Source organism: Streptococcus urinalis 2285-97, from assembly GCF_000188055.2.
Classification (GTDB): Bacteria; Bacillota; Bacilli; order Lactobacillales; family Streptococcaceae; genus Streptococcus; species Streptococcus urinalis.
On record NZ_AEUZ02000001.1, the window covers coordinates 567,672 to 798,357 of the forward strand.

At 35.4% G+C, this 230,686-nt stretch carries 239 protein-coding genes, 2 tRNA genes and 22 pseudogenes (2 of these 263 only partly in view); 215 read left to right on the forward strand and 48 right to left on the reverse strand.

The genetic code is table 11. From position 1 onward, the window contains the following. Window positions 1-468: the 3' portion of an isoleucine--tRNA ligase gene (gene ileS / locus STRUR_RS02840; RefSeq protein ID WP_006739753.1), read on the forward strand. It extends 2,325 nt beyond the left edge of the window; the window shows 468 of its 2,793 coding nt (coding positions 2,326-2,793); its start codon lies off the left edge, out of view; the stop codon is at window positions 466-468. A gap of 61 nt (window positions 469-529) precedes the next feature. Here the strand turns inward: ileS and STRUR_RS02845 are convergent, their stop codons facing one another. From STRUR_RS02845 to STRUR_RS02855, 3 genes are all read right to left on the reverse strand, one after another. Next, a complete protein-coding gene (locus STRUR_RS02845) occupies window positions 530-829 on the reverse strand; it encodes a DUF1827 family protein (protein ID WP_006739330.1) in 300 nt (99 codons plus the stop codon). A gap of 49 nt (window positions 830-878) precedes the next feature. Beyond that, window positions 879-1,334 (reverse strand): NUDIX hydrolase, encoded by a 456-nt coding sequence (locus STRUR_RS02850; RefSeq protein ID WP_006738785.1) that lies wholly within the window; start codon window positions 1,332-1,334, stop codon window positions 879-881. A gap of 134 nt (window positions 1,335-1,468) precedes the next feature. Next, window positions 1,469-3,730 carry an ATP-dependent Clp protease ATP-binding subunit gene (locus STRUR_RS02855; RefSeq protein ID WP_006738907.1) on the reverse strand — a complete coding sequence of 754 codons (2,262 nt, stop codon included), beginning with the start codon at window positions 3,728-3,730 and terminating at the stop codon, window positions 1,469-1,471. 291 nt (window positions 3,731-4,021) lie between these two features. Here STRUR_RS02855 and STRUR_RS02860 point away from each other — a divergent pair, with 291 nt between their 5' ends. From STRUR_RS02860 to STRUR_RS02940, 17 genes and pseudogenes are all read left to right on the forward strand, one after another. Then, on the forward strand, window positions 4,022-4,252 hold the full coding sequence (locus STRUR_RS02860; protein ID WP_000443582.1) for a DUF1797 family protein: 231 nt from the start codon (window positions 4,022-4,024) through the stop codon (window positions 4,250-4,252). A gap of 115 nt (window positions 4,253-4,367) precedes the next feature. After that, window positions 4,368-5,053 (forward strand): annotated as a pseudogene (locus tag STRUR_RS02865) (amino acid ABC transporter permease). Continuing rightward, window positions 5,053-5,786: pseudogene (locus tag STRUR_RS02870) on the forward strand (amino acid ABC transporter ATP-binding protein). The pseudogenes STRUR_RS02865 and STRUR_RS02870 overlap by 1 nt, the downstream one beginning before the upstream one ends. Window positions 5,787-5,895: 109 nt before the next feature. Further along, window positions 5,896-6,759 (forward strand): bifunctional methylenetetrahydrofolate dehydrogenase/methenyltetrahydrofolate cyclohydrolase, encoded by an 864-nt coding sequence (locus tag STRUR_RS02875; protein WP_006738844.1) that lies wholly within the window; start codon window positions 5,896-5,898, stop codon window positions 6,757-6,759. Further along, on the forward strand, window positions 6,746-7,591 hold the full coding sequence (locus STRUR_RS02880; RefSeq protein WP_006739929.1) for an NAD(P)H-hydrate dehydratase: 846 nt from the start codon (window positions 6,746-6,748) through the stop codon (window positions 7,589-7,591). Before STRUR_RS02875 ends, STRUR_RS02880 begins: the two co-directional genes overlap by 14 nt. Window positions 7,592-7,720: 129 nt before the next feature. After that, complete coding sequence (xseA, locus tag STRUR_RS02885) at window positions 7,721-9,052, forward strand: exodeoxyribonuclease VII large subunit (protein ID WP_006740481.1); 1,332 nt, start codon at window positions 7,721-7,723, stop codon at window positions 9,050-9,052. Then, window positions 9,039-9,254, forward strand: a complete 216-nt coding sequence (locus tag STRUR_RS02890) for an exodeoxyribonuclease VII small subunit (protein ID WP_006738484.1) — start codon at window positions 9,039-9,041, stop codon at window positions 9,252-9,254. Before xseA ends, STRUR_RS02890 begins: the two co-directional genes overlap by 14 nt. Continuing rightward, entirely contained in the window at window positions 9,254-10,126 is an 873-nt protein-coding gene (locus tag STRUR_RS02895; protein ID WP_006739080.1) for a polyprenyl synthetase family protein, read from the forward strand. Before STRUR_RS02890 ends, STRUR_RS02895 begins: the two co-directional genes overlap by 1 nt. Then, window positions 10,119-10,946, forward strand: a complete 828-nt coding sequence (locus STRUR_RS02900; RefSeq protein WP_006739088.1) for a TlyA family RNA methyltransferase — start codon at window positions 10,119-10,121, stop codon at window positions 10,944-10,946. The genes STRUR_RS02895 and STRUR_RS02900 overlap by 8 nt, the downstream gene beginning before the upstream one ends. Further along, a complete protein-coding gene (locus STRUR_RS02905; RefSeq protein ID WP_006738687.1) occupies window positions 10,933-11,406 on the forward strand; it encodes an arginine repressor in 474 nt (157 codons plus the stop codon). The genes STRUR_RS02900 and STRUR_RS02905 overlap by 14 nt, the downstream gene beginning before the upstream one ends. A 9-nt stretch (window positions 11,407-11,415) precedes the next feature. Beyond that, window positions 11,416-13,080, forward strand: a complete 1,665-nt coding sequence (gene recN / locus STRUR_RS02910; protein ID WP_006738937.1) for a DNA repair protein RecN — start codon at window positions 11,416-11,418, stop codon at window positions 13,078-13,080. A 118-nt stretch (window positions 13,081-13,198) separates the two neighbouring features. Beyond that, entirely contained in the window at window positions 13,199-14,041 is an 843-nt protein-coding gene (locus STRUR_RS02915) for a DegV family protein (protein WP_006738507.1), read from the forward strand. Beyond that, window positions 14,031-14,861, forward strand: coding sequence for an SGNH/GDSL hydrolase family protein (locus tag STRUR_RS02920; RefSeq protein ID WP_006740415.1), 831 nt, complete (start codon window positions 14,031-14,033; stop codon window positions 14,859-14,861). The genes STRUR_RS02915 and STRUR_RS02920 overlap by 11 nt, the downstream gene beginning before the upstream one ends. Then, window positions 14,845-15,441, forward strand: coding sequence for a YpmS family protein (locus STRUR_RS02925; protein ID WP_006739979.1), 597 nt, complete (start codon window positions 14,845-14,847; stop codon window positions 15,439-15,441). The genes STRUR_RS02920 and STRUR_RS02925 overlap by 17 nt, the downstream gene beginning before the upstream one ends. Before the next feature lie 98 nt (window positions 15,442-15,539). After that, complete coding sequence (hbs, locus tag STRUR_RS02930) at window positions 15,540-15,815, forward strand: non-specific DNA-binding protein Hbs (RefSeq protein WP_006738914.1); 276 nt, start codon at window positions 15,540-15,542, stop codon at window positions 15,813-15,815. A gap of 170 nt (window positions 15,816-15,985) precedes the next feature. Continuing rightward, complete coding sequence (locus STRUR_RS02935) at window positions 15,986-16,450, forward strand: putative cross-wall-targeting lipoprotein signal domain-containing protein (protein WP_006740299.1); 465 nt, start codon at window positions 15,986-15,988, stop codon at window positions 16,448-16,450. Window positions 16,451-16,486: 36 nt separating this feature from the next. After that, a complete protein-coding gene (locus STRUR_RS02940) occupies window positions 16,487-18,721 on the forward strand; it encodes a GBS Bsp-like repeat-containing protein (protein WP_406874636.1) in 2,235 nt (744 codons plus the stop codon). A gap of 20 nt (window positions 18,722-18,741) precedes the next feature. On the opposite strand, the gene STRUR_RS02945 is transcribed toward STRUR_RS02940, so the two are convergent. The 3 genes and pseudogenes from STRUR_RS02945 to STRUR_RS02960 all read right to left on the reverse strand — a co-directional run bounded on the left by STRUR_RS02945 (window position 18,742) and on the right by STRUR_RS02960 (window position 21,231). After that, window positions 18,742-19,392 carry a TetR/AcrR family transcriptional regulator gene (locus STRUR_RS02945; RefSeq protein ID WP_006739680.1) on the reverse strand — a complete coding sequence of 217 codons (651 nt, stop codon included), beginning with the start codon at window positions 19,390-19,392 and terminating at the stop codon, window positions 18,742-18,744. 8 nt (window positions 19,393-19,400) lie between these two features. After that, complete coding sequence (locus tag STRUR_RS02950) at window positions 19,401-20,492, reverse strand: ABC transporter permease (protein WP_006739371.1); 1,092 nt, start codon at window positions 20,490-20,492, stop codon at window positions 19,401-19,403. A gap of 1 nt (window position 20,493) precedes the next feature. Continuing rightward, window positions 20,494-21,231: pseudogene (locus tag STRUR_RS02960) on the reverse strand (ABC transporter ATP-binding protein). Window positions 21,232-21,659: 428 nt separating this feature from the next. Here STRUR_RS02960 and STRUR_RS02965 point away from each other — a divergent pair. The 3 genes and pseudogenes from STRUR_RS02965 (at window position 21,660) to STRUR_RS02975 (ending at window position 24,407) form a co-directional block, all read left to right on the forward strand. After that, a pseudogene (locus STRUR_RS02965) lies at window positions 21,660-22,298 on the forward strand (VTT domain-containing protein). Between the two features lie 148 nt (window positions 22,299-22,446). Further along, the gene (locus STRUR_RS02970) at window positions 22,447-24,096 is read left to right on the forward strand and encodes a peptide ABC transporter substrate-binding protein (protein ID WP_006739724.1); all 1,650 of its coding nucleotides are present in this window, start codon (window positions 22,447-22,449) and stop codon (window positions 24,094-24,096) included. Between the two features lie 119 nt (window positions 24,097-24,215). After that, window positions 24,216-24,407 (forward strand): hypothetical protein, encoded by a 192-nt coding sequence (locus STRUR_RS02975; protein ID WP_006739218.1) that lies wholly within the window; start codon window positions 24,216-24,218, stop codon window positions 24,405-24,407. Between the two features lie 52 nt (window positions 24,408-24,459). On the opposite strand, the gene STRUR_RS02980 is transcribed toward STRUR_RS02975, so the two are convergent. Further along, complete coding sequence (locus tag STRUR_RS02980) at window positions 24,460-25,395, reverse strand: dihydroorotate oxidase (protein WP_006740186.1); 936 nt, start codon at window positions 25,393-25,395, stop codon at window positions 24,460-24,462. 236 nt (window positions 25,396-25,631) lie between these two features. Between STRUR_RS02980 and STRUR_RS02985 the strand changes: the two genes are divergently transcribed. The 7 genes from STRUR_RS02985 (at window position 25,632) to STRUR_RS03015 (ending at window position 34,252) form a co-directional block, all read left to right on the forward strand. Beyond that, window positions 25,632-26,327: a phosphoglycerate mutase gene (locus STRUR_RS02985; RefSeq protein ID WP_006740404.1), complete on the forward strand. Its 696-nt coding sequence runs from the start codon at window positions 25,632-25,634 to the stop codon at window positions 26,325-26,327. Between the two features lie 183 nt (window positions 26,328-26,510). Further along, the gene (gene pbp2b, locus STRUR_RS02990) at window positions 26,511-28,562 is read left to right on the forward strand and encodes a penicillin-binding protein PBP2B (protein WP_006739953.1); all 2,052 of its coding nucleotides are present in this window, start codon (window positions 26,511-26,513) and stop codon (window positions 28,560-28,562) included. A 10-nt stretch (window positions 28,563-28,572) separates the two neighbouring features. Beyond that, entirely contained in the window at window positions 28,573-29,169 is a 597-nt protein-coding gene (gene recR, locus STRUR_RS02995; protein WP_006739885.1) for a recombination mediator RecR, read from the forward strand. A gap of 149 nt (window positions 29,170-29,318) precedes the next feature. Beyond that, on the forward strand, window positions 29,319-30,365 hold the full coding sequence (locus STRUR_RS03000) for a D-alanine--D-alanine ligase (protein ID WP_006739482.1): 1,047 nt from the start codon (window positions 29,319-29,321) through the stop codon (window positions 30,363-30,365). 132 nt (window positions 30,366-30,497) lie between these two features. Further along, complete coding sequence (locus tag STRUR_RS03005) at window positions 30,498-31,862, forward strand: UDP-N-acetylmuramoyl-tripeptide--D-alanyl-D-alanine ligase (RefSeq protein WP_006739377.1); 1,365 nt, start codon at window positions 30,498-30,500, stop codon at window positions 31,860-31,862. 24 nt (window positions 31,863-31,886) lie between these two features. Further along, complete coding sequence (locus tag STRUR_RS03010; RefSeq protein ID WP_006739246.1) at window positions 31,887-32,576, forward strand: YwaF family protein; 690 nt, start codon at window positions 31,887-31,889, stop codon at window positions 32,574-32,576. A 131-nt stretch (window positions 32,577-32,707) separates the two neighbouring features. After that, a complete protein-coding gene (locus STRUR_RS03015) occupies window positions 32,708-34,252 on the forward strand; it encodes a peptide chain release factor 3 (protein WP_006739164.1) in 1,545 nt (514 codons plus the stop codon). Window positions 34,253-34,278: 26 nt separating this feature from the next. Here STRUR_RS03015 and STRUR_RS03020 read toward each other — a convergent pair whose 3' ends face one another. Next, complete coding sequence (locus STRUR_RS03020; RefSeq protein WP_006738754.1) at window positions 34,279-35,055, reverse strand: Cof-type HAD-IIB family hydrolase; 777 nt, start codon at window positions 35,053-35,055, stop codon at window positions 34,279-34,281. 146 nt (window positions 35,056-35,201) lie between these two features. Here STRUR_RS03020 and cshA point away from each other — a divergent pair, with 146 nt between their 5' ends. Both cshA and STRUR_RS03030 read left to right on the forward strand, forming a co-directional pair. Next, the gene (gene cshA / locus STRUR_RS03025) at window positions 35,202-36,803 is read left to right on the forward strand and encodes a degradosome RNA helicase CshA (protein ID WP_006740439.1); all 1,602 of its coding nucleotides are present in this window, start codon (window positions 35,202-35,204) and stop codon (window positions 36,801-36,803) included. A 153-nt stretch (window positions 36,804-36,956) separates the two neighbouring features. Then, window positions 36,957-38,954 carry a KUP/HAK/KT family potassium transporter gene (locus STRUR_RS03030; RefSeq protein WP_006739001.1) on the forward strand — a complete coding sequence of 666 codons (1,998 nt, stop codon included), beginning with the start codon at window positions 36,957-36,959 and terminating at the stop codon, window positions 38,952-38,954. A gap of 11 nt (window positions 38,955-38,965) precedes the next feature. Here STRUR_RS03030 and STRUR_RS03035 read toward each other — a convergent pair whose 3' ends face one another. The 4 genes from STRUR_RS03035 to STRUR_RS03050 all read right to left on the reverse strand — a co-directional run bounded on the left by STRUR_RS03035 (window position 38,966) and on the right by STRUR_RS03050 (window position 41,205). Continuing rightward, window positions 38,966-39,220, reverse strand: a complete 255-nt coding sequence (locus tag STRUR_RS03035; protein ID WP_006738513.1) for a GIY-YIG nuclease family protein — start codon at window positions 39,218-39,220, stop codon at window positions 38,966-38,968. Window position 39,221: 1 nt separating this feature from the next. Then, window positions 39,222-39,449 (reverse strand): hypothetical protein, encoded by a 228-nt coding sequence (locus STRUR_RS03040; protein WP_006740416.1) that lies wholly within the window; start codon window positions 39,447-39,449, stop codon window positions 39,222-39,224. After that, the gene (locus STRUR_RS03045) at window positions 39,424-40,203 is read right to left on the reverse strand and encodes a tRNA1(Val) (adenine(37)-N6)-methyltransferase (RefSeq protein ID WP_006739967.1); all 780 of its coding nucleotides are present in this window, start codon (window positions 40,201-40,203) and stop codon (window positions 39,424-39,426) included. Before STRUR_RS03045 ends, STRUR_RS03040 begins: the two co-directional genes overlap by 26 nt. A 78-nt stretch (window positions 40,204-40,281) precedes the next feature. After that, on the reverse strand, window positions 40,282-41,205 hold the full coding sequence (locus tag STRUR_RS03050) for a polysaccharide deacetylase family protein (protein WP_006739084.1): 924 nt from the start codon (window positions 41,203-41,205) through the stop codon (window positions 40,282-40,284). Window positions 41,206-41,331: 126 nt separating this feature from the next. Here STRUR_RS03050 and STRUR_RS03055 point away from each other — a divergent pair, with 126 nt between their 5' ends. From STRUR_RS03055 to STRUR_RS03130, 16 genes are all read left to right on the forward strand, one after another. Then, a complete protein-coding gene (locus STRUR_RS03055; protein WP_006738486.1) occupies window positions 41,332-42,072 on the forward strand; it encodes a lysophospholipid acyltransferase family protein in 741 nt (246 codons plus the stop codon). Window positions 42,073-42,248: 176 nt separating this feature from the next. Further along, on the forward strand, window positions 42,249-42,719 hold the full coding sequence (locus tag STRUR_RS03060) for a helix-hairpin-helix domain-containing protein (protein WP_006739527.1): 471 nt from the start codon (window positions 42,249-42,251) through the stop codon (window positions 42,717-42,719). A gap of 220 nt (window positions 42,720-42,939) precedes the next feature. Continuing rightward, window positions 42,940-43,680 (forward strand): ComEC/Rec2 family competence protein, encoded by a 741-nt coding sequence (locus tag STRUR_RS11845; protein WP_040832718.1) that lies wholly within the window; start codon window positions 42,940-42,942, stop codon window positions 43,678-43,680. Next, window positions 43,571-44,170 carry a ComEC/Rec2 family competence protein gene (locus STRUR_RS12095; protein ID WP_406874637.1) on the forward strand — a complete coding sequence of 200 codons (600 nt, stop codon included), beginning with the start codon at window positions 43,571-43,573 and terminating at the stop codon, window positions 44,168-44,170. Before STRUR_RS11845 ends, STRUR_RS12095 begins: the two co-directional genes overlap by 110 nt. 59 nt (window positions 44,171-44,229) lie before the next feature. Then, window positions 44,230-44,529, forward strand: coding sequence for an MBL fold metallo-hydrolase (locus STRUR_RS11450; protein ID WP_006738752.1), 300 nt, complete (start codon window positions 44,230-44,232; stop codon window positions 44,527-44,529). A gap of 13 nt (window positions 44,530-44,542) precedes the next feature. Then, complete coding sequence (locus STRUR_RS11455; RefSeq protein ID WP_006740411.1) at window positions 44,543-44,947, forward strand: ComEC/Rec2 family competence protein; 405 nt, start codon at window positions 44,543-44,545, stop codon at window positions 44,945-44,947. Window positions 44,948-45,069: 122 nt separating this feature from the next. Further along, on the forward strand, window positions 45,070-45,498 hold the full coding sequence (locus STRUR_RS03085) for a PTS sugar transporter subunit IIA (RefSeq protein WP_006740037.1): 429 nt from the start codon (window positions 45,070-45,072) through the stop codon (window positions 45,496-45,498). 10 nt (window positions 45,499-45,508) lie between these two features. Then, entirely contained in the window at window positions 45,509-46,000 is a 492-nt protein-coding gene (locus tag STRUR_RS03090; protein ID WP_006739599.1) for a PTS sugar transporter subunit IIB, read from the forward strand. A gap of 16 nt (window positions 46,001-46,016) precedes the next feature. Next, the gene (locus tag STRUR_RS03095; RefSeq protein ID WP_006739400.1) at window positions 46,017-46,829 is read left to right on the forward strand and encodes a PTS mannose/fructose/sorbose/N-acetylgalactosamine transporter subunit IIC; all 813 of its coding nucleotides are present in this window, start codon (window positions 46,017-46,019) and stop codon (window positions 46,827-46,829) included. Continuing rightward, the gene (locus STRUR_RS03100) at window positions 46,826-47,653 is read left to right on the forward strand and encodes a PTS system mannose/fructose/sorbose family transporter subunit IID (RefSeq protein ID WP_006739879.1); all 828 of its coding nucleotides are present in this window, start codon (window positions 46,826-46,828) and stop codon (window positions 47,651-47,653) included. Before STRUR_RS03095 ends, STRUR_RS03100 begins: the two co-directional genes overlap by 4 nt. 85 nt (window positions 47,654-47,738) lie before the next feature. After that, complete coding sequence (locus tag STRUR_RS03105) at window positions 47,739-49,376, forward strand: sensor histidine kinase (protein WP_006738925.1); 1,638 nt, start codon at window positions 47,739-47,741, stop codon at window positions 49,374-49,376. Window position 49,377: 1 nt separating this feature from the next. After that, the gene (locus STRUR_RS03110; protein WP_006739274.1) at window positions 49,378-50,169 is read left to right on the forward strand and encodes a response regulator transcription factor; all 792 of its coding nucleotides are present in this window, start codon (window positions 49,378-49,380) and stop codon (window positions 50,167-50,169) included. Further along, entirely contained in the window at window positions 50,148-51,149 is a 1,002-nt protein-coding gene (locus STRUR_RS03115; protein WP_006739755.1) for an extracellular solute-binding protein, read from the forward strand. Before STRUR_RS03110 ends, STRUR_RS03115 begins: the two co-directional genes overlap by 22 nt. A gap of 48 nt (window positions 51,150-51,197) precedes the next feature. After that, on the forward strand, window positions 51,198-52,250 hold the full coding sequence (holA, locus tag STRUR_RS03120) for a DNA polymerase III subunit delta (protein WP_006740200.1): 1,053 nt from the start codon (window positions 51,198-51,200) through the stop codon (window positions 52,248-52,250). Window positions 52,251-52,333: 83 nt separating this feature from the next. Further along, window positions 52,334-52,942, forward strand: coding sequence for a superoxide dismutase SodA (gene sodA / locus STRUR_RS03125; protein WP_006740038.1), 609 nt, complete (start codon window positions 52,334-52,336; stop codon window positions 52,940-52,942). A gap of 181 nt (window positions 52,943-53,123) precedes the next feature. Beyond that, entirely contained in the window at window positions 53,124-54,191 is a 1,068-nt protein-coding gene (locus STRUR_RS03130; protein WP_006738520.1) for a serine hydrolase, read from the forward strand. A gap of 18 nt (window positions 54,192-54,209) precedes the next feature. Here the strand turns inward: STRUR_RS03130 and STRUR_RS03135 are convergent, their stop codons facing one another. Together STRUR_RS03135 and queA are read right to left on the reverse strand one after the other, a co-directional pair. After that, window positions 54,210-55,445, reverse strand: coding sequence for a DUF3114 domain-containing protein (locus tag STRUR_RS03135; RefSeq protein ID WP_006738797.1), 1,236 nt, complete (start codon window positions 55,443-55,445; stop codon window positions 54,210-54,212). Beyond that, window positions 55,445-56,473 carry a tRNA preQ1(34) S-adenosylmethionine ribosyltransferase-isomerase QueA gene (gene queA, locus STRUR_RS03140; RefSeq protein WP_006739459.1) on the reverse strand — a complete coding sequence of 343 codons (1,029 nt, stop codon included), beginning with the start codon at window positions 56,471-56,473 and terminating at the stop codon, window positions 55,445-55,447. The genes STRUR_RS03135 and queA overlap by 1 nt, the downstream gene beginning before the upstream one ends. A gap of 179 nt (window positions 56,474-56,652) precedes the next feature. Here queA and nagB point away from each other — a divergent pair, with 179 nt between their 5' ends. Next, a complete protein-coding gene (gene nagB / locus STRUR_RS03145) occupies window positions 56,653-57,357 on the forward strand; it encodes a glucosamine-6-phosphate deaminase (protein ID WP_006740401.1) in 705 nt (234 codons plus the stop codon). 22 nt (window positions 57,358-57,379) lie between these two features. Here the strand turns inward: nagB and STRUR_RS03150 are convergent, their stop codons facing one another. Further along, a complete protein-coding gene (locus STRUR_RS03150) occupies window positions 57,380-58,336 on the reverse strand; it encodes a glutathione S-transferase family protein (protein WP_006738743.1) in 957 nt (318 codons plus the stop codon). Window positions 58,337-58,425: 89 nt separating this feature from the next. Between STRUR_RS03150 and STRUR_RS03155 the strand changes: the two genes are divergently transcribed. The 11 genes and pseudogenes from STRUR_RS03155 (at window position 58,426) to STRUR_RS03200 (ending at window position 70,829) form a co-directional block, all read left to right on the forward strand. Beyond that, on the forward strand, window positions 58,426-59,139 hold the full coding sequence (locus STRUR_RS03155; RefSeq protein ID WP_006740060.1) for a pseudouridine synthase: 714 nt from the start codon (window positions 58,426-58,428) through the stop codon (window positions 59,137-59,139). Window positions 59,140-59,192: 53 nt separating this feature from the next. Continuing rightward, the gene (locus STRUR_RS12150; RefSeq protein WP_006740686.1) at window positions 59,193-59,345 is read left to right on the forward strand and encodes a competence protein CoiA family protein; all 153 of its coding nucleotides are present in this window, start codon (window positions 59,193-59,195) and stop codon (window positions 59,343-59,345) included. 36 nt (window positions 59,346-59,381) lie between these two features. Continuing rightward, window positions 59,382-60,143: pseudogene (locus tag STRUR_RS03160) on the forward strand (competence protein CoiA family protein); the annotation flags it as partial. 47 nt (window positions 60,144-60,190) lie between these two features. After that, entirely contained in the window at window positions 60,191-61,990 is a 1,800-nt protein-coding gene (pepF, locus tag STRUR_RS03165; RefSeq protein WP_006739145.1) for an oligoendopeptidase F, read from the forward strand. Between the two features lie 156 nt (window positions 61,991-62,146). Continuing rightward, the gene (locus STRUR_RS03170) at window positions 62,147-62,698 is read left to right on the forward strand and encodes an HAD-IA family hydrolase (protein WP_006739481.1); all 552 of its coding nucleotides are present in this window, start codon (window positions 62,147-62,149) and stop codon (window positions 62,696-62,698) included. A 181-nt stretch (window positions 62,699-62,879) separates the two neighbouring features. After that, complete coding sequence (locus tag STRUR_RS03175; RefSeq protein ID WP_006738770.1) at window positions 62,880-64,115, forward strand: L-lactate MFS transporter; 1,236 nt, start codon at window positions 62,880-62,882, stop codon at window positions 64,113-64,115. A 99-nt stretch (window positions 64,116-64,214) separates the two neighbouring features. Beyond that, window positions 64,215-64,922, forward strand: a complete 708-nt coding sequence (locus STRUR_RS03180) for an O-methyltransferase (protein ID WP_006739116.1) — start codon at window positions 64,215-64,217, stop codon at window positions 64,920-64,922. 57 nt (window positions 64,923-64,979) lie between these two features. Then, window positions 64,980-65,921, forward strand: a complete 942-nt coding sequence (gene prsA / locus STRUR_RS03185) for a peptidylprolyl isomerase PrsA (RefSeq protein WP_006739739.1) — start codon at window positions 64,980-64,982, stop codon at window positions 65,919-65,921. 267 nt (window positions 65,922-66,188) lie between these two features. Continuing rightward, window positions 66,189-68,810 (forward strand): alanine--tRNA ligase, encoded by a 2,622-nt coding sequence (alaS, locus tag STRUR_RS03190; RefSeq protein WP_006740437.1) that lies wholly within the window; start codon window positions 66,189-66,191, stop codon window positions 68,808-68,810. Window positions 68,811-68,932: 122 nt separating this feature from the next. Next, window positions 68,933-69,643, forward strand: a pseudogene (locus STRUR_RS03195) (carbon-nitrogen family hydrolase). Between the two features lie 10 nt (window positions 69,644-69,653). Then, on the forward strand, window positions 69,654-70,829 hold the full coding sequence (locus tag STRUR_RS03200) for a pyridoxal phosphate-dependent aminotransferase (protein ID WP_006740010.1): 1,176 nt from the start codon (window positions 69,654-69,656) through the stop codon (window positions 70,827-70,829). A gap of 31 nt (window positions 70,830-70,860) precedes the next feature. Here STRUR_RS03200 and STRUR_RS03205 read toward each other — a convergent pair whose 3' ends face one another. The 3 genes from STRUR_RS03205 to STRUR_RS03215 form a co-directional block, all read right to left on the reverse strand. Further along, a complete protein-coding gene (locus STRUR_RS03205; RefSeq protein ID WP_006738583.1) occupies window positions 70,861-71,556 on the reverse strand; it encodes an LrgB family protein in 696 nt (231 codons plus the stop codon). Next, window positions 71,549-71,929: a CidA/LrgA family protein gene (locus STRUR_RS03210; RefSeq protein ID WP_006740140.1), complete on the reverse strand. Its 381-nt coding sequence runs from the start codon at window positions 71,927-71,929 to the stop codon at window positions 71,549-71,551. Before STRUR_RS03210 ends, STRUR_RS03205 begins: the two co-directional genes overlap by 8 nt. A gap of 91 nt (window positions 71,930-72,020) precedes the next feature. Beyond that, window positions 72,021-73,250, reverse strand: coding sequence for a chloride channel protein (locus STRUR_RS03215; protein WP_006739897.1), 1,230 nt, complete (start codon window positions 73,248-73,250; stop codon window positions 72,021-72,023). A 163-nt stretch (window positions 73,251-73,413) separates the two neighbouring features. On the opposite strand from STRUR_RS03215, the gene STRUR_RS03220 reads away from it, so the two are divergent. Then, entirely contained in the window at window positions 73,414-73,617 is a 204-nt protein-coding gene (locus STRUR_RS03220; RefSeq protein WP_006739207.1) for a cold-shock protein, read from the forward strand. A 33-nt stretch (window positions 73,618-73,650) separates the two neighbouring features. Here STRUR_RS03220 and nrdF read toward each other — a convergent pair whose 3' ends face one another. The 3 genes from nrdF to nrdH all read right to left on the reverse strand — a co-directional run bounded on the left by nrdF (window position 73,651) and on the right by nrdH (window position 77,160). Further along, window positions 73,651-74,616: a class 1b ribonucleoside-diphosphate reductase subunit beta gene (gene nrdF / locus STRUR_RS03225; protein ID WP_006740026.1), complete on the reverse strand. Its 966-nt coding sequence runs from the start codon at window positions 74,614-74,616 to the stop codon at window positions 73,651-73,653. A gap of 92 nt (window positions 74,617-74,708) precedes the next feature. Further along, window positions 74,709-76,868, reverse strand: a complete 2,160-nt coding sequence (gene nrdE, locus STRUR_RS03230) for a class 1b ribonucleoside-diphosphate reductase subunit alpha (protein ID WP_006740449.1) — start codon at window positions 76,866-76,868, stop codon at window positions 74,709-74,711. A 67-nt stretch (window positions 76,869-76,935) separates the two neighbouring features. Next, window positions 76,936-77,160, reverse strand: a complete 225-nt coding sequence (gene nrdH, locus STRUR_RS03235; protein ID WP_006739167.1) for a glutaredoxin-like protein NrdH — start codon at window positions 77,158-77,160, stop codon at window positions 76,936-76,938. A 342-nt stretch (window positions 77,161-77,502) separates the two neighbouring features. Between nrdH and STRUR_RS03240 the strand changes: the two genes are divergently transcribed. The 3 genes from STRUR_RS03240 (at window position 77,503) to STRUR_RS03250 (ending at window position 81,056) form a co-directional block, all read left to right on the forward strand. Then, on the forward strand, window positions 77,503-77,766 hold the full coding sequence (locus STRUR_RS03240) for a phosphocarrier protein HPr (protein ID WP_000146945.1): 264 nt from the start codon (window positions 77,503-77,505) through the stop codon (window positions 77,764-77,766). Between the two features lie 4 nt (window positions 77,767-77,770). Further along, window positions 77,771-79,495, forward strand: coding sequence for a phosphoenolpyruvate--protein phosphotransferase (gene ptsP / locus STRUR_RS03245; RefSeq protein ID WP_006739651.1), 1,725 nt, complete (start codon window positions 77,771-77,773; stop codon window positions 79,493-79,495). A 133-nt stretch (window positions 79,496-79,628) separates the two neighbouring features. Next, a complete protein-coding gene (locus STRUR_RS03250; protein WP_006739074.1) occupies window positions 79,629-81,056 on the forward strand; it encodes an NADP-dependent glyceraldehyde-3-phosphate dehydrogenase in 1,428 nt (475 codons plus the stop codon). 28 nt (window positions 81,057-81,084) lie between these two features. Here STRUR_RS03250 and STRUR_RS03255 read toward each other — a convergent pair whose 3' ends face one another. Next, window positions 81,085-82,167 (reverse strand): DEAD/DEAH box helicase, encoded by a 1,083-nt coding sequence (locus STRUR_RS03255; protein WP_006738487.1) that lies wholly within the window; start codon window positions 82,165-82,167, stop codon window positions 81,085-81,087. 92 nt (window positions 82,168-82,259) lie between these two features. Between STRUR_RS03255 and udk the strand changes: the two genes are divergently transcribed. The 5 genes from udk (at window position 82,260) to STRUR_RS03280 (ending at window position 85,739) form a co-directional block, all read left to right on the forward strand. Then, window positions 82,260-82,892, forward strand: a complete 633-nt coding sequence (udk, locus tag STRUR_RS03260; protein WP_006740024.1) for a uridine kinase — start codon at window positions 82,260-82,262, stop codon at window positions 82,890-82,892. A 42-nt stretch (window positions 82,893-82,934) separates the two neighbouring features. Then, window positions 82,935-83,213, forward strand: coding sequence for a DUF1294 domain-containing protein (locus tag STRUR_RS03265; RefSeq protein WP_006739433.1), 279 nt, complete (start codon window positions 82,935-82,937; stop codon window positions 83,211-83,213). Between the two features lie 93 nt (window positions 83,214-83,306). Continuing rightward, window positions 83,307-83,804 (forward strand): free L-methionine (R)-S-oxide reductase MsrC, encoded by a 498-nt coding sequence (gene msrC / locus STRUR_RS03270; RefSeq protein ID WP_006738828.1) that lies wholly within the window; start codon window positions 83,307-83,309, stop codon window positions 83,802-83,804. A gap of 3 nt (window positions 83,805-83,807) precedes the next feature. Beyond that, a complete protein-coding gene (gene dnaX / locus STRUR_RS03275) occupies window positions 83,808-85,481 on the forward strand; it encodes a DNA polymerase III subunit gamma/tau (protein ID WP_006739381.1) in 1,674 nt (557 codons plus the stop codon). Between the two features lie 48 nt (window positions 85,482-85,529). After that, the gene (locus tag STRUR_RS03280) at window positions 85,530-85,739 is read left to right on the forward strand and encodes a DUF3272 family protein (protein WP_006740271.1); all 210 of its coding nucleotides are present in this window, start codon (window positions 85,530-85,532) and stop codon (window positions 85,737-85,739) included. On the opposite strand, the gene birA is transcribed toward STRUR_RS03280, so the two are convergent. After that, the gene (birA, locus tag STRUR_RS03285; protein ID WP_006738875.1) at window positions 85,717-86,652 is read right to left on the reverse strand and encodes a bifunctional biotin--[acetyl-CoA-carboxylase] ligase/biotin operon repressor BirA; all 936 of its coding nucleotides are present in this window, start codon (window positions 86,650-86,652) and stop codon (window positions 85,717-85,719) included. The genes STRUR_RS03280 and birA overlap by 23 nt on opposite strands. 217 nt (window positions 86,653-86,869) lie before the next feature. Between birA and metK (STRUR_RS03290) the strand changes: the two genes are divergently transcribed. The 15 genes from metK (STRUR_RS03290) to STRUR_RS03370 all read left to right on the forward strand — a co-directional run bounded on the left by metK (STRUR_RS03290) (window position 86,870) and on the right by STRUR_RS03370 (window position 104,065). Beyond that, window positions 86,870-88,066, forward strand: coding sequence for a methionine adenosyltransferase (metK, locus tag STRUR_RS03290; RefSeq protein ID WP_006739830.1), 1,197 nt, complete (start codon window positions 86,870-86,872; stop codon window positions 88,064-88,066). Window positions 88,067-88,210: 144 nt separating this feature from the next. After that, a complete protein-coding gene (gene murA / locus STRUR_RS03295) occupies window positions 88,211-89,473 on the forward strand; it encodes a UDP-N-acetylglucosamine 1-carboxyvinyltransferase (protein ID WP_006739993.1) in 1,263 nt (420 codons plus the stop codon). A gap of 72 nt (window positions 89,474-89,545) precedes the next feature. Beyond that, window positions 89,546-90,100: a GNAT family N-acetyltransferase gene (locus tag STRUR_RS03300; RefSeq protein ID WP_006738459.1), complete on the forward strand. Its 555-nt coding sequence runs from the start codon at window positions 89,546-89,548 to the stop codon at window positions 90,098-90,100. Beyond that, window positions 90,093-91,376, forward strand: a complete 1,284-nt coding sequence (gene spxR / locus STRUR_RS03305) for a CBS-HotDog domain-containing transcription factor SpxR (RefSeq protein ID WP_006740688.1) — start codon at window positions 90,093-90,095, stop codon at window positions 91,374-91,376. The genes STRUR_RS03300 and spxR overlap by 8 nt, the downstream gene beginning before the upstream one ends. A gap of 14 nt (window positions 91,377-91,390) precedes the next feature. Continuing rightward, window positions 91,391-92,251 carry a methionyl aminopeptidase gene (locus STRUR_RS03310; protein WP_006739562.1) on the forward strand — a complete coding sequence of 287 codons (861 nt, stop codon included), beginning with the start codon at window positions 91,391-91,393 and terminating at the stop codon, window positions 92,249-92,251. Between the two features lies 1 nt (window position 92,252). Further along, window positions 92,253-93,188, forward strand: a complete 936-nt coding sequence (locus STRUR_RS03315; RefSeq protein WP_006740325.1) for a YihY/virulence factor BrkB family protein — start codon at window positions 92,253-92,255, stop codon at window positions 93,186-93,188. 62 nt (window positions 93,189-93,250) lie between these two features. Beyond that, a complete protein-coding gene (aroA, locus tag STRUR_RS03320) occupies window positions 93,251-94,531 on the forward strand; it encodes a 3-phosphoshikimate 1-carboxyvinyltransferase (RefSeq protein ID WP_006739272.1) in 1,281 nt (426 codons plus the stop codon). Continuing rightward, window positions 94,524-95,015, forward strand: a complete 492-nt coding sequence (locus STRUR_RS03325) for a shikimate kinase (RefSeq protein ID WP_006739358.1) — start codon at window positions 94,524-94,526, stop codon at window positions 95,013-95,015. Before aroA ends, STRUR_RS03325 begins: the two co-directional genes overlap by 8 nt. Before the next feature lie 125 nt (window positions 95,016-95,140). After that, window positions 95,141-96,568 carry an LCP family protein gene (locus STRUR_RS03330; RefSeq protein ID WP_006739805.1) on the forward strand — a complete coding sequence of 476 codons (1,428 nt, stop codon included), beginning with the start codon at window positions 95,141-95,143 and terminating at the stop codon, window positions 96,566-96,568. 69 nt (window positions 96,569-96,637) lie between these two features. Continuing rightward, window positions 96,638-98,272, forward strand: a complete 1,635-nt coding sequence (gene rlmD / locus STRUR_RS03335) for a 23S rRNA (uracil(1939)-C(5))-methyltransferase RlmD (protein ID WP_006739486.1) — start codon at window positions 96,638-96,640, stop codon at window positions 98,270-98,272. 933 nt (window positions 98,273-99,205) lie between these two features. Continuing rightward, window positions 99,206-99,472, forward strand: coding sequence for a MerR family transcriptional regulator (locus STRUR_RS03350; protein WP_037595732.1), 267 nt, complete (start codon window positions 99,206-99,208; stop codon window positions 99,470-99,472). A 156-nt stretch (window positions 99,473-99,628) separates the two neighbouring features. Continuing rightward, complete coding sequence (locus STRUR_RS03355) at window positions 99,629-101,299, forward strand: DNA primase family protein (RefSeq protein WP_006738883.1); 1,671 nt, start codon at window positions 99,629-99,631, stop codon at window positions 101,297-101,299. A gap of 443 nt (window positions 101,300-101,742) precedes the next feature. Beyond that, complete coding sequence (locus STRUR_RS03360; RefSeq protein ID WP_006739122.1) at window positions 101,743-102,267, forward strand: plasmid mobilization protein; 525 nt, start codon at window positions 101,743-101,745, stop codon at window positions 102,265-102,267. Beyond that, the gene (locus tag STRUR_RS03365) at window positions 102,239-103,786 is read left to right on the forward strand and encodes a relaxase/mobilization nuclease domain-containing protein (RefSeq protein ID WP_006739709.1); all 1,548 of its coding nucleotides are present in this window, start codon (window positions 102,239-102,241) and stop codon (window positions 103,784-103,786) included. Before STRUR_RS03360 ends, STRUR_RS03365 begins: the two co-directional genes overlap by 29 nt. Before the next feature lie 15 nt (window positions 103,787-103,801). Beyond that, window positions 103,802-104,065 carry a hypothetical protein gene (locus tag STRUR_RS03370; protein WP_006738405.1) on the forward strand — a complete coding sequence of 88 codons (264 nt, stop codon included), beginning with the start codon at window positions 103,802-103,804 and terminating at the stop codon, window positions 104,063-104,065. A gap of 42 nt (window positions 104,066-104,107) precedes the next feature. Here the strand turns inward: STRUR_RS03370 and STRUR_RS03375 are convergent, their stop codons facing one another. Next, on the reverse strand, window positions 104,108-104,383 hold the full coding sequence (locus STRUR_RS03375; protein ID WP_006740690.1) for a hypothetical protein: 276 nt from the start codon (window positions 104,381-104,383) through the stop codon (window positions 104,108-104,110). A 133-nt stretch (window positions 104,384-104,516) separates the two neighbouring features. Between STRUR_RS03375 and STRUR_RS11460 the strand changes: the two genes are divergently transcribed. The 6 genes and pseudogenes from STRUR_RS11460 (at window position 104,517) to STRUR_RS11465 (ending at window position 110,789) form a co-directional block, all read left to right on the forward strand. Beyond that, the gene (locus STRUR_RS11460; RefSeq protein WP_006740691.1) at window positions 104,517-104,693 is read left to right on the forward strand and encodes a ribbon-helix-helix protein, CopG family; all 177 of its coding nucleotides are present in this window, start codon (window positions 104,517-104,519) and stop codon (window positions 104,691-104,693) included. Further along, window positions 104,693-106,495 (forward strand): HsdM family class I SAM-dependent methyltransferase, encoded by a 1,803-nt coding sequence (locus tag STRUR_RS03380; RefSeq protein ID WP_006739972.1) that lies wholly within the window; start codon window positions 104,693-104,695, stop codon window positions 106,493-106,495. The genes STRUR_RS11460 and STRUR_RS03380 overlap by 1 nt, the downstream gene beginning before the upstream one ends. Next, the gene (locus STRUR_RS03385; RefSeq protein ID WP_006740087.1) at window positions 106,488-107,489 is read left to right on the forward strand and encodes a restriction endonuclease subunit S; all 1,002 of its coding nucleotides are present in this window, start codon (window positions 106,488-106,490) and stop codon (window positions 107,487-107,489) included. The genes STRUR_RS03380 and STRUR_RS03385 overlap by 8 nt, the downstream gene beginning before the upstream one ends. Window positions 107,490-107,569: 80 nt before the next feature. After that, on the forward strand, window positions 107,570-107,911 hold the full coding sequence (locus STRUR_RS03390) for a hypothetical protein (RefSeq protein WP_006739255.1): 342 nt from the start codon (window positions 107,570-107,572) through the stop codon (window positions 107,909-107,911). Between the two features lie 67 nt (window positions 107,912-107,978). Further along, window positions 107,979-109,748, forward strand: a complete 1,770-nt coding sequence (locus STRUR_RS03395) for a recombinase family protein (RefSeq protein ID WP_006739991.1) — start codon at window positions 107,979-107,981, stop codon at window positions 109,746-109,748. A gap of 522 nt (window positions 109,749-110,270) precedes the next feature. Then, a pseudogene (locus STRUR_RS11465) lies at window positions 110,271-110,789 on the forward strand (ClbS/DfsB family four-helix bundle protein). A 302-nt stretch (window positions 110,790-111,091) separates the two neighbouring features. Here STRUR_RS11465 and STRUR_RS03405 read toward each other — a convergent pair. Then, window positions 111,092-111,622, reverse strand: coding sequence for a TetR/AcrR family transcriptional regulator (locus STRUR_RS03405; protein WP_197718047.1), 531 nt, complete (start codon window positions 111,620-111,622; stop codon window positions 111,092-111,094). Window positions 111,623-111,792: 170 nt separating this feature from the next. On the opposite strand from STRUR_RS03405, the gene STRUR_RS03410 reads away from it, so the two are divergent. From STRUR_RS03410 to STRUR_RS03425, 4 genes are all read left to right on the forward strand, one after another. Further along, window positions 111,793-115,305, forward strand: coding sequence for a Rib/alpha-like domain-containing protein (locus STRUR_RS03410; RefSeq protein ID WP_006738799.1), 3,513 nt, complete (start codon window positions 111,793-111,795; stop codon window positions 115,303-115,305). A gap of 312 nt (window positions 115,306-115,617) precedes the next feature. Further along, the gene (locus STRUR_RS03415; RefSeq protein ID WP_006740329.1) at window positions 115,618-116,832 is read left to right on the forward strand and encodes an amidohydrolase; all 1,215 of its coding nucleotides are present in this window, start codon (window positions 115,618-115,620) and stop codon (window positions 116,830-116,832) included. A 238-nt stretch (window positions 116,833-117,070) separates the two neighbouring features. Beyond that, entirely contained in the window at window positions 117,071-118,939 is a 1,869-nt protein-coding gene (locus STRUR_RS03420) for a helix-turn-helix domain-containing protein (protein ID WP_006739607.1), read from the forward strand. Window positions 118,940-119,346: 407 nt separating this feature from the next. Beyond that, on the forward strand, window positions 119,347-119,916 hold the full coding sequence (locus STRUR_RS03425) for a hypothetical protein (protein WP_006739157.1): 570 nt from the start codon (window positions 119,347-119,349) through the stop codon (window positions 119,914-119,916). 38 nt (window positions 119,917-119,954) lie between these two features. Here the strand turns inward: STRUR_RS03425 and STRUR_RS03430 are convergent, their stop codons facing one another. From STRUR_RS03430 to STRUR_RS12000, 6 genes are read right to left on the reverse strand one after another with little or no spacing between them, the layout of a single operon-like run. Continuing rightward, a complete protein-coding gene (locus tag STRUR_RS03430) occupies window positions 119,955-121,910 on the reverse strand; it encodes a DNA polymerase (protein ID WP_006738409.1) in 1,956 nt (651 codons plus the stop codon). Between the two features lie 48 nt (window positions 121,911-121,958). Further along, entirely contained in the window at window positions 121,959-122,126 is a 168-nt protein-coding gene (locus STRUR_RS11680; RefSeq protein WP_006740694.1) for a hypothetical protein, read from the reverse strand. 18 nt (window positions 122,127-122,144) lie between these two features. Next, complete coding sequence (locus tag STRUR_RS03435; RefSeq protein ID WP_006739595.1) at window positions 122,145-122,708, reverse strand: DUF2815 family protein; 564 nt, start codon at window positions 122,706-122,708, stop codon at window positions 122,145-122,147. A 4-nt stretch (window positions 122,709-122,712) separates the two neighbouring features. Further along, window positions 122,713-123,834, reverse strand: coding sequence for a DUF2800 domain-containing protein (locus tag STRUR_RS03440; RefSeq protein ID WP_006739985.1), 1,122 nt, complete (start codon window positions 123,832-123,834; stop codon window positions 122,713-122,715). Beyond that, window positions 123,827-124,147 (reverse strand): hypothetical protein, encoded by a 321-nt coding sequence (locus STRUR_RS03445; RefSeq protein WP_006739256.1) that lies wholly within the window; start codon window positions 124,145-124,147, stop codon window positions 123,827-123,829. The genes STRUR_RS03440 and STRUR_RS03445 overlap by 8 nt, the downstream gene beginning before the upstream one ends. Continuing rightward, on the reverse strand, window positions 124,122-124,256 hold the full coding sequence (locus STRUR_RS12000; RefSeq protein ID WP_001262783.1) for a hypothetical protein: 135 nt from the start codon (window positions 124,254-124,256) through the stop codon (window positions 124,122-124,124). The genes STRUR_RS03445 and STRUR_RS12000 overlap by 26 nt, the downstream gene beginning before the upstream one ends. A gap of 195 nt (window positions 124,257-124,451) precedes the next feature. On the opposite strand from STRUR_RS12000, the pseudogene STRUR_RS11470 reads away from it, so the two are divergent. The 8 genes and pseudogenes from STRUR_RS11470 (at window position 124,452) to STRUR_RS03475 (ending at window position 130,946) form a co-directional block, all read left to right on the forward strand. Beyond that, window positions 124,452-126,737, forward strand: a pseudogene (locus tag STRUR_RS11470) (phage/plasmid primase, P4 family). A gap of 283 nt (window positions 126,738-127,020) precedes the next feature. Next, window positions 127,021-127,302 carry a VRR-NUC domain-containing protein gene (locus STRUR_RS03455; protein WP_006740320.1) on the forward strand — a complete coding sequence of 94 codons (282 nt, stop codon included), beginning with the start codon at window positions 127,021-127,023 and terminating at the stop codon, window positions 127,300-127,302. Beyond that, window positions 127,283-127,408, forward strand: coding sequence for a hypothetical protein (locus STRUR_RS12005; RefSeq protein WP_006739868.1), 126 nt, complete (start codon window positions 127,283-127,285; stop codon window positions 127,406-127,408). Before STRUR_RS03455 ends, STRUR_RS12005 begins: the two co-directional genes overlap by 20 nt. A gap of 3 nt (window positions 127,409-127,411) precedes the next feature. Further along, window positions 127,412-128,659, forward strand: a complete 1,248-nt coding sequence (locus tag STRUR_RS03460) for an SNF2-related protein (protein WP_006740696.1) — start codon at window positions 127,412-127,414, stop codon at window positions 128,657-128,659. Continuing rightward, the gene (locus STRUR_RS03465; protein ID WP_006740220.1) at window positions 128,652-129,134 is read left to right on the forward strand and encodes a hypothetical protein; all 483 of its coding nucleotides are present in this window, start codon (window positions 128,652-128,654) and stop codon (window positions 129,132-129,134) included. Before STRUR_RS03460 ends, STRUR_RS03465 begins: the two co-directional genes overlap by 8 nt. A 190-nt stretch (window positions 129,135-129,324) precedes the next feature. Next, the gene (locus STRUR_RS11685) at window positions 129,325-129,495 is read left to right on the forward strand and encodes a DUF6900 domain-containing protein (protein ID WP_006738962.1); all 171 of its coding nucleotides are present in this window, start codon (window positions 129,325-129,327) and stop codon (window positions 129,493-129,495) included. Between the two features lie 47 nt (window positions 129,496-129,542). Beyond that, window positions 129,543-130,579 (forward strand): annotated as a pseudogene (gene metK / locus STRUR_RS03470) (methionine adenosyltransferase). A gap of 1 nt (window position 130,580) precedes the next feature. Further along, window positions 130,581-130,946, forward strand: a pseudogene (locus tag STRUR_RS03475) (HNH endonuclease signature motif containing protein). A 31-nt stretch (window positions 130,947-130,977) separates the two neighbouring features. On the opposite strand, the gene STRUR_RS03480 reads toward STRUR_RS03475, so the two are convergent. Both STRUR_RS03480 and relB read right to left on the reverse strand, forming a co-directional pair. Beyond that, the gene (locus STRUR_RS03480; RefSeq protein WP_006739732.1) at window positions 130,978-131,298 is read right to left on the reverse strand and encodes a type II toxin-antitoxin system RelE/ParE family toxin; all 321 of its coding nucleotides are present in this window, start codon (window positions 131,296-131,298) and stop codon (window positions 130,978-130,980) included. Continuing rightward, window positions 131,288-131,581: a type II toxin-antitoxin system RelB/ParD family antitoxin gene (gene relB, locus STRUR_RS03485; protein WP_006740291.1), complete on the reverse strand. Its 294-nt coding sequence runs from the start codon at window positions 131,579-131,581 to the stop codon at window positions 131,288-131,290. Before relB ends, STRUR_RS03480 begins: the two co-directional genes overlap by 11 nt. A gap of 321 nt (window positions 131,582-131,902) precedes the next feature. Between relB and STRUR_RS03490 the strand changes: the two genes are divergently transcribed. The 36 genes and pseudogenes from STRUR_RS03490 (at window position 131,903) to STRUR_RS03655 (ending at window position 161,934) form a co-directional block, all read left to right on the forward strand. Continuing rightward, window positions 131,903-132,376, forward strand: coding sequence for an RNA polymerase sigma factor (locus STRUR_RS03490; protein ID WP_006738922.1), 474 nt, complete (start codon window positions 131,903-131,905; stop codon window positions 132,374-132,376). Next, window positions 132,330-133,586 carry a site-specific DNA-methyltransferase gene (locus tag STRUR_RS03495; protein WP_006739362.1) on the forward strand — a complete coding sequence of 419 codons (1,257 nt, stop codon included), beginning with the start codon at window positions 132,330-132,332 and terminating at the stop codon, window positions 133,584-133,586. Before STRUR_RS03490 ends, STRUR_RS03495 begins: the two co-directional genes overlap by 47 nt. Further along, window positions 133,583-133,669 (forward strand): annotated as a pseudogene (locus STRUR_RS11850) (DNA cytosine methyltransferase); the annotation flags it as partial. The gene STRUR_RS03495 and the pseudogene STRUR_RS11850, both read left to right, overlap by 4 nt. Next, window positions 133,643-133,789, forward strand: coding sequence for a DNA cytosine methyltransferase (locus STRUR_RS03500; protein WP_231288899.1), 147 nt, complete (start codon window positions 133,643-133,645; stop codon window positions 133,787-133,789). The pseudogene STRUR_RS11850 and the gene STRUR_RS03500, both read left to right, overlap by 27 nt. A gap of 86 nt (window positions 133,790-133,875) precedes the next feature. Further along, window positions 133,876-134,130: an Nmad4 family putative nucleotide modification protein gene (locus STRUR_RS03505; protein WP_006740232.1), complete on the forward strand. Its 255-nt coding sequence runs from the start codon at window positions 133,876-133,878 to the stop codon at window positions 134,128-134,130. 1 nt (window position 134,131) lies between these two features. Then, window positions 134,132-134,341 carry a DUF4314 domain-containing protein gene (locus STRUR_RS03510; RefSeq protein ID WP_006740698.1) on the forward strand — a complete coding sequence of 70 codons (210 nt, stop codon included), beginning with the start codon at window positions 134,132-134,134 and terminating at the stop codon, window positions 134,339-134,341. Between the two features lie 49 nt (window positions 134,342-134,390). Beyond that, window positions 134,391-134,864: a phage terminase small subunit P27 family gene (locus STRUR_RS03515; RefSeq protein ID WP_006738757.1), complete on the forward strand. Its 474-nt coding sequence runs from the start codon at window positions 134,391-134,393 to the stop codon at window positions 134,862-134,864. Beyond that, window positions 134,861-136,235 (forward strand): annotated as a pseudogene (locus STRUR_RS11105) (terminase large subunit). Before STRUR_RS03515 ends, STRUR_RS11105 begins: the two are co-directional and overlap by 4 nt. A gap of 104 nt (window positions 136,236-136,339) precedes the next feature. Continuing rightward, on the forward strand, window positions 136,340-136,684 hold the full coding sequence (locus tag STRUR_RS03530; RefSeq protein ID WP_006740419.1) for a hypothetical protein: 345 nt from the start codon (window positions 136,340-136,342) through the stop codon (window positions 136,682-136,684). A 61-nt stretch (window positions 136,685-136,745) separates the two neighbouring features. After that, a pseudogene (locus STRUR_RS03535) lies at window positions 136,746-138,041 on the forward strand (phage portal protein). Continuing rightward, on the forward strand, window positions 138,034-138,732 hold the full coding sequence (locus STRUR_RS03540) for a head maturation protease, ClpP-related (RefSeq protein WP_006739727.1): 699 nt from the start codon (window positions 138,034-138,036) through the stop codon (window positions 138,730-138,732). Before STRUR_RS03535 ends, STRUR_RS03540 begins: the two are co-directional and overlap by 8 nt. 13 nt (window positions 138,733-138,745) lie before the next feature. Next, the gene (locus STRUR_RS03545; RefSeq protein WP_006739004.1) at window positions 138,746-139,954 is read left to right on the forward strand and encodes a phage major capsid protein; all 1,209 of its coding nucleotides are present in this window, start codon (window positions 138,746-138,748) and stop codon (window positions 139,952-139,954) included. A gap of 8 nt (window positions 139,955-139,962) precedes the next feature. Further along, a pseudogene (locus STRUR_RS11240) lies at window positions 139,963-140,037 on the forward strand (head-tail connector protein); the annotation flags it as partial. Continuing rightward, a complete protein-coding gene (locus STRUR_RS03550) occupies window positions 140,037-140,375 on the forward strand; it encodes a head-tail adaptor protein (protein ID WP_006738525.1) in 339 nt (112 codons plus the stop codon). The pseudogene STRUR_RS11240 and the gene STRUR_RS03550, both read left to right, overlap by 1 nt. Continuing rightward, window positions 140,368-140,736 carry an HK97 gp10 family phage protein gene (locus tag STRUR_RS03555; RefSeq protein WP_006739934.1) on the forward strand — a complete coding sequence of 123 codons (369 nt, stop codon included), beginning with the start codon at window positions 140,368-140,370 and terminating at the stop codon, window positions 140,734-140,736. The genes STRUR_RS03550 and STRUR_RS03555 overlap by 8 nt, the downstream gene beginning before the upstream one ends. Window positions 140,737-140,750: 14 nt before the next feature. Then, window positions 140,751-141,071: pseudogene (locus STRUR_RS03560) on the forward strand (hypothetical protein); the annotation flags it as partial. A gap of 2 nt (window positions 141,072-141,073) precedes the next feature. Then, entirely contained in the window at window positions 141,074-141,643 is a 570-nt protein-coding gene (locus tag STRUR_RS03565; protein WP_006738724.1) for a major tail protein, read from the forward strand. 11 nt (window positions 141,644-141,654) lie between these two features. Then, window positions 141,655-142,074 carry a hypothetical protein gene (locus STRUR_RS03570; protein ID WP_001249611.1) on the forward strand — a complete coding sequence of 140 codons (420 nt, stop codon included), beginning with the start codon at window positions 141,655-141,657 and terminating at the stop codon, window positions 142,072-142,074. A 182-nt stretch (window positions 142,075-142,256) separates the two neighbouring features. Then, window positions 142,257-145,172 (forward strand): annotated as a pseudogene (locus STRUR_RS03575) (phage tail tape measure protein). Beyond that, window positions 145,169-145,894 carry a hypothetical protein gene (locus STRUR_RS03580; RefSeq protein WP_006739158.1) on the forward strand — a complete coding sequence of 242 codons (726 nt, stop codon included), beginning with the start codon at window positions 145,169-145,171 and terminating at the stop codon, window positions 145,892-145,894. The pseudogene STRUR_RS03575 and the gene STRUR_RS03580 overlap by 4 nt, the downstream one beginning before the upstream one ends. Next, window positions 145,894-148,805, forward strand: a pseudogene (locus tag STRUR_RS03585) (phage tail spike protein). Before STRUR_RS03580 ends, STRUR_RS03585 begins: the two are co-directional and overlap by 1 nt. Window positions 148,806-148,817: 12 nt before the next feature. Then, window positions 148,818-150,675, forward strand: a pseudogene (locus tag STRUR_RS03595) (DUF859 family phage minor structural protein). A gap of 17 nt (window positions 150,676-150,692) precedes the next feature. Next, window positions 150,693-151,091, forward strand: coding sequence for a phage holin family protein (locus tag STRUR_RS03600; RefSeq protein ID WP_006739307.1), 399 nt, complete (start codon window positions 150,693-150,695; stop codon window positions 151,089-151,091). Between the two features lies 1 nt (window position 151,092). Beyond that, window positions 151,093-151,473 (forward strand): annotated as a pseudogene (locus STRUR_RS11855) (glycoside hydrolase family 73 protein); the annotation flags it as partial. 105 nt (window positions 151,474-151,578) lie between these two features. Beyond that, window positions 151,579-152,494, forward strand: a pseudogene (locus STRUR_RS03605) (LysM peptidoglycan-binding domain-containing protein); the annotation flags it as partial. Window positions 152,495-152,649: 155 nt separating this feature from the next. Further along, window positions 152,650-152,736, forward strand: coding sequence for a putative holin-like toxin (locus STRUR_RS11250; RefSeq protein ID WP_231288869.1), 87 nt, complete (start codon window positions 152,650-152,652; stop codon window positions 152,734-152,736). Window positions 152,737-153,090: 354 nt separating this feature from the next. After that, the gene (locus tag STRUR_RS03610) at window positions 153,091-154,332 is read left to right on the forward strand and encodes a recombinase family protein (protein ID WP_006738853.1); all 1,242 of its coding nucleotides are present in this window, start codon (window positions 153,091-153,093) and stop codon (window positions 154,330-154,332) included. Further along, window positions 154,235-155,059: a recombinase family protein gene (locus tag STRUR_RS03615; protein ID WP_081479435.1), complete on the forward strand. Its 825-nt coding sequence runs from the start codon at window positions 154,235-154,237 to the stop codon at window positions 155,057-155,059. The genes STRUR_RS03610 and STRUR_RS03615 overlap by 98 nt, the downstream gene beginning before the upstream one ends. A gap of 100 nt (window positions 155,060-155,159) precedes the next feature. Continuing rightward, window positions 155,160-156,233, forward strand: a complete 1,074-nt coding sequence (locus STRUR_RS03620; RefSeq protein WP_006738557.1) for a DUF8617 domain-containing protein — start codon at window positions 155,160-155,162, stop codon at window positions 156,231-156,233. A gap of 274 nt (window positions 156,234-156,507) precedes the next feature. Next, a complete protein-coding gene (locus STRUR_RS03625) occupies window positions 156,508-157,239 on the forward strand; it encodes a class I SAM-dependent DNA methyltransferase (protein WP_006740076.1) in 732 nt (243 codons plus the stop codon). A 179-nt stretch (window positions 157,240-157,418) separates the two neighbouring features. Next, window positions 157,419-157,805, forward strand: a complete 387-nt coding sequence (locus tag STRUR_RS03630; RefSeq protein WP_006740349.1) for a PaaI family thioesterase — start codon at window positions 157,419-157,421, stop codon at window positions 157,803-157,805. 74 nt (window positions 157,806-157,879) lie between these two features. Next, window positions 157,880-158,272 (forward strand): VOC family protein, encoded by a 393-nt coding sequence (locus tag STRUR_RS03635; protein WP_006739747.1) that lies wholly within the window; start codon window positions 157,880-157,882, stop codon window positions 158,270-158,272. A gap of 60 nt (window positions 158,273-158,332) precedes the next feature. Next, complete coding sequence (locus tag STRUR_RS03640; protein ID WP_006738586.1) at window positions 158,333-158,704, forward strand: VOC family protein; 372 nt, start codon at window positions 158,333-158,335, stop codon at window positions 158,702-158,704. 10 nt (window positions 158,705-158,714) lie between these two features. Beyond that, complete coding sequence (locus STRUR_RS03645; RefSeq protein WP_006740394.1) at window positions 158,715-159,206, forward strand: DUF8821 family protein; 492 nt, start codon at window positions 158,715-158,717, stop codon at window positions 159,204-159,206. Window positions 159,207-159,400: 194 nt separating this feature from the next. After that, window positions 159,401-161,089 (forward strand): phospho-sugar mutase, encoded by a 1,689-nt coding sequence (locus tag STRUR_RS03650; RefSeq protein ID WP_006738934.1) that lies wholly within the window; start codon window positions 159,401-159,403, stop codon window positions 161,087-161,089. A gap of 125 nt (window positions 161,090-161,214) precedes the next feature. After that, entirely contained in the window at window positions 161,215-161,934 is a 720-nt protein-coding gene (locus tag STRUR_RS03655; protein WP_006738519.1) for a GDSL-type esterase/lipase family protein, read from the forward strand. Window positions 161,935-161,952: 18 nt separating this feature from the next. On the opposite strand, the gene STRUR_RS03660 is transcribed toward STRUR_RS03655, so the two are convergent. Both STRUR_RS03660 and STRUR_RS03665 read right to left on the reverse strand, forming a co-directional pair. Next, window positions 161,953-162,771, reverse strand: coding sequence for an alpha/beta hydrolase (locus STRUR_RS03660; protein ID WP_006740174.1), 819 nt, complete (start codon window positions 162,769-162,771; stop codon window positions 161,953-161,955). A 24-nt stretch (window positions 162,772-162,795) separates the two neighbouring features. Continuing rightward, window positions 162,796-163,761 carry a 3-hydroxyacyl-CoA dehydrogenase gene (locus tag STRUR_RS03665; RefSeq protein ID WP_006739696.1) on the reverse strand — a complete coding sequence of 322 codons (966 nt, stop codon included), beginning with the start codon at window positions 163,759-163,761 and terminating at the stop codon, window positions 162,796-162,798. Window positions 163,762-163,998: 237 nt separating this feature from the next. On the opposite strand from STRUR_RS03665, the gene STRUR_RS03670 reads away from it, so the two are divergent. The 13 genes and pseudogenes from STRUR_RS03670 (at window position 163,999) to STRUR_RS03730 (ending at window position 180,194) form a co-directional block, all read left to right on the forward strand. Beyond that, window positions 163,999-166,455 carry a bifunctional DnaQ family exonuclease/ATP-dependent helicase gene (locus tag STRUR_RS03670; protein WP_006738703.1) on the forward strand — a complete coding sequence of 819 codons (2,457 nt, stop codon included), beginning with the start codon at window positions 163,999-164,001 and terminating at the stop codon, window positions 166,453-166,455. Between the two features lie 45 nt (window positions 166,456-166,500). Then, complete coding sequence (locus tag STRUR_RS03675) at window positions 166,501-167,679, forward strand: pyridoxal phosphate-dependent aminotransferase (RefSeq protein WP_006740408.1); 1,179 nt, start codon at window positions 166,501-166,503, stop codon at window positions 167,677-167,679. Window positions 167,680-167,702: 23 nt separating this feature from the next. Next, the gene (gene asnS / locus STRUR_RS03680; RefSeq protein ID WP_006739012.1) at window positions 167,703-169,049 is read left to right on the forward strand and encodes an asparagine--tRNA ligase; all 1,347 of its coding nucleotides are present in this window, start codon (window positions 167,703-167,705) and stop codon (window positions 169,047-169,049) included. Between the two features lie 134 nt (window positions 169,050-169,183). Then, window positions 169,184-169,909, forward strand: a complete 726-nt coding sequence (ccdA2, locus tag STRUR_RS03685) for a thiol-disulfide oxidoreductase-associated membrane protein CcdA2 (protein WP_006738953.1) — start codon at window positions 169,184-169,186, stop codon at window positions 169,907-169,909. Window positions 169,910-169,925: 16 nt separating this feature from the next. Continuing rightward, complete coding sequence (locus tag STRUR_RS03690; protein WP_006740035.1) at window positions 169,926-170,555, forward strand: TlpA family protein disulfide reductase; 630 nt, start codon at window positions 169,926-169,928, stop codon at window positions 170,553-170,555. A gap of 17 nt (window positions 170,556-170,572) precedes the next feature. Further along, the gene (gene msrB / locus STRUR_RS03695) at window positions 170,573-171,697 is read left to right on the forward strand and encodes a peptide-methionine (R)-S-oxide reductase MsrB (protein ID WP_006739550.1); all 1,125 of its coding nucleotides are present in this window, start codon (window positions 170,573-170,575) and stop codon (window positions 171,695-171,697) included. A gap of 50 nt (window positions 171,698-171,747) precedes the next feature. Next, a complete protein-coding gene (locus STRUR_RS03700) occupies window positions 171,748-172,473 on the forward strand; it encodes a response regulator transcription factor (RefSeq protein WP_006739901.1) in 726 nt (241 codons plus the stop codon). 41 nt (window positions 172,474-172,514) lie between these two features. Next, window positions 172,515-174,190 (forward strand): annotated as a pseudogene (locus STRUR_RS03705) (cache domain-containing sensor histidine kinase). A 70-nt stretch (window positions 174,191-174,260) separates the two neighbouring features. Continuing rightward, window positions 174,261-175,151 carry an RNase adapter RapZ gene (rapZ, locus tag STRUR_RS03710; RefSeq protein ID WP_006740506.1) on the forward strand — a complete coding sequence of 297 codons (891 nt, stop codon included), beginning with the start codon at window positions 174,261-174,263 and terminating at the stop codon, window positions 175,149-175,151. Further along, the gene (locus STRUR_RS03715; RefSeq protein ID WP_006740250.1) at window positions 175,148-176,125 is read left to right on the forward strand and encodes a YvcK family protein; all 978 of its coding nucleotides are present in this window, start codon (window positions 175,148-175,150) and stop codon (window positions 176,123-176,125) included. Before rapZ ends, STRUR_RS03715 begins: the two co-directional genes overlap by 4 nt. After that, window positions 176,122-177,033 carry a DNA-binding protein WhiA gene (gene whiA, locus STRUR_RS03720; RefSeq protein ID WP_006739666.1) on the forward strand — a complete coding sequence of 304 codons (912 nt, stop codon included), beginning with the start codon at window positions 176,122-176,124 and terminating at the stop codon, window positions 177,031-177,033. The genes STRUR_RS03715 and whiA overlap by 4 nt, the downstream gene beginning before the upstream one ends. A gap of 85 nt (window positions 177,034-177,118) precedes the next feature. Then, the gene (locus tag STRUR_RS03725; RefSeq protein WP_006739719.1) at window positions 177,119-178,537 is read left to right on the forward strand and encodes a C69 family dipeptidase; all 1,419 of its coding nucleotides are present in this window, start codon (window positions 177,119-177,121) and stop codon (window positions 178,535-178,537) included. A gap of 127 nt (window positions 178,538-178,664) precedes the next feature. Next, entirely contained in the window at window positions 178,665-180,194 is a 1,530-nt protein-coding gene (locus STRUR_RS03730; RefSeq protein WP_006738972.1) for a zinc ABC transporter substrate-binding protein AdcA, read from the forward strand. 84 nt (window positions 180,195-180,278) lie between these two features. On the opposite strand, the gene STRUR_RS03735 is transcribed toward STRUR_RS03730, so the two are convergent. From STRUR_RS03735 to yghU, 4 genes are all read right to left on the reverse strand, one after another. Next, a complete protein-coding gene (locus tag STRUR_RS03735; protein WP_006738818.1) occupies window positions 180,279-180,521 on the reverse strand; it encodes a type B 50S ribosomal protein L31 in 243 nt (80 codons plus the stop codon). A gap of 104 nt (window positions 180,522-180,625) precedes the next feature. Next, window positions 180,626-181,570, reverse strand: a complete 945-nt coding sequence (locus STRUR_RS03740; RefSeq protein ID WP_006740108.1) for a DHH family phosphoesterase — start codon at window positions 181,568-181,570, stop codon at window positions 180,626-180,628. Then, the gene (locus STRUR_RS03745) at window positions 181,567-182,007 is read right to left on the reverse strand and encodes a GNAT family N-acetyltransferase (protein ID WP_006739423.1); all 441 of its coding nucleotides are present in this window, start codon (window positions 182,005-182,007) and stop codon (window positions 181,567-181,569) included. The genes STRUR_RS03740 and STRUR_RS03745 overlap by 4 nt, the downstream gene beginning before the upstream one ends. Window positions 182,008-182,090: 83 nt before the next feature. Continuing rightward, window positions 182,091-182,879, reverse strand: a complete 789-nt coding sequence (yghU, locus tag STRUR_RS03750; protein ID WP_006738827.1) for a glutathione-dependent disulfide-bond oxidoreductase — start codon at window positions 182,877-182,879, stop codon at window positions 182,091-182,093. Between the two features lie 181 nt (window positions 182,880-183,060). Here yghU and STRUR_RS03755 point away from each other — a divergent pair, with 181 nt between their 5' ends. From STRUR_RS03755 to STRUR_RS03780, 6 genes are all read left to right on the forward strand, one after another. Then, entirely contained in the window at window positions 183,061-183,504 is a 444-nt protein-coding gene (locus STRUR_RS03755) for a flavodoxin (protein WP_006740364.1), read from the forward strand. Between the two features lie 71 nt (window positions 183,505-183,575). Continuing rightward, window positions 183,576-183,890 (forward strand): chorismate mutase, encoded by a 315-nt coding sequence (locus STRUR_RS03760; protein ID WP_006739764.1) that lies wholly within the window; start codon window positions 183,576-183,578, stop codon window positions 183,888-183,890. Beyond that, the gene (locus STRUR_RS03765) at window positions 183,865-185,091 is read left to right on the forward strand and encodes a chloride channel protein (protein WP_196792559.1); all 1,227 of its coding nucleotides are present in this window, start codon (window positions 183,865-183,867) and stop codon (window positions 185,089-185,091) included. The genes STRUR_RS03760 and STRUR_RS03765 overlap by 26 nt, the downstream gene beginning before the upstream one ends. 119 nt (window positions 185,092-185,210) lie before the next feature. Further along, entirely contained in the window at window positions 185,211-185,558 is a 348-nt protein-coding gene (gene rplS / locus STRUR_RS03770; protein ID WP_006739149.1) for a 50S ribosomal protein L19, read from the forward strand. A 109-nt stretch (window positions 185,559-185,667) separates the two neighbouring features. Further along, window positions 185,668-186,342, forward strand: a complete 675-nt coding sequence (locus STRUR_RS03775) for a beta/alpha barrel domain-containing protein (protein WP_006739464.1) — start codon at window positions 185,668-185,670, stop codon at window positions 186,340-186,342. A gap of 44 nt (window positions 186,343-186,386) precedes the next feature. Further along, a tRNA-Arg gene (locus STRUR_RS03780) sits at window positions 186,387-186,458 on the forward strand. A 42-nt stretch (window positions 186,459-186,500) separates the two neighbouring features. On the opposite strand, the gene STRUR_RS03785 is transcribed toward STRUR_RS03780, so the two are convergent. From STRUR_RS03785 to STRUR_RS03800, 4 genes are all read right to left on the reverse strand, one after another. Further along, window positions 186,501-187,580, reverse strand: coding sequence for a tyrosine-type recombinase/integrase (locus STRUR_RS03785; protein WP_006740075.1), 1,080 nt, complete (start codon window positions 187,578-187,580; stop codon window positions 186,501-186,503). Between the two features lie 279 nt (window positions 187,581-187,859). Next, on the reverse strand, window positions 187,860-188,636 hold the full coding sequence (locus STRUR_RS03790) for a DUF1828 domain-containing protein (RefSeq protein WP_006739744.1): 777 nt from the start codon (window positions 188,634-188,636) through the stop codon (window positions 187,860-187,862). Window positions 188,637-188,660: 24 nt separating this feature from the next. Further along, the gene (locus STRUR_RS03795) at window positions 188,661-189,131 is read right to left on the reverse strand and encodes a DUF6978 family protein (RefSeq protein WP_006740293.1); all 471 of its coding nucleotides are present in this window, start codon (window positions 189,129-189,131) and stop codon (window positions 188,661-188,663) included. Window positions 189,132-189,192: 61 nt separating this feature from the next. After that, on the reverse strand, window positions 189,193-189,975 hold the full coding sequence (locus STRUR_RS03800) for a LexA family transcriptional regulator (protein WP_006738573.1): 783 nt from the start codon (window positions 189,973-189,975) through the stop codon (window positions 189,193-189,195). A 370-nt stretch (window positions 189,976-190,345) separates the two neighbouring features. On the opposite strand from STRUR_RS03800, the gene STRUR_RS03805 reads away from it, so the two are divergent. Further along, window positions 190,346-190,639: an ImmA/IrrE family metallo-endopeptidase gene (locus STRUR_RS03805; protein WP_000364978.1), complete on the forward strand. Its 294-nt coding sequence runs from the start codon at window positions 190,346-190,348 to the stop codon at window positions 190,637-190,639. Here STRUR_RS03805 and STRUR_RS11690 read toward each other — a convergent pair. Next, the gene (locus tag STRUR_RS11690; protein ID WP_001097075.1) at window positions 190,623-190,793 is read right to left on the reverse strand and encodes a hypothetical protein; all 171 of its coding nucleotides are present in this window, start codon (window positions 190,791-190,793) and stop codon (window positions 190,623-190,625) included. The two genes, STRUR_RS03805 and STRUR_RS11690, sit on opposite strands and share 17 nt — an antisense overlap. Before the next feature lie 57 nt (window positions 190,794-190,850). Between STRUR_RS11690 and STRUR_RS11695 the strand changes: the two genes are divergently transcribed. Continuing rightward, window positions 190,851-191,009 (forward strand): hypothetical protein, encoded by a 159-nt coding sequence (locus tag STRUR_RS11695; RefSeq protein WP_006738568.1) that lies wholly within the window; start codon window positions 190,851-190,853, stop codon window positions 191,007-191,009. A 31-nt stretch (window positions 191,010-191,040) separates the two neighbouring features. Further along, window positions 191,041-191,283, forward strand: a complete 243-nt coding sequence (locus tag STRUR_RS03810; protein WP_000219235.1) for a hypothetical protein — start codon at window positions 191,041-191,043, stop codon at window positions 191,281-191,283. Here the strand turns inward: STRUR_RS03810 and STRUR_RS03815 are convergent. Further along, window positions 191,269-191,823: a hypothetical protein gene (locus STRUR_RS03815; RefSeq protein ID WP_001229685.1), complete on the reverse strand. Its 555-nt coding sequence runs from the start codon at window positions 191,821-191,823 to the stop codon at window positions 191,269-191,271. The two genes, STRUR_RS03810 and STRUR_RS03815, sit on opposite strands and share 15 nt — an antisense overlap. Before the next feature lie 57 nt (window positions 191,824-191,880). Here STRUR_RS03815 and STRUR_RS03820 point away from each other — a divergent pair, with 57 nt between their 5' ends. The 5 genes from STRUR_RS03820 to STRUR_RS03835 are packed head-to-tail and all read left to right on the forward strand — an operon-like array spanning window position 191,881 to window position 193,906. Further along, window positions 191,881-192,096: a helix-turn-helix domain-containing protein gene (locus tag STRUR_RS03820; RefSeq protein WP_006738909.1), complete on the forward strand. Its 216-nt coding sequence runs from the start codon at window positions 191,881-191,883 to the stop codon at window positions 192,094-192,096. 21 nt (window positions 192,097-192,117) lie between these two features. After that, window positions 192,118-193,029 (forward strand): DUF3102 domain-containing protein, encoded by a 912-nt coding sequence (locus STRUR_RS03825; RefSeq protein WP_006739389.1) that lies wholly within the window; start codon window positions 192,118-192,120, stop codon window positions 193,027-193,029. Then, window positions 193,022-193,531, forward strand: coding sequence for an ORF6C domain-containing protein (locus STRUR_RS03830; RefSeq protein WP_006739549.1), 510 nt, complete (start codon window positions 193,022-193,024; stop codon window positions 193,529-193,531). Before STRUR_RS03825 ends, STRUR_RS03830 begins: the two co-directional genes overlap by 8 nt. Window positions 193,532-193,542: 11 nt before the next feature. Further along, window positions 193,543-193,716 (forward strand): hypothetical protein, encoded by a 174-nt coding sequence (locus STRUR_RS11700; RefSeq protein WP_006740015.1) that lies wholly within the window; start codon window positions 193,543-193,545, stop codon window positions 193,714-193,716. A gap of 10 nt (window positions 193,717-193,726) precedes the next feature. After that, window positions 193,727-193,906 carry a hypothetical protein gene (locus STRUR_RS03835; RefSeq protein ID WP_006740049.1) on the forward strand — a complete coding sequence of 60 codons (180 nt, stop codon included), beginning with the start codon at window positions 193,727-193,729 and terminating at the stop codon, window positions 193,904-193,906. Here the strand turns inward: STRUR_RS03835 and STRUR_RS03840 are convergent. Continuing rightward, window positions 193,881-194,441, reverse strand: a complete 561-nt coding sequence (locus STRUR_RS03840; protein ID WP_006739582.1) for a DUF2441 domain-containing protein — start codon at window positions 194,439-194,441, stop codon at window positions 193,881-193,883. The genes STRUR_RS03835 and STRUR_RS03840 overlap by 26 nt on opposite strands. 102 nt (window positions 194,442-194,543) lie before the next feature. Here STRUR_RS03840 and STRUR_RS03845 point away from each other — a divergent pair, with 102 nt between their 5' ends. From STRUR_RS03845 to STRUR_RS03930, 20 genes are all read left to right on the forward strand, one after another. After that, the gene (locus tag STRUR_RS03845) at window positions 194,544-194,774 is read left to right on the forward strand and encodes a hypothetical protein (RefSeq protein WP_006738632.1); all 231 of its coding nucleotides are present in this window, start codon (window positions 194,544-194,546) and stop codon (window positions 194,772-194,774) included. After that, entirely contained in the window at window positions 194,758-194,931 is a 174-nt protein-coding gene (locus STRUR_RS11705) for a hypothetical protein (protein ID WP_006739094.1), read from the forward strand. Before STRUR_RS03845 ends, STRUR_RS11705 begins: the two co-directional genes overlap by 17 nt. Next, window positions 194,928-195,359: a hypothetical protein gene (locus STRUR_RS03850; protein ID WP_006740507.1), complete on the forward strand. Its 432-nt coding sequence runs from the start codon at window positions 194,928-194,930 to the stop codon at window positions 195,357-195,359. Before STRUR_RS11705 ends, STRUR_RS03850 begins: the two co-directional genes overlap by 4 nt. Further along, on the forward strand, window positions 195,349-195,492 hold the full coding sequence (locus STRUR_RS11710) for a hypothetical protein (RefSeq protein ID WP_006740098.1): 144 nt from the start codon (window positions 195,349-195,351) through the stop codon (window positions 195,490-195,492). Before STRUR_RS03850 ends, STRUR_RS11710 begins: the two co-directional genes overlap by 11 nt. 38 nt (window positions 195,493-195,530) lie before the next feature. Continuing rightward, a complete protein-coding gene (locus STRUR_RS03855) occupies window positions 195,531-196,331 on the forward strand; it encodes a DnaD domain protein (protein ID WP_006739502.1) in 801 nt (266 codons plus the stop codon). 11 nt (window positions 196,332-196,342) lie between these two features. Next, window positions 196,343-197,191: an ATP-binding protein gene (locus STRUR_RS03860; protein ID WP_006739453.1), complete on the forward strand. Its 849-nt coding sequence runs from the start codon at window positions 196,343-196,345 to the stop codon at window positions 197,189-197,191. Beyond that, the gene (locus tag STRUR_RS11715) at window positions 197,192-197,344 is read left to right on the forward strand and encodes a hypothetical protein (protein WP_006738823.1); all 153 of its coding nucleotides are present in this window, start codon (window positions 197,192-197,194) and stop codon (window positions 197,342-197,344) included. It begins immediately after the preceding gene. Then, on the forward strand, window positions 197,337-197,576 hold the full coding sequence (locus STRUR_RS03865) for a hypothetical protein (protein ID WP_006740365.1): 240 nt from the start codon (window positions 197,337-197,339) through the stop codon (window positions 197,574-197,576). Before STRUR_RS11715 ends, STRUR_RS03865 begins: the two co-directional genes overlap by 8 nt. After that, window positions 197,560-198,042 carry a siphovirus Gp157 family protein gene (locus STRUR_RS03870; RefSeq protein WP_006739152.1) on the forward strand — a complete coding sequence of 161 codons (483 nt, stop codon included), beginning with the start codon at window positions 197,560-197,562 and terminating at the stop codon, window positions 198,040-198,042. The genes STRUR_RS03865 and STRUR_RS03870 overlap by 17 nt, the downstream gene beginning before the upstream one ends. After that, window positions 198,039-198,683, forward strand: a complete 645-nt coding sequence (locus STRUR_RS03875; protein ID WP_006738591.1) for an ERF family protein — start codon at window positions 198,039-198,041, stop codon at window positions 198,681-198,683. The genes STRUR_RS03870 and STRUR_RS03875 overlap by 4 nt, the downstream gene beginning before the upstream one ends. Continuing rightward, window positions 198,673-199,017, forward strand: coding sequence for a hypothetical protein (locus STRUR_RS03880; RefSeq protein ID WP_006740124.1), 345 nt, complete (start codon window positions 198,673-198,675; stop codon window positions 199,015-199,017). The genes STRUR_RS03875 and STRUR_RS03880 overlap by 11 nt, the downstream gene beginning before the upstream one ends. Before the next feature lie 11 nt (window positions 199,018-199,028). Then, window positions 199,029-199,223 (forward strand): hypothetical protein, encoded by a 195-nt coding sequence (locus tag STRUR_RS03885; RefSeq protein ID WP_006739915.1) that lies wholly within the window; start codon window positions 199,029-199,031, stop codon window positions 199,221-199,223. Further along, window positions 199,220-199,666: a RusA family crossover junction endodeoxyribonuclease gene (locus tag STRUR_RS03890; RefSeq protein WP_006739605.1), complete on the forward strand. Its 447-nt coding sequence runs from the start codon at window positions 199,220-199,222 to the stop codon at window positions 199,664-199,666. Before STRUR_RS03885 ends, STRUR_RS03890 begins: the two co-directional genes overlap by 4 nt. Beyond that, on the forward strand, window positions 199,653-200,006 hold the full coding sequence (locus STRUR_RS03895; protein ID WP_006739257.1) for a hypothetical protein: 354 nt from the start codon (window positions 199,653-199,655) through the stop codon (window positions 200,004-200,006). Before STRUR_RS03890 ends, STRUR_RS03895 begins: the two co-directional genes overlap by 14 nt. A 41-nt stretch (window positions 200,007-200,047) precedes the next feature. Next, on the forward strand, window positions 200,048-200,314 hold the full coding sequence (locus tag STRUR_RS03900; protein ID WP_006740509.1) for a hypothetical protein: 267 nt from the start codon (window positions 200,048-200,050) through the stop codon (window positions 200,312-200,314). Between the two features lie 3 nt (window positions 200,315-200,317). Beyond that, the gene (locus tag STRUR_RS03905; RefSeq protein WP_006738885.1) at window positions 200,318-200,539 is read left to right on the forward strand and encodes a hypothetical protein; all 222 of its coding nucleotides are present in this window, start codon (window positions 200,318-200,320) and stop codon (window positions 200,537-200,539) included. 3 nt (window positions 200,540-200,542) lie between these two features. Next, on the forward strand, window positions 200,543-200,842 hold the full coding sequence (locus STRUR_RS03910; RefSeq protein WP_006740398.1) for a hypothetical protein: 300 nt from the start codon (window positions 200,543-200,545) through the stop codon (window positions 200,840-200,842). Beyond that, window positions 200,839-201,375, forward strand: coding sequence for a DUF1642 domain-containing protein (locus tag STRUR_RS03915; protein ID WP_006740126.1), 537 nt, complete (start codon window positions 200,839-200,841; stop codon window positions 201,373-201,375). Before STRUR_RS03910 ends, STRUR_RS03915 begins: the two co-directional genes overlap by 4 nt. Window position 201,376: 1 nt before the next feature. Next, window positions 201,377-201,574: a hypothetical protein gene (locus STRUR_RS03920; protein WP_006740510.1), complete on the forward strand. Its 198-nt coding sequence runs from the start codon at window positions 201,377-201,379 to the stop codon at window positions 201,572-201,574. Between the two features lie 474 nt (window positions 201,575-202,048). Further along, window positions 202,049-202,483 (forward strand): ArpU family phage packaging/lysis transcriptional regulator, encoded by a 435-nt coding sequence (locus tag STRUR_RS03930; RefSeq protein ID WP_006739139.1) that lies wholly within the window; start codon window positions 202,049-202,051, stop codon window positions 202,481-202,483. Window positions 202,484-202,839: 356 nt separating this feature from the next. Here STRUR_RS03930 and STRUR_RS03935 read toward each other — a convergent pair whose 3' ends face one another. Together STRUR_RS03935 and STRUR_RS03940 are read right to left on the reverse strand one after the other, a co-directional pair. Beyond that, entirely contained in the window at window positions 202,840-203,217 is a 378-nt protein-coding gene (locus tag STRUR_RS03935; RefSeq protein ID WP_000964195.1) for a type II toxin-antitoxin system HicB family antitoxin, read from the reverse strand. 52 nt (window positions 203,218-203,269) lie between these two features. Continuing rightward, the gene (locus tag STRUR_RS03940; protein ID WP_001132272.1) at window positions 203,270-203,455 is read right to left on the reverse strand and encodes a type II toxin-antitoxin system HicA family toxin; all 186 of its coding nucleotides are present in this window, start codon (window positions 203,453-203,455) and stop codon (window positions 203,270-203,272) included. A 206-nt stretch (window positions 203,456-203,661) separates the two neighbouring features. Here STRUR_RS03940 and STRUR_RS12175 point away from each other — a divergent pair, with 206 nt between their 5' ends. The 32 genes and pseudogenes from STRUR_RS12175 to STRUR_RS04090 form a co-directional block, all read left to right on the forward strand. After that, the gene (locus STRUR_RS12175) at window positions 203,662-204,180 is read left to right on the forward strand and encodes an HNH endonuclease (RefSeq protein WP_006739368.1); all 519 of its coding nucleotides are present in this window, start codon (window positions 203,662-203,664) and stop codon (window positions 204,178-204,180) included. A 180-nt stretch (window positions 204,181-204,360) separates the two neighbouring features. Next, complete coding sequence (locus STRUR_RS03950; RefSeq protein ID WP_006740512.1) at window positions 204,361-204,822, forward strand: phage terminase small subunit P27 family; 462 nt, start codon at window positions 204,361-204,363, stop codon at window positions 204,820-204,822. 150 nt (window positions 204,823-204,972) lie between these two features. Then, window positions 204,973-205,044 (forward strand) — tRNA-Lys (locus STRUR_RS03955). 60 nt (window positions 205,045-205,104) lie between these two features. Beyond that, window positions 205,105-206,967 (forward strand): terminase large subunit, encoded by a 1,863-nt coding sequence (locus STRUR_RS03960; protein WP_006738819.1) that lies wholly within the window; start codon window positions 205,105-205,107, stop codon window positions 206,965-206,967. Continuing rightward, complete coding sequence (locus STRUR_RS03965) at window positions 206,957-207,178, forward strand: DUF1056 family protein (protein ID WP_406874633.1); 222 nt, start codon at window positions 206,957-206,959, stop codon at window positions 207,176-207,178. The genes STRUR_RS03960 and STRUR_RS03965 overlap by 11 nt, the downstream gene beginning before the upstream one ends. Before the next feature lie 14 nt (window positions 207,179-207,192). Continuing rightward, window positions 207,193-208,362: a phage portal protein gene (locus STRUR_RS03970; protein ID WP_006739089.1), complete on the forward strand. Its 1,170-nt coding sequence runs from the start codon at window positions 207,193-207,195 to the stop codon at window positions 208,360-208,362. After that, entirely contained in the window at window positions 208,349-209,041 is a 693-nt protein-coding gene (locus STRUR_RS03975) for a head maturation protease, ClpP-related (protein WP_006739864.1), read from the forward strand. Before STRUR_RS03970 ends, STRUR_RS03975 begins: the two co-directional genes overlap by 14 nt. A gap of 12 nt (window positions 209,042-209,053) precedes the next feature. Then, complete coding sequence (locus STRUR_RS03980) at window positions 209,054-210,274, forward strand: phage major capsid protein (RefSeq protein ID WP_006740305.1); 1,221 nt, start codon at window positions 209,054-209,056, stop codon at window positions 210,272-210,274. A 17-nt stretch (window positions 210,275-210,291) separates the two neighbouring features. Then, a complete protein-coding gene (locus STRUR_RS03985) occupies window positions 210,292-210,606 on the forward strand; it encodes a head-tail connector protein (protein WP_006739848.1) in 315 nt (104 codons plus the stop codon). Further along, on the forward strand, window positions 210,606-210,959 hold the full coding sequence (locus STRUR_RS03990; protein WP_006740318.1) for a phage head closure protein: 354 nt from the start codon (window positions 210,606-210,608) through the stop codon (window positions 210,957-210,959). Before STRUR_RS03985 ends, STRUR_RS03990 begins: the two co-directional genes overlap by 1 nt. Beyond that, a complete protein-coding gene (locus STRUR_RS03995; protein WP_006739581.1) occupies window positions 210,959-211,381 on the forward strand; it encodes an HK97-gp10 family putative phage morphogenesis protein in 423 nt (140 codons plus the stop codon). The genes STRUR_RS03990 and STRUR_RS03995 overlap by 1 nt, the downstream gene beginning before the upstream one ends. After that, a complete protein-coding gene (locus tag STRUR_RS04000; protein ID WP_006739905.1) occupies window positions 211,381-211,752 on the forward strand; it encodes a DUF806 family protein in 372 nt (123 codons plus the stop codon). Before STRUR_RS03995 ends, STRUR_RS04000 begins: the two co-directional genes overlap by 1 nt. 11 nt (window positions 211,753-211,763) lie before the next feature. Next, window positions 211,764-212,375 carry a phage tail protein gene (locus STRUR_RS04005; protein ID WP_006738595.1) on the forward strand — a complete coding sequence of 204 codons (612 nt, stop codon included), beginning with the start codon at window positions 211,764-211,766 and terminating at the stop codon, window positions 212,373-212,375. A 61-nt stretch (window positions 212,376-212,436) separates the two neighbouring features. Then, window positions 212,437-212,805, forward strand: a complete 369-nt coding sequence (locus tag STRUR_RS04010) for a phage tail tube assembly chaperone (protein WP_006738967.1) — start codon at window positions 212,437-212,439, stop codon at window positions 212,803-212,805. Between the two features lie 206 nt (window positions 212,806-213,011). Continuing rightward, on the forward strand, window positions 213,012-217,808 hold the full coding sequence (locus tag STRUR_RS04015) for a tape measure protein (protein ID WP_006740474.1): 4,797 nt from the start codon (window positions 213,012-213,014) through the stop codon (window positions 217,806-217,808). After that, window positions 217,808-219,376 (forward strand): phage tail family protein, encoded by a 1,569-nt coding sequence (locus tag STRUR_RS04020; RefSeq protein WP_006739190.1) that lies wholly within the window; start codon window positions 217,808-217,810, stop codon window positions 219,374-219,376. The genes STRUR_RS04015 and STRUR_RS04020 overlap by 1 nt, the downstream gene beginning before the upstream one ends. Continuing rightward, complete coding sequence (locus STRUR_RS04025) at window positions 219,376-221,631, forward strand: hypothetical protein (protein ID WP_006739235.1); 2,256 nt, start codon at window positions 219,376-219,378, stop codon at window positions 221,629-221,631. The genes STRUR_RS04020 and STRUR_RS04025 overlap by 1 nt, the downstream gene beginning before the upstream one ends. After that, entirely contained in the window at window positions 221,631-223,529 is a 1,899-nt protein-coding gene (locus STRUR_RS04030) for a DUF859 family phage minor structural protein (RefSeq protein ID WP_006739570.1), read from the forward strand. The genes STRUR_RS04025 and STRUR_RS04030 overlap by 1 nt, the downstream gene beginning before the upstream one ends. Before the next feature lie 11 nt (window positions 223,530-223,540). Beyond that, entirely contained in the window at window positions 223,541-223,951 is a 411-nt protein-coding gene (locus STRUR_RS04035; protein WP_006740034.1) for a DUF1366 domain-containing protein, read from the forward strand. Window positions 223,952-223,973: 22 nt separating this feature from the next. Then, entirely contained in the window at window positions 223,974-224,126 is a 153-nt protein-coding gene (locus STRUR_RS11110) for a CD1375 family protein (protein ID WP_006740476.1), read from the forward strand. A 39-nt stretch (window positions 224,127-224,165) separates the two neighbouring features. Next, window positions 224,166-224,558, forward strand: coding sequence for a hypothetical protein (locus STRUR_RS04040; RefSeq protein ID WP_006738805.1), 393 nt, complete (start codon window positions 224,166-224,168; stop codon window positions 224,556-224,558). Continuing rightward, complete coding sequence (locus tag STRUR_RS04045) at window positions 224,539-224,877, forward strand: hypothetical protein (protein WP_006739276.1); 339 nt, start codon at window positions 224,539-224,541, stop codon at window positions 224,875-224,877. The genes STRUR_RS04040 and STRUR_RS04045 overlap by 20 nt, the downstream gene beginning before the upstream one ends. Then, window positions 224,874-225,299, forward strand: a complete 426-nt coding sequence (locus STRUR_RS04050; protein WP_006739702.1) for a phage holin, LLH family — start codon at window positions 224,874-224,876, stop codon at window positions 225,297-225,299. The genes STRUR_RS04045 and STRUR_RS04050 overlap by 4 nt, the downstream gene beginning before the upstream one ends. Window positions 225,300-225,313: 14 nt before the next feature. Next, window positions 225,314-225,904 (forward strand): annotated as a pseudogene (locus STRUR_RS04055) (GH25 family lysozyme); the annotation flags it as partial. Between the two features lie 963 nt (window positions 225,905-226,867). Next, entirely contained in the window at window positions 226,868-227,059 is a 192-nt protein-coding gene (locus STRUR_RS04060) for a hypothetical protein (RefSeq protein WP_006739501.1), read from the forward strand. A 95-nt stretch (window positions 227,060-227,154) separates the two neighbouring features. Continuing rightward, entirely contained in the window at window positions 227,155-227,355 is a 201-nt protein-coding gene (locus STRUR_RS04065) for a CsbD family protein (RefSeq protein ID WP_006739006.1), read from the forward strand. A gap of 388 nt (window positions 227,356-227,743) precedes the next feature. After that, window positions 227,744-227,872 (forward strand): hypothetical protein, encoded by a 129-nt coding sequence (locus STRUR_RS12010; RefSeq protein ID WP_265092863.1) that lies wholly within the window; start codon window positions 227,744-227,746, stop codon window positions 227,870-227,872. Window positions 227,873-227,902: 30 nt separating this feature from the next. Beyond that, on the forward strand, window positions 227,903-228,403 hold the full coding sequence (locus tag STRUR_RS04070) for a modification methylase Sau96I (protein WP_196792561.1): 501 nt from the start codon (window positions 227,903-227,905) through the stop codon (window positions 228,401-228,403). A 15-nt stretch (window positions 228,404-228,418) separates the two neighbouring features. Further along, a complete protein-coding gene (locus STRUR_RS04075) occupies window positions 228,419-229,909 on the forward strand; it encodes a primase C-terminal domain-containing protein (RefSeq protein ID WP_196792562.1) in 1,491 nt (496 codons plus the stop codon). A gap of 101 nt (window positions 229,910-230,010) precedes the next feature. Further along, entirely contained in the window at window positions 230,011-230,214 is a 204-nt protein-coding gene (locus STRUR_RS04080; RefSeq protein WP_006739692.1) for a hypothetical protein, read from the forward strand. 12 nt (window positions 230,215-230,226) lie between these two features. After that, window positions 230,227-230,631 carry a hypothetical protein gene (locus STRUR_RS04085; protein WP_006739199.1) on the forward strand — a complete coding sequence of 135 codons (405 nt, stop codon included), beginning with the start codon at window positions 230,227-230,229 and terminating at the stop codon, window positions 230,629-230,631. Window positions 230,632-230,635: 4 nt separating this feature from the next. Then, on the forward strand, window positions 230,636-230,686 hold the 5' portion of the coding sequence (locus STRUR_RS04090) for a hypothetical protein (RefSeq protein ID WP_006738442.1). Its footprint extends 378 nt past the window's final position; only the first 51 of its 429 coding nucleotides appear in the window; its start codon is at window positions 230,636-230,638; its stop codon lies off the right edge, out of view.

Here is a 230,686-nt window from a genome sequence, read left to right on the forward strand (position 1 = left end):
GCCGAATATGTTCAATTAACTGAAATGCCACTAGCAAAAACATTTGATGGTCAAGATAGCATTTTAGAAGTTTGGGAAAGCTTTATGAGCTTCCGTACACAAGCTCAAAAAGCCTTAGAAGAAGCTCGTAATGCTAAAGTAATTGGTAAATCTCTAGAAGCTCATTTAACGGTATATCCGTCTGAAGAAGTTAAAACATTGTTGACTGCTTTAGATAGTGATATTGCACAACTACTAATTGTTTCACAATTAACCATTAGTGATGAACAAGCACCTGAAGGAGCTGTCACTTTTGATGATGTCGCATTTAGCGTTGAAAGAGCAGAAGGTGAAGTTTGTGAACGATCACGTCGCATTGATCCAACCGTAAAAATGCGTTCCTATAATGTTAAAGTCTCAGATCACTCCGCTGCAATCATTGAAGCTAACTTCCCTGAAGCAGTAAAAGAAGGTTTTGAAGTAGACTAAAAAAGACTGGCAATTGCCAGTTTTTTTTATAAAAAAAAAGCAAGACGTAAGAACTTGCTTTTTATTTAGTCGGAAATGACATTTCAATTAAATTATTTGTGTGTATCGTTTTTAGTTGATCATGTAGGACAATTTTAGAATCAATTTTACGTTTTAAGAAAAATTCGCGAATAGTTTCTAATTCACTCTCTTTTATCGCACGGTATTTATTTGAAATGAGCAATTCATAATGTTTTGGAGCTTGAGAAAAGACGACATCAGTATTTCCAGCTGAGTAAACTTCAACAAGGTGAGCATCAGTATTTCGTAACTGGTTTCGAACAAGTTCTGGGTGACTACTAGTAGTGTTGATTAATCTCATAATGATCCTCCTAAATATTCCTTATCTCATTATAACACTTATTCTAGAATTAGGTTCTTTTAATGGAGTCTTTTTTCCAAATATCAATGCCCCATTTATGACTTCCACGTTTAAGTTTTTCAATGGCTAAATCAACGGGAAACCAAGCAATATGATTGAAGTCTTCTAATGGTTCTCCAGCCTTTTGATAATCGGAAACTTCATAAATATAAGCTGGATTGTAAAAATAGGTATCTCTATGACTAGAATAGAAATACTCATCAGCTTGTCCTAAATAGTCGCCTAAGTTGGCTTCATATCCTAATTCTTCAATGAGTTCTCGTTTTAATGCCTGAGCGTGATCCTCATTTTTTTCAATTTCTCCTCCTGGTAAAAACCATGCCCCATTTGGAGCTTGAACTAGGACAATATTTTCTTTTTCTTTATCGGCAATAACGGTATAGACACCATATCGTGATTGATATTCAACATTTTCTTTTTTTACACCAAATGTGGGATTAGTCATAATAAACTCCTTTTTATTATTATACAAAATTTCACTTAAAAAGGACACGAATAGTATTAGAATTTTTATTATTATCGAAAAATAGAAACCGATTTCAACATGAAATAAAAAAAGAGCTAAAATAATAGCTCTTTTTAGTCACTTTTTTCAGCTGTTTGTATAGTTTTAATATTAATCTTACCATTACTTGTCATGACAGCTTTTAGTTCTTTATCGTTTGGATGTTCTAAATAGTAGTCTGTAATGGCATCTTCAATATGATCTTGAATGGTACGACGAAGTGGACGAGCTCCCATTTTAGGATCATAACCTAAGTCAACAAGTTTTTCTTTAACTTTTTCTGTGACATCTAGGTGAATATTATTATTAGCTAGACGATGATTCACATCTTCTAACATTAGGCTAACGATTTCAAGAAGATTTTCCTTGGATAATGATTTAAATTCAATGATACCATCAAAACGATTCATGAATTCTGGACTAAAGAAATTAGATAATTCACCTAAAACAGAATTTGTACGGCCTTCACGAGCAGCTCCAAAACCAACTGAAGCTTCAGCTTTACCTGTTCCCGCATTTGAAGTCATGATAATTATAGTATCTTTGAAACTGACTGTTCTACCTTGTCCGTCTGTAAGGCGACCATCATCAAGGACTTGTAAAAACATATGCATAACATCTGGATGTGCTTTTTCAATTTCATCAAGTAAAATGAGTGAGTATGGGTTACGTCTTACTTTTTCAGTTAACTGGCCAGCTTCTTCATAGCCAACATATCCTGGAGGAGCACCAACTAATTTGGCAACAGCATGTTTTTCCATATATTCTGACATGTCAAAACGAATCATACTATCTTCTGAACCAAATAACTCAATAGCCAATTGTTTTGACAGTTCAGTTTTACCAACACCTGTTGGCCCAACAAATAGGAAACTTCCTATTGGACGATTTGGTGTCCCAAGCCCAACACGATTACGACGAATTGCTTTAGCAATTTTATCAACAGCATCATCTTGACCAATAACATGAGACTTAAGGTCTTCTGCTAAATTAATCAATTGTGATTGTTCTTTTTCTTTCAAATCACCAACTGGAATATTGGTTTTTTGTTCAATGATTTCTTCAATATTTTTTTCAGTGATGACTGGCGTATCTTGGTCATCGATTTTTTGTTTTTGCATTTCTTTATATTTTAGAATTTGATCTCTAAAATAAGCAGCTCTTTCATAATCTTCATCTCTAGTTGCTTGTGCTTTGAGATTTTCTGCTTCAATTAATCGTTGATCAATCTCTTTAGGGTCAACAAAATTTAAAGTAAGATTCATTTTTGAACCTGACTCATCAAGCAAATCAATAGCTTTATCAGGTAAGAAGCGATCCTGAATATAACGATTTGAAAGAATTGCGGCTGCTTCAATAGCATCATCACTATACTTCACATGGTGATAATCTTCGTATTTTGGTTGGATACCTTTTAAGATAGTAATTGTTTCTTCTACTGATGGCTCATCTACTTTGACAGGTTGCATACGTCTTTCAAGCGCAGCATCTTTTTCAATGATACGATATTCATTTAAAGTAGTAGCGCCGACAAGTTGTAGTTCACCTCGTGCTAAAGCAGGTTTTAAGATATTACCAGCATCCATATTACCATCACCAGCATTACCAGCACCTACAATTTCGTGGATTTCATCAATGAATAAAATAACGTCTTGACGATTACGAATTTCTTCCATTAATTTTTGCATTCGTTCTTCAAATTGACCTCGGATGCCAGTTCCTTGAACAAGACTAACAACATCTAAACGAATAACTTGTTTACCTTGTAATTTTTGTGGAACATCACCATCTACAATTTTTTGGGCAAGTCCTTCAACAACTGCAGTTTTACCAACACCAGGTTCCCCAATAAGAACAGGATTATTTTTGGTACGACGATTGAGGATTTCAATGACACGCTTGATCTCTTCATCACGACCAATAACTGGGTCAATGCTTCCTTGTCTTGCTAGTTCAGTCACGTTTATTCCAAATTCTTCTAGAAGACCTTTTTGTTTTTGCTGGCTATTAGCTGTTGTAGGACCTTGTCTGAAACGACCATTATTGCCATTTCCATTTCCACCTTGTCCGCCAGCTTGTGTTGGTGGTGTATTTGGAAGATCACCACTGAATGATCTGAAATTATTTAAGTCGCCAAAGAAATCATCAAAAAGAGGATTTAGACTATCTTCTTGAGTTTTTTTACTTTGACTTAGACTACCTAAAATATTATGACTTGTATCAGTTTTCATAATTTGATAGCAATTTTGACATAAATCAATTTGTTGTTGTTTTCCATTTACATTCGTGTACAAATGAATAGTTGCTTCATTTAACTTACAATTTTGACAGAGCATTATTAACCTCCGTTACTCTTTTTCCTTTAATAAAAAGAGCTTCTTTCTACACTAAATTAACTATCTTTGACTATTAGTCAAAAATGGTCAAACTTTATAATTTCATTATAGCACCAGATATAGATTTTTCAAGTAAAAAGATTATAACATTAGCACTGTCGTATAAAGAGTGTTAAATTTGCTTGATTTTAAAGAAATGCTATAAAAAGCCTAAATTCAGTACTTTTCTTGTCGCTTTTATTATTTTTGTGATAAAATAAATAGGACAACAAAAGTAATAGGAGAAATAAAATGGAATCACATTTAGTGAGAATTATTAATCGCCTTGAATTAATGGCAACAGATGGTGGTAACTTAAAACGTAATTTTGAACGTGAAGGAGTCGTTGTTGCGGAAGTTTCATTTAGCAATGATCCAGAAAATGGTCCAGTATTCACATTAAGAGATGTTGAAGCACGTGAGTCATATTCATTTGATAGTATCGACTTAATTGCAATGGAAATTTATGATTTATTGTATTAATAAACACAACCTACTTTGAGTAGGTTTTTTATTTTTATTAAAAATTGAATTATTATTGTATTTTTATTCATAAAGTGCCATAATCTTTTTTATTATTATAAATTAGGAGTTAATCATGGACTTATCTTTTTTGCCAAAATATTGGGCTTACTTTAACTACGGTGTTGTGGTAACCTTGTTAATATCAGCTAGTGTTGTTTTTTTGGTACCATTATCGGCGTTTTAGTCACATTGTTGAAACGTAGTCACATCAAAGTTTTTGAATGGTTTGTGACTATCTGTGTATGGATATTCAGAGGAACACCAATGGTTGTTCAGATCATGATTGCTTTTGCATGGATGCACTTTAATAGTATGCCAACAATAGGTTTTGGAGTGCTTGACTTAGATTTCTCAAGATTATTACCAGGTATAATTATTATTTCATTGAATAGTGGGGCTTATGTTTCTGAAATTGTCAGAGCTGGTATTGAAGCAGTTCCAAAAGGACAAGTAGAAGCCGCTTATTCTCTTGGAATAAGACCTAAAAATACGATGAGATACGTTGTGCTTCCTCAAGCCTTTAAGAATATTTTACCTGCATTAGGTAATGAATTTATTACCATTATAAAAGATAGTTCACTTCTTCAAACTATTGGTGTTATGGAATTATGGAATGGAGCACAATCAGTTGTAACGGCAACTTACTTACCGATTTCACCATTATTATTTGCGGCCTTTTATTATTTTATTTTAACGACTATTTTATCTGCATTACTAAAGAAAATGGAATTAAAACTAAGTCAAGGAGGAAGGGTATAATGGCTACTGAGCTTATTTCAATTTTAGATTTACATAAACGTTTTGGAGATAATCATGTTTTGAAGGGAATTAACCTAAATATTCATCAAGGTGAAGTTGTAGTTGTCATCGGTCCTTCTGGTTCGGGAAAATCGACACTCCTTAGAAGTATGAATCTTCTTGAAGTACCTACAAAAGGAAAGATTTTATTTGAAAATATTGATATTACTGATAAAAAAATGACATATTTAAAATGCGTGAAAAAATGGGAATGGTTTTTCAGCAATTTAATCTTTTTCCAAATATGACTGTTGAAGAAAATATTACACTTTCACCCTTAAAAACAAAAAAAATAAACAAAAGCGAGGCGCAAGCCATTGCTGTCAAACTTTTAAAAAAAGTTGGTCTTGAAGATAAAAAGAATGCCTATCCACAAAGTTTATCAGGAGGACAACAACAGCGTATTGCTATTACAAGAGGTCTTGCTATGGATCCTGATGTTATGCTATTTGATGAGCCTACTTCTGCCTTAGATCCAGAAATGGTAGGAGAAGTTCTCTCTGTTATGCAAGATCTTGCAAAAACCGGGATGACAATGGTTATTGTGACTCATGAGATGGGGTTTGCGCGTGAAGTTGCAGATCGTGTTATTTTTATGGATCAAGGACAGATTATTGAAGAAGGAAGTCCTGAAGAAATCTTTGCAGCAGCAAAAGAAGATAGAACCAAAGACTTTCTCAGTAAAGTGCTGTAAAAAAAGATTGTAGTAACAATCTTTTTTTTGATGTAAAATAGTGAACAAAAGATATAAAAAATTAGTTAATAATTTGTTATAATGGTAGAAAATCTTATGGGAGAAAAATATGGTAAAAATAATTGATGGGAAAGCTTTAGCACAGAAAAAACAAATCGCGTTAGCAAAAAAAGTAGAAGCTTTAAAATCCAGTAGTCATATTGTCCCAGGATTAGTTGTTATTTTAGTTGGTGATGATCCAGCAAGTCAAGTTTATGTAAAAAATAAAGAAAAAGCTGCATTAAAAGCTGGATTTAAAAGTGAGACTGTCAGATTGTCTTCAGATATTTCAGAAGATGAATTAGTCTCTATTGTAGAAGAGTATAACAGAGATGATAGTATACATGGCATTTTAGTGCAACTACCTCTACCAAAACACATTAATGATAAAAGAATCATTTTGACAATTGATCCTCATAAAGATGTTGATGGTTTCCATCCAATGAATACAGGTCACTTATGGTCTGGCCGCCCTATAATGGTGCCATGTACACCTGCTGGAATAATGGAAATGTTATCAGAGTATCAAATTCCAATTGAAGGAAAACATGCTGTTATTATTGGAAGATCAAATATTGTTGGGAAGCCTATGGCACAGTTGTTGTTAGCTCAAAATGCAACTGTCACTTTGACACATTCTAAAACAAAAAATATTAAAGAGATTACAAGTCAGGCGGATATCCTAATTATTGCCATTGGACAAGGTCATTTTGTCACGAAAGATTTCGTGAAATCTGGTGCAGTTGTCATTGATGTTGGTATGAATCGTGATGATAATCAAAAACTAATTGGCGATGCAGATTTTGAAGATCTTAAAGACAAAGTGTCCTATATAACTCCTGTCCCAGGTGGTGTTGGACCAATGACCATAACCATGTTATTAGAACAAACTTATCAATCAGCATTTAGAAGTGTAAAAAATGGAAACAACTAAAGAATTATTACAAAAAGTTATTAATAAACGTGACAATGACTCATATAAAGGAACTTATGGTAGGGTCTTATTAATCGGGGGTCTTTATCCATATGGTGGTGCTATCATTATGGCTGCTACAGCTTGTGTCAATTCTGGTGCAGGTTTGGTAACTGTCGCAACTGATAAAGAAAATATAATGCCACTGCACAGTCATCTTCCAGAAGCAATGGCATTTGCCATTGATGATTTACCACTCATGAAGCAAAATTTAGAAGCCAGTGATGTGATTTTAATTGGACCAGGACTTGGAGAATCAAGCCGTTCTAAAATGCTCTTAAAACAAGTTATGCAAGTTGTTAGTGATGAACAGATATTAATTATTGATGGTTCTGCTTTAAATGTTCTAGCTAATATTAAACAAGTTCATTTTGAAACGAATCATTTAATCTTAACTCCGCACCAAAAAGAATGGGAAAGATTATCTGGCATAACAATTGCTGAACAAACTGATGAAAAAACAAAAGAAGCGCTAAGTCATTTTCCAAACAATAGTATTCTTGTTGCAAAAAGTCACGAAACAAGTGTCTTTCAAGGAGAACATGATCAAAAAATAGAAGCTGGCGGTCCCCATCAGTCAATAGGTGGTATGGGTGATACTTTAGCTGGTATGATAGCTGGATTTTCTGCACAATTTAGAGAAAATTTATTTGATACTGTTGTTGCGGCAACCTATCTTCATTCACTGATAGCAGATGAGCTTGCGCTCAATGCTTATGTGGTTCGTCCAACACAAATTAGCTCAGAAATTCCAAGGTGGATGAGACAAATTGTAGATGAGGAGAAAAACTAGTCCTAGGACTGGTTTTTTTATTCAAAAATCACTATGCAGTCATGTTCTTGCTTCTGCAAAAATTTGAAGAATCATGTTATAATAGTTACTGATTAAAATAGGTGTGGAACTGTTTGAGAAAGGTGGATTATGCCAGATTATTTAACTGTTAGTCACCTCACAAAATATCTAAAATTAAAGTTTGAAAGAGACCCATATTTAGAAAGGGTCTATCTATCAGGTCAAGTTTCGAACTTTCGAAGACGACCAAATCATCAGTATTTTTCTCTTAAAGATGAGAATGCTGTTATTCAAGCGACAATGTGGGGTTCTTCTTATAAAAAATTATGTTTTGATTTAGAAGAAGGCATGAAAATCAATGTTGTTGGCCGTGTGCAATTATATGAGCCTGGTGGTTCTTATTCAATTATTATTGAAAGTGCGCAGCCAGATGGCATAGGTGCTTTAGCTGTCCAGTTTGAACAACTTAAGAAGAAATTAACACAAGCTGGTTACTTTTTAGAACAGCACAAGCAACAATTACCACAGTTTGTCTCAAAAGTTGGCGTTGTTACAAGTTCAAGTGGAGCAGTTATTAGAGATATTATTACCACAATTTCAAGAAGATTTTCAGGAGTTGAAATTATCCTTTATCCGACCAAAGTTCAAGGTCAAGGTGCTGCTGAAGAAATTGTGAAAAATATTAGACGAGCTAACGAAAGACAAGACTTAGATGTTTTAATTATTGGTCGTGGGGGTGGCTCCATTGAAGATTTATGGGCATTTAATGAGGAAATTGTTGTTGAAGCTATTTTTGAGTCAAGGTTACCAATTATCTCAAGTGTTGGACATGAAACAGACACAACGCTATCAGATTTTGTAGCTGATAAAAGAGCAGCAACACCAACTGCTGCAGCAGAATTGGCAACACCAGTTACAAAAAGTGATTTATTAACTTGGCTTTCAGAAAGGCAAAATAGGTCATTTCAAGCTGTATTGCGACAGATAACGATTCATAGAGAAAGAACAACCCAACTTTCAAATTCAGTAATTTTTAGGCAACCTATGCGACTTTATGATGCTTATATTCAAAAATTAGATCAATTAAGTTTATCATTAAATCAAAGTTTAAAAAATCAGGTTCAGACAGCATCACAAAACATAAACTATTTAGATAGAAGATTAAAAGCAATTAATCCACAACAAGGTTTAGTCAATTTTCAAGATAAGTTAAGACAAAATCAGAAATTGTTGATGTCAAATATGACTAGCCTATATGATACTAAATTGGCAAGATTTGAAAAGGCTCAGGATACGTTGCTTTCTCTAGATACAGGTCGTATTGTTTCAAGGGGCTATGCTATCATTAAACAAAACGAACAAATAATTTCAAGTACAAAACAAATTAAACAAGGTGATCATTTGATGATAGAAATGAAAGATGGTCACATTAAAGTAGAGGTAGAAGATGTCAACAACTAAAACGTTTGAAGAAAATTTAAAAGATTTAGAAACGATTGTTTCAAAACTAGAAAGTGGTGAGGTGCCTTTAGAAGAAGCCATCTCAGAATTTCAAAAAGGAATGCTTCTTTCAAAAAATCTCCAAAAAACCCTAGATGAAGCAGAAAAGACACTTGTTAAAGTGATGCAAGCTGATGGTACTGAAACAGAAATGGATAGTTAATGGAAAAAATACCTCAAATAAATAGATCTATATATCACTTTTATCATAAAGAAAATCATACTTTCCAGAAATTAAGTGACGCCATTCTCTATTCAGTTGATTCTGGTGGGAAACGCTTTAGGCCGATACTCTATCTGGAGCTTCTAGAGAGTTTTAATTGTAAATTCAAACAAGGTCATTATGATGTTGCAGCGGCTTTAGAAATGATACATACTGGTAGTCTAATTCATGATGACTTACCAGCTATGGATAATGATGACTATCGTAGAGGAAAATTAACAAATCATAAAAAATTTGATGAAGCTACTGCTATATTAGCTGGAGATAGCCTCTTTTTAGATCCTTTCAGACTAATAGCGGATGCTTCTGATATAAATGATCATGTTAAAATCAAATTAATTCGTGCTCTATCAAGCTATTCTGGAACATTCGGAATGGTTGGCGGACAAGTTCTTGATATGACTGCTGAAGGAAAAAAGGTCAGTTTAGAAGAATTAAAAGTTATTCATAAAAATAAAACGGGTGCACTTTTGACGTTTCCTTTTGATGCAGCAGGCATTACACTTCAATTACCGGAAAATATCCATCAATTATTAATAGAATTAGGTCAGGAAATTGGTTTAGCTTTTCAAATAAGAGATGATATATTAGATGTAACAGCTACTTTTAACGAAATTGGGAAGACACCCCAAAAAGATATTAAAGCTCAAAAATCTACTTATCCAAGCTTATTAGGTTTGAAAGAATCTTATCATATTTTAAATGAAACTCTAAATAGAGCAAGTGTCATATCAGAGAAACTAAAAGATGCTAGTTCATTTGATCCCAAAGCCATACAAGACATGATTGAGAGGTTACGATTAGATGTCTAAAGAAAGAGTAGATGTTTTAGCTTATAAACAAGGACTTTTTGAAACAAGAGAACAGGCTAAACGTGGAGTTATGGCAGGTCTAGTGGTTAATGTTATTAATGGAGAGCGTTTTGATAAACCAGGTGAAAAAATTGATGATACTATAGAATTAAAACTTAAAGGTGAAAAACTGAGATATGTCAGTAGGGGTGGTTTAAAACTTGAAAAAGCTTTAAAAGTCTTTGATATAAGCATCAAAAATAAAGTAACTATTGATATTGGGGCTTCGACAGGTGGTTTTACTGATGTCATGTTGCAAAATGGTGCAAAAAAAGTTTATGCTGTTGATGTTGGGACAAATCAGTTGGTTTGGAAATTACGTCAGGATGAGCGCGTTATCAGTATGGAACAATACAACTTTAGATATGCAGAAGTTTCTGATTTTACGGACGAATTGCCTCAATTTGCTAGTATTGATGTTAGCTTTATTTCATTGAATCTTATTTTACCAGCACTTTCTAAACTCCTTTCTAATGGTGATGAAGTAGTTGCATTGATTAAACCACAATTTGAAGCTGGAAGAGAGCAAATTGGTAAAAATGGAATCATTAGAGATAAGACTATTCATTATTCTGTTTTAGAAAAAGTGACAGATTTCGCACAAGATTACGAATTTACTATTAAAGGACTAGATTTTTCACCAATTCAAGGTGGTCATGGGAATATTGAATTTTTAGTTCACCTTGAAAAATCAGACGCTCCAAAAAATCAAGTCCAAGACTTACTTCATGAAGTCGTTGAAAAGGCACATAGGGAGTTTAAAAAAAATGAAAAAGAGTGATCGCTTAGAATTAATTCGAAAAATTGTTCTCTCACGAGATATTGAAACTCAAAATGAATTATTGGCTGTGTTGAATCAAGAGGGTCTACATTTGACACAAGCTACTATTTCAAGAGATATGAATGAGATAGGAATTGTTAAAGTTCCTTCTGGTAATGGTAATTATATTTACGGCTTATCAAAAGAAAGTAGTTTTCAAAATGTTAGAAAGCCAAAACCCATTAAGACAACAATTTTAGCAGTTACTGAAAAAGTTTCTGGTTTAGAAAAATTTATTCATTTAGATGTAGTTCCTGGTAACAGTCGGTTAATCAAACGCTATATTATGGAAGATTTTTCAGAGAGTATTTTTAGTATTATTGTAGATGATGAAAGCCTATTGATAATAGCTAAAGAAGAAGAAAAAGCTGATTTGATACGTCAAGAAGTTTCAAAATGGATGACTGCATCACAAGACTAAAGGAGAACTATGCTCTTAGAAATTTCAATAAAAAACTTCGCGATAATAGAAGAAATATCTCTAAATTTTGAAAATGGGATGACTATTTTAACCGGTGAGACTGGAGCTGGTAAATCGATCATTATTGATGCGATGAATATGATGTTAGGCAGTCGTGCAAGTGTTGATGTAATAAGACATGGAAGTCAAAAAGCTGAGATTGAAGGTTATTTTACCATTGATAAAAATGATCAGTTGATTGCAATATTAGATGAAAATGGTATTGATTTTTCTGATGAACTCATTATAAGAAGAGAAATCCTACCAAATGGACGTAGCATCAGTCGTATAAATGGGCAAATGGTAAATTTATCAGTCCTAAAATCAGTTGGCCAATATTTGGTAGATATCCATGGGCAACATGATCAAGAAGAATTAATGAATGTACAACAACATCCTTATCTTCTAGATGAGTTTGGACAAGAAGATTTTATTGTTGCTAAAAATCATTATCAAACAATTTTTGATCAGTATCGACAATTACGAAAAGCAGTCATTAATAAGCAAAAAAATGAATTAGAGCATAAAGCTAGAATTGAAATGCTTGAATTTCAGATAGCTGAGATAGAAACAGTAGCTTTAAAAACAAACGAAGACCAAGAACTATTACAGGAGAGAGAAAAACTCCAAAATCATAAAAATATTGCAGATACGCTAACGAATGCACATCTTATGATTGATAATGAGGACTTCTCCAGTCTAACTAATATTCGGTCTGCCATGAATGACATGTTAAGCATAGAGAATTTTGATAAAGAATATAAAGAAATTGCCTCAAGTTTATCTGACTCTTATTATATATTGGAAGAAACTAGCAAAAAACTTGATACTATTATTGAAAATCTAGATTTTGATGGTAATCGCTTAATGCAAGTTGAATCAAGACTGGATATGATTAATAGTATCACTAGAAAATATGGTGGGAGTGTCAATGATGTCTTAGAATATTTTGATAACATTGTCAAAGAGTATCAAATGCTGACAGGTTCCAATAGTTCAAGTAATGATTTAGAAAAAGAATTGAAAGACTTGGAGTCTGAATTGTTAGTTGCTGTTGAACATTTAAATCAAAAAAGACATCAATTAGCTAGTGATCTTGAAATTTTGATTCAACAAGAATTAAAAGATTTGTATATGGGAAAGGCTAAATTTAAAGTATTTTTTAACAAATCTAAGTTTAATAGACTAGGAAACGAGCATGTCGAATTTTATATTTCAACTAATCCTGGTGAAGATTTTAAACCTCTCGTTAAGATAGCTTCAGGTGGTGAAATTTCCCGTCTCATGTTGGCAATAAAATCAGCTTTTTCTAGTCGAGAAGATAAAACGAGTATTGTATTTGATGAAGTTGACACTGGTGTTTCTGGAAGGGTTGCACAAGCTATTGCTAAAAAAATCAATAAAATTGGTCAAAATGGCCAAGTTTTAGCGATCTCACATCTCCCACAAGTTATTGCGATTGCAGATAATCAATATTTTATTTCCAAACAAAGTAGTCAAAATGCCACAGTCTCTACTGTAAAATTATTGACTTATGAAGAACGTGTTGAAGAAATTGCAAAAATGCTTGCAGGCGATGACGTCACAGATTCTGCTAGACAACAAGCCAAAGAATTATTAGCCAAAAAAGCTTAAGAAGTGATAGGAAACTATGACTTCTTTTATAATGACAATACTAGGGATATTTTGATTTATTTAGAAATCAATGATAAAATAAAGTGATAGAAACAAATTTCAGAATGGAAAAATACACATGGCAAATATTAAAATTGTGACAGATTCATCAATTACTATTGAACCAGAATTAATTAAAGAATTAGATATCACAGTTGTTCCTTTGTCCGTTATGGTAGACGGCAAATTATACTCTGATAATGATTTAAAAGAAGAAGGTGAATTTTTACGCTTAATGCAATCAGCAAAAGATTTACCCAAAACGAGTCAACCTCCAGTGGGGGTATTTGCTGAAGTTTATGAAAGTCTTGTGAAAGAAGGTGCTGATGAAATAGTTGCCATACATCTAACGCACTCACTTTCAGGTACAATAGAAGCATCAAGACAAGGAGCAAATATAGCAGATGCAAATGTCACTGTGATAGATTCAACATTTACAGACCAATGCTTGAAATTTCAAGTTGTAGAAGCTGCCAAATTAGCTAAACAAGGCGCCAATTTGAAAGAAGTTTTAGATCGCATCGAAGAAGTAAAAAATAATTCAGAATTGTATATTGGTGTTTCGACACTTGAAAATTTGGTTAAGGGTGGCCGAATTGGTCGCGTTACGGGTGTCATTAGTTCTTTGTTAAATATTAAAGTCATGATGGAACTTAAGAATCATGAATTGGTTACCTTATTAAAAGGTCGCGGAACAAAGACTTTTACAAAGTGGTTAGATTCATATCTTGAAACCATAAATGGTCGTAAAATTGCTGAAATTGGGATTTCTTATGCAGGGAAAGATGATCTTGCTCAACAGTTAAAAGCAAAAATTCAAGAAAAAATTAAAATTGATATCCCAATTCTTGAGACTGGCTCCATTATCCAAACCCATACAGGAGAAGGTGCTTTTGCAGTAATGGTGCGATATGAAGCTTAGAGTAATTGGAAGAGGAATTTTATTTTTCCTCGTCAGTTTTTTAATTTGTTTTTTTCTGTTCTATTTCTTAATTCCTAAGTCTGATTCAAAAGTCAGTTTGAAGGAATTAAAGACGAAAAAGATAAGTGATTTTCATTACGTAGCCATAGGTGATTCTCTGACTCAAGGTGTTGGTGATAGTACTGAACAAGGTGGTTTTGTCCCATTACTTTCTTTAGATGTTGGAAATAAATATAATGTTCATGTCATTAGTCATAATTTTGGTGTTTCAGGCAATACCAGTCAACAAATTTTAGATCGTATGAATAGTCAGACTAAAATCACAAATCAGTTAAAAAAGGCAAAATTAATGACCTTAACTGTGGGCGGAAATGATGTTATGGCAGTAATTCGAAAAAATTTGAGTCATCTAAGTGTTTCAAGTTTTGAAAAGCCCTCAAAAAATTATCAAAAAAGACTAAGTCAGATTTTAACATTAGCAAGAAAAGACAATCCTGATTTACCTATTTATGTCTTAGGAATTTATAATCCTTTTTATCTTAATTTTCCAGAAATGACACAAATGCAAGAAGTTGTGGACAATTGGAATGAAGCGACAAAAGAAACAACTAGTAACTTTAAAAAGGTCTATTTTGTACCAATAAATGATCTTTTGTACAAAGGTATTGATGGTAAAGAGGGTGTGGTACAATCATCTGGAAGTAAAACACAAGTTATAAATGATGCTTTATTTACAGGAGATCATTTTCACCCTAATAATACGGGTTATCATATCATGTCAGATGCAGTCATGGAGAAAATAATTGAAACGAGAAAGTAAAACAAAATCAAGAAAAGGGTGGAAGTGGGCATTTCTTTTTTTACTAGCATTAAATATTGCCTTCGTATCTGTTATAGCTAGTAGATTGATTCAGGTGAGAGAACCTGCTACTGAAAATGTCAAGACACTTAATACCAAAAGTGTAAAGGTTGGGAGTTTTACGACAACTAAATCACAACTAAATGATACCGTTGCTGCATTTTTAAAAGACTATCAAACCACTAAAACGCACTATAAAGTTTATGCGACATCTTCGTCAATATTATTTGAAGGTACTTATAAACTATTAGGTTATGAAGTGCCCCTTTATATTTATTTTGATCCTAGTCGACTTGAAAATGGTGCTGTACAATTAAAAGTAACTTCATTTTCAGTTGGAACTCTTCCGTTACCTGAATCAGAAGTTCTACAATATGTGAAAAGTTCATATAAATTGCCCTCAATTGTTGAAATCTTACCCAAACAATCAGCAATAAATATCAATTTACAAAAATTAGATAATAAAGATGGTATTTATTTACAGGCAACTCGACTAGATTTGGTAAATGATAAAATAAGCTTCGATATTTTTAAGAAATAAGGCTAAAATAACGTTAATTACTTGACCTAAAGCCATTTTTTAGATATCATATAATCTGTTAGAGCAATATGCTTATAAATAATTTGGAGGATTTGTTAATGGCTAACAAACAAGATTTAATCGCTAAAGTTGCTGAAGCAACTGAGCTTACTAAAAAAGATTCAGCAGCAGCAGTAGATGCTGTATTCTCAGCAATTGAAGGATTCCTTTCAGAAGGTGAAAAAGTTCAATTAATCGGTTTTGGTAACTTCGAAGTTCGCGAACGTGCAGCTCGTAAAGGTCGTAACCCACAAACTGGTAAAGAAATCCAAATCGCAGCATCTAAAGTACCTGCTTTCAAAGCTGGTAAAGCACTTAAAGACGCTGTTAAATAATTTAATAAAAAAAGACTATCAGTTAAGCATTTAGCTTTATTGATAGTCTTTTTTTGTTTTTAGACAGTTTCTAAGTAAATGATTTATTTAGGCTTATTTTAATAGTATGCTATATAATTCTTTTCCTTAATGTGATATGATATTATCAAATATGAGAGAAGGCAAAAAATTTGGAAAAGATTAATTTTGGATTTAGGAAAAATAAAGCAGTAAAATCATTATGTGGCGTAGTTTTAGGATTGGCTCTACTTGCATTGGGACAGGTTAGTTTTGCAGATGAAGTTACAAGTAATACGAGTGCAATACAAAGTACAGAGGTGATTACTCCAATAACAGCGCAAAATTCGACAACAACCTCAACTGATAACATAAATTCGACAACCACAGATAGCACAAAGATTTCAATAACAGACACGACAGAAAGAACAGAAGAAAATGTAAATGTTATCCCACCACACTCTAGTACAACCAATACGACAACAACAAAAGAACAGGTTGACAATAATGCTTTAGTAGTAGAACATGCTGAGATCACAACCAATCAAAATACACAATCAACTACACAAAACCAACCAAGTAAAGTAGTAAGACCAAAAGTTAGAGTGGCGACAACATCTACGATAAGTCAAACATAACCGACAACAGTAATTAGAAATGATAATCAATTACAAATCACTTATAATGGTAAAACAGACCCTGATACTGATGTAATGTTTGCTGTATGGACAGAAAATAAAGGACAGGATGATTTACGTTGGTATAAAGCAGTTAACAATACTTTTACAGTTGATCTAACAAAAGAACATAAAGAATATGGGAAATATAATATTCATACATATGTTCATGAACAAGGAAAAACAATCTATTCCAATGCCCTTACTTATAACGTTGAAAAAAAGGTACCAAGCTTAACTGTTTCAAAGGTGTCTGATGAGAGATATCATATTGTTGTAGAAAATGTTGGAAAAGAAATTACAACACTATCACTTCCAATTTGGTCACAGGCGAACAATCAGGATGACCTTAAATGGATTAAAGCTATCAAAAATAGTGATGACACTTATTCAGCAGATTTAAATTTAGCAGATCACCATTATGAGACTGGTCTTTACAATATTCATGTTTACGGTGACAGTTCAATAACCTCACAATTAGAAGGATTAACATCTACAACTATTAATGTTCCAGCACTAGATGTCAAAACAAGCCTAACTTTAGTGGATGGTTCAACTATTAAAGTTGATGTAACGAATTTACCAAGTTACATCAAAAGCATTGTTTTACCAACATGGACTGAAAATGCCGGACAAGATGATTTGATTTGGGAACATACCTCTCTCTCTCCATATGGTTTTAGTGGTAATATTTTACTTTCAAACCATAAATATGAAACTGGCTTGTATCATATACACGTCTATGCCAATACCGTTGATGGTCAATTACTAGCAATCTCTGCCAATACATTCACGATACCGACACCAAAAATCTCAGCACGAATAGACTCAGTCGGAAATAACAACTATCAAGTTACTGTAACCGATGTTCCTAATTATTTGACTTCGATAAGTATGCCGGTTTGGTCTGATAAGAATGGACAAGATGATTTAGTTTGGCATAAAACAACCAAGTCAGCCAGTGACACATACATAGGTCTTTTCAATCTATCACAACATAAGGATAACATTGGGAATTACCATATTGCGATTTATGGTACAACTCCTGATGGTAGTCTAAAAGGGTTAACAACAATTATTTACGATGTCAAAGATATTGATCTGGATAAGCAAGCTAAATATAATATTGGACAATTAGTTGAGATCCAGTCTTATGCAACGAATGAATCAAATGGATATCAATTAGTAAACCACCAACAGTGGATTGGAACTATTCAGGAAGTCAATAAGAATACTAATAATGCCATTGGAGGTTGGGAATATAAGGTTTCATATGCTAATGGTGAGCATAATGATCATGTCCTAGAACAAGATTTAAGATATGTTTTTAATGTCGACTTGAAGCAGGCTAATGATCGAGTAGCAAATAACAGAGCTATCCAGGCAGCTTTTGATTATGCTAAACAAAATAAAGATATTACGCTTTATCTTCCAGCAGGCTCTTTTACAATTGGAAGTTCCATTTCAGAAGCAACTTTATCAGCTATTAATAATGGTGATTATGTTCTCTTGTCATCTGACACAAAATTAAGAGGAAATGATAAAGGGACAACACTTATTGTAGATGGTACAATGTTGTGGTTTGGTCTTCCCACGGGTAGTAATGGTAGCGATGGTGTTCATAACTTAACATTGACAAATATGAATATTAGAGCTAAAGATATGATTAATGGCAATTATTTTATGGTAATGTTTGATCATGGTAATAATATCAGAATTACTAATAATAGCTTTACAATGGTACAGACAATGTCACGACATATTTTTGATCTTGAGGGAGTTCAAAATATTACTTTTGAAAATAATAAATTTGTTGGCTATGCTCATAATTTATTATCAGTCACTTCAACAGCTGGACATGATTTACATGATTTTTACGCAGAAGCCATTCAACTTGACTTAGCCAATAATAAAGGTGGTTGGGATGCTCAAATGATTAAAAAAATTGACGAAAAAGATTATATGGCCTTCAATTCAAAAGAAGTAATTTCTAGTAATGTGTCTATTCTTAATAATCAATTCATACCTTATTTTAGCAATGGTCAATTAATTGCTTATTCAACGACTGTCGGTCAACACTCATCTCAGGTAGGAAATGTGAAAATAGTTGGCAATCGTTTTGAAAAAACATTGAGCTCAAGATACAATGATAGTAGTTGGGTTATGAAACCAATCCATTATGTTAATGCTAGTGGTTATGGTGCAGATGTTAGAAATAATGTCATAATTTAGCAAAAAAAAGCTATGATTAGTCATAGCTTTTTTTTATTATCTTTGATTAATGCTTTTAAAATTTGTCTTTCTACTAATACAAGATCTCTTGATTGGTTTGGACTATCTAACTGAAGAATAAACCGCTGTGTAAAATAGGTGTATAGAGGTCCTAAAATATAACGGATAATTTCAGTTGTACTAAGTGAGTCATCAAAATTGAGATTATTTTCTTTTAGTTGATGGATATATTTTTCAATTTCCTTACCAATATCTTGACTCATTAGCCGTTTTTGGAATTTTTCTCTTAATATTGGGTTAATAGCTATTTCTTGTAAAAGAATTTTTAATATTGGTGCATTTGCCGAAAAAAACTGAAAGCGGTCAATCACGATAAAATGAATAGCATCCTTAAGATTTTTAATTTCTTTTAAATTTGGAAAGAAATCTTGAAACAGCCTTGGCATAATTGGTAGCACAATAGCAATAAGTAAGTCATCTTTTGTTTTAAAATATTTAAAAATTGTTGCTTGACTGACACCTGCCTGTTCAGCTAATTGAGAAGTTGAAGTGGCACTAAAGCCATTTTTGGAAAATAAGAATATGGCTGCTTCCAGTGTCTTACGTTTGCCATTTGGCATATTTTCATGCATTAAAATATCTTTATAAGTTTCAATAATTGTTTCAGACATCTTTTCTCCTAAACTTTTCGATAACGTTTTAGCCCTATACTATTTAGAACCGTTAAGATAACTAAAAATACTAGTAACACTGTAATATCAGGCAAAACATCATTTAATTGTTTACCTTGTAAAATGATTTTTGTCATGGCATCACCTGAGTAAGACAGTGGCAAGACTTTACCAAGACCTTTTGCCCAATCCGCCATTGATTCCAAGGGGATGATCCCTGAGAAGAATAGCTGTGGCATAACAACAAGTGGAATAAATTGCATCATTTGAAATTCAGATTTTGCGAGAGTTGACATTAATATTCCAAATGTTAAAGCAACTAGTGCAAGACAAACACTTATAATAATAACATTAAAAATGCTACCAACTAACTCAACATCTAGTAGCCAAATTGCAGAGCAAACAATGACAATGCTTTGGATAATTGCTATTAATCCATATGACAACATATAACCAAAGACTATTTCAATCCTTTTCACAGGTGTTGCTAAGAGACGATCCAAGGTCCCAGAAGTTCTTTCTTTTAACAAAGCCATACCAGAAATGAGGAAGACAAAAAAGAAGATAATAAAACCAATAAGAATGGGAATCATTTTAGTAAAAAAGCCAGTATCCTTATTACCATAAGCATATTCTTCAGAAACAGTCATTTTTGAAGTATTTGTTGTTTGTTTTGTTTTTGCTAAGATTGTTTGGCTAATCTTTTGAAGTTGTACACTTTTGCTTTTTGCAATAGCACTTTTTAACAATTGTCTAGTATAAGTTGTTTTTGAGGAATCTGTATTAGCATAAGTGACCCTAAAACCATTATCTTTTTGGTAAGTTATTGTTGCATCAAGCTTATCATTATTTAAGTCATCTTTCAAATTTTGGTTTGAAGTGTATTTTTTTAGGGTAACATTATCAGCATCTTTAAGAACGGTTTGGACTTGATTTGGAATATTTTTAGTACCTAAAGTTAAATCAACGGTTGTTGATGCAGAAAACATTACATTCATCAACCACATGATAAATATTGGTGCAATGAACATTAATGCAAGTGTTCGTTTATCTCTAAATAATTCTCTGATTACTTTTTTAGCAATAGCAATTATACGCATTTTATTTTCCTTTCTTTACTTGAAACGTCTCTTCAGTTTTTAAGAAAACGTCCTCAATTGAATCGACATGATAACTATCTTTAAGAGTACGAGGACTATCTAGTGCGATAATATCTCCTCCTAGCAAAAGACCAACTTGATCACATAATTCAGCTTCATCCATAACGTGTGTTGTTACAAGAATACCAACACCTGATTTTTATAAAGTGTCTAATTTTTGCCAAATCTTCCTTCGTAATGAGGGATCAATCCCAACGGTTGGTTCATCTAAAATTAACAAACTTGGTTTTCCAAGTAAGGCAATTGCTAATGAGAGTCTTCGTTTCATGCCACCTGAGTATCCTGAAACAAATTTTGATAAATCGTTTTCTAAATTTACCAGTTTTGTGATATGTTCTATTTGAAGTTGTAAGTCTTTTTTTGAAATTCCCTTTATTTGACCAAAAAACCTTAAATTTTCTAGTCCTGTTAAAGCTTCATAAAGAGCATCAGATTGTGCCATATATCCAATTTGTCCTAGGATTTGACGATTTGGCATGTGCTGATTTAGAACTAGGGCACTACCTGAGTCTGCTTTTTCCATACCAAGCATCGTTTTGATTAATGTTGATTTACCAGCACCGGATGGTCCAATTAAACCAATAATTTGTCCAGATTCTAATTGAAAGCTGATATATCTTAAGACAATTTGCTTGTCAAATGATTTATGAAGTTGGGTTAAATCTAATAACTTTGTCATATGCCCTCCTTAGTGAGTAATCACTCACTTTTTAATAATAGTATAGTGAGTAATTAATCACTTGTCAAGCATTATGGTTTAAATTATTTATTTTTCTACTAAAAATCATAAAATAGCTTATGATAGAGTATCAAGTTAAAAAGTAGGAATTTTTTATGACAAAGATTTTTTTATTGATGATGATCAACATATCAGAGAATTATTAAGAGATGTTTTAAAAGAAGAAATAGCACAGTCATCAGTAATTGCTTTTGAAACTGGAGACCAATATTTTTCACAGTCTATTTTGCTTACTTTAGATCGTATTATACTAAGAAATCACTATCCAAGTGATATAATAGGATCATTACTATTAGCAATAACGTGTTCTATTTATTTAGATGGATTTCTTCGGTTATTCCCTTAAAGTGAAACAAAGGAGTTGAAACATGTTCTTAGTCGATTTTATTTTGCATATCGATAACCATATCTTTAGCATGGCGAACCAATTTGGTAGCTGGACTTATTTATTCTTATTTTTAATCATTTTTATTGAGACTGGTGCTGTTATTTTTCCATTCTTACCAGGAGATAGTCTCTTATTTGCTGCAGGCGCACTAGCTGCAAGTCCAAGTGTTCACTTTAGCCTTAGTTTATTTTTAATTTTATTTTTCTTTGCAGCTTTTCTTGGAGATGTTTGTAACTTTTTAATAGGTCACTACCTTGGTTACTCCTTGTTAAAAAAACCAGCTATAAAACACTTTATCAAGCCAAAACATATTGCTGAAGCAGAAGCTTATTTTGAAGCTAAATGATCATTAGCTATCATATTAGCACGGTATATTCCGATTATTAGAACCTTTGTTCCATTTGTTGCGGGTTCAAGCCAATACCCATTCAAAGAATTTGTCAAACGTAGTTTTATTGCGGCATTATCATGGTCATTGATTGCATGTGGAGCTGGATACTTCTTTGGAAATATTCCATTTGTTAAAAGTCATTTTTCAGCCATCATCTTAGGAATTGTTTTTATAACACTTTTACCAAGCATTCTGACTGTCTTAAAATCTATCTTAAAAAGGTCTTGAACATGGCCTTTTTTTATTTTTATAAAAATTAAAAATTTTAATAAAAGAAATTTTCGGAATTGTTTGAAAACTCAGAAAATATGATATAATCTTAAACATAACTTAAATAGATTGTTGAGTTAAGAAATTTTTATTAGGAGATATCCATATGACTAAATGGAATAAATTAGCAGCAGCAGGATTAACTGTGGCGACTGTAACAGTCTTAGCAGCTTGTGTTAACAGCTCTGATTCTTCAAAATCAGCTTCTAAAAGTAGTGTAATTAACTGGTACACACCAACTGAAATTATTACGCTCGATGTCTCAAAAAATACAGATCGCTATTCAGCAATGGCTATCGGAAATTCTGGAAGTAACTTACTTCGTGTTGGAAAAAGTGGTAAATTGGTCTCAGATTTAGCTAAAAAAGTGGAAGTCTCTAAAGACGGTAAAACTTATACAGCAACTTTGAGAGATGATCTTAAATGGTCTGATGGTAGTAAATTGACTGTGGATGATTTCGTTTACACTTGGCAACGTATGGTAGATCCAAAAACAGCATCTGAATATGCCTATCTTGTTTCAGATGCACATGTGTTAAATGCTGATAAGATTTTATCAGGTGAGGAAACAGATGTCTCAAAACTAGGTATTAAAGCTGATGGCAATAAAATTACATTCACACTCTCAGACCCAGCTCCTCAATTTGAAAGTCTACTTTCATTCTCAAACTTTGTTCCACAGAAAAAATCTTACGTTGAAAAAGTAGGTAAAGACTATGGGACAAGTTCAGACAAGCAAATCTATTCAGGACCATATAAAGTTGTCGGTTGGAATGGTAACAGTGGCACATTTAAATTAGTCAAAAATAAATACTATTGGGATGCAAAAGATGTTAAAACAAAAACAGTAAATGTCCAAGCAGTTAAAAAACCTGATACTGCAGTACAAATGTACAAACAAGGTAAATTAGATTTTGCCAATATCTCTCAAACATCAGCAATCTATAATGCTAATAAAAATAATAAAGATGTTATGGATATTGCAGAAGCACGCGCTGATTATCTCGTTTACAATGAAACTGGAACAGTCAAGGCACTGACAAATAAAAAAATTCGTCAAGCACTTAACTTAGCTACTGACCGCAAGGGATTAGTTAAAGCGGCCGTTGATACAGGCTCAAAAGTTGCTAGTTCATTTGCCCCAGCAGGTCTTGAGAAATTAAGTAATGGTGAAGATTTAGCAAAATATGTTTCACAACCATACACTTATAACAAAACTAAAGCTGCAAAACTCTTCAAAGAAGGTATGGCAGAACTTGGTGTAAGTAGCATTAAGTTAACAATGACAGCTGACTCAGATAATCCAGCCAAAAAAGCAGCTGTTGACTACCTAAAAGAATCATGGGAAAAAGATCTTCCTGGGCTAACGCTTGATGAAAAATTTGTAACTTTCAAGCAACGTTTAGATGATACTAAAAATCAAAACTTTGAGATTGCCTTTGTTAGCTGGGGTGGTGATTATCCAGAAGGTTCAACATTCTATGGTTTATTTATAAGTCAATCAGACTACAACTATGGTAAAATTTCAAGTCCTGAATACGATGCAGCTTATAAAAAAGCTTTAACTACAGATGCTCTTGATAAAGATGAAGCTGCTAAAGATTATAAAGCTGCTGAAAAAGCATTGTACGAAGGGTCACACTATAATCCTTTATACAATCTTTCAAATAAAGGGCTACAAAATCCAAACCTAAAAGGTTTAGTACGTAATTCAACTGGTCTTGATGTTGACTTTACTCATGCCTATAAAAAATAAAAAGAAAGCTTTTGCTTTCTTTTTATTTTGAATGAAGTGGAAGAAAAATTGATTTGAAAAAAATTGCATGTATTTTTAAAAAGCATTATAATAGTAAAAAATAGAAATTGAGACCTTATATGCTAAAAATTATTGTTGTCTTTTTGGCTCTTTTTTCAATCATTAAAATCATTGGTATCGTCATGTACTCTAAAACCTTAAAACCAACTAAAAATGAACTTGAAACCTATAAAAGACAGAAAAAATTATATCAAAGTGAATTAGATGAGTTAAAAAAAGAAGATGATCGTGAAGATGATTCATTGTTCTAATGTGTTTTAAAAATCAAAAGAAGTCATTTTATATGACTTCTTTTTGTTTTAGTTAGTCTTTTATATAGTGAAGTTTTCCACGAAAATCTTCAAGTGTTTGGTATCCTTTTTCAGTCATGATTTCTTTTAATTCATCTGTTATTTTGTCAAAGATTGAGACCCCTTCTTGTTGGAGAGCTGTCCCAATTTGAACCATGCTTGCCCCACATAAAATATGTTCAAAAGCATCTCGACCGTTTTTGACACCACCAGTTCCAATAATAGTAATTGATTTATTAAGGCGTTGGTAGAAGGCATGAACATTGGCTAGTGCTGTTGGTTTGATGTAATCACCACCGATACCACCAAAACCATTTTTAGGTTTAATGACAACTGATTCATCCTCAATCACTAAACCATTACCAATTGAATTAACACAATTGACAAATGCTATTGGAAATCTATTAAAGATAGCAGCAGCTTGATCAAAATGGACAATATCAAAATAAGGAGGAAGTTTGATACCTAATGGTTTTTTATAATAAGTAAAGATAGATTTTAAGAGTGATTCTGTCGTTTCAAAATCGTAAGCAATCTGTGGTTTTCCAGGAACATTTGGACAAGATAGATTTAATTCAACAAGACCTTGATAGTCACTATCTTGTATTGCTTTTAAAATGTGATGTGTTTCGTCACTTGATGGTCCTACAATTGACAAAATAGTATTTTTACTATTATTTTTTTGTTCTTTAATTACAAAATCAAGGTAGTATTGGTAACCATGATTAGGTAGTCCCATTGAATTGATGGAACCAAGTATAGTATCATAGTATCTTGGCTCAGGATTACCATTTCGCGATTCATAAGTACCAGTCTTTGTAACAAAAGCACCAGCTGCTGAATTTCTAACCTCTTCTAGCTCTGTTCTTGTCATACAATGAACACCAGCGGCATTCATTAAGCAGTTATCAAAATGAAATTGTCCAATAGTAGTTGCAGTTGAAATCATGTTTTCCTCCAATTTTTGACAATTTTTTTCTATTCTATCACTATTGTACAGAAATTTCAAAAAAATATTTAAAAATTAATTAAAATGTTAATTAAATTACGAACATTATGCTGTTTTCAATTTGTTAACAGAGAATTTTCAACAAACTATTGAATTTACTAGCTTTTTTGCAACAATTTTTGTAAAATAGTAAAAGTAATTAGGGTAAAACCTGAAATTAAAAGGAGATAGTACTAATGGTAAAATTAGTTTTTGCTCGCCACGGTGAGTCAGAATGGAATAAAGCCAACCTTTTCACAGGATGGGCAGACGTAGATCTTTCAGAAAAAGGGACACAACAAGCTATTGATGCAGGAGCATTGATCAAAGAAGCTGGAATTGAGTTCGATGTTGCTTTTACTTCAGTACTTAAACGTGCTATTAAAACAACTAATCTTGCACTAGAAGCTTCAGATCAACTTTGGGTTCCAGTTGAAAAATCTTGGCGCTTAAACGAACGTCATTATGGTGGTTTAACTGGTCAAAATAAAGCTGAAGCTGCTGAAAAATGGGGTGATGAACAAGTACATATTTGGCGTCGTTCATATGATGTATTACCTCCAGATATGGATAAAGATGATGAACATTCAGCACATACTGATCGTCGTTACGCTCATCTTGATAACTCAGTTATTCCAGATGCAGAAAACCTTAAAGTTACTTTAGAACGTGCATTGCCTTTCTGGGAAGATAAAATTGCACCAGCTCTTGTTGATGGTAAAAATGTTTTTGTTGGAGCACATGGTAACTCAATCCGTGCTTTGGTAAAACATATCAAACAATTATCTGATGATGAAATTATGGATGTTGAGATTCCTAACTTCCCACCATTAGTATTCGAATTTGATGATAAATTAAATGTTACTGCAGAATATTATTTAGGGTCTAAATAATAGAAAATTAAGCTGAGCTTAGCTTGGCTTTTTTTATTTTGACATTTACTTTCATTCATTAGGATAGAATTTATTGAAAGGGATTTTTGGAAAGATTTTAATTTTTGAATGAGAGACTTTGTTTGATTTGTGATAAAATAGAATTTGAAGTTTTTCGAAGTGCGAGGAAAAAAGATAATCAAATTGAAAGAAAAATTTAGAATAAAACATCGTGAAGCTAGTATTTTAAATAGACTTACTTTTTTATTTTTTATTATAGTGACCTTATTTTCAATACTTTTATTTCGCTTATTCCAAATGCAAATTTTGGATAAAGAGTTCTATGATTCAAAATTAAAAGCCTCAACGACTTATAAAGTAAAAACTCAAATGTTACGGGGAAAAATATACGATGCAAATGATCAAGTCATTGTTTCCAATCAGAGTAAAAAAGTTGTTGTTTTTACAAGAAATAATTTGATCACTGCACAACAAATTAAAAAGATTGCTCAGGAATTATCTCAAATCGTTTCTGTTTCGAATCAAACTGTCTCAACTCGTGCCAAAAAAGATTATTTCTTAGCTGACGATGATAACTATCAAGCGATTATAAAAAAATTACCAAATAAAGAAAAATTTGATTATTTTGGTAATAAATTAAGAGAATCAGATATATACGCAAATGCAGTTAAAGCTGTCTCAGATGACCAAATAAATTATTCTGAAGATGAATTGAAGAGTGTTTACCTTTTTAATCAGATGAATGGGACACCTACTTTTAATTCAGTAACATTATCAACCAGTGATTTAACGGATGACCAAATTGCTGCCATACAACAGTCTGAATTCCAACAATCAGGAATTACGATTGCGTCAGGTTGGAATCGTCAAATTAGCAATGATTCATTAGCTTCTATAATTGGTTCTGTCTCAAGTCAGGAAGCAGGATTACCAGAAGATCAAGCAAAAAGTTATCTAAAAAAAGGTTATGCCTTAAATGATAGAGTCGGAACATCTTATCTTGAAAAAGAGTATGAATCCTATTTACAAGGAAAACATAAAGTTACTGAAGTAACAACTAATAAAAAAGGAAAGATTGTCAATCATAAAGTGACAACAACTGGTCAGAATGGAGATAATTTAAAATTAACCATTCGATCAGATTTTCAATCAGGTGTCGAGAGTATTTTAAGTAAGTATTACCAATCTGAAATTGCTAATGGAGATGCAACCTATTCTCCGGGTGTTTATGCTGTAGCAATTGATCCTTCTACAGGTTCTATCCTATCTTTGGCTGGCTTTTCACATGAAACAGGTAGTTCACAAATCACAAGTGATGCATTGGGAACCTTAACTGATGTCTTTACACCGGGTTCTGTTGTAAAAGGTGCTACACTAGCTGCAGGATGGAAGAGTGGTGTTATCTCTGGAAATCAAGTACTATATGATCAGCCAATTCAATTTGCGGGTTCACAAGCAATAAATTCTTGGTTCACATCTGGTCAAAGAGCTATAACAGCCGTACAAGCTTTAGAATATTCTTCTAATACATATATGGTTCAAGTTGCTTTAAAAATGATGGGACAAGAGTATTATAGTGGAATGTCGTTAACAACTGACGGTATGCAAGATGCAATGACCAAATTACGTAGTATGTATGGTGAATTTGGACTTGGTGTTGACACAGGTATTGATATTCCAGGTGCCTCAACGGGCTATGTTGCAAAAGACTATACAGTTTCTAATGTTGTTACAGAAGCTTTTGGACAGTTTGATAATTATTCACCTTTACAACTAGCACAATACATCGCTACAGTAGCCAATGGTGGTAGCAGAATTGCTCCACATATTGTGGAAGGTATTTATCAAAGTAATAATGATGAACTTGGTCAACTTGAAAAGAAAATTGATACCAAAGTCTTAAATAAAATTTCGATTACACCAGAACAATTATCGCTTATTCAACAAGGCTTTTATCAAGTTGTCAATAGTAATGATGCCTATGCTACAGGTTTGTCACTTCAAGGTGGAGCAGTTACTATTTCAGCTAAAACAGGTACGGCTGAAACCTATGCTACAAATAGTCAAGGACAAACTGTTTCAACATATAATCTTAACGTTATTGCTTATGATAGTACTGAGAATCCTAAAATTGCTGTGGCAGTTATGTATCCAAATGTGACTAGTTCAGATGCAAAAGCGCATGAATTAATGGCGCGTGATATTATATCACTTTACCATTCTATGAATCAATAAGGAGAAATGAGTGTTATATCCTACACCGATAGCAAAATTAATTGATAGTTTTTCAAAGTTACCAGGTATTGGTATCAAGACTGCAACACGATTAGCATTTTATACCATTGGAATGAATGACGAAGACGTCAACGATTTTGCCAAAAACCTTCTAGCTGCCAAAAGAGAGTTAACCTATTGTTCAACTTGTGGTAATTTAACTGATGATGATCCTTGTAGTATTTGTACCGATAAGTCTCGTGATCAATCTGTGATTTTAGTTGTTGAAGACTCAAAAGATGTTTCAGCAATGGAAAAAATACAAGAGTATCATGGACTCTATCATGTTTTACATGGACTTATTTCACCTATGAATGGTATTGGTCCTGATGATATCAATCTAAAATCTTTAATTACACGCTTGATGGATAATCATGTTTCTGAGGTTATCATAGCTACAAATGCTACAGCAGATGGTGAAGCAACTTCGATGTATATTTCTCGTGTTTTAAAACCAGCTGGAATTAAAGTCACACGTTTAGCAAGAGGATTAGCAGTAGGTTCTGATATAGAATATGCTGATGAAGTTACACTTTTGAGAGCTATTGAAAATAGAACAGAATTATAAAACGGTCTAGAGTGATCGTTTTTTTCTATTCGTCAGATGATTTATAATCTTTTGAAAATTGTTGATTATTATTGTATAATAAGTAGTATTTTAATGATGGAATTTAAGGAAAGGAAAAACAAATTCAGTTTTGTTTTTAAATTAAAACTATGTCTAAACAAACATTGATTTTGCTATATGGTGGTCGTTCAGCAGAACGTGAGGTTTCTGTATTATCGGCAGAAAGTGTCATGAGAGCCATTAATTATGATCATTTTTATGTTAAAACCGTTTTTATTTCTAAAGATGGTGAATTTATCAAGACACAAGAGTTTTCAAAAACACCTTCTGATAGTGAAAAATTAATGACTAATGAGAGCATTGATAGAAGTCATCTAATAAAAGCCAGTGATATTTATGAAAAAGATGCCATAGTTTTTCCTGTCTTACATGGACCAATGGGAGAAGATGGTTCTATTCAAGGTTTTCTAGAGGTTTTACGGATGCCTTATATTGGAACTAATATTCTATCATCAAGTGTTTCTATGGATAAAATTACAACAAAATATATTTTATCAACAGTTGGTATTCCACAGGTTGATTATATTGTTTATCTTGAAGGTGATGACATTTTACAAGTCATTTCACAAGTTGAAGAAAAGCTTGTTTATCCAGTTTTTGTAAAACCTGCTAATATGGGATCTTCAGTAGGTATTTCAAAAGCAACAAATGATAAAGAATTAAAAGATGCTATTCACTTAGCACTTAAATATGATCATAGAATTCTGATTGAACAAGGTGTTTCTGCAAGAGAGATAGAAGTGGGAATTTTGGGGAACCATGAGATAAAAACAACACTTCCTGGAGAAGTTGTAAAAGAAGTTGACTTTTATGATTATGATGCAAAATATATTGACAATCAAATCACCATGGCAATTCCTGCTCATATTTCTGAAGATGTTATGACCAAAATGCGTAACTATGCTCAAAAAGCCTTTAAAGCTTTAGGTTGTTGTGGTTTATCTCGTTGTGATTTTTTCCTAACTAATGATGGTCAAGTTTTTCTCAATGAATTAAATACAATGCCTGGATTTACGCAATGGTCAATGTATCCACTACTCTGGGAAAATATGGGACTCCATTATTCTGATTTAATTGAAGAATTAGTTAAATTAGCTATAGAAATGTATGAAAAAAGAGAGGCCCACCTCATTTAAAAACAGTATTTGTTACTGTTTTTTTGTTTTATCATAAAGAAAATTAATGAATGGATAAAAAAAGGTATGCTATAATAGAATAGATCATTTACTATACTAACTAGAATATTAATACTAAAAAAGGAATTTCAAATGAAAATAACAATAGGTGAAGTTGCAAAAGTTGTTGGGGCTTCTAATAATCTATCAGACTTAGAAGACATCGCACTGAATAATATCGAATTTGATAGCCGTCTAATTTCAAAAGGAGATCTTTTTCTGCCCTTAAAAGGTGTTAGAGATGGTCATGACTTTATAGATACTGCTTTTGAAAATGGTGCTATGATCACTTTTTCTGAGAGAGATATTCCAAATCATCCTTATATTCTTGTTGATGATTGCTTAGAAGCATTTCAAAAACTAGCAAAATATTATCTTGAAAAATTACGTGTAGATGTCATCGCAGTAACAGGTTCAAATGGAAAAACCACTACAAAAGATATGATTGCAGCTATTCTTGAAACAACCTATAAAACCTACAAAACACAAGGTAATTATAATAATGAAATTGGGTTACCTTATACAGTTTGCCATATGCCTGATGACACAGAGAAAATCGTTCTTGAGATGGGTCAAGACCATTTTGGCGATATTCACCTTTTATCAACTATTGCCGAGCCAAGAATTTCAGTTGTAACCCTAATTGGTGAAGCACACTTAGAATTTTTCGGTAGTCGTGAAAAAATTGCTGAAGGTAAAATGCAAATAAGTGATGGTATGGATTCAGACGGTATTGTCATTGTTCCAGGTGATCCTATTATTAATCCTTATTTACCTGAAAATCAAAAAGTGATTCGTTTTGGAGAAGGAGAAGAACTTTTTGTTTCAAAATTAGAAGAAGAAAAAGAGTCATTAAAATTTAAGTCAAATGTACTTGATCAAGAGATAATGCTTCCAATCACAGGAAAATATAATGCAACTAATGCTATGATTGCTGCATGTGTTGGAAAACTCTTAGTGGTTAGTGATTCTGATATTAAAGAAGCTCTAGAAACCATAACCATTACTGGCAATCGAACAGAATGGAAAAAAGCTAGTAATGGTGCTGATATTTTATCAGATGTCTACAATGCCAATCCAACTGCCATGAGACTTATTTTAGAAACCTTTTCAACGATTGACAAAAATGAAAATGGTCGAAAGATTGCCGTTCTGGCTGATATGAAAGAATTAGGGAAGGATTCCAAAGAACTCCATACCCAATTAATAACGGCCCTAAATCCTGAAAAAATTGATCATCTTATTTTTTACGGAAAAGATATTGCAGAATTAGCTCAATTAGCAAGTCAAATGTATCCTATTGGTCATGTTTATTATTTCAAAAAAGATGATGGTGTGGACCAATATGAAGAAATGGAAAAACATATTCAGGAGCTCTTAAAATCGGAAGATCAGATTTTATTTAAAGGAAGTCATTCTATGTATCTAGATCAAATCGTTGATGATTTAACAAAATAGTTTGGAAAGAAAAAACATTTTCAAATGACACATTTTTTAACAACAAGTCAAGTGCCAATTCCTGTAATCTCACCTATTTTTTATAGTTTGATGATTATCACGTTAATTGTATTAACGTTTTTGTCTTTAAAACACTATAAAAAACAGCGCTATCACGTCTTTTTTAAAAAGCTTCAAATCATTCAAATGCTGACGCTTTATTTATGGTATTTAGGTGCTCATATTTCTTTATCAGAGAGCCTCCCTTTTTACCATTGTCGAATAGCAATGTTTGTTCTACTTTTTATGCCAGATCGTCGAAGACTAAAACTCTATTTTGCTTTCTTAGGTTTGATTGGAGCAACTTGTGCTATTTGTCATCCCATATTAGATCCCTATAAATTACCACACATCACAACGGTTTCGTATTTAGTCGGACATTACGCTTTATATGTTAATGCTTTAGTATATTTATTAACTTATTATCAAGCTAATCAATTGAATTTTGAGTTTGTTCTAAAAACAACTTTGGTAATGAATATAGGTCTTATTTTTGTAAACCTTTTAACTGGTGGTAACTATGGTTTCTTAAAGACAAGTCCAATTGTAAATAGTCAAAAAATTGGGTTTAATTATATGATCGTTTCATTAGTCTTAATTTGTAGTATTGTTTTATGTAATAACTTTTTCAAAAGAAACTATAGCATTTATCTTAAGATGACAAATGAAGATTAAGCATTAGCACTTAGCTTGAAGAAAGTATTATTTTTAGATATAATGATAGAGTTATAAAAATAGCTCTATTTTTTTGTCAAAATAATTATAAGAGTTATTTTGCAATAGTACTGAGAAGAAATGGAAAAATGATGTCAATACAAGATGAAATCAAAAAACGTCGAACATTTGCTATCATCTCTCACCCGGATGCTGGTAAAACGACAATTACAGAACAACTTTTATATTTTGGTGGTGAAATTCGTGAAGCAGGTACCGTAAAAGGGAAAAAAACAGGGAATTTTGCCAAGTCTGACTGGATGGATATTGAAAAACAACGTGGTATTTCTGTGACATCTTCAGTGATGCAATTCGACTATGCGGGAAAACGTGTTAATATCTTGGACACACCAGGACATGAAGATTTTTCTGAAGATACCTATCGTACTTTGATGGCAGTGGATGCTGCGGTAATGGTTGTTGACTCTGCAAAAGGGATTGAGGCACAAACGAAAAAACTGTTTGAGGTTGTTAAACATCGAAATATTCCAGTATTTACATTTATTAATAAACTGGATCGTGATGGGCGAGAGCCTTTGGAACTTCTTGAAGAATTGGAAGAAGTGTTGGGAATAGCATCATATCCAATGAATTGGCCAATTGGTATGGGAAGAGCCTTTGAAGGTTTATATGATTTACACAATGAACGTTTGGAACTTTATAAAGGCGACCAACGGTTTGCAAGCATTTCTGAGGGTGATAACCTTTTTGCTAATAATCCTTTCTTTGAACAAGCTAAAGAAGATATCGAATTATTAACAGAAGCTGGAAATGATTTTTCTGAAAAAGCAATACTAGAAGGTGACTTGACACCAGTTTTCTTTGGTTCAGCTTTAACAAATTTTGGTGTTCAAACCTTTTTAGATACTTTCTTAGAGTTTGCACCAGAACCTCATGGTCATAAGACTGTTGATGGGAATGAAATTGACCCACTGGATAAAGATTTTTCAGGATTTGTTTTCAAAATCCAAGCAAATATGGATCCAAGACATAGAGACAGAATCGCTTTTGTTAGGATTGTATCTGGAGAATTTGAACGAGGTATGAGTGTTCAATTACCACGTACTGGTAAATCAGCAAAATTATCAACTGTCACACAATTTATGGCTGAATCTCGTGAAAATGTTGAAAATGCTGTTGCGGGTGATATTATAGGCGTTTATGATACAGGCACTTATCAGGTTGGTGATACCTTAACAGTTGGTAAAAACAAATATGAATTTGAACCACTTCCAACATTTACACCTGAAATTTTTATGAAAGTTTCACCAAAAAATGTTATGAAACAAAAACCCTTCCATAAGGGAATTGAACAATTAGTCCAAGAAGGCGCTATTCAACTATATAAAAACTATCAAACAGGTGAATACATGCTAGGTGCAGTTGGTCAACTTCAATTTGAAGTGTTTAAACATCGTATGGAAGGTGAATATAATGCCGAGGTTGTGATGACTCCTATGGGAAAAAAGACTGTACGCTGGATTGATCCAGAAGACTTAGATGAAAGAATGTCATCATCTCGGAATATCCTAGCAAATGATAGATTTGACCATCCTGTTTTCTTATTTGAGAATGATTTTGCACTCAGATGGTTTGCGGATAAATACCCTGATGTTGTCTTAGAAGAAAAAATGTAAAAAGATTACCACTGGTAATCTTTTTTTTATATTAATCCAAAGTGTTCTAAGCCATATCTTATACCATCTTGATTATGGTCATGCGTTTCAAAAACAGCCATTTCTTTAAGCTCTTGAATAGCGTTTGCCATTGCAATTGGAAAATCAACGGCCTTTAGTAAATCAATGTCATTGGCACCATCTCCAAATGCATATGTTGGAAGTTGATTAGCATTTAGTTTGTCTTTAATAATGGCTACCCCTGTACCTTTATGAAATCCTTTTTTAACCACATCAATGGAATAGGGACTATTTCTCAAAAATCTCAATTCTGAAATAGCTTCAGGAAATAAATGATCATTTTCTTTTTGAGAACCTCCAACTAAAATCATATTAACAGCTTTATGGAGATAAAAATCATGATCAATTTTTGGTAATTGGCCATTGAAATAATGGAAATGAGCCTTCAGACCAGGACTATCAGTTGAAATAATAATTTTTTCAGGCGTGTAGTAGGCAATACCTTCACCTAGACTCTCAGCAATTTTTAGGGCTTTACTGATATCTTGTGGTGAAATGCTTTCTTCAAAAACAATTTTGCCATCCACTTGAACAACCATGCCATTCAACATTGCTACTGAGTTGATACCCGATTCTTGAATAATATCTGAAATTTCAATTATTGATCTGCCAGTTGCAATTACTGGTAAATAACCATTAGCTTTCAGTTGCTTTAAAGCTAATTGATTGTCGGTTGAAATATGAGAATCTGAGTTTAATAATGTGCCATCTAAGTCAAAAAAGACTATTCCTTTTATATTCATAAAGTCATTTTATCATAAAAACCTTTTCATAACTAATATCCTATCTTTTTAAATTCTTTTGTGTTACACTAGATAAGTTGTTAAAAAGCAACACAATAAAGCCTTATAAGACAGCTTCGCACTGTCTTTTTAGAAAAGAGAAACATTTGAAATTTACAGAATTAGACTTGTCACAAGATATTCAATCAGCTGTTGTTAGAGCTGGTTTTGAGACGCCTTCACCTATTCAGGAATTAACCATTCCACTTGCTATTGAAGGTAAAGATGTTATTGGACAAGCACAAACAGGAACAGGAAAAACCGCAGCTTTTGGATTACCTACATTAGATAAGATTGATGTTGACCAAAATGTTGTTCAAGCACTTGTAATTGCACCAACACGTGAATTAGCGGTGCAAAGTCAAGAAGAATTATTTAGATTTGGTAGAGATAAAGGTGTCAAAGTAAGATCTGTCTTTGGTGGATCAAGTATTGAAAAGCAAATCAAAGCTCTCCGTTCAGGAGCTCATATTGTAGTTGGGACACCAGGGCGTTTATTAGATTTAATTAAACGTAAAGCTTTAAAATTAAAAGACGTGAAAGTTCTTATTTTGGATGAAGCTGATGAAATGTTAAATATGGGATTCCTTGAGGATATTGAAGCAATTATCAGTCAAGTACCTTCTGAAAGACAAACCTTACTTTTTTCAGCAACGATGCCAGACCCTATCAAACAAATTGGTATTAAGTTCATGAAAAATCCTGAACATATCAAGATTAAAGCTAAAGAACTAACCAATGTAAATGTTGAACAATTTTATATTCGCGTTAAAGAACATGAAAAATTTGATACAATGACACGTTTAATGGATGTCGATCAACCAGAATTATCCATTGTCTTTGGACGAACAAAACGACGTGTTGATGAATTAACAAGAGGTCTAAAGATTCGTGGCTTCCGTGCAGAAGGTATTCATGGAGATCTTGACCAAAATAAACGCCTACGCGTTATTCGTGATTTTAAAAATGATCAAATTGATATTTTAGTTGCTACAGATGTTGCGGCGCGTGGTCTTGATATTTCAGGAGTGACACACGTCTACAACTATGATATTCCACAAGATCCTGAAAGCTATGTCCATCGAATTGGACGTACTGGTCGTGCTGGAAAGTCAGGACAGTCAATTACATTTGTTTCCCCAAATGAAATGGGTTATTTAAACATCATTGAGAAATTAACCAAGAAACAAATGAAAGGCTTAAAACCGGCAACTGCACAAGAAGCTTTTGAAGCTAAGAAAAAAGTTGCACTTAAAAAAATCGAAAAAGATTTTGCTGATCAAGCCATTAGAGAAAACTTTGAGAAATTTAAAGGTGATGCTGTCAAATTAGCTTCTGAATTTTCACCAGAAGAATTAGCACTATATGTTTTAAGTCTTACTGTGCAAGATCCAGATATGATGCCAGAAGTTGAGATTGCCCGTGAAAAACCACTACCATTTAAACCTTCAGGGAAAAATGGCTTTGGTTCAAAAGGTAAAGGTGGACGTGGTAACAGAGATCGCAGACGAAATGGTCGTGACAATGATCGTAAACGTGGTGGTTATAAAGGAGATCGTCGCGATGAGAGATCAAATGGGAAGCGAGATTTCAAACGAACATCATCAAAAAATCGCAAAGATTTCGAACATAAAGATAATAAACGCCCACATAGAACTTCAAGTGAAAAGAAAAACGGCTTTGTTATTCGAAACAAAGGTGAAAGATAATTGAGTATTTAAAGAGTCTTGAAAAGGACTCTTTGCTACGTTCTCCTTTCAGAAAACTTTTGAAAGTTTGTTGATTTTCCTTTTATTTTTTTTAATTTCTGTTATAATAGTTTCAGCCATTATGACTAAATATTTTTTTGGAGGTTGATTCGGATGTCTTGTCCTGATCGTCCTACTTTTGATAAGGCTACAAAAGCAGGATTTATTATTGCTCTGGGTATTGTATATGGTGATATTGGAACAAGTCCTTTATACACGATGCAATCCTTAGTTGAGAACCAAGGTGGTTTAAAATCAGTCTCAGAATCATTTGTGGTGGGGTCAATCTCACTTATCATTTGGACTCTAACACTTATCACAACTATCAAATATGTAATGATTGCCTTGAAAGCAGATAATCATCATGAAGGAGGGATTTTTTCTCTATATACCTTAGTTCGAAGAATGTCTAAATGGCTTATGGTACCAGCCATTATTGGAGGAGCTACACTACTTTCTGATGGTGCATTGACACCAGCGGTCACAGTAACATCTGCAATAGAAGGCTTAAAAGCAGTACCAAGTTTAAATCCAATATATCAGAATCAAATCAATGTTATCTTAACAACTCTGGTCATTTTGACATTACTGTTTAGTATACAAAGGTTTGGGACAGGTTTTATTGGCCGTATTTTTGGACCAGTAATGCTATTATGGTTTGGTTTTCTTGGGGTAACAGGATTTTTTAATAGTTTAGATTACCTTCCAATCTTTAAGGCAATTAATCCTTGGTATGCCATCAAGCTGTTGGTAAGTCCAGAAAATCAACGTGGTATTTTCATTTTGGGTTCTATTTTTCTTGCTACAACTGGTGCCGAAGCTCTTTATTCTGATTTGGGCCATGTTGGACGAGGTAACATCCATGTGAGTTGGCCTTTTGTAAAGATATGTATTATCTTATCCTATTGTGGACAAGGTGCATGGGTACTCAATCATAAGAATAGTGGAATTGAGTTAAATCCTTTTTTTGCTAGTATACCAAGTCAATTGACATTAGCAGCGGTTATACTTGCAACTTTAGCAGCTATAATAGCCTCACAAGCTTTGATTTCAGGATCATTTACATTAGTGTCTGAAGCTATTCGTCTAAAAATTAGTCCACTATTAAGAGTAACTTATCCAGGTACTAATCTTGGACAACTATATATTCCAGTGATTAACTGGATGCTTTATATTATCACTTCATGTATTGTTTTATTTTTCCAAACTTCTGAGCATATGGAGGCTGCATACGGTTTAGCCATAACGATCACAATGTTAATGACAACAATTTTGTTAACAGCATATCTAATTCATCAAGGAATGAAAAAACCACTAGCAATATTAGTGATGTCTTTCTTTGCTATTATAGAATTTGTCTTCTTTTTAGCTTCAGTTGTTAAATTTATGCACGGTGGTTATGTTGTTGTTCTCATTGCATTAGCTATAGTCTTTATTATGTTTATTTGGTACGAAGGTACTCAAATTGTTAATAAATATGTTAAATCTTTAGATTTAAATGACTACAAGGAACAATTAAATCATCTCAGAAATGATAATCGTGTCAGTCTCTATCAAACTAATGTGGTTTATTTAACAAATCGTATTAGTGGTTCTTATATTGATAGATCGATTTTGTATTCTATATTAGATAAATTACCAAAAAGGGCACATGTGTATTGGTTTGTCAATGTTAAAGTGACAGATGAACCTTATACTGCTCAATATAAGGTTGATATGCTTGATACCGATTATATTGTTTGTGTAGAACTTTATCTTGGATTTAGAATGCGGCAATCAGTACCACGATATCTCAGAACGATTGTTCGTGATTTAATGGACCAAGGGCGTTTGCCAAAGCAAACACAAGATTACTCTATTAGCCCTGGTCGTGAAGTAGGTGATTTTAAATTTATTTTACTTGATGAAAGAATTTCAAATGCTCATCAACTAAAACCATTTGAACGTTTTGTCATGCAAACTAAAGCAAGTATCAAACATATCACTTCAACACCTAAGCGATGGTTTGGTTTACAATTTTCAGAAGTTACTACTGAAATTGTTCCGCTTGTTTTGTCAGATGTTAAAAATTTACCAATTATTGAACGGGTTCAAAATGATAAAAAAGTATAGAAAAAAGCACATCATTTCGTTTGATGTGCTTTAATATAGTCTAATTTTTCCTGTCGATTTTTTCTTTTTTTAAATAAGGCTTCTGCTGACATAGCTTCATTTTTTGTTTCAAAAAACTCATGGTAAATTAAAGTAACTGGTAAACGAGACTTGGTGTATTTTGCTCCTTTTCCAGAATTGTGTGTGTTTATTCTTTTTTCTAAATCAGTTGTGTAACCAGTATAAAGTGTCCCGTCAGAACATTCAAGTACGTACATGTATGGCATTTTAGTGACCTCTCTTTACTTCTTTAAAGGCTTTTTTGATAATGAGATAGAGTAATTGGCAGTCAAGTACAATACCATAACAAATACTAAGACAAATAAAGTGTATTCGTTTTGTTGATTCAATAATTTGCAAGTCGTAATTGCCATAGCTTTTTAAAAAAATTAATAATCCAATAGCTAAATAGGCTATCAATAAAATAATATTAGTGATTAGAATTGTTTTTTTCATCTTTTTCAGTCTTTCCAAAATAAATGCGATGAATTTCGTCTGTATAGTCACCATTTTCTTTGTGAACAAATAATGGTGGTAAAATTTTAAATCCAGATAAGGAGCCATCTTTGATTGCCTCAATCAGAAGGAGATTAGCCTCTTTTGTCTGTTTCGGGTAAACAAATTGGACACGTTTAGGAGCAAGATTATACTTTTTTAAGGTATCAATAATGTCTAAAAAACGATCAGGTCTATGTACCAAAGCTAAACGGCCATTTGTTTTTAAGGCATGACGACTTACTTGGCAAATTTCTTCTAAGTTTGTTGTGATTTCATGCCTTGCTAATAAATAATATTCAGAATTATTTTTGATGGATGTTTCATGGTCTTTAAAGTAGGGTGGATTACAAAGAATAAGGTCAACACCAGACCTAGGAACATAATCTAATAAGTTCTTTAAATCTGCATGAATCATTCTAACTTGATTGTCAAGTTGATTTAAATGGATTGAACGGTTGGCCATATCAGCTAAGCGTTCTTGGATTTCAATTTCAACAATAGGTGCTTTTGTTCTTGTGCTAGCAAATAATCCAACAGCTCCATTTCCAGAACAAAGATCAACAATGAGTCCTTTTGAGGGAAATTTAGGAAAACGTGAAAGCAGTACACTATCAATTGAATAACTAAAAACATCTTTATTCTGAATAATTTTAACGTCAGTTGAGAACAGTTGATCTATCCGTTCTCCTTTATATAGGTTAATTTTGTCCATAGTAATTATTATATCAAAAATTATGCATGTAATAGGGGCAATTTTTCTAGAAATGAAAAAGACTGATTATTTCAGTCTTTATTTTAATACACCAAATTGATAGCCTTGATCTTTATAATACTGAATAATTCTTGGTAGAGTCTCCATGGTTAACTCTTTCCCCGATATATCATGCATAAGGATTACACGAACGTTTGTTGCTGGTAAATTTTGTGATGATGTTAAAAGATGATTCATCATCTCGTCACTTGTTTTAGGTTGTAATGGTCGTGGTTCAGCATCACCAACTAAAGCATTCCAATCAATCCAGTCTAATCCTAAAGCCTGTAACTGATTATCTGAATCCTGCATATTTGTCCAAGACATATGACCACCTGGGTATCGCCAAACTTTAGTTGAAAATTGTTCACCTAATGCTGATTTCATAGCTGTAAGTGATTGACTTGCTTCATTTTTAATCTGTTGTGCATTTGCAACTCGACTTGGGTATAATAATGATAAATTATGTGAAAAACTATGAATGCCAAGAGCATGGCCCTCTGTAATTTGTCTCTGAAGTATTGGTTTTGTTTGATCATTCACTAAATTACCTATAATAAAAAAAGTTGCATGGACCTGATATTCTTTTAAAATATCTAATATTTTAGGTGTCATATTTAAGTCAACACCATCATCAAATGTCAAAAAGACAATTTTATCTTCTTTGTTGATTGTCCCATCAATATAAGATTTTACGGTTGCCACATCATAAGCATATTGTTCAGCGCTATTATTATGATTTTGTCCTACCATTAGTGAATTAGGTTCAGGTCTTGGTTGACTTGACTTTATTTTTTGATTTTTACTAATTTTTGGCTTTCTTTTCTTAGTAACATTTGTTATTTTTGGCTTATTAAAGAATAATTTTTGATTTAAGTAAACGAAAACAGAGAAAGATAGTAGCAATATAATCAAAATCATTAAAATTGTATTGATAATTGCTAATTTTTTTGATTGTGTCATCTCATAAACCTCGCATTTTTATTATAACGTATTTTTGAAAAGAATAATACCGGTTAATAAAAAGAATAGACATATCCTTTTTAAACATGATAGAATAGAGAGAACTTAATTTTAAAGGAGAAAATCGTGTTTTATACCTATTTACGAGGATTAGTTGTCTTCTTATTATGGGTTGTTAATGGGAATGCTCATTATCATAACCGTGACAATATTCTAGATGAATCTGAAAATTATATTTTAGTTGCTCCTCATAGGACATTTTGGGACCCTGTTTACATGGCATTTGCAGCAAGACCTAAACAATTTATTTTTATGGCCAAACAAGAGTTATTCAAAAATAGACTTTTCGGCTGGTGGATAAAAATGTGTGGTGCATTTCCGATTGATCGTAATAATCCAGGACCTGAAGCAATTAAATATCCAGTTAATATGCTGAAAAAAAGTAATCGCTCACTAGTTATGTTTCCAAGTGGTAGTAGACATTCCCAAGATGTAAAGGGTGGAGTTGCAGTTATTGCTAAAATGGCAAAAGTTAAAATTCTACCAGCAGCTTACACCGGCCCAATGGTAGTTTCAGGTCTTTTAAAAGGAGAACGAGTTGATTTAAATTTTGGACATGCTATTGATATTTCTGATATTAAACGAATGAATGCCGAAGGACAAGCTGAAGTTGCAAAACGGATTCAAGCAGAATTTGAACGTCTTGATAAAGAAAATGAGATTCACCAACCAGGTAAAAAACGTCACCCACTAACTTATCTTTATCGACTTCCCCTAGCAATTCTTGCCATTGTAGTGCTAGCTTTAACACTTTTATTTTCTTATTGTGCCAGTTTTGTTTGGGATCCAGATAAACATCGCCATTAATAAATACAAAAAGCTCATCAGTTTTGATGGGCTTTTTCGAATAATTAATTGAGGTGAAAAAATGATTGAAGACATCTTAGAAAAACTAAAATGCATAAAGTTAAAAAGAGAATATTGGATTATTCTAGTGGCTGTCAGTATTTGTATTTTTCCTTCGTCAAGTTACAATAAAAAATGTGGATCAACAAAAACAACAAACCTATCAATTTGAAGAAAAAACTGCTGCTCCGATAGAAGAAAAACCTATAAAAGAAGAAAAGGCAAATACAGCAGAGAGTCAAACAATAACCGTTGATTTAAAAGGTGCGGTAAAAAACGAGGGGGTATATCAAATAGAGAAAGGTAACAGGCTATTTGATCTTATCCAAAAAGCTGGAGGCTTGACACCTGAAGCTGACAAGAAATCAATTAATTTAGCATCAAAGTTAGCTGATGAACAACTTATTTATGTGGCAAAAGTTGGTGAAGAAGTGGTTAGTAATGTTACCAATAATCATCAAGAGTCAAGCTCTAGTACAACAATTGTTAATATCAATAAAGCAAATTTAGAAGAATTACAGACTATTACTGGTATAGGACAGAAAAAAGCACAAGAGATTATCAATTATAGAGAAAAGAATGGACTATTTAAATCAATTGAAGATTAAAAAAATATTAGTGGCATTGGTGAAAAATCAATAGAAAAAATTAAAGATGAAATCAGTATTGACTAAATATTTTACAGTAAATCCAATCCAACTCATCATCTTATTTATCGTTTGTTACTATAATTGTTTAAGACCTAATCTATTTTTAAAAGTTATTTTAATTGCTTATATCATTCTTTGCTTAAATCGGAGACTCACTTATTTAATTAGACTAGTCATTATGTTTTCAACATTAATGACCTTTTTAATATTTTTTCAATTCCATCAAAAATCAATAGAGAATCAAAAAATACAGAATGTACAACATATTAGATTAGTGCCAGATTCTATTCAAATTGATGGGGATCAATTAAGTGCACAAGCACAATATCGCAGGTATACTGTTTTAGTGCATTCCCGCTTAAAATCAAAAACAGAAAAAATTTTTTTCCAGAATAATAAAGACTGGTTAGAATTAAAAATTGATTCTAAAGTTGAAGAAATTATGACAAAACGAAATTTTAAAGGTTTTGACTATAAATTTTACTTAAAAAATAAAAATATTTATCATTCCATATCGATACTATCTATAAAAAGCATATCTTACTCAAAACCCAAGCATTTAATCGAACAATTTCAACAATGGCGAAGAATGGCGATTATTCATAGCTTCAGGATATTTCCGGAGCCTTTGAATCAATATTTAGCTGCATTATTGTTTGGTTATCTAGATAAGTCATTTCAGTTGACCTTAGATACTTATAGTCAATTAGGTATTATTCATTTTTTTGCCTTATCTGGAATGCATGCTGATTTTTTTCTAAAAGTCCTAAAAAAAAATATTACTGAGACTAGGTATGGTTCGGGAACATTTGTATTATGTTATCATACCATTTTCATTTTGTTTTCTATATTTAACAGGTTCAAGTACTTCGATACTAAGAAGTCTTCTTCAGCAAAATCTCTCACTTTTTGGAGTTAAAAACTTTGAAAATTTATTTTTTGTTTTAATGATTCATGCTTTTATTCATCCAAATTATTTGTTAAGCATAGGAGGATTATTATCTTATAGTTATGCTTTCGTTATTATTTATTTAAATCAACATTTTTCGTTAAAATCCTGGCTTAAGCCTATAGCCATTAGTTTTATTATGCTTCCAATTTTAACTAGTCAATTTTCACAATTTCAATTATTTTCAGTATTATTGACAGCTTTATTATCATATCTATTTCAATGTATTATTTTACCCATTTTAAGTTTCGTTTTCTTATTGTCTCCTTTTATAAATCTTTCAAAAATTAATTTTTTATTTTTATTTCTCAATAATACATTAAGTACAGTAGAGACACTTTTACCAAAATCTATCATAATCGGAAAACCAAATAATTTCATTACAGTTAGTTTAGTTATTCTAAGTCTAATATTGCTTGAAACTTATATAGAAAAAATTATCGACGGGCAGGTATTTTAGCTCTTATAATACTGACTCTTTATTTTTCTATTAGACTACCACTTACTAATGAAATTACGATGGTTGATATTGGTCAAGGTGACAGTATTTTATTACGAGAAAAATTTGGGAAAGTCATTTTAATTGATTTAGGCGGTATCCCTGGGTTTAAACAGAAAGAAAACTGGCGACAAAGAACAATAAAATCAAACGCCGAACAGACTTTAATTCCGTTTTTGAAAAGTCGTGGAATATCAACAATTGATCAAGTGATATTAACTCACACTGATACTGATCATGCAGGAGACTTAGAAGTGGTTCATCATCATATTAAAATTAAAAAATCTAGTAGTACCTTTTCATTCTTTAAAAGTTCATGACAAAATTTCAATCATGAATTCACAACTTGAAGTAATCTATCCCTGGAAAATTGGAGATGGGAAAAATAACGATTCTATAGTCTTATATGGAAAATTATTAGACAAACGGTTTTTATTTACTGGAGATTTAGAAAAAGATGGAGAGATGAAAATACTAAAACGTTATTCAAAAATACCCATAGATATTTTGAAAGTAGGTCATCATGGTTCGAAAGGATCAAGTGATCAAAGATTTTTAGACTTCATAAATCCCAAAATCGCATTTATTTCTGCGGGAAAGAATAATCGTTTTAAGCATCCTCATCAAGAAACATTAGATAGACTCAACGATAAAAAAATAAAAATCTATAGAACAGATCAACAAGGAGCTATTAGATTATACGGAAATCAAACTTGGCAGATAGAAACAGTTAGATGAAAACTGTGTAGTATAATCTACATATTTTGGAGAATAATGCATTAATAAAACGCTTACAATTGATACAATTAGGTTACAATATATTGATTTTACAAGTCGACAATAAAAATAGGAGGAAACTATTGAAACGCAAATATTTAATTGCCAGTCACGGTAAATTTTCTAGTGGCTTAAAGAATTCAATTGCTATATTAACTGGACAAGCAGAAAATATTGAAACTATTGATGCCTACATTGATGATTCAGATTTTAGCGATATTATTGAAGTATTTATTAAAAAGATAGATATAAATGAGCAAGGTATTATTTTTACAGATTTATTTGGTGGTAGCGTTAATCAAAAGATCACAAGATTGTTATTAGCTGAGAGTAAAAAAAATATAGTTTTGATTTCAAATGCAAATTTAGCAATAATATTAACTATTTTATTTCTGACACCTGACAGTAAATTAACTAACGAGATTATTGATAATGCTATTTCAGAATCAAATGTTACTAGAGTAGAAATTCAATCAATTGTAAATGATGATGAAGAAGACTTTTTGAGTTGAAGGAGTTAAAATGATTACGCAAATTAGAGTAGATGATCGATTAATACATGGGCAAGTTGCAGTTGTTTGGACAAAAGAACTAAATTCACCATTAATTGTTGTTGCTAATGATGAAGCTGCACAAAATGAAATTACTCAAATGACTCTTAAGATGGCTGTACCTACTGGAATGAAATTACTGATCAGGTCTGTTGATGATGCTATTAAAGTATTCAATGATCAAAGAGCTGAAGGGAAGCGCATTTTTGTTATTGTAAATAGTGTAGCAGATGCCTATAAAATTGCAAAGAGTGTTCCATTGATCGAAGGAATTAATGTCGCTAATGTAGGAAGGTTTGATAAATCCGACCCATCTACAAAAATAAAAGTATCTTCTACCTTGCTTTTGAATCCAGAGGAATTTCAAGCTGCAAAAGATTTGACAAACTTATCGAATATAGATTGTTATAGTCAGGTTTTGCCAAGTAATACAAAAGTTATATTAAGTGAAATAGTAAAATAGATAGGAAGAAAATAATATGTTAGTACCAGCTACTATGGCAGCATTAGCTGTCTTAATATGCTTTGGTGGAAATTACCTTACTGGCCAAAGTATGATGGAAAGACCACTTGTTGTTGGTTTAGTGACAGGCTTACTATTAGGAGATATAAAGGTTGGAATCCTGATGGGGGCATCTTTAGAAGCACTATTTTTAGGTAATGTTAATATTGGAGGTGTTATTGCGGCTGAGCCAGTAACTGCAACAGCTATGGCAACTACTTTTACAATTATTTCAAATATTGATCAAAAGGCGGCTATGACTCTAGCTGTACCAATAGGAATGTTAGCAGCATTCGTTGTCATGTTCTTGAAAAATGTTTTCATGAATTTATTTGCACCATTAGTAGATAAAGCTGCTGAAGAAAACAATCAAAATGCTATTGTTGCATTACATTATGGAACATGGATTGTTTATTATCTGATAATTGCTTCAATATCTTTTATTGGTATTTTAGCTGGAAGTGGTCCAGTAAACTTATTTGTTCAGCATATTCCACAAAATTTGATGAATGGATTAAGCGCAGCAGGAGGATTGCTTCCTGCAGTAGGTTTTGCGATGTTAATGAAGTTACTTTGGTCTAATAAATTAGCTGTATTTTACTTACTTGGTTTTATTTTGACTGCTTATTTAAAACTACCTGCAGTCGCAGTCGCAGTTTTAGGTGTTGTTATCTGTGTGGTTTCCTCTCAACGTGATCTTGAATTGGATAGTTTACTTAAATCTAAAGGCAAACAGTACAGCCCTACGCAAAATACTAAAGAGTCAGAAGAGGAGGACTTCTTTGCATGAAAACTCAGATGATCTTATCTAAAGATGATAAAAAAATGCTCAGATCTATGTTTTGGCGTTCATGGACAATGAATGCAAGTAGAACAGGAGCAACTCAATATCATGCTATTGGTGTCATTTACACACTTTTACCAGCTATCAATAGATACTACAAAACAAAAGAAGATAGAGCACAAGCGATTATCAGACATACAACATGGTTTAATGCAACAATGCATATTAATAATTTTATTATGGGTTTAGTTGCATCGATGGAGAAGAAGAATAGCGAAGATAGCAATTTTGATCCTAGTTCAATTACAGCTGTTAAAGCATCTCTAATGGGTCCCATTTCGGGTATAGGTGATTCATTCTTTTGGGGTATATTAAGAGTTATCGCCGCTGGTATTGGTATTTCAATTGCTAATACTGGATCAGCTATGGGAGCTATTGTATTTTTATTGCTTTATAATATACCAGCCTTTCTCATTCACTATTATTCATTGTATGGTGGTTACTCAGTTGGAGCAGAGTTTATTAAGAAATTATATGAGTCTGGTAGTATCAAAATCATTACAAAGACTTCAAGTATGCTAGGATTGATGATGGTTGGATCTATGACAGCATCAAATGTTAAGTTCAAAACTATTTTAAGTGTGGCTGCTAAAGGTGCTAAAGAATCAGCATCAATTCAAAGTTACTTAGATCAATTATTTATTGGTATTGTACCACTCACGGTAACATTTCTCGCATTTTGGCTATTAAGAAAAAAAGTTAATATTAACTGGATAATGTTTGGAATTATGCTTTTAGGGATTTTATTTGGTTTGCTTGGAATTTGTTAAAAATAAGCTAATATAATTAGCTTATTTTTATATAATAATTAATATTAAGTAAGGATATTTGCTATAATAAATAAAAGGAGGAGATATGGGAGATAAATTTAAAGACCGTTTACAGAATGATATTAATCAAAATTTTAAACATCAATCTTTTATACTCTCAATCTCTCTTATTTTCTTATTTTTTATTTTTTCCTATGTACCTCAATATATTGGTGTTTCAAGAGATAAAGATTTTATTGTGAGGCAGTTTGAAACATTACTAATATCTAGTAAAAGAAGCTTAATAAAATTTAACACTAAAATCTTACCCTCATATATTAATTCAAAAATTGATAAAGAAGAGATGCTTCGACAGTATAATCTTTTAAATAGTCATCACAAATGGAAAGCATCTATTTTTGTACTAGATAATCAAAAGAGAGTAATTTTTCAGTCTAATCAACTTTCTTCAACTAATCTAAATGTTTCTTTATTTATACATTTTTTTACTGAAAAAGTAACTAATGAAAAAGTAAGTTATCGTTTTTATACAGATAGTGATAACCAAAGGTACCTAATTCTAGCTAAGAGAATTGACATTAATAATTCAGATTCCCTGTGGTCATTACTTATTTATAATGGAATTGATTTCTCTGAAAATCTTCAGAATACCAATTCAAAATTTATGATATCAGATGATTATGATCGTGTTTTTTCTACAACAGGAAATCAATTTTTGGAGCTTAGTAATTGGAGATTAAATCGTTCCGTACATTTTAAATGGCTAATTTTTTTCCACCAAAACTTATATATTAATAAAAGTAAACTTATTAATCATCAATTTTATATTGATACTTATAGACCGGTAATTAATCCGATATTTATCTTTTCTGTAGCTTTAATGATGTCTTTTATAATTCTTTTAATATTAACCTACCGTTCCAAAAAATTGAGTTTACTAATTGCCAAAAGGAATGCTAGTATCATTGAAGAGTTTCAAAAAGAAATGGAAGCTATTTCAAAGGGAATAAAAGATGAATTATCTATTGATACGGGTGATGAATTTTCGTTTTTAGCTGGTGAGATAAATAAAATGTTAACAGAAGTGAGACAACTCAATTTAAAAACAGTTAATTTGAAAAAAGAAAGAATATTATTTGAGACAAAAATTTTAGAACTTCAATTCAATCCTCATTTTCTTTACAACACCCTAGAAACTATCTTAATTACAAGCCAGCTTGATGCAAAATTAACTGAAAAGATTGTTCTCGAATTAACTACGATACTTCGTTATAGTTTGAAATCTGAAGACGATAAAACTACCTTAGAAAATGACTTAACTATTATTCAATCTTATCTCAACATCACCAAAATTAGATTTGAGGATTTCACCTTTCAATTTGATATTGACGAGTCTCTCAAAAATCAAACAATACCTAAACTATTTTTATTACCACTTATAGAAAATGCTATCAAGTATGGTTTTAAATACAGACATGATTTAAACATTCTATTACAAGTAAAAAAGATAGAAAAAGACATAGTTTTCTTAGTCATTGACAATGGACCAGGAATTAAAACATACAAAAAAGATAAATTATTAAAAACGATTAATACATCTAGAAGCCATCATGGTTTATCTAATAGTTATAAGAGACTCACTTATTTTTTTGGTGAAGTTGAATTGATTATTGATAACCTTAAAGATAAGACTATTATTGGATTTAAGATAAAGGGCAAGTGATATGTATACACTATTAATAATAGAAGATGAACATCTTATTCGTAAATGGTTACGGTATGCGATAGATTACGAGAGTTTAGATATTATTATTGTTGCTGAAGCAAGAGATGGTAAAGAAGGTTATGATGCAATCATAAAGTATAAACCTGATATAGTACTGACTGATATCAATATGCCAGTTATGACAGCATTTGATATGTTCAAATCAACTAAAGCCATAAATTATCAAAAAATAATTCTTTCAGGTTATTCAGATTTTGAAAATGCAAGATTGGCTCTACGATATGGTGCAGTAGAGTTTTTAACAAAACCTATTAATAAGGATGAACTTTATTTCTGCTTGCAGGAAATGATACAAAATCTCAAGGTTATTCAAAAAAATAGTGATCAACAATATTGGAATCTGAATCCTGTCGATAATAAACTTTCACCAGTAATTAATCAAATTACTAATTGGATTCAAAAGCATTATGACCAAAAAATTATAATTAACGACATAGCTCGTGACCTAGGTTATAGCGAAAGTTATTTATATCAATTAATGAAAAAGCATCTTAATATTACAATCAGTGATTATATTAATCAATATCGCATTTCAATGGCTATGAAATATCTCATAAATCAGCCAGATATATTAGTCTATCAACTTTCTGAAAAAGTAGGTATTGGTGATTATCGTTATTTTGATAGAGTTTTTAAAAAGTACGTAGGTTTAACCGTAAAAGACTTTAGACAAAGTATACAAAAAGGCAGTATTAAAGGAAAGGTAACATGTCAAAAAGAGGAATCATAAGAACCATTTTACTGCTATTTGTTGTTTGCTCTTGTTTTTCACCTATTCATTTAGTTCATGCACTAGTGAAAAAGCAATTAATCATCTATAGCCCTAATAGTCAAACCATTTTATCCTCAATAATTCCAGCATTTGAAGAAAAGTATAATGTTAAAATTACTGTTGTAAGAGGAAGTACTGGAGTGTTATTCCAAAAAATAAAGTCTGAAAAGTACTTTCCTAAAGCAGATCTTATGTTTGGAGGTAACGCAATTCAACTTGCCAGTCAAGAAGAACTCTTTCAACCTTTTGAGATAAAAAATAGGAATAAGTTATTAACAGAACCTGTTTCAAATAAAATAATACCTTATGCTTTGAATGGTACTGTTATAGTTGTTAATAAACAATTAACAAAACATCTCAATATTCAGGGCTATGAGGATTTATTGAAGTCAGATTTAAAAGGTAAAGTAGCATTTGGAAATCCTGAAATGTCTTCTAGTGCTTTCTCTCATTTAATTAATATGCTTTTTTTTCAAAGTAATAATCAAAAGATAATTTCTTGGGATTTTGTACAGCAATTTTTAAAACAAAATAAAGGAATTAGAGAAGCGTCTTCCTCTGTTATTTATCAAGATGTGATTGAGGGAAAAATGGTTGCAGGATTGGTTTATGAAGATATGCAATTTTCATCATATCATTCTAATATTTTGGAAATGGTGTATCCAAAAGAAGGTACTCTTTTCATGGCTTCATCAGTATCTATCGTCAAAGATGCACAGCATAAAAAATTGGCATCCTTATTTATTGACTTTTTATTATCAAAAAGAGTTCAAGAAAATTTTGTGACAACATCAACGAACAGACCAATTAGATCAGATATTAAAGAAAAAAATAATATAAAACCTTTTTCTAGCATTAAATCAATTAATATTGATAATAAAAAGATATTGAAAGAAAGAAAGAACATATATTTTACAAAAATACAAAAGATTAGTTAAGAAAAGATAAAATCACATTAATATAATGATTGATGGTATAATTAAGGCATGATTGCAATAGAAGAAATGAATAAATTGTCTAAAAAAAATTTAGATTTAGTAACAGTAATTTCGGGTGAGGATTTAGGACAATACAGTCAACTAAAAGAAACTTTTCTAAAACAAATCGCATTTAGTAGTGAAGATCTATCATATTCTTATTTTGATATGTCAGAAACTGAGTATGCTGATATTGAGATGGACTTGTTAAGTTTACCTTTCTTTGAAGAGCAAAAAATAATTATATTAGATTTATTTTATGATTTAACAACCGATAAAAGACATTTTCTTGGTGAATCTGAGCTGAAACGTTTTGAGGCATATTTGGAAAAACCTTTGGAATCAAATAGGGTAGTCATTTTTGCACCAGGAAAACTTGATGGAAAACGACGTATTGTTAAATTATTAAAAAGGGATGCAAGTCTCTATGAAGCTAATCCCTTAAAAGATGGAGAATTAAAACAGTACTTTCAAAAAGTGATTAAAGATAAAGGAATGATATTTGAAGATGATGCTTTTGAAAAATTATTAGTCAAATCAAATTTTCAGTTTAATGATATTTCTAAAAATATTTTATTTTTAGAATCATTTGTTGGTCAAAAAAGAATAAGCCATTCAGATATTGACGAAGCAGTTCCTAAAAATTTACATGATAATTTATTTGATCTTAGTCAGTTCATTGTAAATGGAAAAGTTGATGAAGCAAATCAATTGGTTTCAGATTTAAGATTACAAAATGAAGATGATATCAAATTGATTTCTATTATGACTGGTCAATTTCGATTATATTTGCAAGTACAAATATTAAAAAATAAAGGAAAAACTCAACAACAAATGGTAAGTGAGCTTTCAGAATACTTTGGTAGAAAAGTTAATCCTTATCAAATAAAATATGCACTTAGAGATTCTAACAACTTGAGTATTTCATTTTTAAAATCAGCAATTATTCATTTAATAAAAATAGACTTTGACATCAAAAAAGGTGTCTACGAGAAACAATATCTTTTTGATATTACAATGTTAAAAATTGCAACCTTAGCAAAAAATGAGAAAGTTTATTAAAACCTTAACACTAATCAAATCATTTGAAAGCTCAAAAGTTTTGCGATAATATAAAGGTATAAAAACGAAAAGAGGAACGTATTATGGCTATTACTTTACCAGAACTTCCATATGCATATGATGCATTAGAACCACAAATTGATGCAGAAACAATGACATTGCATCATGATAAACATCATGCAACTTATGTTTCAAATGCAAATGCAGCACTTGAAAAACATCCAGAAATTGGAGAAGACTTAGAAAGCTTATTAGCAGATGTTGAGTCAATTCCATCAGATATTCGCCAAGCTGTTATTAATAATGGTGGTGGTCACCTTAATCATGCTTTATTCTGGGAATTACTTTCACCAGAAAAAACAGAAATTACTGAAGATGTTTCTAAAGCTATTGATGAAGCTTTTGGTTCATTTGATGACTTTAAAGAAAAATTTACTGCAGCTGCTACAACTCGTTTCGGTTCAGGATGGGCATGGCTTGTAGTTAACAAAGAAGGTAAATTAGACATTATTTCAACAGCAAACCAAGATTCTCCGTTGCTGCAAGGATTAAAACCAATTTTGGCACTCGATGTTTGGGAACATGCTTACTATTTGAATTATCGTAATGTCCGTCCAAATTATATCAAAGCTTTCTTTGAAATTATTAATTGGAATAAAGTTGCAGAACTTTACAAATCAGCAATTGCTTAAAAAAATTAGCCAATCAAAGAAGATTGGCTTTTTTATTTTCGAATAATATAGAGAAGGGAAAATATATTACAGAAATATTTCTAAAGTATTACAAATATTTCTTTAATGTATTGACAATGCCATAATGCTAGACTATAATAAAGATTAGAGATTAAGTATCAAAGGATTTGAGGAAGTAAAAGTGCAGAAAAGTCGTAAAAAGTTAATTTTAGGAATCTTAGTGTGTTTTATTTTAGGAATTCTTATCTTTTTTCTTTTTGCACTAATGAGTCAGTTTGTTAGTAAACAAGATATAAAAAATAATACAGAAATAAATACCAAACAAAAGGTTGATAATAAATATCAAGGACAAAAAGCAAATCGTAAAATCTTTAAAAAAACAAAGGCTGAAAAAGAAGCTGTAATTCAAGCAGACTTGGATCGTATGAATGCTTTAGGTCTTTATTATGATTATGCTAATCTATCATTAGAAGATACAGTGAAAGCTTATTTATATGAGTTCGGAATTGACCATAGTCAAATTGCTTTCTCTTATGAGAATATAGAGACTGGTCAGACTGCTTCAACGAATGATACAGAAGCAATGACTGCTGGAAGTACTTATAAATTGCCACTGAATATGCTAGTCGTTGATGAAGTAGCGAGGGGAAATTTAAATCTAACCGATCGTTATGATATTACAAACACTAATTATGAAAATTTAGATGAACATAATGCTTACATGGCGCAATTTGACGGGATGATGTCAATACCTGATATGCAAGAATATTCACTTGTATACTCCGAAAATACTCCAGCGTATGCTTTAGGAGACCGATTAGGTGGTATGGATAAAGCCTATAAAAAATTAGGCCGTTATGGTAAGTCAAAGGCAGATATTAAGACAATTCAAAGACAAGGAAATAAAACCACTAGTGATTACTACATTCAAGTTTTAAATTATTTGTGGAAACATAAGAAAAAGTATAAAGATATTCTTTATTATATAGGCGAGTCATTTCCAGGAGAGTATTATAAGACTTATTTACCTGATATAACTATCTATCAAAAACCAGGTTATGTAAGAGAAGCTTTAAATATTGATGCTATTGTAATGGAAAAAACGCCATATTTAATCGCACTGTACACTAGGAATTTAGGTGGCTCAGATGAAAATACTGAAGAGATTAATATTGCAGGTTACAATCAACTTGTAGCTCTAACTTATGTTATCAATGAATGGCATCGAGTTAACCAAAATAAAGTATAACAGACTAAGCATAAATACTTAGTCTGTTTTTCGTTGACTTATTGTTTGTTTTCTTCTTAATTGTTTTTGGTAATGTTTGAGTAGTTTTTTAAATTTTTTGATTGCTTTACGTGTTAGTTGTTTGGATGATTTTCCATTTCGACTGTAGACAGGGTTTGTTTTGTCCTTTTGTTCAAGTAAACTAGGGGCAATAAATGCAATATTGTGATCTATAATAGCATTTTTGATAAGTAAGGGATCATATATATTGACAGGATCCATGTCTAGAGATTTATGGAGGTCATCATTTTGATTTGCATAGTTAAAACTAGCACTATTTATTAAATTATTGCGATTTTCTACTTCATCATCAAGTGCCATCACAAAATGACCAGTACTATCTAAAATAAATTCCGTATGAAAATGTATCAATATTTTATAATTATTTTGAGGAATATTGTCTGAATAAATTGGCTTTAAAACCCCAGTACTTGTCGTCAGTTGACCAATTTTATTATGTAATCTTGAAGATTGGTACAAATCATAATCATCTGGAGTTAATGTTGCAAGGTAGCTTGCTAAAGCATCTGCATCAGTATTTGATTTCTTTTTAAAATGTTTTCTAATCCATTTTTCTTGTTGAAGTGAAATGACATATCTGAATTGATGGATTTTTTGATTAAAAATAGAGTAATGAACAAAGTCATTATCAAGATATGACATCTGAACAAGTGAAGCAATTTGATCCCAAAAGGTATTGGCTGGATCTAAGCGGTCACTAAAATGATTTAGTAACTGTTTGGGATGACTATTTTTGTCGTCCAAGTCTTTTGTGAAACCAGCATAGTTTAGAATTAAATGTAATCTTTTTTGAGCTTCTAAAGGTTGTTTGACTTCTGGTAGTACTGCCCACATTTTTTGAAATCGGTCAGAGCCTATTTGATGAATATTGGAGAGTAGAAGTTGATTATGACTTTTATTATTTACTTTATAATCATTTAAATAGCCTATCTTGATAGCTTGATACGACCAACCATCATTGTATAGCTTTTTGATATCGTTTTTGATTTCCTTTTCAACGGTCAACTTTTCAATGAGGTTTAATGATTTAAAGCCAGAATCTTTATGATTAATAACTTGAATGAGATCAGTATAGGGCTTTGCTTTTTTTTGATCAACTAGTCTTTGTTTCTCAGAAAGAGTACAAAAAATGAAAAAAGCTAAAAAGAGGAGAAATAGAAGAGTTTTACAGAGGGTTGAAATAAATTTCTTCATTATTTAACAAACATGGCATCACCAAAACTAAAGAAGCGATATTTTTCGTCAACAGCATGTTTATAAGCATCTAAAACAAAATCACGACCAGCAAAGGCTGAAACTAACATGACAAGTGTTGATTTTGGGAGATGGAAATTTGTTGAAAACGCATCAACGACTTTAAATTGGTAACCAGGTTTAATAAAAATATCAGTCCAGCCTGAATCTGCTTTGATACCGCCATTAAACTTTGTACCAATAGTTTCTAGAGTTCTTATAGATGTAGTTCCTACTGCAACAATACGACCACCTGAACGTTTAACTTCATTTAAAGTATCTGCAGCATCTTCAGTTAGTTGATAAAACTCTGAATGCATCTGATGGTTATCAACATTATCTACTGAAACTGGTCTAAAAGTACCAAGCCCAACGTGTAAGGTTAAATAGACTAATTTAACACCTTTTTCTTCAATTCGTTCTAGTAATTCTTTTGTAAAATGAAGTCCCGCAGTAGGTGCTGCAGCTGAGCCATTTTCCTTTGCATAAACGGTTTGATAACGTTCTTGATCTTCTAATTTTTCGTGAATATAAGGAGGTAAAGGCATCTCACCAAGGCTTTCTAAAACTTCAAGAAAAATCCCTTGATATGAAAATTCAACGATACGCCCACCATGTTCAAGCTCATCACAAACAGTAGCTGATAGTCTCCCATCACCAAAGCTAATAGTAGCACCAACACGTAAACGCTTAGCAGGTTTTGCTAAAACTTCCCATTTATCACCGCTGGTATTTTTTAAAAGTAATAATTCAACATGACCATGAGTATCAGGCTTTTCACCATAAAGTCTGGCAGGCAAAACTCTTGTGTTATTCATGACAAGAGCATCACCGGGATTTAATTGATCAATGATATGGTCAAAATGAGAGTCGGTCATTTCATGTGTTTGATGATCAATAACTAGTAACTTTGATGAGTCTCTTTTTTCAAGAGGTGTTTGAGCGATTAATTCTTCTGGTAAGAAAAAATCAAAATCATTTGTATTCATAGTATCTCCTTTAGTGATAATAATTTCTCAGAAAATCTCAATGTTTACTATTATAGCATGCAGAGTTTATCTAGTCATCTAAAGTTATTGAAATAAAGAATTTAAGCTTGACAAAAATTGGTCTATACCATATAATAAAGTTATGAATAGGTCTATACCAAATGTAAAGGAGATTTGCAATGAAAGTCATTAATGTTAAGAATGCTCAAGAAGGGGGTCTAGTTGCTTTCAACTTATTAAAAAAAGAACTAGACAAGGGTGCTAAAACTTTAGGATTAGCCACTGGTAGTACACCAATTCCCTTTTATGAGGAATTAGTTTCTAGTGATATTGATTTCTCACAACTAACAAGTATTAACTTAGATGAGTATGTTGGTTTAGCGCCATCAAATGATCAAAGTTACCATTATTTTATGCATAAACATTTATTTGATGCTAAACCTTTTAAAGATAATTTTTTACCAGATGGTTTAGCTAAAGATTTAGAAGCAGAAACAGACCACTATAACCACATTATCGATGAACATCCAATTGATTTTCAAATTTTAGGTATTGGACGCAATGGTCATATTGGTTTTAATGAACCAGGAACATCTTTTGATGAAAATACACATGTGGTTGATCTTGAACAATCAACAATAGAAGCTAACAGTCGTTTCTTTTCTAGTATTGATCAAGTTCCGAAACAAGCTTTATCGATGGGGATTGCTTCCATATTAAAATCAAAAATGATTGTCTTAATGGCCTATGGAAAAGATAAAGCAAGTGCAATTAAAGGAATGATAGAAGGACCAGTTACAGAAGAAATGCCTGCTAGTATCCTTCAGAAACATGATAATGTGATTGTTATTGTGGATGATGAAGCAGCTTCAGAATTAAATTAAAAAAGCATCTTAAGATGCTTTTTTAATTTGTCCAATCTAGTATAGGGCCTTTAGGGATAATGCCATTTGGATTTATGGTTTTATGACTACCGTAATAATGACGTTTGATGTGATCAAAGTTAACGGTCTCTTTTATTCCTTTATAATTATAAAGGGATTTTGTGTATTTCCAAAGATTTGGAAATGAAGTTAAAGGCTTAAGATTACATTTGAAATGTCCAAAATAGACACTGTCAAATCTTACTAAAGTTGTAAATAATCGAATGTCAGCTTCTGTTAATTCTGAATCAAAAAGGAATGGACCATTTTCAAGATGCTTTTCAATTTCTTCTAAAGCAGAGAAAATATTTGATACTTCATTTTCATAGACCTCTTGTCTGGTAGCAAAGCCAGCTTTGTAAACACCATTATTAATATTATCGTAAATAAATTGATTGATATCATCAATTTCAGAAGCTAACTCTTCTGGATAATAATTCTCTTGGTTTCCGGTAATGTCATTAAAAGCGGTATTAAGCATTCGAATAATTTCAGATGATTCATTACTGACAATAGTATTTTCTTTTTTATCCCAAGGAACAGGAACAGTGACACGACCAGAATAATTAGGATCTGCTTTTAAATAAATTTCATATAAAAATGACGAATCAAACAAGTCATCACTAACTAATGGATCATCTTTCTGGAAGGTCCAACCATTTTCTAACATGAGAGGGTGGACAATTGACATTGAGATGTGTTCTTCTAATTGTTTGAGATGTCGCATAATTAAAACACGGCTTGCCCATGGACAAGTTAGTGAAATATAGAGGTGATACCTTCCTGATTCAGCTTTAAAGCCACTTCTTCCACTAGGACCTTTTGAACCATCTTTTGTAATCCAATTTCGAAATTGAGACTGACTTCTAACAAATCTTCCACCAGTAGAAGCAGTATTATACCATTTATCTTGCCATTTTCCATCTACTAATAACCCCATAGATACCTCCTTAGTATTACTATTTAGTATTATAAACGCTAAAGGAAACTTTAGCAATTTATTGATAAAAAATATGATAGACTTAGTTTATGCGATTAGATTATTTTTTACATCTGGCAGGCTTTGGATCAAGAAAACAAGTTAAAATGCTAATCAAACGGCGTGCAGTCACAATTGATGATGAAATTATTATGGATGAAAATCGTAATTGTGATTGTCAGCTACAAAAGATTGCTGTTTTTGGTGAGATTATTAAGGGACCTTCAGATGATTATTTTATACTAAATAAACCAAAAGGTGTTGTGACAGCAAAAAAAGATGAGAAATATTTGACTGTTTTTGACTGTCTTTTGAAAAAAGATATAACGGATCAGCTATATCCAGTTGGTCGTTTAGATAGAGATACTGAAGGTTTAGTACTATTAACAACAAACGGTCCGTTAGGCTATAAATTATTACAACCCAAAAACCATGTTTCTAAGCTCTATTTGGTTGAAGTTAATGGGCCATTAGAATCTGATATCGTTGCATTTTTTAAAAATGGTGTTCAATTTCATGATGGGACGGTCTGTAAACCAGCCATAATATCAGTGATTTCATCCAGTAAAGAAAAAAGCATTGCAAAATTAAGCATAAGCGAAGGAAAATTTCATCAGGTTAAAAAGATGTTTTTAGCTTATGGTGTAAAAGTTACAAAGCTTAAAAGAATATCATTTGCAGGAATTTCTCTGGGGCAGCTTGAAAGTGGACAATATAGAACACTAACTTCAAAGGAAAAAGAAATCATAAAATCTTTTCTTTAAAAAGTATCATTTTTTACGAATATATAGTTGAGAACAAAAAGATGAGGTGATGAATGCTTACTGCAAAAAATCAAAATGGGCAACTCATTTGTATATTGGAGCAGCTTGATGATTCTGATACTTATTTTTGTCCTTCCTGTCTGGGACCTCTTCGGATTAAAGCTGGAACAATTATGCAAAAACATTTTGCACACATAAGTCGATAACAATGTCATTATAATGGTGAAAATGAATCCCCTGAACATTTATCATTAAAAGCTAAATTATATTCCACTCTATCTCAAAACAACAATATTCATGATACTCGAGTAGAAAAGTATATTAGTTCATTAAAACAAACAGCTGATTTAATGATTAACCATAAACTCATATTAGAAGTACAATGTAGTCATTTATCACTTGAGAGATTGTTGGAAAGACAAAAAGGATACAATAAAGAGAAGTATCATACCATTTGGTTACTAGATCGAAAGTTATGGCTAAAAAACACTCTAAGTCAACTTCAGAAGCAATTTTTAAATTTTTCGAAATGGCTAGGCTTTTATTGTTATGAAGCAGATATTGAAAATAACGAAATAAGACTAAAATATATGATTCATGAAGATATCAGAGGAAGGGTACACTATTTAACGAAATCATGTTCTTTAACAGATAATATTTATCTTTTATTTCGATATCCTTTTATGATAGGAAATATTCTTTCTTTGAAGATAAAAATATCTGCCAATATGAGACAATACATTCAACAACAACTTTATTTTAAAAATCCAAAATGGTTAAAAAAACAAGAAGAAGCCTATCTTAAAGGATACAATATTTTACTTGATTGTGATAAAAGCTATTATCCACAGGTTTTTCCACCACATTCTAAACTTGATTTTTGCCTAATTGATCAAAAATTAGGTGAATATTATGATAAATTTAAAAAGTTTTACTGTAAAGAAGAAAGCAAAAAACAAATACAAATTGTTTATTCACCTTGTTTTTATGTTAAAATAAAATAAATATTTTGATTAAAAATAAAAATTCTTCTTATTAGAAAGGTAAAATGATGTCAGATAATCGTTCACATTTATTAAAAGATGAAACTTGGGACTTATCAACAGTATTTCCTACAGATGAAGCTTGGGAGGTTGAACTTAATCTTCTGTATACTGAACTTGATTCAGCTAAAATTTATAAAGGAAAATTAAAAGAAAGTGCAAGTGTACTTGTAAGTATCACTGAAAACTATCTTGACCTTCTTAGACGAATTGAAAAAGTTTATGTATATGCCTCAATGAAAAATGATCAGGATACAACAGTTGCAAAATATCAAGAATTTCAGGCTAAAGCCTCCTCTTTATATGCTACGTTTAGTGAGGTATTCTCATTTTATGAACCAGAGTTGATGTCTTTAGAGACGAATGTATTTTCAAAATTTCTAGAAGAAGAACCTGCGCTTAAGCCTTATAAACATTATTTTGATAAAATCTTTGCTCAAAAAAAACATGTACTCACACAGAAGGAAGAAGCACTACTAGCTCAAGCACAAGAAATTTTTAATGGTGCAAGTGAAACATTCGGTATTCTAGATAATGCTGATATTGTTTTTCCTACAGTTCATGATGAAAATGATAATGAAGTTTCTTTAACACATGGTAATTTTATTAGCTTAATGGAATCTAAAAATCGCAGTGTTCGTAAAGAAGCTTATGAAGCGCTCTACAAAACTTATCAACAATATCAACATACCTATGCAAAAACTTTACAAACAAATGTTAAAGTTCAAAATTACCAAGCTAAAGTTAGAAATTACCAGTCAGCAAGACAAGCTGCTATGTCAGCTAATTTCATTCCTGAAAGTGTTTATGATACGCTACTTGAAGCAGTTAATAATCATCTCCCTTTATTGCATCGATACATGAAACTTAGAGCGAAGATATTAGATATTACTGATTTAAAAATGTATGATGTTTATACTTCTTTATCAGATACTGATATGGCTTTTACCTATGACCAAGCTATTGAAAAATCTAAAAAAGTTTTGTCTGTCTTTGGAGATGACTATTTGAAACGTGTTGAAAAAGCTTTTTCAGAAAGATGGATTGATGTTCGAGTTAATAAAGGAAAACGTTCTGGTGCTTATTCAGGTGGTTCATACGATACCAACGCATTTATGTTATTAAATTGGCAAGATACACTAGATAATTTATATACACTGGTACACGAAACAGGACATAGTTTGCATTCAACATTTACAAGAGAAAATCAACCTTATGTGTATGGGGATTATAGTCTTTTCTTAGCAGAAATTGCATCAACAACAAATGAAAATATTATGACTGAAACACTTTTAAAAGAGTCACAATCAGATACTGAAAGATTTGCTATTTTAAATCATTATTTAGATGGCTTCAAAGGAACAGTTTTCCGTCAAACACAATTTGCTGAATTTGAACATCAAATTCATATTGCTGATCAAAATGGTCAAGTACTAACAAGCGAATTCTTGAATAATCTCTATGCTAATCTAAATGAAAAATATTATGGTTTATCAAAAGAAGATAATCCCTTAATTCAATATGAATGGGCTAGAATACCTCATTTTTACTATAACTATTATGTTTATCAGTATGCAACAGGATTCGCAGCAGCTAGTTATCTTGCTGAGAAAATTGTTCATGGAACGACAGAAGATAAAATAAAATATTTAGATTATCTAAAATCGGGTAACTCAGACTATTCTTTAAATGTCATTGCAAAAGCAGGTGTGGATATGACAACAGTAGATTATTTGAATCAAGCCTTTAAAGTGTTCGAAAAAAGACTTACAGAGTTAGAAAAACTTGTTGAAAAAGGTATAAGATAAAAGAGATAGCTTAACTATCTCTTTCTTTTTAAGACATGATTTAGTTATTTTAAGTTATCATTTGTGATAAGATCAATAAATAGATTGAAAAATGTTTCTTTAAAAGAACCTTGTCTATTGAAAAGAATTATTTTCAAAAAAAGATTGGAGTATCGTATGAAAGAAGTCACTTTAATTTGGGATTTTGATGGAACTTTAGTGGAATCTTACCAGATAATTAATCACGTTCTAAAGCATCTTTACAAAACATTTAACTTTACCTATGATGAGAAGTTTGTCAATCACTATATTATTGAATTTTCTGTGAATGACCTTTTATTACTTCTTTCGAGAAAATACGGTACCTCTTTATCAGTTCTAAAGGATTTTTTTAAAAAACATCATGAATCAAAAGACAATGATATCAAACTTATGCCTTTTGCAAGAGACGTTTTAGAAGAAACTTATGATAAAGGAGTTAATCATTTTATCATAACTCATAAAGGAGAAACGACACATTCTGTACTAAATCGTCTGGGAATTTCATCCTATTTTACAGAAGTGATAACAAGTGCTAGCGGGTTTAAACGAAAGCCAGATCCTGAAAGTACCATTTATTTAATTGAAAAATATCATTTAGATCGAAAAAATACTTATTACGTGGGTGATCGACCTTTAGATCTTGACTTAGCTATCAATGCCAACATAAAATCAATTAATTTAAATTAGAAAAGTTCGGAAATAAACAAAAAATAAGTAATTTAGCTGATATTATAAAGTATCTTGATTTAAATTGAAAATAAGGTTAATGAGCATATTTATACCATTTTGAAGAGAGATTTGATAAAATATAAAAACGAACATAAATTAATAAAATAACATAAAACGTTCGTTTTTTAGAAAGATTGAAATGTTTAAGATTTCAAATCGTTATCTAATCGCAACTTGTGGTGTATTGCTCCATCTGATGCTAGGATCAACCTATGCTTGGAGTGTCTATCGAAATCCTATTATGAGTGAGACTGGTTGGTCTCAATCAAGTATCGCATTTGCATTTTCCCTAGCAATTTTTTGCTTAGGTATGTCAGCTGCTTTTTTAGGAAAAGTTGTTGAATCATTTGGTCCAAGAATCACTGGAAGTATTTCTGCCTGTTTTTATGCATTAGGCAATATATTGACAGGGGTTGCTGTAGCCAATCATCAACTTTGGTTACTTTACCTTGGATATGGATTAATTGGCGGCATTGGTTTAGGAATCGGTTATATAACTCCAGTTTCAACAATTATCAAATGGTTTCCGGACAAACGTGGATTAGCAACAGGACTAGCAATAATGGGTTTTGGTTTTGCTTCTTTACTGACAAGTCCAGTTGCTCAATTTTTAATGACAAATGTTGGTCTTTCAAAAACATTTTATTATTTAGGTATGTTCTATTTTCTTGTTATGCTGATTGTTTCACAATTTATTCATAAACCAAGTCAGGCTGATGTTGCAAAATTAGAAACTAAGTCTTCTCATAGTAATCAACAATTAGATATGACTAGTGGCCTATCTGCAAAGGAGGCTTTAAAAACAAAACTATTTTACCTTCTTTGGATTGCATTTTTTATCAATATATCTTGTGGTCTAGGTTTAATTTCTGTTGTGGCACCAATGGCTCAACAACTGGCTCATATGACAGTTGCACAAGCTTCATTTATTGTTGGATTAATGGGAATATTTAATGGTTTGGGACGTTTATTATGGGCTAGCCTGTCAGACTATATTGGAAGACCACTGACCTTTACCTTATTGTTTATTGTTAATATTATAATGACGTTACTTTTAATGGTTAGTTCAGCAAGTATTATTTTTACCATAGCATTATCTTTAATCATGACATGTTATGGTGCAGGTTTCTCGCTTATCCCACCATATTTAAGTGATCTATATGGCGCAAAAGAATTAGCAATTTTACATGGCTATATGCTAACAGCATGGGGAATGGCTGCATTATTTGGGCCAATGCTATTATCTTATTTGCTTGAACTTTCACATAGTTATATGGTGACATTATTGTCATTTGGACTCTTATATATCTTAGGCTTAGTCATTATTCTAGTTGTGAGACGACAATCAAAAGCCTTCATTTTTTCTAAATCATAATAAATGTAAAAAACTTTCTAGATTACTAGAAAGTTTTTCTTTCTTGATTTTTGATATAATAAAAAAGTTAACGAATTTAGAATAGAAAAGAGAAAATTTGTGGTAGAATCTTACAGTAAAAATGCTAATCATAATATGAGAAGACCAGTTGTCAAAGAAAATGTTGTTCAATTTTTACGTCAGTTATTAGCTTCACAGCCTCATCATCTACATGAGTTAGAAATATTTGCACAAAAAGAGAATATTCCTATTATCCAGCCTGAAGTTGCAGCTTATTTTAGATGGTTATTAGAAACCATTAGACCTAAAAGAATTTTAGAAATTGGTACTGCTATTGGGTATTCAGCTTTACTGATGGCTGATAGTTCGAAAGAATCAACAATAGTAACAATTGACCGTAATCCAGAGATGATTGCTTTAGCTAAAGAAAACTTCTCTAAGTTTGATTCAAGGCACCAAATTTCATTACTTGAAGGTGATGCACTTGATATTTTACCAAATCTAGAAGGAAGGTTTGATTTTGTATTTATGGATTCTGCAAAATCAAAATATGTCGTTTTCTTACCAGAACTACTAAAGTATTTATCAGTAGGAGGTCTTATCATTATGGATGATGTCCTTCAAGGTGGAGATGTTTCAAAACCCATTGAAGAAGTAAGACGAGGCCAAAGAACAATTTATAGAGGTCTACAACGCTTATTTAATCAAACATTAAAAAATCCTGCTTTAACAACTAGTTTAATTCCAATGAGTGATGGTTTGCTAATGCTTCGTAAAAATGAAGAAAAAGTCATTTTGAAAGATTAAGTAATATTTAAGAAACTATGGTATACTATTAAAGTTAACGACAAAAAGGAGTAAAAAATGAAAAAACAATCAAAAATTGTAACTGGTCTTGTAACATTAGCATCAGTAGTTACACTTGCTGCATGTTCTTCATCAAATGCAAGTAATTCAAATATTGTCACAATGAAAGGTGATACTATTACGGTATCTGACTTTTATAAAGATGTTAAAAGTTCTACTGCAGCTCAACAATCAATGTTAAACTTGATTATGGCAAAAGTTTTTGAACAACAATATGGTGATAAAATCTCGAAATCAAAAGTTGAGAAAGCTTACAATAAAACAGCAAAAAGTTATGGTTCATCATTCTCAAGTGCTTTATCTAGTGCAGGGTTAACAACTGATTCATACAAACAACAGATTCGTACGACAATGTTAGTGGAATATGCTGTAAAACAAGCAGCTAAAAAAGAATTAACAACAGCTAACTATAAAAAAGCATATAAGACTTATCAACCACAAATGACTGCTCAAGTTATTAAATTGGACTCAGAAGATACTGCAAAATCAGTACTTGAAGAAGTTAAAAAAGATGGTGCAGATTTTTCAAAAATTGCTAAATCAAAAACAACTGAAACAAACAAAAAAACAGAATACAAATTTGATTCTTCATCAACAGCATTACCTTCTTCAGTTTTAACCAAAGCATTTGACTTAAAAGAAGGAGAAACTTCAGAAGTTGTTTCAGCAATGGATTCAACGACTTATAAAACAAGTTACTATATCGTAAAAGCTGTTAAAAAACAAACTAAATCAGACAACTGGAAAACCTACAAAAAAGAACTTAAGAAAGTTATTTTAAATTCTAAGATGTCAGATTCAACTTTCCAAAATAAAGTCATTGCAAAAGCACTTGATAAAGCAAATGTTAAAATTAAAGACAGTGCTTTCTCAAATATTTTAGCTAAGTTTGCATCTAACTCTTCAAATAGCTCTACATCAAGTTCAAGTTCTAAATAGGTTTGAAAAAAATATTGATTTAGTTGACTAAACAGTATTATGGCTATATAATAAAAGTGTTGAGAATTATTTTTCAAAGGTTGGAAAGCAGAAAAGTGGCGGTTGCTGTGAGCCATTGAAAATCAGAAAAATATGCTACTCATAAAACCAAATTAAATAATAAAAAGAATGACAAGTTTCATTGAATGAAGGTGGTACCGCGGTTTTTCGCCCTTCTTTATTCATGACTTGTCTTTTTTAATCATTTTTAAAAGAATAGGAAATCTTATGAAACAATTAACATCTGCTCAAATTCGTCAAATGTGGTTGGATTTTTGGAAAGAAAAAGGTCACTCAGTTGAACCTTCTGCAAATCTAGTTCCAGTTAATGATCCAACCTTATTATGGATTAATTCTGGTGTTGCAACCTTAAAAAAATATTTTGATGGTTCAGTTATCCCAGAAAATCCTAGAATCACAAATGCACAAAAAGCGATTAGAACCAATGATATCGAAAATGTTGGGAAGACTGCTCGTCATCATACAATGTTTGAAATGTTAGGAAATTTTTCAATCGGTGATTATTTTAGAGACCAAGCCATTGAATGGGGATTTGAACTTCTAACGAGTCCTAAATGGTTTGATTTTCCTAAAGATAAATTGTACATGACATATTACCCTGATGACAAAGATTCTTATAATCGTTGGATAGCATGTGGCGTTGAGCCGAGTCATTTAATTCCTATTGAAGATAATTTCTGGGAAATTGGAGCTGGTCCTTCAGGTCCTGATACAGAGATTTTTTATGATCGTGGTGAAGGTTATGATCCAGAAAATGTTGGAATTCGTTTACTTGCAGAAGATATTGAAAATGATCGTTATATTGAAATTTGGAATATTGTTCTTTCGCAATTTAATGCTGATCCAAAAGTACCTCGCTCTGAATATAAAGAATTACCAAGTAAAAACATTGATACAGGAGCTGGTTTAGAACGTCTTGTAGCAGTTATGCAAGGTGCAAAGACAAATTTTGAAACAGATTTATTTATGCCAATCATTGAAGAAGTTGAAAAACTTTCAGGTAAAACTTATGATCCAGATGGTGACAATATGAGTTTTAAAGTGATTGCTGACCATATTCGTGCCTTATCATTTGCAATTGGCGATGGTGCACTTCCTGGAAATGAGGGGCGTGGTTATGTTTTACGTCGTCTTTTGCGTAGAGCTGTTATGCATGGTCGTCGTTTAGGGATTAAAGAAACATTTCTGTATAAGCTTGTTCCAACTGTAGGAACTATCATGGAGTCATATTACCCTGAAATTCTTGAAAAACAAGATTTTATTGAAAAAATTGTAAAAAGAGAAGAAGAAACCTTTGCTCGTACTATTGATGCAGGAACTGGACATCTTGAACAACTATTAGATCAGTTGAAACAAGATGGAAAAGACCGTTTGGACGGAAAAAATATCTTTAAACTCTATGATACTTATGGATTTCCAGTCGAATTGACAGAAGAACTTGCTGAAGATGCTGGTTATAAGATTGATCATGAAGGTTTCAATGAAGCAATGAAAGAACAACAAGAGCGTGCTCGAGCAGCTGCAGTTAAAGGTGGCTCAATGGGAATGCAAAATGAAACCTTAGCAGGGATTACCGAGCCATCAGTATTTGACTATGATAGAGAAGCACTAAATGCTAATTTAAGTGTTATCATTGTTGATAACGAAAGAAGCGAAGTCGTTTCAGAGGGTCAAGCACTTCTTGTATTTGATCAAACACCATTCTATGCTGAAATGGGTGGTCAAGTTGCAGACCATGGTTTCATCAAAAATCAAAATGGCGATATTGTCGCACGTGTGACAGATGTCCAAAAAGCTCCTAATGGACAAGCTTTACATACTGTTGATGTATTAGCTAGTCTTTCTATTGGAACTCAATATCATTTAGAAATTGATCACGCTCGTCGTTATGCTGTTGAAAAAAATCATACCGCTACGCATCTATTGCATGCGGCACTTCATAACGTCATTGGTGAACATGCCACTCAAGCTGGATCTTTGAATGAAGTTGAATTTTTACGTTTTGACTTTACTCATTTTGAAGCTGTAAGTCCTGAAGAATTGCGTCAAATTGAAGAAGAAGTCAATCAACAAATTTGGAATGCACTTGCGATAGAAATCATTGAAACAGATGTTGAAACAGCAAAATCTATGGGTGCTATGGCATTATTTGGTGAAAAATACGGAAAAGTTGTTCGTGTCGTCAAAATTGGAGATTATTCTGTTGAACTTTGTGGCGGAACCCATTTATCAAATGCATCTGAAATTGGAATTTTTAAAATTGTCAAAGAAGAAGGTATCGGTTCAGGAACTCGCCGTATTTTAGCAGTGACAGGAAAACAAGCTTTCCAAGCTTATAGACAAACTGAAGATTCTCTTAAAGAGATTTCTAAGGTTGTAAAATCACCACAATTAAAAGATGCTCCAGCTAAAGTTGAAGCCTTATCTGAACAAGTTCGAGATCTTCAAAAAGAAAATACAGAATTAAAAGAAAAAGCCGCAGCAGCTCAAGCTAGTGATGTCTTTAAAGATGTCAAAGAAGTTAATGGGCATACATACATTGCTACTCAAGTTTCCGTTTCTGATGCAGGTGCCCTACGAACATTCGCTGATAATTGGAAACAAAAAGATTATTCAGATGTGCTAGTACTTGTTGCAAGTATTGGTGACAAAGTTAATGTTCTTGTTGCAAGTAAATCAAAAGATATCCATGCTGGCAATCTAATTAAAGAATTAGCTCCTATTGTCTCAGGTCGTGGCGGTGGAAAACCAGACATGGCTATGGCAGGTGGTAGCGATAAAGAAAAAATTAATACGTTAATTGATTCTGTTCAAGATTATTTATCATAATAAAAAGATCCTTAAGGATCTTTTTTTATAGTTAAAAAATATAACTTGTTATTATTAAGAGCAATAGCAATGTATTTATGATAATTGTTATAATAGAATTAGTTAATTTTAAAGGAGAAAATATGAAATTTGCTCTCATTCAATGTGATATTCAATATGTTTTGGTACTACCAGAAATGTGGAATACAGGTTATGCTCTTGATAATTTAAAAAATACAGCAGATATTGATGGCAATGAAACCATCACCTTAATGTCTAACTTTGCCAAGGAAAATCATGTTAATCTTTTAGCTGGGTCTGTTTCCACCCAAAAGAAAAATCAATTCTATAATACAAGTTATGCATTTGATCGAGAAGGTAAACTCCTCTTAGAATATGATAAAGTGCATTTATTTGGTTTAATGGCAGAAGACCGGTACTTATCATCAGGAGATAAACCATCAAATTTTGAAATGGATGGTATTAAGATGTCAAGTCTTATTTGTTATGATATCCGTTTTCCAGAATGGTCTCGACAATTAATGAGTCAAGGAAGTCAGATATTAATTGTTGTTGCTCAGTGGCCAGAAGTTAGAAAACAACAATGGGAAATATTATTAAAGGCAAGAGCTGTTGAAAATCAATCTTTTGTAGTAGCTGTCAATAGAGTCGGTGATGGTCCTGATGATCATTTTTCAGGTCAATCAATGGTGATTGATCCATTAGGGAATGTTATAGCTGAAACCGAAAATGATAAAGAAGATATTATTTAGGTGGATATTGATCTGAAAAAGGTGGATAATATAAGAGGCCAGATTCCTGTTTTTGAAGATAGAAGATTGGATTTGTATTAAAGGAGAAAAGATGAATTTTGAAAAATCACAATTATTAGATGGTTTACCAGAACAATTTTTTGCTAGCTTAGTCCAAAAGGTTAATAAACAAGTAGAGCAAGGATTTGATGTAATAAATTTAGGACAAGGCAATCCAGATCAACCTACATATGACTATATTGTTGATGCTTTATGCCAAGCTGCTCGAAACCCAGAAACTCATAAATACTCACAATTTAGAGGTAATCTTCCTTTTAAAAAAGCTGTTACTGAGTTTTATCAAAATAATTATCATGTATCACTGGACTCACAAACTGAAGTGTGTGTATTAGGTGGTGCTAAACTAGGCTTAGTAGAATTGCCTTGGGCTCTGATAAATCCAGGTGAATTGATTTTATTACCTGATCCAGGTTATCCTGATTACCTTTCTGGGGTTGCATTAGGGAAAATAGACTTTGAAACATTTCCTTTGAAAGAAGAAAATCAGTTTTTACCTGATTTAAAAGCTATTCCAGAAGAGACTGCGAGACGTGCTAAGTATCTTTATCTTAATTATCCAAATAATCCAACAGGAGCAGTAGCGACGCAAGAATTCTATGATGAACTTGTCATTTGGGCAAAGAAATATGAAGTTGGAATTATTAGTGATTTTGCTTATGGTGCGCTAGGTTTAGATGGTTTTAAAAATCCTTCTTTCTTATCTTCAGAGGGAGCAAAGGATGTGGGAATTGAAATTTATACATTCTCAAAAACATTTAACATGGCTGGTTGGCGTTTAGCCTTTGCAGTTGGAAATAAAGATATCATTGAAGCCCTTAATCTGATTCAAGACCACTTATTTGTTAGTGTCTTTCCTGCTATTCAGGAAGCTGGTATAAAAGCTTTGTTAGAGCCAAAGGCTACAGAAGAAATCAAAGGTCTGAATGCAAAATATGATAGAAGACGTCATGCTTTTGTTGAAGCTGCAGCAGCAATTGGTTGGAAGGTCTTCCCATCAAAGGGATCGTTTTATGCTTGGATGCCTGTTCCGGATGGTTTTACAAGTCAATCATTTGCTGATTTATTGTTGGAAAAAACTCATGTTGCTGTTGCTCCTGGTATCGGCTTTGGAAAAGAAGGCGATGGTTATGTCAGAATTGGTTTGTTGGTAGAACCAGAAAGACTTGTTGAAGCTGTTGAGAGAATTAAGCAATTAGATTTATTCTAGAAAAAAACGCATGGTCTGGCTCATGCATTTTTTATTTTAATATAAGTTGAGCAATGATGGGACTAATAAAGACATAAAATAATCCAGTTATTCCAATAGCGAGACCAGCCATTGCACCTTCTGTTTGCCCATATTTTAATGCAGTTCCGGTACCAACGGCATGTCCTGTTCCTCCGAGAGATAGACCAATTGCGATTGGATCTTCAATGTGACACCATTTGATAAGAATGGGTCCTAATACACTTGTGAAGATTCCAGTTATCACAACAATGGCAATCGTAATAGTTGTGATACCTCCCATTTTTGAAGAAATTCCTAAGGCCATAGCCGTGGTCACTGATTTTGGAAATAATGAGATTGCCAAAAAGAAATTTAAACCAAATAATTTTGCAATGAGCGCTGTATAAAGCGTATTGACAAAACAAGCTATTCCTGTTCCAATTAAAATTGATCTGTAGTGATGCTTCATTAAATGAAAATTACGGTAGAGTGGGATAGCTAAAGCAACAGTTGAAGGAATAATCAGAGTATTTAAATAAGAACCGCCAATATAATAAGTTTTATAAGAGATTCCGCTAATTTTTAGAAATAAAATTAATAAAACAGTTGCTACTAACAATGGTGTCAAAAGAGGTGTTGGAAATCTTCTATAGAGTAGAATTCCGATGAGATAAGCAAAAATAGAAAGCGTCAGACCAAACAAAGGACTATTTAAAAAATCAGTCATGTTTTTCCTCCTCAACAGGGTAGTCTCCCTCGTAACGATTTTTAACAAAAGTAACGATAAATGCGATTGTTAAAATGTTTAAGATTAAAGCTCCAAAAGTAATAATGGCAATTGGTAGAATATTAGGTAAAATGACTTTAATGTAATTCATGACACCGACACCAGCAGGTAAAAAAAGAATAGTCATATTGGCTAATAAAAATTCACCTACATGAAAAATATGTCTTAATCTCACAATCTTAAATTCTAAGGCTAGGAAAAGTAAAACTAAGCCAATAATACTTCCTGGAACAGGTAACTGAAAAAAGGTTGAGATTGCTTCTCCAATTAACGAAAAAAAGAGGATAATCATTAGTTGTACATATAATTTCATAAGAAACTCCTTATAATAAGTTTACTACGAAATGATGAAAAATCAATATGATTATTGAAAATAATATGAAAATCTCATGAAATAAAAACCATTAGTTTTTATTCAAAACAAAATAGTTTAACATTAGCATGATTATAAGTGCCATTAACAGTGGCAGACTGTTGATGATAGGTTGTCCTGAGATTTCAGTAAGAAAAAATACAGCTGATAAAGGCATTCTATTCAATTGCCCTAAAAAAATGGATGAGCCTATAATGGTTGCAAAAGATGAATCAATTTGGAATGGAAATAAGTAATTCCATCCAACAGCTAGTAAACTTGCAAGTGAGCCCCCCAACATCATTGATGGCGCAATTTTACCACCAGATGCTCCAGAAAAGAAGACCAGAGTAACAGCAATTGCTTTTGCTAAAACTAATCCAAGAAGGTAATAAGAACTTATTGTTTGATGGTGAAGAATAAATAAGAGACCAGCTCTGCCATTTCCTAATATTTGTGGAAAGTAGATACTGATAAAACCAATCAGTGTAAAGCAAATAATTATTCTAGAAATATAAATAGGAGCTGCTAACTTTTGTTTAGGTAATGTAGCCAATAGCTTTCTAAAATAATAGGCTATTATTGATATGATTAGAGAAGCAAGCACTGCAAATAAAAAGAGTTGTGGTTTTATCTGAAGTCGTGGTAATTGATATTGAACGATTCGACCAATAAAAAATTGAACGATTAAAACAGAAAAGAAAGATGAAAAAATGGCTGAAATCAACATTTTAAACGATCGTTTCACCCTTAGCGTTTCTAAGATGAATAAACTAGTAGCAAATGGAGCATTGTAAACGGCACCTAATGCAGATCCAGAGGCACATGCTAGTAATATTTTGATTTCTTCTTTAGACAAATGGGTATTTTTTAACCAAAGGTTAGAAATAGAAGTTGAAACTTCACGAGAAGCTCCTTCACGACCGACAGGAGCACCCATGGAAACAGTAATCAATTGTAATAGTCCATGGCAAAAGTTAGAAAAACTAGACATCTCCTGAGAACCCTTGATAACACTTCCAATTGGAATGATATGTTTTGCTCTTGTATACAAAAAATACCAACCAAAACCTGCAACTAATCCAGATAAAAAGAGGGCTAAAACTTTTCTTTCTGGAGGAATACTGGCAATCATTTGACTAAAGCCACCTTCTTGGTAGCCAAATGTTAGTTTTTGTATCCAGTGTATGAGTTCGGTTAGTAGTGTTCCAACAATACCTGATGTAAGACTAATAGTAATTAAAGCAAAAAAGTATAGAAGTGATTTTTGAATCTTTTTCATATGGTTTATTATATCAAATCTTTTAGTAATCTGAGAATTCTTATTGACAATATTGTGGATAACTGGTAGAGTTAAGGTGTATTAAGTTTTAATGTGTATTTGTGTTTATCATTTTTACCTTTTCTATTTTTTACACAAGATTTTATAGAAAGGTAGTGAAAGTATGGCACAAGGTACAGTAAAATGGTTCAACGCTGAAAAAGGTTACGGCTTTATTTCAAGTGAAACTGGTGTAGACGTTTTTGCACATTTTTCAAACATCCAAAGTGATGGCTTCAAGACACTTGAAGATGGTCAAAAAGTAACTTTTGATATTGAAGATGGACAACGTGGTCCACAAGCAACTAATATCTCAGTTGTAAAATAACTAAAAAAGTAGTATGAGAACATACTACTTTTTTTATTTACTTAAGCCATAGTTATAGTCATCGTTTTGCATAGCTTCAACAGATCCTAAAAGATAGCCATTACCAACCTGACTAAAGAAGTCGTGGTTGGATGTCCCTGTAGAAATACCATTCATAACAATTGGATTGACATCGTTTGCTGTATCAGGAAAGAGTGGATCTTGCCCTAAGTTCATTAATGCTTTATTAGCATTATAACGAAGGAATGTCATAACTTCCTCAGTCCAACCCACACCATCATATAATGTTTGTGTGTATTTTTCTTCATTTTCATATAATTGATAAAGAAGATCATACATCCAATCACGAAATTCATCTTGTTTGTCATCGCTCAACTCATTAAAGCCAAGTTGAAATTTATAACCAATATAAGTTCCGTGAACAGATTCATCACGGATAATCAATTTGATAATTTCAGCAACATTGGCTAATTTGTTGTTACCAAGATAATAAAGTGGTGTAAAGAAACCAGAGTAAAAAAGAAATGTTTCTAAAAAAGTAGAGGCAACTTTTTTTTGTAATGGATCGCCATTTTCATAAATATCATTGATAATTTTAGTTTTTGCTTGTAAAAATTCATTGTTATTTGTCCACTCAAAAATATCTTCAATTTCTTTTTTAGTGTTTAAGGTTGAAAAGATAGATGAGTAAGACTTAGCATGAACAGATTCCATAAACTGAATGTTATTTAAAACGGCTTCTTCATGTGGTGTTCTAACATCTGCACGAATGGCCTCAACACCAGATTCAGACTGCATGGTGTCTAGTAGTGTTAATCCACCAAATACTTTTCCGACTAAATCTTTTTCTTGTTCACTTAATTTACGCCAGTCATCTAAATCATTTGATAAGGGGATACGAGTATCTAACCAAAACTGTTCAGTTAGTTTTTCCCATGTTGATTTATCAATGACGTCTTCAATTTCATTCCAATTGATTGCTTCATAATAAGTTGTCATAAGTTTATGTTGTTAGGAATAAAAGAGGCGAAAGCCTCTTTTTCCATAATCCTTTCTATTAGGTATTATTGTAACAGTTTGTTGTAGATGAATTAGATGACACAACTTTCACATTGATTTGAGCCAACTTCTTCACCGTCATCTGTAAAGGTACGAACATAATAAATTGATTTAATACCTTTGTTAAAGGCATAATTTCTTAAAATAGAAAGGTCTCTTGTTGTTTGTTTACTTTCAGATTTCCACTCATAGAGCTCTTTTGGAAGTTCGCTACGTAAGAAGAGTGTTAATGAAAGACCTTGATCAACGTGTTGTGTAGCAGCAGCATAGACGTCGATGACTTTTCTCATATCCATATCATAAGCAGAAGTGTAATAAGGAATACTGTCTGTTGATAATCCATTGGCAGGGTAATAAATCTTACCAATTTTCTTTTCTTGACGTTCTTCAATACGTTGTGTAATAGGATGAATAGAAGCGGAGCAGTCATTGATATAAGAAATGGAACCATTAGGTGCAACCGCAAGTCTGTTTTGGTGATACAAACCATCAGCTTTGACTGCTTGTCGTAATTCTTCCCAATCGCTAGCTGTTGGAATAAAATGGTTTGCAAACAAGGCTTTTACTTTTTCACTTTGAGGAACGAAGTCACCAGTTGTATACTTATCAAAGTAAGTTCCATCTGCGTATTTTGATTTTTCAAAACCTACAAATGTTTCATGTCGTTCACGTGCAATTTGATTTGATTCAACAAGTGTCCAATAATTCATTAACATGAAATAAATATTGGTGAATTCAATAGATTCTGGACTTCCATAGTGAATGTGGTTTGTAGCAAGATAAGAGTGTAGTCCCATCGCACCCAAACCAAAGGTATGTGCTTGTTTGTTGCCATTTTTAATGGTTGGAACGGCTTCAATTTGTGATGAGTCTGTTACAAATGTTAAAGCGCGTGTCATGGTTTTAATTGATTTTCCAAAATCTGGAGAAGTCATCATATTAAGAACATTTGTTGAGCCAAGGTTACATGAGATATCAGTACCCATTTCAAGGTATTCTTGAGCATCATTAATTAAACTTGGTTTTTGAACTTGAAGGATTTCAGAACAAAGGTTACTCATGATAATTTTACCATCAACTGGATTAGCACGGTTTGCCGTATCAATATTGATGATATAAGGATAACCTGATTCTTGTTGTAATTTTGAAATTTCAGTTTCTAAATCACGAGCTTTAATTTTTGTTTTTGTAATTTTTGGATTTGCAACTAATTCGTCATATTTTTCAGTAATGTCAATATAGTTGAATGGGACACCATATTCTTTTTCCACATTATATGGACTAAAGAGATACATGTCTTCGTTATTACGTGCTAATTCGTAAAATTTATCCGGTACAGTAATACCAAGTGAAAGTGTTTTAACACGTACTTTTTCATCGGCATTTTCTTTTTTAGTAGAAAGAAAAGCAATAATATCAGGATGGAAGACATTTAGATATACAACCCCAGCACCTTGACGTTGTCCAAGCTGATTAGAATATGAAAAACTATCTTCAAATAATTTCATTACAGGAACAACACCAGATGCAGCACCAGCAAATCCCTTGATAGGAGCGCCAGCTTCACGTAAATTTGAAAGTGTGATTCCAACACCTCCGCCGATACGAGACAATTGGAGAGCTGAATTGATTGAACGACCAATAGAGTTCATATCATCAGTAACTTGAATTAAAAAGCAAGATACCAATTCACCACGACGGCTACGACCAGCATTTAAAAATGAAGGAGTTGCAGGTTGATAACGTTGGTGAATCATTTCCATTGCTAGATCTTCAGCTAAACTTTCGTTACCGTCTGCAAAGTAGAGTGCATTGAACATCACTCTATCTTCAATACTTTCTAAATAGTAATCCCCATCATTAGTTTTGAGAGCATATTGTTGATAAAATTTATATGCTGCCATGAAAGAATTAAATGTAAAATCTTCACCCTTTAGTAGTTGTGCAAGACTTTCAATAAATTCTGGTGTGTATTTTTTTATAAATTCAGATTCAATATAGTCATTTTCAACTAAAAAATTAACTTTTTCAGTAATAGATGAAAATACTTTTGTATTTGGCTCTACATTTTCTTTGAAGAAAGCAGCTAATGCTTCTTTGTCTTTATGTAGAGGAATTTGCCCATTAACTGGACGATTTATTTCATTATTAAGGCGAAAATAAGAAACTTCACCTAGATTTTTAAGACTCATGTTTTCTTCTTCCTTTATTTATTAGCATCCCCACATGCTTGTTAGAAAGGGATATAGTCGTTTTATATTAGATGATTTCTTTTAGTTTAGCTGGTTTAAAGCCAGAAAATACGATATCACCAGCTTCAATAACTGGTGCAGAACTAAATCCTAAACTTTTTACATAGTCAATTTTTTCTGGGTGTTGATCAATATTGATTTCTTCAAATTCAGCACCATTTTGTTCTAAAAATTTCTTTGTCATTTTACATTGCATACAGTTATTCTTTGAAAATACAACAATATTTGCCATTTTTTTATCTCCTTTGTTATTTAAACATGATAATAGAATAACGGAATTTAAATTAAAAATCAAGATGAAAATACTATATCTTGTGTGAAAAGATTTTCACAAACCCTAAATATTGTGTTGAAGCTTGATTTTCTTAGAAAAATCAGTCAATGAGTAATTTGAAGTTTTAAATCTTTTCTTTTTGAGAAAATAAAAATGAAAATAAAGACGAAATATACAGAAGTTTTTTTCACGAAAAAGATTTAATCTTGAAAATAGATAAGCAATATGCTATAATTTGTTCTTGTAAGGGTTACCATGTCGGTTTCCTAATAATACACATTTTAAAAGGAGAATCCTAATATGGCTTCAAAAGATTTTCACATTGTAGCAGAAACTGGTATCCACGCTCGTCCAGCTACATTACTTGTTCAAACAGCTAGCAAATTTGCTTCAGATATTACTCTTGATTACAAAGGTAAAGCAGTTAACCTTAAATCAATCATGGGTGTTATGAGTCTTGGTGTTGGTCAAGGTGCTGATGTTACAATTTCAGCTGAAGGTGCTGATGCTGACGATGCTATTGCAGCTATCGAAGAAACAATGACTAAAGAAGGATTGGCATAATATTATGACAGAAATGCTTAAAGGAATTGCAGCTTCTGATGGTGTTGCTGTTGCTAAAGCATATCTACTCGTTCAACCGGATTTGTCATTTGAGACTGTAACAGTCGAAGATACAAATGCAGAAGAAGCTCGCCTTGATGTTGCATTACAAGCTTCACAAGACGAGCTTTCTGTTATCCGTGCTAAAGCAGTAGAAAGCTTAGGCAAAGAAGCAGCGGCAGTATTTGATGCTCATTTAATGGTTCTCTCTGATCCTGAAATGATCAGCCAAATTAAAGAAACAATCAGAGCAAAACAAATCAATGCAGAAGCTGGACTAAAAGAAGTTACTGACATGTTTATCACTATCTTTGAAGGTATGGAAGATAATCCATACATGCAAGAACGTGCTGCAGATATCAAAGATGTTGCTAAGCGTGTATTAGCACATTTATTAGGTGTTAAGCTTCCGAATCCTGCAACAATTGACGAAGAATCAATCGTAATTGCACATGATTTAACGCCTTCAGATACCGCACAATTGAATAAACAATTTGTTAAAGCTTTTGTGACAAATATCGGAGGACGTACAAGTCATTCAGCTATTATGGCGCGTACTTTAGAAATTGCAGCTGTTTTGGGAACAAATGATGTTACCAGTCGTGTCAAAGATGGTGATTTAATCGCTGTTAATGGTATTACAGGTGAAGTAATTATCAACCCATCTAATGAACAAATTGCAGCATACCAAGAAGCTGGTCAAGCTTATGCAAAACAAAAAGCGGAATGGGCTCTTCTTAAAGATTCAAAAACAGTTACAGCTGATGGCAAACACTTTGAATTGGCTGCCAACATTGGTACGCCTAAAGACGTTGAAGGTGTAAACGACAATGGTGCAGAAGCTGTTGGACTCTACCGTACTGAGTTCCTTTACATGGATTCTCAAGATTTTCCAACTGAAGATGAGCAATACCAAGCTTATAAAGCTGTTCTTGAAGGAATGAATGGTAAACCAGTAGTTGTTCGTACAATGGATATTGGTGGAGATAAGGAATTACCTTATTTTGACTTACCTAAAGAAATGAATCCATTCTTAGGATTCCGTGCTTTACGTATTTCAATTTCTGAAACAGGTAATCAAATGTTCCGTACTCAAATTCGTGCATTATTACGTGCTTCAGTTCATGGTCAACTTCGTATCATGTTCCCAATGGTTGCACTCCTTAAAGAATTTAGAGCTGCCAAAGCGATATTTGATGAAGAAAAAGCAAATCTTAAAGCAGAAGGAGTTGCCGTTTCAGATGATATTCAAGTTGGTATCATGATTGAAATTCCAGCAGCAGCAATGCTTGCGGATCAATTTGCTAAAGAAGTAGACTTCTTCTCAATTGGAACAAATGACCTTATCCAATACACAATGGCTGCTGACCGTATGAATGAACAAGTTTCATATCTTTATCAACCATATAACCCATCAATTCTTCGTTTGATCAACAATGTTATCAAAGCAGCTCATGCTGAAGGTAAATGGGCTGGTATGTGTGGTGAGATGGCTGGTGATCAACAAGCTGTTCCACTCCTTGTCGGAATGGGACTTGATGAGTTCTCAATGTCAGCTACCTCAGTACTTCGTACACGTAGTTTGATGAAAGATCTTGACACAGCTAAAATGCAAGAATATGCAAATCGTGCATTGACAGAGTGTTCAACTGCTGAAGAAGTACTTGAACTTCAAAAAGAATATCTATAATCGTTGAAAGTAGAACTTAGGTTCTACTTTTTTTAGAAAGTTATTGCACACATTCTTGAATTATGTCAAATAATTGAAAAATCCAAGAAAAGTGATAGAATAAAACTACAATTGTAAAAAAGGAGAAAAAAGGTTGACAAAACAATATAAAAATTATGTCAATGGTGAGTGGAAACTTTCAGAAAATGAAATCAAGATTTATGCTCCTGCAAGTGGAGAAGAACTTGGTTCAGTTCCTGCAATGACACAAGCTGAAGTAGATGACGTTTATGCATCTGCTAAAGCAGCTCTTCCTGCATGGCGTGCTCTATCATATGTTGAACGTGCTAATTATCTACACAAAGCTGCTGATATTCTTGTACGTGATGCTGAAAAGATTGGTTCTGTTCTTTCACAAGAGGTTGCAAAAGGACATAAATCTGCAGTCTCTGAAGTGATTCGTACTGCTGAAATTATTAATTATGCTGCTGAAGAAGGTTTGCGTATGGAGGGTGAAGTTCTTGAAGGCGGTAGTTTTGAAGCTGCTAGCAAGAAAAAAATCGCTATTGTTCGTCGTGAACCTGTAGGACTTGTTCTTGCTATTTCACCATTTAACTATCCTGTTAACTTAGCTGGATCAAAAATTGCCCCAGCCCTAATTGCAGGAAATGTAGTTGCCCTTAAACCACCAACGCAAGGTTCCATTTCTGGTATTTTACTTGCTCAAGCATTTGCTGAAGCAGGTATTCCTGCTGGTGTATTCAACACTATTACAGGTCGTGGTTCTGTTATCGGTGATTATATTGTAGAACATGAAGCTGTTAATTTTATTAACTTTACGGGTTCTACACCAGTAGGTGAACGTATCGGTAAATTAGCAGGCATGCGTCCAATTATGCTTGAATTAGGTGGTAAAGATTCAGCAATTGTTCTAGAAGATGCTGATCTTGATGTTGCTGCTAAAAATATTGTAGCTGGTGCTTTCGGCTATTCTGGTCAACGCTGTACGGCTGTTAAACGTGTCCTTGTTATGGATAGTGTAGCGGATGCCTTAGTTGAAAAAGTAAGTCAAAAAGTGAGTGCGCTAACTATTGGTAATCCTGAAGATGATGCTGACATTACACCTTTAATTGATACAAAAGCAGCAGATTTTGTTGAAGGATTGATCAATGATGCAAAAGAAAAAGGTGCACAACCTCTTCATGAAATCAAACGTGAAGGAAATCTTGTTTGTCCTCTAGTTTTTGACAAGGTAACAACAGATATGCGTCTTGCTTGGGAAGAACCATTTGGTCCTGTATTACCATTTATTCGTGTTAAATCTGTTGAAGAAGCTATTAAAATTTCAAATGAGTCAGAGTATGGACTTCAAGCTTCAGTGTTTACAAACAATTTCCCACGTGCATTTGCTATTGCAGAACAATTAGAAGTGGGGACTGTTCATATTAATAATAAAACACAACGTGGTACAGATAACTTCCCATTCTTAGGAGCTAAAAAATCTGGTGCTGGTGTTCAAGGTGTTAAATATTCAATTGAAGCGATGACATCTGTCAAATCTGTTGTTTTTGATATTGAATAAATAAAAAAAGAAGCAAAAGCTTCTTTTTTTATTTTTCAATTAGGGTTTGATTTTTTAGGGTAACTTCAGAGACTGTAGCCATTTTTTTAAGTTTTTTAAGATCTTCAGGATGAGTGACAAATGTGATGACGGTTCCTTCTTTTCCCATTCTACCAGTTCTTCCAGAACGATGTGTATAAACTTCTTTGTTTCTAGGAATATCATAGTTGATTACTAATTCTAGGTTTTCGATATCAATACCTCTTGCTACCATATCCGTTGCTAGAAGTAAGTTTATCTTTTGGTGTTTAAAATTGTCAAGAATCACTTTTCTAAATTTAGTATTAATGTCACTGGCTAGTGAAACGACATTAGCATTTTGATAGGTTAACTTTTCTTCATTTGAGCCAAGGTCAGATAAGTTATTAAAGAAGACTAAGCCTCGAAGTTGGGGAATATTTGAAAATTTTCGAAGTAATTCTGTGCCTTGCCTTTTGTCAACTTGAATGTAATAATGATTAATATTATTTAATGTTTGATGAGACAAGTCAATTTTTATAGTATTGTTGACAAGATCACTAGATTTGATCTTGTTAGTTGCACTAATATAAATCATTTGATGGTCCTTAGGCACATAGTGGGTAATACTGTTAACAAAATGAAATTGAGAATCACTAAGTAGCTCATCATATTCATCAAGGATAATGGTCTCAATAGACATCATTTTAACTTTTTTGAGCTTAACTAGCTCAAAAATACGACCTGGAGTCCCGATAATAATTTCTGGTCCTTTTTTGAGCCGTTCAATTTGTCTTTTTTGACTTGATCCTGAAAGGAGTAATTGAGCTTCTAAACCAATTAATTTTGCCCATTCTTTGGTTACATCGAAGATTTGCCCAGCTAATTCTGTATTTGGTGCTAATATTAGTAATTGCTGTGCTTTTTTAGGTTTTAGATTTAGAAGACTTGGAAAAAGATAAGCAAGAGTTTTCCCCGTCCCTGTGGGACTTATACCAAGGACATTTTCGTTTTCCTGAATAGGTTTAAAGAGTTGATTTTGAATATCAGTAAACTGATCAAATCCTTTATTGGATAGTTCATCTTGCCAAGAGTGTGGTAAATTGTTAATCATTGTATTTCCTTTTTTTACTTGTGTTACTCTTTTATTATAGCATGATTTTTGGTAGAATAGACCGAAAGACTTTTTGAGATTTGGAGTAAATAATGCGAAAAAAACCTATCATTATTGGTGTTACAGGAGGATCTGGTGGGGGTAAGACCAGTGTATCACGTGCGATTTTAGACAATTTTCCAAATGCAAGAGTTGCAATGATTGAACATGACTCTTACTATAAAGATCAAGGTCACCTTACTTTTGATGAAAGAGTCACGACAAATTACGACCATCCTTTAGCATTTGATACAGATTTTATGATTGATCAATTAAAGGAATTAATTGCTGGGAGACCTGTAGATATTCCAATTTATGATTATAAAAATCATACAAGAAGTGATAGAACTTATCGTCAAGACCCACAAGATGTCTTTATCGTAGAAGGTATCCTAGTTTTAGAGGACGAGCGCCTTAGAGACTTAATGGATATCAAAATATTTGTGGATACTGACGACGACATCCGTATTATTCGTCGGATTAAGAGAGACATGGTCGAGCGTGGAAGAAGTCTAGATAGTATTATTGAACAGTATACAGCAGTTGTAAAACCTATGTATCATCAATTTATTGAACCGACAAAACGTTATGCCGATATTGTTGTTCCAGAAGGAGTAAGTAATTTAGTAGCTATTGATTTAATTAATACAAAAATTGCAAGTATTCTAGGGGAAAGTAGTGAATAGGCAAACCTAAGTGGTTAGCCTTTTTTAGTTAAAGGATAAAAAATGTTAATACTCATCTATTTATTTCTATTATTGTGGAATCTTTTTGTATTTATACTCTATGGTGTTGATAAATCGCGTGCTCAAAAAAATCAATGGCGAATCTCAGAAAAAACACTCTTGTTGACAGCATTCTTTTTTGGCGGTTTTGGTGCCTTTTTAGGTGGGAAAATCATGCATCATAAAACAAAAAAGTGGTATTTTAGAGTAGTTTGGTATTTGGGAATGTTAATGGTATTAGCACTGATTGGCATGATTTTTTACTCTTTTCCGTCAGTTTAATATTATTATTTTTGATATCAATATTGTTAATTCTTATGGAAAAAGATTTCTTTTATACTGATAAAGCATATGAAATTTGATATAATGTAGATTATGGAAAAAAGAAATAAAATCGCAGCTTACAACTTAATGCTAGCTCAAGCAGAAGTCTTGTTTGCAAAGGAAAGTAACCCTATTGCTAACCTTTCCAATGCAAGTGCATTAATCAAAACAACCTTACCAGATTCTGTTTTTTCTGGATTTTATCTAACAACTCAAGAAAACGAATTAATTTTAGGGCCATTTCAGGGGAATGTATCTTGTGTGCACATTCATTATGGAAAAGGTGTCTGTGGTGAAGCTGCTCAAAAACAAGAAACGTTAATAGTTGACGATGTGACGAAACATCAAAATTATATTGCATGTGATTCTGCAGCAAAAAGTGAAATTGTTGTTCCAATGATAAAAGACAACAAAGTTATTGGAGTCTTGGACTTGGATTCTTCAAATGTTGCAGACTATGATGAAATTGATAAAGAATATCTTGAAAAATTGGTTTATCTTTTAATGAATAAAACCATTTTCCATTATCAAATGTTTGAACTGGAGTAGTTAATGTACCAAGCCTTATACCGGAAATACCGCAGCCAAACCTTTCATGAAATGGTTGGCCAGACTGTAGTCTCCACAACTTTAAAACAAGCCGTTGAAACTGGGAAAATTAGTCATGCTTATCTGTTTTCTGGTCCAAGGGGTACTGGAAAGACGAGTGCAGCAAAGATATTTGCTAAAGCAATGAACTGTCCTAATCAAGTAAATGGTGAACCTTGTAATCAATGTGATATCTGCCGTGATATCACAAATGGGAGTCTAGAAGATGTCATCGAAATTGATGCTGCTTCAAATAATGGTGTTGATGAAATCCGAGAAATCCGAGATAAGTCAACCTATGCTCCAAGTAGAGCCACTTACAAAGTTTATATTATCGATGAAGTACATATGTTATCAACAGGTGCTTTTAATGCTTTATTAAAGACATTAGAAGAACCAACTGAAAATGTCGTCTTTATTCTTGCGACAACTGAATTACATAAGATTCCAGCAACAATTCTTTCTAGAGTTCAACGTTTTGAGTTTAAGACCATTAAACAAATTGATATTAAAAATCATCTTATTACCATCCTTGAAAATGAAGGCATCAGTTATGACACTGAAGCTTTGGATATTATTTCAAGAAGAGCAGAAGGTGGAATGAGAGATGCTCTGTCTATCTTAGATCAGGCTCTTAGTCTCACTACTGATGCTAAAGTCAGTCAAGAAATTGCAGAAGAGATTACAGGAACAATTAGTTTATCCTTGTTAGATGATTATGTTCAAAAGCTACTAGAAAAAGATGCAGCTTCAGCATTAGCAATTCTTGAACAACTCTTTGAACAAGGTAAGAGCATGCAACGCTTTGCTACTGATCTTTTACTTTATTTTAGAGATTTACTGATGGTAAAGTCTGGAAGTGAGAATCTTCATCAATCAGCCTTATTTGAACTTAATCTAGAAATGGCAACAAGTCAACTCTTTCAAATGATTAATATTGTGACTGAAAGTTTACCTGCAATAAAACAAGGAACTCATCCCAAGGTATTTGCTGAAGTGATGACAATCAAATTAACAGAAGTTGATTCTGCATCTCATACGAATTCTGAGATAGCATTGTCAGACTCTTTGAATGAAGAGTTATCGGATCTTCGACGTCAAGTGTCAGAATTAAAGACACAATTAGAAAAATTTCAGCATAGTAATCAAGAAGTAAGTACTAGAGTTAATCAGAAAACACAAGTCACTTATAAAATTGATAAAGGTAAGATTCTAACAATTATGCAAGAAACAGTTGCAGATAGTTTGAAATCACGCCAATATTTGGATGCACTTAAAGGTGCTTGGAATGATATTTTAGATTCTATTTCAGCTCAAGATAGAGCATTATTATTAGGTTCAGAGCCAGTATTAGCTAATAGTGAGAATGCCATATTAGCATTTGATGCTGCATTTAATGCTGAACAAGCAATGAAGAGAACAGATTTAAACACCATATTTGGTAATATTATGAGTCAGGCAGCAGGATTCTCACCAAATATTTTAGCTGTTCCAAGACAAGATTTTAACCAAATTCGCTCTGAATTTGCTAGTCAAATGAAAAAAGACAAACCGGATGATCAGGCTCAAAAAGAAGAGCCTGAAATTCCAGAAGGTTTTGACTTTTTAGCAGGTAAAATCAATACAATTGAAGATTAAAAAAAAGTGAAATAAGAAATTTATTTCACTTTTTGGTATAATAACAGTATGACAATTAGACAATTTATCTTTATTGCACTTTTGTGTAGTTTTGAAACTTATTTTTTTAATGATGCCATTTTAAGTGGTGATTATATTTTTGCGATTTTTTGGGGGTTTCTACTTTATAGAGACCTTAGACGCGCACATACAATCAATAAACTAACCAAAACAATTGTTGACTCCCTTAAGGATCCTAACTCCAAGAAGAAAGACTAATTTCTCCACTTCGGAGTTTTTTTGTTTCTCCATTATCCAGTTTAACAATTAAATGTCCTTGATCAGTAATTTCTTTGGCAATACCCTTAAAGAACTGGTGATTCTCTTCGAAAGTTACTTGTTTATCAAGAACAAGTGATTTATCTTTGTAAACTTTTAACAGGTCTTTTTCAGGAGTTTCAAAAAATAATGTCCAAATACGAGAAATCAGATCTTGTCTTGTAATGGTAGGATTTTGGTTATATAAAGAAGTTGCTTTATTTTCTATGGCTTTTGGAAAGACTACATTGGAAAAATTTAATCCAATTCCGATTATCATGTCAGTTACTAAACCAGTTTCAATGGAGGTAAGAGCTTCGGTCAAAATACCTCCTATTTTTTTATCATTAAAATAGATGTCATTAACCCATTTAATGTCAGTTTCAATGCCAGTTAGTTGACTGATTGCTTTCACAGTAGCTGAAGCAATGAGTAGTGTATAAGGTTTGATCTCTTGAAAAGGCACATTAGGAGTTAATCGTAAACTCATATATATGCCACCTTGTGGTGAATAAAAATTCCGATCATATCTTCCCTTACCCTTTTCTTGATGGTCACTAATATAGAGATGAGGAACGTTATCTTTATTTTGTATGCCTAGTTTGGCTTCTGTTTGTGTTGATTGACAACTTTTTTGATAGGTAACTGAAATCCCAAGATTATTTTCAAGTTGTTCTGGAATGATGATATCTCCCGATGTCAGTCGATATCCTTTATGTTTAGCAGAATCAATTTGGACACCTGAAGCCTGAAGAGATTTGATGGCCTTCCAAACAGCAGTTCTTGAAATATGTAATTGTTCAGCGATTGTTTCTCCACTAAGATAGTCTTTCTCTTGAATAAGAAGTTGGTAGATGGTTTCACTAGTTTTCATAGCCTTAGTATAGTCTATTTTAATAAAAAGGAAAAGCAAAATCTAAAAAAATCTTTTTCATCATTTTTTTAGGATATTCTTTTTCTTTTTTAATCTTAAAGTGCTATAATAGACAACGTTAATAAGTCCCGATAAGGCAACAATAAGTATAATGATTATTGTTGGTGCTTTGTAACTTTTTAACATGACATTTTTTATTTAAAAGGGGGACATTTATATGTCAGAACGTAAACTTTTCACGTCTGAATCAGTATCTGAAGGGCATCCAGATAAAATAGCAGACCAAATTTCAGATGCCATTTTAGATGCCATTTTAGAGCAAGATCCAGAAGCCCATGTCGCTGCTGAAACGTGTGTCTATACAGGTTCAGTTCATGTATTTGGTGAGATTTCGACGACAGCCTATGTCGATATTAATAGAGTCGTTCGTGATACTATTGCAGAAATTGGGTACACCCATAGTTCCTACGGTTTTTCAGCTGATACTGTTGGTGTGCATCCATCACTAGTTGAACAATCACCAGATATTGCTCAAGGAGTTAACCAAGCTTTAGAAAGTCGCGAGGGCTCAGATGAAGATGAACTTGACAAAATAGGTGCTGGTGACCAAGGCCTCATGTTTGGTTTTGCTGTTGATGAGACACCAGAATTAATGCCTTTACCCATTTCATTATCACATCAATTGGTAAAAAAACTTGCTGATTTAAGAAAATCAAATCAACTGACCTATTTAAGACCAGATGCTAAATCACAAGTGACAGTTGAATATGATGAAGATGATCAACCAAAACGTGTTGATACTGTTGTTATTTCGACACAACATGATCCTGATGTTGATTATGAAACATTAAAAAAAGATATCATCGAAAAGGTTATCAAAGTAGTTATCCCAAATCACTATATTGATCATCAAACTAAGTTTTATATCAATCCAACTGGAAGATTTGTTATTGGTGGACCTCAAGGTGATTCTGGATTAACAGGAAGAAAAATAATAGTTGATACTTATGGAGGCTACGCTAGACATGGTGGTGGAGCTTTCTCAGGTAAAGATGCGACGAAAGTTGATAGATCTGCATCATATGCAGCCAGATATATTGCTAAAAATATTGTGGCAGCGGAACTTGCCAAAAAAGTTGAAGTGCAGTTAGCTTATGCCATTGGAGTAGCCCAACCAGTTTCGGTAAGGATTGATACATTTGGAACAAGCCTATTAGAAGAAGCTGAATTAGAAAAAATAGTGAGACGTTTATTTGATCTAAGACCTGCTGGAATTATCAAAATGTTAGATTTAAAACGACCAATTTACAAACAAACTGCAGCTTATGGACATATGGGTAGAACAGATATTGAACTACCTTGGGAACAATTAGATAAAGTTTCAGAACTACGAGAAGCTTTTTTAGATAAATAAAATAAAACAATAGACAAGACTAAGATTAAAAAATCAGATTTCTACTAAATTTGATTAAAATCTAGTCTTGTTTTATTTGTCAAATAATCATCTTTATGTTAAAATGTAAAGGTTGAATTCTAGTTTTGAGAAAGAAATAACTGTATGAGAAAAATAATAATCAATGGTGGTAAACCGCTTACAGGAGAAGTAGCTGTTTCTGGTGCCAAAAATAGTGTTGTTGCACTAATACCAGCCATCATTTTAGCAGATGATATTGTAACTTTAGATGGTGTTCCCGCTATCAGTGATGTAGATAGCTTAATTGAAATGATGAGAGAAATGGGAGCTAGTGTTGAAAGAAATGGTGAAACACTGACCATCGATCCAAGAGATGTCAAAGATAAACCAATGCCTTATGGTAAAATTAACAGTTTAAGAGCTTCCTACTATTTCTATGGTAGTTTGTTAGGTAGGTTTGGTCAGGCAACTGTTGGTTTACCTGGCGGATGTGATTTGGGTCCTAGACCTATTGACCTTCATTTAAAAGCTTTTGAAGCTATGGGTGCTACAGTTGCTTATGAAGGTGAGTCAATGAGAATTGCCACTAATGGTGGTCAACCTATTCATGGTGCTCATATTTTCTTTGATACTGTTACTGTAGGAGCAACTATTAACACGATGTTAGCTGCAGCAAAAGCTAAAGGTAGAACTGTTATTGAAAATGCAGCAAGAGAGCCTGAAATCATTGATGTTGCAACTTTGTTAAATAATATGGGTGCTCATATTCGTGGTGCAGGTACTGATATCATCACTATCGAGGGTGTAGATTACCTTCATGGGACAAGACATCAAGTGATTCCTGATAGAATCGAAGCAGGAACCTATATCGCATTAGCTGCGGCAGTAGGTTCAGGAATAAAAATTAGCAACGTCCTTTACGAACATTTAGAAAGTTTTATCTCTAAACTTGAAGAAATGGGTGTACGAATGACAGTTGAGGAAGATTCTATTTTTGTGGAAAAACAAGAAAAACTTCAAGCAGTCACTATCAAAACTTCACCTTATCCAGGTTTTGCAACTGATTTACAACAGCCATTAACGCCTTTACTGCTAAAAACGGATGGTCAAGGAACAATTATTGATACGATTTATCAAAAAAGAGTTAATCATGTCCCTGAGTTAGCCAGAATGGGTGCCGATATTAGTATTTTAGGCGGTCAAATCAAGTTTAAAGGTGTAAACTCCCTAGTTGGAGCACCTGTTAAAGCTTCTGATTTACGAGCTGGTGCAGCACTCGTTATTGCTGGGTTGATGGCAGAAGGTAGGACAGAAATTTCTAATATTGAATTTATATTACGTGGCTATTCAAATATTGTTGAAAAATTAACAGCAATTGGAGCAGATATCACAATCGTTGAAGAATGAGAAAGGCTATGCCTTTCTTTTTTTGATTTGACTGTTATAGTAGTAGTTTAGGACTTGTGCTATAATAGTTTCATGGATATTTGGACACTCTTAGCAAAGTTTGCAACTTTTGAAACGAATGAATTGATTCTAAGACCGATACGATATGAAGATTCTGATTCATTTTGGAACATGCGATCAAAGTCTTCTGATTATCCCTTTGTCTTTAGTGATGATGTTGATCGTAATACTAGTGATTTTATTCTTGTTCATTCTTTTATGAAGAAACCACTAGGTGTTTGGGCGATTGAAAATAAAGTCACTCATACAATGATCGGATGTATTCGTTTTGAAAAGATTGATAGTCAAAACCTTACTGCTGAGATTGGCTATTTTATCAATAAAGGTTTCCAAAGAAAAGGCTATGGAAAGCAAGCACTTAATTGTATTACTTTCTTAGCCTTTCACGAATTAGCTTTCAAAAAATTGAGTTTGATTATTCATAAAGAAAATGTTGCTAGTCAGTTACTGGCAAAATCTTGTCAATATAAATTTGTTCGTTATTTTAAAGGTAGTGATCGTCATACGCATAAAATTCGAGATTATGCTTTATTTGAATTATTGGTAGGTGAATATCATCATGAGTAAACATCAGGAAATTCTGGAGTATTTAGAAAATTTAGCTATCGGAAAAAGAGTTAGTGTAAGAAGTATATCCAACCATTTAAATGTAAGTGATGGCACAGCTTATCGTGCCATTAAAGAAGCTGAAAATCGAGGTATTGTTGAGACAAGACCAAGAAGTGGTACTGTCCGTGTTGAAAAGAAAACCAATGTCAAGATTGAAAAGTTAACTTATGCTGAAATTGCCAGAATTAGTGATTCAGAAGTTTTAGCAGGACAATCTGGATTAAGCCATGAATTTAGTAAGTTTTCAATTGGTGCTATGACAAGACAAAATATTGGACGCTATCTTGTAAAAGGTGGTCTGTTGATTGTCGGAGATCGTGAAAATATTCAATTATTAGCACTTGAAAATTATAATGCTATTTTAGTAACAGGTGGTTTTCCCGTATCAAATAGGGTTGTTAAATTAGCAAACAACCAAGGTATTCCTGTTATGGTCACTCATTATGATACTTTTACAGTGGCTACAATGATTAACCATGCACTTTCTAATGTCAGAATTAAGACAGATTTAAAAATCGTTGATCAAGTCTATCAATCAAAAGATGACTATGGATATCTTTCAAACAAAGCTAGTGTTTTTGATTACAGTGAGTTGATGAAAAAAACGGGAAACGTTCGTTTTCCAATTGTGAATGACAAAAACAAAGTTGTCGGTGTTGTTAGTATGCGTGATGTTGTAGGACGAGAAGATCAAACCATACTAGAAAAAATCATGACTAGAAATCCCATTTTAGCGAAACCAACAGCTAGTTTGGGGAATATTTCTCAAAAAATGATTTTTGAAGATCTGAACATGCTGCCTGTTATTTCAGAAAATAAAACACTCTTAGGTGTTATTACCCGAAGACAGGCTGTTGAAAATCTACCAAATATGCAGCATAGTCATTTATTTACTTATAGTGATCAAATGATTTCTGCTATTGATAAGGTAGATAAAGGATTTAAAGTAGAAGTTGAGCCAGCTATGGTAGATTCAACAGGGAATCTTGCGCATGGTGTCTTGTCTGAAATTCTAAAAGACATTACAGTTCAGCTTTTAACTAAAAAACATCAAAAAAATATCATTATTGAACAAATGATGTTATACTTCTTACATGCTGTCCAAATTGATGATCAATTAGACATCGTTCCTAATATCATCACAATAAATCGAAAGAGTAGTACACTTGATTTTGAAGTTTATGTTGATGATCAAGTTGTTACTAAGGCAATTATCACGACAAAAATTAATTAAAAGGAAAATTTAAAATGATTACATTAAAATCTGATCGAGAAATTAAAGCAATGGATAAAGCTGGTGATTTTTTAGCTAGTATTCATATTGGCTTAAGAGAAATTATCAAACCTGGAGCTGATATGTGGGAAGTTGAAGAATATGTTCGTCGTCGTTGTATTGAAGAAAATGTTCTTCCCCTTCAAATTGGTGTTGATGGGCAGATAATGGATTACCCATATGCAACTTGTTGTAGCCTAAATGATGAAGTTGCACATGCCTTTCCAAGACATTATAAATTGGAAGAAGGTGATTTGCTTAAAGTTGATATGGTTTTAAGTGAACCTCTTGATAAATCAATTTTAGACGTTTCTAAATTAGATTTTAATGACGTTGAAGCTATTAAAAAATACACTGAGTCTTACAAAGGTGGTCTAGCTGATTCTTGTTGGGCTTATGCAGTAGGACAACCTTCTGATTTAGTGAAGGATCTAATGGATGTTACTAAAGAAGCCATGTATCTTGGCATTGAAAAAGCAGTCATTGGTAACCGTATTGGTGATATTGGTGCAGCGATTCAAGATTATGCTGAAAGTCGTGGTTATGGTGTTGTGCGTGATTTAGTTGGTCACGGCGTTGGACCAACAATGCATGAAGAACCAATGGTACCAAATTATGGAATCGCAGGTAGAGGTCTACGCCTTAAAGAAGGAATGGTCCTTACTATAGAACCTATGATTAATACAGGAACTTGGGAAATTGATACAGATATGGATACAGGTTGGGCCCATAAAACCCTTGACGGTGGTCTTTCATGCCAATATGAACATCAATTTGTCATTACAAAAGATGGGCCAGTTATATTGACTAGCCAGGGAGAAGAAAGAACTTACTAGGATGAAAAAAAATCATTTTTTTGCCAAATTGACTTCAAAATTTCAATTTAAAGCAATAAAAGTTTTTATGTCGCATTTTCAAAGTGCAGAAATGGATTTATCTTCAATTGCAGTTGCCTATTATTTGATGTTAACTGCTTTTCCATTAATTGTCATTGCGGCTAATATTTTTCCATACCTTAATATTGATATTTCAGATTTACTGAGGTTAATGAAAGAAAATTTACCTCCTGATATCTATAAATCAGCTTATTCCATTACAGTTAATATTTTCTCCAAACCATCAGGAAGCATTCTTGGGGTAGCGACATTAACTGGTTTTTGGACAATGTCTCGAAGTTTAACCTCATTTCAGAAAGCTATTAATAAAGCTTACGGCGTCTCTCAACACAGGGATTTATTAGTTGGTTATTTAGTCGGATTTCTTTCTAGCATCTTGATTTTATTTTTGCTGACTTTTGCTTTATTGATTTCCACTTTTTCACAAGCTGCTATTCAAATTTTAGAAAAACAGCTGGATTTGAGTGGTTCAGTAACAAAAGTTTTTCTCCATTTGACACAGCCCATTACAGCTGTTCTCATATTTGTAGGCATAATGCTGCTTTATTTTTTACTTCCCAATGTTCGCATCAAAAAAATCAAATACATTTTACCTGGGACAGTTTTAACAACTTTTACCATGAGTTTTTTATCTAATTTAATTGGAAGCTATGTTGTCAAAAATGTTCATCGAATGGTGGATTTGAAGACATTTGGTTCGGTTGTGATATTCATCATTATGTTTTGGTTTATTGTTTTAGCTAGAATTTTAATTACGGGTGCAGTTTTAAATGCAACTTATCAAGAATTAAAACAAGGTGAGCTTGAAGGTCGCAATGGAGACGTTAGATCTATTGTTCAAAAAATAGGGAATAATACCAAAAGACGTGTAGAATAAAACAAGTACTTACCTAAAGTTGACTTTATGATAAAATAATGACATTATGAGGTAATATTAAAATGCAATTAAAAAATCATGTTAAAGCTATAAAAGGTGAAATTCTCGTCCCAGGAGATAAGTCAGTTAGCCATCGAGCGATTATGTTCGCAAGTATTGCTGAGGGAACAAGTACAATAAAGGGTCTCCTAAAAAGTGAAGATGTTTTAGCAACAATAAAAGCTTTTCTTGAGATGGGTATCAAGATTGAAGAGAAAGATAATGTGTTTATCATTGAAGGCAAAGGTTTTTCAGGATTGAGTCAGGCTCATAAACCATTAGACTTAGGAAATTCAGGAACGAGCATGCGTCTTTTGTCTGGAATTTTGGCGACTTGTCCTTTCAAAACAGTATTAACTGGTGATGATAGTTTATCAAATAGGCCAATGGATAGAATAGTAAAACCATTGCGTCAAATGGGACTTGATATTGCTGGCCAAGGTGAGAAACATTATCCCCCTTTAGTAATCAATGGGAACACGGTGTTACGTCCAATCCATTATCAGCTTCCAGTTGCTTCCGCACAAGTCAAGTCTGCCTTACTTTTTGCAGCTCTTAACACTGAAGGAAATTCTGAAATTATAGAGAAGCAATTGACGAGAAGTCATACTGAAGAAATGATAAAACAGTTTGGTGGAAAATTAACCCAAAAAGAGCTTCAAATCACTATTTCAGGAATACAGAAATTAAAAGGCAGTCATGTCAATGTTCCAGGAGATATCTCTTCTGCAGCATTTTGGATGGTAGCAGGTTTAATTGTTGACAATGCCCATTTAAGGCTTAAACATGTGGGTATCAATCCAACACGAACAGGAATAATAGACGTTATTCAAAAAATGAATGGTAAAATCAGTATTTCAAAAAGTAATAATGATAACACTGCGGATATTGTTGTCGAAAGTTCTGATTTAGTTGGTACAATGATTGAAGGTGATATTATTCCAAGATTAATTGATGAATTACCAATTATTGCATTATTAGCTACTCAAGCAAAAGGACAAACCATCATAAGAGATGCACAAGAATTGAAAGTGAAAGAATCTAATCGCATAGCATTAGTTACAGAAATTCTATCTTCTATGGGAGCAAATATCAAGGCGACAGAAGATGGCATGATAATAAATGGAAAAACAAATTTACATGCTACAACTGTTGATTGTAAAGGCGATCACCGAATAGGAATGATGACGGTTATCGCTTCACTTATTGTTGATGATGGCAATATCGAGTTAGTTGGACATGAGACCATAGCAACGAGTTACCCTCAATTTTTTGAAGATTTAAGGAGTATTATTGGTGAGTAAAATATTATTAGGATTTATGGGAGCTGGGAAAACGACTGTCTCTGGTTTTTTGGATAGCAACTATTATGAAATGGATGACATTATTGAAAATAGGATTGGCATGTCTATTACTGAGTTTTTTGCAAAAGAAGGTGAAGAAGCTTTTCGTGATATAGAAAGTCAAGTATTAAGAGAGCTGATGTCGAAAAAAGAAGATATTATCATTTCGACAGGTGGTGGTGTTGTTACTCGTGAAGAAAATAGAAACCTATTGCGAGAAAATAAGAGAAATAATATTTTGTTATCCGCCTCTTTTGACGTCCTTTATAAAAGAATTCAAGAGGACAAAGTTTTTCAAAGGCCTTTATACCTAAATAATTCTATAGAAAACTTTAGAGCTATTTTTGAAAAAAGAATGACTTTATATGAAGACCTTGCAGATTTGGTCATTGGTGTGGATCATAGAACACCTCAAGAAATTGCAAGAATTATTTTAAACTCATGAGTGAAATTTTTAAAGATTTAATCTGTCATGTCAAGACTTTTTATGAATATTAAGCTATAATGGAATGAGACCTCTTTTACAGAGTAAGAATTATCGTAAGGAAAAGTATTGTTTGGAAAAGAGATATGACTAGAAATCGCAATAACGGCTTAAGTCATCATGAAGAATTGAGGTATGACTATTTACTTCGTAATCTTCATTATTTGAGTGACACAGAAAAAAAAGAATACCGCTATCTAAAATTTAAAAAACAAGCAAGTGAAATGGAACCTCATTACCAACAAATTCCTATTTCACCACAAGACATTGAACAAAGCACCATCCCTCAAGAGACATATGGAGGTGAAAGCCAGTATATGACGACTTCTCAAGGATTACCAAAATATCCTGGTAGTCCTAGTAGAAGTTATAGACAGAATTCAAACAGTCTTCCTTCTTATGAGGAAAATATCTATTATCAAGAAAATGATCAATCTTACCCATATTATGAGGAAACCATTCCAGAAGCACCAGTTGAAAAGCGTTCAAAACGCAAACCAAAGAAACCCAAAAATCGCTGGAAAACAATTATTAAAATTATAGGAGCTTTATTACTTATTGTTCTTGCTGCAATGATTTTCATGTTTGTCAAAGGTATGGGTGATGTTCAAAGTGGTAAAAAGTCCTATAAGCCAGCAGTTGTTGAAGATTTTAATGGTATTAATTCAAAAAATGGAACCAATATATTAGTATTGGGCTCTGATCAAAGGGTCACACAAGGTTCAGCAGATGCGAGAACTGATACGATAATGGTTGTTAATGTTGGTAACAAATCCAATAAAGTTAAAATGGTGAGCTTTATGAGAGACACCTTAGTTAATATTCCAGGATATAGTGCTGATTCATATTCTCTTGATTTAAAACTAAACTCTTCCTTTAATCTGGGAGAGCAAGATGGCAATAAAGGGGCAGAATTTGTTCGTAAAACCCTAAAACATAATTATGGCATTGATATTAAGTATTATGTTATGGTTGATTTTGAGACTTTTGCAGAAGCAATTGATACCTTATTCCCAAATGGTGTTAAAATTGATGCTAAATTTTCAACCGTTGATGGGGAAGCTGTTGATTCCGTTGAGGTTCCAGATGATTTACGAATGAAAAATGGTGTTGTTCCAAATCAAACAATAAAAGTAGGAGAACAGCGTATGGATGGTCGAACCCTTTTAAACTATGCGCGTTTCCGTCATGATGATCAAGGGGATTATGGTCGAACAGTTCGTCAACAACAAGTCATTGCTGCAGTTATCCAACAAATTAAAGATACTACTAAATTATTTACAGGATCTGCAGCCATTGGTAAAGTATTTGCTTTAACATCAACAAATATCTCCTATCCTTTTATTTTATCTCATGGTGTATCTGTTTTAAGTGATGCTAAAAATGGGGTTCAACAAAAATCCATTCCTGAAGAGGGGGATTGGGTAGATGATTATGATATGTATGGTGGTCAAGCACTTTATGTTGATTTTGCAAAATATAAAAAAGAGTTGAAAAAAATGGGCCTTCGTTGATATGAGTCATAATATGATATAATAGAGTGATATGAGTCACTCTATTTTTGTGTGAGAAAAGGAAAATAAATGTTAACAAAAAATGATATTGTCCAAGTTGAAATTTCTGATTTAAGCCATGATGGTTCTGGAGTAGCGAAAATTGATGGTTTTGTTTTCTTTGTCGAAAATGCTCTTCCAGGTGAATTGGTAAAAATGAGAGTTTTAAAAGTAAAGAAGCAAATTGGTTTTGGTAAAGTAGAAGAATACTTAAGTAAATCACCTTATCGCAATGAACATCTTGATAATACCTATTTAAGAACAGGTATTGCTGATTTTGGGCATCTTGACTATGCTCAACAGCTAGTTTTTAAGCAAAAACAAGTGATTGACAATTTATATAAGATAGCTGGAATTTCAAATGTTTCCGTTAATCAAACACTTGGTATGGAAAAACCTTATGCCTACCGTAATAAAGCTCAAGTTCCCGTCAGAAGAGTCAATGGTCAACTGGAAACAGGCTTCTTTAGAAAAAATTCTCATGATTTAGTTCCAATTGATGATTTTTACATACAAGATAAGGCTATAGATCAATTAATTTCCTTCGTCCGTGATCTTTTAAGACGATATGACCTTAAACCTTATGATGAAAATGAAGGAACAGGATTGATCCGTCACATAGTTGTTCGAAAAGGGCACTATTCTAATCAAATGATGTTGGTCTTAGTAACGACGAGACCAAAGATTTTTAGAATTTATCAAATCCTTGAAAAATTAGTTAGTCAATTTCCAAATTTGGTTTCTATTATCCAAAACATAAATGATAAAAAAACAAATGCAATTTTTGGTCAAGAGTTTAAAACCTTATATGGAAAAGATACAATCACAGATAGCATGTTAGGGAATAACTACATCATTTCAGCTCAATCATTTTATCAAGTGAATACTGAAATGGCTGAAAAACTCTATCAAACAGCAATTGACTTTTCGGATTTGAATGAAAATGATATTGTTATTGATGCCTATTCAGGGATTGGGACAATTGGATTATCGTTCGCAAAAAAAGTCAAGGCTGTATACGGTGTTGAAGTGATTGAAACAGCTGTAAAAGATGCTAGGGAGAATGCGAAACAAAATGCGATTTCAAATGCCTTTTACACTGTAGGAACAGCAGAAGAAGCTATGGCACAGTGGTCCAAAGTGGGAATAAAACCAAGTGTTATACTAGTTGACCCACCTCGAAAGGGACTGACTGAAAGTTTCATCAAAGCCAGTGTTGCTATGGAACCGCAAAAGATAACTTATGTTTCTTGTAATCCAGCAACGATGGCGCGTGATATCGCTCTTTATCAAACGTTAGGATATCAGTTGAAAAAAGTTCAACCTGTCGATTTATTTCCACAAACACATCATGTCGAGACGGTCTGTTTACTAACCCGAAAAAATGTCGCAGGGTATGTGAACGTTGATATAGACGTGAAAGAGTTAAAGAAAGACAAGCTCCCACCTAAGCCAACGTACAAACAAATACAAGCATATGTGCTTGAGAAATACGGTATGAAGGTATCGACGCTGAATATCGCGACTGTTAAGGATGAATTAGGGCTTGAGAAGCAGTTTTCGTGGAAAGAAGACGGGATGGCTGCTAAAAATCGACCTCAATGCCCGAAGGAAAAGCACGATGCGATAGTGGATGCGTTCAGACATTTCAATATGACGCCGTAAAATCCCTGTAGAGACGTTTTAACGATGCAAGGCAAGGATTTATCCATCGACGATGAGAAAGCGCCTTAAAACGGCTTTTAGAAGGTCGTGAGAGATAATGAGAGTAAGTGATGCCTGGGAAGGCACGCTTGCTCTTTTTTTTTTTTGTGCGAGCACATGGCTGGATTCCAAGAAAAAGCCAGAAGAAGAGAGAGCGTGTGTCTCCCGGCACTGCCGCGCCGCTCGACACACGAAGAAGAAGGAGCCGGGCACAGGTAGGGTCGGGGTATGTGTGGGAAAATTGGTTTTAATTTTTCCCACACATTTTTTGTTGACTATCAAGGCGTTCAAGGCGAATGCCTATTTTTGCGTGGGAAACTCATTTTTGATTTTCCCACGCACTTTTTGTTGATAGTCAAGGGCTTCAGACTGTTTGTGGGAATGTGGGAAAAAATATCTAATAATGTAATATATTTTTACTTGTGCCTCTTTTAATTTATATAGGGGGGAGTTGAAAAAAAATTTCCCACATCCCCACATTTGCCTTGAACCCCAACGTGCTGTTGAAAAAATGCGTGGGAAAATGGGGTGCCATTTTTCCCACACACTGCCCTCAAAAAAATATTTTCTGCCTCTTTTTCTGTGCCCTGAATTTCTTTTTCCTCTTGATGGTGTTGGGGTTCGGGCTTTTGGGGTGCTTTTCTAGGTGCCGTTTTGGCTGTTCAAGGCCTGATTTTGCTTGCTATAAGCATTTGCGTGTGATATAATTTAATAGTAATTGAATAGTTCACGCGTGATAATCGCATTTGAGCGACCCTGTTTCACAGTTTGGGGAAGAACTTAAAAGCGACCAACACGTTAACGCACGAATGGAAACGGGCGGTGAACCTTTAGGAGAAATCCTATCGGTTTACCGCCCTTTTTGTTTATCGAAATATGAGAGGAGAGAAAGACATGTCAGTAAAGACCAAGACGAAGCACACGAAGTTCGGCGAATTGAATTACGGGGAATATGCAAGTCTAATGGCGGCGCTTGCCTGTAAGGATTTTCTGACCCTTGACGAGGCGACGGTCTTCTTCGACATCGGACGAACGCGCATGCAGCGAATCGTGAAGATGCCGGATGCGTCGCAGTTCGTCCTCATGAGTGGTAAGCGCAAGCTCATTGCACGCGAGAAGTTCCGCGACTATATCCTCGCGGGAAACAACATCAATCCGTAAAAGAAGACAAAAAGAAAGGTTGCCCCCTGCCTACGCAAGCAAATGGGACAACCACTTCAACTTATGAATAGGATACCACAAAACTGCTGGTAATGCAAGGTATTTCCTCTACATGGGTTGAACGAGAAGCTAAATCCTGAAAGGAGGAAATAAGGAATGAATCAAACATACGATGAAATTATTGATTTTGAGACGCTGGACTATCTGGAACAGATGGACATGGACAATCCGCCGTCTCCCATGACTATTAAGCGAGAGATTCTTGAGTCTATCAACAAGGTGATTGCCGTCTACAACAAGGGACCGGAAGACCCGCCTGGGTCTGGCGAGTTTCCGTCCCCCATGAAGGGCGACGACAAGTACAAGAAGCTCAAGACCTTACCGGCGAGGCAGGTTGCCTTGATTCTCATCCATCGCCACTGCGTGCGCCGCATCAATGTCGGAGGCACCAAGACAAAGAACTACGCGCTCGGCATGTACGTCTACGAAGGTGCGGACGAGGGAATCTACGACTTCGACGAGGACAAGATTTGCGCTCTGGCATCCGAGTACAACGCGATTGATGACTATCGTAACTGGAAGGCTGTCTTGGAGGCGCTCAAGGTCTTGGCGCCCGTTGTCGCACCATGTGCGGATGCGGATTTGGTTGCCGTCGGAAACGGCATCTACGATTACGGGAACAAGTTCTTGATGCCGTTCGACCCTGAGCTTGTCTTTACGATGAAGTCGCATGTGGATTTTATCGACAATGCGCCGAATCAGTTTATTGAGATGCCCGACGGCGAGGTCTGGGACGTGGACAGCTGGATGCAAGGTCTCTCTGATGACCCTGAGGTGGCGGCTTTCCTCTGGCGCGTTCTGGGCGCAGTCATACGCCCTAATGTGCCGTGGAACCATTCTATCTGGCTGCTGTCTGAGGTCGGCAACAACGGCAAGGGTACGCTGTGCCGACTGATGAGGAATCTGCTTGGCGATGGTGCGCACACGTCAATCAACCTCAAGCAGTTCGCTGAGCAGTTTGGGCTTGATGATTTGCTGAACGCATCGGCAATCATCACAGACGAGAACGACACGGATACATACATTGACAGCGCAGCGACCTTGAAGTCAATCATCACGGGCGACCTTGTCACGATTGACCGCAAGTTCAAGAGCAAGGTCAAGCTTCAGTTCCGCGGGATGATGGTGCAGTGCGTCAATTCGATGCCACGTGTCAAGGACAAGACCCCGTCGTTTTACCGCCGTCTATGCATCGTCCCGATGAACAAGCAGTTCGAGGGGTGCGAGCGCAAGTACATCAAGGACGACTATCTGGGGCGTAAGAAAGTGCTCGAGTACGTCCTCTACAAGCTTTTGGCTACGACGAACTGCTACGAGCTTGACCCGCCTAAGGCGTGTCTTGACTTGCTGAGTGAGTACAAGGAGTTCAACGACCCGGTGCGTGCCTTCATGGCAGAAGTCATGGAGCAGCTCGTGTGGGACTTGGTGCCTAATCAGTTTCTCTACGACCTGTATTGCCATTGGTATACACGCAACGTCAAAGGCAAGCCGGTTGGCAAGGGCGCATTTCTCAAGCAGATGCGTGTGATTCTTCCAGACTGTCCCGGGTGGACGGTAACAGATAGTTGCCGTCGTGGCACGAAGATGGACGCTCCCGAGCGTCTGATTCTCGATTACGGAGTGAACGAGTGGATGAATGAGAGTTACACGGGCAATGACTGGAAGAAGCGTTGCTCGCCGGATAACTTGAAGGAGTTTTATTCGGGGCTTGAGCGCGTAGCATCTGCCGTTGCATCAGGTGACAAATCCTCGTCCGAGGAGGACTGACATGCTTGCAGCAAGTCACTTGATTTTGGTCTCCATTCTGGCGCCTTCTTGGTCACTTGCTGACCACGGTAGTGCCAATGCGAGACCAGCAAGCGTCCCAAAATCGCGGCTATGCCCGTCCGCTTTCGGTGGGCACGCCGTCGATTTTCGACGCGGGATGCTGCCTTGTCCCCTCATCGGATGGGCGCACCTGCATCTCGATTTTCAGCGGGGCAGTCGTGCCTCCATGTGCCGAGTCGTCGGCACCATCAGACCCGTGCTCTGGGGTCTGAATCTCGGGGTCGAGGGGCGACGCCCCCGGAACCAATGTATCTGCGTCAAAGGCTCGCGAAGCGAGTTTTTGTACACGCGGATACTCTGGTTCCGCCTACCCCTTTTTCTGCGTAATTTGCGCATGACGCAAGAGGACAAATTTTAGTCAATTTCAAAGGAGGTTTTCAGTTATGAAAAGCGATAAGAAGCATGCAGGCGGACGTCCTGCTCTCAGCGAGGAAAAGAAGAAATCGAGCACAGTCAAAGTTCGCGTAAGCGGATGCGAGATGGATGCGATTAAGTCGAAAGCCGACGCGTTCGGCGTGACGGTGTCACAGTATCTTCGCGATGCTGCGTTGAAGCACGAAGTGAAGAAAATGATTATCACAAATAATCGCGACCTTAATTTGCTTACCGCCGAGGTGAACAAAATTGGCTGCAACTTGAATCAGATCGCTCGTCGTTTGAACGCGAGCGCGAGCTATCGTGAGTGCTTCGGCGTGACCCCGATGCGAGAGGCTGAGGTACTAGCAGAACTCAAATATTTGCAGTTCAAATTCGCAAGCATCGACAGGCAGCTGCTTGACGCGCGTGAGGAATTTTCCCGCGAGCAAATCGGCAAGATTTCCGACTATGAGTTCGAGCAGATGAGAGATTTTTGGTTCCCGAAGGACGGAGGTGAGACCGATGGCAACGACCTTTATCCATCCACTTAAAGACGCATCGTCGAGCCTTATCTACACAGAGCTTGGCAACGGTCAGAAGAAGAAAAAGCACGAGGCTGAGGGTACTACTAGAGCTGCGTGCGAGATGGGAGATTTGCCACGTGACGACATGGCAAAGTATGCGAAGACACTGCGAGAAAGCCACCCGGGCAGAAAGACCGAGGCCTACGAGATTCGCGTCTCGTTCTCGCCTGACGAGCTGAAGGCACATAACGCCGATGATGAGCAGATGGCGCTCACACATAGCTACAAGCTGTGCAAGAAGCTCTACCCGAACTCGATGTGCTATGTGACGGTTCACAACGACGGAAAGGGCGAGTGCGTGCATGCGCATTGCCTTGTCGTAAACCATGACGAGGTGACGGGCAAGACCTTGCAGGACAACCTCAGGCATTTTGAGGTGAAAAATGCAAGCGACGAGCTTGCAGCCGAGGAGGGGATGACTGTTGTCGGCACTCCTAAGTTCTACAAGGACAAGCATCCAGAGGGCACGACGTGGGAGAAGCGACGCGAAGAGTGCGATGTGTTCGAGCAGAGGTTGGGCGACAAGGTGCAGCATGCCCGCGATACCTCGGAGAACCTTGACGAGTTCAAGGAGCATCTGAAGTGGTCACACGTCGAGCTTCGCGAAAAGGTCAAGGTTGACGATGACGGCGTGGAGCATTCGAGCTGGTCTTATCACATGATGGATGAGTGGGGGCCGAAGCGCCGCAAGCGTCGTCGTAAGGCTAAGGATTTGGCTGACGACCTGTCGAAAGAGGGCATTGAGTCTTATTACGCCGAGAAGGCGCTAGAAAGCCCAAATAAGTCCGTAGAAGACGTTAAGCCTAACGTTGAATCAGTCGAGCAGGAAAAGCCATCAGAAGGCGAATATGAGCCTCTTAAAGCCCATATCGAGGATGAGGCGACCTATTCCCTTCTCGACGATTACAAGGTCGATTCTGAGGATGTCAGGGACTTCACGGATGCTCTTGCTTCGCAGTACCGCAGGAAGGCGATTCACGAAGGCAGAGACCTGAGACGTGATGCTGACTATGCTCAAATCAGACTGGCACAGAAGACGTCAATCGAGACCACTGAGAAGCTGCAAGCCGACGTGGATGTAGCCCGTGCCCAGTTCAGGGCTGACAAGGCGGCGATGGACGAGCTGAAGTATCAGAAGGCACCGAACCTCTACGGTCTGAGACAGTGCTTCAAGCTCGCTGGTCAGCAGAAGGGCAAGAGTCAGTTCGAGCGCATGCTCGACGACATGTTTGCTCAGATGATGGCGGAGCTAGTGCGCCAGATGGTCGAGGAGCAGCAGCGTCAGGCACGCGAGGAGGCGGAGAAGCGCCTTTACGAGAGCCGCAAGGATATGTGGAACGCGGAGAAGCGCCTCAAGGCTGCGAACCGTGCCATTGACCACGAGATGAGCCATGGTGGGCGCGCAGTGAGCGCAGGAGTTCAGGAGACTTATGACAGGGCTGTTGAACAGATGAAACAAGAAGATGCCGAGCAGTTCGGCGATTAGGAAGGAGAACAGATTATGTTAGTTTTAATCATCGTATTGGTAGCAGGGCTTGCAGTAATTGCAAGTATCGCAAACAAAGGTAAGAACGCAGACGGGTTGACGGAGGAGCAGGAGTTTCGTATGTCAAAAGACCCGGAATATCGTGCTTTCATGGAAAAGCGTATAGCAGAGCGTCGCGAGATTGCGAACGCTGATAAAAAGCGCTCAAATAACTTTTGGGTGAGCTTTATGGCTTTAGCTATTGCGTTCGCGGTAATCGTTTTGTGGGTTGCCAGATAAAAAATAAGCGGTTCCCGTAGGTGGGAGCCGCTTATTTGTGTCTTAGTGAAGCTTAGGGACAGGAACGCCAGACCATGCCGTGCCAAAGTGGGTGATACCCCACACGTATAGGTCTAGCGCATCGTCATGGAAGACTATCTCGTCAGTGTGTTCTATTAAAAAGCTTGGGTCTTGGATGATGTAGAACTGATAAATCTCATCGTCCAAATCACCGTTTATCAGTTCTAGCGGACGCTTCGCAATCTCGTTCGCGAGCACCATTCCGCCAACCTGATGTGCCAAGTCCTCGTAGGTCTTGATGTAATCGTTGAAATCCATGAAATCCTCCTTTGTTTCGTGCAATCTCGACCGTCTTCAGACGGTCTTTGAGGCACAAAAAAGGTTGATTTTTCTGGTGAAATATTGTACAATAATACGTAATTACGTGAATACGTATACAGGAGAGCTTGATATGAACAAAAAAGACGAAAAGAAGCCCTCAGGAGACGTCAGGCGAACGAAGCTGACGCTCTCCGTGACGGCAGAGGATAAGAAGAGATTGAAAATCATTGCAGCCAAGAGGGAGAAATCTATCTCAGCGATGCTGCGTGAGTGGATTGAGAAAAATGCAGAGGAGGCTGAAGAATAATGGCAAAGAATTTAACTGAGGATGAGGTACGTGATATTGCTCGTAACATCCTCGGGTTCAAAGATAAAGCAGGCGTGAAGTCTGGCGTTGGTCAGTTGACGACATTCAATCAACTTGGTTTTTTGGGTGTATCAGACAAACCGGATGGATGGTATCTGCCAGACAATCATGCAGATACAGCCGTTGTGCTTGAAATTAAGGCAAGCAAGATTAGTCTCGGCAAGGCACAGGTTGATGAGGTTCTGAAGAACATCCGTATCATCGAGGAGAAATACGAGCATGTTGTAGGCGTTCTCTACAACGGCGACGATACGCGCGTGTTCAAGGGTGAGAAAGAGTATAAGGCACAGGGTAGCAATGTGCTGCATAACGTAGAGTATTATGTTTCTCTCTTTAACGTCGATAACATCGACAAGGAACGTATCTACGCTCTGACAGCAAAGATTAATAACTGCCTGCACTTCGAGTTTGGCATCAAGAACCTGTATCATCGCATGATTTTCACAGCTTGTGCGCTGGTTGCTGAGCGTTACGGTGCTGGACTGAAGAGACTCAAGGATATGGGCTATCAGACGTTCCACACAGCGATTCATTCGGTTTTGTCGAAATCGCTTGAGAGCAGCCGCAACCAAAACACGAAGATTGACATCCTGCTGGAGGAGTATTCCGACATCAAGATGAACACGACGGACAATCAGAAGGCAATCAATGATTTCATTGATTGGGTAGTTGAGATTTCTGAGTGCGTCAATTCTAGTGAATGGCGCGGAGAGGATGTCATGGGCATCTTCTTTAACGAGTTCAACCGTTATAAGAAGAAGTCTGAATCGGGACAGATTTTCACACCTGAGCACATCACCGATTTTATGTACCGCATCCTTGAGGTAAACAAGGATGACCGCGTTCTGGATGCAACATGCGGTAGCGGCGGCTTTTTGGTCAAGGCGATGGCAAATATGATTCAGGAGTCAGGTGGCTCACAGACCAATAAGGCAAAGGAAATCAAGAAACATCAGCTATACGGTATCGAATTTGACCGCGAGATTTATGCGCTTGCGTGTGCAAACATGTTGATTCATAAGGATGGAAAGACAAATCTCGAACAGCTGGATGCTAGAACGGAAAAGGCTGCAGAGTGGATTGGCAAACAGGAAATCACGAAAGTTCTGATGAATCCGCCGTATGAGAATAAGTACGGCTGCATGAAGATTGTCGAGAATGTTCTTGACAGCGTGCCTGCCCATACAGCCTGCGCGTTCATCCTTCCAGATAAGAAGCTTGAAAAGGCTTCAAAGGCTCAGATGAAGCGAATCCTTTCACATCATCGCCTGAAGAAGGTAATCAAACTTCCTGAAGACCTGTTCTTTGGCGTTGGCGTCACAACGAGCATCTTTGTGTTCGAGACTGGTATCGGACAGGACGCCAAGGACATTTTCGCTTGCTATATGGAGACCGATGGGCTTGCGACAGTCAAGAACAAAGGACGTCATGATGTGTACGGTAAATGGGCTGCTATCGAGGACTACTGGGTCGATGTGGTCGAGAAGCAGTCAGGGGACGACACATGCCAGTGGGTCAAGTCTGACGAGCACCTGTCGTATCAGGTGCCGCAGAAGCCTTTCGAGATTTTCGAGGAAGACTTCAAGAAGACTGCTATGGACTATCTGATGTTCAAGGAAGGCATCGACACTAAGAGTTTTGGAGAGAAGCTGCTTGAAACAGCAATGTATTCGAGCACAGTGAGCGCAGATGATGCGAGCGTGAATATTGCTCTGAAGAAGGGCGGTGAGAAGAATGAATAAGATTGACACGAGTGAGTGGAAGCCGTTTGAGGTTGGAAAATTATTCGATATTCATCCAACTAAGGCTTACAAGATGAACAATGCTGTGTTGATGGACGACGGGGAAAATCCTGTAGTTGTAAATTCTAGTTATAACAACGGTATTGGCGGCTATACAAGTCAAGCTGTAACAGAAGAAGGTAATCGTATTACTTTCAGTGATACGACAACAGCTGATGCGGTTTTCTATCAACCAAAACCATTCGTTGGATATCCACACGTACAGGGGATGTACCCCATCGGCGACTATGCTGATAAATGGACTGAAACAAGGTTGCTGTTTTTCGTAGTTGCGTTTAAGAAAGCCGCTGTCTTGATGGGGTTTGATTATGCATACAAATTTACACGTGAGATTGCTTCAGAGATGGCTGTTTTCTTGCCTATTGATTCAGATGGCGAGCCAGATTGGGCTTGCCTTGGCAATCTAAGGCTTGCCAAGGCATCGAAATCTTTGGTTGATATTTCAACATGGAAGAATTTCGAGATTGGAAGCCTGTTTGACATCGTTAAAGGAACCCGTTTAACGAAGGCGAACATGAAGCCAGGAGATATTCGTTTTATCGGGTCATCGGCAATGAATAATGGCTGGACGACAAGTATCAAGAATGATGAGCATTTGCATCCAGCCAACACATTGACTGTTTGCTATAACGGCAGCGTTGGCGAGACCTTTTATCAGGATGCACCATTTTGGGCATCGGATGATGTCAATGTTTTATATCCGAAGTTCAAAATGAATGAGCGTATTGGGATGTTTATTGCGCCATTGATTCGCTCTGTCGGACAGCGATATGCGTTTGTTGACAAGTGGCGCATGGAAGTTATGGAACATGGCGAAATCAAGCTTCCAGTTGATAAAGAAGGCATTCCTGACTGGGCGTATATGGACTCATTCATGTCAACTGTTCTAAAAGAATGTGAATCAGCACTGACAAGCATCAAGGAAGTAGGTTAAATCATTGATGAGCACTTCTCGGGGCGATAATCGCCCCGAGTGCTAATAAATAATAAACAAGTCAAAAGGAGGAAATGATTATGGCAAAGGAATGCGTCTGGAATTGGTTGGCAGCTATTGACGAAAAAGTGGAGGATGGCGATATTTTGCTGATTTCGAGCATAAGAGAAGGGCTCAACCAGGTTAAGAAAAATTATCCGGGAATGGATTTTAGCGTATCGGATGGAGCTGATTGTGTTGGAGATGGTTGGTATGAAACTTTGTTTTTTATCACTTTCCCGGTGAAAGATGGTTCAGATGATTTGCGTAACTACTGCGACTACGACGCATTTGTGGATGACGTAAATGGTTGGGTGAATCATGACACACTGTATCCGATATATGTTACGCCGGAGTTTGTTGGCGAGATATTTGACGAGTGAGTATTTCAGCCCGGGATGGAGCACTTCCGTCTCGGGCTTACTTTAACTAAGGAGGTGAGTTCATAAGGTGCCAAAGAGAAAGAGAGCGCCGAAGAAGGCGCTGAGAGCGGTCGGCTACATCCGTGTTTCTACGGATATGCAAGCTGAAGAGGGTTATTCCCTCGAAAATCAGGAACATCAGATTAAAGAGTATGTCGAATATCAGAACATGCAGCTCGTCCACATCTATAAGGAGGAGAAAGGCGCTTCCGGCAAGAACATTGAAGGAAGACCGCAGTTCCAACAGATGCTTGCAGACATCGCTAAAAACAGAGACATAGACTACATCGTGGTCTTGAACATGAGTCGCTTTGCCAGAAATGCTGCTGATGCACTCGTGACGCTGAACAAGCTCAAGAGTTATAACGTAAATCTGTATTTGATTGACGACAAGCTCGACACGTCATCGAAGACTGGGTCAGCAATGTTCTCGCTGTCTTCTATTTTTGCGGAGTTGGAACGCAATAACATCCGTGAGAACACAACTGCCGGAAGATATCAGAAGGCACGCAATGGGTTGTGGAACGGTGCTCAGGCTCCGTTCGGGTATCGCCGCGACAATGGCAAGCTCGTCATCGAGGAGAGCGAGGCGGAGGTCGTGAGAATTATCTTCGACCGATACGTACACACGCCAGACGGCATACATAAGATAGCCGTGTGGCTCAACGAGCACGGCTACAAGAAGGAACCGAGGGGCAACGGCAAGTATGTGTTCTTCAGTCCGGGGACGCTCAAGAACATCCTAGACAACCCCGTCTATGCGGGCAAGATTGCCTATGGCAGGCGACGCATGGAGCAGGTCGAGGGCGAAAATAACGAGTTTCGCCCGGTGAGGCAGGACAAGGAAGACTGGCAGATAAGCGAGGGGCAGCACGAGGCGATAGTGTCGCCCGAGCTGTTCAATGAGGCACAGAAGCGCTGCGAGGCGGAGTCCACGCCGTTCCCGCGCAAGCGCAGCGACCACGTGAACCTGCTCACGGGTCTGCTCGTGTGCCCTATATGTGGGCGAAAGATGATTGCGACCAACACGAGGGGCAAGGTCAAGAAGGATGGAACACTCGGCAAGGAGACCCACGCTTACAACTGCAAGTACAGCAAGAAGGCGTTCGGGCCGGACTGCACGTTCACGAAGCAGTACAGGCAGGAGCTTATCGACAAGGAGATTGACGACGTCATAGGCGTTTGTCTCGACGACAAGCTCATCGCCGAAATGCTGACGTACATGCACAACGAGATGCAGGACACCGAAGCTATAGAGGGCGAGATTGCCGCTCAGGAGAAGCAGGTGGCGAAATTCGACACAGCCATCAGGTCATTGTCTGCGACGATGGATTCTATGGACGGCACGGAGCCAGCCTATGAGCGCAAGTACAGGGACTTGCAGGAAAGACAGGACAAGCTCTACGAGAAGATTGACGAGGCCGAGCTGAAACTTGAAGAGGCGCAGAGGCGTCTTGACGGCGCACGCGAAGGCGAGGCAACCGTGGAAGAGGTGAAGCTGTTCCTTACGGAGTTCGGCAAGACGATTGGACAGGTGGATAAGGCGACGAGAAAGACGCTTTACGCGGAGCTCATCGACACGATAGAGATTATGCCGGATGCCGACTGGAAGCATGGCGAGGGAATTGTCAGCAGGATTCGCTTCAAGCTGCCGATGATATACGGCGACAAGAGGACGCTGGAAGTGAGCCGCCGCGAGGACGGAATGTTGAAGCCAGCGGACAAGGAAGTCGGCAACAAATATTTTCGGGTTACAGAAAATACAGACGAGTGTGTTGCTCTGCTTGTTAAAGCCTAGAACTCTTTGATAAATGGAAATAGTAAAAAGCCTTAATTTTAAGGCTTTTTGTCGTATGTAGGGGAAGTATCAGAGTGAGAGTTTAAGCTGAGTATCTTGATGTGATAGCGTGATTGAGAGAGTATTTATTTCCATGAACCCTAGGGGTATGGACTTGTTTCCATAGAAGAAGAGTTTGTGGAAATAAACATACCCCCTAAATTATTACCTAGATGGTCGTTGAAGTTTGAGTTCTATATATTGATACTATATATTTTAAATTTAGTATTTTTAAATCAGTAAAATAAGAATATTATTTTACTGATTTAGAGAAAGATAGTATAATAATAGAAAAGAAGAGAATTCGTGGATGTTAATAAATATAATCTTATTTACAATCAGAATATTGCTGAGAATAGTCACTATCTTTTAAAAGCTTTATTCGTAAAAGATATAGAAATATAATATTTTTTTGAAGAGGTAAAGGTGAAAATAAGACCTGTTTAATTTAGAGTACTGATAAATCAGAATGGAGATGATTTTTTGCGAACATACTACAATAAAAAAGAACTAAAAGTTGAAATAGAGAAAACATTTGAGAAATATATTTCAGAATTTGATAATATTCCAGAGAATCTAAAAGATAAAAGAATTGATGAAGTTGATAGAACTCCAGCAGAAAACCTTTCATATCAGGTTGGATGGACAAGTTTGGTTCTTAAATGGGAAGAAGATGAAAGAAAGGGGCTTCAAGTAAAAACACCATCGTATAAATTAAAATGGAATCAACTTGGTGAATTATATCAGTGATTCACGGATACCTACGCTCATTTATCTCTGCAAGAGTTGAAAGCAAAATTAAATGAAAATATTAATTCTATATATGCAATGATTGATTCGTTGAGTGAAGAAGAATCATTTAAACCATATATGAGAAAATGGGCTGATGAAGCGACTAAAACCGCCACTTGGGAAGTATATAAGTTTATTCATGTAAATACAGTTGCACCTTTTGGAACTTTTAGAACTAAAATCAGAAAATGGAAAAAAATAGTGTTATGAATTATATTTTTTAACTTTAAAAAATTTCATAAAAATGGTCACAAAAGGCGATAGGAGAAAAACTATCGCCTTTTTCTTTATAAAGGGGATTGTCAAGTAGAGTGTGTAAGTAGGAAATTATTTTTCTACTGTTTACAAATAAACACTATATGATTTAAAGCATTTTGCATATCTTCTACACTTTCAGGCTGGTAAGTATCAATAATGGATTGGGCTAACTCCACAGTGTATTTTACGCTCCCTTATAAAGTATTAGATGAGGAAATGAAGTATTAGTTTTATTTTTCTAACTTTTATAAATGTTAAATTCTCACGACAGATATAATATATCTTGCTATTTCTTCAGGCTCATTAGTAAAGTCATGATCTATCCAATTTAAAATAATACTTTCAATTATTGAGATATAAATATCAAGAGCGAAAGAATATGGAATTTGATATGCTGTTTCGAGTTGTTTCTCTAAGTCTGGTATATTAGAATGTATGATCATTCCTTTGATATAGTCTTTAATTATGTTGTCAATATTTGGAAAAAAACAAACAAAGGACTTAATAATTTCTTTGTTTGTATACATGTAGCTAAGCATTTCCTTTAGGATTACTTCTTCATATAATAAATCATTATTTAAAATTTTTGTGATATCATCAAAGATTACTAAAATAGATTCCCTAAGGAAGTCTTCTTTTGAATTGAAATGATTATAGAAAGCTCTTCTACTAAGTTGAGCTTTTTTTGCTAAATCTCTAACTGTAATTTGTTCAAAGCTTTTCGTTTCTAATAATTCAGAGAAAGCCTTTAAAAATTTTAAATTAGTGTTATCTGAACTCTTCAACATATTATCACCTTTATAAATCTCATCGAATGTGATTATACAATACAAATTCAAATAATAGTTCACATTTATCAAGATAATGTGAACTACCTAAAACCTTTAAAAAGTAAAATATGAATAGATAGCTGTTACTAGTTAATCTAATTTTACTTTTGAAAAGGAGAGAAATTATGCTTAGGAAATATAAGCAAAGTAATTATGATGTCGCACATACGAAACAGCGCTTTTCGATTAAGAAATTTAAATTTGGTGCAGCATCGGTACTGGTTGGATTAGCATTTCTAGGAATGGCTGGGACAACTGTTCTAGCTGATGAGACAACATCTACAGGTATTGAGCCTAAACAATCTGCATCAGCAGGGATAGTAGATGAAGTAAAACCAGCAAAATCAGAATTAGCTACAGATGCAATAGCGTCAGTAGACAAAACAACCGAATCAAAAGTCGAAGCATTAGCAGATTACACAGAAAATGTCAATACTGATGTTGGAGGTACGGTTCCTGAGTCTAGTGCCAACATAGATCCTAATAGTTCATCAAAAGATACAGATAAAGTTGCTGTTTTAGAAGAGACAGCCAGTGAAAAAAATGTAATTGTATCTCCTGCAATTACAACACTTTCTGTAGATAGTGCAGTTGAAAAAGCTAATGTTGACAAAAATAGTGTCAGCGAAGTGTCTGAAGAACTTCAGAAGAGAGTACAAAAAGATGCGATATATAGCCCCGGAGATTCCTCAGCTAAACAAACTTATTCAGGTAAAGCTTGGATAGATAATGGTGGTAGCATTGAGGGGCAAGATTCAGATGATATTCCACTAGCTGGTGTTAAAGTTTACTTGCAGTGGGTAAACGGAAAAGGCTATGTTTCAAAAGTTTACTATACTACTACATTGGCGGATGGAACTTTTGCGTTTGACTTATCTAAATCGGAAGTTGATCCTAACGGTGAAGAACATCGTTTTCAATTAGCAGGAGATGGTAATTTCGCAGTAAGAACCTGGATTGAAAATCCTGATTCTAGTAAGTATGATATTATTCAAGCAGGGGATAAGATTTATGGTTTCCATACTCGTACTAACCGTAAAAATGAATCTTGGGATTTTACTGCGGGAGTCAATAGGATTGTCAATTCTCAAGTTATTTTACAAGAAAAGAAATTAACTAAAGACTGGTTAAAGAAACCAGAAGCTGAGTCGCAAATTCCTAGTACCGCAGATGGTACATGGCATGACAGGGGAATCTATGGTAGAGTAAGTGGTTTAGCTTGGTTTGATAATGGAGATTCTGCTGGGACGCTTGCTAATCAATGGTTAAAAGATGGTAATGATGTTCCAGCAAATGGTGTGAAAGTAGCTGCTTCTTATTTAAATGATGAAGTAACTCGCTTACTTGATCAGTGGAAAAAAGACCATCCAGGATATACTATTGAAGACTTTAAGGCTGAACAAGAAAGAGTATTTACAGAATACCAGGCCCAACATGGGGTTGGTTCTCATATTGCGGAGACAGTCATAACGACAGTTGATAAAAATGGAAATTACTCTATTCCTTTTAAGGGATTGTATGGTGTTAGTGCTTATAAAGCAAACAGTGGTTTAAAAGTTTCTCATACAATTACAGACGAAGAATTCGGCAAGGTTGTTAGAGATGAAGATGTAGATAATAGTAGTCTTCTTAAGTGGAATGGTACCATTGGTCAAAAACATAGACACATTAATGAGAACTACCTATATGTATCTCCTGTTTTATCTAATTATAATATTTGGAGTCCGGCTTTTCCTAAAGCTATGTTTGGTAATCCGAGTAATCTATTTACAAATGTAGTTGCGGGGTCTGGAACTAATATTACTAGCTTGAACTTTGCTATTTTAGCACCTCAACCAATGCTTGATATTGTTGATTATGATACTACGAATAAGGTAGCAGTCTCTGGTAATGTTACCAATTCAACAGTAGGCGGATTGTTGCCAACACGTAAATACCAAGTGCAATGGTTCAGAGATGGTGTTGCAATAGGTGAACCTCAAACTATTCAGTCAAGCGTTGAAGGAACAGCGACACCTGAGAAGTTTACAGTACCAAATGATATCACTAAGACAACAAACTTTACATTAGGTCTATTTGAACAAGGTCAAAATACAAAGAGCTTAAATAACGCTTTAGCATTAGATTCCTTTATTGCTGTATTTATCGAGTATAAACCAGTAGATGGTGTTGTAGCTAAGGATTCTGAGCCAGCTAAACCAATCTTTAAAGACAAAGATGGCAATGATACAACGCCACCGGAAGGAACAAAATTCACAACTGTTATAGGTCAAGTTCCAGATTCGGTTAAAACCTCTTATCCTGAGGGAGCAATGTCTGTTGACCCAAATATGGTAACGATTGACCCTACAACTGGAGTAGTTGTTGTAAAAGGGGAAGCTCTTACTAAGAAAGGCACATATGTAGTACCAGTAGAAGTAACTTATCCGGGTGGTTCCAAAGCTTATACTTTTGCTACTGTAAACGTTAAAGATGATGCAACAACAACATACACAGCGACAGGTGGAAAATTAGAAAAACCATTTGGTCAAGCACCATCAACTGATGAAATCACATCAAAAGTAACAACTGATTATCCTAAAGAAGTTAAAGACCAACCTACAATGAAGGTTAAAGAGGGTGCAGTGATTCCGGATGGTATGACCAAAGGGGAATTTAAAGTACCGGTTGTTGTGACTTACCCAGATGGTTCAACAGATACTGTGGATGTGACTGTTAAAGTCGTAGATCCACGTAAAGACGCTGATAAGAACGAACCTAAGGCTAAAGACCAAACAGTTAACATTGGGGAAACACCTAAGGCAGAAGATTCAATTGAAAACTTGAAAGATTTACCAGCTGGAACTAAAGTAGAGTTTAAAACACCAATTGATACCACAACAGCAGGTGACAAGCCAGGTAAAGTTGTCGTGACTTATCCAGATGGTTCAACAGATACTGTGGATGTGACTGTTAAAGTCGTAGATCCACGTAAAGACGCTGATAAGAACGAACCTAAGGCTAAAGACCAAACAGTTAACATTGGGGAAACACCTAAGGCAGAAGATTCAATTGAAAACTTGAAAGATTTACCAGCTGGAACTAAAGTAGAGTTTAAAACACCAATTGATACCACAACAGCAGGTGACAAGCCAGGTAAAGTTGTTGTGACTTACCCAGATGGTTCAACAGATACTGTGGATGTGACTGTTAAAGTCGTAGATCCACGTAAAGACGCTGATAAGAACGAACCTAAGGCTAAAGACCAAACAGTTAACATTGGGGAAACACCTAAGGCAGAAGATTCAATTGAAAACTTGAAAGATTTACCAGCTGGAACTAAAGTAGAGTTTAAAACACCAATTGATACCACAACAGCAGGTGACAAGCCAGGTAAAGTTGTCGTGACTTACCCAGATGGTTCAACAGATACTGTGGATGTGACTGTTAAAGTCGTAGATCCACGTAAAGACGCTGATAAGAACGAACCTAAGGCTAAAGACCAAACACAAGCTTTATCAAGTATCGCAAATAATAAAGATAGAGGAAATAAATTGCCTACAACAGGTGAGGATGAGAACCCATTCTTTAACATTGCTGCTTTGACAATTATAGCTTCAGTTGGTTTACTATCTAATTTAAAGAAAAAAGAGGATTAATCGTTTGACCTAAAATGTCATTAAACTTTTCGCCATTTATTGGTGTGAGCACTTTAACAAAGTTATCTCTCTTTCCAACTTAATTAACTAAAGTGTTTCAATTTTTCGAGATTAATTCTTGAAAAAATCTATCGAGATTATGAATCTCGATAGATTTTTGATTTTGTATGTTAAACAATAAAGGGTAAGTATTCTAGTAATATTTGGTAAGCATCTAATAAGTTTAAAATATAGCAAATATTTAAAAGAATTGTTTTTATAATCTTCGTCGCGTATAATGGCATGTAGAAAGTTAATTTTGGAGGTAATTTAATGTCAGTTCAAAGTGTGCTTGAGTCCTTGATAATGATTAAAGAGTGGCAAGAGGAAACTTACAAATATATTCATAGCCATCCCGAATTATCAATGCAAGAGAAAAATACTAGTCAATTTATTTATAAAACCTTGCTGTCTTATGGTTACCAAACTCTACGAGTTGGAGGAGGCGTTGTTGGTATTTTAGAAAATGGAGATGGTCCTAAAGTACTATTTAGGGCGGATATGGATGCTCTGCCTGTAAAAGAAGAAACAGGATTGGAATATGCTTCTAAAGTAGTCATGAAAGACTTAGATGGTAAGACAGTACCTGTGATGCATGCCTGTGGTCATGATGTTCATATTGTAGCTGGCTTAGGGGCAGCTTGGGCTTTGGCTAATCATTTATCGGAGTGGCAAGGAACTTATATTGCTTTGTTTCAACCAGGTGAAGAAATAGCTGCAGGGGCTAAATCTATGATAAAAGATGGACTTTTTGAAAAGATACCTCATCCAGACTTAGCTTTATCACAACATGTTTTAACTGAACCCATTTCAGGTAAAGTAGGTACGCTAGCAGGGCCCTTTTTATCGAGTGCCACTTCATTAAAGATTACTGTGTATGGAAAAGATGCTCATAGTTCAATGCCACATTTAAGTATTGATCCTATTATTATAGCATGTGATATTGTAATAAAACTACAAACAATAGTTTCAAGAGAAGTAAATCCATTTAAATTTGCTGTTGTATCTGTTGGTTCTTTTCAATCTGGTTTTAAAGCGAATATTATTCCTGACAAAGCAATATTATTATTGAATATTAGAGCTTACGATGAACAGATTCAAAAACAAGTAATTGATAGTATTAAACGTATTGTTAAATCAGAATGTGAAGCAGGTGGTTGCATAATTGCCCCCAAAGTAGAAACTTACGATGAGTATCCCCTAACAGATAATGACCCCCAGATAACCAAGGAAGTCACGGAAGCATTTCAGAAATATTTAGGTGAGGATAGGGTTTCTGCCTACCATCCAATGACTGCTTCGGAAGATTTTTCATATATTCCTAGAGCATTGGGAATCCCTTATCTTTATTGGGGATTCGGAGGTTTCACGAAAGAACAAGAGATTTATTCAAACCATAATTCTAAGTTTGCACCAGCTATTCAACCGACCTTAACAACTGGTACTGAAGCTGCAGTTGTGGCTATTTTACGGTATCTTGGCAAATAGAGAATAATTACATATTAAGTATAAGCAAGGTATACTAAAATCTCCAAAGTCTGAATTGGCTTTGACAGTCTTTTTGATAAGTAAGTACTCGATAACAAGATATATATTCTTTCATCTATTTCTCCATCATATTATAAGTAATAACATAAATAGAGCTTGCTCTAATGATTAAACAATCATTAAAAGCGTTTACAAAAAATGGTATAATACTCTTACTACATTCAAGTGAGGTTCAGTCATGTTCGATAAATATATTTTTGATACCTACCATGAACAAATAGTCAAAACTGTTAAAGGATTTATTTTTAATAATAAAGATAATACTGATTTGTCTACATACATGGTGCCAGAACCGAATGGTTTTATTGAGTTTGATAATTTTGAGTTATATAAGATAAACTATGAAATTATTAATAATTGCGAATTAAATCTTGAAATCATTGTAATTGCTAATGTAATTGTTCGGCAGTATATCAAAGGTGAGATGGAGATTGATACTAAAACTAAGTTTGTGTCTGTATATGCTGAAGTAGAACTTGATTCTGGTATCAAAAACTTTCGAATTTACAATACAGAATTTAAATCAGATCAGTACAAAAAGTCCCGAAACTTAAAATTGAGTAAAGACTGGGTTCCATATATAAGGAAGAAGGACTTTGATGCTATTGCTGAAAAATTCTTAAGGAAGTACTATCCTCAAGCCCTGACTCAACCAACCCCTGTTCCAGTTGAGACAATAGTTTCTGAAATGGGACTGTCTATCCATCAAGAGAAACTAACTATAGATTATTCAGTTTTCGGGAAAATGGTTTTTAAAGATACTGATGTTGAGGTCATAGAGGATGAGCAGTTAGTTTCTAAGCATTTTAACAAAGGGAGTATCCTTGTAGATAAGGATGTTGTTTTCAAACGGAATGTAGGTTCTTATAACAATACGGTTATCCATGAATGTGTTCACTGGGAACTTCATAAAGTATTCCATGAAATTAAGATGATACTTGATAAAAATCACTCAACAGTTAGTAGTTGGACAGAAGAAAATTTAGCTGATTCTAGCATGTGGTCGTCGCTCGACTGGATGGAGTGGCAAGCCAATGGAATTGCACCTCGAATTCTTATGCCTAAAGTCCAAACTAGAATAAAGATTAGGGAGCTATTTCAAACTTTGACATTGGTTAATCCTGAGATAAGTCGTTCTGAATTAGTGAAAGAAGTGGTAGACAGCTTAGCTGATTTCTTTAAGGTATCTAGACAGGCTGCTAAAATTAGAATGATTGATTTAGGATTTAAGGAAGCAAATGGTGTATATAATTATCTTGATGATAGATATATGCATAACTTTGCTTTTGAACTTGAAGCATTTGATAAAGGAAGTAGTTATACTATTACTTCAAATGACTTGTGTTTTGAATATTGTTTTAACGAGAGCTTTAGACAGATTATTGATAGAAATAAGTTTATTTACGTTGATAACCATCTTTGTTTAAAGGATAAGAAATTTATTTATATGACAAAAGATGGGCCAATTATGACTAACTATACTTACGAGCACATGGATGAATGTTGTCTAATCTTTAAAGTAAAGTCTAAAAATTTCACCTCAATTTCTGATGAGACATATTACGATTATGTACTGAATAGAGGGGTAACAAAGGAAAGTGAAATTAAGGCTGACTTTGTAGATATTCTACAGAATCCAAGTTTGATAGATCAGCTCCCTCCACTGGATATGATGAAACTCGGGAAAAAAATCTCTGAATTATTGAAAGAACTACCTTTTGAATTTTCGGGGACATTACGTAGTCACAGAAAGCGAAAAAATTGCACACAACCATTTTTGGCTAAGCTAGTCGGAATTACAGAACGAACGTTGAGAGATTATGAAACTCTAGAAGATAATTTACCAAGGCTTGAGTTAACATTGTCATTTTGTTTTGCTTTAAAATTAAGACCTGAACTTAGTGACGATATGATAAAGAAAGCAGCTCATCAACTTACAATTTCTCCACCACACCAAGTATATAAGATGTTGCTATCAACAAGTTACTATAAACCCTTGGGTGAAATAAATTCAATATTACAAGCTGCAGAAATGAAAACCTTATAAACCATCACAAATTTGTGATGGTTTATTTTTTTGGTTTCAAAAAGCGGAAACTCAGATTCCGGTTTTGAGATTGAATTAGTATGATTTTACTACATAAAAATTCCAAAAATCTGTTGCCAAGGGCGTTTTAAGGCGGAAGTTTGGACTACCTGTTTTTGATAGAAGTAAAACTATATACTGAGAGAGTAAAGATCAATCCTACAAGTTATCGTCTCCTTAAAAATACTTTGTAATGGGGAAAATTCCTACATTATTGGCTTTAACTGTATTTTTAGGGAAAGCAGATCAACTTATAAAGCCCGTTGACCATGACTAAGCAGAGGAATTGCTGATGTGGTCAAATACACAACTGAATATTGGTTTGTCATACTCTTTTTCTTTGCTTGCCAAAGAAACGGAGTCAAAACATGCCAATCAATGTCAACTTTTTCAACTACAGTCAAACTCAATCTTCATCAACTGGTGTAGAACCATTAGAGGGTGAAGTACTAGCACCGATGTTTGTGCAAAACTACTATATGTCATCTAGTGAATCAGGACTAATTCGTGGTACATTTCGACAATGCCGTATTATGGGTATTCCAATTTTAATAGCCTTTGTCCCTGTGGCAGAAGAGGAGTATGAACAAATGGTTTGGTGGTATAACAACTCAGTCAATGATTATCTCAAGGATTTTCGTAAACCTAAAAAGAATACTTTAGAGTTCTCCTCCTGGGAAGCCTTCACTGAAAAGCAGGATTTAGCAATTGCTGATGAAGGTATTGAACTATATCTAGTAATGGATCAACTGGACTTCTTGAAAGCTAAACTCGCAGAAACCAATTTCCAAGCACCAGAAATTTTAGATATGCTTTTTGAAGGTTATGAGAATAAAGAAATCTTCGAGTACCTAGGTGTTAAGAAATCTGCAGGCTATAAGAAAGTCAATAATATCCAGAAAGAAGGGCTGAAACTTTACAAAGAACTCAACAAATAAAACCAAATCGCCATCTCAATTGAGGTGGCGATTTTTTGTCAGTCTTTTTGATAGAAGAGACACTCGTATCCATCAGCTCTGAGGTTAATATCAGGCATCCAGTATGGTTCTTTTCCCATCAAAGTTGCGATTTGCTCAAGATTTTGGCTCTGGTCACACTCAATGATGATTTCATCATGCACATGTCCTACAATTCTGAAGTCTTTCAGTTGTTTCATAGAGTAAGCGAGTATGTCTCGACTTATAGCTTGAATAATATTCTCGACAAACTTTGGACCATAGCTTTCAAGTCTCTCCCAACGTTTAGCAGTTCCTGTACCTTCGTAGGTGACGGACTCTCCACCAATTTGGTTTTCTCCCATTTTAGGTTTGCCATAGGCGAGTTTGCGTCCAGAAGGAAGAGTAATAAATAACATCCCTTTTCTTACTTTGAATTGAATACTATGGGTTTCAGTTTGCTTTTGGTACTTTACTGCAGTCTTTACAGCTTTATCAACATCCCACCAAAAGAGAACAATGTTAGGATTAGCTTGACGCCACGAGTCCACAAGAGGTTGAAGTTCCTGTTCATCAAGCCCCCTATCAATAGCCCCCATGGCTTTAAGTGCATCGACTGCCCCGCCATAGCCACAAGCCAACTCGGCAATCTTTCCTTTCTGACGCAGGTCGGAGTTTTGTCCATGCTTCTCAACTGGAACTCCAAACATCTGGGAAGCAGACATACAGTAGATGTCTTTGCCTTGTTCAAAGACTCTGCTCCGCCATTTCTCACCAGCTAAGTGAGAGAGCACTCGTGCTTCAATGGCAGAGAAGTCACACACAATGAACTTTTTACCATCTCTTGGAACCAAAGCAGTCCGAATAAGTTGTGACAGGGTATCCTGTGTATCGTAGAGAAGTTCAGTTGCTTCTAAGTCACCAGCTTTGAAGATTTCTCTTGCTTCATCAAGGTCAGGAAGGTGGTTCTGTGGGAGGTTTTGCAGCTGAACTATGCGACTAGCCCATCGCCCAGTTCGGTTGGCTCCGTAGAACTGGAACATCCCTCTAGCTCGACCGTCCAAACAAACACAGATCACCATGGCTTGGTATTTAGAAACGCTAGATTTAGCCGCCTGTTGTCTTAACTTTAGGACTTTAGTTGTCTTTGCATCGACTACCTTTAATAGCTCTTTGACAGCTTTCTTATCAAGAGAATTAGTCGTTACTCCGCGTTCTCGTAGCCAGCCAATCATTTGAAGAACAGAGTTGGGATTTTCAAGCCTAGTAAGTTCTTTAAGTTCCTCTTGAATTTTAGATTTACTTTCCTCGTCAATGGTAATAGCTGCTTTGACAAAGTCTACATCAATACCAATCCCACGATCATTGATATTTTGGTCTTGATGATACTCCTCCCAAACAAAGCCAGGAACAGGGTGGTTACGGAGTTTTTCTTTGATGGCTAGTTCAACCTCAACATCACGCTTGTTGTAATCAATGAAAGCTAACCACTTGTCAAGTGCATGATTTGGGTAGTTACGAGTGCGTCCGCCATTGACTTTGGTAGGTTTACAAGGAAGACAGAAGTAGCGTATTAAGTCTCCACCTTCCTTCAACTTTTGGTCTTTAAGTTTAAGAACAGTACCGACTCCTTCAAGAGAAAGTGGTAATCCGAGATAGGCTGACCAAACCATGCTACAACGCCATGAGTTTGGAGACAGAAAACCCTCGGACAATAATGTTGGATGATGTTTCTTCAACCAGTTGGAAAGACAGATGCGTTCGAAGGAGGCATTAAAAGCCCACTTAATAATGGAGTCGTCCACCAATGCTTGTAGGATTTGATCAGGAAGATTTTCTTTAGTTAGGTCATAAACAGTCGCTGGACCATTGTCAACTGAGACTGCTAAGAGAAGGATTTCAAAAGAATCATCTTCCGCATAACGATAGACGCCAGATTTTCTCAAGTCCACCTCGCAGTAGGTCTCCAAGTCAATGGATAATTCTTTAATTGGCATAGTTTGTCCTTTCATAAAAAGGTGACAGAAGTACTGCCACCTAGAGTATTATCTGCTACGTTGTAGCGGTGTCGTGTTGTCGGCCTGTCGTTTCTTTTCAGCCTTGCGCTCTCTCTCACGACGAATATCGTCACGGATGGTCATGTAATTGAGGTACATGCTGAGGAACAGGTAAGCTCCAAACACGGCAGAAAGTAAGTAGTAGAAAATGGTCATAAGATTAGTCCTCCATTATTAGTTCAAGAAATCATCATCGTCATCAGTCGCAAAGTCATCTTCAGCACGAGTACGTCCACCGAGTGGCTCTCCATCACGGAGTTTTTGGAGATTATTCAAACCACAGGCGATACCCTTGTTACCGTTAGAGTTAAAGGCATAGAAGGAGATAGACGCACGACCGTAGATGCCTGAGTAAAGCTCAGAAGTATCGATAATCTCTTGGCGATTACCGTCTACAACACCAGGTTTATGTGGTGAGTTGGCATTGACGAAGTAGGCATTGCGATAAGTTTCATCATCAGGACGCTCAAGGTCACCATCACGGAGTGGAGTTTTAAGGATAGAAAGTGCTGGGACAGATTTTCCATTACCTTTGAGTTTGGACTCGCCTTCCTTGTAGGCAAGCTCAATGGCTGCTTTGATTTTATCGACAGTTTCAATATCATCCTTTGGAATGATAAGAGAGACGCTGTACTTTGGCGTGCTTCCATTAATGGACTTAGGTTCATTGGCATTCAAGTAGCTGAAGCGTGTGTTTTTACCAGTGATTACTTTTGTAGTTTGTACTTTAGTTGTCATACGTTTAATCCTCTTTAAATTCGTTGGTAGCTAGGTTCAATTCTTGACGACTGTCGTCAATAGGAACGAGTGTTGGTTTACCGCTTGGTTTTACAATCAGACCACCAAGCAGGTCGTTAAAGGTTTTCTTGCCAAGAAGTTTAGTCATGGCAGTGATAGTTAGGAGTTTCTTTTCGTAAGGGTCAAAGCCAGCTTTAATCACGGCTTGACTGACGGCAGCTTCGTCTGAGAACTTACGAACCGAACGTCCTTCTACAAGTTTATATCCAGGAATGGTGTGTCCTTCAGCAGCTTCTTTCAAAGCATAGGCTTTGATGTCATTTACCCACGAAACCAGTAAGTCCAGCTTAGGTAAAATCTCTGCTATGTCTTCATAATCAAGAGTAGCAGAGTCTGCGAACTCCATCTTGGCGAGTGCTAAGTTATGCTCCGCACGTTTGCGACAGACATTCTTGAGTTTACAGAACTGGCAGTGTTTACCAGAGGTCATCTCTCCCTCGCCCTTAAAGGCAAGGTCAGCTTTAGGTGAGAGTTCGTTTTTCGCCCACTCAAGGAGTTCAACTTTATCCATCTCAAAGGTGGAGATGTTATTCTTCCGTGGTTGAAAGATGGTCATGGTGACCTTATCAAAATCATAGAGGACATCAAACATCTCAAGAACCCCAAGAGCGTAGCACCTCATCTGTGGGTTATGGTCTGCATCAACTAGAACGCCTAGTCCATGCTTGTAGTCGATGACTTGAAGCAGTCCGTCTGCCACAATCAGACAGTCGCCAGTACCGAAACCTTCTGGCACCCATTTGGAGAAGTCCAGACGTTGCTCAACTAGAATTGTAGGATCTCGAGAGTAGCCTTTAGCTTTTTCTACCTGTTCCATGACGTAGTTGCGATATTCATCTGCACACGTTTGCATCTCTTCATTGTAGAAGGACAAATCCTCAGTTGGGTCACGCGCCTTTCTGCCTAGTGATTTCTCAACAAGATAAGCACAAAGCTCGTGAGCGTCAGTTCCCTCAAGGGCGAACTCAGAGGTAACATCTGGCATGCTTTCCGTTAAACGAACAGAAGGCGGACAGTTGAGCCAACGGTGGGATGCGTAAGCAGATAGGATGGCATGGTTAGTCATTACCAATTCCTCCAGCTTCTTCAAGAACTGCTGCATAGTGCTCAGTGGCTAAGGCTGATAGGGATTCTGCTCCGTATTTATTGAGAAGAGCACGCACCTCGTTCTTGAAGCCATCTTTGGCTTTTGTCGCAAGGACGGCACGAACATCTTCTAGTTTAAGTTCCTTTTGTAGTTCAACTTTGGGTTCTTCTGAAGTTGTTGTTTCTTCCTCAGTAGATAGGAGTTTTCTGAACTCATCTACCAAGCGAAGGTAGTATTTGGCTGTGCCCTCCATTTCATTAATTAGTTCATTCAGTTGCTTCATTTTGCTCATGTTGTCTTTCCTCCGTAATTTTCCGAGCGAGTAATTTTGAGATAACGCTGATGGCTATGAGGGTATCAGCCACATCATCATAAGGTTCAATGTATGGTTCGTTTGCCATATTGGGTCCTCCTATCTTACTAAGTAAGGTTTTGAGTGGATTTTCCACTTTTGAAGCGATTTTTTATCCCCTACACCTTACTAAGTAGGGCTGAGATAAATTTTTCTGTTAGTGCGGAAAATCCTGTCTGATTCTTACTTAGTAAATTAGGAAGAGAAATTCCTAATTTAACAATGAAAGATGGAGGCATGATGCATGCAATTTACCTTATCTCATTCAGGACAGACTGGTGTTCAAACAACAACGGTCTATCCGCACCAAGTGACAATTACAGATGAAGTTAGTCTAAAACGTATTGCTCAGTACGATCATGTGGCAGGGTTATTTAAAAATAGCACTCGATCGAACGCTAATTTCCTTAAGTCGGATGTTTTAGTCATGGATATTGATAATGACCATACTGAAAATCCTGATGATTGGATTACAGAGGAATACCTAAAAATCTTGTTTTCGGATTACCATTTTGCTTTGGTTACGAGTAGAAACCACATGGTTCAAAAAGGCAATAAAGCAGCAAGACCAAAATTCCATATCTATTTCCAAATCAATGAAGTTACTGATAAAGATGCCTATGCCAATCTAAAAGAGAAGATAACGAATCGGTATAACTTCTTTGATACGAACGCTAAGGATGCCGCAAGATTCTTTTTTGGTAATCCCAATGTACAAGTTTTATGGAACGACTCATGGCTGACTATAGATGCTGATTTATTGGACTCTTCATTTGATTCGGATGAAGAAAATTTCGATGCGGACTTCTATACACCACCATCTGGACTAATTACTGAGGGGAGTCGTAACTCAACCCTGTCACAATTTGCGGCTAAAATTCTCAAACGCCTTGGAGTAACACAGGAAGCCCGTGATGGATTTGATGAACAGGCGCTGAAATGTGATCCACCGCTTGATAAGACTGAACTCGATACTATCTGGGGGAGTGCGGTGCGATTCTACAATCGGACCATTAAAGGCTCAGATGGGTATGTGTCACCAGAAGCCTTTAATCGTGGGGATTTGAAACCTGATGATTATTCCGATATTGGGGAAGCAGGAGTCCTTGCTCGTGAATACGGAGAAAAGTTAGCATACACGAATGCGACGGATTATCTCACCTTTACTGGTCAGTTTTGGAAGGAAGATAGGCAGTTAGCCATTGGCGCAGTTCTTGAGTTTATGGATTTGCAGCTGGAAGATGCTAGCGACAAATACGAGAAAGCTATCAAAGAGTTAGTGAACACTGGTATTTCAGAAAACCTAGTTCGAGAGGGTGGAAAAGCACTAGCTAAAGTGATTGAAACATCAATCCAACAAAAGCTTTATACGCTTTATCTAGCAGCTAGAACCTACTATCAATTTGTCATGAAGCGTCGTGATTATCGCTACATCACAGCAACCCATAATACTGCTAAACCCATGCTTGCGATTGACTTATCAGAGCTTGATAAGGATGATATGTTGCTTAATACTCCTGAGGCTACTTACGATTTGCGTGTTGGCCTTTTAGGTTCACATGAGCATGATCCTAAAGACTACATTACGAAAATGACCACAGTATCTCCAGGCGACCAAGGCATGGGATTGTGGCAGGAAACCTTGGCTACCTTTTTCTGAAACGACCAAGAGTTGATTGACTATGTTCGAGAAATCATTGGGATGGCAGCTATTGGTAGGGTTTATCAGGAACACATGATTATTGCTTATGGTGGCGGTGCAAACGGCAAGTCGACCTTTTGGAACACGATAGCTCGAGTGCTAGGAAGCTATTCTGGGAAATTATCGGCTGATGCCTTAACCATGTCTAACAAGCGAAACGTGAGTCCTGAACTTGCAGAGCTTAAAGGTAAGCGTCTCGTGATTGCTTCTGAGATGGCTGAAGGAATGCGACTCAATACGGCTGTTGTTAAGCAGATTACATCTACGGATGAAATCCAAGCAGAGAAGAAGTACAAGGATCCCTTCCATTTTGTACCATCACATACGTTAGTTCTTTACACCAACCATCTGCCTAAAGTAGGAGCGAACGATGATGGGACTTGGCGACGTCTTGTTGTCATTCCATTTAACGCCAAAATCACTGGTCGATCTGACATCAAAAACTTTGCGGACCATTTGTATGACCATGCAGCACCAGCCATTATGTCGTGGATTATTGAAGGAGCAGAAAAAGCCATCAAGGCCAACTTCAAGACGAGTGTGCCAGTTGCGGTCGCAAACTCTGTTAAAGCATACCGTGAAGCCAATGACTGGCTAGGTCACTTCTTGAGCGAGTGCTGTGAGGTTGGAGATAAAATGAGCGAGAAGTCTGGTGAGTTATATAGGCGATATCGTGCTTATTGCGTCCAAAACATGGAGTACACGCGCGGCACGACAGATTTTTATGCAGCTTTGGCTCAAGCAGGTTTTGAACGAAAGCGGACTAATAAAGGTAACTTCATCATGGGACTAAAACTTTCTGATGATGGTGATGATTTCCTTGGCTAAGTGACCTCCACCAAATGGCTTTTGACTTCCACACCATCAGAAGGTGGAGATCTTAGGAGTGACAGTCGTGGAAGGAATTAGCAGAAAGTCTATCGAGAAATGAATACTAAAAGTTTATAGATTGAGTTCCACGACTTCCATTTCTTGATTTAGTGTAAGTCAGTGATGGTCTTTTCTATAACTATCTCTATGCAAATAAAAATACTAATAGAAAGCACATAGGGAAAGTTTAGGAAATGACCTCATTAGACCTCCACTTTTTTATTTGACGAAAGGATTTATCATGCGAGAAAAAGTTGTTGAGAGAAAGTTAGTGAGTGAAGTCAGAAAGCGTGGTGGGATTTGTCCTAAGTGGGTGTCACCATCTTTTGCAGGAGTACCGGATAGGTTGGTGTTTTTTCCTAATGGCAAGATTGGCATGGTGGAAGTAAAAGCCCCTGGTGAAAAGCCACGTTTGTTACAAGTCTCTAGGCACAGACTATTTGAGCGATTAGGTTTCAAGGTCCATGTGCTAGACAGTGTTGAGAAGATCGGAGAAGTGCTAGATGAAATTGAAACTACATGACTATCAAGAAGTCACCAAGGACTTCATTATAAGAACCCCCAATGTAGCGGTCATCCTAGACATGGGTATGGGAAAGACTGCCACAACCTTATCAGCTATAAACTAGTTGATGTTTGACCGCTATGAAATCTCAAAGGTATTGGTAATCACACCCCTTCGTGTCGCAAACACGGTATGGAGTGATGAGATTGAGCAGTGGGAGGAACTGAAGCACTTACGCTTCTCCAAGATTGTGGGAACACCCAAACAAAGGCGAGCTGCCCTTGAGCAAGATACGGACATCTACATAGTCAACCGTGAAAATCTCCCCTGGCTTGTAGAACAATGTAGCCCCTATTTCAAGTGGGATATGGTGGTTATTGATGAGCTCTCGTCGTTCAAGTCTTGGCAGTCCAAACGCTTCAAAGCTTTCATGGCGATGCGTCCTTACATGAAGCGTGTCGTTGGATTGACTGGAACACCGAGTTCAAATGGGCTAATGGATTTGTTTGCGGAGTTCAAAGTCATCGATGGCGGCGAGCGCTTGGGTCGATTCATTGGGGAATACCGTAGTCGTTATTTCCGAGAGGGACGTAGGAATGGCAATATCGTCTATGACTACATCCCTATGGACTATGCGGAGTGCCAAATCTATGACAAGATTGATGATATCACTATCTCTATGAAAGCCATGGATTATCTAGAGATGCCCGAGCTGATTTCGACAAGGAAAATAGTTCATCTCACTGATAAAGAAAAAGCAGATTACAACCAGTTCAAGAAAGAGTATGTTTTTTCTGATCTTGAAAATGGTGAGGTGACAGCTGCCAATGCGGCTAGTCTTTCAAACAAGCTGGTGCAGATTGCAAATGGTGCTGTTTACTCTGATGACCATCAAGTGGTGAGACTACATGACCAAAAACTAGATGCTCTTGAAGATATCATCGAAGCAGCAAACGGTGAGCCAGTTCTGGTCGCTTATTGGTTCAAACATGACCTTCAGCGTATTGAGCAACGTTTGGCAAATCTCAAGGTTAAGGGGACAGTCCTTAAAACTGAGGACGACATCCGTGAGTGGAATAAGGGGAATATTTCTGTTGGTCTTCTACACCCAGCAAGCGCTGGTCACGGTCTGAATCTTCAAAAGGGTGGGCATCACTTGGTTTGGTTCGGTTTGACTTGGTCATTGGAGTTGTACCAACAAACCAATGCCCGTCTGTGGCGACAAGGGCAACAATCTGAGACTGTAGTCATCCAACACATCGTGACCGAAGGCACCATTGACGAAGAAATTCTCAAAGCACTAGAAAACAAAGATGCTCAACAATCACGTCTAATTGAAGCTGTTAAAGCACAAGTAGGAGGAATGAATGGATAAGGTTGATTATTACTTCCAACATTACCAAGAGGCACAAAGAGAGTTATCAATCGCAAGGAATCTTCTTGAAAACTACAGACCAGTCTCAGAAGATGCCTTTCTGTACTCCCTCGCTATGCAGCAATCAACAGAAGAGAGAATCAAAATGAGTAAGACAAACCATCGCACTGAAAATATGGCTCTTTCTTATCATGAGAAATTCTTAGCTGAAGAGCAGGAGTACAAACAATCGCTTTTTGAAAAGTACTGTAACTTGAAAGCTGATATTGACTTTTTTAATTTAGCGATTTATTCAGTTGACGAGGTGATTAGGGACATCATTAGTGATTTGGTTATAGTTGGATTAACTTGGGAGGAGCTACTACCAAAGCATAATATTTCACGGATGACTGTCAGTCGCTATCGTCAAAAGGCTATCAAACAAGTCAAAGAGTACTATCGTTTTGCAGGTAAGTCTATGAGTATGGCGGGGTGACATGGTACTGGGGTGTTACTAAGGTGGTACTACCCTGTTACTAAGATGTTACTAACCTGGTACTGCTTTTAATTCTTTGCTGTGTTATACTTAAGATATCGAAAAAGATTAAAATTTTCCCAGTAATGACTGGATTATACTTCTCTTTAGAGCTAATATGTACACAACAAAAGAAGAGGAGAATAATACCATGAAAACTCAAATGGAAAAAGACTTATTCGGAATTATCTACAAAAACTTCGGACGCTCAGACTTGGAAACAAGACACAGCGATAACGAAGACTTTCTAGACATTGCAGTTTGGACCTTGAAAACCGCTCTTGAGGAGGCTTACAAGGCAGGCCAACAATCAGTAAAATAAACCAAAGCCTAGCCCATAAGGGTTGGGCTTTTTGCGTGGAGGAAAACATGATTTATACCAGTGAACAAGTTTCAAGCGGACACCCAGATAAGCTCTGTGACCAAATCTCAGATGCTATCGTGACGGAATGTCTCAAGTACGATAAGAACAGCCGAGTGGCAGTTGAAACACTTATCAAAGATAACCAAGTGGTTGTCGCAGGAGAAGTCTCAACCAAACACTTCTTTAACCTCGAAGGAATTGTCAAAAGGGTTCTTGAACCTTATGGTATGGAGGATATCATGGTGACTAATCTCCTTGGTGTTCAAAGCCCAGATATTGCTCAAGGGGTCGATAGTGGTGGAGCAGGCGACCAAGGCATTATGTTTGGCTATGCGACCGATGAAACACCTGAGTTCTTGCCGCTTCCTTATGTACTTGCGACTCGAGTGCTTGAGAAACTGATGAATCTTGGACATCCTGGCTTGGGTAAGGATGCCAAGGCTCAAGTGACATACGACTTCGAAAACAAACGTATCGAGACATTCCTTGTGTCTATACAACACGATGCCGGAGTTGACCTTGCCTCAGTCAAACGCATTGTCACCCAAGCTATGATGTCGGTTGCTCAACGCTACCGTCAGAACCTTGACTTCAGGGTTCTGGTTAATCCAACTGGTCGCTTTGTTATTGGTGGCACTTACGCTGATGCTGGTGTGACTGGTCGTAAGATTGTAGCAGATACCTACGGTGGCTTTGCCCACCACGGTGGTGGAGCTTTCTCTGGGAAAGATCCAAGCAAGGTCGACCGTTCAGCCGCCTATATGGCACGGAAGATTGCAAAGGCCTTTGTCCGTGAAGGGTATGCCAAACGCTGTGAAGTCCAGTTAGCTTATGCTATGGGGTTGCGGAGCCTGCAGGTGTTTATGTGAACACCTTTGGGACAAGTGATTATCCTCTTGAACAACTAGTAGGAGGGGTTCGTGAACGCTATGATCTTACCCCACAAGGGATTATCAAGGAGCTGAACCTCTTGGATGTGGACTACACCAAGACCACTTGCCTTGGGCATTTCACCAAGCCTTATCTTCCTTGGGAGCAGTAAGATGCCACGCCGACCAAGCACCCCTTGCAAGCAGCATGGTTGTCCCAACCTTGTGACCTATGGAAACAAGTACTGCGATGACCACAAAGCCAACCATACCCTTGATGCCAAGTCAACCAAAGCCAAAGGTTACAACTCTCGCTGGAACAAGGCACGGCTTCGTTACTTAAAGCTCCATCCTCTTTGTGTTTACTGTCAAAGGAAAGGACGACTAACCAAGGCAACGGTGGTTGAGCACGTCACTCCCCACCGAGGAGATCAAGAACTCTTCTGGGCCCAAGACAATTGGTAGGCACTTTTCAAGTCTTGTCATGATAGAAAAACTAAGACGGTGGATCTGTACCAGGAGTATACCTATCACTTTTGAATAAGAAAAAACCACTCGAAAGTGGTTCGATCTATTTGAAAAGGTGTATCCAATTTTGTTTCTGGTAGAGGACTCTCAGAACGGCGACGGTTTGGTTGTCATAAACATAGAAGACAAGGTAGTTGCCTGCAATCATCATCTTTAACGGATGCTCCTTTGAAAATTGACGTCCGACACGTTCAGAGACATCAATGCCAAGACTAGGAACTTCCGCTATTTTTGTGATAGCTTGTTTAATGTTAGACATGGTGTTTTCCGCAGCCTGAGGTGCAAGAAAGTGAGTGAGAATGTAGTTGTAAATCCCATCCAAGTCACCTTCTGCTTCTGGTGTGATTAATAGATTAAACGCCATATTTTGCGAACACCTCGTCTAGTGACTTGCCCTTACCCTCAAGATAACTTTGGTAGCCCTTTTGAATCTCACTATAAAGTTCGTCAATGATACGCTCTTTTTTAGATTGTTCCTCATCTAAAAGGAGTGATGGCACTTGCCCTTGTTGAACGACTTGAACTAACAAGTTGTTAAAGAGGGTTGACATGTCTATGTTTTCATAACCAACAATTTCTTTAGCTCTGGCTAGTAGTTCTTCGTTGGTTCTAAAGCTAAATTGAGAATTTTTAGTAATGGTAGCCATTAGTTGACCTCCTGTATATATTGTATATACATTATAACAAAACGAAAGTGAAATCGCAAACCATAATGTCCCTAGGGTGAGGGGGGATGCAATCTCTAAAACACGAACGTTAAAAGACCGACGCCCCCTCAAACGTGCATTTTCGCAAAATTCGTTAGGGGCATACCGAAAATAGCTAAAAAGTGACGTGAACCATTATGGTGCCAATCTTTCTAGCAGGGTAAGTATCGTTTGCTAGTGTCTGTTTTAGCTTGTTTTAGAAGGGGGTAAATACATGAAAAATAGAGAAATCAACAATTTTTAGTTCTTGGAGGAAAACAAATGAACGATAATCAGCGGCGAGGCATTTGGAAACTTAGGCGAGATGGATTTGGCTATGGTGCCATTGCTCAAATGTTAAACCTGTCTCTTGGTTCGGTGAAGCAATATTGCCGTAGACACCTAGAGTTAAAAGGAATGGGTCAGTTCGTCAAGTATCAGCTTGATGAAGGAGAACGTCCTTATTGTAAGAACTGCATGAAAAAGTTACACCATGCCGTCCAAGGTAGACCTAAAAAGTTCTGCTCAAATAGCTGCCGAGCGATTTGGTGGCGAAACCATCAAAGCCAACATGATAAAACAAAAACTGCATACGATGAATTGACTTGCCAAAACTGTGGCAGGTCTTTTTTATCCTATGCCAACCCAACAAGGAAGTTCTGCGGACACCCTTGTTACGTGGAATATCGATTTAGAAAAGGAGTAACAAATGACAACGCAACCCAAGATGGAGATTATGGAACTTTCTCTAAGTGATTTAAAACCAGCCTCTTATAACCCTCGAAAGAAACTGAAGAAGGGTGATAAAGAGTACGAAAAGATTAAACAAAGCCTACTCAAGTTTGGCTATGTTGACCCTATCATTGTCAACGAGGATTTGACAGTCATTGGGGGTCACCAACGCTTGACGGTATTGAAAGACCTCGAGTATGAAACGGCTAAGTGCGTCATTGTCTCTCTGTCTAAGGAAGATGAAAAGGCACTGAATATTGCCCTCAATAATATCACTGGTCAATGGGACGACCAGCTTCTAGCAGACTTGCTTTTGGACTTGCAAGAGTCTGATTTCAACCTTGACCTGACTGGTTTTGAACCCCCAGAGATTGATGACATTCTCTCCAACGTCCACGACAAGGATTTGTCTGAAGACGACTTTGATATGGAAGAAGAGTTAAAGAAACCAACGGTCGCAAGACATGGAGACCTCTGGCAACTTGGAAAGCACCGAGTGATTTGTGGAGACTCAACTAAGGCAGAAACCTACGACCAATTGCTAGGGGATAAGAAAGCCAATCTCGTTGTGACGGACCCGCCTTACAATGTTGATGTGGAAGAGACAGCTGGAAAAATCCTCAATGATAACATGTCTGACGGTGACTTCTATCAATTCCTCTACGACATGTTTACCCAAGTGGAAAGTCACATGGAAGCTGATGCGTCTATTTATGTTTTCCATGCGGATACGGAAGGTCTGAATTTCCGTAAGGCTTTTAAGGACGCTGGTTTTTATTTGAGTGGTTGTTACATTTGGAAGAAGAACTCACTGGTTCTCGGACGTAGTCCCTACCAATGGCAACACGACCCCTGTCTCTTTGGTTGGAAACAAAAGGGAAAACACCAGTGGTTCAGTGACCGTAAGCAGACCACCATTTGGGAATATGACCGTCCTAAGTCAAGTAAAGACCACCCAACCATGAAGCTGATTCAGCTTTTGGCGTATCCTATTCAAAACTCTTCCATGCGAGGAACGTTAATCCTTGATCCCTTTCTTGGTTCAGGCTCAACCCTCATGGCAGCTGACCAAACTGGTCGAGTATGCTACGGCATTGAACTGGATGAAAAGTTTGTGGATGTGATTGTCAAACGCTTCATGGAGTCAACTGGTAATAGGGAAGTGACAGTACTCCGAAACGGTGAGACTTTGACCTATGACCAAGCACTAGAAGTAATGGAGGGATACTCATGACCCTAACCTTTCTTGATTTTTTTGCAGGAGTGGGGTGCTTTCGTCGTGGGTTGAAGTTGGCAGGGATAACCTGCTTTGGGTACTACGTAGATGAAATCCAGACAGGTATTGATAAAGGTCAGTTCACAGATATGGAAGTGACTTATATCACCGAAGATACCAACCAGCTGTGGGAAGAAGTTGCTCCGACACTATCAAAATAATCTGCAAAAAAATAAGTAGAAATGACTGGATATAAGTCTTTTCTAGAGCTAATATGTAACCAACAAAAGAAGAGGAGAACAAAACCATGACAACACAAACAACCCTAGAAAATGCTTACAGCCTTTACCCAGCAACCGCAAGCATTGTGCCATTCAAGAACTGGTTGATTATAGCCTACCAAAGCTACAAAGGTGTTAACCTTCACATCTTCGAAACAGTTGAAAGCCTTGACGAGTTTTCAAAGGGAGAACGACGCTTCAACCTTATCATTGATTCAGAAGAAACCTTCGAGGACCAAGGACATGCAGTTAAATGGGCATTTGAAACATTAGGAGCATAGGATGAACGACAAGATTCTAAACCGAATCAAGTCCACCTACCCAGAGGGGACAAGGGTGAGATTAGTCCAGATGGATGACCCTCGCCCAGTTCCAGTAGGGACACTTGGCACGGTTCTTGATGTGGATGACATTGGTTCACTTATTGTCTATTGGGACAATGGGCAGAGCTTAAACGTATTGTACGGTATTGATAGTGTTGAAAAAATCTAAAAGGTTTCTGTTTGAAGCCTTTTTCTTGTACCAAAAAGGGGGTGAGACCGTGGCAATTAGAGGGCGAAAACCAAAGCCTACCAATTTGAAAATACTTGAAGGAAACCCTGGGAAGAGACCTCTACCGACTAACGAGGTCAAACCCAAACATAAAGCCCCACGTTGCCCACAGTGGCTCGAAGACGATGCTAAGAAGGAATGGAAACGGATGGGTAAAATCCTCGAACAAATGGGCATATTAACGGAGATGGATCTGACAGCCTTCGCAGGCTATTGCCAAGCCTATGCACGTTGGAAGGAAGCAGAGGAGTTTCTCTCTAAGCATGGTTCCATCATCAAGACCCCAAATGGATATCTCCAGCAAGTGCCACAGGTATCCATCAGTCAGACCAACCTGAAAATCATGCTTAAGTTCTGTGAGCAGTTTGTTTTAACACCTTCAGCTCGTAATCGTTTAGCGACCATGGACGCAGAGGTTGGTACTGGTGATGAGATGGAGGATTTGTTAGGAGGTATTCGATGACTTATCACTATGAACCGAGTCCCTTTATGCTTCCGACGTCTCATTACGACAAGGCAAAGGCTGATAGGGCAGTGACCTTTATCAATAACCTTTCCCACACCAAAGGTAAGTGGGCAGGGAAAAAATTTGATTTGTTGCCGTGGCAGGAACAGATAGTTCGTGACCTCTTTGGGATTGTTAAGGAAGATGGTAATCGTCAGTTTCTGACAGCCTACATCGAGATTCCAAAGAAAAACGGCAAGTCAGAGCTTGCCGCAGCAATTGCCCTTTATCTTTTGTATGCTGACAATGAAGCCAGTGCGGAAGTTTATGGGGCGGCTTGTGATCGTAACCAAGCTTCCATTGTATTTGACGTTGCCAAACAAATGGTTCTCATGAGCCGACCGCTTGAGAAACGCTCCAAGATTATGGGAGCGACAAAGCGGATAGTGAACTATTCCAACGCTGGTTTTTACCAGGTTCTCTCAGCTGAGACAGGAACCAAGCACGGACTTAACGTGTCGGGGCTTGTCTTTGATGAGATCCATGCCCAACCCAATCGCCATCTCTATGATGTCTTAACCAAGGGTTCAGGGGATGCCAGGGAACAACCTCTATTTTTCATCATCACAACAGCTGGAACTGATAAAAACTCTATCTGTTATGAACTTCATACCAAGGCACTTGATATTCTCAAAGGTCGAAAGAAAGATACGTCTTTTTATCCTGTGGTGTATGGTTTATCAGATGAAGATGATTGGAATGACGAATCCAACTGGCTAAAAGCTAATCCATCACTTGGTCATACGATTGGAATTGACCGTGTTCGTGAAGCCTACCAACAGGCTCTTGATAACCCAGCAGAGGAGAATGTCTTTAAGCAGCTCCGTCTCAATATGTGGACGAGTTCTAGTGTGGCTTGGATACCTGAACATGTGTATGCCAAAGGGAATGAATGACCCGATTGACTATGAGGCACTTAAAGGTCGTGACTGTTACGCTGGGCTTGACCTTTCTAGCACCTCAGACATCACAGCCTTTGTCTTGGTCTTTCCACCACGACACAGTGAGGAAAACCACATCATCTTGCCCTTCTTTTGGTTACCAAAAGATACTTTGGAGCTGAGGTGTCGAAGAGACCATGTCCTTTACGATGTTTGGGAAAGGCAGGGTTACATCAAGACAACAGAAGGGAATGTCGTTCACTATGGTTTCATCGAATCCTTTATTGAACAGCTCTCTGAAACCTATCACATCAAGGAGATTGCCTATGACCGCTGGAATGCAACACAGATGGTCCAAAACCTTGAGGGCATGGGGCTTGACCGCTGCATTCGCCACCAAGGTGATGAAGCCAGTGTCTATGATGAGCGAGGGATATTGAGTTTTTAATTTTAAAATTGTATTAAATTCTTCAAAATTATATCAGAAATGACTGGATAAGTCTCCCCTGTAGAGTTAATATGTAACCAACAAAAGAAGAGGAGAACAAGACCATGGCAACAAGAGCACGTATTGGATTGGTAACTAAAAATAAAACCGCAAAAACTATCGAGGTAGCTTACGAAGGTTACCCAGAATACACTGGAGAGCTTCTCAAGAAACACTTCAAATCAGAAAAAGCAATTCGAGAATTACTTCAGAAGGGCGATATTATTCAACTGGAAAAAGCTCTAGCAGACATCGAACACGATGATCTACAAGGTCAAGCCCAGCACCATCGCTTTATTGGTAGCCTTAGCCAATTGACTGAGGACACCATGGCAGAATACATTTATCTTTTCCAAGAAGGCGGCAACAAATGGTATTGCTTTGAAGAAGGTAGATTGGTAACAATGTAGGAAAAGACTAAAGGCACTTCAAACGAGGTGCTTTTTTCGTACCTAAAAATAAGGAGGGACTATGGGATTACTTGATGTACTAGGACTAAAAAGGGCAAGGGCTGAACCTGTTGCTCGAAATAGCTATGAGGGGCAGGATTTTTCCTATCTCTTTGGACGGACCACCAGTGGTGAAACTGTAGATGAATTTAAGGCTATGCAGACGACGGCCGTTTATGCTTGTGTGCGTATCCTTGCTGAAGCAGTAGCGTCACTTCCTATTCACGTCTATGAACGGACAGAAACTGGGAAGGAGAAAAAGCTGGACCACCCACTGTACTTTCTTCTTCATGATGAGCCAAATCCAGAAATGTCATCCTTTATTTTTCGAGAAACCATGATGAGTCATTTGTTAATATGGGGAAATGCTTATGTGCAGATTATCAGAGATAAGGGTGGACGAGTGATTAGTCTCTATCCACTCTTGCCTGATAAGATGTCTGTCCATCGTGATGATAGTGGGAGACTTTACTACAAATACCAGCGGCAGACAGAAGAAAATCCTAATTTCGATGATAAGGGAACTGTCTTATTGAAGCAGGAAGATATTCTTCATGTGCCTGGTCTTGGGTTTGATGGCTTGATTGGTTACTCACCAATTGCGATGGCTAAAAATGCGATTGGGATGACCCTAGCTACCGAAAACTATGGGGCATCTTTCTTTAAAAATGGCGCTAATCCAGGTGGTGTTTTGGAGCACCCAGGTATCCTTAAAGACCCTAAACGAGTGAGAGATTCTTGGAATGCCGTTTACAATGGGGTCATAAATGCGCATAAAGTGGCTGTACTCGAAGAAGGAATGAAGTATACTCAAGTTGGAATTCCCCCTGAAGAAGCCCAATTTTTACAGACACGGAAGTTTTAGATTAATGAAATTGCACGACTTTACCGTATCCCACCACACATGGTTGGTGATTTGGAGAAGTCGTCTTTTTCAAATATCGAACAACAGTCACTTGAATTTGTCAAATATACCTTAGACCCTTGGGTAGTTCGTTTAGAACAAGCCTTCAAGAGGTCTCTTTTTTTACCCGAAGAGAAGAAACGCTACCTTATCAAGTTCAATGTAGACGGTTTGCTTCGTGGCGATTACCAAATCCGTATGAATGGTTATGCCATCGCACGGCAAAATGGCTGGCTTTCGACTAATGACATTCGTGAGTTAGAAGACTTGAACTTGCTCTCTGATGAAGAAGGCGGAAACCTCTACTTGATTAACGGAAACATGACCAAATTAAAAGATGCTGGTGGTTTCATGAAGCAACCGACAGAAACGGAACCAGCTGAAGACCCACCAGAGGAGGAAAAAGATGAGTAAATTTTGGAATTTTACTGACGAAGGAGAAGTCCGCACCCTTCGGATTGAGGGACAGATTGCGGACGAGACTTGGTTTGGGGATGAAGTCACCCCACAGCTCTTTAAGAATGATTTGTTAGCAGGAACAGGCGACATCACCCTCTGGATTAACAGTCCAGGGGGTGATGTATTTGCGGCCGCTCGAATCTATAACATGCTTATGGATTATCAGGGCGATGTCCATGTCATCATTGATGGTCTAGCTGCGAGTGTTGCCAGTGTCATCGCCATGGCAGGGACAACAGTTTCCATGAGTCCAGTTTCCATGATGATGATTCATAACCTTTGGACGTTGGCGCAAGGTGAAGCTAAAGATATGGCCAAGGTCATTGAGATGCTTGGCGAAATTAAGGAGTCCATTATCAATGCCTATGAGCTTAGAACTGGACTTTCCAGAACCAAGATTTCTCATCTTATGGATTCGGAATCTTGGTTCAATGCCAAGAAAGCTGTGGAGCTTGGTTTTGCGGATAAGGTGCTCTTTGAGAAAGAGGAGACACCTGAGCAGGATCATCAAAATAGCTACACCTTTAGTAGAGTGACTGCTGCTCATGATTTGGTGGTGAAACTGCAAGCGAGCCTTCAACCACCCAAACCACAGAAAACGACCCCCATCAATCAGTTGGAAAAACGATTGAACCTATTGAAATAAAAGGAGAATACCTATGTCTAAACTACTTGAATTGAAAGAAAAACGTAACGCTGCTTGGGCTCAAGCGAAAGCCTTTCTGGATACTGTTCGCTCTGAAGACGGCTTGGTATCAGATGAAGATTCCAAACGCTATGAGGAAATGGAAGCTAAAATCGAGCTCTACAATAAAGAAATTGCTCGCTTGGAGCGCCAAGAAAAGATTGACCTTGAACTGGCGCAACCGAACTCACATGCTCTAACGACGCAGCCAACAGTCATCGTCGACAACCAAAAAGAAGATGAAAAGAAAGGTGTGGAATCAGACATCTACACCCAGACTTTCTGGACCAGTGTCCGTAAGCGAAACTTCTATGACGTGAAGGATGTTCTTCGTGTCGGTGAAGACACAGAAGGCGGACACCTTGTCCCTGATGAATACGAGAAGAAATTGGTACAAGGGCTTCAGGAAGAAAATTTTTTCCGTAGCTTGGCAACTGTTATCAAAACCTCTAGTGGTGAGCGTAATATTCCAGTTGTTACTGGTCATGGTTCTGCCTCTTGGATGGACGAAAATGGGCTCTATCCAGAGACAGATGAAACCTTTGGCCAAGTAACTCTTGATTCTCATAAGATTGGTACAGCAATCCGTATCTCAGAAGAATTGCTCAATGACTCTGTCTTTGACCTTGAGTCTTACATGACTTCTGAGTTTGCACGTCGTATCGGTACGGAGGAAGAAAAATCATTCTTGGTGGGTGATGGTTCTAAAAAACCAACGGGTATCTTCACGCAAGCAGATGTAGAAGGACCAACGACCGCAACCAAAGACATCACCTTTGATGACATGATTGAGCTTTACCACTCGCTTCCTGCTCCTTATCGTAAGAATGCGGTCTGGATTCTCCATGATACTACGGTTAAGGCTATCCGCAAGCTCAAGGACAATAATGGCAATTACATCTGGCAACCATCAACACAAGCTGGTCAACCTGATTTGATTCTCAACCGTCCTTACTACACGTCAACTTTTGCGCCACTTCCAGAAGCAGGAAACAAAGCTATTGCCTTTGGTGATTTCTCTTACTACTGGATTGCGTACCGTCAAGGGCGTACCTTCAAGCGTCTCAATGAGCTTTATGCAAACAATGGTCAGATTGGTTTTCTTGCCAGCCAACGTGTGGATGGGAAATTGGTTCTTCCCGAAGCAGTGAAAATACTCACCATTAAAGGGAAAGGTCTATGATAACGCTAGAAGAAGCCAATCACAAGGAGTTAAAGGAAACTCTCTATCATTTGCTTTTGGCAGATAGAAAGGATGTGTTCTGATGAAGATTGCGCCTCTAAGAGAACAGTTGGTCTTTCAAGAAAAGCGACTCAAGCAGGACGACATCGGAAACGAGTTAGCCATTTGGGATGACCTCTTTATACGTTGGTGTTCTTGTCGTCCACTAGCTTTAACTGAAAGTGATGGGAGTGCGACAAAACTGATTCATAACAAGGTGCAGTTTACCTTGCGCTACGATAAGGCTGTTCTTGCTCTTAATTCTTTAACGACTCGAATATACTTTCGTGACCAGTATTATGCTATCGAGTCCATTGATGGCGATACTGTGGCTCGAAGCTTGATTTACATCGTTGCGACCAAGGAGGGGCTTTATGACTAAGATTGGACTTGATGATTTAGCTTCTGTCATCGAAAAGGAGCTGACGACTTATGCCAAAGAGACCACAGATGTCATGCGTGAGGTGGTTGAGGAAGTGACAGACGATGCCGTTGATACCTTAAAAGTTACTTCTCCAAAACGACGAGGAAAGTATGCCAAGGGCTGGAAAAGCAAGGCAACCACTGACACCAATACCGCTTTGACGAAAACCATTCACAACCGAACGCCAGGGCTGACGCATCTGCTTGAAGATGGGCATGCTAAACAAAACGGTGGTCGGGTGGAAGGAAGAAAGCACATCGCTCCTGTCGAGAAAAAGGCGATTCAGTCGTTTGAAGTCAAATTGCGACAGAAACTGTGAGGTGGATTATGTGATTTGAGGAACTCTTTCAAGCCTTAAAAGAGACCAAACACCCAGTAGCCTATCACCATTTTGAGGAAGGGCACAGTCCAAGTCCCCCTTTTGTGGTCTATCTGGTCACGAATTCAGATAATCTTGGGGCCGATAACTGGACTTATCACAAAAGGCTCAACGTCCAGATTGAGCTTTACACGACAATGAAAGATTTAGCAACAGAAAAAACGGTGGAATCAGTTCTTAATGCCCACCGTCTTTATTTTGACAAGGTAGAGACTTACATCACTAGTGAGAAACTCTACCAAACCATTTATTCCATCACACTATTAGGAGGATAACCATGGCAGAAAAAAACAAGGTCACCTTTGGCCTACAAGATGTCCACTGGGCAGAAGTCACCAGTGAGGGAGCTGACGGGGCTTTGACTTATGGCACTGTCGAGCGACTTCGTGGTGCTGCAGAACTAACCCTTGAACCCACTGGAGACAAGGGGTCTTACAAGGCAGACAACATCAACTTTTACACGACTGAGTCTAATGACGGCTATGAGGGAACACTGAAAGTTGCCCTCTTATCACAGGAGTTTCTGACTCGTGTTCTAGGTGAGAAATTGGATGCGACAACTAACACCATTTCAGAGATTGCAAATAGCGAGAAGAAAAACTTTGCACTGATGTTTCGATTTGAAGGGGACAAGAAAGAGACCCTTCATGTGCTTTATTACTGTTATGCGTCACACCCAACTGTAGGCTCTAAAACCAAGTCTGGGTCTGATATCAATGAGGTAGAGTTAACCTTTACGGCAAGTCCGCGCCCACTTGATAAGATTGTTCGCCGCAGAACGACTGAAGAAACCAATGATGAGATTCGTGAGAACTGGTTTAAGTCTGTCTTTGAACCATCTGCTTAAAGGAGGAGAACATGCGACAAAATATCACGATTGCTGGGAAAACCTATCCCTTGGCAACGAATGCCTATACACCGATTGCTTATAAGGAACAATTTGGAAAAGATTATTTCCAGGATCTCTTTAACATGTTAAGTGCGGAATCCATCATGACTCAACTTGAGCAATTGGAAGAGGGGGAAGAGTTAAAGGCTAGTCAGATTGACCTATCTATCTTGTCTGATTTCGACATGACCTTTTTCCACCGTCTCTTTTGGGTCTTTGCCAAGTCAGCCAATCCTCGAATCAAACCCTTCGAGGATTTCTTTATGTCGATGGAGGAGTTCCCACTTCAGGAAGTTGGTCCGGTCTTAATGTCCATGCTTAACCAAGGGATGACAACCAGAAAAAAGCAGAAACTTCCGAAACAGCGAGCGAGGAAATCTTCACGGTAGAGAGTTACCTCTCTTGTTGTAAGGAGACTGGCCTTTCCATTGATGACTTAAAGCACATCTCGATTGGTATGGCTCTGGATTACCAGACGGATTATGTGGAGCTAAGAAGCCGAGGTGAGACTGGTGTTCGCAAAGCTACCCAAGCAGACTTTGACAATTTCTAGTAGGGAGGAGGAGTGACGATGGCAGGAAACATTAAGGGGATCACCATTGAAATTGGTGGTGATACCCATCCCTTACAAAATGCCTTAAAGGGTGTGAATAAACAGGCTTCTGAAGCCACTAAAGAATTACGTCAGATTGACAAGGCACTCAAGTTTGATACTGGAAATGTCACTCTTTTGACCCAGAAGCAGGAAGTCTTAGCCAAACAAGTTGAGACGACGAAGGAGAAACTCGCTACTCTTCGTCAAGCTCAGTCTCAAGTCGAGGCTCAGTTCAAGTCCGGTAACATAGGTGCAGACCAATACCGTGCCTTCCAGCGTGAGGTGGAGGGTACTCAAACAGTCTTAAAGGGCTATGAATCAAAGCTAGAAAGTGTTAACAGAGCTCTCTCAGAAAACGGAGCGCAGGTTGAAACCAATCAGTCCAAGCTCAATCGTCTCCAAAATGAGCAGGCACAGTTGGTGTCAGAAAGCGAAAAACTCAATAGTTCCTTTAAGCTACAAGAATCAGCATTAGCAACTACCGCAAGTGAGGCTGATAAGTTGGCACTTGCTCAACAAAAGGTTACTTCTCATTCAGAGATCCTTGAGAAACAGATACATAATTTGGAACAACAACTCTCTTTGACAAAGAGCGAGTATGGGGAGAATTCGGTAGAAGCTAATAAGCTTGAGAAAACTCTTAATGAGACAAAGATAGCTTACAACAATCTCCAAAATAAGATGAAAGAGTTGGCCTCTAGCTCTGCGACTTCCAAGGCTTCTTTGGAGGAGACAAACAACCTCTTAAAGGCTGACCTTCTCATGGAATTTGGTGACCAACTGGGAGAGTTGTCACAGAAGTTGATTGACTTCGGTCAACAATCCTTGGATGCTTTTCTAGAAGTTGATGAGGGGATGGATATCATTGTCACAAAGACTGGGGCGACAGGCTCTGCCCTTGAAGAGATGACAGACATCGCCAAAACCCTAGCCACGGAACTCCCAACGGATTTTAATACGGCAGGAAGTGCCGTAGGGGAGTTGAATACGCAATTTGGGTTAACAGGAGATGCCCTTAAATCAGCCTCTACCCAGTTGATTCAATTCTCTGAAATCAATGGGAGTGATGTGACGAGCTCAGCCATTTCAGTCAAACAAGCGATTGAGGCCTATGGACTTGAAGCGACTGATTTATCAAGCGTTTTAGACACGGTTACTTATACCAGCCAAGCGACAGGTGTTGGTGTCCAAGAGTTGATTGACAAGGCGGTAGCCGGCGCACCACAAATCAAAGCCCTTGGCCTTTCCTTTGATGAGGGCATCACCTTGATGGGACAGTTTGAAAAAGCAGGGGTTGATTCTTCTGCAGCACTTTCGTCACTCTCAAAGGCAGCTGGGATTGTAACACAGACCTATGAGGGGACGCTTGATCCTATTGATAAGTTTACAACCGCTCAAAATACGGCGAAGTTAGCGATGGCTGAAATGGGAGACGCTAATGCAGCAACCCTAGCTCCTATCTTGGAAATATTAGCGAGTTTGCTTCAAGCTGTTGCCACTTGGTTTTCTGGGCTATCAGAGCCAGTCAAGCAGTTTATTGTTATTGTCGGAAGTTTGGTCTCAGCCCTTGGCTTAGTCCTCCCGATTTTCATTGCCCTGCAAGCAGCTGCTACGGCTATGGGAACAACCATCATGGGGATGATAACTACAGCAGCTCCAATCGTAGGGATTATTCTTGGTGTCATTGCCGTTGTTGCCTTACTGGTTGTTGGGATTCAGCAACTCTGGCAACATCACGAAGGGTTTAGAACAGCTGTGACAGAAATCTGGAACGCCATATATGCCTTTTTATCTGTCATTATCCAACAGATATCAAGCTTTGTCATGTCGATATGGGGAACATTGACTACTTGGTGGACAGAGAACCAACAGCTAATTCTTAATGCCGCAAACACTGTGTGGACAGCTATTTCAACAGTCATTCAAACCATCATGACAATTCTTGGACCTTACCTTCAAGCCAGTTGGGAGAATATCAAACTGATTATCACGACAGCTTGGGACATCATTAAAGTGGTCGTTGAAACAGCCATCAATGTTGTCTTAGGTATTATCAAGGCAGTCATGCAACTCATCACTGGTGATTGGTCAGGTGCCTGGGAAGCCATCAAGCAGGTCGTCTCTACAGTTTGGGAAGCCATCAAGTCACTGATTTCGATTGTTCTAAGTGCCATTGTTCAGTTCATTTCCAATTCCTGGAATGGCATTAAAGGCACCATGACAAACTTACTCAATAGTATCAAATCTGTCGTTAGTAATGTCTGGAATAGCATTAAGTCCACGATTAGTTCCATTCTATCTAGTATTGGCTCAACGGTATCTTCCGTTTGGAACGGAATGAAGGCTACTATCTCAGGTGTCCTAAGTGGTATTTCAAACACAGTGTCCTCTGTCTGGAATGGGGTCAAATCGACCATTACAAATGCCATCAATGGGTCAAAAAAATACGGTCTCTTCAGCCATCAATGCCATTAAGAACCTCTTTAACTTCAAGATTAAGTGGCCGCATATTCCTCTGCCACACTTTAGTGTTTCTGGTTCTGCGAATCCCCTTGATTGGTTGAAGGGGGCTTACCTAAGATTTCCATTCAGAGGTATGCCAAGGGTGGGATTCTCACCAAGCCAACGGCATTTGGTATCACAGGGAACAGCTTGATGGTTGGAGGAGAAGCAGGACGTGAAGCCGTCTTGCCCCTTAATAACCAGACTCTTGGCAGTATCGGTCGCAGCATCGCAGCTACCATGACTAACAAGGGAACAACCATAACGGTCAATATCACAGATGTTGTGATTCGTGAAGAAGCAGATATGAAAAAACTAGTCGACTATGTAGCTGGTCAACTAGCTGATGAAATGACTCGACAAGATTTACTGAGAGGAGGAACAGTGTGATTAAACATAATGAATTGGTACTGAATGGAAAAGGCACCTCGTCTTTTCCTTTTAAAGTTCTTGTGGAAGATAGACCGAGCATTCAAGTGCCACGGTCTAAAACTCAACTCCTAGACCATCGTGGGTTGAGTGGGGCGATTGTTCAAACCAATAAACATCGTGATGTGATTGAGAAACCTTACCGCTTGTATCTGATTGGTTCGAGTGAGAAAGAGGTCGATGAGTTCTCGGCCTTTCTGATGCAGGAAGGTTTTTGGCTAGAAAGTGAACGCCTTAAGCTCACCAGGCTTTGGTGTTACCGAACGGATAGCTTTGACATCAAGCAGGATGACCACGATGTGTATGTGATTGATGTGACTTTTATCTGCCACCCCACTCGCTTTTTTAAGAGTGTGGATAGGCAAGTTTTGAGTGCCAACGGTGTATTAAAAACAAAAGGCTCTGCCCTTTCCTTTCCTACCATTACCATTTCTGGTCAATCCGTATCAGAGACTTCGTTTACAGTAGGTGACCAGGTGATTCACATTGAGAAATTTACAGAGCCTCTTGTTATGGTTAATCACCCAGATCGTCCTAGTTTTAAGACTCTATCAGGGAAAGCTGTCAAGTGGTCTGGAGACTTTATCACGATTGATGCTAGTCATCCAACACAATCTGTCGGAGTGATTTTAGGCAGTGGGATATTATCGCTCACTTTTGAGACGAATTGGGGGTGGGTGTGATGCTTTACCTTCTTGATGGTCAAACAAAGACAGCAAAATGGAATGGCCAACAATTATTTGAAACGGTGAGTGCAACGGTAGAAGAGGAGTTGAATGGCACCTTTCAGCTACGTTTAACTTATCCGATTACGGATTCAGGTGTTTATGAAACCCTTAGAACAGACGAGTTGGTTTTGTGTCCGACTCCTGATTTGGGAAAGCAGCTCTTTCGTGTTAAGCAGGCAAAGATTCAAGACGATACGATAGAGCTTGAGTGCTATCACATTTCAGATGATATGATGAAGCGTCAGATTAAGCCTTTTTCAGCGACTAACACGACTTGTCAATCAGTCTTGATGAGGCTGGTTGAGGCTTGTCCATCTGATTTAGGACTTTTTAGCTTTGACAGTGATGTGACGGAGCGTCATACCTATGTGTCTGACGAAGACTTGACACTTTACCAAGCTCTAATGGATGGCAAGCACTCACTCCTTGGAACTTGGGAAGGTGAGCTTGTCCGTGATAATTTTCAGCTGATAGTTAAGCAGCACCGTGGCAACGATAAGGGAGTTATTCTCACAAGCCATCACAATCTGAAAGCTTTTGAGGATAAGGGTGATTCTGAGAAGGTCATTACGCGCATCTATGCGACCTCAACCTTTCAGGCAGAAGGTAGTGATGAGGATACCGTTCTTTCTGTAGTTGTGGAAATTCCCCTCATTAACCAATACCCTTATGTCCACGAAGCATGGTATGAGAATAACACGCTTCAGACAGAGGAAGAATTGCGCCAATGGGCGATGGCTAAGTTCACGCATGAGCACATCGATAGCATCTCTAGACAGATAACCGTTGAAGCTTATCAGCTTGATGGTCAAGAAGTCCATCTGGGAGATACAGTCACTCTTAAAAGTCAAAAGCACAAGGTAGATGTTAAGAAAAAGGCAGTTAGTTATACCTTTGACGCTCTAGAAGAAGTGTATCTTTCGGTGACCTTTGATAATGAGGTTAGCTTTACAACCTCTGGATCATCTGGGCCCCATTCGCTAACCAGTGCGGCCAAGACCATTCTTGACGTCAATCAATCGGTTACAGAATACCGAGCGTCTAAGGAACGAGCAAACTTTAACAAGGTTTTTGACAGGCAGTTTGAGCGTCTTCAAACAGAAGTTGAAGATGGTATTGCTATGGCCAAAGCAGAAGGCGAGCGTTCTGGGAAGAAAGCTGCGCTTGATTATCTGGCAACAGATGCCCTTGAAGCACGAGTCGCAGCCTTCAAAAAGCTACGATTGATGAGTTAACCGTCTCTAGTTCATCATGGATGACAAGACTCGTTTCCCAACAGATTCTATCAGAGTATGTGAAGAGCCTAGAAATTGAAGCAGACAAGGTCGTTATTCCTGGCCAGCACACCCCAGTCTTTAGTTTGGATAGGTATGGGAGTCTTTCCATTGATACGCCACTCCTAAAGGTGAGAGGGGAAAGCCTAGCGACAAAAGTTGATCTTAAAGCTATCTCTTTAACCCCTGGACCAAAGGGGGATGCTGGAGCAGATGGGGTGGGCATTCAATTAAGGGAGCAGTACTACTTAGTCTCTGCACAAAAGACTAGTGTAACAGCAACAAACTCTGGTTGGAGCAAAACCATTCCCTTTCTCACCTCAACGCTTAAATATCTGTGGAACTATGAAAAAACCACTTTCACCAATGGCTCAACGACAGTAACAACACCTGTTGTCACCGGTGTATATGGGGACAAGGGTATGGATGGAAAGGCTGGTAAGGACGGAAAGACCCTTTATACTTGGCGGATGTATGCAGATAGTGACAAGGGAGAAGGACTCTCTGCCATTCCAACAGGCAAACGTTACCTTGGTCTAGCAGTCAATAAGGAGAGCGCAACCCCTTCAACCAATCCTGGTGACTATATCTGGTCATCCTTTTTTGAGGGAACGGAACTTGGTGGTCGCAATTACATTGACGATTATGCCATGAAAGCGATGACTTTTTCATCTGTTACCTCTGAGTGGAAGAAGGAGGTAATTGAAGATACGAGTTCTGTTAGTGGGGTGACTATTAAGTTGACCTGTACCAAAGCAGGTACTGGAGGCTTTCATCGGAACTTCCATGATTTAAGGAGTCGAATTGGTGCGACGATGACTTTTTCAATTGATATTAAGTGTTCAAAATCTGTCACACTCAATATGGGTTGTGAACTCGGTGGAACGAAAGCTTACGAAGTAACAACAGATTGGCAAAGGTGTGTTTCTTCATGGAAAGTAAGTAGTTATCAGTACTATTCGTATATCTTTTACTTAAAGTCAGGTTCGTGGTCAGTAGGTGATGTGGTTTATCTTAGAAATGTTCAATTGGAAGATGGCAACGTTGCTTCAGCGCCTGGGCCTTCTTTGAATGATCTTATCGCTCAGATTGATGCCAAAGCTGACAACGGGTTTATGAAGCAGCAATTAGACCTTCTAACTGAAAAGACAGAATCTCTCCGAGTGGACCTTGAAGCGAGAGCTTTGGCAAAAGAAGTAGCTGATTGGCTCAAGTCTTATAAAGAGTTTGAGAAGAATAATGAAGCTGTCCTTGCGCAATTTAATCAAGACTTTATTGATAATACGGCTCGTATCGCAGCTATTGAAGCAGATCTTAAAGCTAACAGTCTCTTGCTTAACTTTGTCAATACCTATTTGAGAGCTGGTGATAATGGGGTGATTATTGGTAAGAAGGATAACTCTGAATATATCGAATTAACCCCACAAGGGATGATTAAGTCAGCTGGTAATGCCGTTATGACGGTTACAGCTGGTGTCATTAAAATTCATCATGGGGTTTTTGTGGAGACCTTACAGGTTGGTTATTACCGACTAGAAGCCGCAAGGCATAATGCCAAGCATCTAGTTTGTCGTTTTATTGATGCCAAGTAGAAAGGAGATCCTATGGCAGATTATGGTTCAAATAATGATAGGGGCTATACCCTACTTTTACGAGTGGAAGAAACAGGAACTTCAACGGCTAATAATACATCTACTGTCCGAGTCCAACTTTGGCTAAAGAATGGTTATACGACCTTTGGAATGTATGACTGTAGGGCAAGTGTGTCTATCAATGGTCAGACGCTTTCTTGGTCAGGGCGACCAGATATGTATACTGCTCATAGTTCTCTTCACTTGATTGATAAGACCATCACTGTGTCACATGATTCGAATGGGTCAAAAACCATCAGTTTTTCAGCGACCTTCTCTGGGTCTGGTGGCTGGTCGCCTGGCACCTTGAATACAGGGTCACAAACGCTACGTTTAAGTGATATTCCACGGTCATCGAGTGCTACAGTTTTCTGGGAATATGATGGGGCAAGCCGTAACCATTACGATTAAGCGCGCTAGTAGTGATTTTATCCATAATATCACATGGCATTTTGGATCTCTCAGTGGCACCATTGGAACAGGCATTGCGACCTCTGTAACTTGGACGCCATCAATATCGCAATTAGCAACTCAAATTCCAAATAGCACCTCAGGTAACGGTCATTTAACGCTAGCTACTATCTATGGTGGTAAGACAATAGGTTCTATGACAATTCCCATTACCCTCAACCTACCGACGTCAGTTGTTCCAACCTTGGGCAGTATTTCTGTTTCAAAATCCCATGCCACTGCAAAAACGATTTTAACTGGTACAAGTTTTGCCCAGTTGGTGTCTAACCCTAAAGTGACTTTTAATCAAGGAGCGGGTGTTTACGGATCGATCATTCCTTCAACGGGTTATCGCGCAGAGGTCTTTAAGTTTGAGAATAATCAGTGGGTTCAACTTCCAAATGTGGTAACAAGTAATAATGGCCTTTTGGGTGGTATCAATTGGATTGGTCGTGCTAAGGTCTCTGCCTATGTGACTGATTCGAGAGGGCGACAAAGTGCTCGAAAAGAAGTGGAGATAACCCTATTAGAGTATTTCAAACCTATCTTTTCATTCTCAGCGGTTCGTGCTGGTTCTAGTATGAATCAGGTGACGGTCAAACGAACGTTTAAGATTGCCCCTTTAACCATCAATAGTGTTCAAAAGAACAAGGCAATCTTGACATGGGAAGTGGTTGATTTGGCAAGTGGTCAAAAGTTCAGAAACGCTGGTGGTGCTGCCAACTGGATGTCAACAACAGAACACACGAAGACAGATTTCCAAGCTACTCTAGGTGGCACCTATGATACCACGAAATCCTACACCATTATCGGAACGCTTGCAGACCTCTTTTATGCCACGACCTTTGAATTTACCGTTGGTCCAGAAAAGGTTGTCTACGGCTTAAGTCCATCTGGTATGGGGATAGGCAAAGCGTGGACAAGAGGGGTGCTTGATGTAGATGGGAGTTTGCCTGCTTATTTTGACGGTGAGATTTATATGAAGAATAAAAAACTTCTTGATATTTTTTACCCAGTGGGTGTCATTTATGAATCTACCTCAAACATCAGTCCAGCAACCATCATGGGTGGCAGTTGGGAGCGATATGGCAATGGTCGAGTTTTAGTTGGCGTATCTGAAACTGAAAGTGAGTTTAATGGTGTTAATAAGTCAGGTGGTAGTAAGACACATACCTTGGCCATTGATGAGATGCCATCACACTCTTACGCTCAATATGTTTCAGCTAATAATGGTAATAAAGCTATTAGACGTGATTATGGATCAGATGGAAATTCTAATACTTATCCGCAAGGGAATAATACAGGAAATATTGGTGGCGGAAAGCCACACAATAACTTACAACCTTACGTTACGGTTTACCGTTGGCGTAGGACAGCCTAAGAAAGGAAAGTGTCGTTATGAAAGAATTACTGGCAACAAATAAAGTCTTCTTCTCAGCGATTGGAGGACTTATCTGTTCGATTTTTGGAGAAGTTGATGGCTTTCTCTTTGCTTTAATGGTCTTTATTTCCATCGATTACATCACAGGTCTTATGGCAGCAGCAGTTGAGAAAAGGCTTGCTAGCAATATCGGATTCAAGGGCATCCTCAAAAAGATTGTCCTTTTGTGTTTAGTAGCAGTAGGGCAAATCATTGATGAGCATGTCTTGAAACAAGGGGGCATGGTTCGTACCGCTATCATCTTTTATTACCTCTCAAATGAAGGCTTGTCTATCATTGAGAATGCGGCAAGGATTGGACTACCAGTTCCTGATAAGTTGAAAGACGTGTTGAAGCAATTGAAACAAGGAGATTAAGATGAGTTTTTTATCAAAGATTAAAGACGGCTGTTTAGCGTCTTGGGAGAACGGCATTCTTCCGTCCGTGTCAGCAGCACAAGCTATCTTAGAGAGTGGTTGGGGTGAGTCTTTGTTAGCTCAGTACCCTAATCATAATCTCTTTAGTATTAAAGTGAGTCCTGACTGGAAAGGAAAGCGTGTTGTCATTCCAACTCAAGAATATGTGGATGGTAAGTTTATCACGGTTGCCGCCACCTTTAGAAAGTATGACTCATGGGAGGAATCTATTAAAGACCATGCGTTATTCTTTTCAGAGAATGACTGGCGTCAGTTCCACTATCAGAATGTGATTGGTGAAGAAGACTACAAAATAGCCTGTCTGGCTCTTCAAGCAGCAGGCTATGCGACTGATCCGAATTATGGAGCTAAACTCATCAGTCTTATTGAAAGAAATCATCTCAACACTTGGGATGAAGGTATTTTAAGTCATAAAGGAGAAAAAACTATGGGAAAACATCTTATCATTTGTGGGCATGGTCAGGGACAAACTGGATATGATCCTGGAGCGACGAATCCAGGACTAGGTATTACTGAAGTAGGGAAGGTACGTGAGTTTGCATCGTTGATGAAACGCTACTCTGGTAATCAGATTGATTATATTACGGAGCAAAATGTCTATGACTACCGTAGCTTAGGTAGTATCGGAAAAGGGTACGAGACCATTACAGAACTTCATTTTAATGCCTTTAATGGGCAAGCAAAAGGAGCCGAAGTACTCATTTATGCGGGTTATAATCCTGATGAGTTGGACCAGAAACTCCTTAGTATTCTTGCGCGTCGTTTTACGAATCGTGGGTTTAAGAAAGTGGACTGGCTCTATAATGCCAATGTTGCGGCAAACCGTGGGTATAACTATCGTCTCGTAGAAATAGCTTTTATCGATAACAATAGCGATATGGCAACTTATGAAGCTAATAAAGAAGGCATGGCTCGTGAGTTTGTCCAAGCGATTACTGGTCAAGTTCAATCAGTGTCTCCCAGCACCAATACTCCTCAGTCAGGGGCTATTTCCTATCACGTTGGTGATTCTGTGGTTGTTCAAAAGCATGCGACACATTATCAAACAGGACAAGGAATCTCATCTTGGGTGAAAGGCAAGACTTTCAAAATCATTCGTGTGAAAGATGTTTACCAATCTAGCAGCAAAAAAGCGTACCTTCTTGAAGGTATTAATTCCTGGGTCTTGGAGCAAAGATGTAACTGGGTCAACAAACGGACATAGTGAACAAACCTATACGGTACAAAAGGGTGATACACTTTATGGTATCTCTAAAAAGTTCAAGGCAAACTTACAGGATTTGGTTCAATTGAATTTCATCAAAAATCCAAGTCTGATATCTGTAGGTCAGAAATTAAAACTAAAATAAGCCACATTCATAGCGGCTTATATGGTATAATTTAATGGTAGAAAAGTGAAGACGGTGGCTCCTAGATCCTGAAAGAAAGAGGTGATGCCTATGGGCAATTCATCAAAATCTGACGGAAAGGGGGAGCACTTTTGACTGCGTTTGAAGTTGTGCAAACCATCTTTGGTTTTGGTAGCTTTACCATTTCTTTGATTGGTTTGTGCTATAAAATCTTCAGTGACAAAGGCAAAAAATAATCCGTCCCCACTTTTGCTCAGGTAGGACGGATTATTTTCGTTTAACAGAGCTACCGTCTTTTTAACGGTTCTGCATTGGAGTTGGTTTGCAGACCAGCTCCTTTTTCTATGTTCATTATAACATACTGGCAATAATTTTCAACTCAGAACTCATAGTGTAGTTAGGAGACTAGCATACTAGAATCTCAGCGTGGTGATATCACCACGCTTTTTCTTTTTGCTTTTTTTTCAATAACTGCGGAAAATTTGTTTCCAAATTTACTAAGTAATATGGAGGGAGTAGTTTTGCTGAAAGCTTGACTTATCTTCCCTTTAGAGTGATATATAGTGTACCAAAAATAGAAAGGAAACTGAATGGCAGTAAGGTTAATTAAGGCAAAAAGTGAACAGAAAAAGCAACGTGTCTGTGCCTACGTCAGGGTATCAACGACTAACAGCAGTCAGCTGGATTCCCTTGAAAACCAGAAGACTTATTTTGAAACCCTTTATGCCAATAGTGAGGACGTTGACTTTCTCGGTGTCTATTACGACAAAGGGATTTCAGGGGCAAAAGAGAAGCGACCGAGTTTTCAAGCCATGCTTGAAGCTTGTAGGCAGGGTCAGATTGATTTGATACACACCAAGTCCATTTCACGGTTTTCGAGGAATACCATGACGGTACTTGAAGTCAGTCGTGAGTTGAAAGTCTTAGGTGTAGGTATCTACTTTGAAGAACAGAACATCAATACCCTATCCAATGAAGGAGAGGTCATGCTTTCGGTTTTGGCGAGTTTGTCCGAAGAAGAACTGGAGAGTATGAGTACCAACCAACGTTGGGCGTTTCAGAAGAAGTTTCAACGTGGGGAGATGGTCAGCAACACCAAGCGTTTTATGGGTTATGATGTGGATGACGATGGCGAGTTGGTTATCAATGAAGCAGAAGCACAAATTGTGAGACGGATTTTCCATCTTTACCTTGATGGCATGGGTATGCACCGCATTGCAAAACTCTTAAATGAAGAAGGTGTACCTACAGTCTCAAATGCGAAATGGCATAATACGACAGTGGGGCATATGTTACGAAACGAGAAGTATAAAGGAGCAGCATTATTACAGAAGACCTATCTTCATGGGGTTAATGGTAAAAGACGGTTGAATCAAGGCAAAGTAGCCCAGTACTTGATTGAAGATAACCATGAGCCTATTGTTTCAAAAGAAGTGTGGCAGGCTGTTCAAGATAAACTTGATAGCAACACTTGGAAACAGGGACCGAATAAGCACTACCGTTTTACGAGCATGCTTAGGTGTCAGTATTGTGGTTCAACCCTCAAGCGACAGGTGTCCTACAAGAAACAGATTGTCTGGTCTTGCTCAAAGTACATCAAAGAAGGCAAGGCTTCCTGCCAAGGCATGCGTGTGCCTGAGAAAGCTATTGAAGATTGGAGACTTAAGACTCCTGTAACAGTGATAGAAAGGAACGAATATGGGCAAAAACATTACAGTTATTCCAGCCAAGAAAATGCAGTTGACAGTCACCCATCAGCAAGTCACCAAAATCAGAGTGGCCGCCTATTGTCGAGTGTCCACCGACCAAGACGAACAGCTATCAAGCTATGAGAACCAAGTCAATTACTACCGTGACTTTATCTCAAAGCACGAAGACTATGAGCTAGTGGACATCTATGCAGACGAGGGGATTTCTGCAACCAACACCAAAAAACGTGATGCTCTTTTACAGAAGACCTACACTGTGGATTTTCTCACCAAGAAACGAACGGAAAATGATGGGCAGGTTAACCAGTTTTATGTTGCCAACAACCATGAAGGTATCATTGATAACGAGATGTGGGAGACGGTTCAGCTCGAGATAGCAAGGCGAAAGGCTTTTAGAGAAGAACATGGTATTCCTTTTTACCATCTACAAAATGAGGACAATCCCTTTATGACAAAGGTCTTCTGTACCGAGTGCGGTGATGCCTTTGGTCGAAAGAACTGGACGACCAGCCGAGGAAAAAGGAAGGTCTGGCAACGTAACAACCGTTATCGGATAACTGGTGTCATGGGCTGTAGCAATAACCACATTGATGAGGAGATGCTAGAGAAGGCTTTTATGAAAGCCGTCAACATACTTCAAGACCATAAAGCTGATGTCCTTGATAAGCTAGAAAGACTGAGAAAAGGAGACAATCTTCTGCATAAGCATTATGCCAAGTTCATGAAACAGCTTCTTGACATAGACCATTTTGATTGCACCATCATGTGCCAAGTTCTCGACAACATCACCATATCAGAAAGTGGACAGATTACTGTCGCCTTTCTGGAAGGAACAGAAGTCGACCTGTAGGATACTGCGACCGAAAGGTTGCGGTTTTTTTGTTGTTTCGTGGTATAATAGACTAAACAGATAAACGGAATGATTTGTTGCTAGCTGTAGGAGTGTTATTATGGGTAAGTGGACTTGTCAATGCGGATATCCAATGAATGACCATGCTGCTCCAGATCCGAATGCTTTTTCAGTCTATTCGGATGAGTTATGGGAAGAAATAACGGATACTGCAGATGAAAATAATAAAATTGATTACTATGATATTACTGATGCTTCGTACTATGCTTGGCAATGCCCTAATTGTCACGGTTTGATGGTGTTTGGTGAGGTCGAGAATTCTAATCGATATACTTTTTATAAGTGGATAGATTTGGATAGTGAAGAGAATGAACCAACTAATTTAGAGACTGTTTCAAATTCATCAGACACAGTTTACAGAGTTGCTTCGGTCACTTTCTCAGAGTTCGGTGAGCAGTATACTTATATCTGTGAGGATGAATCAATCAGGGAAGACCACTTTGTGGTTGTTCCTGTCGGTATTAACAATGTCGAAAAAGTTGCTCATGTTGAAAAAGTATACCAGGCTACGCAAGAAGGTATCTCATATCCAATTGACAAGTTGAAACATGTGATTAAGCACTATTCTGATTTTGATAAAGATAGAGCAAAGAAAATTGCAGCTGATTTAGTGACATCAGGTCGATGTCTAGAAATAGATGATTTTTCAAAATCAGTAGTAGCAGATGACTATTTCGATATTTTGCACAATAAACTTGGGCACTGGTGGTTGGAATTGAATGGCGTTCCCATTCCGATGAAGGTTACTTTGTTAAATGCCAACTATGAAAAATACCACGTTGACTGTGCTGTACATATCAAACCTTTCAAGACGAATTATAGTACTTTTCAAACTTTGAAGTTATGTACTGATTTTGATATAGATGCTGCGAGATGGGTCGATGTCATTTCTGATGAGTATGTCTGGGGAAATTCCTGGGAATTGGATGGTATCGAGTTTGGGATAACCTGTGAGGAATCGCCTGAAGAGGATGAAGTGACACTTGGCAAATACAGCCGTGTTCCATATTATGACGATTGGCACCTAGATTGGAGCGAGAGATATGGTTTTAATGTAGTTTGGAAACCACATGAATCCGATGAAGACTTGTCGGTAGACTTTTACATTTCTTAGAGTAATAAATTCGTTCAATAATATAATGATAAAGCCTAGTATATCCCTTTCGTTCTATAGTATAGGTGCTCGCTATCGGCACATGTGGAGTGTGTTAGCCTATTAGTAAAACAATAATAGTGAAAAGCAATTTTTATTGGTAACATGGACTGATAAAATTTTATTTTACAAAATTATTGAAAACTTTTCTAAAAAAAACACAAAAAAAGCCTATTTGTAGGCTTTTTTGTGTACAATGAATGTATCTATAATAATAGTAAACCGAGGTAAAAAAATGTCTAACCAATATGATAACGAACCATTTTTTAATGCTTATAGTAAAATGGATAGAAGTCGATATGGACTTGAAGCAGCAGGAGAATGGCAACAATTTAAACGTTTGTTACCACCATTAAGTCATAAAAAGGTTCTTGATTTAGGTTGTGGCTATGGCTGGCATTGTAAATATGTCGAAACACAAGGTGCAAAAGAAATCTTAGGGATTGATAGTAGTCAAAAAATGCTTGATTTTGCAAACAATAATAATTTTGGAAAAGTTATTAATTATCAACTTTGTGGTATTAAAGAATATGACTATCCAATAGAAAAGTGGGACTGTGTTATATCAAATCTAGCATTACACTATATTGATGATCTGGATTTTGTTTTTCAAAAAGTACATAATACTTTAAAAAGTAATGGGACTTTTATCTTTAATATGGAACATCCAGTTTTCACTTCAGCTATACATCAGGATTGGATTTATGATAAAAATGGGAATCCCTTATATTGGCCAATCGATAATTATTTTGAAACTGGGAAAAAACAGACAAGATTTTTAGGTCAAAACATCCTGAAAGAACATCATACCTTAACTCAGATATTAATGGGGTTATTACAAAATGGTTTTGAGATACAAGCAGTCATAGAAGTAGAACCACCAAAAGAAATGAGGACACTTCCTGGATTTGAACATGAATTAAGACGTCCAATGATGTTAATGGTTAAAGCACTTGTAAGAAAATAACATATAGCTAGAATACTAAAAAGCTCTAATTAGTGTTATAATGAAATCTGTGCTATTTGTTTATTTTAAGATTAAAAAAGTAATGTAGCAAAATATTATTTAAGCAGTAATATTTTTGAAGAAAATCTTTCAAGTAAACTAAGATAGCAGCTAATTATATCAATAAGAAAAGAGAAAAAATGCCTGACTTTCATTTAGACGAATTAACAATTTTTGACAACTATGAGATTGAAGAGATGTCGGATGGTGATGTCACAGTTAAAACAAAAGTTGTCCAGTCATCATTAAATTATTATGGTAATGCGCATGGTGGTTACCTATTTGCCCTTTGTGATCAAATCAGTGGTTTAGTAGCTATTTCAACTGGTTATGACGCAGTCACATTACAATCTAATATTAACTATTTAAAGGCTGGACATTTAAATGATGTCCTAACTATAGTTGGTCATTGTATACACAATGGAAAAACAACAAAAGTAGTTGATGTCATTATCAAAAATCAAAATGAAATGAGCTTAGCCAAGGCTACTTTTACAATGTTTGTTACTGGTCCACGACAAAAGTAAGATTAAGTTTATTTTAATTGATTAAAATGTCAGATTATATTATGATGTTAACACAAAACTTAAAGAGGTAAAATATGATTACATCAATTGAACTATATCTTGTAACAGAAAATAATGGCTTAGAAGCTGTTGAATTTTACAAAGATGTCTTTAATGCTGAGCTAATTTCTTGCACAACCTTTGGTCAAGCAATTCCAGATACACCAGAAGAAAATAAAAATCTGGTACTTAATGCCGACTTACGTATAAATGGTATCAGATTACAACTATCTGACAACGGTTCTGGCAACCCATACCAACTGGGAACAAATATGACTGCTTGTATTCAATTAGATGATGTTGACCAAGCTCAATCTCTTTTTGCTAAATTAGAAAAAGATGCCAAACGTATTGACATGCCAATGCAAGAAATCCCATGGAGTCCAGCTTATGGAATTGTTGTTGACAAATTTGGAATGACTTGGTAAATTAATACAGAAATTGAATGATTTGTTTCTTCTGTGTCTTTTGATCAATAAGGAGAAAAAATGTTTTCAAGACAATTAGGTGTCATGCTCTATGTTGATGATGTCAACAAAGAAAAAGCATTTTGGCAATCCATTGGTTTTACCATATTAAATGAGTGTCAAGTAATGGATTATGATCAATTTGAAATGAAACCAACTCCAGAAAGTGATGTTCTTTTTACCATCTATGATAAAGCCTTCATAAGACAGGTTTCTCCTGAAGTTGTTGATTTTATGCCAAGTATTTTATTTGAGACAGATACTATCTATGAACTGCAAGAAAAAGTAGCAAGTGTAACTTCAACAGCAAGTGCAGTCAATAAAGAACCTTTTTTAAACTTTAATTTTAGGAGTCCAAGTGGACATTTCTACGCAGTTAAAGGTAATGAATAGGTAACTAAATATGATAATAGATTTTAAAAATGTGACTACTCAAGGTTTGGAAACCTCACCAGTGGCTGAAAGTTTGGCTGGGTTGAGAGCTAATGAAGCAAGGTATTTTTGGAATAAATTTAAGGTTAATTTCGAAACGGTACCTGTTAGTGAAAAACCGGAACTAATGGCTGATATCAATGCACTTTTAAAAAGAGAATTGGAATTCTCTGCAAAACCACTTGAAATAGCACAACTTTATCTTGAAGATAATATTGTATGGATACATGTCTTTTATGAAGATGGACTAGCTATTAATGTCCTATATGAAATGGATAATCCTAAAAAAAGGGCAGTAGGCTTGAAATTATCTGAAGGGATGGAGATTCCGTTGGAATTGGTTGATCGTTTTAAGTTTGCTCGTCAGAAGTCCAAATTAGCAGGAATAATACGGGGCTCATACTTCACTTTAAAAGGTGATAATCAAGCTTTAATGGAAAAATGGATTAAAAACATTGATTAAGTATACCTAAAAAATGTTTTATAGATACTTGATTAAATAAAAAGCATTTGTTACAATACAAGTGAACTCATTTTGGGAAATGTTTGTATTGTCATATTAATGATAACCTTGTCAATATGAACTGGAAGATATTAAAGGGATGGCCTTTAGTATCTTTTTCTTTCTGTCATTTTTAAAGGGATAAAGGAGGAATAATGACATATATAGAAGAATATAAGAAATGGTTGAATAATCCTGAATTGGATGAGAAAATCCATAAGGAGTTATTAGAAATTGAAGGAAATGATCAAGAAATTAGAGATCGTTTCTACCAAACAATGGCATTTGGAACCGCAGGTCTAAGAGGAAAACTAGGTGCAGGAACTAATCGTATGAACACTTATATGGTAGGAAAAGCAGCTCAAGCTTTAGCAAATACCATTAAAGATCATGGTCCTGAAGCAATTTCTAAAGGAATTGTTGTTTGTTATGATATTAGACACCAATCAAAGGAATTTGCTGAATTAACCTGTTCTATTATGGCAGCAAATGGGATTCATTCGTTTCTTTATAAAGGTGTTAGACCAACGCCAATGTGTTCTTTTGCCATTAGAGAATTAAGTTGTATCTCAGGTGTTATGGTGACAGCTAGCCATAATCCTCAAGCTTATAATGGGTACAAAGCTTATTGGCAAGAAGGTTCACAAATTTTGAATGATATTGCTGATCAAATAGCAAATCATATGTCAAAAATAACTGAACCACATCTTATTCAAAAAATGAACTTTTCAAAAGCCATGGCTGAAAATCTCATTACTTATGTCCCTGATGACGTTGAAAAGAGTTATTATCAAGCAGTCTTAGGCTTAACCATTAATGATGATAATATTGATAAAAACATAAAAGTTGTTTATACTCCCTTAAATGGAGTTGGAAATTTACCAGTAAGACATGTCTTGAAGGAAAGAGGCTTTAATAATATTATAGTTGTGCCAGAACAAGAACAACCTGATCCCGATTTTACGACCATTGGTTATCCTAATCCAGAAGTCCCAAAAACTTTTCATTATGCTGAGAAGTTAGGACAAGACGAAGCTGCTGATATATTAATCGCAAACGATCCTGATAGTGATCGGGTGGCTTTAGAAGTTAAACGAAAAGATGGTACTTATCAATATATAAATGGAAATCAGATTGGTGCATTATTAGCTTATTATATCTTTTCTCAAAGACAGATAAAAAAGACCTTGCCTGACAATCCAGTATTAGTTAAATCAATTGTTACCAGTGATTTTGCAAGTAAGATAGCATCATATTTTGGAGTTGAAACAGTAGAAACCTTGACAGGTTTTAAAAATATCTGTGGCAAAGCAAATGAGTTTGATATTTCTAAAGGTAAGTCCTATGTCTTAGGATTTGAAGAGAGCATAGGTTATTGTTATGGCACATTTGTCAGAGATAAAGATGGTGTTAGTGCTGCAATGATGGTAGTTGAGATGGCTGCTTATTTTAAAGCAAAAGGAAAAAGTTTAATAGATGTTTTAGAAGAACTTTATATGAAATTTGGCTTTTTTGGAGAAATGCAATACTCTCTAGAATTAGAAGGCTCAGAAGGTCAAGAAAAAATTGGGAAAATAATGAGCCAATTTAGGAAAGACCCTATTACAAAAATGGGTAATATTTCACTCTTAAAAGTTATTGATTTTGAAAAAGGTTATTTGGATTTACCAAAACAAAATTGTTTGAAATTTTACTTTATTGACGGTTCTTGGTTTGCCATGAGACCTTCAGGTACAGAACCTAAATTAAAATTTTATTTTTATAGTTTGGCAAAAAGTCACAAAGAAAGTCAAGAAAAATTGGAATTGATGAAAGCGATTTGTCTTTCAAAAATGGATTTTTGATAATCGACACATTTAGAAACGCCTAATATTAGCTAATAGATTTTCTTTTTTTTGAAAACTTAAGAATTGCATTTGAAAAAAACTTGTATCGTAATAGTAGTCAAGGTTTTAAGAAAGAGAGAATTATGCCCAAGAAGAAAACCATATTGATTACATTTTTAGCTATTATTTTAGGCTTGGTTGGTTTAAAAGAATTAATTAGTTACCAAGTTATGTATCCGAAAGTTTTGACAAAAAAATCTGGTCCGATAAAAATTGCAGCAGTAGGTGATAGTATTACTTTTGGTTCAGGTGTTTTAGGTCATCGTGATTCAGAATCTTATCCTGCACTACTAGCTAGTGAACTTGGAAAAAAATATCAAGTTTCAAACTATGGACTAAGAAGTCGAACCATGTCGAGTGAGGGAAATTTACCCTATTTTAGAGAAAAAAATGCCAAACTTTCTTTGGAAAGTAATGCTGATATTGTCATTATCATGCTAGGAACAAATGACTCTAAACCAAGAAATTGGAATGAAGCTACTTATAAAAAAGATTATATTGCAGCTATAAAAAGGTATCAAAATATGCCAAGTCATTCTAAAGTTTATATCATGATACCACCTAGGGTTTTCGTCACCCATAAGTCTGATAATGCCCCTAGAAATAGTATTGTAAATGGCATCTTACGACAATTAACCCCTCAAATTGCTAAAGAAACTGGTGTTACTTATATCGACCAGTATAGTGTTACTAAATCTCATCCAGAATGGTTTGCTGATAACCTACATCCCGATGTCAGAGGAAATAAAGCAATGGTGGCTCAAATTCTTAAAAAATGGAAAGAAGTTGGTCAAATAAAATAAAAATAAGCACTTAAGTGCTTATTTTTTATTTTCATAGAAATCTAGAAAATCTCTAAAGTGTCGTGCCCAATACTTTTCATGATGAGTTTCATGAGATTGAATCATTAGTTTGATATTGTTAATAGGGTGCCCTTGTTTTAGTAATAATTGATAGTAGTTTAGGCTGTTATCAATATAGTGTTGACTATCATTGATAATAGCTTTTAATTCTCGTTTTTGACCATTAATATCGCCTTCGTTGGTTCCCACTTGGATGAAGACTTTTGTTGTTGGTAATAAAGGATGATTTTGACAAAAAGTCAAAAAAGGTGGTTCATTAAACCAAGATGCCAATGAAAAAATTCCCAAAGTTGAAAAAATATTAGGATAAGATGCACCAATATAAGCAGTGATTAATCCACCCATGGAAGAGCCAAGGAGTAACGTATGGTCTTTATCAGATTTTGTTTGGAATCTTGCATCTATTGAAGGTTTTAAAGTATTTACTAACCATTCCGCATAGGCTTGTCCATCACCACCAACACTCCCGTATTTGGACCGGAAAGTTTGATCCATTTGCCAAGGACTGTATTCATCTAATCGATGTTCATCATTATTGTCGATAGCGACAACAAGATATTCTTTAAACTTATGATTTGAAAGCGTATCAATGACACCCCATGACACTCCTGCAAAAGATTCGTAATCATAAAAACAATTTTGACCGTCATGCATATAGACTACCGGGAAGCGTTCGTTCTTGCTTTGGTTGTATGATTTTGGTAATAAAATGCGTACTCGCCTTTTTTCATTATAATAGGGAATATAAAAGTGTTCTTCAATAATCATTTCTGACATTTTCTTTTCCTTTATCTTTTTTTGTTATTGATATTGGTAAAACCCATAGCCAGATGCTTTACCAGTGCGATTTTGATCAATAAATGTTTCTTTTAACATTTTAGCAAGATGTGCATGTAAACTATTTGGATCATTGTTAGTATCAGCGTAATTTTTCATAATATTATAAACAGTATCAATTCCAATAATATCAAGAATTTCAAATGGTCCCATTGGAGCGCCAGTTCCAAGTTTCCATGTTTTATCTATCGTTTGAACATCTGCTACTTCATTATAATATAATGCAAGGGCATTTTCTAAAAATGGGACTAAAATACTATTTAAAATGTAACCATGTTGTTCTTTTTGTATTGGAAGTGCAACCATACCAATTGATTTTGAAAATTCAAGAGCTTGATCAATGACTGCTTTGTCTGTTTTTTCATGTCCCATCACTTCTACGATATTGTTTTGCCAAATATTATTTGCAAAATGCATGGCTAGAAATTTTTCAGGACGTCCAGTCAAAGATGCAAACTGACTAGGAACAAGAGTAGAAGAATTAGTAGCAAATATAGTATTTTTAGGGGCAACTTTTGATAACTCTTTATAAAAATCTTCTTTAATACTAATTGTTTCTGGAACAGCTTCAATGACCAAATCAGCCTTTGAAACGGCTTCTTTCAAAGATTTGGAAAATGTTATTTTTCCAGGTATTTTGTTGATAAAATTGATTGAATCTGTTACTTCTGACAGAAAGATATGATCTAAACTTGGTAATAGATTTTGATTATATTTGATATTATTAGCCTCTCTATTATAGGATTCTTTTGCTTTTTCAATTTCATTTTTATAAATTTCAGCTAATGTTTCAATGCGCTCTTTACCTTTTGTTAGAGCTTGTTCATTAATATCATAAATAGTCACATTTATATCTTTAAATGCGGATTGAAAAGCAATTTGGCTTCCTAAAACGCCACTACCCGCAACTGTTAACTCTTTTATCGTCATTAGATAACCTCCTCAATGATTTAGAAAACGTTTTCAAAATGAAGTGTAGCAGATAAAAAAAGCAAAATCAATTAATAAAAATCTTAGTTGACAAAATACAGTATAGTGTGCAATAAAAAATGATCAATAAACGAATAACTGAGAATTTAATGATAAAGAATGTATACTGGTATTTTTGAGAGATTGTTTATTCAAAAATTACGGGATAGTTTAGAAATATGATATAATTTTCATATTATGACAGAAAGAAAATCACAAAAATATGCTGTAGTGGATTTAGAAGCCACAGATGCTTCTATTACAGCATCTATTATACAAGTTGGAATTGTTATTATTTGTGATGGAAAAGTAATAGATCACTTTGAAACTGATGTAAATCCTCATATGGCTTTGAGTGATCATATTATACAATTAACAGGAATTACAGATAAGCAATTAAAAAAAGCACCGGATTTTTCACAAGTTGCTTCAAAGATTTATGAAATGATAAAAGATTGTGTTTTTGTGGCACACAATGTTAAATTTGATGCTAATTTATTAGCAGAACACCTTTTTTTGGAAGGTTATGAATTAAGAACACCAAGAATTGATACAGTGGAGCTTTCACAAATTGTTTTTCCCACTTTAGAAAAATATTCACTAGGCTCATTAGCACACTATCTTGATATTGATTTACAAAATGCACATACTGCAATTGCTGATGCGATGGCTACTGCTGAATTATTTATTAGCTTGTATCAGAAATTATCTTCTTTTCCCAAAGAGACCCTTACGGACCTTTTAAGCTTATCAGATAATTTACTTTATGAATCTTATCTTTTGATTGAAGAAGCGTATAAACAAGCTAAACCATATTCAAAGGGAAAATTCAACAAAGTTAATCACATCATTGTTCAAAAGCCATCTAAGACTAAAAAACCGTTGAAATTATCTCAAGATTTTGAGGTCAATTTAGCTTTACTAGATTTAGAACGACGAGAAAGGCAGTTGGAGTTTGTCCAAATCATTGAAGACGAATTTGAAACACCCTTTCCAATTTTTGTCGAAGCTCAGTCAGGATTAGGGAAAACCTATGGTTATCTACTACCGATATTAGCACGTACTTCTTCACAAATCATCGTTACCGTACCAACAAAAGTGATACAGGATCAAATGCTTTTAAAAGAATTGAAGCAACTTAAAGAGACGTTTAATATTAGAAGTTATAGTTTAAAAGGTCCACAAAATTATATAAAACTTGATTTATTTGCTGAATCTTTAAATCAAATTGACAGTAATAGGATGTTAAACCGTTTTAAAATGCAGATATTAGTCTGGTTACTTGAAACGGAAACTGGTGATTTAGATGAAATTAAGCAACAGCAACGTTTTGCGAGCTTTTTTGATACGATTAAACATGACGGTAACATAAGTCAAAAATCTCCTTATAAGGAGATTGATTTTTGGGTAAAAAATGATTTTGAAGCTAAAAAAAGTCACATTTTAGTCACAAATCATGCCTATTTTTTAACCAGAGTTCAAGATGATAAAGACTTTGTTAAAAATAAGATTTTAGTTGTGGATGAAGCACAAAGAATGCTATTAGCACTAGAACAATTTGCTCGCCAATCACTTGATTTAAGTAATATTATTGTAGAGCTTAGTTCTCTATCACAAGATACGAGTCACCTAACACAAAAAAGAATTGCTGAACTGTTAATGTTTGAATTGAGTCACATGATAGAAGAATATTATCAACATTCAACCCCTGAAATACCTAAACAGCAATTACAAATAATAGAACAATCCTTATCAGAATTAGATCATGTTGATTTTGGCGATTTATTAAGTTTGTGTCAGAATTTCACTAGTTTTTGGTTATCGCATAAAGAAGATGATGGCAAACGGAAAACATATCTAAATGGTGCCTCTGAAAATCTCCTTGATTTTGAAGCCTTTTTACCACCAGTAGAGAAATTATTCTTAATTTCAGCAACTTTACAATTTGATGAAAAGACGATTTTACCGCAATTATTAGGATTTAAACAGTTTACATTTTCTAAGGTTGCTAAACGAAAAAATGAGCAACAATTACTGATTATTGATAAGAGTATGCCATCTATTCAATCTGTGAGTGAAGATTGCTATGTTTCTGAGATTGGAAAGCGTCTATTAGCTTTAGTTAAACTGGAAAAACCAATTCTTGTCCTGTTTCATTCACAAAAAATGCTCATTCAGACTTCTGATTATTTAAATCAGTTAAATGTTCCACATTTAGCACAAGATAGAAATGGAAATGCTAGTAATGTGAAGCGACGATTTGAACGAGGCGATGCTCAAATACTACTTGGGATGGGAGCCTTTTGGGAGGGCGTCGACTTTATTCAAAATGATCGTATGATTGAAGTGATCACGCGTCTTCCTTTTGACAATCCTGAGGATCCCTTTTATCAGAAAGTTTTAAGACATATGTCACAGTCAAATCAAAATACTTTTTACACTTATAGTTTACCAATGATGTTCTTAAAGTTAAAACAAGCTATCGGAAGAACAATAAGAAGAGAAAATCAAAAGTCGGTAGTTCTTATTCTAGATAATCGAATCGAAACAAAAAGTTATAGTTCAATCATTTTGCACCTTTTAAAAAATGAATACGTAACTTATTCACAAAAAGTTAAAGACTACCTAGCGACAATATCAGATTTTTTGCTATAATAAGTAAGACAACCTTATTATAAAAAGGTCAGTAAAGGAGAACTCATGCCAAAAATATCAAATAGGGTTCTAGAGATGAATGAAAGTGTTACTCTAGCGGCAAGTGCAAAAGCAAAGCAACTTAAAGAAGCTGGAAAAGATATTATTAGTTTAACTTTAGGGGAACCTGATTTTTCAACTCCAAAAAATATCCAAGAAAAAGCAATCACAGCTATTCAAAATGGATCAGCAAGTTACTATACAGTCGCAAGTGGCATGACTGAACTTAAACTTGCTATTCAAACTTATATGCATCAATATTATGGTTATTCCGTAGATTTATCTGAAATTGTAGCCGGAACAGGTGCTAAGTATATTCTTTTTGCTTTTTTTATGTCAGTCTTAAATCCGGATGATGAAGTCATTATACCAACACCTTACTGGGTTTCTTATGCCGATCAAGTTAAGATGGCTCAAGGAAAGGTTGTTTTTGTAGATGCATTAGAGTCAAATCATTTTAAGATTACTACTGATCAATTAGATAAAGTATTAACAACAAAAACAAAAGTCTTGCTTTTAAACTCACCATCTAATCCAACCGGTGTTATTTACACTAAAGAAGAATTAGAAGCAATTGGAAATTGGGCTGTTGAACATGATATTATTATTTTAGCAGATGATATTTATGGTCGGTTGGTTTATAATGGTAATCAATTTGTTCCCAGTTCAACTATTTCAGAAAAAATTAGAAAACAGACAATGGTCATTAATGGTGTTTCAAAAACTTATGCCATGACCGGTTGGAGGCTTGGCTTTGCGGTTGGTAATAGTACTATAATTTCAGCAATGTCTAAAATTATTAGTCAAACGACATCAAGTTTAACAACTGTGTCACAGTTTGCTGCTATTGAAGCTTTGATTGGTGATCAATCTGAAGTGGAAAAAATGCGTTTAGCATTTGAAAAACGATTAAATTTGATTTATCCTCTATTGTCAGAAGTTCCTGGTTTCAAAGTTGTCAAACCACAGGGTGCCTTTTATCTTTTTCCAAATGTTAAAGAAGCAATGGAAAAAAAGGGGTATTCTAATGTTACAGCATTTACAAATGCTATCTTAGATCAAGTTGGTCTCGCTTTGGTAACTGGAGAGGGATTTGGTTCTAATGAAAATTTGAGACTCAGTTATGCAACTGATGAAGAAACGTTATTAGAAGCTATTCGTCGCTTAAATCAATTTATGAAATAAAAAATAAGAGAGAAAGAAGAGTCATGTCAAGAAAATTAATATCAATTGCATCTGTTAAAGATTATGTAGGTCAAGAAGTTACTATAGGTGCTTGGGTCGCCAATAAGTCTGGAAAAGGGAAAATCGCCTTTTTACAGCTTCGGGATGGCTCAGCCTTTTTCCAAGGGGTTGCTTTTAAACCAAATTTTATTGAAAAATTTGGTGAAGAAGATGGACTTGAAAAGTTTGATTTAATTAAGCATCTTAGTCAAGAAACTTCAGTTTATGTTACTGGTATTGTCAAAGAAGATGATCGCTCAAAATTTGGTTATGAATTGGATATTACAAATATTGAAGTCATTGGTCAATCTAATGATTATCCAATAACACCAAAAGAACATGGGACTGATTTCCTAATGGATAATCGTCATTTATGGTTGCGTTCCCGTAGACAAACAGCTATCATGCAAATCAGAAATGCTATCATCTATGCTTCTTATGAATTCTTTGATAAAAACGGATTTGTTAAATTTGATAGTCCAATCTTATCAGGAAATGCTGCAGAAAACACAACAGAGTTATTTGAGACTGATTATTTTGGAAATCCAGCATTTTTAAGCCAATCTGGTCAATTATATCTTGAAGCTGGAATGATGGCACTTGGTCGTGTCTTTGACTTTGGTCCTGTTTTTCGTGCAGAGAAATCAAAGACACGTCGTCACTTAACAGAATTTTGGATGATGGATGCTGAGTATCCATTCTTAAGTCATGAAGAATCATTAGATTTACAAGAAGCTTATGTAAAAGCTTTGATTCAAGGTGTTCTAGATAGAGCACCACAAGCATTAGAATTACTTGAACGTGATACGGACTTGCTTAAAAAATACATTGCAGAACCATTTAAACGCGTTTCTTATGATGATGCTATTTCATTGCTTCAAGAACATGAAGCAGATGAAGATACAGATTATGAACATGTTGAACACGGTGATGATTTTGGTTCACCGCATGAAACTTGGATTTCAAATTATTTTGGAGTACCAACATTTGTAGTTAATTATCCAGCAAGTTTCAAAGCATTTTATATGAAACCAGTACCTGGCAATCCAGAACGCGTTCTTTGTGCGGACTTACTAGCTCCAGAAGGCTATGGTGAAATCATTGGGGGTTCTGAACGTGAGACAGATTATGATGTGTTAATGGAGAAAATCAAAGCAAATGGTTTAGATCCAAAAGACTATGAATTTTATCTAAATCTTCGTCAATATGGCTCAGTTCCTCATTGTGGCTTTGGTTTAGGATTGGAACGTATGGTTACTTTTGTTTCTGGAACAAAACACATTCGTGAAGCAATTCCATTTCCACGAATGCTTCATCGTATTAAACCTTAAAAAAGTTAGCTTTTGGCTAGCTTTTTTTATGTCTAAAAATATCGTAATATATTAAAGTTTCTTGATAGGATATTCTATTTCTTTTCATTTTTGTACACTCTATAATAAATGTATCAAAAAAAAAGGAGATAAAAATGGATTTTTCAATTCTATTTAGTTCCACTGTCTTTATTGCCGGTATATTATCATTTTTTTCCCCTTGTATTTTTCCAGTATTGCCAGTTTATTTAGGCTTACTACTTGATCAGGATGAATCACATCAGGTTAAACTTTTTGGAAAAAACTTTAATTGGCTAGGCATTTTAAAAACATTTTGTTTTATTCTGAGATTGTCAACTGTATTCATTATATTAGGATATGGTGCAGGATTCTTAGGGAATATCATCAATGCGAGTTGGTTTCGTGTCATAATGGGTGTTTTAATTATTGTTTTAGGAATTCATCAGATGGAAATCATAACCCTCAAGCGTTTATTAAGACAAAAACAAATTACCTTTAAGCAGAAATCTAGTAGAAGTGATTTTCTAAATGCCTTTGTTCTTGGTTTGACTTTCTCATTTGGTTGGACGCCTTGTGTTGGTCCTGTATTAAGTTCAGTATTAGGCTTAGCAGCAACTGGAGGTTCTGGAGCAGTTTCTGGCGGTCTTTACATGGTCAATTATGCAATAGGTTTATCATTACCATTTTTATTAATTGCACTAACATCGAGTGCCATTTTAAATTATTTCAATCGCCTAAAACCTTATATGGGATTAATGAAAAAAATGGGTGGTTTTCTGATTATCATAATGGGAATTCTCATTATGACTGATAGTGTCAATAACATCATCTCATTTTTTGAAACTTTTCTAAAACATTGATAAAGGAGTGAATTATATGAAAAAAACAAAACTATTAACAATTGGCTTAAGCAGTTTATTGCTCTTAACAGCTTGTAGCACACAAACAAATCATTCAAAGATGACTAAAGAGACGATGACAAAATCTGAAAAAGCGATGACTAAAAAAATGAAGGAAAAAGACATGATGACTTCAGAACAAAAGATGAAGAATCAAGACATGTCAAAAGAGAATTCTTCTCACTTAAAGGCTGCACCACAGTTTAGCCTTCAAGGTGTAGATGGAAAAAAATATACTTTATCTGATTTTAAAGGAAAAAAAGTTTATGTGAAATTTTGGGCTTCTTGGTGCTCAATTTGTCTTTCAACTTTACCAGATACAACTAAATTAGCCAAAAATGCAACTTCTGATCTAGTTGTCTTATCAGTTGTGTCTCCTAATCATAATGGTGAAAAATCTGAGTCAGATTTTAAAAAGTGGTTTAAGACACTTGACTATAAAGCTTTACCAGTAGTTTTAGATAAGACTGGTAAAGTTCTCTCAGAATATGGCGTTAGATCCTATCCAACTCAAGTCTTTATTGATAAAGAAGGAAATCTCGTTAAAAAACATGTTGGTTATATGTCTGAAAAAGAGGTGAAAGAGACCTTAAATAAAATAAAATAGAAAGCTGGTAGAAGCTTATGGAAAATAAACATATTTTCTATGTCCTCATAGGAATTCTAATTGTTATTTGTGGTACCTTTGCTTTAGTTAAATGGTATCCTAAAAGCAATATGGAGCAATCACAGATAAATCAGATAAAAACTGCATCCATTTCCAAAGCACCCCCAAAAAGAAGTGAATCAAAGAGAATGATTCATCAAAAAGAAAACCTTAGAGAAATCTATCTAGCAGGAGGTTGTTTCTGGGGCGTTGAAGATTATTTTTCGCGTGTAAAAGGTGTTACTAATGCTGTATCGGTTTATGCAAATGGTAAAGAAGGAACGACAAATTATCAATTAATTAGTCAGACAGGACATGCCGAAACCGTAAAAGTGACCTATGATAAAAGTATTATTTCTTTAAAAGAAATATTGTTGCATTATTTTAGAATTATTGATCCAACCAGTAAAAATAAGCAAGGAAATGATGTTGGAAGTCAATACCGTACAGGTATTTATGTAACTAATAAAGAAGACTTAGAAGTTGTTAGCCAGCTTTTTAAAGAGAAAGCTCATAATTATGATAAACCAATCGTGGTGGAGAAAAGTTATTTAAAAAACTTCATTAAGGCAGAAGAGTACCATCAAGATTATTTAAAGAAACATCCTAATGGCTATTGTCATATCAATGTGAATCAAGCTAAATATCCTGTTATTGATGCCTCAAAGTACCCCAAACCAAGTCAATCAGAAATTAAAAAGAAATTAAGCAAAGAAGAATACCAAGTAACACAAAATGCTGAAACGGAAAAAGCATTTTCAAATCGTTATTGGGATCAGTTCAAAAGAGGTATTTATGTTGATGTTGTAATAGGTGAGCCATTATTCTCGTCAAAAGATAAATTTGAATCCGGTTGTGGATGGCCAAGCTTTTCAAGACCAATTAGTCCTGATGTAACAACTTATAAAGAAGATAATAGTTTTAATATGAAGCGAACTGAAGTAAGAAGTCGTAGTGGGAACAGTCATCTTGGACATGTCTTTACGGATGGTCCCAAAAATAAAGGAGGATTGCGTTACTGTATCAATAGTCTTTCTATTAAATTTATTCCAGAGAACCAAATGAAAGAAAAAGGCTACGGCTATTTATTAGATTATTTATAAAAAATTAGAAATAAATTTGGTATAATAAAAAGAAAATGAAAGGAGCACCTATGTTTTCACTACTAATTGTTGAAGATGAATATCTCGTTAGAGAGGGCTTGAAACATCTGATTGATTATCAACATTTCAATATTTCAATAGTTAGAGAAGCTGAAAATGGTTTTGTAGCTTGGCAACTGATTCAAGAACAAGCTCCTGATATTCTTTTGACAGATATTAATATGCCTAAAATAGATGGTATCACATTAGCTAAACTGACTAAAACATCTTTTCCTCATTGTCATATTGTTTTTCTAACTGGTTATGATGAATTTGATTATGCTCTTTCCGCTTTAAAATTAGGGGCTGATGATTTTCTATTAAAGCCTTTTTCAAAGAAAGATGTTTCAGAAATGTTATCTCATTTAAGTCAGAAATTATTTGTTAAGAAACAAGAAGAAAGATTACAAGCTCTTGCCAATGATAATCAAGATTCTCAACTAAAAAAAGCCATTCAAAACAGAATAAGTGATCCACAATTAACTTTAGTAAGTTTAGCTGAAGAGTTAGGATTTAGCCCAAATTATTTAAGTTTACTGATCAAAAAAGAGATTGGAATCAATTTTCAAGACTATCTTATCCAAGAAAGACTAAACAGAGCAAAGTTATTATTGCAAACCAGTCAATTAAAAATTTATGAGGTTGCTGAACAAGTGGGATTTTCAGATATGAATTATTTTTCGCATCGCTTTAAACAAGTTGTTGGACAAACGCCGAGTGAATTCAGGAAGGGATAAAATTGCAATTACCAAATAAATCTTTAAAAACACGTTTATTAATGGTTATTTCACTTTTGATCATTCTAATAATTGGTTTGATTTGTTTTAGCAATTATCAAATAAGTTCTATTACCATTAAACATCAGACCGAACAAAAAACAAACCAATCACTTGAACAAAGTAGTCAATTTATCACTTCTTATATTCAAAAATTAGAAGAGACAAGTTCTAGTTTAGTTAGTCATCAGTTAGTCATAAACTATGGTCAAGATAAAGCAAAAAAGCAGGATCAAAATGTAAAGCAATTTTTAATGGCTATCCTAAAAACCAATTCTGATTTAGTGTCTGCAACTATTATTACGAAAGATGGTCGTTATTTATCAACAGAAAAAAATATGACCATGAAGACATCTTCAGATATGATGAAAGAATCGTGGTATCAAAAAGCCATTTCAAATAAAGGAATTCCAGTATTAACACCTGCACATCCAAGTACATCTAAAACCAAAGAAAACCAATGGGTTATTTCAGTGATCAAGAAATAACGTCAAAGACAGGTAATCATTTGGGTGTTCTAAAACTTGATATTAATTATACAACTTTGGAAAACTATTTGAATCATCTTAAATTGGGTAAAAGTGGTTTTGCTTTTATCATTAATGAAAAACACCAATTTGTTTATCACCCTAGGAAAACAGTATACACATCAAAGGGAGATATGGAGAGTATGAAGCCATATATTAAGCTTAAAAATGGCTATTTGAAGAATAAAGTCTATGTTTCTCAAGTTGGTATTCCAAATAGTGATTGGCATTTAATTGCTGTCTCTTCATTAGATGAGTTGAAAATCATTCAAAAACGATTAGCATTAACTTTTACAGGAATTGCTTTTTTGTCTCTATTATTTTCGTCTATTTCATTAGCACTACTACTTAAATTTTGGTTAAAACCATTGAAAAATTTACAAATGCTAATGCTTGAAATTAGTCATGGCCATTCCCAATTGAGAGCAGAAGAAGTCGGCTCAAAAGAATTGATTGACTTAGCCCATCAATTTAATAGCATGTTAGATCAAATTGACCAATTAGTATTAGAAGTTACACAAAAAGAACAAAAAATTCGTCAAGGTGAATTAAGAGCATTAACCAGTCAAATTAACCCACATTTTCTTTACAATACTCTGGATACTATTATTTGGATGGTAGAATTTGGAGATAGTCTAAAAGTAGTTGACTTAACAAAATCATTGGCGACCTTTTTTAGACTGTCGCTTAATAAAGGCAATGAATTAATTTCATTAAAAGATGAAATCAATCATGTTAGACAATATCTTTCTATTCAGTCCTATCGATATGGAGACAAACTCACCTATGACATTAAAGAGTTGAAATCATTTGACAATTATCTTTTGCCAAAACTCATTTTACAACCTTTAGTTGAAAATGCCATTTATCATGGTATTAAAGAATTGGACCACAGAGGTCAAATAAAAATTGAAGTTAGTTCTAAAGCTCATTATTTATATTTAACAGTAACTGATAATGGTCCAGGATTTGGAAAGTCTAAAAAACAAGTCTATAAACAAACATTGAATCAGGGAATTGGACTTTCAAATGTCAATCAACGTTTGAAGTTACATTTTGGAGAAGGGTATAAGATGCGCATCGAATCAATACCATTTAAAGAAACCTCAGTCACTTTAAGACTTCCATTGCATTTAGATGGACCTAGATAATAAAACCTGCTTTAGCAGGTTTTATTGTGTTATAATGATAGTGATAATCATGATAGAAGGGACAAGACAAATGACAGATAAAGCAATAAAGTTAGTCATCGTAACTGGACTGAGTGGTGCTGGTAAAACTGTGGCAATTCAATCTTTTGAAGATTTGGGGTATTTCACAATAGATAATATGCCACCAGCTTTGTTACCTAAATTTATTGACTTGATACAACAGACAAATGATAATAATAAATTAGCCGTAGTCGTCGATATGCGTAGTCGTCTGTTTTTCAATGAAGTTAATGCGATTTTGGATCAATTAGAAACTAACCAAGCAATCCAATTTAATATTTTGTTTTTAGATGCTACTGACAATGAATTAGTATCACGTTATAAAGAAACAAGGCGCAGTCACCCTTTGGCAGTTGATGGCAGAGTGTTAGATGGTATTACTAAAGAAAGAGAATTGTTAGCTCCACTTAAAAATATGAGTCAAAATGTAGTGGATACCAGTAACTTAACACCAAGACAACTTCGGAAAACGATTTCACAACAATTTTCAGAAGATCACAATAGTGATCGATTTAGAATTGAAGTGATGAGTTTTGGGTTCAAATATGGTTTACCTTTAGATGCCGACTTAGTTTTTGATGTTCGTTTTTTACCAAACCCTTATTACTTACCAGAATTGCGACAACAGACTGGACTAGATCAAGCAGTCTACCAGTATGTTATGGGTCAACCAGAATCAGAAAATTTTTACCAACATTTAATAGAACTATTAAAACCTATTTTACCTGCTTATAGAAAAGAAGGAAAATCAATACTGACAATAGCTATAGGCTGTACAGGTGGCCAACATCGAAGTGTCGCATTTACCCATAGATTAGCAGAGGATTTAAAAACAAATTGGACTATCAATGAAAGTCATCGTGATAAAAACAGACGGAAGGAAACTGTAAATCGTTCATGAAAAAACCAAAAATGACTGTTATTGGCGGAGGAACGGGTATACCTGTTATTTTAAATAGCTTAAGAACAGAAGAAGTTGATATTACAGCAGTTGTCACAGTTGCTGACGATGGAGGATCTTCCGGTGAATTGAGAAGTGCTATGCAATTAACACCTCCAGGGGACTTGAGAAATGTCCTTTTAGCGATGAGTGATATGCCAAGATTTTATGAAAAGGTATTTCAATATCGCTTTAATGAATCTGATGGTGCTTTAGCAGGTCACCCACTGGGAAATTTAATCATTGCAGGAATTTCTGAAATGCAAGGATCAACCTATAACGCCATCCAAATTCTAACAAAATTTTTTCATATTACTGGTAAAATCTATCCTTCAAGTGAACACCCACTGACATTACATGCTGTTTTTAATGACGGACATCAAGTTACCGGTGAAAGTCATATCGCCGAATACAAAGGTATGATTGATCATGTTTATGTTACAAATACCTATAATGATGATGAGCCAAAAGCAAGTCGAAAAGTTGTGGATGCTATTTTAGAGAGTGATATGATTGTACTTGGACCGGGTTCCTTATTTACGTCAATATTACCTAATCTCGTTATTCCAGAAATAAAAGAAGCGCTTAAACAAACAAAAGCTGAGATTGTCTATATTTGTAATATTATGACTCAATACGGGGAAACGGAACACTTCACAGATGCTGATCACGTTAGAGTGCTGAATAAACATCTGGGAAGAGATGTGATTGATACGGTTTTAGTAAACGTGGAAACAGTACCACAAGATTACATGGACCATAATAAATTTGATGAGTACCTTATTCAAGTTGAACATGATTTTAATGCTCTCCAAAAAGAAGCTAATAAAATTATTTCATCTAATTTTTTACGACTCGAAAAAGGTGGTGCATTTCATCAAGGCGATTTTGTTGTTGAAGAGTTAATGAATTTAGTTAGAGTGAGTCGAAAATGAGTTTTACAGTAAAAGTAAAAGAAGATATATTACAGTCGTCCAAAAGTAGCCAGTCAGAACTTTCAGCAATTATCAAAATGTCTGGTAATCTAGGAATAACTTCTAAAGGATTGACTTTAGCAATTGCAAGTGAAAATGCTAAAATTGCCAGACATATTTATTCGATCATAGAAACTTTTGCAGGATTACAACCTGAAATAAAATATCATTACAAAACAAACCTCAAAAAAAATAGAGTATATACAGTATTTCTTGATGACCAAGTTGATCAGTTATTATCAGACTTAAAATTAGCAGATTCCTTCTTCGGAATTGAGACTGGAATAGAAGCGTGTATTTTAGCTAATGACGAAAGTGGTAGACAATACTTAAGAGGTGCATTTTTGGCAACTGGTACTATAAGAGATCCTGAAACTGGGAAATACCAATTGGAAATTTTTTCAGTTTATCAAGATCATGCAGAAGATTTAGCCAACTTAATGCGAAAATTTATGCTAGATGCAAAAGTGATTCAGCATAAAAATGGTGCCATAACTTACCTTCAAAAAGCAGAGGATATCATCGACTTTCTCATCATTGTGGGTGCGATGACTTCAAAAGAAGCCTTTGAAGAAGTTAAAATCTTGAGAGAAACGAGAAATGATATCAATAGAGCAAATAATGCAGAGACTGCAAATATTGCAAAGACAATCAAAGCTAGTATGAAAACCATCAATAATATTATTAAAATTAAAGAAACAGTTGGAATAGAAAGTTTACCAATTGAACTACAGCAAGTAGCACAAATGAGAATTGAAAATCCTGATTATTCTATTCAGCAAATGGCAGATCAGTTGCCATTTGAAATTTCAAAAAGTGGTGTGAACCATCGGCTTAGAAAACTCAATAAAATAGCAGAGGATATTTAATGAGTGTAAAATAACTTGCTTAATATATAGAAAAGAGGAAAAAATATTAAAACTATTGTATTATAAATGAAGTGAGGAAATAATTATGAGAAACAATAAAATACAGGATTCATGTACAACGATACTAGTAGGAAAGAAAGCTTCTTATGATGGATCAACCTTAGTTGCAAGAACAGAAGATTCACAGAGTGGCGATTTTACTCCTAAACACTTTTTAGTAATCAAACCAGAAGATCAACCGCGACATTATAAATCTATTTTGTCATCATTTGAAATTGACTTACCCGACAATCCAATGACCTATACAGCTATACCTGATGCTTTAAGAAAAGATGGTATCTGGGGAGAAGCTGGCATTAATGAAGCTAATGTAGCCATGAGTGAGACAGAAACCTTAACAACTAATAGCAGAGTATTAGGTGCAGATCCTTTTGTTGAATCTGGTATTGGAGAAGAAGATATGTTGACTTTGGTTCTACCATATATCAAAAGTGCGCGTGAAGGGGTTTTACGACTTGGTGAACTTTTAGAAAAATATGGAACATATGAGCCTAATGGTGTAGCTTTTTCTGATGTTGATGAAATCTGGTGGTTAGAAACAGTAGGTGGACATCATTGGATTGCAAGACGTGTTCCAGATGATGCTTATGTTGTGAATCCTAATCAGCTTGGAATTGATTATTTTGAATTTAATAATTCAGATGATTACTTGTATTCATCTGATTTGCGTGATTTTATCTCAGAGAATCACTTGGATCTAACTTATTCACATGAACATTTTAGTCCTCGCTATGCTTTTGGTAGTCAAAAGGATAAAGATAAACACTACAATACACCTAGAGCTTGGATTGCCCAAAAAGTTTTAAATCCTGAATTAGAACAAGATCCAGAAAGTTTCTTTTTACCTTGGCAATTAAAGCCATACCGTAAAGTCACAATAGAAGATATCAAATATATTTTAAGCAATCATTATCAAGATACCCCTTATGATCCATATGGAAATAAGGGTAATCTAGTAAGTCAAAGAACGTACAGAACGATTGGAATCAATAGAACAAGTCAAACAGCAATTCTTCAAATGCGTCCTGATCAATCATATGAAACAACAGGTATTCAATGGATCGCCTATGGTTCAATGCCTTTTAATACTATTGTTCCTTTCTTTACTAAAATTACAGAGACGCCAACTTATTTTAATAACACAAGTGAAAATGTTTCAACAGATAATTTTTATTGGATGAATCGTCTGATTGGGGCATTGGCAGATGCTCATTTTGCTGCACATCAAGATAAAATTGAAAGTTATCAAGAAAGAACAATAGCTAAAGGACATCAGCACATAAAAGCAATTGAAAAAGCACTTCAAAATGGTCAAACAATTGATTTTAATCAAGCAAACCAAACAATGAGTAATTATATCCAAAGAGAAACTCAAATGTTATTGAATGAAATTTTATTTGATTCAAGTAACTTAATGACAAATCGTTTTTCATTGAGTGATTAGAAAAAAAGCCTTAAAAAGCAATAGCTTTAAGGCTTTTTCTATTTAAAATTATAAATCCTTGCAAAAAACTTAAAATGTGTTATACTTAACCAGTAAAACTTTAACTAGTTAATGAGAAGGAGGAATCATGAAAAAGAAATTTCTTTTAATGATCAGTTTAGTTGGCTTAGTTTTTTCTTGGCAACTGATGCAAATTAAGCAGGTCATGGCAGACAGTAAGGTTAAGGTTGTGACAACCTTTTATCCTGTTTACGAATTTACAAAAGGAGTAGTGGGAAAAGATGGCAATGTTTCAATGTTGATTAAAGCAGGTATTGAACCACATGATTATGAACCATCTACAAAAGATGTTGAAAAAATACAAGACGCTGATGCTTTTGTTTATATGGATGACAATATGGAAACTTGGGCAAAAGATGTTAAAAAATCAATTAAAAATGATAAACCTGCAATCGTAAAAGCAACAGGAAATATGCTTCTACAAGCAGGTACCGAAGAGCATGAACATGAAGAAGGTGAAGAAAAGTCAGGACATGAAGGTCATCATCACGAATTTGATCCACATGTTTGGTTATCACCTTATCGTGCAATTTCTGTCGTTGAAAATATTCGTGATGGATTGTCAAAAGCTTATCCCGACAAAGCTAGCACATTTAAATCAAATGCAGCAGCTTATATTGAAAAATTAAAAGAATTAGATGCTGAATACACTGCAGAACTTTCAAATGCTAAGCAAAAAAGCTTTGTAACACAACACGCAGCCTTTGGTTATTTAGCACTTGATTATGGTTTAAATCAAGTTCCAATTAATGGTTTAACTCCAGAAGAAGAACCCTCACCAAAACGCATTGCTTCATTGACAAAATACGTTAAAAATAATGATATTAAATACATTTATTTTGAAGAAAATGCATCAAGTAAAGTTGCTGAAACTTTAGCTAAAGAAACTGGGGCAAAATCAAAAGTATTGAGTCCTTTAGAAGGCTTAACAGAAAAAGATATGAAAGCAGGCAAATCATACTTTACTGTTATGCGAGAAAATTTAAAAGCTCTTAAATTAACGACAGATGTTGCTGGTAAAGATATTAAACCAGAAGAAGAAACCAATAAAACAGTCTATAATGGTTATTTCAAAGATAAAGATGTTGAAAAACGTTCATTGTCAAACTGGAGCGGCAAATGGCAATCTGTTTATCCATATTTAGAAGATGGTACTTTAGATGGTGTTTGGGATTTCAAAGCTAAAAAATCTAAAGGTGAAATGTCAGCAGCTCAATATAAAGAATATTATACAACTGGATATAAAACAGATGTTAGCAAGATCACGATTGATGGCAAAAAGAAAACAATGACTTTTGTTAAAAATGGTAAAAAAATGACATTTACCTATAAATATGATGGTTATAAAATTTTAAAATATAAAAAAGGTAACCGTGGAGTACGTTACATGTTCAAAACAGAAGATAAAAATGCTGATGAATTCAAATACGTTCAATTCAGCGACCATGCCATTAAGAATGAAAAAGCAGAACATTTCCATCTCTATTGGGGTGGAGAAAGCCAAGCAAAACTTCTTGAAGAGTTAGAACATTGGCCAACTTACTATCCTGCTAAATTAACAGGACATGAAATTGCACAAGAAATTGTAGCTCATTAAAAAAAGACAGCAGGTTTTCCTGCTGTTTTTATGTTAAATCATAAATAAAAAGCTAAGTAAAACTTAGCTTTTTCAAAGTAATGCTTATTTGAGACCGTATTTTTTGTTGAAACGATCCACACGTCCATCTGCTTGCGTGAATTTTTGACGTCCAGTATAGAATGGATGTGAGTCTGATGAAATTTCAACACGGATTAATGGGTAAGTTTCACCTTCAAATTCAACAGTTTCTTTAGTTGGTTTAGTTGAACCACTAAGGAATTGGTAACCAGTTGTTGTATCTAAAAATACAACTTGACGATAGTCAGGATGAATGTCTTTTCTCATCTTTTAAAAATTTCCTTTCTGCCATAACACTTTTGTGTCATAGTTATTAACTATTCTAGTTTATCAGAACTTATGTCTTTTGACAAGACTTTTCTATTAAAACATTATGATTTATGATTTTTCACAAGTTCTTTAAGTTCATTGTAAATTTGATCATTCTCTTTAGGACCACTTGAATTAGCACCACTAGCTAAAGGATGGCCTCCACCATCATGTTTTTTTGCCAAATCATTAATGACAACAGTTTTACTTCTTAAACGAACCCTATAAGTACCATCTTCTTGTTCGACAAAGACAATCCAGGATTCAACAATATCGATCTTTCCAGGACTACTTACGATTGCAGAAGATTCTGCCGGAGACACTTGATAAAAGTCTAATATTTCCTTTGTCAAAGTAACCCTAGCAGCACCATTTTCATCAACTTCTAAATGATCAAAAATGTAACCCTGTAATTTTGCGATTTTATAAGGGAAAGAATCCATTTGACGAGCCATAGCTGAAAAATCAAACTGATATAGCCTTAACTCGCCAGCAATACGAAACGTCTTACTTGTAGTAGCTGGGTATAAAAAGCGACCTGTATCACCTACAATCCCACAATAAAGTAGCCTTGCAGCTTCATCAGAAAATCTTAAACCACATTGTAAAGCAAAGTCAGCTATTATTTCGCTAGCACTTGATGCATTTGTTTGTACATAACTTAAATCACCATATGGATCATCATTGGGATGATGATCAAGTTTAATGAGATATTGACCATTTTGATATCGTTGATCGTCGATTCTAGGTCTATTCGCAGAGTCTGTCACAATGACTAAGGCATTTTCATAATCTTCATCGTTTACCTTATCCATTAATGCTAACCATGATAAACTAGGTTCATCAAAACCAGTCATTAATATTTTTTTAGTAGGATAGTTAACGCATAATAACTCTTTTAAACCAGCTTGACTACCAATAGCGTCAGGATCAGGATTTTGATGTCGGTGTATAATAATTGTATTATATGCTTCTATTTTATGTAGTAATTCTGTATAGTCTATCATGTTTTTCCTTTATTAATTATCATATCAAGATGTGGTATGTTATCTTCTAAATAGATGTCTGAAATAGCTTTAAATCCAAATGTTTGATAAAAACTTTGCAAATATTCTTGCGCTTGGATATAAACAGTTTGATCTGGGAACTGTTTATTACAACATGCAAGTGCTCTTTTCAAAAGTTCTTTAGCTAGGCCATGCTCTCTATATTCTTTAGGAACTAAGACACGACCTATTTTGATTTCATTTTGAGTTTCAATGATGCGACAATAAGCATATAAAGTGTTATTTTCCATTTTAAAAAGATGAATGGCATTTAAATCCTCATAATCGATTTCAGTATAGGGACATTCTTGTTCAACTACAAAAATATCTACTCTATTTTTAAAAATTTGAAAAATTTCTCTTGGGGCTAATTCATCAAATTCTTTTGCAAACCACATACTCTCTCCTTAACAGTATATCATAAGTATTATGTTAGCATTTAAAAATATTAGGAAGAGTAATCACTACTCATTTAAAAATCTTATTTTATAGCTTTATATTCAACTTCTAGACCACGCTTAACTGCAGGACGATCTGCAATATTCTTAGCCCATTTTTGTAAATGTTTATATGATGTAACATCTAAAAATGTACTAGCATTATCCCAGACTTTATCTAAAGCCAATCTTCCATACCATGACCAAATGGCAATATCTGCAATAGTGTAGTCATTACCTACGATGTAATCTTTATCCTTCAATTCTTTATCTAAAAGGTCCAGTTGTCTTTTAGCTTCCATTGCAAAACGGTTAATAGCATATTCGATTTTTTCAGGAGCATAGTGGAAGAAATGTCCAAAACCACCTCCTAAGAAGGGAGCTGCACCTGTTTGCCAAAAGAGCCAGTTTAAGACTTCTGTCTTGCCTAGAGTATCTTTTGGAATTAATCTGTCATATTTTTCTGCAAGATAAAGAAGAATTGAAGCTGATTCAAAGACACGAATATCATTTTCTTCTGATTGATCAAGCATAGCAGGTATTTTTGAATTAGGATTGATAGCAACAAAGTCAGATCCGAACTGATCACCTTCACCGATATTGATCTTAAATAAATCATAGTCTGCTTGTAAGCCCAATTCTTTAAGTTCTTCAAGCATTATAGTTGCTTTAATGCCATTTGGGGTTCCGGTTGAGTAGACTTGAAATGGTTTCTTACCTTTTGGTAATTTTTGTTCAAAACGTGAACCAGCTGTTGGTTGGTTTAAACTTCCCCATTGTCCACCCATTTCTTTTGGTGCTTCCCATTTTGTTGGTAATTGATATTGACTCATATGAATAGTCTCCAATCTATTATTTTTCTTCATACTATCAAATTTTTAGATTTACTTCAAAAATTGGGAATAAAATTCGATAAATATAAATCGTACTATTCTTAATGAGCTATTTGTCCTGATGATTTAACAAGAAAATTATGATAGAATAGGGTAAATTGAATTATTTTTGGAGGATAATATGGCATTAGCTAAAATCGTTTATGCCAGTATGACAGGAAATACTGAAGAAATTGCAGATATAGTTGCAAGTAAATTGGAAGAACTAGGGCATAATGTTGAAGTTGATGAGTGTACTACTGTAGATGCTACAGACTTTGAAGATGTTGATATTGCTATTGTTGCTAGCTATACTTATGGTGATGGTGATTTGCCAGATGAAATCGTTGATTTTTACGAAGATCTTCAAGATGTTGATTTATCTGGAAAAATATTTGGTGTCATAGGTTCTGGTGATACTTTTTACGATTATTTTTGTAAATCTGTTGATGATTTTGAAGAGCAATTTGCTTTAACAGGTGCACAAAAAGGTGCGGATTCTGTAAAAGTTGATCTTTCAGCAGAAGATGAGGATATTGAAAATCTTGAAGCTTTTGCGGAGAAAATTTCAAGTCATTTTAACTAGAGTAAATAAAAGTTAAGGTTCATCTTAACTTTTTTGACTTCTTGTTGTTATTTGGAAGGAAACTATCAATAATGAAAAAAGAATCATGGGAGCAAGACTTGAGTGCTATTAGAGATGATATCGATCTTCTTGATGATAAGTTATTGAGTCTTATTGAAGAAAGAATGTCATTAGTTACAAAAATAGGCTTAATAAAAAAACAGCATCATTTGACAAGTCTAGATCAAACAAGAGAAATTAAGATAAAACAACATTTAGAAGAAATGATTGAAGATAAGTCAAAAAGTAATTATATTATACCTATTTTTGAAACAATAATGGCAACTTCAAAAGCTTTTCAATCAAATGAAATAATAAGGGATGATAGAAAAAATGATTCCAATTAGAGATTTAAAAGCTATAAAAATTAAAGTTTTAGTACAGCTATTCATTGTTGCTTTACTTATTGGTATTGTTGTAGGTGTTATTGATACTGTTTTTGGAAGAGTATTATTAGTATTAACAAGTACACGAGATCATAATCCGCTTGTCTTTCTTCCATTTTTACCGATTATTGGTTTGTTGATTGTCTACTCATATCAGCACTATGGCGGTCTTGCCAGTAAAGGGATGGGATTACTTTTTCAAGTTAGTCAAAACAAAGAGAAGACTATACCTAAAAGATTGATACCATTAGTGATGTTATCAACCTGGGCCACTCATTTATTTGGTGGTAGTGCCGGACGTGAAGGCGTTGCTGTTCAATTGGGTGCAACAATCGGAAGTTGGTTTCATCAGAAATGGCCTAATCAAGTTTCTTCAAAAGTTCTACTAGTAACGGGAATGGCAGCAGGTTTTGCTGGTTTATTTCAAACGCCAATAGCAGCTGTTTTCTTTGCTTGTGAAGTTTTTATTCTTGGGCAAATCGAAATACAAGCATTATTTCCTGCAATTATTGCCTCTTTTACATCCAGCTTCGTTTCACATCAATTAGGTTTAGAAAAGTTTTCCGTATTTGTTTCAAAATCTGTCAACCTCTCACCAATTATATTCGTAAAACTAATTATTTTAGGATTTATTTTTGGTTTAGTTGGAAATTTATTTGCCTTTTCATTGGCTCGATTAAAAAAATTTTGGTCAACTCAATTGGTAAATCCTTATAAGAGAATTTTTATTGGTGCCCTTTTTTTAACGGCTTTACTAATTATCTTGTATCAAGGAAGATATGCTGGATTAGGAACCAATCTAATTTCTCAGTCTTTTAGTCATTCTCATATTAATCCATACGATTGGTGTCTAAAACTTTTTTTAACTGTTCTAACAATCTCCATTGGTTATCAAGGCGGTGAAGTGACGCCATTGTTTGCAATAGGTGCCACATTAGGTGTGACACTTGCACCAATTTTTGGTCTTCCAGTTGAAGTAGTAGCATCGCTTGGCTATATTGCAGTTTTTAGTAGTGCCACAAATACTTTTTTAGCACCTATTTTTATCGGAGTAGAAGTTTTTGGGAATTCTAATATTTTAGCTTATTTCTTAGTTGTTTCATTTGCCTATTTAACAAATAGAAACTATTCTATATATGCAGATCAAGAAAGTTTGCTGTGAATTTCTCTAGACATTTTAGTATATTTATGATATTATTAACTTCGTGTGTAATGGACGCACAGAATTAGGCTAATCCGCTGGGACAAGCACCTATGATTGGTAAGATAGGAGAATAAAAAATGAATCCATTAATTCAAAGTTTGACTGAAAGTCAACTACGTTCTGATATCCCTGAGTTCCGCGCTGGTGACACTGTTCGCGTACATGCGAAAGTTGTTGAAGGTAACCGTGAACGTATCCAAATTTTCGAGGGTGTTGTTATCTCTCGTAAAGGTCATGGCATTTCAGAAATGTATACAGTACGTAAAATTTCTAGTGGTATTGGTGTAGAACGTACATTCCCAATCCACACACCACGTGTTGCAAAAATTGAAGTTGTTCGTTACGGTAAAGTCCGTCGTGCTAAACTTTATTATTTACGTGCTTTACAAGGTAAAGCTGCACGTATCCAAGAAATCCGCCGTTAATCTGCAGATTGGAAAACTCTTTCTTAGGAAAGGGTTTTTTAGTTTATCTCTTAAAATGAATATGTTAAGATAATTTTAATAAAATAGATCAATTTTAGAGGTTATGATAATGTCAGATTTTCCTTCAGTAATGTCTAATTTACGTAAAGAAATAGTAAGAGTACCAGAGGCAATTAAACAATGTACTGGAATTTCGATTTATGGTCGTTTAATTCGCTCAGTTATCTTTTCGACAGATGTTTCTATAATTGCAAATAATAATGCGGATGCAGTTTTGGCAGTTTACCCATTTACACCAAATCCAGCTATATTAAAAAGTATCATGTTAGTTTCTTCGGTACCCGTTTTTGCAGGAGTTGGAGGTGGTCTGACAAAAGGTTTTCGTTCTGCAAATATGAGCCTTTTTTCAGAATCAGAAGGTGCATTTGCTGTTGTTTTGAATAGTCCAACAGATGTTAAAACAATAAAACAAGTCAATCAACTCATTGATATTCCTATTATTTATACAGTTACTTCAGCTGATGTGGATTTAAAAAGTAGAATAGAAGCTGGTGTAGATATCTTTAATGTTAGTGGTGGATCTGAAACAGTTGCTTTTGTATCTAAAATAAGAACTGAATTTCCAGATTTTCCCATCTTAGCTACTGGCGGACCAAGTGAGTCAAGTATAGAGGCAACTATAGCTGCTGGAGCAAATGCGATTTCGTACACACCTCCTACAAATAGTGAATTATTTAAAAAGAAAATGGAAAGTTATCGTAAGCAACTTTCTAAGAAAAAATAAACTTGCAAAGCCTCTCTATCTAATGTAAAATAGAATAGCTGAGTGTCCCCTTAGTTCAATGGATATAACACCTCCCTCCTAAGGAGTAGTTGCTGGTTCGATTCCGGCAGGGGACATATAAATAATGTTAAAAGCCTTTATTTAAAAGGCTTTTTGTTTTATTCAATTAAATTTAGGGGCACAAAAGGGGCAGTTTGATTATTTATCAATTCTTTCATATTAACAGTAGTGTGACTGTAAATAGATAATGTTGTCTTAGGGTCTGAGTGTCCTACTCTATCCATAATTGCGTTTAGAGGTATACCTTTTTCTGCCAAAAACGAAATGTGCGAATGCCTGAATAAATGTGTGTGGTAATCACCGTAAATTTTTAGGCGCTTATTGATATACGCATTTAAAATTGGCAAACCTTTTGAGTTTGGGAAAACAAATTCACTCATTTTATTTTGTCGATTAATGATTTCTATAATGTTATCAGATACCGAAATTTTCCGAGTTGATTTTTTGGTCTTTGTTGTCGTGATTTCTCTAGTGTGGAAATCGTAAGTCGCATTAATCAAAATTTCTTTATTTTCAAAATCAATCTTGTCATAAGTCAAGCAAGCTAATTCACCGTACCTCATTCCAGTCAAAAACATTAATAAAACGATATCTGAGAGTTTTTGTTCATCATTGGCTATCATTCTACCGCAGAGGTCGTAAACCTCGTTAGAAGTTAAATAAAGTACCTTTTCAGGCATATATTCTTCTTTTGGTTTAGGGACTAAAACATTGTCGGTTGGATTGCTTGTCAAGTAGTCCATTTGTATAGCATAAGCAAAGATAGCATGTAGTCTTTTTCTGCATTTGTGCGTAACATGATAAGAATTGTTTTTTAATAGTTTTTCAATAAGCAGTCTGACATCACGTTTAGTTAGCTTGCTAATAATCGTTTCATCTGGCAACACGGTTGCTATATGACTGTCAGACACTAAATAACCACGTTTTGTGGAATCTTTGACCGTCGGAATCCATTGATTTAAATACTCACGCTTTAATTCACCATATGTCATTTCGGAATGATCTCGTGTAGCAAGCTTATCTTCAATTTTTTCTTGCAAGATAAGATTAGCTTTTTTCTGCGCTTGGCTCGAATTTTTATCTAATGTGACAGACACTTTTTTGTATTTTTTGGTCAATGGGTCAGTATAACGTTCAATATATTTAAACTTTCCATTTGATAATTCTTCAATCCACATTGATAAAACCTTTCATTTTTGCTAAAATAGAGTACAAGAAAAGCATCTAAACTAGTCGAATTCGACCGGTTTAAACATCTTTTCTAAACGTAATTGCCTTACACTCAAAGATTGCCGTCTGGAGAGTGTAGGGTGTTTTTTGTTATAAATATAAAAAATAAAAGCCACACTCTTTTGAGTATGGCTTACTGTCTGCTAGAGACAACGTCTTCTTTACTGCTCGCTAGGAGCTATGTAATTGTAGTATAAGCCATTATTTTTAAAAAGTCAATAAAAGCCTTATTTTCCTAAGTTAACTTGCAATTGTTGCTTATCTGAAAAATTAAGGACCTCGATATTATATTCTTTCAAAGCAATTAAATGATCGTCTTTAATATTTTGATATCCTTCATCGCTTACAATAATGTAAAGTTGTTCTTTATCACCATATTCATTTTTTCTAAACTCTGATGTATCGAGCCAACTTGAAAGAATTGTATCTACTTGTTGTTTTGTTATATTATTATGAACCCTAGCAATTTTTGATATCCCTTTACTCATGAATACAAAATTAAATCTATGTTCTAATCTAGACTTTCCAGCTATAGAGAAAGCAGGAAAAACATTATAGGAATCATTTTTCATAAAGTAATTTTTTACGTCATCTAAAAATTGAGATTTTACGTTATTTGGGTGTAGTTGTATAAAATCATAAACATTGATTAAAAGTTGAGTCATATCATGGATAGTTTGTCCAAGGTTTTTTTTACTAGTGTTTCTTTCGATAGATTCTCCGACAAGTTCAAAACCATTGTACTGTAGAAGAGAAGAAAATAAGTCTTTTCTTCTACCTTTGTTTGACATATCTATACCGTTGATAGAAAGGTTCCATAAAGTATAAGAATTATCTGTAATCGTTAGTATTCTTCCGTTTGTTTTAACTGAAAAGCTAATAGATTCTCCAAAAGGATCAACGAAAGGAGTAATAACTTCTGTATGGTCAGCCGAGATTTCGTTAAAAACAGCATTTTCATACACGAAATCCAAATATTCTTTTTTTATTTCATTTGCATTCATTACAGACTCCTTTCTTTTTATTGATTATAACAAATCTTGTTGAATTTTGATAGAAGCAGATTCTGGATTGTTTACATTCGTAAACTCTAAGAGGTTTGACAAATTTTCTAAAAAGTCATCACTGTTTTTTATGGATTCATATGGTAAGGGGTAAGTTTTATAGTGAGTAGTTTCATCACCTTTCAAGTAATACTCTTTTTCAGAAAAAATATTAATTCTATTCCCCCAGACCCGTTCTCCGTTTGCGTTCTTATGAAATTTATTGTTTAAATTAATTCTTAAAAGAGTATAATTGTGTTCTGTTTCTCTCAAATGAAAAACTTTACTATTATCACTATAGAAATAGTTTAAAATAAATCTGGTATTATTTATACCGACAATATCTATTTCTCCTTTACTATTATTAGTAATAACAACATTATGATTTTTTGCTATTGTTTTTATCATCTTGATTAGTTGGTAGGCTTGATCATCATTAATCAAAAGTTCCTTCATTTTTTCTCCTAAATTAAATTCCTAAATTCTTCAACAACCATCTGCTCATCACAGATGGTTTTTAAACTGGGTATTTCCCAGTAACTCTACCAATAATCCTAAAGTCGCTATTAGCATCAATCGGAATATCCTCGTACTTGCTGTTTAGACTATGTAGAAACGCTCCGTTTTCGTTAATAAGCAACTGTTTAATATAAGCATCTCCATAGTATTCAAATACACCAATATTGCTATCTGAAAGTTCCACAGATAATTTTACAAATACGTAGTCACCAGAATAATACTCTGGTTCCATAGAATCGCCATAAACCGGTATGACAAAATCAGCGTCATAATCGACTGGCAATTCAATCTGTTCAACTTGTACATCATTTAGATACTGCCCTGTACCAGCAGAAACGGGGTGGTCGTAATAATTATAGGTATAGTATATAATTTGAGGTTCGTTTACTGTATTCTTACTGTTTTCTACTGTATTTTGTTCAGATAAAAGATTTTCACCGTAACTTATCCAATCACTATGACGAGGTTCTTTGAGCTCTTCATCTAGTAGAGCGACTTTGTTGTTGATATTAGGAGCAGTAGAAGTTTTGCTTGATTTAAAACGAGGGTCGATATCTGATTTTAATACTCCGAAAAAATCAGCTATTTTTTGAACGTTACCAGGTATTGGCAAGGATGTTCCTTTTATATATCCTGTCAAGGTGCTAGGCGGAATGCCCGTTCCTCTAGACACATCAATCTGCTTCCTGTTTTGAGTAATCAAGAAGTGATTTATGTTGTTAGAAATTATTTTCATATACTCTAAATCTTGAGGAGTTAACTTTCCTCTGCCTCTAGCCATTAATTTATCCTCCTGTTGAACATCTACCTTAATTATAGCGTATTAAATCGTATTTTGAAATAAAAAAATATAAAAAATTACGATTTTTTTCGAAAAACAGTTGACTTTCGAATTAATTCGTATTATAATTAAATCAAGCTTAAGGAATTAAGCAAAACGAAAGGAGGTACAGCTAATGAAATCTAGGCTAAACAAAAAGCCTAAACACAAAGAACTAGAAGTCGAAATCAAGATTCTTTGGTTTAAGCTTAGGATTCACTACTCAATAGAGTGGTGACAATACCAAGAGGGCTAAGAAGCCCTCTCCCCTAACGGGGTAAGTTTAGTTTAGCACATTGGCTGTATCTCCGCAAGAATGAAAGGAGAGTAAATGGATTTATTGAAAGTAGGTGGCATGACCTATAACGTTGTTATTCAGGAGCATTTCAAAGCTTATGATGATGATAGAAATCTCTGGGGGTATTGTGATTACGAACAACAAATCATATATATTCGTGAGTCATTATCAGAGCAAAAGAAAAAGCAAGTGCTAGTCCACGAACTAACACATGCTATTCTACATGAAGTTGGCTACAAAGAACAAGATGAAGAACTTGTTAGTCGTTTTTCAATCGGTCTACATCAGGTTCTTAAAGATAATCCAACGCTTACTTTTCAGTCCTAACACCTTTGAACTTTCCACCAGTAGTTTTCGTGTCCATAAACTTGCCAGTAGATGTGTCACGCTTGGTATAAAGTCCAGTTTTAGGGTTATGAGACTGAGAGCGACCTTTGACGGCTCCGATACGACCGCCGCCTTTAGGGCCATTTTTCGCCATGACTTATCCTCCTTTCCACTAGGATAAGTTGATTATAACATTTTTAGGAGGTACAAAATGAATTGGAAAAAACTAATGTTTGGCGATCTAGAACACACGTTTACTAGTCGTGATGGTAAGGAAAAAACAAGTATTGAATTTGAAGGCGGCGTATTGCCAGCACTGTTAGTGTTAGGCGGTATCGCTTGGCTGATTGCTTGGTTTATTACAAAATAAAAAGCCCGTTAGGGCGGAAAGGAGGGAGGATATGACAGTTGTTGATAAAATTTTTCGTGGTGATAAATGGTTTATACCTAAACCTAAAATTAGCTATACAAAACCTATGAATATTATAGTTTTTAGTAAACAAGAAAGATTTGATTTGTTTTTATTTGAAGCTCATAACTTTGATGAGGTATTTAAACAATTTGAAGAAGAGAAATTCAAGCCTTATAAATACACAGCTTGGGCATCAATAGACGAAACAATAATAAAGCTATTTAATTTTTAAATAATCAATTAATTTATAAATTTTATTTATTTGATTTCTGAAATTATCTTGTTTCCAAAATGTATTTTCTTCTCTAACTCGCCCATTGATTTCTCTGTAACAGTTAGTTGTTACGTGTGGTGAGGGATTGAATGGAAAAACATAGAACTTTTTAGAAGTTTGCACCTCTAAAAAATAATTTGACTTTACAGTATTAGGGAATCTAAACACAAAATTATTAGCGTAAGTCGAATATGGGGGAATGATAAAAGGTACATAGCCATATTTGAAATTTGATGACTTTACCTCGTGACTTTTTAATAATTCTCCATAATTTGATGCTTCGAATTGAAGTTTTTTCTCAGTGATAGTTAACCCTTCAATTGTAATTGGGCTGGAAGATTCATTAATAAATGTGATTTTAACAATCATTTCCAATTCTTCAAGATTGAATTCCGCTTTCTGATTTGAAACTCCGAGTCTGAATGTAGATTTATATAATGGAACAATAAATGAAAAAAACGAAATCAAAATCGATATTAAAGATATTACTAACGCCAACAATCGCTTCACCTCGACATTTTTATTTCAATTATACCACAGAAAGGAGGTGGGGGAATGCAACAAATTTCGCTAAGAGCACTACGAGTAAATTATAATTTATCAGCTAAAGAAGTTGCCAAAACTTTAGAAATTCATTATCAAACTTTGTTGAAATATGAAAATGATAGCAGTAAAATTCCTCATGATTTGTTAAAAAAATTAGCTGATTTTTATAACGTTGATACGAATTATATTTTTTTAGGCAAAAAATACGAATTAATTCAAAACTAACACAACACTAGAAAGGACAATATGAATGAAGTAACTTTATCAAACAACTTGCAACAAATTGAATTAGAGATCAACCACCATAAAAACATCGCTGGTCAGTCCATTTGGGAAATTGGTCGCAGGTTGAAACATGTTAAAGAGAACGACTTAGCGCATGGGCAATTTATGGAATGGCTTGGAAAACTCGGAATAAATCAACCCGAAGCTAATCGCATGATGAAAGTGGCGAATGAACTTCCAAATTCTTCAACGTTGAGTAATTTAGGTAGCACAGCCCTCTATCTCATCGCCACTCTTCCAGACGAAGCTAAGCAAGAACAGATTGAACGGATTGAAAGTGGCGATAACCCAACTGTCAGAGAGTTGCAAGAAATCAAGCGAGAGAACAACCGACTAAAAGCTGAAAATGCCCGTTTGGAGCAACAAAAAGAGAATTTAGCAGAGCAAACCTTGAGTGCTAAAATCGTTGAAAAAGAAGTTATCAAAGAAGTTATTCCTGATGATTATGAATCAACGAAGTCACTTAATTCAGACTTACTGAAAAAGAATAAACAACTTTCCAAAACGCTTGAAGAAACTGAATGGGAACTCGATAGCAAAAAACTGGAATTAGCGACAATAAAATTGGAGTCACAACGAGCTATTGAAGTAACAGACCAAATTCGTCATCTCGAGGGCAAAAAAGAAAAACTTGAGAACCTTGTCACTTCAATAAGTGAGCTATCTTCAATTATCAGTGATGTGCAAAACTTCTTTGATACGAAAATGGCACCGCTTCGTTTTAAGCCGATTATCAACAATGTTAATGCGCATTATTCAGTTACAGAAGTGACCAAGATGGTTAACACAGTCCAGTCTTGGTGTGATGAAATGTACAAAATCATTCCATCCGGGAATAGAAAAATTATAGAAGAGGTAATAATCAATGAGTAAAGAATTATCAAAAATGAACGAAAAAGACGCTCTTGAAGTCGTCAAAGGAATGACGCTTGAAGATATGATGATTGAGGTTTTATCTTCTCAAAAGCAAGTAAAAGCTTCCCAAGAAGCCATTAAAAAAGATGTTGAAGAAGTTCGGTCTTTAGCAATTGAAATTGATAAAAAAGTCCACATCGACGATGTAGAAGCTAGTGAAATCAAAAGTATTATCAGCAAACAAGCTTATGGTTTTGCTAAAGAATATTTTGAGGCATCAGGTAAAATCGCTAGTCAAAACCTATTTGCATCTAAAAAAGGTCAGTTCATCCGTTTGCAACATTCACATTTGAAACATCACTTCAACGTTACGAAATATACGCATATTAAGCATACTGATGCAGAAAAAGCGTTCTCTTATTTAAAATCACTAACATTTGACAGTTTCTCATTGTTTGAAATTCGTGAAACACCAAAACAAAAAGAAATTATCGCTTTAGAAAAAGGCGATGTAGCTTAGAAAGGAATCACATGGAACTAACAATCGCACAAAGTCTGACTGTAATAGCAATATTATTCCCTTTGCTGATTATGCTACTTAAGTCAGACAACACTTACACAATTGAGGTAGTGGAAGAAGAAGAAGAAATTGAACGTAATCCATACTATGGAGCGTATATGCAAAATCAAAGTGTATATCACTAAGGAGAATAAAATGACAAAACTTTTAAAAGAAATTAGAGATTTACTAAAAGAAATCCTAGATGAATTAAAAGAACCTATCGATTTAAAGATAGATTCCGATGAATTTGCTAAACATCTTAGAACTAATATTCCAAAGGATAAAGTAATAACAATTGATGAATTACCTAAAAGATATCCAGAAATTGATTAGAAATATTTTCAATAAACTTTATCTTAGGAGAAACAAGTAATTCTTTTCTAGGGTTATCTGTCATACTACCTTTCCAATATTTATTTGCCGCAAATGAAGTGAGAACTGGAGAAAATGCCTGAAGCCCAAAAACATCTCCGCCTGCCAGATAATTTGAGTCAAGTTCAATGACACTTGAATCTAAAGTATCAATTTTCCAAATAAAAAAAGGAATATTCCTAGCTTGAAAAGTAGGTAGCCATATTTTTAAATCTTCAATAGATTTTGTAGCAAATATAGACTGAAAACGAGATGGCAAATCCGGGAAATTTAATCTTCGTTCATATTCATAAATTGTTTCATAGACTATCATGCCAGCATTTTGTGTATTTGAACGTTGTGGATACAAATAATTACCCCAACGAGATAACCCTTCTGGATAGATATCAGTAATAATGTGTTTCATATCATCTCGAATAATTGATAAATCAGGATCTAATAGTTCATAAATCTGATTAATTTCAACAGTATCATGAGTGATGTGATAAGCAATCATATAATCACCTTCTTTCGAGATGATTATACCAAAAAAAGCCACTGCGGGAACAGTGACTTACCAAAATTAAATTACTTAAATTATACCATGAAAGGAGACGTCGTGCTAGCAAAATTAAAAAGTGGCATTGAAGTGCCTTATGAAGAGTTGTGGTTGAACGATAATGATCTAGCTGAATTTATCGGCAAGTCAGTTGACCAAACGCAAAGAATGCTAAGAAAAATGAGGAGAGACCGCAAGTATCGAAAATATGTCGATAAGGTCGGTGGCAGGTCAACCAAGGTTAAAAAATTTGAAGAATGGAGACAAACACAAAATGAAAAAATTATTTAATTGGATATTTGCAAAACCAAAAGAAGAGCCAGAAGTTATTACATATCGAATTGTAAAGCCTGAAAATTATGAATTTAAATTTGAACAAGAAAACTCAAGACCTTATGAAGAATATCACAAATATATGGTCGGCGTAATGATGCGAGGTGCTAAATGAACAGGCTTAAGCAACTGCGTGAGGAAAAGCACTTAAACACATTCGAGTTAGTCGAAAGCATTCGACATATCGCACCAACTATGACAGCTAAAGATTGGATAGATTACGAAAACAACGGACTTCCAAACAAGCGTAACGACGAGTTTTGGCAAAAGGTTGCTGATTATTTCGGTGTTGAATTAGGTTACTTATACGGTTATACAAAAATTCCAAACGAAGATTACATTGTTGAATTGCAAGAAGTCTTGCATCATGAGTATGAGTTGAAGTTAGAAAATAAAAAACTTGAAAAGAATTTTAAAGAAGCGTTAGCTGAGAATGACGCAAAAGATAAGCGAATTGCTGAACTTGAAAATAGTCTTAATTGTGTAATTGATGAACTAAAAGGTCTGATCACTAGAAATGGAGCAAATGCAAATGAAAGATGAGTTAATTTTGGAATTAAAAAAATCTGTTAGAGCTATTGATGTATTGTTCAGAGAAAACAAAACAAAGGCGCTAACAGAATATGGACATGGTGTTTATGATATGGCTAAAAGGATTATAGTTACTTGGAAATAGAGCTTTTATGCTTACAAGAGCAATTAGAAAGGATTTAAATGTACATAGACGAAGTAGAAAACAATTTGTTTTATCAGTTTCCGCAATGGTTATTAGAAGAACCATACAACACTTTAAGTGATAAAGCAAAATTAGTATATATGCTTTTATTCGATAGACGATCATTATCAGTACAAAATAAATGGTTTGATGAAAATGGAAAAGTATATATGTATTTCACAAACGAGCAATTCATGGAAATACTTAAATGCTCAAATAAAACAATAGTAAAAGCAAAAAAAGAATTGCACGATTTAAAATTATTGAATGAAGTTAGGCAAGGTATAAATAAGCCTAATCGCTTGTATATCAATGGAAGTGTAGAAAGTACACGTCAAGAAGTGTATAAAGTACACAATGGAAGTGTAGAAAGTACACGTCAAGAAGTGTATAAAGTACACACAATCAATACTAATAATATCAATACTAATATATCTAATTATGATGATAAAGAGAATAGATTTTTTGAACAACTAGAGAATCTTTGGGGAAAACAATTCAATGGTTACGAAGTGCAAAAAATGAACTATTACTTATTAGAAGAAAAAATTTCTAATGATTTACTGAAAAAAGCTATTGAAGTGTCATTAGCTAATGGTGCTAGAAATATGAATTATATTTCAGCTGTATTAGATAACTGGATTGATAATAATATCACGACTATTGAACAAGTTGAATCAGACCAAAAACTTAGAAAGTCTAATAAAGAAAAAGGCTATTACCAAAAAGCAAAAGGTCAACGCTTCTCACAAGCTGAACTAGACGAACTTAAAAAACCCGATCCAAAATATGGTTTTTAGGGGGTGATTAGTTGGTATTACAACAAATGATGAGAGCTATTGGTGATGGAACAAGAAAAGGCATGTTAGTAAGTGGCTATCTAGTAGATACTGGAAAAATATGCGAAATACATAATACACCTATTTATTTACGAACTAGACCCAGAGGAACTGAAAGCGAGTTTTGTTGGGATTGTCAACAAAAAGCAATAGATAATAAAAAGAATGCGGTTGATATTGCTTATCAGAATCAAGCTATCTTAGCTGGAGGTTATGCAGTTTTTAAACGTGAAAGCATTTTATCAGCAGAAATCGCAAAAGCGAATTTTCAAAATTTCAAGGTTGAAAATGAAACAGATGAAAAAGCACTAAACTATGCTGAAAGGCTAGTCAGAGATTACTCAAAAGATATGGTAGGCAATGCAGTTATCAAGGGTAATGCTGGAGTTGGTAAAAGTCATCTAAGTATGTCAATAGCTAAACAATTGAATGAAACTTTTAAATCATATAACGAAAAGAAAAGTGTGCTATTCATATCAGTTTCTAGGCTAGTCCAGTTAGTCCAAGACTCATTTAATCAAAAAGATTCTAAATACACACAAGAGAGAATGACAAAGTTACTGACTGAATGTGATTATCTTGTTTTAGATGATTTAGGAAAAGAGTCAACAACTGGCAATAATGTCAAGCCAGCTAGTGACTGGACATATAGATTCTTATTCAACATCTTAGACAGTCGAGAAACAACCATTATCAATACAAATTTTTCCGTTAAGGAATTGCAGCGTATATATGATAAACCTTTCACCGATAGAATTTTAAAAGGTGCTAAAAATAATATCTTCTCATATCCCGAAAATGCAGAAAGTAAGAGGTACTAAGTGATTAATGAATTAATAAATACTTATGGAATTAACAAAGAACACGCTCAAAAGATTATGCAATTAGACGAGCATAGCAGAAAAGCTAAGCTAGCAGAATTAAGTGACTGGCTAAAAAGTCCAGTAATAAAATTTGAGGTCAAAAATGGATAGTAATAGAGAGAAAAACATCAGAGAAAGATCAAAAAAAGAAATTGAACTATTTGACATCTATCTTGATGAAACAACGTTACAACTTAGTAATAGGCTAGAACCTAATGAAATTTTAGAAGTAGCAAGTGCAGCTTTTTTAGGAGCGAGCTTAACAGATTTAAACAATACATTAGAGTTGCTTTATGATGAATTACCAAAAGAAAGGGAAAAACAACATGTCATTACTATATGAATTAAAAGGTATCTATGAACAATTAGAGTTAATGGAGCTAGATGAAGAAACATTTCAAAACACACTTGACAGCATTGATTTTCAAGAAGATTTAGAGGATAACTTAGACTATTTTGCAAAACTTTTAGCAAACATTGAAGCAAAAATTGATGCTTATAAGAAGGCTAAAAATGATTTTTATAATAAACAAAAATCAGAAGAAGTCAGAAAAGAAAAAATTAAAGAAAAAATCAATAGCATCATGAGAATGTCAAACAAAAAGAAAATTGAAACAGAACTTTTTAAAATATCAACTCGTGACACAAAAGTAGTCAACATTATTGATGAAACTAAAATACCTCTAAAATTCATGAACGAAACAATCAAATATACACCTATCAAAAAAGCTATTAAAGAAGCTATTGAGAATGGTGAAGTGATTGAAGGAGCTGAACTCGGACAGAATGAAAGCGTGGTAATCAAATGATAAATAAATCTGAAAGCATTAGTGCATTAAGCAAAGCACTAGTAAAAACACAAAAGGAAATGAAACAACCACTTAAAGATGCAAACAACCCATTTTTTAAGAGTAAATATGTACCGCTTGAAAATGTTGTAGAAAGTGTCATAGAAAGTGCATCTAAAAACGGGCTAGCATTTACTCAATATCCATCACAAGATGAAAACGGGCTTGTTACAGTAGGGACTATTATGCTGCATGACAGTGGGGAATATATGGAATTCCCGCCTATTAAAGTCAAGCCAGTTAAGAACGACCCGCAAGCTATTGGCTCAGCGATTACATATTCTAAACGATACGCATTAAGTGCAATCTTTGGAATCACAAGTGATCAAGATGATGACGGAAATGAGGCATCTAAACCAGTAAAAAAGCAACAAAGTAGTCAACAGCAAAATCAAAGAATAAGCAAAGAACTAGTAAAAGCTTATGAAGATAATATTCAAAAAGTAGTTGAAATTATTGGAAAACACGATGGAAGCATAATGAGATGGTTTTTAGAAAATCTAAAAGTAGCAAAAATTGAACAAATAACAGTAAACCAACAACAAGAAGCTGACAAATTAATAAATGATTTAATAAAAGGAGCAAATAAAAATGGACATTAAAAATAAAGGCTATATTAACTTCAATGAAAAAATCAACAAAAAAACTGACAAATTTATGACGGCATCAATGAGTTTTGCAAATGGGAAAGATGACGCTGGTAATTGGAAAAATGACTATATTCAAGCTATGGTTTTTGCAGATAAAATCAGCGAACTTGAAGCACATATTGGACAATTATCAGAAGTCGAAGGATATTTCAGACTAAACGAATACAATGATAAAAAATATCCACAATTAATCATTACCGAATTTACTGACGGAATTGAAGCACAACCATCAGTATTTGAAAATGTTAAACAAATAGAAGTGGATGAATTAGACCTGCCATTTTAAGAGGTGATGGCATGGCTGATAGATATAGACAAAGATTATATGCCATATATGATGATGAAGTTTTTATCGATGTAGGTACTAAAAAAGAATTATCTGAAAGGCTTGGAATTAAAGAAAAGACAATAACTTTTCTAAGCAGCCCAACATACAAAAAAAGAAATCATAAAAGAGAAGCAGTTTTCATAGGATATGAGGATGAAATTTGAGTAAATTGAATATACCAATAGAGCCTAAGCCACAGATGAGACCACGATTTAGTAAGTTTGGAACATATGAAAACCCAGATATGGCAAAGTGGCGAAAAAGAGTCACACAATACATTATAGAAAACTATGATGGGGACTATTTTGATGGTGCAACTAGTGTAGAAGTTACTTTCTACATGAAAGCACCTAAAACGGTCTCTAAAGAGCCTACACAACGTTCCAGAAGTAAGGCTAGACAAATATATCAGAATTTCATAAGCGAGCGTATATGGCACGATAAAAAAATTGACATAGATAATCTAATTAAAGCAGTTTTTGACTCAATTAGTAAGTCAGAAATTGTATGGAAAGATGACAATTTAGTATGCGAATTACACGCAAAAAAACTGTATAGTCCAAACCCAAGAATAGAAATGGAGATAACACAAATTGACATTAATTGATGAATTTTGTAGTGAATTTGATGGTCATTATGTTAAACGATTAAGGGAACATTTTGACGATGAAAAAGATGTGCAGCGTTTAAAGCTATCTATAAATAATTGTCGATATAACAGATATATCGCAACACCGAAAGTTTTATGGCAATTGAGACCACTTATAAATGCAGATAAGTTTGATGAGTACATGCAATATTCAATTAACAACGCTAAATATGACCTAGATCAAAATAGTCATGTTATTGAAGAATGGGAAGCATTAAAACAGGGCATAGATAGAAAAATTTATCGTAAAGAATTAAGAAAAAAATATCTTGCTAGAGCAATAGAAATGGGATTGTAAATGTTTTTAGATGTTATTGAGTGGATAGAAGAGGTGGTTGAATGACTGAAGAACTAATAAAACCGCTGCTAGATACGATAAAGAGACAAGATGACAGGCTGTATAAACAGGCTGACGTAATCGTCATCTTAATGACAGCGGTTCTTATGTTACTGATGATAAGTATAGCCTTACAAAACCACTATGAACCGCAAATTACAGGATTGCGGACACAGCTAAGTAGGACACAAAAGCAGCTTAAACGCGCTAGCGAGGATAGAGATAGACAGACAAAAAGAATTGCAGAATTAACAGGTAATGGGGGATAAAAAATGAATTGGAAACATACTTATTTAAAACCAAACAAAAATGGATTTTTTCAATGGTGCGGAGATTTACCTGATTATGATGTCCCACTATTAGTTTATGCAGATGGATACTTTCATATTGATACTTTTATTTATGGAGATGGCGAGGCAGAGCTAGAAGAAAGTTTTGCAAATGATTTTTACTGGTGCGAGCTAGAAGTACCAGATACTGGAAATGGGGGATAGGTTATGACTAGAGAAGAAGTTATAGAAAAGTACAAATCAGGTTTTGTAGTATACCACAATAAACATCACATGTGTGATGAGGAGTGGCTTTTAGACGAAGGAACTTCTACTGAGGACACCCTAGTGTTTTTAGGATATGACGCAAACCTTTTCCCTTTCCCCGATTGGAAAGAATTTGATGAAGCTAATGAATGGCATAGAAAACGGAAAGAAGCGTGTAACAAAAGAACAGTTGGTTTCAGAGGTGTAGTTTATATGGATAAAGTAAGTGTTACAGAAATCAACGAAAGAGGTAGCAAATGAATATTGAAGAAGCGAAACAAGCGATTAAAAGAGATTTAGCAGATGTTGTCATTAAACAGTCAGGAATTTTTAATATTCTCGACCAAATCGAACTAGACCAACCAAAAACAGTCTTAAAAAAAGAACATGCAGAATGGTTGGAGGAATTGAAGAATGAATTTCCTTACAATTTACCTAACCAACTTTACCACATAACGAGACAAGGTTGGGGTTATGGATTAGTATTTGAATCTAATACAGGACAAAAAATAAAAATCAGTAACCTTGATGATGGAAAACTAAAGAAAGATTTAGTTAACGCTCTTATTTACGGATACACAGTCCAAAAAGAGAAGTTGTATGTTGTTGAGATTCCAAATCCGAACGTAAAAGGTGACAATAAAATATTTTTGTGCAAGGATGATAACGCTGGGAAAATATTAATTTGCAAAGGAAAATTCAATCCATATAAAAATAAATGTTTATGGCTCACAGAAACAGAAATCCGCAAAGATTTCGACTGGGCTTGGCAGTTTAGAGAAGAGGTAGAATAGAATGACAGTTGAATTTAAAATAGTTATAGATAAGCTTACGTTTATAAGTAGTTACAATAGCTCAAGGGAAGAACTAGAATACCTCGTTGCTAACTCTGTAAAACGTAAAAAAATGTTTTCTGTAAACACAAAAAACGGGAAAATACTGATAAACCCAAACAAGATAAATTATGTTGAAATTAATGAGGTTACGGAATGATTTTTTTAGCTGGCTTACTAGCCGCAATAGTAGTCGCGTTTTTGTTTTTAACAATAATGGTGTGGTATGTTTTAGTGGCAAAAATTATTGAGTATCTAATGGATTTATAACCCACGCAAGCGCTCAAGAGCCTGCAATGGCTCTGTGGGGTTAGGACCTGGAATCGTCCCTAAACTTACCCTAGAAGCCTTCAACCTTTTATCAGCTTTGTGGATTGTGAAAGGTCCACGAGGCATAGACCGAAATTAAAAAATAGAAACGAGCACCTCCTTACACCAAAAAAAAATCTAACGCAGATTATCGGCCATCTGTCATTATTCAAGGCGCTACTAATGCTTTAACACTGACATCGTGCGCCTGTGTCAAAATAAAAAACGGAAGAGAGGGCTTTTCTCCACAAAACAAAAAGACGTCCACACGGAACGCCTTCAGAAATATTATCAACACTAATATTATACCATACTGGGGGCTTTCATGACGTTTTTTCCAGAGATTGATATCCAAAAAACAAAATCCAATGCCAAGCGTAAATTGAGAGAGTATCCACGCTGGCGGAGGATAGCTAATGACGTAGATACTCAAAAAGTTACAGCTACTTACTCATTTGAGCCAAGGCAACCACATGGAGTCCCTAGCAAGCCTGTTGAGAGACTAGCGCTTAATCGTGTATCAGCAGAACAGGAATTGGATGCGATTGAGCAGGCTGTCAGTATGATACTAGAGCCAGAGAGACGCAGGATTTTGTATGACAAATACTTAGCGCCTTATAAAAAAGCGGACAAGGTTATTTATACAGAATTGTGTATGTCAGAAAGCTTTTACTATGACACGCTTGACATTGCTTTGCTAGCTTTTGCAGAGCTATATAGAGAGGGATCGTTGATTGTTGAGCAAGGAGTTTTTAGCTAGTTTTTATACAGTAAAAAGATAGTTGATACATATTTTTACATGTTATTATGGTACTATCAAAATAACAAGAAGAGATAACCATTTTACCCACTGACTATTTATTTAGTCGCCAACTTTAACTACAATCAAACTTGTTATTTTACTAAAGCTTAGTAGCTTTGCGTTAAAGGTGTTAAATTACTCGGTTGAACCGGTCGGGTAAGTCGCAAATGTGAAGAGAGTTGTTGAGACGTAAGGAAATGTCATATGCACGCATCTTATGATATTGCAGGTTCGAATCCTGCTATCTCAATTAAATTAGTCATCACTTATGTGGTGGCTTTTTATTATGGAAAAAAAGAACCACAATGTGGCTCTTATGCTTGTAATTTTAATTCAAGTGCTTCAGTAAGGACTTGAGAAAAGTTGAGGTTTTTATCTTCGGCTGCGTTGTTCAACCACTCAGGAATAGTCACGTTTTTGCGTACCTTCTTAGAGTGATATTTTTTCATGTAGGCAATCATATCAATGCCAATTAAAGCAATATCAGAACCAAGATACTGTTCTTTTAAATCAGAAACGGAGCTCGCCTTTGGATAGTCAGTATAATCCTCAAGGGCAAAACCTAAGACTTCGACAGCCATTTCGTAAGCTTCTTGAAAGTCTTCACCTTGAGTGATTGCTTCAGGGACATCTGGAAATGTAACCATGATATAATCTGAGTCTTGTGTGAATATAGCTGGATAAACTAACATAATAATTCTCCTTTGATTATTGTGAGATAAGCAAGCCATCTTGTTAAGCGGATTATTTCAAACCCGCTTGTTTTAAGATAGTATCTTCAAGACCCTTACCAAGGTCTTTATTGTGCATTGGAACGATTGTTTGGTGTCCTAAGTCATCACGAAGTTTTTTATGACTACCGTTTTGACTAATTTCATAAAACCCGTTCTTTTTAAGCAATTTAATCATTTGCTTAGGGGTCATTGGCATATTGCTTACCTCACTTTCTATACTTATATTATACACATAAAAGATATATTTGTCAAGCAAAATGCGCATAAAATACTTACTTTATTGAGGAGGAATTATGAGACCTAATAAATATCCATATGTTAAATCCCAATGGGATAAGAAAGTAAATACGGTGTATAAGGATGGCAAACCTTATGCGACTTTAGTTAGCTATTGGAGGAAGCATGCCACAGGTTAGGCGATGTAAAGCAGATAGATGTCACACATTAGTAGATCAGTCACATTATTTTTGTGATAGACATAGAGGTCAAGAAGAACGTTATATAGCTAAGCAAAATGAACGTGCTAGTCGTAGTAGATATAATAAGTATACACGCAATCGAAACAATCATAAGATAGAACAATATAAGTTCTATAGGTCTAAAGCTTGGGTTGATATGAGACAAGCAATACTAAATGAGCAATATTATTTATGCCAATACTGTATGGCTAATAGGAGAGTGACACCTAATAGTAAGACGGTGGACCACGTTACGCCTATAGAGATAGCGCCAGAACTAAGATTACATAAGGATAACTTAGTAGTAACTTGTAGAGCTTGCCATAACATTAAAACGAAACTAGAGCAGGAAATATATGGTACGGGTCAGAATAATGAACATAAAAATACTGCTATTAGACTTTCTGTTAATCAATGGGCCAAATTAATAGCCCGAAATCAAGACGTTCGAGAAGGCATCTAAAATGCCCGTAGCGACGTTTTAAATGTTTCGTGTATAATAACATTCGAGACGGTTTAAAATTAACCCCCGGGCTACTTTTTTGGGCAAGGAGAGCCACGACAAGGTGTTTTCTTGTATCGCAGACCAATTTTTCAGATTTTTAAGGGGTGTCATGGGGGACGGATTAGGAGGTGAAGTTGCTTGGTTAAAAATCCTTATTATCGGCAGAACAAAGGGCGTTTACCCAGCGACCCTCCAAACTATTTAGGGACGGTTGCCAAGGAGGTTTGGCGCAAAATCGTTCCTTTTTTAGAAAGCACAGAGAAGGTCCAGCGCATTGATGTCTTTCTAGTGGAAACGTACTGCACGAACTACGAAATATACAAGGCAGCTTATGAAGACATCAAAGTAAACGGTATTCAGCAGGAAATAACAAAGCCTATCCAGGCGCAAGGTTCGGGCGAAATCTTGGGGGAACAGTCGCTTGGTTTTAGAAAGAATCCAGCCGTTGCTACAATGAAAGATGCAGTTGATACCCTAAACAGAATCGGTGTGCAACTGGGTCTAACGCCTAAAGGCCGTCAGGAGCTCATGGAAATCGCTGGGGAAGACACGAACAAGGTTTCAACCGCAGAAATGCTGAAAGAATTTTTAGGGAAATAAGTACCTTGGTTGGGTTGGTTGCACAGTCTACAACCTAAAATAGACAGGAAGAGATTAAGCGTCTTGCAACTGGCGTCTCAAAAAACGATAGGCGATAGAGGTTGAGCCTATCCTGCTAGCAAGTATCCTTTTAGCACTAGCAATTTCAGATGGTTTGAAGTGAGTGAGGGGGCACGCTGGACTTTTAATCCAGAAGCGCGGGTTCGAATCCCGCCGAACCATTTTAAAAGTGATGTTTAAAATTTTATCTTTAGGAGGTGAGGGAACATAACTAAAATTGATTTGACAAAAACAAAAGACGTAATCGGTGCTTATAAAAGTATTGATTTTTCTTTTGTCCAAAAAAAATACAAAGACGCAGGGACGCAATATTGTTTTGATGTATTAGACGAAAGAATAGTGACTGGATACTATATCAAGTTAGCTTGTTTCCGACACCTCCGAGACTTACAAAGGCAAGGTCAAGAGGATTTCCCTTATGTGTATTCTATTGACGCATTCAATCGCTTTTTAAAATTCTTGTCGTTGGTGCCTAACGTTGATGATTTAAGCCAAAAGCTAAAACCTATGAATTGGCAGTTGTTTATATTCAGCCAGCTCTTCGCATGGTTAGACTTAGACGGGTTGCCTAGATACGTAAACATCATTCTTTCAATGGCGCGCGCACAAGGTAAAACAATGATAGCGGGGATTAGCCTTAACTATTCTTTCTTGATTGAGACTATTGGGCTAAGTAACCAAGATTTCTTGGTGAGTTCCTTGAACTTTGAACAGACAATGAAGCTCTATACGTATGTTAAGTCTATGATGTCTCGCATTATTGAAAATGAACCATTTAAGTCGTTGGCTACCGAAATAGGCTTACAGCTTTATACTAGAGAAATAAAAGCAACCGCAGACAGCAATAGCATTCAAACCATTTCTTTTGAATCTGGGAAATTCGATAGTAAGCACTTTAAACTTGCGGTGGCTGATGAGGTCGGAGAGCTTCGCAGCGATGAGGGAATATCCAAAATAACTTCTGGGCAAGTCAATACAGAGGGGTCACGCTTTATTGAAATATCTACAGCGTATCAAGTGCCTAACGTACCTTTCCACAAAGAGCAGAAGAAACTCATTGAAATTATGGAGCGGGACTTTGACCGCGCAGGAGACGACCAGCTTTGCTTGATTTGGTCGCAGGATAGTCTAGAAGAAACATTCCAACCTGAAACTTGGTCGAAAAGCAATCCGCTTTTGAATCACCCAGAATTAAAAGACAGCCTTATGAAAGGATTACTTTCTGAACGTGACAAGAAAATGCTTATGAGTAAATTAGCAGATTTCCAAGTCAAGAATATGAATTGCTGGTTAAATGCTGATTCTAATAGCTTCTTAGATTTGAAAGATATAGAAAATGCGGTTATCCCTGAATTTGATATACGTGGTAAACGTGTCTATGTTGGTCTTGACGCTTCAATGTTTAGCGATAACACGGCAATTGGCTTTGTATATCCATATTTAGGAGAAGATGGTAGCCAAAAATGGCATATTGAGCAACACAGTTTCATTCCTTGGCAACAAGCGGGGTCGCTTGAAGCTAAAATGGAGCAGGATGGAGTGAATTACCGTGATTTAGAACAGAAAGGTTACTGTACCATCACAAGCCATCCGCAGGGGCTTATCAATCCCGAGGAAGTTTATAGCTGGTTTTTAGATTATGTTGAAGACAATGCACTTGACGTTGTCTTTTTTGGTTATGACGCTATGGGGGTATCTAAAATAATCAAAGCGTTAGAATCTAATACAAGTTTCCCTTTGATGCCAATTAGACAGCGTACCAGTGAATTAAAAGACCCTACTAAATTCCTTCAAACGCTATTTATCGAAGGCAATATTACACGCCTTGATGACGAAATCATGCGTAAAGCCTTGATAAATGCCGTTATCAAAGAGGACAACATCGGTATTCAAGTAGATAAAATGAAGTCAACGTATAAAATTGATGTAGTAGATGCGCTTATAGATGGTTTTTACGATGGGATGTATGCATTTGAAGACTATGCAATTACGAATAATCCCACATGGAAAGTAGAACATATGTCACAGGAAGCTGTTTTAAACTGGCTACAAAATCCTGATAGTGGCATGCTAGATGAATATTAGAGGTATAAAAGATATGATTGTAAAATTTTTTAAAGTAATTTGGGCAATTTTTGACATTATTATGTTTGTTTTGGCAGCAGTTACAGTTAATTTAACCACATATTATCAACAGCATATTGCATTTGGTATTAGTATGACAATTACTTTTATTTTAGCTGGTTTAATTAGTGAATTATTATCTGGGAAAAATATTAATAAATTGCCTGAATAGAAGGGGGAAATAGTGTGCCAGTTTTTAGTTTTATAAATCAAATAACTGAAGATCCACCAAAATTAGATGGAGAATTCTTTAATATAGATGACTATAACTTTCTAAAGCCTAATCTTAGTGGGAATGAGTGGGTGTCTGCTAGTGCAGCTTTAAAAAACTCTGATTTATTTTCGATTATTAATCAGTTATCAAATGATTTAGCAACAGTTAAGTTAACTGCATCGAAAAAGCAATTTCAAGGAATTATTGATAATCCTACTAATACGGCAAATCAATTTGGTTTCTATCAGTCAATATTTGCACAGCTATTATTAGGTGGAGAAGCCTTTGCCTATCGATGGAGAAATAACAATGGTCGAGACATTAAATGGGAATATTTACGACCATCACAAATATCATTTAATCCACTAGATTATGAAAATGGGCTTTATTACAATATTTCGTTTGATAATCCAAAAACAAAGCCAAAGATTCATGTCCCACAAAATGATGTATTACATTTCCGATTACTTTCTGTTGATGGTGGTAAATCTAGCGTTAGTCCGCTGATGTCACTAAGTCGTGAGCTTAATATTCAAAAGGCAAGTGATCACCTAACACTAAATTCACTAAAAAATGCATTAAATGCAAATGGTATCTTGAAAATAAAGGGTGGAGGACTATTAGATTTTAGAACTAAACAATCACGTGCTAGACAAGCCATGAAGCAAATGAATGGTGGCCCTCTAGTTTTAGATGATTTAGAGGACTTTAAACCTTTAGAAATTAAATCTAACGTGGCACAGCTACTTAATCAAGCAGATTGGACCACAGGACAATTTGCAAAAGTCTATGGTATTCCAGAGAATGTAGTAGGAGGACAAGGAGATCAACAATCATCACTTGAAATGAGTTCTAATATTTATGCTAAGGCTGTCGCAAGGTACTTACGGCCAGTTATCAGCGAATTGTTACATAAATTAAATTGTGATATTGATACTGATTTATTTCCAGCTGTAGATCCTACAGGTTCAAATTACATAAAGCGAGTTAATGAACTTGTTAAGAATGGTGTTGTTGCGCAAAATCAAGGTCTATACATGCTACAACAAGCAGAAATTGTTCCAAAAGAATTACCACAAGGCAGAAATGATAATAATCATAATAAGTTTATGAAAGGAGGTGATGATAATGGGAAAGATTGATGTGAAAGGTGATATTGTCTCAAATGATGTTGGTGAATTTTATGATTGGTTTGGGATGTCTAGTACTTATCCTAAAAAGATTCAGCAAGCAATTGAAAATGATGAAGATGATGAAATCATATTAGATGTAGCGTCAAATGGCGGAGATGTGTTTGCTGCTAGTGAAATCTATACAATGCTGAAAAGCTCTAAGAAAAATATTGTTGTTAATATTCAAGGTTTAGCAGCTTCAGCAGCTAGTGTTATTTCTATGGCTGGTAATACGGTTAGAATGAGTCCTACTGCCCATATCATGATTCATAAAGCTTCAACTATTTCCGCTGGGAATAGTGATAATTTTGAACATGAATCAATGATTTTAAATAGTATTGATGAATCAATTGCTAGTGCATATGAAATGAAAACTGGAATGGCACAAACAGATCTATTACATTTAATGTCTCAAGAAACATGGTTAAATGCTAAGAATGCATTAGATAAAGGCTTTATAGATGAAATTATGTTTCTAGATGAGAAAGATAGTACTCATACTTTTGAGAATACTACGCATGTTTTACCAACTAAAGCAGCACTTAATAAATTTAAAAATATAATCGCAAAAGATAAATTAAATAAACATTCAAGCCAGCCTACTAACTCATTAAGAGATCGTAAACTGGCTATTTTACTTGAAAAATAAGAGAGGATTAATATGAAAACATCAAATGAACTACATGACCTTTGGATTGCTGAAGGAGATAAAGTAGAAAATATGAATGAAAAGTTGAATGCAGCTCTTCTAGACGATTCTGTATCTGCTGAAGAATTGCAAGAAATTAAAAATGCGCGTGATACAGCAAAAACTCGTCGTGATATGTTTAAGGAGCAATATGTAGAGGCTCGAGCTTCAGAAGTTGTAGAAATGAAAGAAAAACCAACTCTAACAGAAGAAGAAACAACTTTAAAAAATACCTTTATTTCTAATTTTAAAAATATGATTAAAGGGAAACCTTTTTCAAATGCTTCAAGTCCAGCAACACCACATCTTGTATCATCAGGTGAAGCAGATGATACAGAAGGAAATGGAGGACTTACAATTCCTAAAGATATCCGTACTGCTATTATGGAATTGACACGTCAGTTTGAAAATCTTCAAAGCTTAGTAACTGTTGAAAATACATCAGTCAAAGAAGGTTCTCGTAATATTAATTCTATTACAACAATTACACCTCTTGTTAAACTAAATGATGAAGACACAGATATTACAGAATTAGAAGGTCCTAAACTTCATATTGTTAAATATCTTATTGCTGACTACGCGGGTATCTTAACAGTGACAAATAATCTATTGTCTGACTCTGCTGAAAACATTTTAGCCTGGTTAACTAATGAAATTGCTAAAAAGGTAGTTGTCACTCGTAATACAGCTATTTTAGCATCTTTTGGAAAAACTCCAAGAAAGCCAAATGTGACAAAATTTGATGATATTAAAGATGTTTTTTATAGTCTTGATCCAGCGCTTCGACCAAATGGAATGTGGATTACAAATACTTCAGGAATTAGAATTCTTGCAAAAGTAAAAAATGCTAATGGTGATTATTTACTTCAAAAAGATGTTACACGTCCAGATACATACTTAATGGAAGGTAAAATTATTAAAGAAATTAATGATGTACAATTACCAGATACAGCAACTAGCACTCATCCATTATACTTTGGTGATACAAAAGCTTATGCAACTTTATTCGATCGTCAAAATATGTCACTTGCAACTTCTACTGAAGCTGGTAATGCTTTCTATCGTAATCAAACAAAACTTCGTGTTATTGATCGCTTTGATGTTCAAGTAGTAGATAAAGATGCTTTAGTTGCTGCATCATTTAAAGCTGTAGCAGATCAAGAAGGTAACGTAAAAGCAACTACAGCTGGATAAAAAAAGGGGGGTAAATAATGACCGTTGAAAAGGATGATGTCATATTGACTTTAAATTTGGATGAAAGTGATGATATTGAGCTAATCCCAAACTATATTAAATCTGCAGAAATTTTTATAAAAAATGCTGTTGGAGGGGATGATAAGTTTTATAGTAAAGAAAATGTGACTTACCTTTATGATACGGCTGTACTATCCTTAGCAAGCACATACTATACCTATAGGATTGCTTTGTCAGATACAACTACTTATCCTATTGATCTGACTGTAAACAGTATTATTGGTCAATTACGAGGATTGTATTCTATATATAGTGAAGGGGAGATTAATTAATGACAAAGAGATATTCTCCAACAGATTTCAGACTAAAGGCAGACTTTGGTTCTTATGAATCATCAACTAATCCTTACACAGGAATTAGCATGCCAAGTTTCTTAAAGCAGTTTACTCTACACTATAAACCACATACACGAACTTTAAATCAGGAATATCTAGCCATTTCAGCTGGTGAGATTGAAACAAGAGTAATTGTAATTAGACATAATGTAAAAGTCATAGAAGGGCAAGTTGTTGATTTAAACGGGACATTATACGATATTATTAAGATTAGTCCAAATGAGAATTTTGGTTTTAATAAATACGACTTTTTAACTTTGAAAAGATCGAAGAAAGTAGGCCATAGCTAATGGTTGGTTTAGATGAAGCCTTAAAAGAATGGCTTGAATCAGTATCAAATTTTAGTAGTTTATCTATTACTGAACAATCTAAAATCACAAAGGCTGGAGCTGAAGTTTTTAAAAATGAGCTTGCAAAAGTGACTAAAGAAAAGCACTATTCAAGTCATAAAGATCCGATTTACGGCCATATGGCTGATAGTCTGGCTATCCAGAAAACAAGTGTGGATGGTACTAAAAATGGGAAATCAACTGTTGGTTGGGAAAATAAATACCATGCTCAAAATGCAAGAAGATTAAACGATGGTACTAAAAAATATACAGCTGATCATTTTGTTACAAATGTTCAAAATGATAAATCGGTCCAAAAAAAGGTAGTTTTAGCTGAAAAAGAAGAATATGAAAAAATTTTGAGAAAGAAAGGTGCTGAATAATGTTAGCAACAATAGCATTGAAGAATTTACTTTTAGGTAAAGAATTTAGTGAAATAAGCGAAGTTTATGTAAACAACTTACCAAAAGAAATTCAAGAAAATACAGATAAGACAGTAATGTTGCTAAGAGAAGCGGACACCTCTATTGATTTATTTGGAAATGATACTTTTTTTGGAAAAAATTATCAAATTGAAGTTCAGATTTTTTATAAATTGAATATTAATTTTGATTTAGAAGACTTTGAGACAAAACTGATGAAATTTCTTGTTTCGGAACACTATAACATCACAGATATAAGAGAACACTCAATAGACCCCGATACATTACAGATGACGGCGGTCTTTTATGTTGCATATAAAAAAATAATTTAAAGGAGAAAAATATGGCAATTGTTGGTCTAAAAATGGTTACACTAGCATTAGTTGACCCTAAAACACAGAAATTACTTAAAGGAGAAGAAGGTTTATCCACTGGTGGAATTATTGAAGTTGATAGTACAATGTTAGGTACTAAAACAGCAAATATTTCAAATTTGGAAGGAACAGCTACAAAAATATCAGGAAATAATGTTGTTCAAGATGTTATAGTTGCACCAGGTTCTCCTGCTGTAGCTCTTGATTTTAATAACCTTGATTTTGAAATCAAGCAAAAATTATTAGGCTTTAGTTCTGATAAAAAAGGCGGATACGTATTGACTAAAGACAAGCCACATGTTGCAATGCTTGTAGAGTCAGAGACATTAGATCGTAAGAATTCTGTTTATTTTGGTTTTGCGAATGGTATTATGCAAGAGTCAACACAAAATGTAGGTACTGATACAGATACTGCTCAAACTCGTCAAGATGATAATATTACCTACAATGCATTATCATCAATTTCCTTTGGTGGAGAACCTATTAAGAAATACTTTTCAGGGGCTAATTCTTTTGATAAATCAAGTATGCTTAAAGAAGTATTTGGTGGTTATGCAGCAACTGCAAATCAAGCTCAATAACTTTTTGGTCGCATTTAATGTGGCCTTTTTATTTTTATATTTAGTATAAGGAGAATGAATAGTGGAAATCAAAACAATTAAAATTCCTGAAATAGATAAGAAACCCTTTCAAGTATTGACAAGTAATCGTAATGTCATGAGAATGCATAAATATCAATTAGCTGTTTTAAAAGCAAGTGATGGTATTGATGAAGAAGATACTATTGCACAAGCTGATGCTAGTTATCATGTTTTAAATGAAATGCTTAGTTTTATCAGATCAATTTTAAATTTAGATGATAAAGCATATGAAAAGTTACTTGATATTGATTATTCAAGAACACAAGAAATTTCAGAAAAACTTGTTGGTTATATGTATGGTTTAACAGATAAGCAATTAGAAGAGGCATCAGGTATTGATGACCCAAAAAAAGAAGTAAAAGAAGCATAGGCGAGCAAATTTTTGATATTGAAAATAGAATTGAGGATCTAAAAATTATTGCTAAGCAATCTTTGATTAATTTTGGTTGGACATTAGATGAATATAATAATACAGATTATTATGAACTGTTGACAATATTAAAAGCTAAGGAAGTGGACGAAAGAGAAAGCGATCCAATGTCTCTTCTGTAATTTCAAGGAAAGGAGGAAATTATTATGGTGAAAGTAAATGCTACGATGTCAACTGAAATAGCTCTTAATACGATACAGGCATCTGATTCCCTTAAACGGATTACTCAATTAGTTAATAGTGCAACAAGTGCCTGGAAAGCTCAGGAAAGTCAGTTACGTACTACTGGTGACTATCTAGGTGCTGCCCAAGCTAAATATGATGGTTTAGGAAACGCTATTCAACATCAACAGGAAAAAATTGAAAAACTTAGAAAAGAGCAATCTGAACTAAAAGGAAATACAGTTGAAACAGCTGAACAATATTTAAAATATCAGCAACAAATCGACCAAGCTACAACTAAACTATCTTCTTTGGAAGTACAGCAACAAAAAGCTAAGTCAAGCATGGATTATTATAAATCTGGTCTTGGTGACTTGCAAAAAGAATATAAGCAACAGGTAGATTTATCTGAAACTTATATAAATCGTTTAAAAGCTGAAGGAAAGCAATCGGAAGCTAAGCAAGAAAAACTGAAACTTTTAAAAAGTTCTATTAATAACTTGAATAAGCAATATGAAGTTCAAGAAAATATGCTTAAAAAGGTTGCTAAAAATTCAGGTAATACTAGCAATGAGTATAAGCTACAAAAGAAACGGTTAGATGAAACAGCAACAAGTATTGCAAAAGCTAAGTCAAGCATGGACAAGCTAAATGCTGAAATTAAAGAGAGTCATAAGTCTTCAAGTTTAGTGGGACAACTTAAAAACAGTTTTACAAAGCTTAATAATAAAGTCGATGAAACTGAACATAAGACCTCACGTTTAAAAGGCATTTTCAGTGCTACTTTTGCAGCAAATATTATTAGTAATGGTTTTCAAAACATTTTAGGTAGTATAAGAGGAAAAATTGATGACTTGATAAGCTCAAGTAGTGAATATGTTAAATATCAACAAACAATGAACGCTACATGGCTTACCTTAACTGGGAATGTTAAAGAAGGCCAAAAGATGGTTGATATTACAAACCAAATGGCACAAGCAGCAGCTAATTCTACTGAAATGGTTGATGGCATGAATCAAAAATTTTATGCTGTTACTCATAATGTTGAACTTACAAAGCAACAAACACAAGCCATTTTGACACTCCAAGATGCGTTTGGGCAAACAGATGCTGCAGTTGAAAATTTTAGTACTCAGTGGGCTCAAATGATTGCTAATGGTAAAGTTCAAGGACAAGATATGATGTCCATTATCAACGTCTTCCCTGAAATGAAGAATCAGTTGAAAGAAGTTGCTGGGCAAGAGTTGGGCATTGCTAACATAACCCAAGAGCAATATGCCAAATTGCAAAGCGATGGTAAGATTACCGCTGAAATGGCACAGAAAGCCTTGTTTGAGTTGCAAGACAAGTACAAGGATGCCACTGCTAACTTCTCAACTACCATTGGTGGCCTTGAAAGAACTATTCAGTCTCGTATGCCAGCGGTAGTTGCTGCTTTCCGTGGGCCAATCGATAAAATGAAGAATCCGTTCTTACAACAGATTGGGAACTGGGTTGCTGATCCTAACACTGAAGGCAAATTCAAAGAGCTTGGAGAGCACGTTTCCAAGGGTCTGGGTACTATCATGGATGCCTTTTCTAAGGTGTTTAACCTCGGAAATGGTACAGATAAGCTTAACGGCTTCATGGACAGTCTTAATAAACTTGTCGATAAACTAAGCAAGAGCATTGCTAAAAACGCACCTAAAATTGTAGCTTTTTTCAAGGAAGCAAAAGATAGTCTAATTGCACTTTTCAGCATTGGCAAAGACTTTGCTGGAGGTGTTTGGGAAACAGCAGTAGCCATGATTAAAGGTGTTGCTGGTGCGTTAGGAACGATGGCCGGGAACGGGAAAAAAGCTAAAGTCCCAGTCACATCACTATCCAAGGCATTGGGTAGCATTGCTCAACATAAAACAGCTATTAAAACAGTTGGTTCTTTGTTTGCGATGTACTTCGTTGGTTCTAAAGTGGCTTCAGGGGTAATGAAAGTTGCTCAAGCCATCAACTTTATGAAAAAATCTACGTTGGCTATGACTGTTGCACAAAAAGCAGCTGCAGCAGCTCAAAAAGTTGCAATGGGAGTACAATGGGCATTGAATGCAGCAATGTCTGCTAACCCAATCGGAGCTACTGTAGTAGCAATTGCAGCGCTTATCGCAGGTTTCGTGATGCTTTATAAGCATAATAAGAAATTCAAGAAGTTTGTAGATGGGATCGCAAAATCTGTCAAAAATGGTATCGGCGTTGCTATTAAATGGCTTAAAAATAAGTTTAGTGGCTTATCTAAAGGCTGGAAGAACTTCATTAAAGCTATCAAAAATGGGGCTAAGAAAGTCGTCGGGTTCTTCGTGAATGTTGGAAAAATCATTAAAAAAGTCATGACAACTATCGGTAAAATTCTAATCTTTACTAATCCAGTTGTTTTAGGATTTGCATTAATGTATAAACAAAGTCCTAAATTCCGTAAGTTTATTAAAAATATTGTTGGTTTCGTTGGAGATATGAAAAATGGTATTTCCAAGAAAACAAAACAAATAGGTAAAGATTGGAGTAAGCATTGGACTGATGTGAAAAAATCTGCCTCAAAAACTTGGAATAAGATCAATAATAATACTAAGAAAAGTACTGATAAACTTGCTAAAGAAATTAGAAAGAAGCAAGAGGATATTCATAACAAATGGAATAAGTCATGGAAAAGCTTAAGAGATTATTTATCTGATAGATGGGATGATATGAATGAGCTTACTAAAAAGAAATTTGGTAAGGACATTAAAGGATTACTATTTGAAAATCTTGACAAAATAGGTAATAAATTTCAGGATACTTGGAATAAAATTAAAAAAGGTTTCTCTGAACTTTGGTCTGGATTGAAGAGACTAGCTGGAGATGGTATTAATGCTGTGATTAAAATTCCTAATGCTGGAATTGATGGTATTAATAGTTTGATTTCTGATTTTGGCGGGTCTAATAATGCAATTAAGCATATCCCAAAAGTTAAGTTTGCTAGTGGTACTGGATTTACAGATTCCATTAGACGCCCTATTACTAGGCCTACTTTGGCATTATTAAATGATGGTAATGATAGTCCTGAAACGGACAATAGAGAAGCCTTAATACATCCTAACGGACAGTTAGAAGTATTAAATGGTCGTAATATCAATCGAATATTGATGCCAGGTACTGAAGTGTTAAATGCTACTGAATTGAAAATGTTGGCTTCCATGCAATCTATCCCATTTGCAAAAGGGACAGGATTTTGGTCTAGATTATGGGATAGCACGACATCAGTAGCTGGAAATGTTTGGGATGGTATTAAAGATACAGCTGAAAAATTTACTAAAATGCTGTCATTTATTGGCGATGCAGTTAAGGACCCTGTAGGAACATTATCTAAAAAGTTTAATCCAAATGCTAATAAATTAGCAGCGGTATTTAATCCACTTGGAAATGCACTCTTTAAAACTCCAATTAAAGAATCTAAAAATTGGTGGAAAGAACTTTGGTCTATGGCACAATCTGCCACTGATGAAGGAACAGTTGCGATGGGAGCAGTTGGAGATGATTACAGATTTAAAAATATGGCAAAGGATGCTGGTGCTGATCCGTGGGGCTATTATTTCAGAGAATGTGTTTCGTTTGTAGCCAGTCGCTTAGCAAATTTAGGCGTTAATCCTGCCTTATTTAGCCATCTTGGTAATGGTAACCAGTGGGTAAATGCTAGAGTTCCACATTTAAGTACTCCTAAGCCAGGAACAGTAGCAGTATATACTGGTAGTCCGACATCTAGTAATCACGTTGACTTTGTTACAGCTGTACATGGTAATACATACGATGGAGAAGAATATAACTTTAATAATAATGGGTTATATCATCAATATAGTAGAAGACCAGTTTCTCATGCCGCGACATTCCTTGATTTTGGCGTTAGAGCTGGGAATAGTGAAGATAGTAAGCCATTAAAGGATAAAAATTCACCACTTCAAAAATTAATTAAAGGTCAAGTTGGTGGTATGTTCGATTGGATTAAGAAAAATTTAGGACCATTATTAAATCCAGCTGGCGGTGAAGAAAGTAATATTCAGGGTACAGGTGCGGCAAGATGGCGAAATACGGTTATTAAAGCTTTAAAAGCTAATGGAATAGAGCCAACTGATTTTAGAATTTCTAAAATTTTAGCTACTATTCAACGGGAGTCAAATGGAGATCCAAATGCTCAAAACAATTGGGATAGTAATGCCATGGCAGGACATCCATCAATAGGTTTAATGCAGACCATAGGGCCAACTTTTGAAGCTTACAAATTATCAGGACATAATAACATTCGAAACGGCTATGACAACCTTTTAGCGGCGATTAACTATATCAAACATCGTTATGGAACTTCAGATGCTGCTTTTAATAGAGTGGCTTCATATGGTTATGCAAATGGCGGACTAGTATCTAAACATGGTGTCTATGAATTAGCCGAAGGTAACATGCCTGAATATGTTATTCCTACTGATACTGCAAAACGTGGCAGAGCTTGGACCTTACTTGCTGAAGTAGTCGGTCAATTTGTTGGTGAAGAAAAATCAAAAATAAAAGGAACATCAAGCTCAGAAAGTGAGTCTGTGTTAGCTAAAAAATTAGATACAGTCATTTCTATTTTAGGACAATTACTAGTGGGCCAAGACAAACAAGAAGTTATTCAAAATATCATAGATGGGAAATCATTTGCGACTGGTTTAGCACCGTATCAAACAGTAGCTAATGAATTTCATACAAAACGGCAAGCACTATTAGAAGGGAGAATTCGTTAATGGGAATTGAATTAACATATGATGGGATAAACATCAATGATGAAATCGATAAAATTCCAGGAGGAAGATTCTACATTAACGATGTTCCTCCAGTTAATAATTCAACTATTTCCAATACTTATTTAGATCAAGGTATAAATAGATATGGGCAACAGTTACTTTATAGCAATTATAATATTGCTACATTGTCAGTTTCTTTTAAAATGACTGGAACGATAGATTACTTCTATCAAGTTTCAAATACAATAAACAGTTTATTATCTACTAGAAATGCTAAGAAATTAACTTTTAGCCATTTTTCTAATATCAGTTGGGAAGCTATTCAAAATAGTAAAGTATCTCCGATTATTGATTATTCAACTTCGCCATTTACAGCCTCTGGTACTATTTCATTCGAAATTCCAAAGATATACGGAGAGAGGGATGATTATTCAGAAGTCACTACGGAACAAAATGGTAAATTTGGAGAAATTGTTCAGATTTCTCCAAATCATTTTAAAGCTACTCTAAATAATTATGGTTCAGCAGAAACTAATCCAATAGTGACAATTACGCATCATTCAGAGAATGGTTATATTGGATTAGTAGGAGCTGATAGCATTGTTGAAATTGGTAATAAAGGGGAACAGGATGTGACACCCGATCAAAAATCAGAACGACTTTTAGATTTTAGAGGAAACGATGGATTTAAAGCTGGGTTTGAGAAAGCTACTTTTAATCAAGGTACTAATGTATCAATGAATGAAAGTAATTTCAATGGTAATATAGGAATCCAAAATTGGAATGGTAGACAAAGTATTACTATTGACAGGTCGACAACCGCGTTTGGTGGTTCAGATTTAAGAGGTTCTTTAACTTGGGATATTCCTGCAGATACAGAAGGGAACAAAGGATCACTACATGATTATATATGGTGGCGTCAGATATATGTCCTTGGCTTAATGAGTCAAGCAGGCGGTCTGAAAGTAGTGGTTACTGATGAAAATGATAAATTTTTATATGGTGTTGAGACATTGAAACTAGGTGATGGGATGTCTGTTAATTACAATTGCTTTGGTTCATATGCTGATGGTAGTTATAAATTATTAAAATCATTTAAATTTGAAGCTAATGAAAGTGATTATCATAATCCTTTTAACTCATCAAGAGGTTGGTCAGATATCGTTAGAGAGGATGAAAATCTAAGCTTTTATTGGTTTGGTTCACGTTATGAGAGAGTATGTCCTGAGATAAAAGGAAGAAAGTCGGCTAAGGTTCATCTTATTATTGAGGCAAGAGGAAATAGGCCACGAGCAACTTTGATGTTTTTCCAAGAATTTTTATATCAAAAGAATAAAGTTGAATTCATGAGAGATATTCCAAATAGATTTGGAACTGGAAGTCAAGTAATTATTGATAATGAAAAAGGAAAAATAGTTATTAGCAATATAGAAGATTTTTCTCCCCTTGTTCCAGGTTCGGAATTCTTTTCAATACCAACGGGAACGAGTGAAATACATTTCTTTACCTCAGATTGGGTAACATCTCCTCCAACCATATCTTTTAAGTGGAAGGAGAGGATAATATAGTGCAAATTGCTATACATAATTCTAACGGAGTTAAAGTAGCATCTATGAATAATGATATTTATGATATGCTACACTATTCAAATGATATTTGGCATAGATATTTAAGTTCTGGTGGTTCTACATTTGATTTTACCGTATCAAAAGTAACTAATGGGATGTTACATCCAGATGTAAAGTATCTTAATGATTCTTGTTACTTTAGCTTTGTCTACCAGGGAAAAACATTTAAATTCTATGTTATGACTATGACAGAAGACAGCCTTACAATGACCTTTAATTGTAACAGTTTAAATTTAGAATTAAATAATGAATTCGCTCAACCCTATACAGCTACCGAAGCTATGACTATTGAAGAATACTGTCAAAAAATGGATCTTTTATCTTTTGCTAATGCATACATTGGATTGAATGAGATTTCTGATAGGAAACGAACTCTAACTTTTGATAGCACAGAAGAAACAAAACTTGCTAGATTACTTTCTCTAGTTAGTCAATTTGATGCTGAAATTGAATTTGACCTTAAAACCTTTTCAGATGGTAGAACTGAAAAACATATTTACAATTTTTATCATGCCCATGATGATAGTCATAACGGAGTAGGAAGAACAAGAAATGATATTTTATTAAGGTTTCCTGAAAACTTAAATAGTATTCAAGTTGTTTCTGATAGGACTCAGCAATATACAATGGGAGTTTTCAAAGGGACCAGAACGGTAAAAAAGGGTGATGGAGATTCTGCAACTGAAGAAAGTGAAAATTTTGATTTAACTAATTTAGAGCGAAGTGATAAAAATAATGACGGTATAGAAGAATTTTACACACGTAAGGGAAATCCAGCTATTTATGCTCCACTTGCTGCGAAACGATATCCAACTGCTGAAGGTAGTTCTGATTTATGGACTAAACGTGAATTTGTTACGGAATACTCAACCGAAGAAGATTTAGCTAGCTATGGCTTTAGACAAATGAAACAATTCTCATATCCTCAATATACGTATACAGCAATTGTAAATGCCTTAGCTATAAATTCTTATAGTGACTTATCGTTAGGGGATGTTATTAGATTACAAGATATTAGATATTTTACAGATGGTTTGGTCTTAAATGCTCGTATTTTAGAACAAATTAAATCATTTTCTAATCCACAATCAGATAGTATTATTTTCAGTAACTATCTAAGATTATCAAATGGCATTGATTCAACTCTAGCTGAAGAAATACAAAAGCTGATTGATAATAGATTGCCATATACTATTGATTTATCCACAAATAATGGAACTACTTTTAAAAATGGTAATGGATTATCTCGTATCACACCAACCCTAAAAAGAGGAAATAAAGTAATAAGCTGTGATTGGAGATGGATTGTTGGCAATGAAATTAAATCAGTAAGTCCATCATATGTAGTTGATGGCTCAACAATTACTGCTGAGACACCTCTAACTGTTACAGTTGATGCTTATATCGATAATAAACTAGTCGCAACCCGTGAAATAACGTTTACCAATATGACTGATGGTTCTGACGGTAAATCATCTTACTTACATGTCGCTTATGCTAATAGTTTAGATGGAAAGCAAGACTTTAGTTTGACTGAAAGTAATGGCCGTTCTTATCGTGGTGAATACTCCGATTTTTTACCGATTTCATCTGATGACCCAACTAAATACACTTGGGCTAGATTTAAAGGCGAAAAAGGTGATACAGGGCTATTAGATGATGCAAAACTTAAAAAATTAACAGATACAATTAACACTAAGGCAGATAACCAATTAACACAGGCACAACTTGACGCCTTATCAGAACAAGCAGAACTTGCAAAAGCTGAATTGAATGCAAAAGTTAGTGCTGACACGCTTAATCAAATTGTCCTCGCTTATAATGAATATGTTAGAGCAAACGAAAATGACAAGCAAGAGGCTGAACAAAGTCTTATTGAATGGTCTCAACGTGTTGAGGTATTAGGTACACAATTAGGCGATGTTAAATCAACTGTCAACTATCTCGATACCTATATCAGTCAATCAGCTAAAGGTATTAGTATTGGTAAAAGTGGCAGTAACTCATCAATGTTAATTAGTAATGATAGAATCTCAATGTTTTCTGCTGGTAATGAAGTAATGTATATTTCACAAGGGATTATTCATATCGAAAATGGTATCTTCTCAAAAACTATCCAGATTGGGCGTTATCGTGAAGAACAATACGTGATTAATCCAGACATGAATGTCATGAGATATGTAGGAGGAAGTTAATGGCAACGAGTAATTTTAACGGCACTTATGGTAAACTTTTAAAACTCGAAGGTCTCTACGGGGTTGTCTCGCAGGATAAAGTTAAAAACCAGTCAAAAATTCGTGTTTGGACCAATCTAATCATGGGTAATGGAGGTAATATTTCAGGAGGATCAGGAAACGTTACTATTCATCTTAATGGTGGTGGGGCTATCAATAATGTAACTGTTAACATAGGCAGTAATTCAAAAATTTTACTTTGGTATCAAGAATATACGATTAATCACGATTCACAAGGAAATGCGAAAGTTGATATTTCTTTAACTGTTTATAGTGGTTTCTCAAACTATGGAAGTGCGACTGTTAAATTAAGTGGGGACTTACCTCAAATAAAAAGAGCTTCAACAGTTTCAGCACCGACCACCGATTTAGGAAGCAATGCTACGATTACGATTACCCCGTCAGACAGCTCTTATACTCATACGGTGAGATACGAGTTTAATGGCAAAACAGGAGTAATTGCTCAAAATGTTACGACATCTACAAATTGGCAAGTGCCTCTAAGCTTTGCGAATGACTTGCCTAATTCGATAAGTGGTATTGTTACGATATATGTTGATACATATGCAGGAAATACACCGCTTGGGACTAATTCTACATCTATGAATGTTAATGTCCCGAGTACGTTAATTCCGACCATTAGTAGTTTTACACTTACTGAAACTAATGCAACAGTTTCTAAGTTAATAACAGATTCAAATTATTTTGTACAAATATACTCACAAATTAAAGCCAATCTTGGAAGTGCTAGCGGTGTCAATAAATCAACAATAAGTAGTTTTAAAGCTGAAATAGTTGGTAAGGACATGTCAGTCAGTTCAGACGGTGGCGTATTTGGATTAATTAATTTTTCCGGTACTTTTACAGTTAGGGCGACGGTAACAGATTCAAGAGGTCGTGAGAGTAAGCCACTTGATAAAACGATAACCATTCTTGAATATAAGCCACCTCAATTAAATTATTCGGTTTTAAGAACTGGAAGTACATCAAGCACATTAACTGTTACTAGAAATGCCCAAATATCGCCTTTAACAGTAAACGGCGCACAAAAAAACATAATGACACTTACTTTTAAGGTATCACCCTATAATAAGGAAGCATACACAACAGATAACGGCCAAGCTTCTGGACAATGGTCGGCAATAAGTAGTTTAACCAACTCGCAAGCAAATCTTGCTGGAACTTATGTAGCGAATTCCTCATGGGATATTATAGGAGTGTTGACTGATAGTTTAGGTGGATTAGTAACCTTTAAAACAACAGTAACGTCTGAAAAGGTAGTATTTTCTTATGATAAAAATGGTATGGGAATAGGAAAGCCACGCGAATTTGGTGTCTTAGATGTTGCAAAAGGTGGTATCTATCATGATGGTAAGCTCATTCAGTTAAAACAATTGACAGATGATAAAGGGAAATGGTTGCCTGATATTAAAGTTGTCACTCCAGATTCAAGTCCTCGTTTCAAAGATGTATCTGTCACAAGTATAGATGCAACATCAGCAGTAACTGCATCTAAAATATTAATGACTGATACTAAACGGACCACTTTTGGTTTTCCTTTTGGCTTGTCAGCTCAAGCTTTGCGCAAGGGAAATATGGTTACACTTGTTATTAGTCGTTCAGGTGCAAATGTTGGATCATATGAATATAGTTTAATGAATGAAACCATTCCTTTAGGATATCGACCAGCTATTGAAACCCCTTTTCCTATAGTCGCAAATAGTGGGGCTAGTGTTCAAGGCACAGCAGTTTTACACTTGTTGAATAATGGACAAGTTAAATTAACAAATAACTTAACAAGTACAAAAATTTGGAATGGAACGATCACTTATATCACAAATGATACTTATCCATCTTAGAAAGGACAACTATGAAACTTACATTCATAAGGAAATTACAAGAATTTGATGAAACGGGACAACCTAGTTCCACTAAAGTTATTTTAGGAAACACAGACGGCGCATTGTTCCCCGTCTTTTTAAATGCCGAAAAAATCAATTTAAGTAACACTAAGCTACTAAATTTAGCACTTGAAAAAATTTATGAAGAGAATTTTCCACAACGTGCTGAAAATGAAAAATTTAATTTATTTGGTTCTAAGATCGCAGAAGTTGATGCAACTATTGAAAAAGCAAATAAAAAAATTGAAGAAATGACAACTCAAATGACAAGTCAAAGAACGCAATCTGCAGTTGCTCAAAAAACGATTTTGGATTTACTTACCTTACTCTATACGAAAGGTCTCATCAATGATGAAGATTTTACAAAACTTACACAATAAACTAGAAAGAGGAAAATTAATTATGATTATGTTATTTGCTTTAAATGTCGTTTATAATAACTACCCTTGGAAACCAATCCCAGCAATTCTAAAACCAAAAATTAAAGAACAAATTATTCTTATTGTTGGTGCTGATAATATGGAATTGGTTAATCAACTAACCAAAGAAGATTAGAAAGGCTTACTTATGAAGCAACATAAGAAAAGCAAAATAATGAATTATATTGTTAAAGACTGGTATGCTTTAACAATGATAATCATTTCTTATGCTTTTGCTATTATCATGTTATTGCAGCCGTTCATTTTTCACAAATTGTCATTAGAGCGTATACACAGTTTACCAAGTCAATTATTTGATCCAGTTATTACTGGTTTGTGTTTAATCATTTTTGCTTCTGTGAAATTATTAGGTCAAATCTTAAAAAATAAAAGTATTCGCTTACTAGGATTGATGGCTCTAAATATCGTTTGGGCAATAACAGCAGTATCTTTGTTTTATCGTTTTTTACATGGGTCACAATCAGCAACTTTTCTATTATCTTTTGCAATGGTTTTAATTGGCTTTGGACAAGCATTAAGGGGTGACTATGGACAAAGACTTCATTAGACAAGTAGTCACAGCTTTAATTACTGGAGTTGGCACAATCGCTGGTGCATTCTGGACATTTAGAGGAAAACACGAAGAAGTCCAAAGTGGAACTGAAAAGATTTATATTGACGGAAATCAATTGCTATTTGATAACATGCAAAAAGAAATAACGAGATTGACTCAAGATGTCGCTATTTTAAAAAACGATATGAAAGAAATGAAAGAAGACTACGAAGCAAAAATTGAGAGACTGGAAAAAGAAAATGACGACTTAAGAAATAAATTGAGAGATTCAATAGCAGAAGTGAAATACTTGAAGGAGAAATTAAAACAATGAATAGTATTATTGAGAACATTATTGACTTAGCTGTAATCGTAGGAATGCTTGCACCTATCATTATTCAAGGAATAAAATTATTACAAGCACATACGACAGATAAACGTATAAAAGTTTTAGAAAGTTACGCTTTACGTGTTGTACAAACACTTGAACAAAATGCAAATTTAGCTGGTGGAGATAAAAAGAAATTGGCTTTAGAAAAACTAGCTAGTTACATTAATAAAAGCCCGCTTAATTTAAAAGTAACTGATACACAATTAAGTGACTTGATTGAATCTGCAGTTAGCAAGTTAGATAAAACTTCAAAAGCAGAAAAAATTAAGTCAGTAGAAGTTGAAGAAGAAGTTAAAACAACAGAACTATCAGCAGAACAACAAGCAAAATTAGAAAGCATTTTAGCAACTGCACCATCTAATTAGTGGAGGTGAATTAATTGAAAGCTAATGAATATTTTATTGATGTGTCAGCTTATCAACCAGCTGATTTAGGCTATACAACACAAGCTTCGGGAACATCAAACACAATTATCAAAGTAACAGAGGGAACTGGCTGGGTATCACCATATAAAGATGCCCAAGCTAGCACTTCAAATCCTATTGGGTATTATCACTTCGCACGTTTTGGCGGTAATGTAAATCAAGCAATCGCAGAAGCTACACATTGCCTTAACAATGTTGGAAATAAAAAAGTTAACTACATTGTATGTGATTATGAAGATAGTGCCAGTGCTAACATGCAAGCTAATACAAATGCTATTATAGCTTTTATGGATACGTGTAAATCTTATGGCTATCAACCTATTTACTATTCTTATAAGCCTTACACACTAGCTAACGTAGCTTATCAACAAATACTAACTAAATATCCAGATAGTTTATGGATGGCTGCATATCCAAGCTATAATGTCACCCCAGATCCTGTTTGGTCAATTTTTCCAGCTCTTGACGGGATAAGATGGTGGCAATTCACATCAACTGGCATTAGTGGTGGACTTGATAAAAATGTAGTTTTAATTGATGATAATGTGCATACAGCACCAAAAACAACAGTAAAAATTGAAGATTATACGGAGGATGAAGATATGTTTGTATTTACAGCAAATAGTGATTTAGGTTCAGTCAATAACGACTTTAAAAAATTTGGAAAAGGAGCGACATTCCTAATCATTCCATCACGAGCAAAAATTCGTTATGTTGGTACATCAGATGAACGCAACTGGTTATTAAAAACTAAGAAAATAGAAGAATTTAAAGGTGGACCAGCGGATATGTTTAGATGCTTAACACTTTTTGATTTAAAATTTTAATTAATAAAACCCCGCTTAATTGTGGGGCTTTTTTTAGTATAGGAGGATAAAGAGTGGTTCAGTAAAATTATAAAAAAACAAAAAACTCTTGACAAAAAGTAAATAATAACATAAGATAAAGATACAAATAACGATAAAAAAACTGTTACTATTGTTTATTTCTCCGTTGTTTGTATGACTTCCGTCTGTCTTATTTAGACAGAAAAAACTAGATTATTTTATGAAGGATTCAGTATCCTACTTTTAAAAGCGTAATTTGCAGATTACGCTTTTTTTGTATATAAAAAAGGAGTTAGGCTTGCAGACCTAACTCAAACTAGATTATTTAGCGTTATTTCATTTTTTTAAATGAGATAGCACTACGCCTGCTAAAACAGCAACTATAAACTGTCCTAAAAGCGTAAGAAGGTATTCGACCATTCAGTACCCTCCTTTTTTATTTTTTTGCTATTTAACTAGTTAGCTCTAGAGCATGAAATCCATCGGACTTAATGTTAATGTATATTATATATGAATATTAGAAATAAATAAAGTTAATTTAAACTATTATAAAACCCCTCACTTAATTGTGGGGGTATTTTTTATTGTCCGTTAAAATAGACTTTTTCAATATTTTCCATTTAAACGGACTTTGAAAAAATAGCAAATCTATTGTATTATAAATAAAGTGAGGAAATAACTATGAGAAATAAAAAAATACAGGATTCATGTACAACGATACTAGAAGCAAAGGATCCTATTGCTTTTTGGAATGCAGGCGTTAAACACATTCAGGTGTCAACAAAAACATTCGACGCATTTCAAGGCAAAAAACAAGCATCAACATTAGATGATGCAACTGTCAATAAATTAATTGATGGCTTACGTAGATAAAAAATCACCGCTTGGGATAATACCCGAGCGGTCATTTTTATTTGCATTAGGTATATATATGTGCTATCATAAATAAAAAACAGGAGGTCATCAAGATGTCAGAAGAAAAATTTGAAGCAAAAGCAGATCAATTAAAAGGTAGTGTCAAAGAAGGCGTTGGCAAATTAACTGGCGATAAAGAATTAGAAGCTGAAGGAACAGCTGGTAAAGTTATTGGAAAAGGTAAAGAGTTAGTTGACGATGCTAAAGAAATCGTAGAAGGTGCTATTGATAGCATAAAGGATAAAATGAAATAAAAGAAAATCGCTCTCTTGATTGAGGGTGGTTTTTTTCTGTTTTTAAAGTCTATTTTCTATCAATTGTTTTAATTCTAATAAGTCTTCATGTGTAGCATTATTGTTAATAAAACTTCGGGCACTAGACCTCTTAGTTAAATAATTACGATGTTCTCTATTTTTAGCATTCCAATTTTTACATGCTTTTTGTGATTGGTCGGTTATAATGGAAAATAAAAAGGGTGCAAAAAAGGGGCAGAATGGATTAAAAATGAAACTATTTTGAACTTTCTACTATATGAATAACGTTTAAAAGTAAGTGGTAAGAGTTTTTAGAATAGAAAAGTACATTAAGGAGAACAGAGAAATCTGTTCTCTTTTTGTTCGCTTAAAAACTTAGAAAGGTAAAGTGAACATGGAAAATATTGAAATTGTATTGGACATCGATACCCTTGAAATTTTTCAAGTAATCAGACATGATTGTACTCCAGTTGATGAAATCGTTAATGAACAATTAACATTGTTTGAAACTATTTAATTTCATTTCTTTTCAAAAATGGTATTAGCTATGAAGAAAAATAATTTATATGAACAATTGATTAATAGTGAACCAATGGGATTTATTGATCCTCTAACAGATCTTGGAGAGTTTGATATCTATCAGATGAAATTTAAAGAGCCTGTTAGGCACTTGAAAAACAAATATTCTGACCAACCCTATTCACTGCATTGGCAGAATAAAATTGAGGAAATGCGTAGCTTATTTATTGAGTATCAAAAAAGTTTGAGGGAAGAAGTAGAAGAGGAGATCATTATTAGCTCCAGAGCAAGAAGAGCAGAAAATAAAGAGTATCTCAATGAAATCGTACATACCTATTTGAAGCTTGGCTTTAAATTTCCTGAAATTGAAAAACGTGTATCACTATCTGTGAAGCGTTTAAGAAATCAGTGGAACAGAAGGGATCATATTTCAAGCCATAAGATAGTTGTATTATTCAAAGATGACTTAAAGAATGGTTACTATGATTCTAAGGATTATTTACCAAAAAATTCGGGATTGAAGCTATAAATGAAGAAAGAAAATATGAATCTAAATAAAATTTTTAGTCTAGTTATAAAAGATGGACTACGAGAATATAAATTTAAAAATAGTCATCTTAAACCTCTTGATTATCAAGAGGAAGGAAATAAAGGTTCTATTTTCGCCTATCGATCAAAAGAAAATATGATCAGTGCTAAAGGTGTTGTTATTACTTCAGTTGAAGCACTGAAAGAGAACGACACTCAGTTTACTCACTGGACACCTAATGTTTATCGATACGGGACCTATAGTGATGCTCGACGTTTATATACTCGAGGTCATGCTGAGAAAAACCTTCGTCAGATTAATTGTTTCTACGTCGACTTTGATAATCCGCCTGAAGGCGAAAACATTAATTCGGGAGACATTTTAACTGCCTCAATTGATTTAGGCTTTATGCCAACGATGATTTTAAGAACAGATAAAGGCTACCAGGCATACTTTGTACTTGAAACGGCAGTATATGTCTCATCTCACACACAGTTTAAAGCTATTTCAACGGCAAAACTTATTTCAGATAACTTGAGAAAGTATTTTAAAGAACAATTATTACCTGTCGATATGGGATGCAACCACTTTGGAATTGCTAGAATTCCGAGAACTGATAATATTGAGTTTTTTGAAGAGTCCTATTGTTATTCATTTTCAGACTGGATTGATTGGTCAAGCAGACAAGGTAATTATCCCAATAAAAAAGCTAACCTTTCAATCATTGCAGGTACTCAAGGAAAAAAACAAATTGATGAGCCCTGGTATAAACTATTGATGAATGAATCAAACATAAAAGGGGCTAAAGCATTGATGGGAAGAAATAGTATTCTTTTCACTTTGGCTTTGGCCAATTATTCATCAGGGGTTAGTCAGATAGGCTGTGAGGATGCACTGAGTGATTTTAATAATCATTTAGATGAGCCATTATCAAATCAAGAGTTTCAAAAGATAATCCAAAGTGCTTATTCAGAAAAATATGAAGCAGCTAGTAGAGAATATATAAAACTATTATGTAAAGCATGGGTAGATAAAAACCTTACTAGCAATGATTTGTTTATTAGACAAGGTTGGACTAAATTCAAAAAACCAAGGTCAGTACGACAAAATAGTCACCACCATGAATGGAAAGCTGATATTATGGCCTATCTTGAAGGTTTTGATCATGATGCTGATCCTTTTCTTCAGACGACAAAAAAGGCTCTTAGAGAGCAATTATCGATCCCTGAGAGATCGCTAGATCGAGTTTTAAAAGCACTTAAGACAGAACAAAAGATTTTCTTAACGACAAAAAGTGGGAGAAAAGGAGGCATAAGATTAGCTTCCGTAAAAGCAATATTTATCTCAATTATGCAGGTAAGAAAAAAGCGTCAAGAACAGTTTTTTAGTAATATGGCCACTTTTTTTGAAGAGCCTAAGTCTTATATCTATAAAGTAATAGAAAGGATGAAGAATGAAATTAAACAAAGGAAACAATTGTCATTATTTGAGAGCGATGTTGGATAAAATTAAAACCCGTCAACTGCCATTACATTATATCTATGATACTAGACTAGGTTCTTAGTATTGTACTACTAAATATTTTAATAACAAAAGGAGTTTTGAAAATGAAATATATTATTTTTAGCTTTGAAACAGGAGATTACCTAAGTGATGAAAATGGCCATTTAATTGTATTTGAGAGTCAAGGACTAGCCTGTCAATATTTGCAACGCCATTGTCACTTGGTTATGCCAGTTTCTAAAACAAAGAAGTATACAAATTATCCACCATACTATGCAGCACCTTATCGTTTTCATCAAGTGAGCTAGGAGAAGAAGAATATGGGAAAACAATATTATATTATTAGAGGGTTTTACTTAACTGGGCTTGGCCAGGAACCTGAGGTTAACTATTTTAAAATTGATTCTGATCATCCTGATTTTGACTTAGTACTAGCAGGAGACGTGTGTTTAACGTTTTATCAGAATAACTCAGTTATAACAACACTTCCTGCATTAATTAGGATAGATGGTTTGATAAAAAATGATAAGGAAGTCCAGGAGTTTTTGAAAACAGAAAAAGAAGAGCATATTCCTTTTCTGCCAATTGTTCAAATTTATCCTTCATTTGATCCTTTGATGTTTAGTAGGTTGATGTCGACGTGTAAGTTGATGACTGAAGAAGTGAAGAAGCAATCAGAAATTCATTTTGTTCAGAGTAGTATTTTTGATTTTATTGAGGAGTGAAAAAATGAGACGTAAAATATTTGTTTTTGGAATAGGAGTCTTGCTGGTTATCCTA

Excerpts from the sequence above, each read along its gene's own strand:
- STRUR_RS04035 (WP_006740034.1), top strand. The coding sequence starts at position 223,541 with ATGAAACTTACATTCATAAGGAAATTACAAGAATTTGATGAAACGGGA.
- STRUR_RS02880 (WP_006739929.1), top strand. The coding sequence starts at position 6,746 with ATGGAAACAACTAAAGAATTATTACAAAAAGTTATTAATAAACGTGAC.
- STRUR_RS03380 (WP_006739972.1), top strand. The coding sequence starts at position 104,693 with ATGGCAAAGAATTTAACTGAGGATGAGGTACGTGATATTGCTCGTAAC.
- STRUR_RS03355 (WP_006738883.1), top strand. The coding sequence starts at position 99,629 with ATGAATCAAACATACGATGAAATTATTGATTTTGAGACGCTGGACTAT.
- STRUR_RS02975 (WP_006739218.1), top strand. The coding sequence starts at position 24,216 with ATGCTAAAAATTATTGTTGTCTTTTTGGCTCTTTTTTCAATCATTAAA.
- STRUR_RS03910 (WP_006740398.1), top strand. The coding sequence starts at position 200,543 with ATGACTAGAGAAGAAGTTATAGAAAAGTACAAATCAGGTTTTGTAGTA.
- STRUR_RS03175 (WP_006738770.1), top strand. The coding sequence starts at position 62,880 with ATGTTTAAGATTTCAAATCGTTATCTAATCGCAACTTGTGGTGTATTG.
- STRUR_RS03630 (WP_006740349.1), top strand. The coding sequence starts at position 157,419 with ATGCCTGACTTTCATTTAGACGAATTAACAATTTTTGACAACTATGAG.
- STRUR_RS03795 (WP_006740293.1), bottom strand. The coding sequence starts at position 189,131 with ATGAAGGAACTTTTGATTAATGATGATCAAGCCTACCAACTAATCAAG.
- STRUR_RS03110 (WP_006739274.1), top strand. The coding sequence starts at position 49,378 with ATGTATACACTATTAATAATAGAAGATGAACATCTTATTCGTAAATGG.
- nagB (WP_006740401.1), top strand. The coding sequence starts at position 56,653 with ATGAAAGTCATTAATGTTAAGAATGCTCAAGAAGGGGGTCTAGTTGCT.
- STRUR_RS04040 (WP_006738805.1), top strand. The coding sequence starts at position 224,166 with ATGAATTATATTGTTAAAGACTGGTATGCTTTAACAATGATAATCATT.
- rapZ (WP_006740506.1), top strand. The coding sequence starts at position 174,261 with ATGACAGATAAAGCAATAAAGTTAGTCATCGTAACTGGACTGAGTGGT.
- STRUR_RS03020 (WP_006738754.1), bottom strand. The coding sequence starts at position 35,055 with ATGAATATAAAAGGAATAGTCTTTTTTGACTTAGATGGCACATTATTA.
- STRUR_RS03035 (WP_006738513.1), bottom strand. The coding sequence starts at position 39,220 with ATGCCATACATGTACGTACTTGAATGTTCTGACGGGACACTTTATACT.
- STRUR_RS03905 (WP_006738885.1), top strand. The coding sequence starts at position 200,318 with ATGAATTGGAAACATACTTATTTAAAACCAAACAAAAATGGATTTTTT.
- STRUR_RS12150 (WP_006740686.1), top strand. The coding sequence starts at position 59,193 with ATGCTTACTGCAAAAAATCAAAATGGGCAACTCATTTGTATATTGGAG.
- STRUR_RS02950 (WP_006739371.1), bottom strand. The coding sequence starts at position 20,492 with ATGCGTATAATTGCTATTGCTAAAAAAGTAATCAGAGAATTATTTAGA.
- STRUR_RS03100 (WP_006739879.1), top strand. The coding sequence starts at position 46,826 with ATGAAAACTCAGATGATCTTATCTAAAGATGATAAAAAAATGCTCAGA.
- STRUR_RS12175 (WP_006739368.1), top strand. The coding sequence starts at position 203,662 with ATGCCACAGGTTAGGCGATGTAAAGCAGATAGATGTCACACATTAGTA.
- STRUR_RS04070 (WP_196792561.1), top strand. The coding sequence starts at position 227,903 with ATGAAGAAAAATAATTTATATGAACAATTGATTAATAGTGAACCAATG.
- STRUR_RS11695 (WP_006738568.1), top strand. The coding sequence starts at position 190,851 with ATGAATTGGAAAAAACTAATGTTTGGCGATCTAGAACACACGTTTACT.
- STRUR_RS03000 (WP_006739482.1), top strand. The coding sequence starts at position 29,319 with ATGTCTAAACAAACATTGATTTTGCTATATGGTGGTCGTTCAGCAGAA.
- STRUR_RS11450 (WP_006738752.1), top strand. The coding sequence starts at position 44,230 with ATGGTTGATATTGGTCAAGGTGACAGTATTTTATTACGAGAAAAATTT.
- STRUR_RS03760 (WP_006739764.1), top strand. The coding sequence starts at position 183,576 with ATGAAAAAAGAATCATGGGAGCAAGACTTGAGTGCTATTAGAGATGAT.
- STRUR_RS03850 (WP_006740507.1), top strand. The coding sequence starts at position 194,928 with ATGAACAGGCTTAAGCAACTGCGTGAGGAAAAGCACTTAAACACATTC.
- STRUR_RS02970 (WP_006739724.1), top strand. The coding sequence starts at position 22,447 with ATGACTAAATGGAATAAATTAGCAGCAGCAGGATTAACTGTGGCGACT.
- prsA (WP_006739739.1), top strand. The coding sequence starts at position 64,980 with ATGAAAAAACAATCAAAAATTGTAACTGGTCTTGTAACATTAGCATCA.
- STRUR_RS03875 (WP_006738591.1), top strand. The coding sequence starts at position 198,039 with ATGATAAATAAATCTGAAAGCATTAGTGCATTAAGCAAAGCACTAGTA.
- pepF (WP_006739145.1), top strand. The coding sequence starts at position 60,191 with ATGTCAGATAATCGTTCACATTTATTAAAAGATGAAACTTGGGACTTA.
- STRUR_RS03670 (WP_006738703.1), top strand. The coding sequence starts at position 163,999 with ATGACAGAAAGAAAATCACAAAAATATGCTGTAGTGGATTTAGAAGCC.
- STRUR_RS03375 (WP_006740690.1), bottom strand. The coding sequence starts at position 104,383 with ATGGATTTCAACGATTACATCAAGACCTACGAGGACTTGGCACATCAG.
- udk (WP_006740024.1), top strand. The coding sequence starts at position 82,260 with ATGCGAAAAAAACCTATCATTATTGGTGTTACAGGAGGATCTGGTGGG.
- STRUR_RS03365 (WP_006739709.1), top strand. The coding sequence starts at position 102,239 with ATGGCAACGACCTTTATCCATCCACTTAAAGACGCATCGTCGAGCCTT.
- STRUR_RS03740 (WP_006740108.1), bottom strand. The coding sequence starts at position 181,570 with ATGATAGACTATACAGAATTACTACATAAAATAGAAGCATATAATACA.
- hbs (WP_006738914.1), top strand. The coding sequence starts at position 15,540 with ATGGCTAACAAACAAGATTTAATCGCTAAAGTTGCTGAAGCAACTGAG.
- STRUR_RS02945 (WP_006739680.1), bottom strand. The coding sequence starts at position 19,392 with ATGTCTGAAACAATTATTGAAACTTATAAAGATATTTTAATGCATGAA.
- STRUR_RS11680 (WP_006740694.1), bottom strand. The coding sequence starts at position 122,126 with ATGACCATTTTCTACTACTTACTTTCTGCCGTGTTTGGAGCTTACCTG.
- relB (WP_006740291.1), bottom strand. The coding sequence starts at position 131,581 with ATGGCTACCATTACTAAAAATTCTCAATTTAGCTTTAGAACCAACGAA.
- STRUR_RS02855 (WP_006738907.1), bottom strand. The coding sequence starts at position 3,730 with ATGCTCTGTCAAAATTGTAAGTTAAATGAAGCAACTATTCATTTGTAC.
- aroA (WP_006739272.1), top strand. The coding sequence starts at position 93,251 with ATGCAATTAAAAAATCATGTTAAAGCTATAAAAGGTGAAATTCTCGTC.
- STRUR_RS03690 (WP_006740035.1), top strand. The coding sequence starts at position 169,926 with ATGAAAAAAACAAAACTATTAACAATTGGCTTAAGCAGTTTATTGCTC.
- STRUR_RS02905 (WP_006738687.1), top strand. The coding sequence starts at position 10,933 with ATGAAAAAGAGTGATCGCTTAGAATTAATTCGAAAAATTGTTCTCTCA.
- STRUR_RS03600 (WP_006739307.1), top strand. The coding sequence starts at position 150,693 with ATGAAAGAATTACTGGCAACAAATAAAGTCTTCTTCTCAGCGATTGGA.
- yghU (WP_006738827.1), bottom strand. The coding sequence starts at position 182,879 with ATGAGTCAATATCAATTACCAACAAAATGGGAAGCACCAAAAGAAATG.
- STRUR_RS03315 (WP_006740325.1), top strand. The coding sequence starts at position 92,253 with ATGAAAAAAAATCATTTTTTTGCCAAATTGACTTCAAAATTTCAATTT.
- STRUR_RS03170 (WP_006739481.1), top strand. The coding sequence starts at position 62,147 with ATGAAAGAAGTCACTTTAATTTGGGATTTTGATGGAACTTTAGTGGAA.
- birA (WP_006738875.1), bottom strand. The coding sequence starts at position 86,652 with ATGAAAACTAGTGAAACCATCTACCAACTTCTTATTCAAGAGAAAGAC.
- STRUR_RS03985 (WP_006739848.1), top strand. The coding sequence starts at position 210,292 with ATGACCGTTGAAAAGGATGATGTCATATTGACTTTAAATTTGGATGAA.
- STRUR_RS03135 (WP_006738797.1), bottom strand. The coding sequence starts at position 55,445 with ATGAAGAAATTTATTTCAACCCTCTGTAAAACTCTTCTATTTCTCCTC.
- STRUR_RS04005 (WP_006738595.1), top strand. The coding sequence starts at position 211,764 with ATGGCAATTGTTGGTCTAAAAATGGTTACACTAGCATTAGTTGACCCT.
- STRUR_RS03870 (WP_006739152.1), top strand. The coding sequence starts at position 197,560 with ATGTCATTACTATATGAATTAAAAGGTATCTATGAACAATTAGAGTTA.
- ptsP (WP_006739651.1), top strand. The coding sequence starts at position 77,771 with ATGACAGAAATGCTTAAAGGAATTGCAGCTTCTGATGGTGTTGCTGTT.
- STRUR_RS04085 (WP_006739199.1), top strand. The coding sequence starts at position 230,227 with ATGGGAAAACAATATTATATTATTAGAGGGTTTTACTTAACTGGGCTT.
- STRUR_RS03090 (WP_006739599.1), top strand. The coding sequence starts at position 45,509 with ATGATTACGCAAATTAGAGTAGATGATCGATTAATACATGGGCAAGTT.
- STRUR_RS03255 (WP_006738487.1), bottom strand. The coding sequence starts at position 82,167 with ATGATTAACAATTTACCACACTCTTGGCAAGATGAACTATCCAATAAA.
- STRUR_RS04075 (WP_196792562.1), top strand. The coding sequence starts at position 228,419 with ATGAATCTAAATAAAATTTTTAGTCTAGTTATAAAAGATGGACTACGA.
- STRUR_RS03755 (WP_006740364.1), top strand. The coding sequence starts at position 183,061 with ATGGCATTAGCTAAAATCGTTTATGCCAGTATGACAGGAAATACTGAA.
- STRUR_RS02920 (WP_006740415.1), top strand. The coding sequence starts at position 14,031 with ATGAAGCTTAGAGTAATTGGAAGAGGAATTTTATTTTTCCTCGTCAGT.
- STRUR_RS12005 (WP_006739868.1), top strand. The coding sequence starts at position 127,283 with ATGAAATTGAAACTACATGACTATCAAGAAGTCACCAAGGACTTCATT.
- STRUR_RS03725 (WP_006739719.1), top strand. The coding sequence starts at position 177,119 with ATGAGAAACAATAAAATACAGGATTCATGTACAACGATACTAGTAGGA.
- STRUR_RS04045 (WP_006739276.1), top strand. The coding sequence starts at position 224,539 with ATGGACAAAGACTTCATTAGACAAGTAGTCACAGCTTTAATTACTGGA.
- STRUR_RS03965 (WP_406874633.1), top strand. The coding sequence starts at position 206,957 with ATGAATATTAGAGGTATAAAAGATATGATTGTAAAATTTTTTAAAGTA.
- STRUR_RS03005 (WP_006739377.1), top strand. The coding sequence starts at position 30,498 with ATGAAAATAACAATAGGTGAAGTTGCAAAAGTTGTTGGGGCTTCTAAT.
- STRUR_RS11455 (WP_006740411.1), top strand. The coding sequence starts at position 44,543 with ATGAATTCACAACTTGAAGTAATCTATCCCTGGAAAATTGGAGATGGG.
- STRUR_RS03430 (WP_006738409.1), bottom strand. The coding sequence starts at position 121,910 with ATGCCAATTAAAGAATTATCCATTGACTTGGAGACCTACTGCGAGGTG.
- STRUR_RS03835 (WP_006740049.1), top strand. The coding sequence starts at position 193,727 with ATGACAAAACTTTTAAAAGAAATTAGAGATTTACTAAAAGAAATCCTA.
- ccdA2 (WP_006738953.1), top strand. The coding sequence starts at position 169,184 with ATGGATTTTTCAATTCTATTTAGTTCCACTGTCTTTATTGCCGGTATA.
- STRUR_RS03550 (WP_006738525.1), top strand. The coding sequence starts at position 140,037 with ATGAAGATTGCGCCTCTAAGAGAACAGTTGGTCTTTCAAGAAAAGCGA.
- STRUR_RS03030 (WP_006739001.1), top strand. The coding sequence starts at position 36,957 with ATGTCTTGTCCTGATCGTCCTACTTTTGATAAGGCTACAAAAGCAGGA.
- STRUR_RS04030 (WP_006739570.1), top strand. The coding sequence starts at position 221,631 with ATGGCAACGAGTAATTTTAACGGCACTTATGGTAAACTTTTAAAACTC.
- STRUR_RS03830 (WP_006739549.1), top strand. The coding sequence starts at position 193,022 with ATGAGTAAAGAATTATCAAAAATGAACGAAAAAGACGCTCTTGAAGTC.
- STRUR_RS03980 (WP_006740305.1), top strand. The coding sequence starts at position 209,054 with ATGAAAACATCAAATGAACTACATGACCTTTGGATTGCTGAAGGAGAT.
- whiA (WP_006739666.1), top strand. The coding sequence starts at position 176,122 with ATGAGTTTTACAGTAAAAGTAAAAGAAGATATATTACAGTCGTCCAAA.
- STRUR_RS03460 (WP_006740696.1), top strand. The coding sequence starts at position 127,412 with ATGTTTGACCGCTATGAAATCTCAAAGGTATTGGTAATCACACCCCTT.
- STRUR_RS03805 (WP_000364978.1), top strand. The coding sequence starts at position 190,346 with ATGGATTTATTGAAAGTAGGTGGCATGACCTATAACGTTGTTATTCAG.
- STRUR_RS03665 (WP_006739696.1), bottom strand. The coding sequence starts at position 163,761 with ATGACGATAAAAGAGTTAACAGTTGCGGGTAGTGGCGTTTTAGGAAGC.
- STRUR_RS11460 (WP_006740691.1), top strand. The coding sequence starts at position 104,517 with ATGAACAAAAAAGACGAAAAGAAGCCCTCAGGAGACGTCAGGCGAACG.
- STRUR_RS03265 (WP_006739433.1), top strand. The coding sequence starts at position 82,935 with ATGTTAATACTCATCTATTTATTTCTATTATTGTGGAATCTTTTTGTA.
- STRUR_RS02860 (WP_000443582.1), top strand. The coding sequence starts at position 4,022 with ATGGAATCACATTTAGTGAGAATTATTAATCGCCTTGAATTAATGGCA.
- STRUR_RS02875 (WP_006738844.1), top strand. The coding sequence starts at position 5,896 with ATGGTAAAAATAATTGATGGGAAAGCTTTAGCACAGAAAAAACAAATC.
- STRUR_RS04060 (WP_006739501.1), top strand. The coding sequence starts at position 226,868 with ATGAGAAATAAAAAAATACAGGATTCATGTACAACGATACTAGAAGCA.
- STRUR_RS03930 (WP_006739139.1), top strand. The coding sequence starts at position 202,049 with ATGACGTTTTTTCCAGAGATTGATATCCAAAAAACAAAATCCAATGCC.
- STRUR_RS03940 (WP_001132272.1), bottom strand. The coding sequence starts at position 203,455 with ATGCCAATGACCCCTAAGCAAATGATTAAATTGCTTAAAAAGAACGGG.
- STRUR_RS03610 (WP_006738853.1), top strand. The coding sequence starts at position 153,091 with ATGGCAGTAAGGTTAATTAAGGCAAAAAGTGAACAGAAAAAGCAACGT.
- STRUR_RS04050 (WP_006739702.1), top strand. The coding sequence starts at position 224,874 with ATGAATAGTATTATTGAGAACATTATTGACTTAGCTGTAATCGTAGGA.
- xseA (WP_006740481.1), top strand. The coding sequence starts at position 7,721 with ATGCCAGATTATTTAACTGTTAGTCACCTCACAAAATATCTAAAATTA.
- queA (WP_006739459.1), bottom strand. The coding sequence starts at position 56,473 with ATGAATACAAATGATTTTGATTTTTTCTTACCAGAAGAATTAATCGCT.
- STRUR_RS03745 (WP_006739423.1), bottom strand. The coding sequence starts at position 182,007 with ATGTGGTTTGCAAAAGAATTTGATGAATTAGCCCCAAGAGAAATTTTT.
- STRUR_RS03825 (WP_006739389.1), top strand. The coding sequence starts at position 192,118 with ATGAATGAAGTAACTTTATCAAACAACTTGCAACAAATTGAATTAGAG.
- STRUR_RS03455 (WP_006740320.1), top strand. The coding sequence starts at position 127,021 with ATGCGAGAAAAAGTTGTTGAGAGAAAGTTAGTGAGTGAAGTCAGAAAG.
- STRUR_RS03565 (WP_006738724.1), top strand. The coding sequence starts at position 141,074 with ATGGCAGAAAAAAACAAGGTCACCTTTGGCCTACAAGATGTCCACTGG.
- STRUR_RS11845 (WP_040832718.1), top strand. The coding sequence starts at position 42,940 with ATGTTTTCAACATTAATGACCTTTTTAATATTTTTTCAATTCCATCAA.
- STRUR_RS03495 (WP_006739362.1), top strand. The coding sequence starts at position 132,330 with ATGACAACGCAACCCAAGATGGAGATTATGGAACTTTCTCTAAGTGAT.
- sodA (WP_006740038.1), top strand. The coding sequence starts at position 52,334 with ATGGCTATTACTTTACCAGAACTTCCATATGCATATGATGCATTAGAA.
- STRUR_RS03790 (WP_006739744.1), bottom strand. The coding sequence starts at position 188,636 with ATGAATGCAAATGAAATAAAAAAAGAATATTTGGATTTCGTGTATGAA.
- STRUR_RS03990 (WP_006740318.1), top strand. The coding sequence starts at position 210,606 with ATGACAAAGAGATATTCTCCAACAGATTTCAGACTAAAGGCAGACTTT.
- STRUR_RS04065 (WP_006739006.1), top strand. The coding sequence starts at position 227,155 with ATGTCAGAAGAAAAATTTGAAGCAAAAGCAGATCAATTAAAAGGTAGT.
- STRUR_RS03465 (WP_006740220.1), top strand. The coding sequence starts at position 128,652 with ATGGATAAGGTTGATTATTACTTCCAACATTACCAAGAGGCACAAAGA.
- STRUR_RS03620 (WP_006738557.1), top strand. The coding sequence starts at position 155,160 with ATGGGTAAGTGGACTTGTCAATGCGGATATCCAATGAATGACCATGCT.
- STRUR_RS03855 (WP_006739502.1), top strand. The coding sequence starts at position 195,531 with ATGTACATAGACGAAGTAGAAAACAATTTGTTTTATCAGTTTCCGCAA.
- STRUR_RS03310 (WP_006739562.1), top strand. The coding sequence starts at position 91,391 with ATGATTACATTAAAATCTGATCGAGAAATTAAAGCAATGGATAAAGCT.
- STRUR_RS03540 (WP_006739727.1), top strand. The coding sequence starts at position 138,034 with ATGAGTAAATTTTGGAATTTTACTGACGAAGGAGAAGTCCGCACCCTT.
- STRUR_RS03645 (WP_006740394.1), top strand. The coding sequence starts at position 158,715 with ATGATAATAGATTTTAAAAATGTGACTACTCAAGGTTTGGAAACCTCA.
- msrC (WP_006738828.1), top strand. The coding sequence starts at position 83,307 with ATGGAAAAAAGAAATAAAATCGCAGCTTACAACTTAATGCTAGCTCAA.
- STRUR_RS02890 (WP_006738484.1), top strand. The coding sequence starts at position 9,039 with ATGTCAACAACTAAAACGTTTGAAGAAAATTTAAAAGATTTAGAAACG.
- STRUR_RS03330 (WP_006739805.1), top strand. The coding sequence starts at position 95,141 with ATGACTAGAAATCGCAATAACGGCTTAAGTCATCATGAAGAATTGAGG.
- STRUR_RS11705 (WP_006739094.1), top strand. The coding sequence starts at position 194,758 with ATGAAAAAATTATTTAATTGGATATTTGCAAAACCAAAAGAAGAGCCA.
- STRUR_RS03555 (WP_006739934.1), top strand. The coding sequence starts at position 140,368 with ATGACTAAGATTGGACTTGATGATTTAGCTTCTGTCATCGAAAAGGAG.
- STRUR_RS02980 (WP_006740186.1), bottom strand. The coding sequence starts at position 25,395 with ATGATTTCAACTGCAACTACTATTGGACAATTTCATTTTGATAACTGC.
- STRUR_RS03300 (WP_006738459.1), top strand. The coding sequence starts at position 89,546 with ATGGATATTTGGACACTCTTAGCAAAGTTTGCAACTTTTGAAACGAAT.
- STRUR_RS03240 (WP_000146945.1), top strand. The coding sequence starts at position 77,503 with ATGGCTTCAAAAGATTTTCACATTGTAGCAGAAACTGGTATCCACGCT.
- msrB (WP_006739550.1), top strand. The coding sequence starts at position 170,573 with ATGGAAAATAAACATATTTTCTATGTCCTCATAGGAATTCTAATTGTT.
- STRUR_RS03635 (WP_006739747.1), top strand. The coding sequence starts at position 157,880 with ATGATTACATCAATTGAACTATATCTTGTAACAGAAAATAATGGCTTA.
- STRUR_RS02845 (WP_006739330.1), bottom strand. The coding sequence starts at position 829 with ATGAGATTAATCAACACTACTAGTAGTCACCCAGAACTTGTTCGAAAC.
- STRUR_RS11685 (WP_006738962.1), top strand. The coding sequence starts at position 129,325 with ATGAAAACTCAAATGGAAAAAGACTTATTCGGAATTATCTACAAAAAC.
- STRUR_RS12000 (WP_001262783.1), bottom strand. The coding sequence starts at position 124,256 with ATGGCAAACGAACCATACATTGAACCTTATGATGATGTGGCTGATACC.
- STRUR_RS03480 (WP_006739732.1), bottom strand. The coding sequence starts at position 131,298 with ATGGCGTTTAATCTATTAATCACACCAGAAGCAGAAGGTGACTTGGAT.
- STRUR_RS03880 (WP_006740124.1), top strand. The coding sequence starts at position 198,673 with ATGGACATTAAAAATAAAGGCTATATTAACTTCAATGAAAAAATCAAC.
- STRUR_RS03435 (WP_006739595.1), bottom strand. The coding sequence starts at position 122,708 with ATGACAACTAAAGTACAAACTACAAAAGTAATCACTGGTAAAAACACA.
- STRUR_RS02895 (WP_006739080.1), top strand. The coding sequence starts at position 9,254 with ATGGAAAAAATACCTCAAATAAATAGATCTATATATCACTTTTATCAT.
- STRUR_RS03150 (WP_006738743.1), bottom strand. The coding sequence starts at position 58,336 with ATGGGGTTATTAGTAGATGGAAAATGGCAAGATAAATGGTATAATACT.
- STRUR_RS11690 (WP_001097075.1), bottom strand. The coding sequence starts at position 190,793 with ATGGCGAAAAATGGCCCTAAAGGCGGCGGTCGTATCGGAGCCGTCAAA.
- STRUR_RS11710 (WP_006740098.1), top strand. The coding sequence starts at position 195,349 with ATGAAAGATGAGTTAATTTTGGAATTAAAAAAATCTGTTAGAGCTATT.
- STRUR_RS03530 (WP_006740419.1), top strand. The coding sequence starts at position 136,340 with ATGGCAACAAGAGCACGTATTGGATTGGTAACTAAAAATAAAACCGCA.
- STRUR_RS03660 (WP_006740174.1), bottom strand. The coding sequence starts at position 162,771 with ATGTCAGAAATGATTATTGAAGAACACTTTTATATTCCCTATTATAAT.
- STRUR_RS03360 (WP_006739122.1), top strand. The coding sequence starts at position 101,743 with ATGAAAAGCGATAAGAAGCATGCAGGCGGACGTCCTGCTCTCAGCGAG.
- STRUR_RS03915 (WP_006740126.1), top strand. The coding sequence starts at position 200,839 with ATGAATATTGAAGAAGCGAAACAAGCGATTAAAAGAGATTTAGCAGAT.
- STRUR_RS03625 (WP_006740076.1), top strand. The coding sequence starts at position 156,508 with ATGTCTAACCAATATGATAACGAACCATTTTTTAATGCTTATAGTAAA.
- STRUR_RS03490 (WP_006738922.1), top strand. The coding sequence starts at position 131,903 with ATGAACGATAATCAGCGGCGAGGCATTTGGAAACTTAGGCGAGATGGA.
- STRUR_RS04080 (WP_006739692.1), top strand. The coding sequence starts at position 230,011 with ATGAAATATATTATTTTTAGCTTTGAAACAGGAGATTACCTAAGTGAT.
- STRUR_RS03545 (WP_006739004.1), top strand. The coding sequence starts at position 138,746 with ATGTCTAAACTACTTGAATTGAAAGAAAAACGTAACGCTGCTTGGGCT.
- rlmD (WP_006739486.1), top strand. The coding sequence starts at position 96,638 with ATGTTAACAAAAAATGATATTGTCCAAGTTGAAATTTCTGATTTAAGC.
- STRUR_RS03040 (WP_006740416.1), bottom strand. The coding sequence starts at position 39,449 with ATGAAAAAAACAATTCTAATCACTAATATTATTTTATTGATAGCCTAT.
- STRUR_RS02900 (WP_006739088.1), top strand. The coding sequence starts at position 10,119 with ATGTCTAAAGAAAGAGTAGATGTTTTAGCTTATAAACAAGGACTTTTT.
- STRUR_RS03440 (WP_006739985.1), bottom strand. The coding sequence starts at position 123,834 with ATGACTAACCATGCCATCCTATCTGCTTACGCATCCCACCGTTGGCTC.
- STRUR_RS03415 (WP_006740329.1), top strand. The coding sequence starts at position 115,618 with ATGTCAGTTCAAAGTGTGCTTGAGTCCTTGATAATGATTAAAGAGTGG.
- spxR (WP_006740688.1), top strand. The coding sequence starts at position 90,093 with ATGAGTAAACATCAGGAAATTCTGGAGTATTTAGAAAATTTAGCTATC.
- STRUR_RS03700 (WP_006739901.1), top strand. The coding sequence starts at position 171,748 with ATGTTTTCACTACTAATTGTTGAAGATGAATATCTCGTTAGAGAGGGC.
- STRUR_RS03385 (WP_006740087.1), top strand. The coding sequence starts at position 106,488 with ATGAATAAGATTGACACGAGTGAGTGGAAGCCGTTTGAGGTTGGAAAA.
- STRUR_RS03050 (WP_006739084.1), bottom strand. The coding sequence starts at position 41,205 with ATGACACAATCAAAAAAATTAGCAATTATCAATACAATTTTAATGATT.
- STRUR_RS03215 (WP_006739897.1), bottom strand. The coding sequence starts at position 73,250 with ATGAAAAAGATTCAAAAATCACTTCTATACTTTTTTGCTTTAATTACT.
- STRUR_RS03730 (WP_006738972.1), top strand. The coding sequence starts at position 178,665 with ATGAAAAAGAAATTTCTTTTAATGATCAGTTTAGTTGGCTTAGTTTTT.
- STRUR_RS03900 (WP_006740509.1), top strand. The coding sequence starts at position 200,048 with ATGACTGAAGAACTAATAAAACCGCTGCTAGATACGATAAAGAGACAA.
- STRUR_RS03920 (WP_006740510.1), top strand. The coding sequence starts at position 201,377 with ATGACAGTTGAATTTAAAATAGTTATAGATAAGCTTACGTTTATAAGT.
- nrdH (WP_006739167.1), bottom strand. The coding sequence starts at position 77,160 with ATGGCAAATATTGTTGTATTTTCAAAGAATAACTGTATGCAATGTAAA.
- STRUR_RS04000 (WP_006739905.1), top strand. The coding sequence starts at position 211,381 with ATGTTAGCAACAATAGCATTGAAGAATTTACTTTTAGGTAAAGAATTT.
- dnaX (WP_006739381.1), top strand. The coding sequence starts at position 83,808 with ATGTACCAAGCCTTATACCGGAAATACCGCAGCCAAACCTTTCATGAA.
- nrdF (WP_006740026.1), bottom strand. The coding sequence starts at position 74,616 with ATGACAACTTATTATGAAGCAATCAATTGGAATGAAATTGAAGACGTC.
- STRUR_RS03715 (WP_006740250.1), top strand. The coding sequence starts at position 175,148 with ATGAAAAAACCAAAAATGACTGTTATTGGCGGAGGAACGGGTATACCT.
- STRUR_RS03885 (WP_006739915.1), top strand. The coding sequence starts at position 199,029 with ATGGCTGATAGATATAGACAAAGATTATATGCCATATATGATGATGAA.
- STRUR_RS03370 (WP_006738405.1), top strand. The coding sequence starts at position 103,802 with ATGTTAGTTTTAATCATCGTATTGGTAGCAGGGCTTGCAGTAATTGCA.
- STRUR_RS03935 (WP_000964195.1), bottom strand. The coding sequence starts at position 203,217 with ATGTTAGTTTATCCAGCTATATTCACACAAGACTCAGATTATATCATG.
- asnS (WP_006739012.1), top strand. The coding sequence starts at position 167,703 with ATGTCAAGAAAATTAATATCAATTGCATCTGTTAAAGATTATGTAGGT.
- STRUR_RS03115 (WP_006739755.1), top strand. The coding sequence starts at position 50,148 with ATGTCAAAAAGAGGAATCATAAGAACCATTTTACTGCTATTTGTTGTT.
- STRUR_RS02850 (WP_006738785.1), bottom strand. The coding sequence starts at position 1,334 with ATGACTAATCCCACATTTGGTGTAAAAAAAGAAAATGTTGAATATCAA.
- STRUR_RS03510 (WP_006740698.1), top strand. The coding sequence starts at position 134,132 with ATGAACGACAAGATTCTAAACCGAATCAAGTCCACCTACCCAGAGGGG.
- STRUR_RS03995 (WP_006739581.1), top strand. The coding sequence starts at position 210,959 with ATGGTTGGTTTAGATGAAGCCTTAAAAGAATGGCTTGAATCAGTATCA.
- STRUR_RS03615 (WP_081479435.1), top strand. The coding sequence starts at position 154,235 with ATGCAGTTGACAGTCACCCATCAGCAAGTCACCAAAATCAGAGTGGCC.
- STRUR_RS11110 (WP_006740476.1), top strand. The coding sequence starts at position 223,974 with ATGATTATGTTATTTGCTTTAAATGTCGTTTATAATAACTACCCTTGG.
- STRUR_RS03785 (WP_006740075.1), bottom strand. The coding sequence starts at position 187,580 with ATGTGGATTGAAGAATTATCAAATGGAAAGTTTAAATATATTGAACGT.
- STRUR_RS03155 (WP_006740060.1), top strand. The coding sequence starts at position 58,426 with ATGCGATTAGATTATTTTTTACATCTGGCAGGCTTTGGATCAAGAAAA.
- STRUR_RS04015 (WP_006740474.1), top strand. The coding sequence starts at position 213,012 with ATGGTGAAAGTAAATGCTACGATGTCAACTGAAATAGCTCTTAATACG.
- nrdE (WP_006740449.1), bottom strand. The coding sequence starts at position 76,868 with ATGAGTCTTAAAAATCTAGGTGAAGTTTCTTATTTTCGCCTTAATAAT.
- STRUR_RS03410 (WP_006738799.1), top strand. The coding sequence starts at position 111,793 with ATGCTTAGGAAATATAAGCAAAGTAATTATGATGTCGCACATACGAAA.
- STRUR_RS03105 (WP_006738925.1), top strand. The coding sequence starts at position 47,739 with ATGGGAGATAAATTTAAAGACCGTTTACAGAATGATATTAATCAAAAT.
- STRUR_RS03505 (WP_006740232.1), top strand. The coding sequence starts at position 133,876 with ATGACAACACAAACAACCCTAGAAAATGCTTACAGCCTTTACCCAGCA.
- STRUR_RS03865 (WP_006740365.1), top strand. The coding sequence starts at position 197,337 with ATGGATAGTAATAGAGAGAAAAACATCAGAGAAAGATCAAAAAAAGAA.
- rplS (WP_006739149.1), top strand. The coding sequence starts at position 185,211 with ATGAATCCATTAATTCAAAGTTTGACTGAAAGTCAACTACGTTCTGAT.
- STRUR_RS02985 (WP_006740404.1), top strand. The coding sequence starts at position 25,632 with ATGGTAAAATTAGTTTTTGCTCGCCACGGTGAGTCAGAATGGAATAAA.
- STRUR_RS03650 (WP_006738934.1), top strand. The coding sequence starts at position 159,401 with ATGACATATATAGAAGAATATAAGAAATGGTTGAATAATCCTGAATTG.
- STRUR_RS02915 (WP_006738507.1), top strand. The coding sequence starts at position 13,199 with ATGGCAAATATTAAAATTGTGACAGATTCATCAATTACTATTGAACCA.
- STRUR_RS03840 (WP_006739582.1), bottom strand. The coding sequence starts at position 194,441 with ATGATTGCTTATCACATCACTCATGATACTGTTGAAATTAATCAGATT.
- STRUR_RS03015 (WP_006739164.1), top strand. The coding sequence starts at position 32,708 with ATGTCAATACAAGATGAAATCAAAAAACGTCGAACATTTGCTATCATC.
- murA (WP_006739993.1), top strand. The coding sequence starts at position 88,211 with ATGAGAAAAATAATAATCAATGGTGGTAAACCGCTTACAGGAGAAGTA.
- STRUR_RS03975 (WP_006739864.1), top strand. The coding sequence starts at position 208,349 with ATGGGAAAGATTGATGTGAAAGGTGATATTGTCTCAAATGATGTTGGT.
- STRUR_RS03810 (WP_000219235.1), top strand. The coding sequence starts at position 191,041 with ATGACAGTTGTTGATAAAATTTTTCGTGGTGATAAATGGTTTATACCT.
- recN (WP_006738937.1), top strand. The coding sequence starts at position 11,416 with ATGCTCTTAGAAATTTCAATAAAAAACTTCGCGATAATAGAAGAAATA.
- STRUR_RS03675 (WP_006740408.1), top strand. The coding sequence starts at position 166,501 with ATGCCAAAAATATCAAATAGGGTTCTAGAGATGAATGAAAGTGTTACT.
- STRUR_RS03800 (WP_006738573.1), bottom strand. The coding sequence starts at position 189,975 with ATGGCTAGAGGCAGAGGAAAGTTAACTCCTCAAGATTTAGAGTATATG.
- STRUR_RS03655 (WP_006738519.1), top strand. The coding sequence starts at position 161,215 with ATGCCCAAGAAGAAAACCATATTGATTACATTTTTAGCTATTATTTTA.
- STRUR_RS03735 (WP_006738818.1), bottom strand. The coding sequence starts at position 180,521 with ATGAGAAAAGACATTCATCCTGACTATCGTCAAGTTGTATTTTTAGAT.
- holA (WP_006740200.1), top strand. The coding sequence starts at position 51,198 with ATGATTGCAATAGAAGAAATGAATAAATTGTCTAAAAAAAATTTAGAT.
- STRUR_RS03775 (WP_006739464.1), top strand. The coding sequence starts at position 185,668 with ATGTCAGATTTTCCTTCAGTAATGTCTAATTTACGTAAAGAAATAGTA.
- alaS (WP_006740437.1), top strand. The coding sequence starts at position 66,189 with ATGAAACAATTAACATCTGCTCAAATTCGTCAAATGTGGTTGGATTTT.
- STRUR_RS03210 (WP_006740140.1), bottom strand. The coding sequence starts at position 71,929 with ATGAAATTATATGTACAACTAATGATTATCCTCTTTTTTTCGTTAATT.
- STRUR_RS03350 (WP_037595732.1), top strand. The coding sequence starts at position 99,206 with ATGTCAGTAAAGACCAAGACGAAGCACACGAAGTTCGGCGAATTGAAT.
- STRUR_RS03205 (WP_006738583.1), bottom strand. The coding sequence starts at position 71,556 with ATGACTGATTTTTTAAATAGTCCTTTGTTTGGTCTGACGCTTTCTATT.
- STRUR_RS03390 (WP_006739255.1), top strand. The coding sequence starts at position 107,570 with ATGGCAAAGGAATGCGTCTGGAATTGGTTGGCAGCTATTGACGAAAAA.
- STRUR_RS03045 (WP_006739967.1), bottom strand. The coding sequence starts at position 40,203 with ATGGACAAAATTAACCTATATAAAGGAGAACGGATAGATCAACTGTTC.
- STRUR_RS03820 (WP_006738909.1), top strand. The coding sequence starts at position 191,881 with ATGCAACAAATTTCGCTAAGAGCACTACGAGTAAATTATAATTTATCA.
- STRUR_RS03420 (WP_006739607.1), top strand. The coding sequence starts at position 117,071 with ATGTTCGATAAATATATTTTTGATACCTACCATGAACAAATAGTCAAA.
- STRUR_RS03010 (WP_006739246.1), top strand. The coding sequence starts at position 31,887 with ATGACACATTTTTTAACAACAAGTCAAGTGCCAATTCCTGTAATCTCA.
- STRUR_RS03280 (WP_006740271.1), top strand. The coding sequence starts at position 85,530 with ATGACAATTAGACAATTTATCTTTATTGCACTTTTGTGTAGTTTTGAA.
- STRUR_RS03570 (WP_001249611.1), top strand. The coding sequence starts at position 141,655 with ATGCGACAAAATATCACGATTGCTGGGAAAACCTATCCCTTGGCAACG.
- STRUR_RS03095 (WP_006739400.1), top strand. The coding sequence starts at position 46,017 with ATGTTAGTACCAGCTACTATGGCAGCATTAGCTGTCTTAATATGCTTT.
- STRUR_RS03445 (WP_006739256.1), bottom strand. The coding sequence starts at position 124,147 with ATGAGCAAAATGAAGCAACTGAATGAACTAATTAATGAAATGGAGGGC.
- metK (WP_006739830.1), top strand. The coding sequence starts at position 86,870 with ATGTCAGAACGTAAACTTTTCACGTCTGAATCAGTATCTGAAGGGCAT.
- STRUR_RS03220 (WP_006739207.1), top strand. The coding sequence starts at position 73,414 with ATGGCACAAGGTACAGTAAAATGGTTCAACGCTGAAAAAGGTTACGGC.
- STRUR_RS03200 (WP_006740010.1), top strand. The coding sequence starts at position 69,654 with ATGAATTTTGAAAAATCACAATTATTAGATGGTTTACCAGAACAATTT.
- STRUR_RS11700 (WP_006740015.1), top strand. The coding sequence starts at position 193,543 with ATGGAACTAACAATCGCACAAAGTCTGACTGTAATAGCAATATTATTC.
- STRUR_RS04020 (WP_006739190.1), top strand. The coding sequence starts at position 217,808 with ATGGGAATTGAATTAACATATGATGGGATAAACATCAATGATGAAATC.
- STRUR_RS03425 (WP_006739157.1), top strand. The coding sequence starts at position 119,347 with ATGCCAATCAATGTCAACTTTTTCAACTACAGTCAAACTCAATCTTCA.
- STRUR_RS03765 (WP_196792559.1), top strand. The coding sequence starts at position 183,865 with ATGATAGAAAAAATGATTCCAATTAGAGATTTAAAAGCTATAAAAATT.
- STRUR_RS03640 (WP_006738586.1), top strand. The coding sequence starts at position 158,333 with ATGTTTTCAAGACAATTAGGTGTCATGCTCTATGTTGATGATGTCAAC.